The sequence below is a fragment of the Buchnera aphidicola (Uroleucon sonchi) genome (genome assembly GCF_011035165.1).
GTDB lineage: Bacteria > Pseudomonadota > Gammaproteobacteria > Enterobacterales > Enterobacteriaceae > Buchnera > Buchnera aphidicola_BE.
Genome location: NZ_CP047588.1, coordinates 288358 through 519043 on the forward strand (window position 1 = coordinate 288358; position 230686 = coordinate 519043).

A 230686-nucleotide genomic window follows, 5' to 3' on the forward strand; every position below is an offset into this window, starting at 1 on the left:
TTGTTAAAAAACTAAATAATGAAATCATTAAAAAACTAAAAATATTTATTTTATCAATTTGGTTATAAAAAATCCAATAAAAAAGACATATACATCCTGATGTAAGAACTAAAGAACCAGAAGCTATAAAAATATTACAATATTTATAAACTATAAAAAATATCAACATTTGTAATATATTTAGTATTTGTTTCATAATATAGACCTAAAAACGCTTGTGTAATATCTAGGAACGTATAAAAATCATATAAAATCGAAATAAGTATATAATTAAAATAGAAAAAATTATATTTATGCTGATATTGAGCATAAATAGTATAATGTTTTTATTCATTACATGCATATAAGAAAGAAATAGAATTGTTATAAAAAATTTTCCAAATATCCAAAATAAAACTCCTGGTCCTATTATTTTTATATGTTTCCAAGATAAGTACATACTCGTACGAATAGAACTTATCAAACCACCATGCTTAAAAGATAAAATAATAGGAGATAAAGGCAATATAATTGATAATAAAACTCCTGGAACAACAAATAACATTAATCCTAATTGTATAATAATAACAGTTAAAAAATTTAACATAAATAAACTAGGCAAAAAAGATAAAAAGGAATATATTAATGAAATAATTGAATCTTTTATCATATTAGATAAAAATAAAATTAAAGTTATAATACTACTGGTTAAAATTGTTTTACTTGCTAGAAAGATCATAATTTTTACAATAGAATATTTTAATAATTGATGTTTTTCGTATATATTCATATTATTAATTAATTCTAATAATGAATTTGCATTAATAAAATGATTATTTTCTATAATAGATGAAATATGCATATCTGGCTGAAATAACATTTCCAGAAATATATTTAAAAATGTAACTGATATAGATATAAATATAATCATTTTTATCTGTTTAGAAAAAAAGTAATATGTATCATGATATAATTCTCTTACTGTAATTCGCATATGTATATTCCTTATAAATACTTTAATATGAAGATTACACATATTATTTTAGATACTTGTATATTTAAAGACAAAAATTCTTTGATCTTATAATAAATATCATTTTAGTTGTGTAGCAAATTTTAATAATTGAATAAATTTTTTTATTTCTTTTATCATTTGATCTTCTTTACTTAAATATTTTTCAATAATATCTATAATTGCTGAACCACAAATTACACCAGATAAACCAGATGATATAGCATTTTTGACTTGTACAACATTAGTAATTCCAAAACCTTGTAATAAAGGTAGAGAATTATATTTTTTAATCCTATTTATAAATTCATTCGATAATGATATGATTGGATCTTTTATTCCAGTTACTCCAGGTCGAGATAATACATAAATATATCCTTGAGCATATAAAGAAAGATTATATAAAAAATCATCATCTGCATCTGGAGGGCAAATAAAAATAGAATTAATTTGATATTTATTTGCCGCATTATAAAATACTTTTGATTCTTCAATAGGCACATCGGCTATAAGAACAGAATCTAATCCAGAATTAGCGCATTGTAAATAAAAATTATTAATTCCGCAATTATATACAAGATTAGCATATATTAAAATTCCAATAGGCATATTTATGTTTGTTTTACGTATCTTTTTTAACATCTTAAAATATTTTAAAAAATTCTGTTTTTGAGATAAAGCACGTAAATTTGCTTTTTGAATAATTGGCCCATCAGCTAATGGATCTGAAAATGGAATTCCGATTTCTAAAGCATCTGCTCCATTTGCAATTAATGTATTAATAATTTTAATTGAAATTTCTAAAGAAGGATCTCCTAATACTACAAAAGGTACAAAACATCCTTCTTTTAAAATATTTAATTTATTAAACATTTTTTGGTATCGATTCATTGTATTTCTCTTTTTTTAAAAAATTACAAACAGTAGACAGATCTTTATCACCGCGACCAGAAAGATTCACAATCAAAACTTGTTTTTTTCTAGGCTCTCTATGAATTAATTTTAATGCATAAGCTAAAGCATGAGAAGATTCTAAAGCAGGAATAATCCCCTCTTTTTTACATAACATTTGATATGCATATATTGCTTCTTTATCATCAATCGAAACATATTGAGCGCGATTAATGCTATTTAGCCAAGCATGTTCAGGCCCAACTGATGGAAAATCTAGCCCTGCAGATATAGACCAAGATTCTTTAATTTGACCTTCTGTATTTTGCATTAAATATGATTTCATACCAAAATAGATACCAGTTCGGCCATGTTTTAATGGTGCTCCGTGTTTTCCTGTTTCAATTCCATACCCAGCTGGCTCTACTCCAATTAAACTTACTGAATCGTTAATAAAATCGGAAAATATACCAATTGCATTAGAACCTCCTCCTACGCATGCAATAATTGAATCTGGTAAACTATTTTCATATTCTAAAATTTGTTTTCTAGTTTCTTGACCAATAATTTTTTGAAATTCACGAACAATAGTAGGATAAGGATGCGGTCCAGCTGCAGTTCCAATCATATAATGAGATGTTTGATAAGTTCCTGACCAGTCACGTAATGCTGCATTACATGCATCTTTTAAAGTACCTGTACCATCTGTGACTGAAATTACTTCAGCACCCATTAATTTCATACGTAATACATTAGAATTTTGCCTTTCAATATCTTTACTTCCCATATAAATTCTACATTTTAAATTAAATAATGAACAGATCATTGCAGTAGCTACTCCATGTTGTCCAGCTCCAGTTTCTGCAATAATTTCTTTTTTATTCATTCTAATCGCTAATAAAGCTTGCCCTAAAACTTGATTCGTTTTATGTGCTCCACCATGTAATAAATCTTCTCGTTTAAGATATAAACGAGTATTTGTGTCTTGAGTTAAATTTTTACATAAAGTTAATGGAGTAGGTCGACCAGCATAATTTTTTAATAAATCATTAATTTCTTTTTGAAAGTCAGAACTTTGATAAGTAGAAATAAAATTTTTTTCTAGTTGTAATAAAGCTGGAACAAGTATTTGAGGAACAAACATACCGCCAAATTGACCAAAATAAGAATTCATTAAAGTCATATCATTTTCCTAATATAATATGAATATTAAGATATTAAGATATTAATAATATCGTAATTTTTTAAAAATTAATTTAATTTTTTTAGGATCTTTCACTCCTGGAAAAATTTCTACTCCAGAATTTAAATCTAGACCTGCACAGTTTAGATAAGAAGCTCTAATAATATTATCTAAATTTATTCCTCCTGCTAGAATTACATTATCTAAAATACTATTTTTTAATATAGCCCAATTAAAAGATGTATTACTGCCTCCAGAAGAAGAGTCAAAAATATACATGTTGATATTATTTAAATCACGAATTGGTAATGTACAGTTAATAGAAAAAGCTTTCCAAATTTTTATTTGTTTTGGTAGTATTTTTCTTAATGCATTAATATACTCTTGATTTTCGTTGCCATGTAGTTGAATTGCATATAAAGAAATTTCTTGAGCAATATGAGAAACTATTTTAATATTTTCATTTTGAAATACACCTACATACCTTAATTTGTTATTTATAATTATTTTTTTTGCAATTTCTTTAGTAATATAACGAAAAGAATTTTCTATAAAAATAAGGCCACCATAAATTGCTCCATATTTTTCAATATATTGTATATCGATCTGACGAGTTAATCCGCAAACTTTATTACGACCAAATATTATAGAACGAACACCTATCTCCAGATTTTTTTGAGACATTAAATGAGAACCAATTAAAAAACCATCTACCAATTGACTCAGTTCTCTAATTTGAGAATATTTATGAATACCTGACTCACTAATAATGATGTTATTTTTGCTTTTGTTTTTTTTAATATTTGATGCTAATATACGAGTACGATTTAAATCAATAGATAAATCATGTAAATTTCGATTATTAATGCCAATAATATTAGCATTTAATTGAAGAGCTCTTTGTAATTCGCATTCATTATTTACTTCAGTTAATACACTCATATTTAACTGTTGTGCTATTTCTGATAGTGCTTGATATTTTGCATTATCTAATATAGATAGCATTAGTAAAATTGCATCAGCTTTATAATATCTAGCTAAATAAATTTGATATACGTCAATAAAAAAATCTTTGCATAAAATAGGTTGAGTGACATTTTTTCGTACTATATTAATAAATTTTAAATTTCCATGAAAATACTGCTCATCTGTAAGTACTGACACAGCTGAAGCATATTTTTTATAAACATTGGAAATTTCTAATAAATTAAAATTATTTCTTATTGTACCTAAAGAAGGAGATGTTTTTTTATACTCTAATATAAAACATGGTTTTTTTTTCTTTAAAGCATTAAAAAAATCGCGCGTTTTTCTATTAATTTTATTTTTAAATGTGATTAAAGGTTGTGCTTTTTTTCGAATCTCTATCCAAGACTGTTTATCTTGTATAATTTTATTAAGTATTGTATCTTGCATATTTATCTTCTTTTAGCATTTCAGCAATATTTTTGATATTTTTATATACTATTCCACTTCTAATTTTATTTAATGCTAATTGAGTATTTTCTTTTAGATTATTATATCCAAATACTTTAAATATCATAGCTACGTTAACAGCTATTAATTCTTCATCTAATCTATTACCCTTACCTTGCATAATTTTCTTGATCGTATGATAATTTTCTTCAATGGAATTTATGCTAAATATTCTTGTAGGATGTGTTTCTAAACCAAAATTTTTTGATGTTAATTCATATGAATATATTTTTTGATTTAATAATTCAGACACGTAAGTAACGCCACACAAAGTGACTTCATCAGTATTATTGCCATGTAATACTATAGCTCGTTGATATTTTAAAATTTTTAGAATTTTAATAAAGGGATTAATTAATTTTTTATTATAAACACCAATTACAGTTAAGGGAGGTCGTGCAGGATTAAGAAAAGGTCCTAATAAATTAAAAATAGTTTTAATTTTTAAAGACTTTCGTACACTATTAGAATATTTAAAACTATTATGATATTGAGGTGCAAATAAAAAACAAATATTCCATTTATCTAAAGTTTGTAAAGATTTTTCTAAAGATGAATGAATATTAATATTAAATTTACTTAACAAATCAGAAGAACCGGATTTACTTGACATAGCTTTATTACAATGTTTAACTATTTTAAAACCACATGCTGCAGCTACAAATGCACTTGCAGTAGAAATATTAATAGTATTATTAATATCGCCACCAGTTCCTACTATATCAGAAAAAATATAATTAAGTTTTGGAAAATATTGTATATCTTCTAAAAATGCATATATTGCTCCTATAATTTCATCAACAGACTCTCCTCGTATTTTCATAGCTGTTAATATAGAAGCTAATTGTATTTTTTTTATACGACCAGAAGAAACGCATTTAAATAATTGATAACTTTCTTCTTGATTCAACAATTTGGAATCATAAATTTTATTTAAAATATTTTGCATTTATTACCTTTAAAAATTTTAAATTATCAAGATTATTAAAAATAAAATATTTTTAAATTTATATTTTTAAAATTTAACAATAATCGATTGATATAAATAATTCAATTTAAATTTATAAACTTTTCATAAAACTTTATAGATAATTTAATGATAGTGAAATAAAAATATAACTATTTTTTAAAATATAATTTATGTTAGATGTTTTATTTTTTTTGAGGAATTTTATAATGAGTAAAATATTAGTGATGATATTATTTCTTTTAGTTACTATTACTTGGGGAACAACATGGATTGCAATGAAAATTGCAATAGAAACAATTCCTCCATTTTTTGCAACTGGAATACGTTTTTTATCAGCATCTCCATTATTTATGTTTCTTGCATACTATACAAAAACTCCTCTTTTATTCCCATCTGGAAAAAGATGGTTTCAATTGATTATTTCAATTTTTTATTTTTCTATACCATTTACATTAATGTTATATGGAGGAATATATGTAAGTGCTTCAATGGCTTCATTAATATTTTCTAATATGCCAGTAGTTGTATTAATGATATCATTTTTATATTTTAAAAAACAAATCTGTCTGACTCAAAAAATAGGGATATTACTTTCTTTATTTACATTATTTGTTATTTTATTGTCAGAATTAGAATCTCAGTGCTTTGTTCAATGGAAAGGAATTTTGGCTTTATTAATTGCTTTATGTAGTCACGCTGTCATTTATTCCGAATGTCAAAGAAAATGTTATAATATTTCTGTAATCACTTTTAATGCTTTACCATCGTTGTTATCTGGAATATTATTATCAATAATATCTTGGTTTTTAGAAAATCCTCAAATAACAAATTTTTCTAATAGATCTATTTTAGCTGTATTTTATCTTGGTAATTTTTCTGGAATTTTTGGTATTTTAGCATATTTTTATTTACAAAAAAAAATCAGTGCATTGTATTCTTCTACTGTTTTTTTAATTTTTCCAATAATTTCAATATTTTTAGAAAATTATCTTGATAAACAAACAATATCATTGTGTAAAATATGGTTTATTTTTCCATTATTTTTAGGAATATTATTAACATTAATTCAGTTTAATTATCAAAAAATACAAAAATTAAGGTTTGATGAATGAATCAAAAAATACAAAAATTATTATCTCATTTAGGGTATGCTTCACGTCGTGGAATTGAACAAATGATTTTAGAGAAAGAGGTATCTATTAATGGTAAAACAGCGATAATTGGTCAACGTATTAATCTGAAACATCCTGGACAAATTATGATAAAAGGACAAATCATACCTATAAAATATCAGAAATATCATACTAAAGTAATTTTATATAATAAACCTGAAGGAGAAATTTGCACTAAAAAAGATCAAAAAAATCGTAATACTGTATTCAATCGATTACCTTTATTAGATGCTTATAGATGGATTAGTGTTGGTAGATTAGATATTAATACTAAAGGATTATTATTATTTACAAATAATGGCAATTTAGCTAATCAACTTATGCATCCTAAGAATAAAATAGAAAGAGAATATTATATTCGTGTTTTTGGGTACGTTAATAACAAAATAATAAATATTTTACAAAATGGTGTTAAAATTAAAACTGGTTACGCTGCATTTAAAAGTATAGAATCTATTAATACTAGAATAGTATCAAAAAATAAATGGTTTAAAGTTGTTTTATGTGAAGGAAAAAATCGTGAAATTAGACATATGTGGAAACAAGTTAAATGTCAAGTAAATCGTTTAATCAGAATACGATATGGAAATATTATTTTACCTAAAACATTACAACCAGGGCATTGGATGCAATTAAATACTATTTTATTAAAAAATTTATTTAAGTTAGCATCTTTTCAAGAATGAAATAAAATTTTTATAATATTATTTATATTTTTTTATATGCCTATCTAATAGAAAAATTTTTATCTTTTAAAAGGTTTATTTTGTGAATTTACTTATCAATTACGAATTATTTTTAGCAAAAATCATAACATGGATTATCATTAGTTTTTCTTTATTAATATTATTAAATATAATAAAAAAAAATAAAATGAAAAATAAAAATATATTTAAAATTACCTTATTGAATAAGCAATACCGTAAAAATCAAAATGATATTTTATTATCTAAAATGACAAAATTTGAACAAAAAATATGGTTAAAAAATCAAAAAAATAAAAATCAAGAACAATATAAAAATAAAACATTATATATTTTAGATTTTAAAGGAGATATAAATGCTAATCAAGTATCAGGATTGAGAGAAGAAATTTCTGCAATACTCTCAGTAGCAAATAAAGATGATGCAGTTTTATTAAGATTAGAAAGTTCTGGAGGAGTAATTCATGGATATGGATTAGCTGCTGCTCAATTACAGAGATTGCGTCAAAAAAAAATATATTTAATTATTTCTATAGATAAAATTGCAGCTAGCGGAGGATATATGATGGCATGTGTGGCAAATTATATTATTTCAGCACCATTTGCAATAGTTGGTTCTATTGGAGTAGTTGGACAAATACCAAATTTTAATAAATGGTTAAAAAAACGTGATATAGATATTGAATTACATACTGCAGGAGATTATAAACGCACTTTAACAATGTTTGGAAATAATACAGAATCAACGCGTAATAAATTTTGCGAAGAACTGAATACCACACACATGCTTTTTAAAAATTTTATTAAAGATATGCGACCTTCGTTAAATATTAATGATGTATCTAATGGAGAGCATTGGTTTGGCAGCATGGCTTTACAAAAAAAATTAGTAGATCAAATTAGCACTAGTGATGATATATTAATCTCAAAAATGAAAGAATATAATTTATTAAGTATTAAATATATCTATCGTAAAACAATGTTAGAATACTTTTCCGCATTAGTTTTAGATAAAATTAAAAAAATTTTTTTTTAAAATCTTTTTTATAAATATTATTAATAATTTAAAGCATAATAGTTATATTAAATTATTATAAATAATTAAGTCAGTAATTTTATTTTTTTTAAAAATTTATATTATTACAAATATAATTAACGGATAAAACATGTGAAAATTTCTTATTCTAGTAAAATCTTTAGACAAAAAATGATTAATAAATATTTAAGTTATAAATATATAATTAAATACAATATAAAATATATATAAAATTTAAAAAAAAATTAAACGATCAAAAAAAATAAAAAATATCATCAATCCTATTGTATGAAAATAAAAAAATTTTTTATAGAAAATATTAAAATTAACTTTTATGCTAATGAACAAGCTGAATATTATATTTTATTGAATACAAAACAAATATTTCTAAATTAAAAAAATATTGCTTATGAAGTTAATTAGATACCTTGCTACAAATTTAGATAGAACAAAGAAATTTCCCTATAACTTAAAGAAAATTATAAGAGAAGAGATCTTAATAAATTCAGTCGTTTAATATTTAGTAAAATTACTAAATATTTTATTATTAAAATATTTAAAAATATTATTTATATAAATATACATCAATTATATTTATAAAAATTATATTGGTTAATGCATCGAATTGTAGATTATATGTAGTATTAGAATTTGATTATAAAAAATTGATAAAATTTTATCTGATAAAATCATGTTCAATCAGTAGCAGTGTTGATTATTACAGATATAAAAATATTATTAAAAATTTGAAAAAATAATTTATAAACATCATCTATACCATTTATTACTAACAATTAATAATAAATTTGCTAATTTAATTTTAAATTTAAATATAAAAAAATGTTTTTAGTACAAAATTATATAAATAAAATCATATTATACATATTAAAACTAAAATTTTTATCATCTAGGTACTAATTTAGTTCAAAAATCATAATATATATTAACAATTTTATGGAAATAAATATTTTCTTAAAAATATTATATGGACTAAAAATAAGTTTGACACAAAAGAAAATGAAACTATTTGAGCCTTGGAAATTATAGTAAAAAAATTAATATAACAACTCTGTATTATAATACAGAAAATTTATATAAATTTAAGATTTATGTATAGTATATTTAGTAAATCATTCAAAATATTAATCTATAAAAATTAACATTTTCATATTGATTTAAATTATAAAAAATGATTACGTTTAATGGTAAAACAAAATTTTAAAAATAAAAAATAAATATAATTAAAATACTATTTATACATATAGAAAATACATGAAATATACATAAATTTACAATCAATTAAGAATTTACTAATTTTTTTTATCTAGTTTCACGAATATATTATTAGTTCGTTTAATAAAATGAGAAAAAGTATTGGAAAATTATCTATTTGCTCTTTAATTATATCAAAAATATAAAAAAATATGTTACAATTTATAAACTGAAAATTTTATACAGAAAAAAATCGAGAACAAACTTATAATACGATTAAAAAAATTTTAAGAATTTAATAGATTAAAATTTTAATTCTAAGATGCAACAAAAAATTACTATAATTTTAGATAATAAAATTTAATAAATAAAACTATTAAATAATTTTTTTAAGATTTTTACAAAATTATAACAAATTAAAAAACTTTTAGAATAAAGGTAGTATTCACCTTAATCATTTTATCCAAACTTCTATTTTCAAATACTCTTTTGAATTTAAAAAAAATGCTTTCACTAGTTTTCTGTAATTTATACAAGAGATATAAATAATTCTACAAAACATTGTAAATAATTGATAAATTTAATTCTATTAAATGATTTTTCTTAAATAATATAATATTATTCTACTAAGTCAGTTAATACATGTAAAAATATAGTATATTAATCAATATTGATTCAATGAATAAAATATCTCATTTCATATTTATATTAACAATCTTAGTTATATTAGTTTTATGAAATTAGAAAAAATTTTTATATGTATTAATACATAATATAAAAAAATCAAAAAAATTTTGCCTAATAATAATATAACTAAACCAAAATTAGAACCTACTTAATTTTCAGAGCTATTATATAAAAAATTCAATAAGTAGTTTATTTTTAAAAAAAGTGTGTAAAATATTTTATTTGCTGAAAATACTTATACTGAATTTTTAAAAAACTAGATTTTCATGACAAAAAAATCAGATAAATTTTAATATTTATTATCAAAAAAATACACTATTTATCTACTCCTATATAATTAATAATAAAGCAAATAAAACAACAGTGCATTTTATTAGACATAATAAAACATATTATATGATTTCTAAGAAAAAAGAGATTTGATAGTTTAGTCAGCAGTTTTTTTTGAATAAAACATGGCGTGTGATAAATCAATAATATTGTATATTTTAAAAGAAAAATATTATTTTTATAGTTTATTAAGTATGATTTTTTTGTATTTTTTCTGTAATTAATTTAATAAATTGTGGACTACTAATAATATAAACACAGTAATTATGACTATTATTTGATTCCTTAAATGTATTTATTAAACAACCTGATTCTTGCGCTTGTAACATACCTGTTATATAATTATCTTTATGTAGATTAAAATAAAATAAACAGTCTATTTTTCCAGCTGCAACATAAGCCAAGTCTAATACAGTAGAACCTGTATATCTTAAAGAAATTCCACATAAAATTAATTGCTGGTATATTTTACAACATAATAATTTTTGATCAATGTTTTTGTTAGGAAAATATATTGCAGCAGTAGTAGAATGTAAATTGTTAACATTGCTACATCTTGTTCTATATCCATTTAATTGTGAACCTTGTCCTTTAATTGCTGTGAATAAATCATTTTTTATTGGATCATATATTACAGAAACTTCATTGATATGTTTTATAAAAATAGCAATAGAAACACAAAAATGTGGAAAATGTTTAATAAAATTATTTTTTCCATCTAATTCATTGATAATCCAAATAGTATTATTATTTTTATTTTGATGTAATAAATTATATTGATTATTTGGTAAAATAATATGATTAGGGTATGATTTATATATCATATCACTGATAATTTTATTGGTTTTATATAAAATGGTTTTAATAAAAAATTTCTTTTTTTCTCGATCTTCTTGTATAAATTTACGTATATCATAATTTTGAATAATAAAATTGCCTCCTGTTCGTACTGCACGAACAGCAATATTTAACATTGGACGCATTATATTTTCCTATTTTAATGGTATTATTTATTAGAATACTAACATATTTTCAATGTTTTTAGTATTTAATTGAAATTAATTTACTTAAAAACTAAATAATTTATTAAAAAAGGAAAAAATTTTATTCTTTTATAAAGAAGCAATAAAAATATTTAGCACAAGATATTTATATATCTATTTTTAGGTTAATAAATGTATAAGAATATTAATATACCCCAAATATCTACATCTAAGATCAATTTATTAGATTTAAATCGAAAAAATTTGAACACTTTTCTTATTTCTTTAGGAGCTAAAAAATTTGCTACAAAACAAATTATGAATTGGATTTATAATCATTATTCTAATAACTTTGATAACATGTTCAATATTAGCATGCAAATTAGAAACAAATTATATAAAAAATCTGTAATATTTGCATCTAAATTTATCGAAGAAAGAATTTCGAATGATGGTACAATTAAATGGATTACTGATATTAATCATCAAAAAATAGAAACAGTTTATATACCTGAAAAAAAACGTGCCACTTTATGTGTATCTTCACAAATTGGGTGTGCTTTAAAATGTCATTTTTGTGCAACTGGACAAAAAAAATTTCAAAGAAATTTAAAAGTTTCTGAAATAATTGCTCAAATTTGGCAAGCAAATAAAACTTTAAAGAAAAAAAACATTAACAATCGAATTACTAATATAGTTTTTATGGGTATGGGGGAACCGTTATTAAATTTAAATAATGTTGTTACTGCTTTGCAAATTATTTTAGATGAATATGGTTTCGGCTTATCAAAACGTCGTATTACTCTATCTACATCAGGTATTGTGCCAGCATTAGATAAATTAAGAAAAATGGTTGATATTTGTTTAGCTATTTCTTTACATGCTCCAAATGATGATATAAGAAATTTAATTATGCCAATTAACAAAAAATACAATATTAATTGTGTTTTAAATTCAGCAAAAAAATATATACAATATTCTTATGCAAATCGAAATGGTATTACAATAGAATATGTTATGCTGAAAAACATAAATGATTCTAATAATAATGCGAAACAATTAGCTCATTTATTAAAAAATATACCAAGTAAAATTAATTTAATTCCATGGAATTCATTTTTAGGTTCATCTTTTATATGTAGCAATATAAATAGAATTAACATGTTTGCAAACATTTTAAGAGATAAAGGATTTACTGTAATGATTAGAAAAAATCGTGGGAAAGATATTAATGCAGCATGTGGTCAATTAACTGGTAGTAAAATAATCAATATTATCAACACATAAATTATTTGTATTTTTATGATTTATCTAATAAAGTAAATAAAATATTATGAATATATATCAAAAAATTAATAGAAAATATTCGGATCGCATTTATATTGGAAATGTTCCTATTGGTAATAATTCTCCTATTTCAGTGCAATCTATGACTAATACTAAAACATCAAATACTGTAGAAACGATTAATCAAATTTTAGAATTACAAAAAGTCGGTGCTGATATCGTGCGAGTATCTATACCAACTTTTCAAGATGCAGAATCTTTTAAAATCATTAAAAAAAAGATTAAAATTCCATTAATTGCAGATATTCATTTTGATTATAGATTAGCTTTAAAAGCCATTGAATATGGAGCTGATTGTTTAAGAATTAATCCTGGTAATATTGGCAATCAAAGAAAAGTATCAGAAATAATTAATTATGCGAAAGATAAAAATATTCCTATTCGAATTGGTGTAAATGCAGGATCGTTAGAAAAAGATATATTAAAAAAATATAAATTTCCTACTTCTAAAGCTTTAGTTGAATCTGCAATAAGAAATATTGAATATTTTGACAGTTTAAATTTTAATCAATTTAAAGTTAGCGTGAAAGCATCCAATGTATTTTTAGCTGTTGATGCATATCGTATCTTAAGAAGACATATTACACAACCCTTACATATTGGTATAACAGAAGCTGGAGGATTAAGAAATGGAACAGTCAAATCTTCTATAGGTCTGTCTATTTTGCTTTTAGATGGTATTGGAGATACAATAAGAATTTCTTTAGCAGCTAATCCTGTTGAAGAAGTTAAAGTTGCTTATGATATATTAAAAGTTTTAGGATTAAGATCAAGAGGTATTAATTTTATAGCTTGCCCTACTTGTTCTCGACAAGAATTCGATGTTATTAAAGTAGTTAATCAATTAGAAAAAAAATTAGAAGATATTTCGTTTCCTTTAGATGTATCAATTATCGGTTGCATTGTTAATGGAATTGGTGAAGCAAAAATAGCAACATTGGGATTAACTGGAGGTCATAAAAGTAGTACATTATATGAAGATGGAATCCGTCAGAAAAATAAATTAAAAAATGAAGATATTGTAGAAGATTTAGAAAAAAAAATCAGGAAAAAAATATATGAGTTACAAAATTAAAAAATAAAATTAATTTTTATTTATATTTTAAATACGAGAAAATAGTGAAAAAACAAATACAATCGGTTAGAGGAATGCATGACTGTCTTCCACATGAATTAATTATTTGGAATTATGTAGAAACCATATTAAAAGAAATACTAACTAGTTACTGTTATTTAGAAATTAGACTACCTTTATTAGAAAAAACTTCTATTTTTAAAAGAGCTATAGGGGATGTTACTGATGTAATAGAAAAAGAAATGTATTCTTTTGATGATAGAAATGGTAACAGTTTGACTTTACGTCCAGAAGGAACAGTAAGTTGTGTTAGATCTATCATACAAAATAATTTATTACAAAAAAAAAATAATAGATTCTGGTATATAGGGCCTATGTTTCGATATGAAAGACCTCAGAAAGGAAGATATCGTCAATTTCATCAATTAGGAGCAGAAGTTTTTGGTATTGACACTGCAGATATTGATTTAGAAATCATTATGTTAATCAGTCGTATATGGAAGAGAATTGGAATTAATTCATATATGAAACTAGAAATTAATTATATTGGATCTAAAACAGAACGTTTTGAATACAAAAAAAAATTAGTGATTTTTCTTAAAAAGTATGAACATTTATTAGATGAAGATTGTAAAAGAAGATTATATACTAATCCATTACGAATTTTAGATTCTAAAAATGAAAATATACAAAAAATATTAGCTGATGCACCATTATTAAGTGAATATATTAATATTAATTCTAAAAAATATTTTAATAATTTATGTAAAATGATAAGTTTTTATAATATTCAATATGAATATAATTCTAATTTAATACGAGGATTAGATTATTATAATAGTACAGTTTTTGAATGGAAAAGTGATGCATTAGGATCGCAAAATACTATTTGTGCAGGAGGTAGATATGACTCGTTAGTAGAAGAGATGGGAGGAATACAAACTCCAGCTATTGGATTTGCAATAGGTATAGAACGGTTAGTATTATTAATGAAATTAAAAAATATTTTTTCTGAAACATTAGAAGAGATTAACATTTATATTATTTTTATTGAAAATCACAATAAAAATTTAGCTGTTCAATTATCTGAAGAAATAAGAAATTTATATCCAACATTAAAAGTGTTTATTAATTTTTTTCAACAAAATATAAAAAAAAAAATAAAACATGCTATAAATTCTTTGGCAAAAATGATAATTTTTATAAAAGATGAAGAAATTAAAAAAAATTGTTTTATAGTTAAAGATTTAGAAAAAAATATAGAACATTGTATTTTAAAACAAGATCTTATGATCAAGATTCAAAATATTTTTAGATAATTTTAATGGAACTGAATTATTAGGTAAAAAAAATTGAATAACAAAATAGATTTTTCAAAATATGATCCAGAAATATGGGATGCAATAAAAAAAGAAAAAATACGACAAGAGAATCATATAGAACTTATTGCATCAGAAAATTATGCTAGTGAATATGTTATGTATGCACAAGGTTCGCAATTAACTAATAAATATGCAGAAGGATATCCTGGGAAACGTTATTATGGAGGGTGTCAATATGTAGATCGAATAGAAGAAATAGCAATTAATCGAGCCAAAAAATTGTTTCATGCTGACTATGCCAATGTTCAACCTCATTCTGGATCTCAAGCAAATTTTGCTGTTTATACAGCACTATTAAAACCAGGCGATACAATATTAGGAATGAAATTATCACATGGAGGTCATTTAACGCATGGCGCTTCTGTAAATTTTTCAGGAAAAATGTATAATGTCATTTCATATGGCGTAGATAATCATGGAATAATTAATTATGAAGAATTATTATATTTAACGAAAAAATATAAACCTAAAATGATTATAGGTGGTTTTTCAGCATATTCTGGAATATGTGATTGGAAAAAAATGCGTGAAATTGCAAATGTAGTTAATGCGTATTTTATTGTTGATATAGCTCATATAGCTGGTTTGATAGCAGCTAAAATATATCCTAGTCCAATTAATTATGCACATGTAGTGACAAGTACAACACATAAAACATTAGCAGGACCACGTGGGGGATTAATACTTGCTAAAAATGGCAATGAAAATTTATATAAAAAATTAAATTTGTCAGTTTTTCCTGGAGCACAAGGAGGGCCTTTAATGCATGTAATTGCTGCGAAAGCTATTGCTTTTAAAGAAGCTTTAGAACCAAAATTTAAAATATATCAACAACAAATAATAAAAAATTCTCAAATTATGGTAAAAAATTTTTTAGAAAGAGGATATGCCGTAATCTCAAAAAAAACTGATAATCATCTTTTTTTAATTGATTTAACTAATAAGAATATTACTGGGAAAGAGGCAGATATTGCATTAAGTAAAGCTAATATTACAATTAATAAAAATACTATACCAAATGATGCGAAAAGTCCTTTTATTACCTCAGGTATACGCATTGGTACCGCTGCTATTACTAGAAGAGGTTTTCAAGAAAAAGAATCATATATCATATCAAATTGGATCGCTGATATTTTAAATAATATTAGTGATAATAAAAATATTTGTGCCATAAAAAAACAAGTATTAGATATGTGTTTAAAATACCCTGTTTATATTTTAAACTAATATATATTAATTTAAAATATATACATTTTAATTTTTTAAAACAATATACTTTAATTTTATTGAGGAAGTATAATAGAAATACTACTCAAATCTATTTGAGTATGATCCTGTAAATATGGAATTTCTCCCAAAAAAGGTGATTTAATATAATGTAGTAAAGTTTTTATATAATCGATATTATATTTATTTTTTGGATTGATATTATTAGCTATCCAACCTCCACATTTAATGTGTTCAGAAAAAATAGCTTTTTCTGTTAAAATAGCATGATTGATACAACCTAATTTAATTGCGATGATTATTACAACGGTTAATTTTTCTTTTTTAACCCAATCTGAAAAAGTGTTTTGATAAGATAATGGGGTATACCAACCTCCAGCACCTTCAATTATAATCCAATTACTTTTTTTTTCAATTTTTTTTAAACCTAAAGACATATCTCTTTGTTTAATATGATGATTAGCAAGATAACTTAAAATATGTGGAGGTCCACATTCAAAAAATGCAATAGGATTAATTTCTTTTTTACTTAATTGAATAGAACTACTTTTTTGGAGAATTATTGTATCATTATTTAAAATAATATTTGATATTTTTTTCCCTCCTGAAGAAATAGGTTTATATGCTGCTGTTCGGTATCCATACGTAGCGGCTTTTTTCAATAAAATGCTACTTACAATTGTTTTACCAACATTAGTGTCTGTTCCAGTAATAAAAAATTTTTTTATCATAATTATTCTTATATAATATAATAATACATTCATAATACATAATAAATATTAATAATTATAGATTATATATTAATAAATTATTATTAAAATATTTTCAAAATATAATCTATCCTAGATAAGAGTAACTCAATATAAATTATTATGTATATTCGAATATATTATATAATAATATTGAATTACTCTGAAAATAATAATAAAATTATTCTTATAAATAATTAATATTTCATTGTATTAATAAAAATATTATAATAAAAATCAAATTATTTTTAAAAAATATTTTATATTCCAATATTTTATCAAACATTGATAATACAATTAAAAATCTTTTTATATTATGCTGTATCAGCATTATAGTATTGATTTTTATTAATTTTTGAAAATTTTATAAAAGATTTATTTTGAAAATCTTGCGATGTATTTTCTTTTTTATATTCTGGATATAAATTTAGTTTTTTTAATAATTTTAAATCATGTTTTTCTTTTGGATTATCTGCTGTTAATAATTTACATCCATAAAAAATAGAATTTGCTCCAGCCATAAAACACATAGCCTGAGTTTGATGATTCATATTTTTACGTCCAGCAGATAATCTAATATAAGATTTCGGCATCATGATACGTGCTACAGCAATAATACGAATAAAGTCAAATGGATCTATATTATCATTATTTTCCATTGGAGTGCCTGGTATTTTTACCAACATATTAATTGGTACACTTTCTGGAGGAATAGATAAATTAGATAATTGCATTAATAATTGCATGCGATCTTCTATTTTTTCTCCTAAACCAATAATTCCGCCAGAACATATTTTTATACCAGAATTACGAACGACATTTAATGTATTGAGTCTTTCTTGATACGTACGAGTAGTAATAATATTTTGGTAAAAATCTTTAGATGTATCTAAATTATGATTATAGTAATCTAAACCTGCATTAAATAATTTTTTTGCCTGTTCATTAGTCAAAGAACCTAAAGTCATACACGTTTCCATTCCTAATTTTTTTATTTTTTTAATGATTTGTTCTAAATAAGGCATATCTTTATCTTTAGGGTTTTTCCATGCTGCTCCCATGCAAAATCTACTTGAACCAGAAGATTTTGCTTGTTTAGCAGCATTAATAATTTTTTCTATTTTTAATAAAGGTTCTGATTTTAAGCCTGTTTTATATCTAGAACTTTGTGGGCAATACTTGCAATCTTCTGGACATGATCCTGTTTTAATTGACAATAAAGTACTAACTTGTATCATATTGGGATTAAAGTGCTTTCGATGTTCTTGTTGTGCTTGAAACATTAAATCAAAAAAAGGTTTTTTAAAAAGCATCCTCGTTTCTTTGAGAGTCCATATTTTTTTCATGATTTATCTCCAAAAAATATATTTTTTCTTTAATTAAAAGGTTATACTTAACTATTTAATATTTATTGTAAATTATTATGAGTAAATCTGATAGATTTTTTGATCAACAACATATTTGGCATCCCTATGCTTCAATGACTAATCCTATTCCTTGCTATACTGTAACTTCTGCTAAAGGAGTGTATTTAAAATTAAAAAATGGAAAAAATATTATAGATGGAATGTCTTCATGGTGGTCAGTAATACATGGTTACAATCATCCTCTTTTAAATAAAGCTTTAAAAAAACAAATAAAAAAAATGTCACATGTCATGTTTGGTGGAATTACACATCCTGCAGCAATTGCATTATGTCGAAAACTTATATCTTTAACACCTAAAAAATTAGATTGCGTGTTTTTATCTGATTCTGGTTCAGTTGCGATTGAAATCGCGCTAAAAATGTCAATACAATATTGGCAATCGTTAGGTCAAAAAAGAAAACTATTTTTAACTATTCGCAATGGTTATCATGGTGATACTTTTGCAGCAATGTCTATATCTGATCCAAAAAATTCTTTTCATAAAATATATCACAATTTACTGCCAAAAAATTTATTTGCTGATGCGCCCGTTTCTTCTTTTCATGATCACTGGAATAATAGTGATATTATATCTTTTCAAAAAATAATAGAAAAAAATTCTCATAAAATAGCAGGAGTAATATTAGAACCTATTGTTCAAGGTGTAGGTGGGATGAATTTTTATCATCCAACTTATTTAAAAAAAATTCAAAATTTATGTCAGTATTATTCGATTCCATTAATTTTTGATGAAATTGCTACAGGGTTTGGTAGAACGGGTAAAATGTTTGCCTTTGAATATGCTAATGTTATACCGGATATATTATGTTTAGGAAAATCAATCACTGGAGGTACAATAACTTTAGCTGCTACTTTGACGTCACGAAAAATTGCAGATATTATTAGTGAATGCGAAACTAAGTGCTTCATGCATGGTCCGACTTACATGGGAAATCCATTAGCATGTGCGGTCGCTAATGCCAATATAAAAATATTAAATACAAATCAATGGAAAATACAAGTATCTAATATTGAAAAACAACTCCTGAAAACATTATCACCATTAATCAATCATCCATATGTAATTAATGTACGTATATTAGGAGCTATTGGGGTTATTGAATGCTCACGACTAATTAATATGTTTTTAATACAGAAATTTTTTGTTAATAATGGTGTTTGGATTAGACCATTTAAAAAATTAATTTATATTTTACCACCTTATATTATCAGTATGAATGAATTAAATAAGTTAACTAATGTTATTCTAAAAGCATTCGATCATAATTCTTTATTTTTATAAATTTTATTTTAATCTAATTGATGTATCAGAATCCATATAGGTCTATTGCCTGTATGATATATATTAACTTTTTTTAATTCACCAGTCTTTTGAATAATATTATATATAATAAATGTATTTGATTTTTCTCCTGCAACTATTAAATATTGATCTTTAGAATCAATACAAAATGATCTAGGTTGATCTACTGTTTTATAGCTTTTAAAAAAAATAATTTTATTATTATTAGGATTGATATAAAATAGTGAAATTATATTCAATAAACGATCAGTTGCATATAAAAAACGTCCACATGATGTGATATGAATATCGGCAGACCAATAATTTTGTAATACTGTTTTATTCGTAATATGAACATTTTGTATATTTTTTACTTGTATACTATTATTTTTATAATATATTTTCCAAACATCTATTGTACCACTTAATTCATTAATAATATAAATAATATTTTGATTAGGATGAAACGTAATATGACGAGGTCCTGATTGTTTTAGAGTGTAAAATATTTTCTGTTCAGTGTCTTTTAATATTCCACAATCTGTTAAATAATATAAATAAATACAGTCTTCTTTAAGAGCTGTAATACATAGTATATTATATTTATAATTTATTTTTGCAGCATGACAACCCTTTATATCACAAATAATTTGTATAGGATTTTGAGGAATTCCATCTATATCTAAAGGAGATACAATAAGAGAATTAGAATGATAAGAGCTGCAAAATAGAAATTTTTTATTTTGATCAAAAGAAAAAAAATTTGCTTTTGCTGGAAAAGCAATTTTGCTTGCTTGCGTTAGCAATCCGTTTAAATCTATTTTATAAGTAATAATTTCATTGTTAGATAATCCAGCATATAATAATTTTTTATTTTGAATAATATTTATAGGTTGAACTTCGCTATATGTTTCTACTTTTTGTATTAAATTCATATCACCATTATCATATAAACTCCATACTTCTATTTTTTTACTATCTGAATTAGCAATATAAACTACTCTTTTCATATAATTCCTTTGATATTTTAATAATAAAACAATACTTAAAATTTTATTATATAAATGAATATAATATTACATTACGTTGACATATTATTACATAAATTTTTTAATGTATTTAAAATCCAATTAAGACGCAAATCATCATTATCAAAATTAATAACAAATTGAATTTTTGTTTCATTAATCATTTTCCAAATTCTAGGTTCTTTTTGAAATATTTTTAGTAAATATTTAATATTTAGCGAATTATCATTATGAAATTTTATTAATCCTATCTTATTATTAGACTTTATATATTTAACACCTATTTGATTCGATATTAATCGAATTTTCGCAATTAAAATTAAATTTTTAGAAAAATTAGGTAGCTGTCCGAATTGTTTAATTAAGTCAGCTTGTATTTCTTCTATTTGTATTTCTTTTTTAGCATTAGCAAGTTTTTTATAAAAATATAATCTTGTATTAACATCTACAATATAATCATCAGGTAATAAAGAAGATACACATAATTGAGTTTCTAATGATTTTTCTAATGTCTGATTAGAAGATAAAATTTTTCCTTGTTTTAGTAAATTTACTGCATTATTTAATAATTCTATATATAAAGAAAAACCTATTTTTTTTATATGACCACTTTGTTCTTGACCTAAAATTTCACCTACCCCTCTAATTTCAAGGTCTTGATTAGATAAAGAAAAACCACCACCAAAATTATCTACTGAAGAAATTGCGTCTAATCTTTTTTTTGCATCTGATGTGATAGTTTTAAAATTATTTACTAAAAATAAAGCATATGCTTGATGACTTGATCTACCAACACGTCCACGTAGTTGATGTAATTGAGATAATCCAAAATGATCTGAATTTTCAATAATAATTGTATTTGCTTGAGGTATATCAACGCCGCTTTCAATAATTGTAGTACATACTAAAACATGAAATTTATTATTATAAAATTCATTCATAACTTTTTTTAACTCAATATTATTCATTTGACCATGACCTATTTTAATGCTTGCTTCAGGAATTAATATTGATAGTTTTTTAGCAATGTTGATAATATTTTGGACTTTATTATATATATAATAGATTTGCCCCCCTCTTGCAATTTCACGTAATATTGTTTTTCTAATCAATAAAGGATTATACTCTTGAATAAAAGTTTTAATAGCAAGTCTTGTAGATGGAGGGCTAGAAATAATAGATAAATCTTTGATACCAGTGATAGCCATGTTTAAAGTACGGGGTATTGGTGTAGCTGTCAAAGTGAGAATATCAACATGAGAGTACATTTTTTTAATAATTTCTTTATGATTCACTCCAAATCTATGTTCTTCGTCAATAATTAATAATCCTAGATTGAACCATTGTATCTGTTTAAATAAAAGTTTATGAGTTCCTATTAAAATATTAATTTTTCCATTTTGAGATTCTTTAAAAATTATATTTTGTTCTTGTAATGTTTGAAATCTAGATAATATATTAATTATAAAAGAATAATTACGAAATCTATTTTTAAAATTTCTATAATGTTGTTGTGCTAATAAAGTAGTTGGCACCAAAACAACAACTTGTTTATGATTTAAAACAGATATAAACGATGCGCGCATTGCAATTTCTGTTTTACCAAAACCAACATCACCACAAATTAAACGATCCATAGGGATAGATTTTGACATATCTTGTATTACGGATTGCATTACTTCATATTGATCTTTTGTTATTTTAAATAAACAATCATTACAAAAATCTTGATATAATTTTACATCTATTCTAAAAGGATAACCTTTTTCTACGATTCTTTTTGCATAAATTTTTAATAAATACGCTGCATGATCATAAATAATATTATTAATTTTATTTTTTTCTTTATACCATTCTTCACCTCCTAATTTATGAAGAGGAGCATGTTCTATTGGGGACTCATTATAAGGTAATACAAGATGTAAAGATGATACTGGAACATATAATTTATCCCCTTCTGCATAAGAAATAATTAAATATTCTGATTTTATATTAGCTGTTGTAATTGTAGTTAAACCTTGATATCGACCAATTCCATGTTCAATATGTATAATAGGATGATTTAAAATTAATTGAGATAAATTTACTGTTTGAAAAAGATTAATATTTTTTTTAATATCAGCATATTTATAATTATAAATTAATCCTGGCAATAAATCTTGCATACAAATAAATAAAATATTATTTTTTTTATCTAAAAAACTCTTTTGAATATTATCTATCATATAGAAATAATTAATATTTTTATTTATATTAAGAATATTTTTAATATATTTTGGATGTATATTATATTTTTTTAAAAATTTTAAAATATTGTTTAAATGTTCATTTTCAATTAAAGAAAAAATTATTTTTCCTGAAAAAGAAGAGTGATGAGACAGTAGTTTATTCAAATTATTTGAATAATTTATATTATTTAATAAATTTAATATTTTTTTATCTTTAAAATTAATATTATTTTTATTTTTTAATTCTTTTTTTTCTGTCATTTTCATAAAATATGATTGTTTGAAAAATAATTATTAATTTTTAATAAATTATTTAATTGTTAATAAATTTTAATACATATTAAATTAAAATAATATTTTATATATCTTATTTAATATATAATTATTAGCATGAATTTTAATTTTTTTTTAACATAATTTAAAATATATTTTTTAAAAAAATTATTATTAAATAATATTAGTTTTAAATATATTAAATAATAATATTTAATAATAGTAAAATAATTAAAATCGCATTATTAATATTTAAATATGAAATTATTTTAAATAAAATAATAGTTAATCAAATATATATCATTAACATTATATTTTAGAATATATAAATATGTTTTAAAATTTTATTTTTTTACAGTATAAATATTTATTGTGTAATAATTAGTAATATGATTGAAAATCAAACAATATAATTTTTTATTAATTTTAATATATAAATATATATAAGATCAAAAATGTTATTTATATTAAATAAAAATTTAACAAATAAAAATTATTAATTTAAAGATTGAATTGAAATGTATACACCTATATATCTTTTTATTGCTATACGTTATTTATGGAATATGCATTTAACTAATTTTAAAAAAATTTTTATGATTTTATCCATTACTAGTATTATGATTAGTACAGTTGCAATTATTGTTACAATATCTATGATTAATGGATCTGAGCATGATTTTAAAAAAAATATTATGTCTTTTGTTCCTCATTTAATTATTACTAATCATGATCAATATGTTAGAATATCAGATTTTCCTAAAAAAATTTTACAAATCAATAACGTTGAAACAGTTTCTAATTTGATTAGTAAAGAAGTTATTGCACAAAGTAAAAATAATATTTCTATGGCAGAAATTATTGGTATTGATGCAACAAATAATTATAATATAAAAAATTACAATCAAAAAAATATTCTAAAAATACTAAAATCAGGACAATATAATATAATTATTGGAGCTCAATTAGCGAAAAAACTGAATGTATGTATTGGTGATACAATTAATTTAATTTTATTATCTGACAAAAAAAATAATTTTTCAGGAAAAATTTTTAATCAACATATATTTAAAATAATTAATATTTTTTCTACAAATAATGAAATTGATTATTATCAAATAATTATGAATAAACAAGATAGTTTAAATTTTTTAGATTATTCTAAGAATTATATTAGCGGTTGGAGAATATGGTTGTATGATCCATTGCATTTAAATTTAAACACATTTAAAAAAATTACAAATCAATTCATATTATTAGATTGGAAATTACAAAAAGGTGAATTATTTAAAGCAATGAAAATTGAAAAATATATTATGTTTTTTTTGTTTTTTTTAATATTAATTATATCGATTTTAAATATTTTCATTAATTTAACTACATATATAGCAGAAAATCAATGTGTTATTGCTATTTTACAGACACAAGGATTATCTAACTGGAAAATTATGTTAACATTCATTATATTTGGTTCAAGTAATGTTATTATTGGCAGTACTTTAGGAACAATTATTGCAATGGCATTAATAATACAAAGTAATTTTTTGAAATATTGTATTAATTATTTCGTTCATGAAAGTAATATATCATTAATTTTCGTACCCTATCAAATTTTATTAATTAATATCGCATCTATATTATTTGCTATTTTTGCAACATTATACCCTTCTTGGAGGGCTATTCAATCAAAACCTGCTCAAGTATTAAATAATGAATAATATTATTATAGAATGTACACAATTAAGCAAGTCTTATAAAGATGGAGATATCAATTATGATATTTTAAGAAATATATCATTTCAATTAAAAAAAGGAGATATAGCAGGAATTATTGGTGAATCTGGTTCAGGAAAAACTACTTTTTTACATGTATTGTCGAGTTTAGATTCGCCAACTTCTGGAAGAGTCTCATTTAATGGCAAATCATTTGATTCTATGACATCTAATGAAATTTCACAATTTAGAAATAAAAAATTAGGTTTTATTTATCAATTTCATCATTTAATGTTAGATTTTAGTGTATTAGAAAACGTTGCTATGCCACTGTTAATTAATAATAAAAATATTAAAAAATCTAAAGAAATAGCATATAATATGCTCCAAAAGGTTAAATTAGAAAATAAAATAAAAAAATATCCATCTGAAATTTCTGGAGGTGAAAGACAACGTGTTGCTATTGCAAGAGCTTTTGTAAATAAACCAGATTTAATAATAGCAGATGAACCAACTGGAAATTTAGATAAATATCATATTGATGTAATTTTAAATCTCATATGCGAATTTAATGTTAAATTTAACACTTCTTTTATTATTGTTACACATGACTATAATGTAATAAAAAAAATTCCTTTTTTATTTCATATGAAAAATGGAAAATTATTCAACCATGAAAATTAAAAAGGGGGGATTAATTTGATAAATTATTTGCCTTTTTTAATTGCAAAAATAATGTATTTTAAAGAAAAAAAAAATTATACAATATTTTTTATTACTATTTTATCTAGAATAGGTATATGTATTAGTGTATTTGCACTAATTATGAGTTTTAGCGCATTAAATGGTTTCCAAAAATTACTTAATCAAACAATCTTATCAACTATACCTCATGCCATTATAAAACTAACCAATCAATCTAGTTTAAATTGGCAAGATATAATAAGAAAATTAAATGCAATCCCAGAAATTTCTTATTCTGAACCATATGTTTTAACTAGCGGATTACTTACTGTCCATAAAAAAATTAAAACAATTGAAATTAAAAGTTTTAGTCATATGAAATATTTAAAAAAAAGTTTTGTTTTTTCAGAAAAGAATAATATTTTTTTTAAAAAAAAAACATAAATGAAATTGTTATTTCATCTTATTTATCAAATAAGCTATCAATTCGAATTGGAGATTCAATTCATTTAATATTTTTAAATAACGAGAATTATAACTTTAATATTAAAAATTTTTCTTTTAAAGTTATCAAAATATTTAAATCTAATGGAATATTAGATTCGAACATTGTATATATTCCTTTTAATTTTTTTGAAAAATTTTTTAAAATCAATAATAAAATTGATAGTATTGAATTACATATACATGATCCATTCAATGTAAATATGATTATTCAAAAAATTATAACACAAATACGCACTCCTCTACTTGTATATACCTGGATCAATAATTATCAATCTATATATCATGATATTCGTAAAATTAAAACAATTGTTTATATCATTCTTTCATTACTAGTGATAATTTCTTGTTTTAGTGTTGCATCAATTTCTTTAATGACTATATCTAAAAAAATACAAGATATTGCTATTTTACGTAGTATGGGTGCTAGTAAATCAACTATTCAACTAATTTTTTTATGTTACGGTTTACGTTCTATTTTTATAGGAATGTTGATAGGTTTATTATTAGGAATAACAGTTATTTTAAATAGCAAAAAAATAATGTTGTTTTTAGAAAAAAATTTTCCAGAAAATATTTTGTTAAATAATATTTATTACAATCATTTCTTGCTTTTAGAAATAAATTTATTAGATATAATTATTATTTTTAGTAGTATTATAATCATAGGTATTTCAACAAATTGGTATCCAGCATATTATGCTTCAAAAATTAATCCTAGTAAAATACTAAAAAAATATTAATTATGTATATTATACAAGACAATTTTTTTAAAATGGTGAAAATATGACTATTAAAGTAGGAATTAATGGATTCGGTCGTATTGGACGTGTATTGTTTCGGCTTGCTCAAAAACGTGTAGGTATTGAAATCGTAGCTATTAACGATTTATTAAACCCAGAATATATTGCTTATCTTTTGAAATATGATTCAACACATGGTGTGTTTAAAAAAAATATTCATATATTAAATAATAATATTGTTATTAATAATAAAAATATTCGTATTACAGCAATTAAAGATCCGACGCAATTAATGTGGAATGATGTAGATGTTGATGTCGTAATTGAATCTACAGGTCTGTTTTTAACCCAAGAACAAGCTTATAAGCACATTTTATCTGGAGCAAAAAAAGTCATTATTACAGGGCCATCAAAAGACGATACACCAATGTTTGTACGAGGAGCTAATTTTGATCAATATAAAGGAGAAAAAATTGTATCTAATGCTTCTTGTACAACTAATTGTTTGGCTCCTTTATCTAAAGTTATTAATGATGAATTAGAGATTATTGAAGGATTAATGACAACAGTGCATGCTAGTACAGCTACACAAAAAATTGTTGATGGTGCTTCTTTGAAAGATTGGAGAGGAGGTAGAGGAGCATTGCAAAATATCATTCCTTCTTCTACAGGAGCAGCAGTGGCTGTCGGTAAAGTTTTGCCACAACTAAATGGTAAATTAACCGGTATAGCTTTTCGTGTACCAGTATCCAATGTATCTGTAGTAGATTTAACAGTGCGTTATAAAAAATCTGCTACATATTATGAAATATGTGACATCATTAAAAAATCTTCTCAAGAAGAAATGAAAGGAATTTTAGGATATACTGAAGATGAAGTAGTTTCTAGCGATTTTAATGGTCAAGAATTAACATCTATTTTTGATGCAAAAGCAAGTTTATCTTTAAATAATAATTTTGCTAAATTAATTTCTTGGTATGATAATGAAACTGGTTATTCCAGTAAAGTACTAGATTTAGTGTATTTAATATCTGGAATGAAAGTATAATTATGCTTATTTTTTAAAAGAATATATTATTTTAAAGTTTAACATGCAGTATTAAGATTTAACTTAATACTGCATAAAAATTTTTTAAAATATTTATATTATTAATAGTAAATATTACACACGAATTCAAGATAACTTAATTAAATAATATAACTTTATTTAAAAAATATTAGTTTATATAATGTAATGAATGTATATAAATAATTAATTTTAAAAATATTATTTAAAAATCAAAATTTTATTTAAATTAATTTAAGAAAAATGAGGGAGAATTAATTTTAACCATTCTTTAATTCTAACTTTAGTTTGTTCTGGCTGTCGATCTTCGTCTAAAATTAATCCAACAAAATACTCTTTATTCAACAAAGCTTTAGATTGTTCAAAACAATATCCCTGTGTAGGCCATTTACCAATTATTTTTCCATGATTCTTCTTTATAATTTTATAAATTAAACTTATAGCATCACAAAAATATTCACTATAATCTTCTTGATCACCACATCCAAATAGCGCAACTGTTTTATTTGAAAAGTTAATTTTTTTTAAAATTGGTAAAAAATCATCCCAATCACATTGAGCTTCTCCATAATACCAAGTAGGAATACCTAGTATTAAAAATGTAAATTTTTCAATATCTTGTTTTGAAGATTCATTAATATCATGTAATATAGCAATATCATTACCTATATATTTTTGAATTAATTTAGCTATTTTTTCTGTGTTTCCAGTATCGCTTCCAAAGAAAATACCTATTTTTTTCATTATAATATCCTGTAATAAAATATATTTTTAAAATATATAGTCTATTCGTAAAGCTTTTATAATAAAAAATTATATGCATGAAATAATTTTAATTTAAAAATAATTAGTAGAATAAATAATATTTATATTATCAAAAAATTAATATTAAAATGCATATAAATAATTAATCTTAATCATAAATATTCGTTGAATATATTATAAATTAAAACAATAAATTGTTACTCGATTTTTTTCTATTTTCTCTATATGATATTTATTAAATTGTGAATGATCGACCGATGTTATTATCTTACAGTAATAATAAACTTAATTGTATAATTGAAAATTTAAATTTCAAATAATTAAAATTTTAAAAAACAATTTTTTATATTTTTTTAAAAATATAAAATTTTTTAAAAAAATAATAAATATTTAACATATATAAACTTTATGAAAAAAAATTTAATGTGGTTTCGTAATGATCTGCGTGTACACGATAATATAGCTTTATATGAGGCTTGCAAATCTAATGAAGACCAAGTGTTAAGTTTATTTATAGCCACTCCTGATCAATGGAATAATCACAATATGTCTGATCAAAAAAGATCTTTCATATATTGTCATTTAGAATCGTTAAAAAGAGAATTATTTCAATTAAATATTATTTTACATTATTATGAATCTACTGATTTTTTAAATTCAGTAAAATATTTGATATATTTCTGTCAATATCATAAAATTAATAATTTGTTTTATAATTATGAATATGCAATTAATGAGCGTAAACGAGATTGTTTAGCAAAAAAAAAACTTTCTCAAAAAGGATTCATTGTAAAAGGTTTTCATGATCAACTGTTAGTTTCAAATAATATTATCAAAAATAAAAATAATAACACATATAAAATATTTTCTTATTTTAAGAAAAAAATTATTAAAACTTTATATCAAAATAAACAAATTAATTTACTAATTCCATCTCAACGAATAGTCAAAAAAAATATTTTTTTTCATTCTTTACCTTCAAAAAATTTAATTATAAATTTTAATAAAAATATTTTTCCTATCGGAGAAACAAAAGCAATTGATCGTTTAAAAAATTTTTGCGCTTATCAAGTAAATCAATACGCTTTAAAAAAACAATTATCTTTTATAGATAATACTAGTATGTTATCTCCATATTTATCTTCTGGAATAATATCATCGCGACATTGTTTAAGTATGTTACAACAAATGCAAAATAAAGAATCATTTGGAAATATTCTTCATTCTGCTTGGTTTAACCAAATATTATGGCGTGAATTTTATTATCATTTATTAATTGGTTATCCTAAAATTAGTAAATCTCAAGCATTAATACAATGGGAAAAAAAAATTGATTGGATAGATAACATAAAATATTTTAATGCTTGGAAAGAAGGTAATACAGGTTTTCCTATTGTAGATGCAGGTATGAGACAACTAAACGAATTAGGTTGGATGCATAATAGATTAAGAATGATTACAGCTAGTTTTTTAGTAAAAAATCTTTTAATTGATTGGAGACAAGGAGAAAAATATTTTATGTCTCATTTAATTGATGGCGATGTAGCATTAAATAGTGGAGGATGGCAATGGTCAGCATCAATTGGTTGTGATTTTGTGCCTTATACAAGGTTTTTCAATCCATTGCGTCAATCAAAATTATTTGATATATCTGGTGACTTTATTAAAAAATTTATCCCAGAGTTAAAACAAGTTCCTAGTCAATATATTCATGAACCACATAAGTGGTCTAAAATAACACGGTCTAAATTAGATTATCCTGATCCTATTGTTGATTATAATATTAGTAGAAAAAAATTTTTGTTAATGTTTCAAAAAATAAAATCACAATATAATAATGAGGTTTAAAAAATGAATAATTTTGATTTAGAAAAGCTTATTAATGAAAAATTATCATCTCATCAATTCGATGATATTGTTCCTAACGGTTTGCAAATTGAAGGTAGATCAACAGTTAAAAAAATTATTACAGGAGTTACTGCTTGTCAAGATTTATTAAACAAAGCATTATATTATAATGTTGATGCGATAATTGTCCATCACGGTTATTTTTGGAAAAATGAATCTAGATATATACATAATATGCAAAAAGAAAGATTAAAAACTATATTAATAAATGATATTAATTTGTATAGTTGGCATTTACCATTAGATGCTCATAAAAAGCTAGGAAATAACGCACAAATTGCTAAAAAATTAAATATTTCTATTAAAGGTAATATTTTACCATACGTTTTTTGGGGCACAATGGATAATAAAATTACAAGTGATGAACTGGTAGAACGAATAAAAAATAAATTTCAAATTACACCAATACATTTATATCAAAATGCTCCTTCATATATTCATCGTATTGCTTGGTGTAGCGGTCGAGGCCAAAATTTTATTAAACAAGCATATAAATTAGGAATTGATGCATTTTTAACTGGTGAAATTTCCGAAGAAACTATGCACATTGCTAAAGAATTAGGTATACATTTTTTTTCTTTAGGACATCATATTACAGAAAAAGATGGTATTAAATCATTGGGAAATTGGTTAAAAGCAAAATATCATCTTGATGTTCAATTTGTTAATATTCATAATCCTGCATAATGTTTGTAATTATAAATATAATTTATAATTATTTAATAATTAAAATATTTGACAATTTTAATAAATATTTTTGTATTCAAAATACCCATAACATTGAATCTATAAACTTTTTAATAAAATATTATGAAAATAAATAAAATAAAAAATTTATTGAAAACATCTTGGTTGTTTAGAGATAATCAAGATTTTTTAGAACAAATGTATCAAGAATTTTTACAAAATCCTCAATCTATAGATATTACATGGCATAAAATATTTTTAGAATTATCCAATAATCAAGATAATATTAATAAAAAAATAATAACACAGAATAATCAAGATTTAATGATATATAAAATAAATTATATTATTAATATATTTCGTACAATAGGTTTTCAGAACTCTTTAATTGATCCGTTAAAATTAATAAAACAAAAAAACATAGCGGATTTGTCACTGAAATCTTATAATTTTAACAAAGAAGCTTTATACGCCACTATGAAAATAAACTTTCAAAATTGTAATAATTTTGAAACAAATATTATTCAGTTACATAAAATTTTATTGAAAAAATATTGTCATTCCATTGGTTTTGAATATATGTATATAGATAATTTACTTGAAAAACAATGGATTACAAATTATATAGAATCTTATTTTAATAATAATTCATTTAATGCTAAAGAAAAAATAAATTTTTTACAAGAAATAACATATGCTGAAAGTTTTGAAAGATATCTTGGCAAACAATTTCCAGGAACTAAGCGTTTTTCTTTAGAAGGAGCAGAAAGTTTAATTCCAATGTTACATGAAGTTATTAGATTTTCAAAAACAAATGAAATATCTAAAATAATATTAGGTATGGCGCATAGAGGAAGATTAAATGTACTAGTTAATGTGCTAAATAAAAATCCACAATTATTATTTAATGAATTTTTAGATAAACAAAATATTGAAACCATTAGTGGAGATGTAAAATATCATATAGGTGGAATAGCTGAAATAAAAAATAATATAAAAAATATTATTTTTGAAATGGCATATAATCCATCACATTTAGAAATAATTAACCCTGTTATTTCTGGAATGTCACGAGCATTTATTGATCAAACAGATAATGCAGATATTAACATTATACCTATCAGTATACATGGAGATGCATCTATTATTGGACAAGGAGTAGTTCAAGAAACATTAAATATATCTCAAACAAAGGGCTATACAATTGGAGGAACAATTCATATTGTTATTAATAATCAAATTGGATTTACCACCTCTAACTCTAAGAATCTTCGTTCTAGCAAATATTGTACTGATATTGCTAAAATAATTGATGCTCCTATATTACATGTTAATGCAGATGATGTAGAAGCATCTGTTTTTGCTATTCAATTAGCTTTAAATTTTAGAATGAAATTTAAAAAAGATATTTTTATAGATTTGGTATGTTATCGACGTCATGGGCATAATGAAGTAGATGATCCTTCAGTTACACAGCCAATAATGTATCAAATCATTAAAAATCATCCTACTGTTAGAAAAATATATTCTGATTTACTAATATCTCAAAAAATTATCACACTGCAAATAAATGAAGATATGATGAAGAAATATTATTTAAAATTACATAATGGTGAAAATATTTTTTCAAAATCTAAAAAAATTTTTTTTCAAAACGAAATATATAACACTTTCTTAAAAAATAATTATGTCAAAAATATAGATTTTGTTAATTTAAAAAAATTAGCTTTATTAATTAACCAAATTCCTGCATCAATTTCAATGCATCATAGAGTAAAAAAATTATATGAAGAAAGATTAGAAATGGCTCAGGAATTAAGATTATTTGATTGGGGTGCAGCTGAAACATTAGCTTATGCATCAATTCTTAATGAAGGAATTTCTTGTCGTATTTCTGGAGAAGATGTCAGTCGAGGTACATTTTTTCATCGTCATGCGCATATTCATAATCAAATAGATGGATCTATTTATATTCCTTTAAATCATATCAAAAAAAAACAAGGAAAATTCCAAATTTGGGACTCTGCATTATCAGAAGAAGCTGTATTAGCTTTTGAATACGGTTATTCTTTATTTCCATTTCATACATTAACTGTATGGGAGGCTCAATTTGGCGATTTTGTTAACGGTGCTCAAATAGTTATTGATCAATTTATTAGTTCTGGTGAACAAAAATGGAATAAAAAGTCTAATTTAGTAATTTTTTTACCTCATGGTTATGAAGGACAAGGGCCTGAACATTCATCTGCTAGAATAGAACGATGCCTTCAACTATGCGCTGATAATAATATGAAAATCTGTATACCTACTACATCATCTCAAATATTTCATCTTTTACGTGAACAAATATTTAATAATCTTTATAAACCATTGATTATTTTTACACCTAAATCTCTCTTAAGACATCCTATGGCAAGTTCTTCTTTAAAAAATTTAGCAGAAAATGAATTTTATAAAATACTTTATCAAGAAAAAGATTTTTATTATCAAACAACACGTATAATTTTTTGTGCTGGAAAGATATATTATGATTTATTAAATAAAAAAAGAAAACATAACATAAAACATGTTATTTTAATTCGATTTGAACAATTATATCCATTTCCTAAAAAAGAAATATTAAAGATTTTAACGAATTATTGTCATATAAAAGATTTGATATGGTGTCAAGAAGAGCCTTATAATCAAGGTGCATGGTTGTATATACAAAGTAATTTAAATCAAATATTATCATCATCTTTATCGATAAAATATATTGGACGTCTAGCTTCGTCTTCACCTGCAGTTGGCTTTATGTCTAAACATAAAATACAGCAAGAACACATCATTAAAAATGCATTAAACATTGATTAAATTGATAGGATAAAGGATGAAAACAATTAATATTCTTGTTCCAGAATTACCAGAATCTATTAGTAATGCGACGATTATTAAATGGCATAAACAAGTTGGAGAAATTATTTGTTGTAATGATAATTTAGTAGATATTGAAACAGATAAAGTGACATTAGAAGTGTCTTCTCCATGCAATGGCATATTAAAAATAATTTTAGAAAAAGAAGGCTGCACAGTCAAATCTAATCAAATATTAGGAGAAATACATCAACAAGATATTACGCAAGATGATATCAGTCATCAAAATATTATAGAAAAAAAAAAATACTTATTAGATTCACAAAAAAGTTTGATTCATTCAAACAATACTAATAGCATATATGTAAATCATAAAAAATATTTCACTCCGTCGATGCGACGTTCAATTAAAAAAAATCAAGTCACTAGAAATGATAAAATCATTTCTAATCATCTTTCAGAAAATCTAGAAAATCAATTAAATACTATTACGTTAAATAATAATTTTTCAAAAAGAGTAAAAATGACTCAATTGCGACAAACAATTGCAAAAAGATTATTAGATAGTAAAAATAACACAGCTATGTTGACTACTTTTAACGAAGTGAATATGCAACCTATAATTACTTTAAGAAACAAGTATGGTGAAGATTTTAAAAAAAAACATGGAATTCGTATGGGATTTATGTCTTTTTTTATTAAAGCAACAGTCGAAGCACTAAAAAAATTCCCACATATTAATGCTTATATAGACAAAACAGATATAGTTTTATATAAAAATTTTAATATAAATATTGCTATTTCAACTCCGAAAGGATTAATCACACCAGTATTAAAAAATGTTGATAATATGTCTATGTCGGATATAGAAAAAAAAATAAAAGAATTATCTATTAAAGGACATGAAAATAAATTAAATATTACAGACCTAACAGGTGGTAATTTTACCATTACTAATGGTGGAATTTTTGGATCTTTAATGTCTACTCCTATTATTAATCCTCCACAATCAGCTATATTAGGTATGCATGTTATTCAAAAACGTCCCGTCGTTGTAAATGAAAAAATTGAAATTCTTCCTATGATGTATTTAGCATTATCATATGATCATCGTTTAATAGATGGAAAAGAATCTATTGGTTTTTTAATTACAATAAAAAATATACTAGAAGATTTTGTTCGACTTTTAATAAATATATAACTTTATTATATGATTTAATATTTATTAAATTATTCAATAATGTAATTATTAATTAATATAACAATCAAATCATCATTAAATAATAAGAGAAAATATGCAAAAAAATAAAATAGTCTTAATTAGACACGGTCAAAGTATATGGAATGAATTAAATAAATTTACTGGATGGCATGATATAGAATTATCAGAAAAAGGAAAAAATGAAGCAAAAAATGCAGCTATGTTATTAAAACAAAATAAATTTTCTTTTGATTATGCGTATACGTCTGTACTAAAAAGAGCAATTTATACTTTAAGATATATTTTAGATATATTGAATGAACATTGGATTATAGTCAAAAAATCTTGGCATTTAAATGAAAGACATTATGGAGCATTAGAAGGATTAAATAAAGATGAAATAATTCAAAAATATGGAGAAAAACAAGTTATGTTATGGAGAAGAAGTTTTAATGTTATTCCTCCTCAGATTAACATGCAAGATGAACGTTTTCCGGGACATGATTTACGTTATTCTCATTTGAATATTTCTGATATTCCTCTAGGAGAAAGTTTGGAAATGACTTCAAAAAGAGTTATTCCTTATTGGAATAAAGTTATCTATCCACAATTAAAAAATAATAAAAAAATACTTATTGTTGCTCATGGAAACTCTCTACGGGCTTTAATGCAACACTTAAATCAAATTGACAATCAAGACATTATAAAATTAAATATTCCAACTGCTGCTCCTATTATTTTAGAATTTGATCAAAAAAATTCCTTCATTCAATGGTATTACTTAAAATAAGATGTCATATTTGTTATATTTTATTATTTTTACAAATTAATGTTGAATTTATATAAAATATTTCTAATCATCTTAATGTCTAAAAATTTAAATTAATTTAATTAATGCACTTAAAAGAACAATATGCATTGTTTTAAAAACAATAAAAATTATTTATAAAATAAAAAATAAAATTTTTATAGCAGTTCAAAAAACCAGAGGTTCTAATGATTAAAAAAATTGGAGTCTTAACTAGTGGCGGTGATGCTCCAGGTATGAATGCTGCAATTAGAGGAGTTGTTAGAACAGCGCTTAGTGAAAAATTAGAAGTTATTGGAATTTATGATGGATATTTAGGTTTATATGAAAATAGAATGGTGATGCTTGATAGATATAGTGTATCAGATATGATTAATCGAGGCGGAACATTTTTAGGTTCTGCTAGATTTTCTGATTTTTGTCAAGAACACATAAGATCTGTTGCAGTTCAAAATATTAAAAAAAGAAAAATAGATGCGCTTGTTGTAATTGGAGGAGATGGATCTTATATGGGCGCTAAAAAATTAACAGATATGGGTGTTTCATGTATTAGCTTACCAGGTACTATTGATAATGATGTTGCAGGAACTGATTATACCATAGGTTATTTTACTGCTTTGCAAACTGTTGTTGAAGCTATTGATAGATTAAGAGATACGTCTTCATCTCATCAAAGAATTTCTATAGTAGAAGTAATGGGTAGATATTGTGGTGATTTAACTTTATCTGCAGCAATTGCTGGTGGATGTGAGTTTATTGTTTTGCCAGAAATGAATTTCACAAAAGAAGAATTAGTATTTGAAATACAAGCAGGAATCACTAAAGGTAAAAAACATGCTATCGTAGCAATTACAGAATATATTTGTAATGTAAAAGAATTAGCAGAATATATTGAAAATCAAACACATCGTGAAACTAGAGCCACAATTCTTGGTCATATTCAACGAGGCGGAGCACCAGGAGCTTATGATCGTATATTAGCGTCAAGAATGGGGGCGTATTCAGTAGAATTATTATTACAAGGTTATAAAGGTAAATGTGTAGGAATAAAAAATGATAAAATGGTTTTTAACGACATCGAAAATGCATTAAAGCATATGAAATGTATTTTTAACAAAGAATTATTAATGACCGCTAAAAAACTTTACTAATATATAATTAGTGCCGGTGTTTCCGGCGCTCTAATTTTAATATAATTTTTTTAAAAGATAATACAGGTTATATAGAATGAATATTTATCAAAAAAAAAACATCATCAAAAAATGTATTTTTGAATTTTTAGGTACAGGTTTAATAATATTTTTTGGTATTAGCTGTTTAGCTACTTCAAAATTAACACACATAAAATTTAATCAATTTGAAATTAGTTGTATTTGGGGGTTAAGTGTTGCACTATCAATATATTTAACTTCTACAATATCTGGAGCTCATCTAAATCCTGCTATTACTATTTTTTTTTGGTTATTTTCTAAGTTTAATAAAAAAAAAGTTTTGCCCTATGTTTTTTCTCAAATATTAGGTTCTTTTTTTTTTACTATTATAGTATATTATTTTTATAGTCATTTATTAAATATATTTATTAAAAAAAATAATATTATTATAGGTACAATCGAAAGTATTGATTTAGCTTATATTTTCTGTGTTTATCCGAATTATCATAAAAGCGTTATATATGATTCTATCATAGAAATATTTTCTAATACTTTATTTATTATAATTTTATTAGAGTTAAATAAAAATAAAAATAATTTTTTTTTAAAAGATAAATTCATTACACCTATTTTAATCGGTTGTGCAATATGCATAATCAATTTAGTTATGAATCCATTAAGTAATATAAGTTTAAATCCAGCAAGAGATCTTGGTCCTAAAATATTTTTAAGTTTAATGGGATGGGGTGCTTTATCATTTACTGGAGGTAATAATAATATTTTATATTGTTTTATACCTATTATTGGACCAATAATAGGATCAAACTTAGGTGGTTGGATACATAAGAATATTAATAATCACTAAATATTTTTGCTTTTATAAATATTATACGCAATTTGTATAATTTTTAAAAATTCTTTAGGATTTAAAGACGCACTACCAACCAATAAACCATCTATGTCCGGCTGACTAATAAATAATTTTGCGTTTTTTGGATTAACTGAACCTCCATATTGAACTAATACATTAGAGATCGAAGAATCATATGTTCTAATATAATTTTTAATAAATTCATGTATTAATTGTGTCGTTTTGGGATCAGATGCTAGTCCTGTTCCAATAGCCCAAATGGGTTCATATGCAATCACTATATTTTGAAAGACCGATGAACCTAATACTGCGATTATATCATTCAATTGTTTTATTATAGTTTTTTTGGTAGCATTATTCTTTTTATCTTCTTTTGTTTCACCTATACATAAAATAGGTATTAAATTAAATTTTTTAATTAAATATATTTTTTTTGCAATTAACTCGCTATTCTCATGATGCCATAAACGTCTTTCAGAATGACCTACAATAACATACCTAACACCTATTTCTTTAAGCATAGAAATAGAAGTTTCACCAGTAAATGAACCTTCTATATTAATATCTACATTTTGAGCACCAAGAACAATATTTGTTTTTTCTATTTTTTTATATATCCGCTCTAAATATACCGTAGGAGGTGCGATAACAATATTTTGTTCTAAATCCATTGATGTATACAATTTCATATATTCAAAAAAATTAGAAATCATATTTATACTACCATGTAATTTCCAGTTAGCTACAATTAAAAATTTTTTCATTTTTGCCTTTGTTAATTGATCAGTATGATAGAAACTAAGTTTTTTATAAGAAATATATGAACTTAGTTTCTACTATAAATATTCTAAAATATATTACTTATATTATTAGCTCTATCACGCAATTGTTTTCCTGGTTTAAAATGTGTCACATATCTTGCATTTAATTGCACTATTTTCCCAGTTTTAGGATTTCGACCAGTACGAGATTCACGGTAATGTAAAGAAAAACTACCAAACCCTCGAATTTCAATTCTTTTTCCTTTTGCTAATGACGTTATCATATGTTCTAACATTTCTTTGATAGCATATCTTATTATTTTATTAGAAATATTAATATTATTTTGAGAGATTTTTACAAATAATTCTGATTTCGTCATATTACCTCTACAATTTCTATACTCTGAAAAATAAATTATTTTCCTTATATTAAAAAATAATTTTTTACTTTTTATTAAATAGCTCTATTCAGTATTTTTAGCCGCTTTAAAAGCTGCAGTCATAACATTAGAAAAATCATCATCATTTTTTTGATTCTTAGAGATTGGTGTAATATTTTTTTGCTCATTAGGATCAGGGATACAAATAGTTAAATACACTATTCTATTTTTACGATCAAAACTAGATAATTTAGCAGATACTTTATCTTTTACTTTTAATTGATTTATTACTTTTTCAAAATAGATACGAGGTATATCAGATAATTTTATTATTCCTTCTATATACGATTCAGATAATTGAACAATAATGTTTTTATTATCAATAGATTTTATTTCACCTGTAATAATTTCATTTTTATTACAATTTGTCATATAAATATTAAAAGGATCTTCTTCTAATTGTTTAATTCCTAAAGATATACGTTCTCTTTCAGCATCTACTTGTAAAACAACAGCAGAAATTTCATCGTGTTTTTTATATTTTTTAACTGCTTCTTCTCCAGATATAGTCCAAGAAATATCAGATAAATGCACTAATCCATCAATACCTCCATTTAACCCAATAAAAATACCAAAATCTGTAATAGATTTAATTTTACCTACAACGCGAACACCTTTAGCATGCGTTTCTGAAAATTCTTTCCATGGATTAATTTTACATTGTTTTAATCCTAAAGAAATTCTACGACGTTCTTCGTCAATGTCTAAAACAATAACTTCTACTTTATCATTAACAGAAACTACTTTAGATGGATGAATGTTTTTATTGGTCCAATCCATTTCGGATACATGCACTAAACCTTCTACTCCTTCTTCAATTTCAACAAAACAACCATAATCTGTTAAATTTGTTACTCGTCCATTTAGTTTAGTAGCTTCTGGATAACGTTTAGAAATAGCAATCCATGGATCTTCACTTAACTGTTTTAAACCTAATGATACACGTGTTCTATCGCGATCAAATTTTAAAATTTTTACTTGAATTTCATCACCTACATTAACAATTTCATTAGGATGCTTTACTCGTTTCCAAGCCATATCAGTAATATGTAAAAGACCATCAACTCCCCCTAAATCAACAAAAGCTCCATAATCTGTTAAATTTTTCACAATACCTTTAACATGCATGCCTTCTTGTAAATTTTCTAACAATTGCTCTCTTTCTGCACTATTTGCTGATTCAATAACAGCTCGGCGTGAGACAACAACATTATTACGTTTTTGATCTAATTTAATTACTTTGAATTCTAATTCTTTACCTTCAAGATGTGTTGTTTCTCTCACTGGACGTACATCTACTAAAGAACCAGGCAAAAATGCACGTATATCATTTAATTCAACAGTAAATCCTCCTTTTACTTTACCATTAATGATTCCAGTAATTGTTTCTAAATTATCATGAGCTTTTTCTAATATTAACCATGCTTCATGTCTTTTTGCTTTTTCACGAGATAATAATGTTTCACCGAATCCATCTTCTATTGCGTCTAAAGTTACATCGACTTGATCTCCTACATGAATATCTAAAATGCCTTGAGCATTTTTAAATTGTTCAGTAGGAATTGCGGATTCAGATTTAAGACCTGCATCTACTAACACTATATCTTTTTCTATTGCAACAATAATACCTCGAATAATTGAACCCGGTCTAGTCTTAATCTTTTTTAGCGATTCTTCAAATAATTGAGCAAAAGATTCATTCATATTAATAATATTACAAATTTTTTATTATTTGTTTATTTTAACTTCATGTCAAAATAACCTTATTTATATTATCTTACAATAATCCATATTCAAGAGTATGTTTCTTACAAATATTATATATATTTAGTAATAATTATTTCTATTTTAATAAAGTACTATTACTATTGAAATGTAACAAATTTTGAGAAATTATATAGATAGAATTTAATATTATAACATTTTTGATATGTGTCAAAAAGAAAATAATCGATTTAATTATGTTTATTAAGAGTTTCGATTTGAATGTAAAATGATGATATTTAACGTAATAACTTGTACTATAATATTGTTATTTTAGTTTTTTAAATCCAGTTAGAAAAAATATATTGATGATTATTGCAAGATTATTGTTATACTAATAATATTAAAAATAATATATTGCTTATATAAAGAATAAAATTAAAGAATATTAGCGAAATTATTAATAATATTTTTAATATATAAAATTATTTAATTATGACAAATAGATAAAAAATATTTAAAATAATTTGGAAACGTTTTTGAAACACAATTAGGATTAAGTATATTTACACCAATACCAGATAAACATATAAGTGAAAAACACATAGCAATACGATGATCGTTATAAGTCTCGATATTAGAATATTTAAAATGTTTTGGTGGAGAGATAGATAAAAAATTTTTTCCTTCCTCAACTATAGCTCCAATTTTTCTTAATTCTTGAGTCATAGCAGATAAACGATCAGTTTCTTTAACTCTCCAATTATATATATTTCGAATAATAGTTGTGCCCTGAGCAAATAGAGCAACCATAGCAATAGTCATAGCACTATCAGGTATATGATTCATATCTAAATCTACCGATTGTAATGTATTACGAACACAAGTAATAGAATAATCTTCCCAAAAAATTTTTGCTCCCATTTTTTCTAATACATGAGCAAAGTTAATATCACCTTGAATACTTTTTTTGCCAACACCAACAACTTTAACTTTACCTCCTTTAATTGCAGCTGCAGCTAAAAAATAAGATGCTGAAGATGCATCTCCTTCAATGTTATATTGACCTGGTGTAATATACTTTTGATTACCTTTTATATAAAAAATATTATAAGAATTATGTGTAATATTTACTCCAAAAGATTTTATTAAACTTAATGTAATATCAATATACGGTTTTGAAATTAAACCTTTTTTAATATAAATTGTTGTATCTTTTAAAGCTAGTGGAGAACTAATTAATAATGAAGTTAAAAATTGACTAGAAATATTGCTATTTAAAATAACATCTCCTCCAATAAAACCTCCTTTTGTACGTATTGGAGGATATCCAATATTTTTTTCATATTCAATAACAGCGCCTCCTTGTTTCAATGCATCTACAAGATCTTTAATAGGTCTTTCATGCATTCTATCATCACCACTGAGATATATATTATTATTATTTAGAGATAAAGCAGCAAGAAGCGGTCGAATAGCTGTACCTGCATTACCTAAATTTAGATATAATGATTTAGATATATTAAATGATTGGCCTATACCTAAAACAGAACATCGTTTCTTATCATTAGATAGATTATAATTTATACCTAACTTTTTTAAAGCATTTAACATACACTCAGTATCATGGCTATATAATAAGTTAGTTAAATAAGTAGTGCCTACAGACATAGAAGCGATTAATAAAACTCTATTTGTAATACTTTTAGAACCTGGTAAATCAATAGTTCCATTTACATAAGAAATTGGTTTTAAATCAAAAAAATTTTGCATAATAAATATATACTCGATTAAATAAACATGAAGATAATATATTAAAAATTAAATATATAGTTTTATCCATATCGATTTTCAAAATAAGACATAAATTTTATTAAAGTTTTAATTCCTGTTAATGGCATGGCATTATAAATTGATGCTCTCATACCTCCAACTATACGATGTCCTTTTAAATACTTTAAACCTAATTTATCGGCTTCTTCTAAAAAAATATGATTTAATTGTGGATATTTTAAATAAAATACTACATTCATCATAGATCTGTTTATATCATTAATATTATTAATATAAAAGTCACTTTCATCTATTTTTTTATATAATAAATCTGATTTTTTTTTATTAAGTTTTTCAATATTTTTTAAGCCTCCTTGTTTTTTAAGCCATTTAAACACTAATCCTGATAAATACCAAGAAAATGTAGGAGGTGTATTAAACATAGATTGATGTATTAATATTGTTTTATAATCTAAAATAGAAGGTGATATTTTTGAAAAACATCTAATCATTTTTTCTTTAATAATAATTATAGTAATGCCTGCAGGACCAATATTTTTTTGCGCACCTGCGTAAATAAGATCATAATTATTAACATTAATTACACGAGATAAAATACAAGATGAAAAATCTGCGATAATCACTTTTTTTTCAAATACAGGTTCTTCATAAATAGATAATCCATCTATAGTTTCATTAGGACAATAATGAATATATGCTGAATTTTGATTAATGTTCCATTGACTCATAGGTAAGAGAAATATTTTTTCATCGCATTGTTTTTTAATACAGATTTCACTAGGAGTGCAATATTTTTTAGCTTCTATATAAGCACAATAAGACCAATAACCACTATTAATATAATCTGTTTTTCTTGCACCATTTAATAAATTCATAGGAATAGCAGAAAACTGACCTCTAGCACCACCTTGACAAAATAATACTTTAAAATCATCAGGTATATTTAATAAATCTCTTAAATCTTGCTCTGCTTCTGCAGCAACTTGAATAAATTCTTCACTACGATGACTAATCTCCATAATAGAAGAGCCTGACTGATTCCAATTTTGAAATTCTTCTCTTGCTTTTAACATTACATCTTGTGGCATCATAGCTGGACCAGCACTAAAATTATAAACGATATTCATGTTTACACCAATTATATTATAAGAATTATATTTGTAATTAATTTATAAATTTTAATCCTTGCATATATTTTTTTTGTAGAATTTTAGGAATTTCTACACGACCATCAGAATCTTGATAATTTTCTAAAATAGCCGCTAATGTTCTTCCAATTGCTAAACCAGAACCATTTAATGTATGCACAAAAATATTTTTTTTTTCAGATTTTTTTTTATAACGAGCTTTCATACGACGTGCTTGAAAATCATGCATATTAGAACAAGAGGAAATTTCTCGATATCTTTCTTCTGCAGGAAACCAAACTTCTAAATCATACGTTTTGATAGACGCAAAACCCATTTCTCCTGTACATAATAATATTTTTCTATACGGTAAATTTAATAGTTGTAATACTTTTTCAGCATGATGAGTTAAAGTTTCTAATGCGCTCATAGATTTAGTTGGTTCTACAATTTGAACTAACTCTACTTTATCGAATTGATGTAATCGAATTAATCCTTTGGTATCACGTCCATACGAAGACGCTTCTGAACGAAAACAAGGAGTATGTGCTGTCAACATAATAGGCAAATCATGTTCATTTATTATTTTATTATAGACTAAATTAGTTAGTGGCACTTCTCCAGTAGGAATTAATATATATTTTTTTTTATCTAAATCCGTTATATGAAATAAATCATTAGTAAATTTAGGCAGTTGTCCAGTTCCATATAATGCTTGAGGATGCACTAAATAAGGAACATATGTCTCTGTATAACCATGATTTAAAGTATGTAAATCTAACATAAATTGACTTAATGCTCTATGTAAAAGAGCTATTTCCCCTGTCATTGTAACAAATCGTGAACCTGACATTTTAGATGCAGATTCTAAATCTAATTGATTAAATTTTTGACCAATTGCTACATGATCTTGAACAGGAAAATTATATTTTCTTTTTTTTCCCCAATATTTAATTTCTTTATTATAAATTGGAGAATTACCTTCTGGTACATCATCTGAAGGAATATTCGGTATACACATAGAAAAATTATAAATTTCGTCTTTTAAATTTTTAAGTCGAGTTTGTAAAAGCTGTACATTTTTTGATGATTCTATAAGAATATTTTTTAAATTTGACTGTTCATTTGTATTTTCTTTAGATTTTTTAAGCAAATTTGATAATGAATTGTGTTTAAATTGTAAATTTTCAGTTTCAATTTGTAATTTTTTTCGACAATCTTCTAAAGAAGATATTTTTTTAATATCTAATATATAACCTTTTTTTAATAATTTTTGAGCAACTAAATGTAATTCATGTCTTAATAAATATGGATTTAACATAACATGTTTTCTCTTTTAAAATTACAAAAAATATTATAAACAATTTATTGTATAATTTCTTATTATAAAATCAGTATAATATTAAAGTTTAAATTTAATAATTTTTTATTAAAATTAAATATTAAGATGTATTGTTAAAATTTAAACAATAAAAATTATTTAATAATAAATAATTTTATAATAAAGTTATTAACTTTAATCAATGATATTATTATTGTTTTTGAAAAATTATTTTATTAAACAATTAATAATTCAAGTGTAAAAAATACAATATATATTGTATGATACTTACATTAATCATAACAAAATTTATTTTAGAAAAATAAAATATGAATAAGATAAAACATAATAAAATAATTATTTTAGGTTCTGGCCCGGCTGGATATACTGCTGCAATATATGCTTCACGAGCAAATTTGCATCCTATTTTAATTACTGGAACCAATCAAGGGGGTCAGTTAATGAATACTAGCGAAATTGAAAATTGGCCTGGAGATACAAAAAAAATTAGTGGATCAGAACTAATGAATAGAATGTATCAACATGCTAAAAATCTAAATACTGAGGTAATATCTGACAATATAATAAAAGTCAATTTTAAACAAAAACCTTTTTATTTAAAAGGAGAACAACATGAATATACTTCGGATACAGTAATTATTGCTACTGGTGCTACCCCAAGGTATTTAGGATTAGAGTCAGAAAAACTATTTCAAGGAAAGGGAGTTTCAACGTGCGCAGTATGCGATGGTTTTTTTTATAAAGATCAAGAAGTTGCAGTAGTAGGAGGTGGTAATACAGCCATAGAAGAAGTATTGTATTTATCAAATTTTGTTAAAAAAATACATTTAATACATCGCAGAACAAATTTCAGCGCTGAAAAAATTTTATTAGATAGACTAGAAAAACAACTAAAAAATAAAAAAATTATTACTTATTTTAATTCTACTATAACAGAAATATTAGGAGATAGTAATGGAGTAACAGATATTATAATTAAAAATAGTCAAGCAACAAAAAAATTAAAAGTTAAAGTATCTGGATTATTTGTAGCTATTGGATATATTCCTAATACAAATATATTTGTAAATGAATTAAAAATAAAAAATGGTTATATTCAAGTACAAAAAGGTGTTCATGGAAACTATACACAAACAAGCATACCGGGTATATTTGCCGCAGGAGATGTCATTGATCATGTATACAAACAAGCAATTACATCATCTGCTAGTGGATGTATGGCCGCCTTAGATAGTGAGCGTTATATAAATTCATTAATATAAAAATAATTTTTTTTATATTATTAAAAATATACTAGTCAATTTGACTAGTATCTGTTAATATTAATAATATAATATTAAATTTTTAATAAGAAAAAAAATGTCAAAAGAAGATAATATTGAAATGCAAGGAACCGTAATAGATACACTTCCTAATACTATGTTTCGTGTAGAATTAGAAAATAAACATATTATTACTGCGCATATTTCAGGAAAAATGAGAAAAAATTATATTCGAATATTAACTGGAGATAAAGTCACTGTAGAATTAACCCCTTATGATTTAACGAAAGGAAGAATTATTTTCAGGAGTCGTTAACATTTAAAAAATTCAATATAATAATTAATATTTTGAAATATCAATTATCTTCTAAAATAAAATTCATTTCTTAATCACTTATCTATTCATTATCTACTTATAAAAAAATAAAAAATCAATTATATTTTTATTACTACATGAGATATGTTTAAAATTTTAAAGAGAACTTATGCGTACTCAATATTGCGGAAATATTCGAATTAATGATTTAAATAAAACAGTTAGATTATGTGGTTGGGTGCATAATATACGAAATTTTAGTCATTTTATTTTTATTGACATGAGAGATTGTACAGGTTTGATTCAAATTATTTGCACATTAAAGAACAAAAAAATTTTTAATAAAGCATTAAGTTTAAAACATGAATTTTGTATTCAAATTGCTGGTATAGTACAAAACAGATCCGAAAAAAATATAAATAAAAATATGAAGACTGGAGAGATAGAAATTTTAGCAAATACATTAAATATTTTAAATGCTTCTGAAGCTTTACCAATAAATTATAAAATTGATAACAATAATGATCTAAGATTAAAATATAGATATTTAGATTTACGAAATTTAAATATCTTTGAAAATCTAAAAACAAGGAATAACATTACTTATTTAATAAGACAATTTTTAACAAAAAAAAAATTTTTAGATATTGAAACTCCAATTCTTACAAAATCTACACCTGAAGGAGCTAGAGATTATTTAGTTCCTAGTCGTAATCATCATGGAAAATTTTACGCATTACCGCAATCTCCACAGTTATTTAAACAAATGTTAATGATTTCTTGTATTGATAAATATTATCAAATAGTTAAATGTTTTCGTGATGAAGATTTACGTTCAGATCGTCAACCAGAATTCACGCAAATTGATATCGAAGTCTCTTTTATGAATTCTAAAAAATTACGTAATTTAATTGAAAAAATGATAGTACATATATGGTCAAAAATTATTCATGTTAAGTTATCAAAATTTCCTGTAATATCTTACGATGAATCAATCAAAAAATATGGTTCAGACAAACCAGATTTAAGAAACCCAATTGAAATTATTGATATATATGATATATTTAATAATGAAAAATCTATTTCGTTTTTTAATCTAAATATTAAAAAAAATAATCGAATAGCACTATTATGTATTCCTAAAGGTGCCCATTTAAGTCGAAAAAAAATTGATTATTATACAGAATATGTAAAACAATATGGTGCTAAAAAATTATTTTATATTAAAATAATAAATGATAATTTTAATAACAATACTGTATCTAGTTCTATTAAAAATATATTAGATACTGTAATTTTAAAAAAAATACTTAAAATAAGTAAAGCTCACATTGGAGATATTTTATTTTTAATAGCTGATGAAAAATATATTGTTAATCAATCTCTTAATATGTTGCGTTTAAAGTTAGGTAATGATTTAAAAATTACTAATCAAAATAGTTGGGAGCCTGTATGGATTATTAATTTTCCTATGTTTCAGAAAAATGCTCAAGGAAAATTTGATCCAGTTCATCATCCCTTTACAGCCATGAAAGATATAGATATAAATCAATTAAAAAATGCACCAAATCTAGCAATTTCAGATAGTTATGATCTAGTAATAAATGGTTATGAAATCGGTGGAGGTTCTGTTCGAATTCATAATGCTTCAATACAAAAACAAGTTTTTGATATAATTGGAATTGATCCATATACGCAATATCAACAATTTGGTTTTTTAATAGAAGCATTAAAATATGGTGCTCCTCCACATGCAGGAATAGCTTTAGGTTTAGATAGAATAGTCATGTTATTAACAAATAGCAAAAATATTAGAGATGTAATTGCTTTTCCTAAAACCACATCAGCAACTTGTCTAATGACTAATTCTCCTAGTATAATTGAAAAATCAATATTACAAGAACTATCTATACAAGTACTACAATGAGTATAATATATTTTATTTATAAAAAAAATATTTTCTTATATTGCTTATCAAACATAAAAAAGAAGAAAATAGCACAATAGATGGACTTGTAGGTGTATGAGCATAAAAAGAAAATATTATGCCTCCTGTAACAGATATAATACTAACTAAAATAGAAATAATGACCATATTTTCTGGTGAATTAGAAAAATGTTGTGCTGTAGCAGGGGGAATAATTAATAATGAAGTGATCAATAATGCTCCTACAAATTTAATAGATATAGAAATATTTAATGCAATTATTAACATAATAATTAAACGAGCATAAAAAATATTTATACCATCTGCTTGAGCTAATTCTTCATTAATAGTTGCAGATAAAATATAATTCCAATAATAATATAAAATACTTAGTATAATTATACTATTTATAACAATAATAATTAAATCATATTTTGTAACAGCTAAAAGATCTCCAAACAAATAATGTGTAACATCGATTCTATGATTATTTGATATGATACTCATTAAAATAATACCCAAAGATAATGTGCTATGCGAAATAATATTTAATATCGTATCTATAGCAAACGGTAATAATGTTTCTAACCATGCCAAAATAATTGCAAGTATGCTCATTAGAAGAAATAAAGAAAAAAATGAATTAATATTAAAAATAATAGATATTGCAATACCTAAAATAGATGAATGCGATAAAGTATCACCAAAGGATGCCATACGTCTCCATAACACAAATGAACCTAATGCAGCTGTAGTTAAAGAAAGAATTACACCTGTTAACCATCCCAAAAAAATCAGTTTAAACATAATATTACTCTTTTATTGCTAAAATTTATTTAAAAATTATGAATATGATTATGATGATGTTGGTAAAATGCTAATTTTTTAAAATCTTTTGATCCAAAAATAGCAATAAATTCTAAATTATTACATACAGTCTCTGGGGCTCCAGAACAACAAATATGATTATTTAAACAAATTACCTTATCTGTCTCGGAGGTTACAAAATTTAAATCATGAGAAACTAAAAGTATTGAACATTTTAATTCATGACGAATATCATTAATTAATTGGTATAAAGTTGATTGTCCTATCACATCTAAACCCTGCATAGGCTCGTCTAAAATAATTAAATTAGGTTTATTTAATAAGGCTTTTGCTAAAAGAATTCTCTGTGTTTCTCCTCCCGATAACTCTTGTAATTGTCTGTATTTTAACGCATCTGCATTTACACGTGCTAACATTTTTGATATATTGATGTTATTTTGAGTTTGAGATAATTGCATAAAACGATTTACGGTAATTGGCAACAAGTAATTTAAAGATAATTTTTGCGGTACATATCCTATAGATAAATTCTCTTTACGTAAAATTGTACCAGAATGAGGTTTAATTAATCCTAAAATTACACGTATTAAAGTAGATTTACCTGCTCCGTTAGGACCAATTAAAGTCAAAACTTGATTAGAATTTAAAGATAACGTAATATCTGTAAGAACAGAACGATTAGATAAATTGACATAAATATTTTTTAATTGAATAAAATTAGACATATTTTTTAATTTGTTTCGAATAAATATATTTTTTAAACAAACCATTATTAGTTATACAATAAATGATTATTATTCTAGTTTATTAGTATAGTAAAACATGATAGAATTATTTGATATATTTTATTTTATTATTTCAATATTATTAAAATAATTAATTGATTATTTTTATAATCGTAAAATTTTTATTAATTATTTAATATAATCATAATCATTTTTTAATAATTTTTTTAACATATTCATTAATTTATAATAATTTAAGTTATGTAACTTGCAAAATTCTACTAGTATTAGTTTTTCCGGATTGTCCCATAATGTCACCTTGCGTTATAATAACTAAATCACCACTAATTAAAAATCCTTTATTACATAAAAGAACAATTGCTTCATGTGCAGATTTAAACCCATCGTTTTTACTGTTAAAATATATTGGAGTCACTCCTCGATATAAAGTGGTTAATTTTAGCGTTTTTATGTTTTTTGATAAAGCAAAAATAGGTAATCCTGATGTGATACGCGATGTCATAAGTGCAGTTTTGCCAGATTCGGTCATAATAACAATAGCTTTAATACCTTTTAAATGATTGGCAACATACATAGCTGACATCGCAATAGCTTCTTCAATATCATTAAATTGTATATTTAATCGATGTCTAGAAACATTAATGCTTGGAACTTTTTCTGCTCCTTCGCAAATTTTTGCCATTTTTATAATAGTCTCTGATGGATATTTACCGGATGCTGTTTCTGCTGATAGCATAACAGCATCACTACCATCTAATACAGCATTTGCAACATCCATTACTTCTGCACGTGTAGGTAATGGATTAGTAATCATAGATTCCATCATTTGAGTTGCTGTGATTACTATTTTATTTAATTGTCTAGATGTTTTAATTAATTTCTTTTGCACTCCTGCAAGTTCATAATCACCGATTTCTACTCCTAAATCTCCTCGAGCAATCATAATTGCATCTGACGCTAAAATAATATCTTCGATTGCATGTTGATTTACTACAACTTCTGCACGTTCTATTTTTGCTATAATTTTAGCATTACTACCAGATCGTTCAACTAACTTGCGTGCCTGCTTTAAATCATCACTACATCTAGGGAAAGATATTGCTAAATAATCTACATCAATTTCTGTTGCAAGTATAATATCTTTTTTATCTTTATCTGTTAAAACATTAGCAGATAAACCTCCTCCTAATTTATTAATACCTTTATTATTTGAAAGAAATCCTCCTATGATTACTTTGGTAATTACCTCATGGTCAGTGACTTTTATAACTTTTAACTGTATCTTACCATCATCTAATAATAATATATCATTAACTGATACATCATTAGATAAATTTTTATAATCGATTCCTACACGCTCTTGAGTACCTAGAACATCTTCCAAACTCGTATCTAATATAAAAATATCATCAATATTTAAAAAAACATGATTGTTTTTAAATTTAGAAATACGAATTTTAGGTCCTTGTAAATCACCAAGCAATGCAATATGACAACTTAAATTTTTCGTAATTTTTTTTACTTGATTTGCTCTATACTTGTGTTCATTAGCTGAACCATGAGAAAAGTTAAATCTTAAGACATTTACTCCAGATCGAATAATTTTTTCAAGATTATTATTGATATCTGTAGATGGACCTAAAGTAGCTATAATTTTTGTTCTTCTTAAGCGATTTAACATAAAATACACCTTTTAAAACATGTATAAATAAATTTTATTGATACATAAATTATTAATAAATAAAAGAAAATATTTTTTATTTATTAAATTATTAAGAAAAATGTAGTAATTAATTTAAAAATAATATTATTAAATGATATTATATTTTTAAAAAAAAATATATATAGAATAACACTAATAAATAACAATTTAATAAAATTAAAGTAAAGACAATTTTTTTTGAATTATTATATTAAATATTCACAATCTATATTCAAATTTTTAAAAGAGAATACTATGACAACAGAAAAAAACCAAGCTTGTGATTTAGTAATTTTTGGTGCTAAGGGAGACTTAACGAAGAGAAAACTATTGCCTGCTTTATATAAATTAGAAAAGTTACGTAAATTACATAAAAGCACACGTATTATTGCAACAGGACGGGCTAATTGGAATACAGAAGATTATATAAAAATAATAAAAAAATCAATAAAAACATTTTTAAAAGAAGACATTCAAGATCATATTTGGACGCAATTTAGTAGTCGTATATTCTTTCATAATATTAATGTTTATGAAATATTACATTTTAAAAAATTAAAAAAAATATTAGTAAAACAGAATAATATAATTATTTATTATTGCGCTACTCCTCCTGAAACATTAAATGCTATTTTTTTAGGTTTAGGAAGTACACATTTAAATTTTCCATCATCACGTATTATTTTAGAAAAACCATTAGGAGTTTCTTTAAAAACATCACAAATCATTAATAATCAAATTTCTAAATATTTTTCAGAAAAGCAAATATTTCGTATTGATCACTATCTTGGAAAAGAATCAATACTTAACCTATTTTCTTTGCGCTTTGCTAATTCCCTATTATTTCATACTTGGAATAATACAATCATTGACCATATTCAAATCACTGTTTCTGAAGAAGTTGGAATTGAAGATCGATGGAACTATTTTGATAAAATAGGACAAACTAGAGATATGGTACAAAATCATCTTTTACAACTATTAACCATCATTACTATGGATCAACCTAAAAATATTCAATCTGAAAATATTCGAAATGAAAAAGTAAAAATATTACGTTCACTAAATCCAATTAATTTAGATAATATTAATCAGTTTACTGTTAGAGGTCAATATTCTTCCGGAGTAATTAGAGAAAAAAAAGTGCCTTCTTATTTGAAAGAAAATGGTGCAAATAAATATAGTCAAACTGAAACATTTGTTGCTATGCAAATAAATTTAAATCATGAAAAATGGTTAGGCGTACCATTTTATTTAAGAACAGGAAAACGTTTAGCTCATAAATATTCTGAAATAGTGATTGTTTTTAAAAAAAATCCTATAAACTTATTCATAGATTCTAATATAGAATTATTATCAAATAAGTTAATAATTCGTTTAGAACCGAATCCAAATATTCAATATGATATTTTAAATAAAACTCCAAGTTTGCAAAATAAATATAAATTAGAAATTCTTACATTAAAATCTAATAATATCAATCAAGAAAATTCTAAAAATTTAATTGATGCATATGAAAGATTATTACTAGAAAGTATGAGAGGTATACAAGCATTATTTGTATCCCGTGATGAAGTAGAAGAATCATGGAAATGGATCGACTCAATATTAGATGGATGGAAAAATATAAAAAATGATAATCTTCAATTATATAAAGCTGGCAGTTGGGGCCCTAAAAATGCTAATATACTACTATCTTATAATAATCATACTTGGCATAAATTTCAATAAAATTATCTAAAATAAATTATCAATCTTGACTTAATAAAGACAAATATGATAGGTTTCTCTGTATATTATAATATATCTTGTGATATATTGGATATTTTTTTAAAATTATATAATATTCAAATCTTTATAAATTTAAATTTCTTTCAGATATTTTTGTTTCTAATCGAGGCAGATAATATATTATGATGCGAATTATTCTTTTTTTGTTCACTAACTTAGCAGTAATGTTTATATTTGGTCTGATTTTAAATTTTACAGGAATTCAGTCCAATAGTATTTATGGTTTATTAATTATATCGAGTTTATTTGGTTTTAGTGGATCATTATTATCTTTATTTCTCTCTAAATGGCTTGCATTAAAATCAGTTAATGGTGAAATTATTGCTCATCCTCGAAATGATATAGAAAATTGGTTGATTAATATAGTTAAAGAACAGTCGATTAAAAAAGGTATTGTTATGCCTCAAGTTGCCATTTATAATGCTGCTGATATAAATGCATTTGCAACGGGAGCGCGTCGAAATTCTGCTTTAATTGCTGTGTCTACAGGACTATTAGATAATATGACTCCTGATGAAGCAGAGGCAATTATTGCTCATGAAATTAGTCATATTTCTAATGGCGATATGATTACTATGACTTTAATACAAGGTGTAATAAATACTTTTGTTATTTTTGCATCTCGATTACTTTCTCAAATTATAAGTAATATTATATCAAATAATCGTAACGAAAATAATGGTGAAGAAAAAAATTCTTTCACATATTTTTTTGTTTCTACTGCTCTTGAATTAGTTTTTGGTATTTTAGCAAGTATGATTACTATGTGGTTTTCTAGACATCGTGAATTTTATGCAGATGCTAGTTCTGCAAATATGGTAGGTCGTGATAAAATGATTTCTGCATTAAATCGTTTAAAAATTAGCTATCCACCAAAAGAATCTGATAGTATAATTGCATTTTGTGTTAATGGTAAATCTGATTCGTTTTTAAAATTATTTTCATCACATCCTACTTTGGACAAAAGAATAAAAGCACTAAAAAATAAAGAATATATGTAAAAAAACAATAACATATAATTCTCTTAATAGAAATATATTTCAATATTTCTATTAAGTTAACATTTTGCTAAACTATTTTCGTTCAATAAATTTAAACTTGACTTTACATATAAAAATAATTTAATATATAAAATATTATTCTTTTTATTCATAAAATTTGCATTACATAATTAATTTTAACGATAAAAATAAGTTACAATTCTGTTTATGCATGAAATATTAAAATTCAAAAGTTTAGAATAAAGATGTTGAAATAAGCTTCTCTTGGCCAATCTTAAATTCATGCCCATACAGTAATGTTTCTTTTTTATCCATACATTAGTGATAAAACGAATTAAATATTCTAAAGGATATAAAAATGACTAAGATTAAAGGTCAAGTTAAGTGGTTCAACGAATCTAAAGGTTTTGGTTTTATTACACCAATAGACGGTAGTAAAGATGTTTTTGTACATTTTTCTTCTATTCAAGGAGACGGATTCAAAACATTAACAGAAGGGCAAAATGTTGAATTTGAAGTCCAGGATGGACCAAAAGGTCCAGCAGCAATAAATGTATTTTCTATATAAAAATAATATTAAATTTACTTAAATGTCAAAGTCTTCTATTGAAAAATCAGAAGACTTTATTTTTTATCTGTATACACAATAAAATTGATATTCTAATTAACACATAAAATATTTTATATCATTTAAAAATAAATAACTTCATAAATTTATTCTCTCAAAATATTATCTTATGACCTATTTTATCAAAAACATTTAATCTTCTATAATATAGATATACCCTATTTTCTATGGAGTTTGCTAATGGAGTTTTTTTTAGCCCCATCAACTTGGGCTGGATTATTAACACTAGTTATCTTAGAAGTAGTATTAGGAATTGATAATTTAATATTTGTAGCAATTTTATCAGAAAAATTACCTCCTAATCAAAGAGATAAAGCGCGTTTAATTGGTTTAGGATTAGCTTTAATTATGCGTTTAGCACTACTATCATTAATATCTTGGGTAGCTACTCTTAATTCTCCTATTATTCATAATAGATTTTTTGCCTTATCAATACGTGATATCATTCTTTTATGTGGTGGTTTTTTTTTATTATTTAAAACTACAATTGAACTACATGAAAGATTAGAAAATAATGGTCATGAAAATTCAGAAAATAAAAATTATGCAAGTTTTTGGCCTGTAGTAATACAGATAGTTATATTAGATGCAGTGTTTTCTTTAGATGCAATTATAACAGCCGTAGGAATGATTAATGACTTATTAATTATGATGATGGCAGTGATTATAGCAACAATACTTATGTCGTTTGCATCTAAAAAACTAACTAGTTTTGTTAATCTACATCAAACAGTAGTTGTTTTATGTCTCAGCTTTTTACTGATGATAGGTTTTAGTTTAGTTACAGAAGCATTAAAATTTTGTATTCCAAAAGGATATTTATATGCTGCAATAGGATTTTCTATATTAATTGAAATTTTTAATCAAATTGCAAGTCATAATTTTATGAAAAATCAATCTAGACGACCTATGAGACAAAGAGCAGCAGAAGCTATTCTGCGTTTAATGACTAAAGAAAAAAATAAAAACAACAACGCTAATAATACAATACCACATAATAAAAAAGAAATTACTTCTTCTACATATAATTCAGATAAAGAAGCATTTAAGGAAGAAGAAAGATACATGATTAATAGTGTACTTACATTAGCTGGTCGTTCTATTAGAAGTATTATGACGCCGAGAAATAATATTTCTTGGGTAAATACAGAAAAAAATATTGATGAAATTCGTATACAATTATTAGATACTCCTCATAGTTTATTTCCAGTATGCAAAGGAGAATTAGATGAAATAATAGGTATTGTACGTGCTAAAGAGTTATTAATTGCTATTGAAAAAAAAATAGATGTATATACTTTTGCAAAAACAATTCCTCCTATTATCATACCAGATACACTTGATCCAATTGATCTTTTAGGTGTGTTACGCCGCTCCCAAGGAAGTTTTGTAATTGTGAGTAATGAATTTGGTGTTGTACAAGGATTAATTACTCCATTAGATGTCTTAGAGGCAATAGCAGGAGAATTTCCAGATGCCGATGAAACACCTGATATTATATATGAAAATAATAGCTGGTTAGTAAAAGGTGAAACAGATTTACATTCTTTACAACAACTACTACATACTGAAAAATTAATTCAAGAAAAAAATTATGCTTCCTTAGGAGGATTATTAATTGCTCAAAAAGGCCAATTACCTATCCCTGGAGAAGTAATTTATATTGATCCTTTTTATTTTCATATTATTAAAGCAACAGAATATCGAATTGATTTAGTAAGAATTATAAAAAATAAAGATATGCATTGATAGCTGTCAATAATTTGAATATTATTATAAATTTGTTTAAATGACTAATAAAATTAAATTAATACTTTGAGAAAAAATATGTCTAATATTATTTTATCTATTGATAGTTCCACGGATTATTGTTCAATTGCTATTTATAAACATAAAAATATTTTCTTTTTAAAAGAAAAATGTAAAAATCAACATACTGTAACCATATTACCTATGCTTCAAAAAATATTACTTCAAATGCAAATAAAATTTCAAGATTTAAATTATATTGCTTTTGCAAAAGGGCCAGGTTATTTTACTAGTATACGTATTGCTGCTAGTGTTGCACATAGTTTAGCAATAAGCTTAAATATTCCGATTATTAGCGTATCTACTTTAGCTATTATGGCCGAAAAAGCTTGGAGAAAATATAAAAAAAAAAATTTTAATTTTAATGAAAGCAACTAATAAAGAATGTTATTTAGCTAAATATATAAGAAATGAGAAATCTATATGGACAGGAGAGTGTACTGAATCTATAATATCAATAAGATCAATTATTAACAAATTACATATTTTTCAAAAATCATGGACTATAATTAGTAATATTCCTGAAATAATAGAATTTCAAAATATTTTAAATATTCAAAAAAAATATTTTTTTTTTCCTGAAGCACAAGATATAATCCCGTTTACTTTATTAAAAATACAAGAAAAAAAATATTCTAAATATACAGATAATAATATAAATTATTTGTACAATTTTTTTTAGATAATTTTCAAAATTTGATAAATTGTAAAAACAATTAATACTGAAATATTTGATATACTTCAGTATTGATTGAATGTAATTAATATTAAATTTTTAAAATATATTTAAATATTTATATTTTAATTATTTTTACTAATATATTAATCTGGCAAAATAATATTTAATTCTAATATAGAAATATCTTTATTGTTTTGTTCTAATTGCACTGTAACCATATTTGGTTCTATATTAACATATTTACAAATAACAGATAATATTTCTCTTTTTAATTGTGGTAAATAATCCGGTTCATTATCATATTTTCTTTGTTCTGCAACAATGATTTGTAATCTTTCTTTAGCAACATTAGCAGTATTTTTGTTCCGGGATAAAAAAAAATCTAACAAAGCCATGCTTCTTATCTCCCGAATAAACGTTGTAAAAAACTTTTTTTTTCTTCTTCAATAAAACGAAACTGACGTTCTTCCCCTAATAATCGATTAACTGCGTCAGTATAAGCACAACCTGCATTAGAATTACGATCTAATATTATCGATTCTCCTTGATTTGATGCGCGAAGAACAGATGCATCTTCTGGAATAACTCCAATTATAGGAACTTGAAGAATATCTAAAATATCTGTCATACTTAACATTTCTCCTTGTTTAACACGAGTCGGATTATATCGTGTTAACAAAAGATATTCTTTAATAGGAGTAATGTTTTGTTTAGCTCTTTTTGATTTAGAAGCAATGATACCTAGAATTCGATCAGAATCTCGTACTGAAGATATTTCAGGATTAGTAGTAATAATAGCTTCATCTGCAAAATATATTGCTAAAATTGCGCCAGTCTCAATACCTGCTGGTGAATCACAAATAATAAAATCAAATTGCATTTTTATTAATTCATTTAAAATTTTTTCAACTCCAATATATGTTAACGCATCTTTATCGCGGGTTTGTGATGCTGGTAGAATAAATAAATTTTTAGTTTTTTTATCTTTAATGATAGCTTGATTTAAAGACGCATCACCTTGAATAACATTAATAAAATCATATACAACTCTACGTTCACATCCCATTATTAAATCTAAATTTCTTAATCCTATATCAAAGTCTATAACAATGGTTTTTTTCCCTTTGCTTGCTAAACCAGTTCCAATTGCGGCACTTGAAGTAGTTTTACCTACACCTCCTTTCCCTGAAGTTACTACAATAATCCGTGTCATATAAATATCCTAAAAAAATATACTTAACTGAGAAAATTTATAGTTAACAATTTATTTTTTAAGTAAATTTGAGTTGATTTCCCAATAAATTTAACGGGTATTTGATCTAACAACCAATATTCACCAGATATTGAAACTAATTCAGCAAATAATTCTGTGCAAAATATTTTTCTTGTTACATCTCCACTAGCTCCTGCAAGGACTCTTCCACGTACTGCTCCATAAATATGAATATTTCCATCTGCTACTAATTCTGCTCCTGCACTAACATTATTAGTTACAATTAAGTCAGCATGTTTTGCATAAATTTTTTGACCAGAACGTACAGGGCTATCAATAATATGAGTCTTGTCTATTTTATTTAATCGTTCTTGTTGTGTATTTTTTTTTGAATGTGTCGATAAATGAGAAATTAAATCTAAATTAATTGTTTTTTTTTCTGATAAAATAGGCAATTTTGAATCAATAATATTTTGTTTTAATATACTTTTATCTTGACAACCGCTAACCCCTATAATCAATAAACCATGAGAAATAATGATTTCTTTTATTTTCTTCCAATCTGCTGTATGACATAAACCGGAAACATTTACAATGACAGGTGCGTTTTTAAAAAATTTTGGACATTCTTGAATTTTTTTATATAATGATTGATTAATTACATCTATATTTTGATTATTTAAATATAACACTAACAATGTAAAATTACTGCCTTTAATTTCAATAGATTTTTTTTCCATGTTTATTGCTCGATAATACTTACTTATATTTCATAACATACAAAATATATAAAAAAAATAATTTTTTTTTTTATTATTTTATGTAAGTATATAAAATTATATGCAATTAAATTATAATATAAATAATATACGATAACAATTTCTATTTTATAGAAATAAAATATATACTATTTAGTATTTTTTAAAAATCAAATAAATATTTTTATAAAATATGTAACCTATTAAATTTTTACAAGGACATAATTCTCTTGTTATTATCTCAAACCAGTCAACTAATATTACGTCATCAAAATATTTTTAAAACAAAAAAAGTATTTTTTTTTGGAAATATCACAGATGATTTTCCTTTATATTTAAATACTATTAAGACTATAATTAATCTTAAAAAATACAGTGATTATATTATATTAAAAAAAAAACATTAAAAATATAAAAATTAATAATTATTTTTTACTTTCAAAAAAAATCATTCAAGACTCTAATACAATAATTTATTATTGGCCTAAAGATAAATCTGAAGCACAATTTCAATTCATGGACCTTATTTCTCATTTAAGTATAAATACTGAAATATTTATTGTTGGAAATAACTGTAGTGGCATTAGAAATGTTTCAAGAATGTTTAAAAAATGGATTTTTTTAAATAAAATAGATTATGCGAGACATTCTATTTTATTTTCAGGGTTTTTAACAAAAAGAACAAATTTTTTTTTAAAAGATTTTTATCAAACACATATATGGAATAATTTATTTATTAAATCATTGCCAGGTGTATTTGGATATAAAACAATCGATGCGGGAAGCAAATTACTTGCATCTACTTTTTTTCCAAACTCTTGTTATAAAGAAATATTAGATATTGGTTGTGGGACAGGGTTTCTAGCAGTATCTGTATTAAATGTTTTACCTAATTCTATTGTATCATTAATAGATGATAATGTTGTTGCATTACACTGTAGCCAACTAACATTAAATTCTAATAATTTTAAAGGAGAAGTAATACGAAGTAATTTATACTCAAATATTTTTAAAAAATTTGATTTAATTATCTCTAATCCACCATTTCATGATGATTTAAAAATTAATTTTAATATAATTGAAAAAATTATATGTAATTCTAGATTATATTTAAAACATTCAGGAGAATTAAGATTTGTCACAAATAGATGTTTTAATTATAATTTGATTTTAAAAAAATATTTTAAAAAATTTAAAATCTTAATCAAAACAAATACTTATCAAGTATATCAAGCTTTTTTAAACTAGTTTATTTTACCCGGAGCGGGACTTGAACCCGCAAAGCTATAAAAGCCGAGGGATTTTAAGTCCCTTGTGTCTACCAATTTCACCATCCGGGCAAATAATTTTTTATTAGAGGCGTATCCCGGAATCGAACCGGGTTATACGGATTTGCAATCCGCTACATATCCAATCTGTCAACACGCCTATATTCTTATTATAAAAAAAAAAAATAAAAATTACAATAAAAAATAATAATTTTATTGTTGATAACAAATAAAAAATATCTTTACAATAAATAGTATAATGATTTACTATACAGAATATATATTGAATATATATATTAATATTAGTCGGAGAGGTGGCCGAGTGGTTTAAGGCAGCGGTCTTGAAAACCGCCGACGAGAAATCGTCCGAGAGTTCGAATCTCTCTCTCTCCGCAAATTAAAAAAATTGAAAAAAATCAAAAATTATTTTAGTTTTTATAAAAAATAAAATTTTATTACAAATTTTAACCAATTAATATAAAAATTTTATTCAACATTAGATAAAACTTCAATTTCTACACGACGATCGGGAGCTAAACAACTAATCAATAAAGACTTATCTTCTATATCATTACATACCTGATCGGTTAATGGGTATAATGAACCTGCTCCTCTTACGATAATCATATCTCTAGAAAAACCTTTAGATGTTAAATAATTTTTTATACTGTAAGCACGATCTTCAGATAATTTTTGATTATATTTTTGATTTCCTATTTTATCTGTATGACCTAAAAGTATAATAGAAATATTTTTTAATTTCATCTTTTTAATATCTTCATGCAATTTATTTAATTTATCATAAGCGCTAGGTTGTAATTTTGTGCTATTAAATGCAAATTTAATATTTTCATTGATTGTACTATATTGTGTATTTAATACTTCAGGATCATAAGATGAAAAAATATCATTTATATCAGATTTACCAAACTTCCAACCAATAGAAAAAATAGCATCTCCTAAATATGGTTTAACAGAAGAATTAAGAATATTTTTAAAGCTATTTTTCCAATTATAATCTAATCTAGTAATTAAATAATCATTAAATATATATTCAGCTCCGATAGATATACTCGGCAATAATGCTGAATCTTTAGTAAACATATTTGTAAAAGTACTTTTAGATGTAAGATTCTGGGAAAGTATTCCTCCACCTAGTTTAGTGTATAAATTAAATTCTTCTAGAATTGGATATGATAATTTTGTTGCTATTTGAATAGTGTTAGATCGAATATTATTTTGATTTTTTTGAAATATATCATAAAAAAATCCATTAGCATTATTCTCTATTTCTAGACTCATATACGGATTAAATTGATATCCTAAAAACATACCTAAAATTGGCGCACTTAATGTTTCTTGTAAATCATTGGTGTTTGAAGTTTGAGCAGTATTTATATAATTTTTAAAAGGATTAATATTTGACCATCCCATTTTGGCACCCATATACCATCTGTTTTGATTATTTTCTTCAGCACAAACAGAGGTAACTAAGCTTGTTAATAAAAAAAATATAATAGCACAAGCTTTTTTTTTCATTATTAGACTCCATTATTTAAAATAAATGATAAATAAAATACAACAAATATATTTATTATATAATAAATATTATATTAATAATATATAATCATTGTTTATGATTCATATATTATTAATATAATATTGATATCATTTAAAGTTTTTTATAAGAAATGTGCAACCACTGTATTCCTAAAATATATAATGTAAATAAATATCCAAAACTAGCAATGAAAATTACAAAACATAAACGTATAATTTTATAAAAAAAAGATCCTATATGCCAAATTGGCATAATTTTTAATAAAAATATTAAAATTAACAACATCACGAATGTTGCAATAATGATATGAAATAGAAAAACATACTCACTTAATCTAAAATAGATGATATTTTTTACGTACAACTCCCGAAAAAGTAATAAAACATTAATCCAACTGGATATACTAATAGATAAAGCAAGACCAGCATGTTTAAAGTAAAAAATTGAAATTGGGTTAATTAATTGAATTGATATAAGTGTTAATAATGAAATTTTTATTGGAATATTCATTTCTTCTCGAGCATAAAAAGATAAAGTTAAAACTTTTACTAAAACAAAAGCAATTAAACCAAAAGAATATAATTTTAATACCTGAGCTGTCATATCAACATCAAATTCTGTAAATTTTCCATATTGAAAAAGTACTATAATTATAGGTTTAGCTAACACAAACAATCCTAAAGCACTAGGAATAGATAAAATAAAAGCAATTCGAAAACCCCAATTTAATAATTGTTTATATTCTAAATGTATACTTTTTTTGAAGTATTGAGTCAGAGGAGTAAATAAAATAGTACTTAATGATACACCTAAAATACTAACAGGAAATTCTATTAATCGATCAGCATAATATATCCAGGATATAGATCCTGCGCTTAATAACGAACTAAAAATAGTATTAATTACTAAAGATATTTGATTTGCAGATATTCCTAAAATAGCTAATCCCATTTTCTTTAAAATTCTTAAAAGACCAGTATGATAAAAATTTATTTTTGGCATCACTAACATATTAATTTTATATAAAAATGGAAATTGATAAAACAATTGAATTAAACCACCTATAATTACAGCCCATGATAAAACAATAATTGACGGGTAAAAAAAAGTATTAAAAAATATAGAAAAAAAAATCAAACTAATATTTAAAAATATTGGAGATAAAGCTGGAATAGCGAAATAGTTCCAACTGTTTAAAATTGCTGCACATAATGAAGATAAAGAAATTAATAAAATGTAAGGAAACATGATTATTAACAAATTTGCAGATAATATTAATTGATCAGGTTGTTTTGAAAAACCTGGAGCAGTGATCTTAATTATAAATTGAGAACAAAACATCCCTGAAATAATTATGAATAACAGAATACAAATCATAAAACCAGAAATAGAAGAAATCAAATTTTTTATATATTTTTTATTTTTATGATTTTTGTACTCTATAAATACCGGAGTGAAGCATTGAGCAAAAGCACTTTCAGTAATACGACGTAATAAATTAGGGATTTTGAAGGATATAAAAAAAGCATCAGTGTAAATAGATGCTCCAAACATACTAGCAATTAAAATATCACGAATAAAACCTAATATACGACATATGAAAGTCATAAAACTAATAGATATTAAAGATTTTAAAAGATTCATGCTAAAATAACCTATATAGTCTAAAAAAATATTTTAACATGCACTCATGAAGATATTTAAAATAAATTTTTTACAACTATTCTGAAATAAATTTTTAACATATGTATATAATTTTTTAATTCCTAAATAGGTGATATATTTTTTTAAAAAACTATCAATATTTTCTATAGTAAAAATTTTTATATATTACTAATAATATCTATAATTAAACATTATTGTTTTAGATTCGATATTTTCAATTTAATTTCAATTAAATCTTTAAGTCAATGTTTGTATTATTAATTATAGATATTTCATGAACGCCAAATAATTCTAAAAATTTTTGATTTAAATAAAAGTTTTTATTCATTATAATTTTATTTTGACGATTTAAATTTCTTAATAAAATACATTTTTTATTTATCTGTTTAATATAATGATTTAATTCTTCATCTTTATACGGTAAAAAAATAGAATTTTTTTTTTCAAACAATAATTTTTCTTGATTTGCAATAAAATACTCTTTAAATAACTTTTCTTTTTTTTTTATAATAGATTCTAAAAGATGAATATTATTACTGATATTTAATAAAATAATATTTTCTCTATTTAATAATATTTCTATTGAACATAAAATCTTTTCTATTTTTTTTAGAATGTTTATTAATTTTTTCATATTAATATTTTAACATTACTTGGAGTAAAATGTATAATCTCTTATCTTTGCATAAAGATGTTATTACATCAATAAAAAAATATATTTATTTTACAAAGAAATAATAACTTTACCATCTTTGTTTACAATACCATTAATAATTTTCCCAAAGTTTGTTTTGACACGTATTTTATCATTTTCAGCTCCATTGTTTAATGCTTTTGCTTTTGTTGAAATAGTAAAATTATTACCTTGAATAATAATTTCTACCTCTTGATTAATATGAACTAACCAAATTGGACGAGTCATAAATGACGTAATGATTTGTAATGGGAAAATATCACGTACACTCACTCGACCTACAATATCTTGTTTTTTTTGATAAGCATGATTAGGTAAGTTATCTAAACGACCTATTAAAGTTTTTAAATCTGATTCTTTTATTATCATGCCATGGCGTATATACTTATGCGCAACAATATATTCTCCTTTAGATTGAACTTCTACTGTCAAGTAATATTTTGATTGATTACAAGTTAGTAACAAATCAAATAGTCCAATAGTATGCATATTATTTAAAATAGAAAAAATAGGTCTTTGACAAAATTTAATTTTTTTATTTAATGGGGTACGTATTATTACATTAATATTATCATGATTAAAAAATTTTTCTTTTTTTAAAAAATTACTTATCTTATCAGATAAAACAAAAGAATCTAGTAACTTTGCCGAAGCGGACAAAGAATTTACTGATATAAAAACGAAAAATAAAATAAAATATATTTTTGTCTTCATTAATTAATTTTTCCTTAATATCAACCTTTATTGTTTGCATTTTTTATTATTTAATTTATATTAACATTTTAAATAATCATTTGCTTGATAGAAATTATATTATAGTTATAATAAAAAATATTTAGTATAATATAAAAAAATGTTTTTTAGAAGTTTGAAAATATTTCAAAAATTTAAAAATTTTTAAAAAATCGATATTTTAAAAAAATAAAATATTTCATCAAAAATTTTAAAAAAATTTATATAAATTAAGGATAAAAAATATGTTCGATAAAATCAATCACATATTTGATTTTAGTCAACAAGCATTAAATGTATATGCTAAAAGACAAGAAATTTTATCTTCGAATATTGCTAATGCTGATACACCTGGATATAAAGCGATAGATATTGATTTTAAAAATGAATTTAATAAAATACTCAAAAAACGTAAAAATCATACATTGTTGATTAATTTAGACAGAACGTCTCCTAATCACTTACATGCTAAATCTGAAAATAATTTTTATTTAGAAACATTGCCTGTATTTACTAATCAAATTAAAAAAGATGGTAATACAGTTAATATGGATCGAGAAAGAATTGAATTTCTTAATAACAGCTTAAAATATCAAGCTAATTTAATTTTTTTAAAAAATCAAATTAAAAATATGATATATGTTATAAAAGGATAACTTTAAATTATGTCTCTTTTAAATATATTTAACATTGCTGGATCAGGAATGATTGCTCAATCAGAAAAAATAAATGTTATTGCTAGTAATTTAGCTAATATAGACAGTGTAACTTATAAAAATGGAAAATTTTATCCTTATATTGCTAAACAAGTAATTTTTTCGTCAGATAATTTAGAAAATTCTAATATATCTGGAGTTAAAGTATCTCATATAATTAATAGTTCAAATCCCATGAACATAATATATGATCCGAGTAGTCCTATGGCAAATAATGAAGGATATGTTGTAAAATCAAATGTTAATCCTATTACAGAAATGGTCAACAATATTTCAGCATCAAGAAGCTATCAAGCTAATATAGAAGTATTAAAAACAGCAAAAAATATGATTCTAAAAACATTAACAATTGGAGAATAATTAAGATAAATATGATCACTTATCAAACTATAAATAATCATTTTATACAACAAAATCATACTATTCTTCCAAACAATTCAACAGATTCATCTAATCCATTGAATTTACAAAAAAATTTTTTAACTTTATTAATTGCTCAAATTCAAAATCAAGATCCTACCAATCCTATTAAAAATACTGAATTAACATCACAATTAGCACAAATTAATATAGCCAGTGGTATAGAAAAATTAAATAATTCTGTAAATCAAGTATCAAACCAAATTAATAATAGTCAAAAAATTCAATTGACTTCATTAATTGGACGTCACATCATGATACCTAATAATCAAATTATACATACTAAAGATATTCCAACAAAATTTGGAATAGAATTAATTAGTCATGCTACTTTAATTAAAGTAAATATTTTAGATCATAATAACAACATTTTATATGAAAAAACGATAAAAAATAAAGAACCAGGAATATATACTTTTTCATGGGACGGAAAAGATCTACATAATAATATTATGACAACTGGAAAATACTATATTTCCGTAACAGCTACAAATAATAATAAAATAGTTCCGGTGGAAAGTTTGTCAGAATCAGTAGTACATAACATTATCACATCTTCTTCGGATCCTATAATTGATTTAGGACCAGAAGGAAATATAAAACCATTTGATATTCGAGCAATTCTTGAATAAACATTCAATAATCTTTAAACAATTAACTAAAAGGAAAAAGAAATTATGTCAGAATCAGCGAATGGATTACGAGTTATTAATGATTCTTTAGTATTGACATCTAGCAACATCGCTAATACATCTACTATAGGATATAAATCTAGTAAACCTGTTTTTTTTGATATATTTTCTACATCAGTATATTCGAAAAATCCTGTTGCTAATGGTGTTAGTATTTTAAGAAATATACAAGATTTTAGTAATGGAACATTAATATCAACTAATCGGGATCTAGATATAGGAATTGCAAACGAAGGATTTTTTCGTGTTTTAGATTCTAAAGGTGACATACATTACACAAGAAATGGTCAATTTATACTGGATAACAACAAAAATATTGTAAATATGCAAGGAATGTATTTAACAGGTTATAATCAAAAACATGTAAATAATGTGTTTGATACATCTAATATAGAAAAAATTAATTTAAAGAATGCGTATAAATTAGAATGCAAACCAACAACTGAAATAAAATTTCAAGCATATTTAAATAGTCAGATGAATAAAATTTCAAATACAAATAATTCTAATGATTCATCAGCTGATTTAGAAGCATATACCAATAGTATTAATATATATAAAAAAAATGGTGAAAAAGAAAAAATTGATATTTCATTTAGTAAACTAGAAAATAATAAATGGCAAGTCCATGTTAAATCAAATAATCCGGATAATGAAGCTGGTATTGATCAAAATTTTGAATTGAAATTTTCTCCAAACGGAGAATTAACGTCTGATAGTATAATGAATATTAAATCTAATAACTCACAATATAGTAATATTAAATTAGATTTAACTGGTACTGTAGAAACAAAAGAAACAAATAATAATTTTGAACAACCTAGTCAAAATGGATATTCTCGAAGCAAATTAAAATATTTTACTATTTCACCTAACGGAGAAATTATTGGAGCATATGAAAACCAACAAAATAAAATAATAGGTCAAATATTATTGTCTAAATTTATCAGCCCTGAAAATCTTCGACCTGAAACTGGCAATTTATGGTCTGCTACTGCTGAAACTGGAACAGAAATAATTGGTATAGCAGGACAATCTGGTTTTGGTACTTTAGTAAGTAGGTCCTTAGAAATGTCTAATGTAGATTTAAATAAAGAATTAATTAACATGATTGTTCAACAACGTAATTATCAATCAAATGTTCAGTCCTTTAAAGCAGAAGATAAAATGATAAATACATTAATTAATTTACGTTAAATATATTATGAATAAGGTTTAAAAATATCATGGATAATTCAATATACGAATCTATGACAGCAGCTAATCGACTGTTAGAAAAACAAAATATTATTTCTAATAATTTAGCTAATATTTCTACAACTGGTTTCAAAGAAAAATTTATTTTTATAATACATAATGATATAAACGATGATTATTATAATAATATTCGAGAATATTATAATCTTACTTCAGGGGGGCTAGATCATACCAACAGAAATTTAGACGTATATGTTAAAGGTGACGGTTGGTTAGTCGTAAAAGATGCTAATGGAAAAGAAGCATATACAAAAAACGGTCATTTAAATATTAATCAAAAAAACCAATTAACTATTCAGAATCATACAGTTGTAGGAAACAATTGCAGTATTATTGTTCCAAATAATGGAACTTTAAACATTTTATCTAATGGAGTTATTCAATTAATACAAAATTATCATAATCATATTATTAAAAATAAAATAGGTTCATTAAAATTAGTACATCTACCTATTAATGATTTAATACATAAAGAAAATGGATTATTTTATTTAAAAAATAATAGTAAAAAAGCAAATTACAACACTATTAAACATAGTAATGATATACGTTTACAATCTGGTATGTTAGAATCCAGCAATGTTAATTCTGCACAAAATATGATTGAATTAATCTCAAATGCCAGACAATTTGAAATGCAAATGAAAATGATATCTACATACAATCAAAATGCAGAATATGCAAATCAATTGATAAATATTAACAATTAACATAAGTAGGATAAAATAGTTATGATGTCTTCTTTATGGATTGCTAAAACTGGACTTGATGCTCAGCAAATTAATATGAACGTTATTTCTAATAACTTAGCTAATGTAAGTACTAATGGATTTAAACGATCTAGAGCAGTTTTTGAAGATTTAATGTATCAAAATATACATGAAGCTGGCGCAAATTCTTCTATGGATACAACATTACCGTCAGGATTACAAATAGGAACCGGAGTAAGACCAGTATCAACTGAACGAATTCATAGTCAAGGAAATTTATCTAAAACCGATTCTTTAAAAGATGTTGCAATTAATGGACCAGGTTTTTTTCAAGTACAATTACCGGATGGAAATATCGCGTATACACGTGATGGTTCTTTTCAATTAGATCAAAATGGTCAATTAGTAACAAATAGTGGTTTTTCTATTTTGCCTGAATTAATTATTCCACCTAATGCTACAAACATTAATATAGCACGAGATGGCGTGGTTAGCGTAATTACACAAGGACAAACACAGCCTACTGTTATAGGTCAATTAAGCATAACAAATTTTATTAATAATTCTGGATTAGAAAGTTTAGGAGAAAATTTATATCAAGAAACACTAGCATCAGGTGCTCCAATTGATAGCACTCCTGGTTTAAATGGAACAGGATTATTGTACCAAGGATACGTAGAAACTTCTAATGTGAATGTAGCTGAAGAATTAGTTAATATGATTCAAACACAACGAGCATATGAAATAAATAGTAAATCTATTAGTACATCGGATCAAATGTTACAAAAACTATCACAATTATAAGTTTTCATATTAAATATATAATGCAATTTATATATTTTTTAAAAATATACTATTAAATATATAATATTAAAGGTAACTTTTTCGTGATAAAGTTATTTATTTCTAAAATTAAATACTATTGTGCTATTGTTGTTTTATTAACATTGCAAAGCTGTGCTAATTTTGAACAACATAATCCATTAGTAGGAAATATTAAAACTGCTGTTTCTCCGAATATTTGGCCTAAATTTAATAATGGTTCTCTATTTCAGGAAATAACGCCAGTAAATTATGGGTATCAAGCACTATTTGAAGATCATCGTCCACATAATATTGGAGATACAGTCACTGTAGTATTACAAGAAAATATCAGTGCCAGTAATAGTTCATTTTCAGATATAAGTAGACATGGTCATACGAATTTAGGTATGAAAATTAACCCTGGACAGTGGAATTCTATATTCGGTTTAAATTTTAACGATGATGCGACTGGATTAGATGCAATAGGTGGAAATAATTTTCATGGTATAGGCAATAATTCAGCTAAAAATCATTTTACTGGTTTAATTACAGCCACTGTACAATCAGTTTTACCTAATGGTAATTTAAGAATTATTGGAAAAAAACAAGTATCTATTAACAACGGCACTGAATTTATTCGTTTTTCAGGTGTGATTAACCCTAATAATATAAATAAAAATAATTTTATTATATCTACTAACATTGCTGATGCACGAATTGAATATTTTAGTCGTGGAAATATAAATCACGTTCAAAAAATGGGATGGTTTCAAAGATTGTTATTAAAAATATCTCCTATATAAATATATTGTAATTACAATCATACAATTTTATAACATAATATAATTTTATATTGTATTTAATTTCATAAAGAACATTTTGTTCTTTATGAAAACTATAAAAAATTAAAAAAATCACAATTTTCATCTGCAACATGTTCACATATATTATAATAATTTTTTAAAAATATATTCATAAAGGTTTATTTTATGTATAAACAAATATTTTTATTGATGAAATTAATTTTTTTGATTTTTATAAGTTTTTCATCATTTTTACATGCTGAAAAAATACGTGACTTAACTAGTATTCAGGGTATTCGAGACAATCAACTAATTGGTTATGGTTTAATCGTAGGTTTAGATGGAACTGGGGATCAATCAACACAAATTCCATTTACTAATCAATCGTTAAGTAATATGTTATCACAATTAGGCATAAGTATATCTAAAAATACTAATATGCATTTAAAAAATGTTGCGGCAGTTATTGTTACCGCAAATTTACCACCATTTGGTCATACAGGAGAACAGATAGATGTTGTAGTCTCATCTATGGGAAATGCCAAAAGTCTTAAAGGAGGTATGTTATTAATGACTCCTTTAAAAGGCGCAGATAATAAGATTTATGCAATTGCTCAAGGAAATGTATTTGTATCAGATAAATATAATAATAAAAATCAACGACAATTTATGCATAATAATCAAGTGAATTCTGGGAAAATTCATAATGGCGCAATCATTGAACGTGAAATTAATACTAATTTTGGAAAACAAAAAACAATTAATTTACAGTTAAATAAAGAAAATTTTGGTATAGCACAACGTATAAGTGATATGATTAATGTTAAATATCCTGATACAGCTACTCCTATTGACGCAAAAACAGTGCAATTGAATACTTCACCAAATAATGATATACAAGTACATATGCTTTCCAATATTCAAGATATAGATGTCACCCTGCCTGAACAAGAGGCAAAAGTTGTAGTTAATACACGTACTGGTTCAGTAGTTATTAATAAATCAGTAAAATTACGATCTTGTGTTATATCTAATAGCGATATGTCTATAATCATTGATAACATACAAAATGAAAAAAGCAATCTAAATTTATTTCAATCATTGAATATAAATAATAATTTTAAGAAAAATCAAAATAATAGAGATTATGTAGATAATTTATCTCTTGATAAAGATGATTTAAATAATATAGTTAATGCACTTAATGCAATAGGCACTAAAACTGATGAATTAATGTCTCTTTTACAACTAATGCAAAGTGCCGGATGTCTTCATGCTAAATTGGAAGTGATTTAATGAAAGATGAATTATCACTACTGAGTATATCAAATTACAATACACAATTTGTTAATGAACTCAAATATCAAATACATAATAATCCAAAAAAATATACTGTAGAAACAGCTAAACAAGTAGAAAGTGTATTTATTCAAATATTACTCAAAAGTATGCGTAATACTTTATTAAAAAATGATTTATTTGATAGCAATCAAAGTCGTTTATATACTGATATATATGATCAAAATATATCTGAAGAAATGAGTAAAAAAGGAATAGGATTAACTGATATTATTTTAAAACAAATTCACATGCAAAAAAATATGTTTTAAAAAAATATGTTATTTGAAAGGAAGAAAAATATGAGTACTGTATTGAATACCGCTATTTCTGGTATGAATGCAATGAAAAAACTTATTGATCATACTATGAAAAAAATTAATAATCCTCATAAAAATAGTGAAGTTACACAAATTTTTATGGAAAATTCTATACAACGTGATAATCCTAACGCTATTTCATTGCAAGTTAAAGAAATATACGACGAATATAATGATTTTATTACAACAGAAAAACGTAAAACTAATTCTCAGATTCAAAATGAAGAAATGAAAATTGAACAATTACTAAAATTAGAAGATTTGCTATGTGACAAATCTGACTTATTTAATACATTAATTAGTGATTTATACAATGAAATAAAACAAGATATGATCTTGAACCATTCAAATGCAATTAGTCAAAATATTACAAGTAAATTGAATGATATCATTTTTTCAATTAAAGATTTTAATCATAAGTTACGTTTTTTAGAAACAGATCTCAAACAATCTGTAATTGATAATGTCAAAAAAGCTAATGCACTGATTGATGCAATTCATGATATTACTATGGACATACAATATTTTCCTATTTCACGAATGCATAATACAATCAATGGTTTAATTGACAAACGAGAAAATTTAGTTGATGAATTAAATACTTTAGTTGGAGTTAAAGTTGTAAAACAACATAATAATTATGCAGTTTATTTAAATAATGGCATATCTTTAATAGATAATAATCATAAACAAAATTTAATGCCATTAACATCACTATCTGATGCTCAATATATTAGTATAGGATATGTTGAAAATGATTATAGTAGACCAATAAAAATAGAAAATATGATTTCAAGTGGTATTTTAGGGTCTCTTTTGCAATTTCGTAAAGAAGAATTAACAAATGCAAGAAATAAAATAGGACAATTGACAGTTGATTTTGCGAATCGTATAAATCAATATGCTGAATTAAGATATAGCCGTTTTGAAAATCACGAAAAAAAATTTTTTAATTTTAGCGACCCAGAAACAATACAAAGTTCAACTAATACTTCTTCTACTCAGACATTAGTACGTTGGGAAGATGGAAAACATGCACAAGCTACTGATTATATTATATATTTTAAAAATAATATTTGGACTGTGACAAGAATGTTGGATGGTAGTATAGCCAAACATAATATGTATCAAAAAGATAATATTACATCTATAAATTTTGATGGTATTCAATTATTAATTAAAGGTGAACATGCTGATGGTGATATTTATATGATCAAACCATATTCTAAGACATTAGATACTTTACAATTATCAATAGATACAAACGATCCATTTACATTATCATCAGTAAAACACACTAATCAGCTTAATCCAAAAAATTCTGAAATAACAAATCAATTTAATATAGATAATTTGATAGATCATCAAAAAAAATTAGACCAATCTTATCAAAAATTTTCTAAATCTATATCGTACAAGGATCATGTTTTAGAAGAAAAGCTTCCTTTTGAAAAAAGTATGATGAAAATACTTGAAAACAAACAAATGAATCTTGATAATGATTCTGATTTTCATTTTAATGAATTAAATTATGAGCAAGCATGTTATCTTGCAAATGTTAAAATTTTAGCAACGGCAGAAAAAATTTTTAATGAAATTATTGATTGTTATAGTTAATAAATTTTATTAGTTATTATAAACAATAAAAACTTACTACAAGTAAGTTTTTATTGTATGTATTAAAATATTAATATATTTTTTACAATATATTAATTTAATTGTATATTAAATATTTTTTTTAGGCGTTGAAACAGGCGAATTAGAAAAATTTGTTGCTGCATGTACACCTGCAGAAAATTTTTTATTACATTTTAAACTTATCATAACTGAATTAAACTTCAGTATATTGTGTATTGGATTTAAATCAAACATTTCAGATATTTTAGTAATCGGAGCGCTTGATTGAGTTTTATAATTACTATTTATATTAGATTGATTGCAAAATAAGTTATTCTTGTTTAAGATAAATATTTTTTTTTCCTTATGATTGAGTAAAAATTTTGAACTTATCACTTTTGAATTAATATTTTTATTTTTTTTATATTTTTTAAAAAGATTATTTTTGTTAATTCTTTTTTTAACATAAGACAAATGTTTATTATTAATATTTTGTTTCTGAGCTAATAAAAAAGAAAAATTTATTTTCTGATTATAAAGTATATTAATTGATGATTTGATTTCATCTAATAATAGCATAATTGGATATTTTACTAATACTGTCTTTGATGGTGATTTAAAAATAAATTTTAAAGCAATTTTAAATAAAAAATATTGAATGTTAGAAAAATATAAAAAACTATGATTTATAAGTTTATTTCTTACAATATTAGAAAAATTAAAATATTGAATTAATTGAGAATTATTATTTACATAATGATTATATTGATTTAATAAGATTATAGGATATATAATTTTTTTATGTATATTTTTTCTATTTAAATTATATATGTCAAATATATTCTCTTTTTTTTTAATATTATAAAAAATATTATTTTGATTACTAATATTGCATTGTTTATTTTTAAAAAATTGTATATTACGTTTTTCATAAAATAAATAAGTTTGTTTTAAATAATAATGTTCATTTTTTTTTAAAAACTTAAGCAGTTTATTGCTATAAATAATATTTGTTATATTATTTTTACATATTTGTGATGTAATAAATTTTTTATTTTTTTGAAAATTATTTTTGTTAAAAATATGACGATTATTATGTTCTTTTAAAAAAATATTATTTTTACGAGAATTTTTGTTAAAGATACTACTTGTAATTAATATATTTTTCAGTGAAAATGAACTTTTTAACCAATCTATTACTTTAAATATAAAACTAACATTGGTTTGATATTTTTTTTTTAGAAAAATATTTTTATGTATTTGATTATAATTACTTTTTTTATGTTCTGTGATATCAATTTTATTTTTACATTTATTTACATTCTCAAACGTGATGAAATTAGTATAATTACATTTTTTCTTCATTTTTGTTGTAAAAATTTTTTTGTTTAACAATTTTGAAATTGTATTTTTTTTTATGTTAGCTATACTATAGCTCATAGAACTTTTACTTGTATTTTTTTTGATTCTTGACACAGAATAATGCGGAGTTTTCATTTTTTTACTAGGAATAATAATAGTTTTTCCACCAGCTTGACGTTTTTCAATTGCATACACTGCTTCACGTTTTTCATTTAATAAATAACAAGCAATTTCTATAGGAACAATAGCTCGTACTTCATAAGTATTTTCTTTTAAAGCTTCTTCTTCAATTAAACGTAAAATTGATAAAGATAGTGATTCACTATCTCTAATAGTACCTGTTCCTGTGCATCTTGGACAAATATGATAACTAGATTCACCTAAAGATGAACTTAATCTTTGTCTAGACATTTCTAACAAACCAAATTGAGAAATTTGACCAATTTGAATTCTTGCTCTATCTTCTCGAGCAATTTCACGTAATCTATTTTCAATAGCTCTTTGATGGCTAATAGGAGACATATCAATAAAATCGATAACTATTAAACCCCCTAAATCTCGTAAACGTAATTGACGAGAAATTTCATCCACCGCTTCAAGATTTGTATTAAATGCTGTCGATTCTATATCTGTACCAATTTTAGAACGAGACGAGTTAATATCAATAGCTGTTAAAGCTTCAGTGCTATCAAGCATTATCGAACCGCCAGAAGGTAATCTGACTTTTCTTTGAAAAGCCGAATTTATTTGTGTTTCAATCTGAAAATAACTAAAAAGAGGAATATCTCCAGTATACAATTTAATTTTATTAGCAAAATCTGGCCTACCTAAAAAATTAATATGTTCTTGTGCTAATTTAAATATTTTAGGATTATCAATTAAAATTTCTCCAATATCTTTACGTAAATAATCTCGAAATGCACGAAAAATAATATTACTTTCTTGGTGAATTAAAAAAGGAGCTTTTACTGTATTTGCTATTTTTTGAATTTTTTTCCAATGTTCTAATCGAAGTGATAAATCCCATTGTAATGATTCTATTGATTTTCCAGATCCAGCAGTTCTGATAATTAAACTCATATTTTCAGGATATATTAATAAATTTAATGATTCTTTTAATAACAATCTATCATTACCTTCAATTCTTCTTGAAATACCACTTGATTTAGAGCTATTTGGCATAAGCACTAAATAACTTCCAGCTAAACTAATAAAAGTCGTTAAAGCAGCTCCTTTTTTTCCTCGTTCTTCTTTATTTATTTGTACAATAAGTTCTTGTCCTACTTGTACTATTTCTTGAATATTAACACGTAAATTAGAAATATATTGATCAGGAAAATACTCTTGAGAAATATCTTTTAATGGCAAAAATCCATTTTTTTTTTCACCATAATCTATAAAAACAGCTTCTAAACTAGGTTCTATGCGAGTAATTTTTCCTTTATATATATTTGATTTTTTTGATTCAGATTTAGCACTTTCTATATCAAGATCATATAAACGTTGACCATCAACTAAAGCCACGCGCAACTCTTCCTGCTGAGTTGCATTAATTAACATTCTTTTCATTATAACTTTTTCTCTCTTATTTTTATAAATAAGTAAACACATCAACAGGAAATATAAAATATTAGTAAATTATTTGTTGTACAAAAAATAATCAAAATATATATAATAACTTCTAAAGAAAATTTTCTTAAAACATTAATATATAGTTAATTATTATATATAAATATCAACATTTTAAAAAATATATATGTCAAAACATAATTAATATATTTATATATATAAATATATTATAATAAATAAAAATTATAAAATTACTTACAAATCGAATTTTTAATGAAATATGAAACTATACCTATATCTATTATATATATTAATAAAAATATGATAAATCAAAGAATAGATAATTTTTTATTTAATAAATTTAAAACCGTTCCTAAAAGTATGATTTATCGTATTATTAGAAAAGGAAAGATTCAAATTAATCAAAAAAAAATAAAACCAAATTATAAATTACAAATTAGAGATATCTTAAAAATTCCATCAATAAAAATTATATGTCATTCAAACAAAAAAATTATTCCCTTGAATAAAGAAAAAATTTTGATGAATAGCATTTTATATGAAGATAGTGATTTATTAATTATTAACAAACCTTCAGGAATAGCAGTTCATGGTGGAAGTGGATGTAGTTTTGGTGTTATAGAATATTTTAGAAAATTTCGCCCAAGAGATAAATATCTTGAACTTATACATCGTATTGATCGTGAAACATCAGGAATTTTAATGTTAGCAAAAACACGTCAATCTTTATTATCAATGCATCAACAATTAAGAGACAAAAAAATAAAAAAAGAATATATAGCATTAGTGCATGGTTTATGGCCTGATAATATAAAAAAAATTTCAGAACCTATTTTAAAAATAAAATTTAAAAATAATCAAAAAAAAGTTTTAATTCATCAACATGGCAAACCCGCAATAACTAATGTCTATATTAAAAAACAATTTTCTAATTCAACATTATTATCTATTTTTCCTAAAACTGGAAGAACACATCAAATTCGTGCACATACTTTGCATGTAGGGCATCCAATATTTTTTGATAAACGTTATGGCAAAAGTGATTTAGATATGAACATTAAAAATAGTATTAATATTTGTAGATTATTACTTCATGCTTATAAAATTCATTTTGTTCATCCAAAACATGGTCATAACATGTTTGTTACTGCTCCAATAGATATAAGTTTTAAAAATTATTTAAATAATATGATATAGTTTGTATAAACTAATATTTATAAAAAAATAATTATTAAATTAATATAAAATAATTACATGAGAATAATAAAATATGGCAGTACAAAAACATAAACCTACTCGTTCTAAAAGAGGAATGAGACGCTCTCATGACTCTTTATTAGAACCTACTTTATCTAAAGATAAATTTTCTGATGAAGTACATGTTAGACATCATATTACTCCAAAAAGATATTATAAAGGAAAAAAGGTTATTTAAAAATATTTTTATTAAAATGGCACTTTTATCTAGTGCCATTTTATAAAAATCAAAAAATAACATTGATTCAATATATTTTAAGTTAATACATAATAGTTCAAAAACTATGAATCTTTTAATATGAATATTTTCATAAATATTAATTTATATAAATTTAAATACAATTATATAATTATTTTGACTAAAAGGTAATTATATTATGACTGAATTTGCAATGTTATTTCCAGGACAAGGTTCGCAATATGTTGGTATGTTATCTTCTTATTTTAATACTAAAACAAACAATATTTTTAAAGACACTTTCAATGAAGCATCAGATTATATTCATTATGATTTATTAAAACTCATACAAAAAGGACCGAAATTAACTTTAAATCAAAGTCAATACACACAAGCGTCCATTTTAACTGCTTCATTAGCAATATATCGTTTTTGGAATTATCAAAAAGGTATACTACCATTATTTATGTCAGGACATAGTCTTGGTGAATATTCTGCATTAGTATGTTCTAATTCTATAAAATTTTCAGATGCATTAAATATTGTTTTTATTAGAGGAAAACTTATGCAAAAAATTACTCAAAATAAATCTACTTTAATGCAAGCAATTATTGGTATAGATAAAAAAAAAATCGAACATATTTGTACAACAGTATCAAATAAAAAAATAGTATCTTTAGCAAGCATAAATTCTAATGATCAAATAGTGATTGTTGGGGATGAATGTGCAGTCAATAAAGCTTCTATAAACTGTAAAAAAATAGGTGCTCAAAAAATATTTAAAATGAATCTTAATATACCTGCTCATTGTATATTAATGAAGCCAATATCTCAAAAATTAAAAAAAATATTAAAAATTACTAATATCATTTCACCAGAAATCCCAGTTATTAATAATGTAGATGTAAAAATAGAACATAGTAAAAAAAAAATTATTAATGCATTAATTAGACAAATTTATAATACTGTAAGATGGAAAGAAATTATAGATTTAATAAAATCAAAAAATATATTTACTATGCTAGAAATTGGTCCAAATCAAATTTTAACTAATTTAAATAAAAAAGATCAAAATATAAATTCATTTAATACTAATAATTTAACAAACTTTTTAATAGCATTTAATAAAATTAACTATAAATAACATGAAAATAGATAAAAAAACCGCATTAATAATAGGTGCAAGCCGAGGCATAGGAAAAGTTATAGCTAAAAAACTAATTAAAAAAGGCATTACAGTCATTGGAACATCTACTACAAAAAATGGAGTAAAAATAATTAATGATTATTCGAAAAATAATGGATTTGGTTTAGTATTGGATTTGAAAAACACTCATTCAATTTCAGATAAAATAAAAGAAATTTATACACAGAAATACTCTATTGATATTCTAATTAATAACGCTGGAATCAAAAAAGATAATTTATTAGTTAATATGACACATCAAGAATGGGAAGATGTTATAAAAATAAATTTATCATCAATATTTTATCTTGTTAAATCTGTCATTCGCCCAATGATTAAAAAAAAACAAGGTAGAATTATTACAATTGGATCAATAATAGCTAATATCGGAAATAGAGGGCAAGTCAATTATAGTGCTTCTAAATCAGGCTTAATAGGATTTCATAAATCATTAGCATTAGAAGTAGCATCTCAAGGTATTACAGTAAATATTATTTCTCCTGGTTTAATTAAAACAGATTTTATTAAAACGTTAAACTCTATACAATATCAAAAATATTTATCGAGTATTCCTATGAATAGAATAGGATATAAAGACGAAATAGCTAATGCAGTTATGTTTTTAGCATCAAAAAAAGCATCATATATTACTGGACATACATTACATATTAATGGAGGTATGTATATGATATAATCATATTCAATTTAGTTTATTAAATTAATATATTTTAATTAAATAGAGAAACTCAAACATGCATAATATTGAAAAAAAAATTAAAAAAATCATTGTTGAAAAACTTGACATTAAAGAAGAAGACATTCTTCATAATGCTTCATTTATTCACGATCTTGGAGCTGATTCTTTAGATACAGTAGAATTAATTATGGCATTAGAAGACGAATTTAATATTGAGATTTCAGATAAAGACGCAGAAAGAATTACAACTATACAAGAAGCTGTTAATTTTATTAAAAATAATTGTTCAAAAAATAATAATTGATTTTTTGATAATAAATTTTAGTTTATATTATTTTATTTGAAATGATATAAAAATAAAATAATTCATGCCATATTAATAAGTACTTAACAATATGATTAAAAATAAATTTATTGTAGTTGAAGGATTAGAAGGAGCAGGAAAAACTCACGCATGTATATATATTAAAAATATATTATATAAACGGTATAATATTAAAAATATATTATTAGTACGTCAACCGGGTAGTACATTCATTGCAGAAATAATAAGAAAATTAATTAAAAAAAAATTTTATTTTGAACATCTTACTAAAGAAACAGAATTATTATTAATGTATGCAGCTAGAATACAATTAATTGAAACCAAAATTAAGCCTGCATTAAAAAAAGGAATATGGGTTATATCCGATCGTCATGACCTCTCATCTATAGCTTATCAGGGAGGGGGATTAGGTATTAATAAGATAATTATTAATCAATTAAAATTATTATTTTTACATGATTGTACTCCAGATTTAACTATATACTTAGACGTTTGTCCAAAAATTGGTTTAAAAAGAGTATTAAATCGAAATTCACTCGATGCAATTGAAAGTCGATCTTTAGAATTTTTTAAAAGAGTACGAAAAACTTATTTAAAAAACATTAAATTAGATCAAAAAAGCATTATAATTAATGCTAATTTAAATTTTAATATAGTAAATGATGATATTACAAAAAAAATATTAATTTGGTTAAAAAAACAACATATATGAAATTATATCCATGGTTAATAAATCCGTATAATAATATTATACAACAACATAAAAAAAAAAAGCACATCATGCTATTTTAATTAAAACTCAAAGAGGCCTAGGAGCATCTTTATTAATTTGGTTTATTAGTAAATGGTTATTGTGTCTAAAAAAAACAGGTATAAATTTTTGTAATAATTGTTACGGATGTCAATTAATGTCTTCTAATAATCATCCTGATTGGTATAATTGTATCAATCATACAAATAAAATTTGTAATATAGATACTATACGTTTTATTAATGAAAAAATATTTCAATCTTCACAACAAGGAGGGGGGAAAGTTATTTTTTTGTCAGATCTTGAAAAATTAACTGAATCAGCCGTTAATGCATTTTTAAAAACTTTAGAAGAACCACCAAAACATACTTGGTTTTTTATAATTAATTATAGAAATTTAAATTATTTTTCTACATTGCATAGCCGTTGTTTAATTTATAAGTTATTTCTTCCATCAGAAAAATATAGTTTAAATTGGTTAAAACAAGAAAATAAACAAAATAATCAATTGTATTTAACTGCATTACGCATTAATCATGGATCTCCTGTATCTGCTAAAAAATTTATTAATGGAGATATCTGGATAGAAAGAATGCTTTTTTTTCAATCTCTACATCATGCTTTCAAACACTGTGATTTATTAAAAATCTTACCTATATTACAAAATAAAAATACTATAGATAAAATTGATTGGTTATGTTTATTATTATTAGATGCTATTAAATTTAATATTAATGAACAAAAATATTTAATTAATCTTGATCAAATACAATTTATTCAATTTCTTGCTCATCGTTATACATACATTATTTTAGATTTAAGTATGACAACTTGGATGCGTTGTAAAAATAGATTACTAAAAATACCTGGAATTAATCATGAATTAGTACTATTAGAACAATTATTAGCATGGGAAGCAATTTTAAATAATACATTTAAAAATTAACATTATATAAAAGTGATAAAATTATGTTCTTAATTGATTCACATTGTCATCTTGACAGATTAAATTATAAATTTATACATCAAGATATAGAAGATGTATTAAATAAATCTTATTTAAATTATGTAAAAAAATTTCTAACAATATCAACTTCTATAAAAAATTTTTATCAAATTCATCAATTATTTAAGCAATATCATAATATTTTTTATTCTTGTGGTATACATCCCTTAAATTGTTCAGAAGAATTATATGAATTATATAATCAAAAAAATTATTTTGATCAAATAAAAAAATTATCAAATATTCAAAATGTTATAGCAATAGGTGAAACAGGTTTAGATTATTATCATTCTTCTAAAAATAAGAAAATACAACAAAATTTTTTTCGTGAACATATTAGAATGGCAATAAAATTAAAAAAACCAATTATCGTTCATTCACGTAATGCTACAAATGATACAATTAATATATTAAAAGAAGAAAAAGCAGAAAAATGCAAAGGAGTATTACATTCTTTTAATGAAAATTTTAATTTTGCATCACAATTATTAGAATTAGGATTTTATATTTCTTTTTCTGGAATTATCACATTTAAAAATTCTATAGAATTATGTAATACTATAAAAAAAATACCTTTAGAACGTTTATTGATAGAAACAGATTCACCATATTTATCACCAGTTCCATATAGAGGAAAAGAAAATCAACCAGCTTATTTGTTAAATATTGCTAAAACAATATCTATTATCAAACAAATCAATATCAAAACTCTTGCTCAAATTACAAATAACAATTTTTTTCATCTTTTTCAATTATAATAATATATATTTTATAAAAAAATATATATATTTAGGAGTCTTTTAAATATGTTTAAAAATGTATTTGCAAACCTTCAAAAGGTTGGTAAATCGCTAATGTTACCTGTATCAGTATTACCTATTGCAGGAATATTATTAGGAATAGGATCAGCACATTTTATTATCTTACCAGATATTCTTTCTGATATTATGGCTCAAACAGGAGGATCTGTTTTTTCAAATATGCCATTAATTTTTGCAATTGGTGTTGCTCTTGGTTTTACAAAAAATGATGGTGTTGCAGCATTAGCTGCAGTTGTATCGTACGGTATTTTAGTTCAAACATTAAATACAGTTGAACCAATTGTTTTACATATGAACATTGATATAATTAAAAATCAACATTTATCTGATACTGGTATATTAGGAGGTATTATTGCAGGAGCTATTGCAGCGTATATGTTTAATCGATTTTATTGCATTCAATTACCTGAATATTTAGGCTTTTTTGCAGGAAAAAGATTTATTCCGATTATTTCTGGATTATCTGCTATCTTCATAGGAGTAATATTATCTTTAATTTGGCCTCCTATTGGGCATGGAATAAAAACTTTTTCACAATGGGCAGCATATCAAAATCCTATGCTTGCTTTTACTATATACGGATTAGTTGAAAGAGCTCTTGTACCATTTGGTTTGCATCATATATGGAATGTTCCGTTTCAAATGCAAATTGGAGAATATACTAATTCTATAGGACAAGTATTTCATGGAGATATTGCAAGATATATGGCTGGAGATTCAACTGCTGGAAATTTATCAGGAGGTTTCATTTTTAAAATGTATGGTCTTCCAGGTGCAGCTTTAGCTATATGGCAAACAGCTAAGAAAGAGAATAAAAATAAAATAGGCAGTATTATGCTGTCAGCTTCATTAACTGCATTTTTAACAGGTATTACTGAGCCTATTGAATTTTCATTTATTGTTGTTGCGCCAATACTATATATTATTCATTCTATTTTAGCAGGGTTATCTTTTGCATTATGCATTTTTTTAGATATGCGAGCAGGAACTAGTTTTTCGCATGGATTAATAGATTTTATAGTGTTAAGCGGAAATAGTCATCATATTTTTTTATTTCCTATTATTGGTATTTTTTACGGTTTTTTATATTATAGTTTATTTTATTTTATTATTATACAATATAACTTAAATACACCAGGCCGAGAAAATATTTCATACAATATATTAAAAAAAAATAATAATGAGATTGCACCATTTATTATTACAGCTTTAGGTGGAAAAAAAAATATTCAAAATTTAGATGCTTGTATTACTCGATTAAGAATTACAGTTTTAGATATTTCTATAGTTAATCAAAAAAGTTTAAAAAACATTGGAGCTGCAGGAATAATTATTTCAGGATTGGGTATACAAATCGTCTTTGGAACAAGATCTGAAAATATTAAAACAGCAATGGATGAATATATTAATAAAATGTAACCATTAAGGTAGATAAACTATGAAAGATGGTTTAATTTTTAAAAAAATTATTAATAAAGAAATATCAGCTAATATTATTTATGAAGATCAAATAGTTACTGCATTTCAAGACATAAAACCTAAAGCATTAGTTCATATATTAATTATACCGAATATTTTTATTGCTTCATCTAATGATATTAATGAAACTAATAAACATATTTTAGCTCATATGTTTGATATTGCTGTGAAAATTGCAAAAAAACAAAATATTAGCCAAGAAGGTTATAAAATAATTATTAATTGTAATAAAAATGGTGGCCAAGAAATAAATTATCTTCATATGCATTTATTAGGAGGTGAGGAATTAAAAAGTTTATATTAAATTTAAAAAGTTTTAATTTTTATTAAACAAATATTGAATATAAATAAATGTTAATTTTAATTTTTTATATTATATTTTATATTCACAGTAGTTATGTATCTCATGACAAAAATTGTAATATATAAAATAATATTTAATTAAAAAAATCAATTATTTTTTATTAATTTTATTAATTTTCATAAAATGATACTAATGTTTTTCAAATTATATTAAATAATATGCTAAAAATAATTGAATTGAAAAAATAAAAAATTTTTTCTTATAGCAAGAATTATTGTATAAAATAGGTATAAATATATTAATAATAATTTAGAAACTAATATAAATATACTACTATATTGTTATAATTAGCTTTATATATTATTTATATCTCTGTATTTTTGCTAAAATCATCTTTATTCATTAAAAAATAAAATTTATATTAATTAATAAATAGAAATAGTATTCACAAAATTACAAAAATTTTTTATTGATAATAATTATAAATTATCTAATTATAATATAAAATATTTTTATAAAAATATAGAAAAAAATATTTATTTTATTTTCAAACATAGAATATATATATTGTATTTTAATAAATTTATAAATACAGAACAATTATAAGTAATATTATACTTAATAAGAGCAGTCCTTTCTACCAAATTTCATAAATAATTATTTTTTTTTAAATTAAAATAGATATGATTATTTTTAATATTCAATAGAAAGTTCTGACTCTTAATATCTAATATATCTAGGTAAGATTTTAAATTTTTTATCAATAATTATATTTTTTGTATCAAATTAAAAGTGATAAACTATGCCAGCACTAAGAGTGTTATCTGTTAGCTGATTTACATTTTGATTAGAATTATTATTTTTTAATAAATTAATCTTATAGTTCATATATGTAGAAATATTATTATTAAATTCGTAACGTGTAGCAATATTAATTTGTTTTGATAACTCTATATTATCTTGATTATTACCATCTTTCATAATTAATTGATGTGCTTTAGAATCTAAGTAACTTAAAGAAGAATGAAAGCCAGAATGAAAATCATATTCGGCAATAGCTTCAATATTTTGAGTTGTATTGACATATCCTTGTGGATTATTTTGTTGATTATTATTTTTATTACTTTCTGGATTATTCATCACATCATATGGTGTTAAATTGCGGGCTTCACCATAAAAAGCTGCAATATATATATCATTTGTATTATATTTTATACCTAATCCATATGCTCCAACATTATCAATTTGTTTTTTTTGATTATCTTGATTTACTTGTAAATTTGGAGAAGAAAAAACAGAGCCAATAGCCGTCAAGCCAATATCAGTTTTATATTTTACAGATGCACCCCAAACATTACCATTTTGTATTTTATTTGATCGATTTTTTGCGGCATCTTGATATTGTATCGCAAAACTAACTCCGTCTACTAAACCAAAAACATTATCATTTCTATAAGTTAGTAAACTATTATTTCTACCGATCATATAACGATCATGATGATTAAAAAAACTATTTTTATTAATATATGGTGCATGATTTGTTAATGATTGTGCATCATTTAAAACACCGTAGTTTCGTCCATAATCTATTGAACCCCACTTGCCATATTTAAAACCAGCATATCCTAAACGAACACTATTAGATTGTTGCATATTAAATAATTGTTCTGGATAGGAAAAAGTGGTTTGATATTCAACAGTAGCATAACTTAATAGCTCATCATTAATATTTATTGTTCCTGATATACCTAAAATAGCATTGGTATCATCTGAATTAGATGTAATGATTGTTGATAGAAAACCGTGAGATAATTTATAATTAGGATTAACACTACCATATAATTCTAGTTGATTGCCATTTTTATTAAAAATCTCTGCGGCATTAACTCCATTACTAGTCGCTAATAACATTGGTATAATCATTGCTAAAGATTTACGATTTGTCATAATTTTTTATACTACCTTTTAGTAAAAATAATTTTCAATCAATATCAATTGATAAATATAATCAAATTACTTATTGAATTAATATACTTTATGTGTATATATTAAAACTATATGCGAATAAAATTCTTTATAAAATATTAAAATAAAATATTACGCAAAATATCAAAATATTATAATTAAAAATTAGCATTATTAACAGTACGAGGAAAAGGAATTAGATCTCTTATATTTGACACACCTGTAATATAAGAAAGTAATCGTTCAAAACCCATACCAAAACCTGCATGCGGAACTGTACCATATCGACGAAGATCGCGATACCACCAATAATCTTCTTTTTTTAATCTTAATTCTAATAAACGTTGATCTAAAATTGAAATACGTTCTTCACGTTGTGAGCCGCCAATTAATTCTCCAATATTAGGAACTAACAAATCCATTGCTGCAACAGTTTTATTATCATTATTCAATCTCATATAAAATGCTTTTAATTCTTTTGGATAATTTTTTATGATTACAGGTTTTTTGAAATACTTATCTACAATAAAACGTTCATGCTCTGAAGATAAATTGTTACCTAAAATAATAGATTCTTTAAATTGAATTTTGGATTCACTTAAAATATTTATAACATCTGTATAATCTATGCGTATATAATTAGAAAATAATAGTTTTTCTAAACCAACGATTATATGCTCATTAACATGTTTTTGAAGAAAATTAATATCTGATAAACAATTTTTTAAAATATATTTAGAAATATATTTTAACATACATTCAGCAAAATCTAATATATCGTTTAAGTCTGAAAAAGCAGATTCAACTTCTAACATCCAAAATTCTGCTAAATGGCGAACAGTGTTAGAATTTTCAGCTCGAAATGTCGGACCAAAAGTGTAAACTTTTGATAAAGCACAAGCATATGTTTCAATATTTAATTGACCTGAAACAGTTAAAAAAGATTCTTTTCCAAAAAAATCCTTTTTAAAATTAACAGATCCATCTATATTCTTAGGAATATTGTGCATATCTAATGTTGAAACACGAAACATATCTCCTGCACCTTCAGCATTTAAGGTAGTAATAATAGGAGTTGGTATCCAAAAATAATAATTTTTATCAAAAAAACGATGCAATGATTGCATTAAATGATTTCTTATTCTAGATATTGCTCCGATCAAATTAGTTCTTGATCTTAAATGAGCTACTTTCCTTAAATGTTCCATGCTATGTTTTTTAGCAGATACTGGATAAGTATCTGGATTTTCAATCCAACCTATAACTTGAATATTGTTTAATTGAATTTCATATTTTTGTTGATTTCCAATAGATAATATTAATTTTCCACTAACTATTACAGAACATCCAGTAGTTAAACGCAATATATCTGTATCATAATTAGATAAAGTGTTTTTAGCAATCACTTGTATTGATTCAATATATGAACCATCATAAATAGAAATAAAAGATAATCCTAATTTTGAATTTCTGCAACTTTTTACCCATCCACGTATAGTTACATGACTATTTACTATAATATCATCTTTATATATATTTAATATTGATACTACATTCATATAATATGTCCTATTAGTCATTTGACTATGGATTATAAGTTCTTTTAAAAAATTAAAATTTTTATAATTTTTAAAAATTAATTTTTAATTATATTATAACAAGTACTTATGAAGTAATATATATTTTAAATGTGACAATATAATAATATTTAAAATATTTAATTAAACGATTATGATCAATATTTTATCATTTAATTTATCTATTTTTATCATAGGGCACATTGAATGTCTTGCATAAAATTTGCAAAAACAGTGGATCTAAACAATATGTTTTACCAGGACTATCAGATATTTTAGCTACAGGTTTACCGTTACATTTAACTAATTTGATAACGATATTTAAAGGTTTAACGTATGGAATATCACAAGTTAATTTAGTGCCAATACCAAACATCATATTAATCTTTTTATAAAAATTTTTATATAAAAATATAATTTTTTTAAAATTTAAATTATCAGAAAATAATAACGTTTTAGTTAAAGGGTTAATACCTAATGCATTATAATGTTTAATTGCTTTTTTAGACCATTCTAATGCATCTCCAGAATCATGACGAATACCTTTATAAGCAGAAGCTAAACTAAAATTAAAATCATTTAAAAAAGCATCCATATTAATTGAATCTGTAAGAGCAATATTTAGATAATTTTTATATTGAAGTAGCCAAATTTTTAAAGCTAGAATCTGACTATTTTTTAAATTAGTACTAATTTGTTGATGTGCTTGAAACCATTCATGTGCTTGTGTACCGAAAGGATTCAATTTTAATATATGAGCTATATGATAATTACTAGAACCAATAAAAAAAGGACAGATTTCTTGTAATCTTCTGATAATAGATAATTGCGTGCTATAAGAAAATCGTCTTCTTGTGCCAAAATCAATAATATTTAAATAAGATAAATCTAATTTATTTGTATGATAAAAAAATTTTTTTAATTTAACATCTAAATATCTGATAGCTTCTTGAGAATTGATATTTGGAGAAGTATGGCGATGAAAAATTTCACTAATTATAGACAAAATAGGAACTTCCCATAATATTATATCTTTCCAAAATCCACTGATACGGATACTCAATTGTCCTTGATTATTTTGAATCTTTACTTGTGAAGCATTATAACGAAAATTTTTTAACCATTTTAAATATTCTTTTTTAAAATATGGAAAAGAAGTCATATAAATATATTCTTCATGACTTAAAGATAAAGATTGCATCATATTAATCTGTTCTAATAAAATATTCGCATAACAACCTAAATGGTTATTTTCTCTGCAAAAAAATTCAGCCATCACATGCACATTATTATAATGATAAAAAATAGCTTGTTGCATGTGAAATTTATATGCATCAGTATCAAGCAATGTTTTTATTATTGGCTTGTGATATTTTTTCATAGTTTTGTCTTATTTTTAATATATTAAACAACTATTTATATGATAAATATCATATAGTTTAATATTTTAATAAAATAAAAATTATTTAAATATTTTATAAAAATATACCATAAAATAATAAAAATAAACAAATCTATTAATTTTTTAAAAATATTTTATTTCATTTTATAAAATTACAATTTTTCTTTATAAGAATTATAATGTTTTATTATTAAACTCGTAAACTATTATTTTTTGATAAAATTAAAATAATTTAATTTTATCATAGTAAGTATGAATAAATATAAAACATAGCGCAATTTAGAATCTATTAAAATAATAATAAACTATAAAAATAAAATATTTTTGAGCAACCAAAATAATTAAATATGATCTTTTAATTAAAATATTTAAAAATATTATTAATACTATATTAAAACGTTTTTATAATTAAAATAGTATTTTATTTTTTTAATACTAAATTTAAGATTTTAAAAAAATTTAAAAACTTTATAAAAAATATTTAATTATATTGCAATCTAATCATTCAATGATAAAAATTAATAATATTAATAATCATTACAGCAATATTAAACTAACAAATAAAAAAAATATATAAAATTATATAAAATTATTTTTAAGATATAAAAAATAATATGTTATATAAAATATTTATATATATTTAAATAATATAATTATGTTGTATTTCTAATAAATATTTCTATTAATTATTATATCAAATAAATATACGTAATATATATATTTAAAAAAATCAAATCACATTGAAATACTATAAAAAATATGAAAATCAGCTATTTTAAAAAAATTATATTAAAATATAACTAATTAACTATTATATTTATTTAAATATGAAATATCATAATTATAAATAACAGACTTTATAATAAAATAAATTATTGATTGTTAAATTAAAATTTGATATATAATTATATTATATAATATATTTTTATCTATTAATCGTTTTATTTAAAGATCAAAAAGATATATCTCTGAAAATATATAATATTAATAATAAAATTTTCATAAAATTGAATTTTAATTTTGCATTTTTAAAAAAATTAACAATATTATACGTAATAACTTATTTAGAGAATATATTAAAAATATATTATTAATTAACTAAAAAATATCGTATTTATCTGAAAGTGAATTGAATTTAAATGAATACTTAAATAATAATATTATTATTAAATATTAGTAAATATTATATATAATATTAAATGTAAGTTAATAATCCCTACATATAAAAAAATATAAAAAAATTATATAAATATTTAAGTATAGTTAATCTAATAATCATTTAATATTTAAACATATTATTAATGTCAGTCTTGATTATTATATTTGATAACATATTTATGTTAACTAAACTGAACATATTTTAAAATTTAAAAAGCGATAGAAATATATATAACAATTATTTAAAAAGTAAAAAATAAGATTTAAAATAATTATTTAAAAGTATTTAATAATATTCTATAAAAATAAAATTTAGATATAGAAATTATAAAAACTAAAGTTAATATATAACATGTCAGATTTTTAAAAACTTAACTCTTAATCAAGAAAAAATTTTACAATTTCTTGAACTTCTTAAAATGTATATAAATGTAAAATTAAAAATTTTATTTAATTATCTATATATTCAATAAATGTAAAATAAATCAAAATCTTACACGATAAAATAAACTTTAAAATACAACAATTGTCATGTATATAATCTTTATTTATTAAATCATAATATCATATTAAATATTATAAAAAATAGATACATATAAAAAATATTTGAATATAAAAAAACATAGTTTTTAAAATATAATATTCAAAATTGTTTAATAATAATTATTTTATTTTTACAAAAAATATTATGCAAAAATTTTCTATAAATTGAATTGAATAGACAAATAATAAACCATTTGAAATAAAAAATCGATAAAAAAAATTGTTAAGTAAATTATTTTTTTATCATCAAGATCGTCTTAATTTTCTTATATATTACTGTTATTCGTTTATATTTTAGATACAAATACAAGAATAGTCAAACAAAGATATATAACTTCGAATATTTATATTAAATATTTCATTCAGAATATAATCATTAATAATTAAATTTAATCTAAATATGTTCTAATTATCATTCTATTTTTTTTAAATACATTCAAAGTACTAATAAATATTGAATTCAATATTATTACGAAAATTAATTGATTTAATTTTTAAAATATTAATCAATGATTAGATGTAAAAAAATATTATTTAAATTTAATAAATTTAAAATATTAAATTATGATAATTATATTTTTTACTAGTATTATAAAAAATTTAAATTTGATTATAATTTTATGATCAACATCAAATTATATACAAAAATTATTCTTAAAGTAATGTTAAAAACATGTAAAGTATTCAAATAATTTCTATAAATAGATAATATAATATAACAAATCAATTTTAAGGACAAAAAAATGTATGTTTTTAATTCACATGAAAAATGCTTATTTATCTTTTAGTAACATAGAAATACTTAAAAATAGTACATTATCTATTAATAAACATGAACGAGTGTGTTTAATTGGAAAAAATGGAACGGGTAAATCAACTATATTAAAAATTATCAATAAACAACAAGATTTAGATTGTGGTAAAATAATTTATAAAAAAAATATTAAAATATCTTATTTAACACAAGATAATCCTACAAATCTTAATATTTCTTTGTATGATTTCATGCATTCAGGATGCACTGATAATATATTAGATAATAAAAACAATATAGATAATAAAATAAAAATAGAACAATTTATTAAATTAATGAAATTAAATAAATATTCTTTACTTAATAACTTATCTGGAGGTTTATTAAGACAAGCAGCTTTAATGCATACATTTGTAGGAGAGCCTGACATACTATTGTTAGACGAACCAACTAATCATTTAGACATGAGAACAATTCAATGGCTAGAAAATTTTTTAAAGAAATTTTCTGGTAGTATTTTATTTGTTTCTCATAATCGAAACTTTATTGATAATATATCAACTCGTATTATAGATCTTGATCGTGGAAAATTAGTTTCTTGGCCAGGAAATTATAAAAATTTTATTAAACTCAAAAATGAAAGTCATCATATTGAGATGATACAAAAAAAATTATTTGATAAACGTTTAAAACAAGAAGAAAAATGGATACGAAAAAATCTTAAAGCACGATCCACACGAAATGAAGGAAGAGTACAAAATTTAAAAATACTTAGAGAAGAATGTAATAATTATAGAAAAATTGAAATATTAAATGATATGACTGTTAATGAATCTAAAAAATATTTAGGAAAAATTGTTTTTAAATTAGAAAATGTAAAATATTTAGTTAATAATAAAATTATTATTCAAAAATTTTCATCTATCATTGAACGTGGAGATAAAGTTGGTTTAATTGGCGATAATGGATGTGGAAAAAGTACATTAATTAAAATTTTATTAGGAGAAAATCAACCGAATACAGGAAAAATTTATATACGTAATCAATTAAAAATATCATATTTTGATCAAAACAGATCTACTTTAAATCAAAATAAATCTATTATTGATAATATCTCTAATGGTCAAGAATATTTCTCTATAAATGGTAAAGAGAAACATATAATAAGTTATTTAAAAAATTTTCTTTTTCAACCAAATCAATTAACATCTTTAGTAAAAACATTATCTGGCGGTGAATGTAGTAGATTACTATTAGCTCAATTATTTTTACAACCAAGTAATGTATTAATTCTTGATGAACCGACAAATGATTTAGATTTAGAAACTATACAATTAATAGAGAAAATTATTATAAACTATACAGGTACTGTATTCATTGTTAGTCATGATAAAGATTTTATTAATAATACAGTAAACAAATGTTGGTTATTTAAAAAATATGGATTTATTGAAACTTACTTAGGAAATTATGAATCTGTTAAAAAAACAAACAATTCTTCAATCATACAATCTAAAAAACAGCATATTTCTCAAAAAAATATAAATAAAAAAACAACTAATCAATTTCTACAAGAATTAAATCAAACATTGCGTATAATAGAAGAAATAGAATTAAAAATTAAAAATTTACAACAAGTAATTAATGAACCAAATTTTTTTAAAAAACAATTACAAGAAAAATTACCGATATTGAATATGTTATCTACAGAAGAGCAGAAATTAAAAAAATATATGATTAATTGGGAAAAATTAGAGCAAAAATGTGTGACAAATAAGTAAATTAAAATCATTAAATAAAAATATTTTTTATTTTTATATAATTTTTAAAATTTTATATTTGTAACATATAATTTGTCATGCATGATAAAGAACAGCATTTTTGAAAATTTATCGTACATTTATTACATTGAATAAAAAGAAGATGACATAAATGATTTTGACAATTAACATATGTATTAGCAGGTTTATTACATTGTTTACAAAAAGATATTATTTCATTTGAGACTTTTTCACTCATTCGATGATCAAATACAAAATTACTTCCTTTAAATAAGATTGGTAATCCATTTTTTTTCGCATCATGTACATAGCCAAGAATTCCTCCTTTTAAATGATAAATTTTTTTAAAACCGTTAAAAATCATCCAAGCAGTCGCTTTTTCACAACGAATTCCTCCTGTACAATACATGACAATGTTTTCATTTTTTGCATAACTCATCACTTTAATGACAGCTTGTAATTGTTCACGAAAAGTCGCACTTTTAATTTCTATAGCATTTTCAAAATGACCAATAGCATATTCATAGGAATTTCGCATATCAACAAATATACTTTTCGTATCGTTTAACATTAAATTAACAGTTTTAGATTTAATGTAAATACCAACATTATTAGGATTAAAAAAAGGTTGAATAATACCATCTTGAACAATTTTATTTTTCACTTTAACAGATAAAAACCAAAAAGAATTATAATTATTTAATGCTTGATTAATATGTAAATTTTTTAATTTTGAGTCTAATTGATTTAAAAATTTAATTAGAAATATATAATATTCTTTTGGAATACTTATTTGAGCATTAATACCTTCTTTCGCAATATAAACACGTCCTAAAAAGTTATACTGATAAAAATATTGATAAATTATATCTCTATATTTTTTAGGATCATCAATAAAAAAATATTTATAAAAAGATAATGTTAAACGAGAATGATGATTTTCAGAAAAAAAACGTTTTTTTAATTCAATTCTAGAAATAAGATTATGTGATCTAGACATATACAAGACCTTTAATAAATATATTTTTAAAATGTATAAAATAGTTTTAAAAAGATAAATTTTGTAAAATTTTTATTTGATTAGATAATTTATTATATATATCATGTAATTCTAATAATTTATTTTTTTTTCTATTAACGATATTATTAGGAGCAAATTTTAAAAAATTTTGATTCATTACTGTATCTTGAAGATTTAAGATATTAACTTTGACTCTATTTTTTTCTTTTTTTAAACGTTCTAATTCTTTCTCTTTATTAACCATTTTTATAATTGGAATTAAGATTTCTACTCCATCAATAATTTCTTTAATACATGCATCTTTATTATATTCTTTTAAAATAATTGTAATACTATCTAAAAAAGCTATACTCTTGATAAGTAATATATTATCTTTAATAATTTTTTCTTTTTCATCAGTGATGTTATATATTAACAATGGTAATAATTTATTAGCGTTAATATTCATTTTTACTCTAATATTTCTTAAAAAAACAATAATATTTTTTATCCAATTCACATTGTTTAATATTTTTTTATCATATAAATCTTGATTATATTTTGGAAAAGGTTCTAGCATAATTGTTTTTTTTGGAATTTTCTTCATCACTGTAATACGTTGCCAAATAGCTTCTGTTATAAAAGGCATAATAGGATGTATTAATTTTAAAAGAGATTCTAAAACATATATTAGAATATTTTTAGTTAAACAAATATCTTTTAATGAACTAGTTTTAATAATAATTTTAACAAATTCTAAATACCAATCACAAAAAACATTCCACACAAAATCATATAAAATATTTGATGCAAGATCAAATCGATAAGTATCTAATGACTGACGATATAATTTTACTGTATTATTTAAAACTATTAAAATCCATTTATTTATTAATAACATATTATCTTGTTTATTAAATTGTGTAAACTTATGATCTATTGTATTTTGTAAAACAAATCGACTAGCATGCCATAATTTGTTGCAAAAATTACGATATCCTTGTAATCTATTCATGTCCCATTTAATATCGCGTGTATTAGATGCTAAAGCTACGAATGTAAATCGTAATGCATCTGTTCCAGTAGATATAATGCCATGAGGAAATTGCTTAGAAGTCGATTTCACGATGTTATTATATAATTTTGGATTTAATAAATTTTGTGTTCTTTTTTGAATTAATTTTTTTAAAGAAATTCCATCTATCATATCTAAAGGATCAATAACATTACCTTTAGACTTAGACATTTTTTTTCCATCTTCATCGCGAATTAATCCTGTGATATAAATATTTTTAAAAGGCACTTCAGGATTATTATATTTATCTTTAATAAAATACATTGTTAACATAATCATTCTAGCAATCCAAAAAAAAATAATATCAAATCCACTGATAATTATATTAGTAGGATGAAAAATTTTTAAAAATTCAGTTTGATTAGGCCATCCTAATGTAGAAAAAGTCCATAAACCAGAAGAAAACCATGTATCTAATACATTTGTATCTTGTTCTAATAATGTATTTTTTGAAATATTATATTTTTTACGTATATCTATTTCATTTTGTCCAACATATATATTTTTTTTATTATCGTACCATATTGGAATACGATGTCCCCACCATAACTGACGAGAAATACACCAATCTTCAATGTTATTCATCCAAGAAAAATACATTTTTTCATATTGTTTAGGTATAAATTTAATTTTTTGATCTTTCACAGCACGAATAGCTTCTTGAGCTAATTTAGATGTTTTTAAATACCATTGATTTGTTAGCATCGGTTCAATCACAGCATCGCTTCTATCGCTATATGGTATAATAATCTGTGATTCTTCTATTTTTTCAATTAATCTTAATTTAGTTAATTCTTTAACCACTTGAATACGTGCAGATATAATATCTAATTGTTGTAATTGATGTGGAATATATGTACTATATTGATTAGATTTTTCGCCTTTATAATTGTAAACTTTAGATTTAGATTGAATACGACCATCTAAAGTAAAAATATTAATCATTGGTAATTTATGATTTAAACCTACTTTGTAATCATTAAAATCATGTGCAGGAGTAATTTTAACACAACCTGTTCCTTTTTCTAAATTAGCATATTGATCTCCAATAATCGGAATTACTCTATTTATTAAAGGAGATAAAACCAATTGACCAATTAAAAAACTATAATTCGGATCTTTAGGATTAATAGCAATAGCTGTGTCACCTAACAACGTTTCAGGTCTAGTAGTAGATATTACTAAATATTTTATTTTATTTTTTAAATGAATATTATTTTGAATAATAGGATAACGAATAAACCATCTTTTACCTTTAACTGTACGATGATTCACTTCTAAATCTGAAACTACAGTTTCTAATTTTGAATCCCAATGAACTAATTTTTTTTTTTGATAAATAAAATTATTTTTATAAAATAAAATAAACGCTTCCCTGACTGCAAGAGATATTTCAGGATCTAAAGTAAATTTTTCATGATCCCAATCAACTGATATCCCTAAACGCTTCATTTGTTGTTTTATAATATTATTAGATTTATTTTTCCATATCCAAATTTTTTTTATAAATTCATCTCTACTATAATCTTTTTTGGTTTTTTGTTCTTCTGAAAATATTTTTCGTTCAACTAATATTTGTGTTGCTATACCTGCGTGATCTGTCCCTACTTGCCAAAATGTATTTTTCCCTTGCATTCTATGATAACGAATTAATACATCCATAATTGTTTGTTGAAATGCATGACCCATATGTAGACTTCCTGTTACATTTGGAGGGGGCATCATCATACAAAATGTTGTTTTTTTTGTATGATCAGGTTTAAAATATCCATTTTTCTCCCAAAAATTATATAAATATTCTTCGAAATGTTTAGGATTATAATGTTTTTTCATAATTTTATACTATTATTATCTTAGTGTAAAAAGTAATATTACGATATAAATAAAAATCATTTAATTAACAAATAAAAATGATTAATTTACTTATTAATTTGTGAAAACGAATAATTATCTAGTTGATTAAGCAAAAATTGACATAACAGTTCTACAGGACGTCCTGTTGCTCCTTCTGTTCTACTAGATTTCCATGCAGTACCAGCAATATCTAAATGTGCCCACTTATATTTTTTTGTAAAATTTGCAAGAAAACAGGCAGCAGTTATAGCTCCAGCATGACTTTTTCCTGAATTAGATAAATCTGCAATATTAGAAATTAAATCTTTTTGATATTCTGAAGCTAATGGTAAAGACCATACTTTATCATTTGTTTGTTCAGCAGCAAAATATAATTGTTTTTCTAATTCTGGATCATTAGTAAAAAGACCACTAATTGATTCTCCTAAAGCTGTAACACAAGCTCCAGTTAATGTTGCAATATCAATTACGATATCAGGAGAAAAACGTTCTAAATATGTCAATGAATCACATAAAACTAAACGTCCTTCTGCATCTGTATTTAATACTTCTACTGTTTTCCCCGACATAGTAGTTATAACATCACCAGGTCTAAAAGATTGACCACTAGGCATGTTTTCACAACCAGATAAAATACCTATTATTGTTAAAGGAAGCTGTAATTTAGCAACCATTGTCAATATACCATATACAGCTGCAGCACCACACATATCGTATTTCATATAATGCATATTCAAAGCAGGCTTAATAGATATGCCTCCAGAATCAAATGTTACACCTTTCCCTACTAAAGCAATAGTTTTTTTATTAACATTACTATCTTCTTGAGAATATCTCACGATAGACATAAATGGTTTATTTTTTGATCCGTTCCCAACAGCTACATACGCATTCATTCCTAATTTTTTCATTTGCTCTATATCAATAACTTCCACAGAAATATTTCTTTTATATTTTTTACATAGTTTTTTAACTTCACCAGATAAATATAATGGAGTACAAATATTAGGTGGCAAATTGCTTAGATTTTTAGCTGATTGAATACCAGAACTAATAGCTAGTGCATGTTGTAAAGATATTTTCGCATAATATAAATCAGATTTTATTAAAACATTTAACACTACATCATGAATATTGAAATTATTTTTTTTAATACTGTTTTCTTTAAAAATATTATAACAACTATCTTCTATAGACAGCAATATTAATCTAATAATCCAATATATATTATTATTTACATTAATAATTAATTCTGAAAAAGAATAAATAATATGTTTAATAGAATATTTTTTTAATACCTTTATACTATTTTTTATAAGTTTTTTAAAACGCGATATATTTAATTTATTTTTTTTACCACACCCTACTAATAATATTCTTTTTGATATAATGTTAGGAACATTATACAATAATAATGTTTCTCCTATTTTACCGTTAATATCACCTAATTTCACTAAAGAAGCAATATAATTATTACTACATTTATTTAAATAATTTAAAGATTCAGAAAATTCACACGATTCAAAAATAGCTAAAACAATACAATCCGTTTCTTCGGATTCTAATAAACATTTTTTTATAAAAAAATTCATCGAATTATCACTTATTTAAATATAGTTAATTTAATTATTTAAAAATTAATATTAAAAGCATTATAAAAAATATTTTTATATTTTATATTCTTTTAAAACAATATTTTAATTATAAGATTTATTCATATAATTTAAAATAAAATATTATATACTATAAAAATAATTTTTCTTCAATTAGAATATATAAAAATATATTTTTTCATACTATAAATGAGTATTTAATTATGAATCATCTTTATCAACGTCATTTTTTAAGACTGTTTGATTTTAATGCATTAGAGTTAAAAAGTATAATTAAATTAGCGCAAAAATTAAAAAAAAATAAACAAAATAATACAGAAATTCAATTACTTCAAAAAAAAAATATTGTTTTAATTTTTGAAAAAGAATCTACTCGCACTAGATGTGCTTTTGAATTAGCTGCATTTGATCAAGGAGCGCATGTTACATATCTTGGACCAGGTAGTACGCATATTGGACAAAAAGAATCAATTTCAGATACAGCCAAAATACTTGGACGTTTATATGATGGTATTCAATATAGAGGACATGATCATAAAAAAATAGAAATTTTAGCAGATAATTCAAACGTTCCTGTTTGGAATGGTTTAACTAAAAAATTCCATCCAACTCAATTACTTGCTGATTTATTAACTATTCAAGAAATATATCCAAATAAAAAATTTCATGAAATTACATGTGCATATGTTGGAGACGCAAGTAATAATATAGGAAATAGTTTATTAGAAGCTGCTTTATTATTTAATTTTACTCTGCGTATCATTGCTCCTAAAAAATATTGGCCAGAAAAAAAAATATTAAAGTTACATCAAGAAAATCAAAAAAATTATCCATCGAATATAATATATACTGAAAATATTCAAAAAGGCGTAAAAAATGTAGATTTTATATATACTGATGTTTGGATGTCAATGGGTGAATCACAAGACAATTGGGAAAAAAGAATTCAATTATTACGTCCTTATCAAGTCAATACATCAATGCTAGATATGACTAATAATCCAGATATTAAAGTATTACATTGTTTACCTGCGTTACATGATCAACATACTGAAATAGGAAGAAATTTATCTAAAAAATATGGATTTGACAATGGAATTGAAATTACTCATGATGTATTTCAAAAAAATGAAGATATTATTTTTCAGCAAGCTGAGAATCGATTACATACTATAAAAGCAATTCTTATATCTAGTTTATTACAAAAAATTAGTCTTTAAAATAAGTGATAATATTTTATACATTCAAAATTAAAATGATTTTTTTAGTATGATTGCACTTATTAAATTGATATTTGTTTATTTTTTAAAGTTTATAATATATCTAATAAAATTCATAATGTAGTTTTTAAATATAAATATAATCTTTTAAACAACTTAATATATATTTCATTAAATATTATTAATTATATAGTATATAAAATTTTAAAAAAATATAAATTATTGAGTTAAATTAATTAGTTATACAATTTTTTTAAATAATATAATTTAAAATGATATATAGTTAAAAGGTATATATTTAATAATAATAGTATTTTCTCACACTATATTGCATATAAAAAAAATAGTATTTTCAATATAGTTGCTAAAAATAAATAAATATAACACAATAATGTAATGTATTTTATTGTTGATCGTATATTAAAAAATACATAATAATTTTTTAATGAATATTAAATTTTATGTATACAAAGCCATCATATTACATACTAAATATGATATTTATCATATAGTGAAGTAAAATTAATATTTTTAATTATTTTATAATATTAATAATTACTATTAATATAAATTAATATTATCTAAAATAGAAATGAATAAGTAAGAAAAAATTGTTTTGATAATAATAGTTATATTAATAAAAAATTATATATTAATTAATAATTATTGTAGTCATTACCGTTTACTAAAATAAAAAATATTAATATATACACTAAGATTAATTTTCAAAATTAATAAAAAATTAAAAAATCTATAGAAATGTATACATTACTAATCATATAAATAAAAATATTTTTTTTAAAAAATATCCATATTATACAACTATTTAAAAAATAATATAATCAGATCAATAACATATTTTAATTAAAAAAAAGAGAATAATTTACATGACATATATCATAAATACAACAACTGCTCCTAAACCTATTGGTCCTTATTCTCAAGCAATTCAAGTTAATAATATGATTATATTATCAGGCCAAATACCTATTGATATGATGTCTAATCATATACCAGATAATATTGCAGAACAAACTTATCTTGTATTAAAAAATATTGAATCTATTTTAATAAATGCAAAATTTCATGTTAAAGATATTGTTAAGACAACTATATTTACTACTACTTTAAAAAAAATTAACATTATTAATGAAATTTATAAAAAATTTTTTTTAAATCATACAAAAATTTTTCCAGCTCGATCTTGCATAGAAGTACAAGCATTACCTAAAAACGTAAAAATAGAAATTGAAGCCATAGCATTTAAAGATCATAATTAATATATAAATTAATATGCCGCAAAGCGGCATAAAAAACAATATACTAAATATTTTTACGACGAATAAAAGATGATTTTGATTCATTTTTTTTAGATAAGTGAATTTTATTTGAATTATGCTCAGAAATAAAACGATTATTGTTTTTATCTCGATTTAATATCGCACGATTAGATGTTTTACTGTCGTAATTACGAGCATCTCGTAATAATTTTATATTAATTAATTTATTTAAAATTCTAGTACGAGAAAATTTTTGTAATAAATCTTTTGAATTTCCTTTAGGCAACTCAATTATTGAATAAGAAGAAAAAAGTTTAATGTTGCCAATATGACGACTATGAATATTGCCTTCATTGGCAATAGCTCCAACTATATGACGCACTTCTACACCATCGTTGCGACCAACTTCAATACGATATAAATCTATATCTTTCTGTTCACGAAATTCACGACGCAATCTGTGGTTATTTCTTTTATCTTCATATCGACGATCATTTTTTAACAAAATATCACGAGATGGACGTTTAATTAAATCTTTTTTAATAATTAAAGGACGTTCACCTTGAGCCATTTTTAATAAAGCAGCAGCTAAAGTCTTAATATCTAAATCATCTGATGAATATAATTTATCTAATAATGCACTATATTCATCTAAATCACGACTTTCTAATTGTTCTTGAACTTTTTTTGCAAATTTTTCAAGACGTCTTTTACATAATAATTCTATATTAGGCAATTGTACTTCTGGAATCGACTGTTTAACAGTATATTCTATATTTCGTAATAAACGACGCTCACGATTTTCAACAAATAATAGTGCTCGACCTGCTCTACCTGCTCGTCCTGTACGACCTATACGATGTACATAAGATTCTGAATCCATTGGGATATCATAATTAATCACAAAACTAATACGATCAACATCTAAACCTCGAGCAGCAACATCAGTAGCAATTAAAATATCTAATCTACCATTTTTCAATCTCTCTAAAGTTTGCTCTCTTAAAGCTTGATTCATATCTCCATTTAATGCAGCGCTATTATATCCATTTTTTTCTAGCGCTTCAGAAACTTCTAAAGTTGCATTTTTAGTTTTAACAAAAATAATTGTAGCAGAAAAATCTTCTACTTCTAAGAAACGAATTAACGCATCAGTTTTTCGACCATATACCATCCAGTAACTTTGTTTTATATCTGGACGTGTAGTAATATTAGATTGTATTTTTATTTCTTCTGGATTATTCATGAATCTTTTAGAAATGCGACGTATAGCTTCCGGCATAGTAGCTGAAAATAATGCCGTTTGATGTGTTTTTGGAATTTTTGTCATAATTGTTTCTACATCTTCTATAAATCCCATTCGTAACATTTCATCTGCTTCATCTAAAACTAAACTATGTAAATTTGAAAGGTTAAGTGTTCCACGTTTTAAGTGGTCTAATAAACGACCTGGAGTGCCGACTACAATTTGAGGTCCTTGTCGTAATGCACGTAACTGTAAATCATATCTTTGACCACCATATAAAGGTAATACATTAATACCAATTATATATTTAGAAAAATCTGAAAATGCTTCTGCTACTTGAACAGCTAATTCTCGTGTAGGAGCTAAAACTAAAATTTGAGGAGCTTTTAAATGAATATTAAGATTATGTAACAATGGTAATGCAAAAGCAGCAGTTTTTCCGCTACCTGTTTGAGCCATTCCTAATACATCACGTCCTTGCAATAAAAGAGGAATACATGTTTTTTGAATAGGCGAAGGTTTGACATAACCCATTTCGCTTAAAGATTGAATCAGAAAAGAATTTAAACCAAGAACAGAAAATGTGCTTTCAATATGAGTCATGCAGTAGATATGCCTTTTCAGTTACAGTAGCCAGTCTACATAGCTCATGATGAAAATAATTATTTATTCTCATTGAAAAGTGTGAACCGGCAAAATTAAATGATCTAAAAAATAATATTATTAAATTTTTCATATAAATTAATAATAATATTAATCAGTTGTTTCTAATAATTATTTTAAATATATAATATCTGTATGAAATTAAAATATTAGTAGATTAAAAAATAATATATTAATATTGATCAGATATTATTAAAATAATAAAAAATTAAATTTTATACGATTTCTATTTATATGGTACTATTTGAACAAACATAAATCTATATTTTATTGAAAAAATATAAATAATATTTTAATTTACTGAGTAAATCAAATAATAGTATTATTTAACATTCTATTAGATAAGTTAGAATCTTCGATTTCTTTGATACTAAGTCTCAACCGACCTTGACGATCTATCTCTAAAACTTTAACAGATATAACTTGATCAAGTTTTAAATGATTTGATACTTTCTCAACTCTTTTTTTAGAAATTTGTGAAATATGTACTAATCCTTCTTTTCCAAAACCAATAGATACAAAAGCACCAAAATCAACAATTCGAGTTACCTTTCCTGAATAAATTCGTCCTATTTCAATTTCTTCTGTAATTTCTTCAATTCTACGAATAGCATGATTAGCTTTTTCTCTAACATTAGATGATATTTTAACTGTACCGTCATCTTCAATTTCAATAATCGTTCCAGTTTCTTCTGTTAACATTCGAATTACAGAACCTCCTTTTCCTATAACGTCTTTAATTTTTTCAGGATTAATTTTGATGGTATGAATTCTAGGAGCAAATTCAGATATTTCATTTCTTGATTTGCTTAAGGCTTGATTCATAATATTTAAAATGTGCAATCTAGCTGATCGCGCTTCATTTAAAGCTACATGTATAATTTCATTAGTGATACCTTCTATCTTCATATCCATTTGTAAAGATGTAATTCCTTCTTTTGTACCTGCAACTTTAAAATCCATATCACCTAAATGATCTTCATCGCCTAAAATATCTGAAAGTAAAACATACTTGTTGCCTTCTTTTACTAATCCCATTGCTATCCCAGCAACAGCAGACTTAATTGGAACACCAGCATCCATTAAAGCTAAAGAAGCTCCACATACAGATGCCATGGATGAAGAACCATTAGATTCAGTGATTTCTGATACTACTCGAATAGTATAAGGAAAATCATTTAATGTCGGCATTACAGCTAAAAGACTTCTTTTAGCAAGGCGACCATGTCCAATTTCTCGCCTTTTAGGTGATCCAACTATTCCGATTTCTCCAACAGAATATGGAGGAAAATTATAATGAAATAAAAAATTTTCTATTCTATCTCCTAATAATTCGTCTAAATTTTGAGCATCTCTAGATGTTCCTAAGGTTACAGCAACTAAAGCTTGAGTTTCACCTCTAGTAAATAAAGAAGAGCCATGTGTGCGAGGCAAAATACCAGTTCGAATATCTAACGCTCGGATCATATCTGTTTCACGACCATCAATACGTATTTGATTACTTAATATGCGTTTACGTACAATTTGTTTTTCAAGATTTTGTAAAATATCTTCTATTATTGATATATCAATATTTGAATCATCTTCTAAGCAAATTTTAATTACTTCTTCTTTAATATTATTTAATCGCTCAAATCGTTCTTGTTTATTAAAAATTAAATAAGCATTACTGATATTTTCTTGTGATAAACGAATAATTTTTGATTCTAACATTTTACTAGTTTCTGGATAAGATATTACCCAAGGTAGTTTGCTAGCTTCATTAGAAAATGAGCGAATATTATTAATCACTACTTGTTGCTGTTGATGGCCAAATATAATAGCTCCAAGCATTGTTTCTTCACTAAGTATTTTAGATTCAGCCTCTACCATCAAAATTGCGTTTTGTGTTCCAGCAATAACTAAATCTAAAGAACTGTTTTTTATATCATCTCCTAAGGGATTTAATATATATTGATTCTTAATATAACCTACTCTAGCTGCACCTATAGGTCCATAAAATGGAATACCTGATAAACTAAGTGCTGCTGACGCTCCTATAATTGAAATAATATCAGGATTAATTTGTGGATTAACTGATACTACTGTAGCAGTTATTTGTACTTCATTTAAAAAACTCTTTGGAAATAATGGACGAATTGGACGATCTATTAAACGAGCCGTTAAAATCTCATTTTCACTTGGACGTCCTTCACGTCTAAAAAATCCTCCAGGTATACGACCTGCAGCATATGTGCGTTCTTGATAATTTACAGTTAATGGAAAAAATTTTTGTCCTGAATATATTTTTTTTTGTCCAACAACAGTTACAAATACTGCTGTATCATCCATGCTGGCCATTACTGCAGCTGTTGCTTGTCTAGCCATTACTCCTGTTTCTAATGTAATAGTATGTTGACCATATTGAAATTTACGTATAATGGGATTTAGCAAAATAATATCCTTAACATGAAACTAATTTAAATAAAAAAACATTTAAATAAAATTTTTAAAATTAAATTGCAAAAAGGGCTGATAAAGCCCTTTATAAAATTGTATTTTTATTAATATAGAACTTAATTGTACAAAAATTATTTATCGTCTTAAATTCAAATTATCAATTAAGACAGTATAACGATCTATATTTTTTTTTTTTAAATAATCTAATAATTTACGACGCTTTGAAACCATATTCAAAAGACCTCTTCGACTACAATGATCTTTTTTGTGTTGAGTAAAATGTATTTGAAGATGATTGATTTGTTGAGTTAATAATGCAATTTGTACTTCTGTAACTCCACTATCTTTTTTTGATGTTCCATATTTTGAAATAATATCTTTTTTATTCATTTTTGATAAAAACATGTAATAAGACTCCATATAATATGTTTCAAATTATATTAAATTAATCTTCACTTTCTTAATTAAATTATTTTAAAATAATATCATGCTAATCTTAAATTTAATAGTGAATAACTGAATTAGCATATGTAGAAACTAATCTATATGGAATTAATAATGTTTCTTTTTTTATCTCTCCTAAACCAAGAAATTTTTTTTCTTCATCTAGAACGCGTACTAAACCATTTTTTATATTATAATTTAAACTAATTATTTGACCTAATAAAAAGTTATAAGATTGTTGATTCGCAAGATGGATTTGAGGCAAAAAAGAGACTGGGCTGTCTATTGGCATTAATAATTTATCAATTTTTTTAAAAAAATTTATTTTATTTATATAATTTGCATTAAGTATTTTATATAAACTAGATAATGTTATTAATTGATCATGTAAATATGAAGATACTTGTAATCGTCTTAAAAAAATAACATGAGCACCGCATCCTAGTTTTTCTCCTAAATCATCAACAAGTGTTCGAATATATGTTCCTTTTGAACATAATATTTTAAATTCAATTATATTTTTTTTTTGATAAATAGAATATATATTATATATTATAATTTTTCTTATTTTACGTTCAATATTCAATCCTTGACGCGCATATTTATATAAAGGCAAACCTTTATATTTAATTGCTGAATACATAGAAGGTATTTGATTAATCACTCCAATAAATTCATTAATTGACAATTTAAGTTGAACAGAATTAAATAAAATTGGACGTTTTTGTACAACAATTCCATCAGAATCAAAAGTAGATGTTTTTTCGCCTAATTTAGCAATAACATGATATCTTTTATTAGATTGCATTAAATAATGAGAAAATTTTGTTGATTCTCCAAAACAAATAGGTAACATTCCTGTAGCTAAGGGATCTAACGTACCAACATAACCTGCTTTTTTTGCATGAAAAATTGTTTTAACTTTTTGCAAAGCATTATTTGAAGATATGCCTTTTGGTTTATCTAATAATAACAGCCCATGTATATTACGTTTTTTATAAAAAAACATCTATTTTACCTTATTTTATGAAATAGAATCTGTATATTTATTATGTTTTATTATTGTTTTTAATAGAAATGAAATTTTATCTCCTTTGATTAATGTATCATCATAATAAAAAATAATATTAGGTATAATCCTTAATTTCATTTTTTTACATAATATTTTACGAATATAACTAATAGATTTATTTAGTATTATTAACGTTTTTTTAACGTTACTTAATTGATTGATATCAAAAAAACTCAAAAATACTTGAGCATGAGATAAATCTTTAGAAATTTTTACTTGTGAAACTGTAATCATAGTTACAATACGAGGATCTTTAAGTGAAAATTGTATAATTTGAGATATATTTTTTTTTAATTCTTGAGCAATACGAATAGATCTACTAAATGATTTTTCCATAATTATCTAACCAAATAAAATAAAAAATAATAATTTATAATATTTTTTCAATTTCTTTTACTTCAAAAACTTCTATAATATCTCCAATACATAGATCGTGATAATTTTTAATTCCAATTCCACATTCTAATCCATGACGTATTTCATTTAAATCTTCCTTAAAACGTCGTAAAGATTCTAATTCTCCTTTATATATAACAATATTATCTCTTAAAATATGAATAGGATTATTACGCTTAATCAGACCTTCTGTTACCATGCAACCAGCTATTAAACCATATTTAGGAGATTTAAATATATTCCTAATTTCGGCTAAACCAATAATTTTTTCTTGATATTTTGGTGATAATAAACCAGTCATAGAAGATTTAACTTCATTGATTAAATCATAAATTACTGAATAATATCTTAAATCTAAATTTTCTGTATGAATAATTTTTTTAGCAGAAGCATCTGCTCTCACATTAAACCCTAAAATAATAGCGTTTGAAGCTAATGCTAAAGAAGCATCTGTTTCTGTAATTCCTCCAATACCTACTCCTATAATATTTATTTTAACTTCATCATTAGATAATTTTAATAACGCGCTAGAAATAGCTTCTAAAGAACCTTGTATATCAGATTTAAGAATTATTTTTAATTCCGAAATATTATTTTTATTTATTTTATCAAACATATTATCTAAATTAATTGTATTTTGATTTAATAATTTGATTTCACGAGATTTTTCTTGACGATATAAAGCAACTTCTTTTGCTTTTCTTTCATCTCGTACTACAGTTACAATATCTCCAGAAAACGGTACTTTAGATAATCCTAAAATTTCTACGGGTATCGAAGGGCCTACGCTATCAATTTCACAACCATCTTGGTTATATAAAGCTTTAACACGACCATATTCAAGGCCACATAATATTATATCTCCTTTATTTAATTTTCCTTTTTTAACTAATACAGTTGCTATAGGCCCGCGACCTTTATCAAGAAAAGATTCTATAACAATCCCTTCCGCCATACCAGTAGATGGAACTTTAAGCTCTAACATTTCTGCTTGCAATAAAATTGAACTTAATAATTTATTAATCCCTTTTCCTGTTTTTGCAGAAATAGATACAAATATATTTTCACCTCCCCATTCTTCTGATAAAATATTATGTTTGGTTAAATCATTTTTTATTTTTTCAATATCTGCATCTATTTTATCAATTTTATTTATAGCAACAATCAAAGGAACATTGGCTTCTTTTGCATGTTGAATTGCTTCAATAGTTTGCGGCATAACACCATCATCTGCAGCTACAACTAATACAACAATATCAGTTAATTGAACTCCGCGAGCTCTCATAGCAGTAAATGCTGAATGTCCTGGAGTATCTAAAAAAGTAATATCACCTAAATCAGTAGTTACATAATATGCTCCAATATTTTGTGTAATACCTCCAGCTTCATAAAATGCAGTCTTAGTTGAGCGAATATAATCTAATAATGAAGTTTTACCATGATCTACGTGTCCCATGATAGTGACTATTGGAGCTCTAATAATAAAAACATTATTCCCTGTGTCACGATCTTTCATAATTAGTTCTTCTAATACATTTTCACGACGTATAATAACTTTATGACCCATTTCTTCTGCGATTAATTGTGCTGTATCTTGATCAAGAATATGATTAATAGTACCAAAAATACCCATATTCATCATATTTTTTATTACTTCAGAACTTTTTACTGCCATTTTATTAGCTAAATCTGACACAGAAATAGAACTATTAATAATTACATCTCTATTAATAATAGCTTCGGGTTTTTGAAACACTTGTTGCAATAAAATAGATTTATTTTTTTGTTTTAAAATTTTTTTATTACGATTAGTAGTGCGACTTTCTTCTTTATAATTTTTTCCATGCTGAAATTGTTTGTTATTTTTCTTTTTACGATAATTTTTTAATGTTCTATGATGATTTCTTTTATCTATTTCTACTGCTCTGTCATTTTCATCTTCAGCTTGACGTGCATGTAAAAAAGTCGTTAAATGATAATCTTTTTTTTCTTCGTCATATACAGACCAATGTTCTTTTTGATTCTTAATTCTTTTTTTATTATTTTTATCAAAAATATTTAATTCAATATGCTTGGTAGATTGTATATTTTTTACATCATGATTGACTGGAGTATATTTATTTTTTTTTTGTACATTAGGTAGTGTAATATGATTTTTTAATTCCTTTTGTTTGCAATTATCACTTTCTTGTTTTGCTATTTTAGTATCTTCTATTGTTTTTTTAAAAATATTTTGATCTTTACTTTTTAAGTAAGTTTTTTTCTTCCTAATTTCAACTTGTATAGATTTATTTTTCCCCCCAACAGTTGAAATATTTAATATACTTCGTGTTTTCCTCTGTAAAATTAAAGTATCTAAAGAAGATTGTTTTTGTGATTCTAAATATTTTAATAAAAGTTTTTTTTCAAATAAACTAATATTATCATTTTGATTTTTTTGTATTCCTATGTGCGATAATGCTTTTATTAATTCATTTATTGCTATTTTCATTTCATTAGATAAAACTATTAAACTTATATCTGGCATACTATTTTCCTATTATCAGACTTTACTACCACCGAACCAACAAATATTACGAGCAGTCATAATCAACAAACCAGCTTGTTCTGAGTTTAAATTTTTTATATCACTTAAATCATCAATTCCTTGATCAGCTAACTCTTCTAAAGTAAATATATTTTTTTGTGCTAATTGATTAGCCAGAACTGAATTCATGCCATCAATTTTTAATAAATTTTCTTCAATTTTTTTTTCTTTAAAAATATTTTTATGAGCTAATTCTATTGATAATAATTGATTTTTTGCAGTTTCACGCACTAATATTACTTCTGATTTTGTTAAACTTTTAATTTTTAATAATTCATCAAAGGGTATATACACTAATTCTTCTAAAGAAGAAAAACCTTCTTTTACTAAAATTTTAATAATATTTTCATTAATATTTAAATGATTTTTTAAAATACTAAAAGCAGCATGCGCTTCTTCTTGATGTTTAGAATGTAAATCTTCTTTTGTCATAACATTTAATTCCCAACCACTAATTTGAGAAGCTAATCGAACATTTTGACCATTACGACCAATAGCTTGCGCTAAATTATTAGCATCTACAGCAATATCCATTGTATGATTATCTTCATCGACTACAATAGAAAATACATCTGCTGGAGCCATGGCATTTATAACAAATTGAGCAGGATTATCATCCCATAAAATAATATCAATACGTTCACCGCATAATTCGCTTGATACAGCTTGTACACGAGCCCCTCTCATTCCTACACAAGCACCTACTGGATCAATACGTTTATCATTAGTTTTTACTGCAATTTTAGCACGAGACCCTGGATCACGGGCTGCTGCTTTTATTTCAATAATCTCTTCGCCAATTTCAGGTACCTCTATACGAAATAACTCAATTAACATTTCTGTCTTTGAACGACTAATAAATAATTGAGAACCGCGAGATTCTGGATAAACACCATATAAAATACCACGAATACGATCACCAGGACGAAAATTTTCTCTAGGCAACATACCTTCACGTAAAATTAAGGCTTCAGCATTATTTCCTAAATCTAACATAATATTATCTCGATTATGTTTTTTAACTATTCCAGTAATAATTTGACCAATATATTTTCGAAATTGTTCAACTAACATTGCTCGCTCAGCTTCTCGTACTTTTTGAACAATCACTTGTTTTGCAGTTTGAGTAGTTATTCTATCGAAATCTACAGATTTAATTTGATCTTCTATATAATCGTTTAAGGCAAATTTTCCACCTTCAAAACATGCGGCTTCTAAAGTAATCTCTTTAGTTGGTTGAGTTACTACATCTACTATTATCCAGCGTCGAAAAGTAGTAAAACTACCATTTTTTCGATTTATACTAACTCTTACATCAATATCTTGATCATATTTTTTTTTCGTTGCTGTTGCTAATGCAATTTCTAAAGCTTCAAAAATTTTTTCACGGGGAAGAGATTTTTCATTTGAAACAGCTTCAACAACAGCTAAGATTTCTTTATTCATCTTGTAGAACCTCAAAATAAAACTTCTTAAAATGAATAATTAACAATTATTTTACATATAATTAATTATAAAAGTTTTTATTAGAATGTTAGATTATTAATATATATATTAATTTTATGAATTAAAATTTTATACAATTAATAGTTATTTAATATTTTGATGTTGATAAATCTATATATTATTGAAAATAAATATTCTAATAAAAAACCCCGAAGATTCGGGGTTTTAGGTACTATTACCCTATTATTTAAAGTTTATGTCAATCATGTTTGAATCTTTTTAAAACAAATTATATAATCTAAGTGAATACAATTATATTTTACATTTCTTTTAATACCGAGAATGGGATTTGAACCCATACGCTTATTCAGCACTATCCCCTCAAGATAGCGTGTCTACCAATTTCACCATCTCGGCAAAATATGTAATAACTAATATTTATATCTTTTAAGATAATTCATTAGGTATATCAGAATGTAATTGTTTTTTATCTATCATATTATGTTTAATTATTTTCTTGTCAGTATTATTTTTTAAAAATAAATTAGAATCTATTGTTCTATTATTTATATTACATAAAATTATACTGATAATTAAAAATAAAAAAGATAATATTCTGATAATTTTTATTAAAAAATCATTTTTTTTAATAGATCTAAAAAATTTATCATTATTTTTAATATTTGAATGAATTGTATTATTTAAACCTTGTGATGGTTGTAATACAATTAAAAAAATTAAAGATATAGAGATAAAAATAAATAATACTAAAAAACACCAATACATAAAAAATGATTTCCTAATGATAATATTTTTATTTATTTATTATGCAATTTATATATTCAAATAAAAATTTTGTTTATAAAAATTTACATCTAAAATATTAGATATAAATTATTTATTATAATACAAAATAATTTTGAAAATTAAACATTATATTTTCAATATTATTAAATATTGAATACAAGTTTAATAATATTAGAGTAATTTGACAGTCTCTGCAATATAATGAGCAAACTTATGCACTTTTGTATAGTTTTCTCCTTGAACCATGATTCTTACACAAGGCTCTGTTCCTGATTTACGGATTAATACGAAACTATTTTCTCCTAAAAATTTTTTATATTGATTAAGAATATTTTTGATTTTGATATTTTTATTAATATTTTTTATTTTCTTTAAATAAATGTTTAATATAATCTGTGGAAGTAATTTTATTTGATTTGATAAATGATATAAAGACATATGATTATTAATCATACTTAACAATACTTGTAAACTAGCTATAATTCCATCACCTGTAGAATGTTGATCTAATAAAATGATATGACCTGATTTTTCTCCTCCTAATATACAATTTTTTTCCTTAATTTTTTTATATACATTACTATCACCTATTTTAGTAATATGAAATGGAATACCAAGTTGTTTAAAACCTAAAATAACACCTATATTAGTCATTAAAGTACCAACAACTCCGTTTTCTAATTTTTTATTTTTTAAATATTCTTTTGCAATAATATAAAGTATTTGATCTCCATCTACTTGATTACCTAAATGATCTATCATGATAATACGATCACCATCTCCATCAAATGCTAATCCAATATCAGCTTTTTTTAAGAGAACCATTTTTTTTAATTCTATAATATTAGTTGATCCTGAATTTTGATTAATATTTACTCCATTTGGATTATTTGCAATTGTTATAACTTTTGCTCCTAAATCTTGAAAAATTCTTGGTGCTACTTTATGTGTAGCCCCATTAGCACAATCTATAACAATAGTAAAATATGACAAATTTAAGTTTTTAGGAAACGTATTTTTGCAAAAATTAATATACTTATCTTCAGGATCTATAATATTTGAAGAATGACCAAAATTATTAAAATGAGAATAACAAAAATCATTTTTAATATGACTTTCAATATTATATTCAATTTTTTTGGTTAATTTTATACCATTATTATAAAAAATTTTTATACCATTATCATAAAAAAGATTATGAGAAGCGGAAATCATAATTCCAGCAGAAGCATTAAAAAATTTTGTAAAATATGCAATAGCTGAGGTTGGCATACAATTAGCTAATAAAGTAGATGCTCCTGTAGATAAAATTCCAAATTCTAAAATAGACTGTAACATATTTCCAGAAATACGAGTATCTCTACCAATAATAATTTTTTTGTTTTTATTTTTACCTAATACGGTTCCAATGGACCAGCCTAAATTTAATAAAAAATTTAATGTCATTGGATTATCTCCTACTTTTCCACGAATTCCATCTGTTTTGAAATACTGTAAAAAAGTCATGATAATTAATCCTTGTATTATTTTAAAAAAAAAATTATTTTTGCAAAATTTTTTTAAAAATAAGATGAAGTTATATTAACTTTATTTCTTCATCTTATTTTAAGATATATTGAACAAGAATATCAAACATTACAAAATAAATGTTTCTTCGAAATATGTATTATTACTTAACAAATAAAATTATTTATTGTTATTTGCATCTATCCAATCAATTGGTTTACGAACTTCTCTTCTTTCCATTAAATCATCTATCTGAAAAGCATCAATAGTTTCATATTTTATTAAAGCTTCTTTCATAGCATGTAATATATCAATATTGTCATTTAAGATATTTCGTGCTCTTTCATAATTAATTTCAATTAACAATCTTACTTCTTCATCAATAATTCTAGCTGTTTCATCTGACATGTGTTTTATTTTTGCGACAGAACGACCTAAAAAAACTTCTCCTTCTTCTTCAGTATATAATAAAGGTCCTAATTTTTTTGAAAATCCCCATTGTGTTACCATATTTCGTGCTAAATTAGTAGCTATTTTAATATCATTATATGCACCGGTAGAAACATTTTTAGCTCCGTAAATAATTTCTTCAGCCAAACGACCTCCGTATAATGTAGATATTTGACTTTCTAACTTTTGACGACTAATGCTAAACGTGTCTGATTCTGGTAAAAAAAATGTTACACCTAATGCTCTTCCTCTTGGAATAATAGTTACTTTGTGAGCAGGATCATGATCAGGTACTAATCTTCCAATAATAACATGACCAGCTTCATGATATGCAGTTGATTCTTTTTGAAAATCACTCATAACCATTGATCTTCGTTCAGAACCCATCATCATTTTATCTTTTGCTCTTTCAAATTCTAACATAGATACTACACGATGATTAAGTCTAGCAGCAAAAAGTGCAGCTTCGTTTACTAAATTAGATAAATCAGCACCCGAAAAACCTGGTGTACCCCTAGCAATAATAATTGGGTCTACATCTTTAGATAAAGGAACTTTTCGCATATGTACTTTTAAAATTTGTTCTCTTCCACGAATATCCGGTAAAGGAACAATGACTTGACGATCAAAACGACCGGGACGTAAAAGAGCCGGATCTAACACATCAGGTCGATTAGTAGCGGCAATTAAGATAATTCCTTCATTTCTATCAAAACCATCCATTTCAACTAACATTTGATTTAATGTTTGCTCTCTTTCATCATGCCCACCACCTAATCCAGCTCCTCTTTGACGACCTACTGCATCAATTTCATCAATAAAAATTATACATGGCGCAGATTTACGAGAATGCTCAAACATATCTCTAACTCTAGATGCTCCAACTCCGACAAACATTTCAACAAAATCAGAACCAGAAATTGTAAAAAATGGAACTTTAGCTTCACCAGCTATGGCTTTTGCAAGTAATGTTTTACCAGTACCAGGAGGACCGACCATTAATACACCTTTTGGGATTTTTCCTCCTAATTTTTGAAATCGGCTCGGTTCTTTAAGATATTCGACTAATTCACTGACTTCTTCTTTTGCTTCATCGCATCCAGCAACATCTGAAAAAGTAGTTTGAATTTGATCTTCTGATAACATACGTGCTTTACTTTTTCCAAATGACATTGCACCTTTTCCGCCACCAATCTGCATTTGACGCATAAAAAAAATCCAGACTCCAATTAACAATAACATTGGAAACCAAGAAATAAAAATTGAAACAAGAAGACTGGGTTCTTCAGGGGCTGATCCAATAATCTTAACTTTTTTAATTAAAAGATTATCTAAAAGTTTAGGATCGTTAATAGGAATATAGGTAATATATTTACTACTATCTTTTTTAGTAACACTAATCATTCGTCCATTAATATATGCTTCACGCACCTGATCTTGATTGACTTCTGATAAAAAAGTTGAATAATCAACTTTATGATTATTATTTACATCGTTAGTGTTAAAATTCTGAAATACAGACATTAATACAATTGTAATAACCAACCAGAAGATCAGGTTTTTAACCATATCACTCAAGGGAACAACCTCTCATTGAATCTATATTTAAAAAACAACACAGATATCTGTTATTTTTCATCTGGTTGCTATAATGAAGATTTCTCGAGATCTTGTTCGAGAAGTTTTAGGTTTGCAAATTTTAATTTTTTTAAAAAATCTTTTAATCTCATGATATAATTCATTAAAACCATCTCCTTGAAATGATTTTAACAAAAAAGTACCATTTTTAGATAACACACGATTTGATATTTTTAATGCCAATTTAGATAATTCAATGATATTTGGCATATCAATAGAAAAATTTCCTGTTATATTAGGAGCCATATCCGACATTACTAAATCGAATATTATATCTTTTGATAAATATAATAATTTATTTAACATGTCTGGATTACGAAAGTCTCCTTGCAAAATATTAACACCCATTATTGGTTTAATTGGTAATATATCACATGCTATAATATATCCTGTTTTACCTATTTTATTTGCAGCATATTGAGACCAACTGCCAGGAGAAGAACCTAAATCAATAACATTCATTCCCATTTTTAATAACTTATAATCTGTATCTAATTGTTTTAATTTAAACCAAGCACGTGAACGTATATTATTTTTTTTTGCTTCTTTAACATATAAATCTGAAAAATGTTCTCTTAACCAATAATTAGACTTTTTCTTTTTTTTTTTATTAATCATATTTCGTTATTTAAATAGTAACTTTTAGAAAATAATTTGTAATTTAAGAAATATTACAAATTAATCATTTAATTTTGAAATCTATATATGATCAATTTTTAAAATTTTATATTCCACATTTCCACCCGGTGTAGATATATTCACAGTATCATTAATATTTTTCCCTATTAAACCTCTAGCAATTGGAGAATTAATAGAAATCAAATTTTTTTTAAAATCAGACTCATCATCACCTACAATTTTATAAGTAAACGCTTGATTATTATTAATATTTAAAATACTAATTGTAGAGCCAAAAATTACTCGACCAGTATTAGAAATTTTTTTTATATCAATAATTTGTGAATTAGACAATTTTAATTCAATTTCTTTAATTCTTCCTTCACAAAAACTTTGTTCTTCACGTGCTGAATGATATTCAGCATTTTCTTTTAAATCACCATGTTCTCTAGCTTCTGCTATTGCTTTAATAATACGCGGACGTTTAATATTTTTTAATGTTTTAAGTTCTTGAAGAAGTTTTTCCGCACCTCGCGCAGTCATAGGGATTAAATGAGACATAATATGAATACTCCTTTTCTGTTCATTACTTTTTTAAAAAAAATTCTAAAATAAAATTTAATAAAATACTTTTGAAAATTTTTAAAACTGTTAAATTATAATTAGTATAAAAAATACTTAAATATAATAACATTGTATTTTTAAAAATATGACAATTTATGTTGTTCATTTTATTGAAATATTTATAAAAATTATATTATTAAAATAGAAATTTATATTAAAAATATCTAATAAAACTTTATACACAATAAAATATATTTAAAATACATATTTATTTTAAATTAAAAAATATAATTTATCAAAATTTTCAGTATGTAGTTATATATTTAAACTTAACTTATTTAAAATATTTTTAGATAAGTATATTTATAAGTCAATTTCAATGAAGAATAAAATATTATCAACAATGTATATTCTTTTCTATTATTAACATAAAAGTATAAAAATATGGATAATGAAAGTATCAAATTATTACTAATTAACAAACTAAATTTAACAAAAATATATGTTACAGGAGATAATAATCATATTAACATTATAGCTATTGGAGATATTTTTAAAAATATTAGTTCGGTAAAAAGACAACAAATTGTTTATGAACCATTAATCAATATAATTACAGAAAAGTATATTCATGCAGTATCTATTACTGCATATACAAATGATGAATGGGAAAAAACAAATAATCAATAATTTGTATCATCTTTAAATAGAGATCTATGAATACATGAATCAATTATCTATAACAGGAAACAAAACTTTAAATGGTAATGTAATCATTTCTGGGTCTAAAAATGCAGCGCTGCCAATTTTATTCATGACTATATTAACAAAAGAAAAAATTAAAATTAGCAATGTACCTAATTTAACTGATATTCAAATAGCACTTAAATTGCTTATACATTTAGGAGCTAAAATCAAACAAAAAAATAATTTACAAATTGATACAAGTACAATAAATATTTTTAATGCTCCAAATTATTTAATTAATAAAATTAGAGCATCTATTTGGATACTAGGTCCTCTTTTAGCTCGTTTCGGACAAGCTCACATATCTTTACCTGGTGGATGTAAAATAGGTGATAGACCAATCGATTTACATTTATATGGTTTAACTCAATTAGGTGCTATTATTAACGTAAAAGGTAAATATATACATGCTTATATAAAAGGACGTTTTCAAGGAAAATATATTTTTATGGAAAAAATTAGTGTTGGTGCAACTATAACAATTATGAGCGCTGCTATTCTAGCTCAAGGTTTAACAATTATTGATAATGCAGCTTGTGAACCAGAAATTATCGATGTTGCAAAATTTTTAAATTCTATAGGAGCTAATATAACTGGTGCAGGAAATAAAAAAATATATATTCAAGGTGTATCAAAATTAACTGGAGGAAAACATACAATTATTCCAGATAGAATTGAAACAGGGACTTTTTTAATCGCTGCTACAATTTCACAAGGTTATATTATTTGTCATCAAACTGAACCAAAACATTTAAAAACTGTATTAATGTATTTAAGTAAATCTGGAGCAAAAATTAGAACAGGAAAAGATTGGATTGAATTAGATATGAGAGGTAAACGTCCAAAATCTTTAAATGTTCAAACTGCTCCTTATCCAGGTTTACCAACAGATATGCAATCACAATTTACATTATTAAATATAATTTCTCAAGGTATTGGTATAATAACTGAAAATATTTTTGAAAATCGATTTATTTATGCTATTGAATTAATCAAAATGGGCGCAAAACTAAAGATTAAGAATAATACTATTATATCTTATGGAACACAAAATTTGATAGCTTCTAACATTTTTTGTAGTGATTTAAGAGGAGCAGCAACGTTAATATTAGCCAGTTGTATTGCTATTGGTATAACTATTGTCAATCATACTTACCACATTGAAAGAGGATACGATTCATTTCTTCAAAAATTAAATAAATTAGGAGCGGATATAAAAATTATATAAATATAATTTTATAAAATTTTTAAAAAACAATATAACTGGAGTGTTTTATGTATGCAGTTTTTATAAGTGGCGGCAAACAATATAAAGCAATTAAAAATCAAGTAATTAGATTAGAAAAATTAAACTGTCCAATTGGTACAACTATAAAATTTGATAAGCTTTTAATGATATCTCAAAAAGATTATACAATTATTGGAGAGCCTTTTATACAAGGAGGAATTATAAAAGCTGATATTCAAAATCATGGTCGTTCGAAAAAAATTAAAATTATTAAATTTAATCGTCGCAAACATTATAAAAAACAGCAAGGTCATCGTCAATATTTTACTGATGTTAAAATTTTAGATATCAATCATATTCAAGGAAAAATATAATCCATGGCACATAAAAAAGCAGGAGGATCGACTAGAAATGGAAGAGACTCTAATGCACAACGATTAGGTGTAAAATGTTTTGGAGGTGAATTTATTTCTGCAGGTAGTATTATTGTTAAACAAAGAGGAACTAAATTTCATCCTGGAAAAAATGTAGGTTGCGCAAAAGATCATACAATTTTTGCTACTGTTGCAGGAAAAGTAGAATTTAAAAAAAAAGGATTAAAAAAAAGAACATATATTAATATAATTAATTAAATAGCATATAAGTTTTTTGTTAAAACCCCTTATTTAAGAGGGGTTCCTCTTTTTTTATATACATTATCACAATATATTATTGATATAATAAATAGTAACATTATAATTTTTTACCGAATAAAATATATATCAGGAGCATGAAGTATGAAATTTATTGATCAAACGGTAATAGAGGTCATTGCAGGAAATGGTGGACATGGTTGTGTAAATTTTAGAAGAGAAAAATATATTCCTAAGGGAGGTCCAGATGGTGGAGATGGAGGAAATGGAGGCAGTATTTGGTTAGAAGCGAATAATAATTTAAATACTCTTATAGATCTTAGATTCAAAAAACAATTTAAAGCGGAAAATGGACAAAATGGGTCAGGAAAAAAATGTTCTGGCAAAAAAGGAAAAGATATAAAAATATATGTTCCGGTAGGAACAAAAGTTATAAATTTTCAAACACGAGAAATTATAGATGATCTAATTCAACATCAACAAAAGGTTATGGTTGCTAAAGGAGGTTGGCATGGTTTAGGTAATGCTAGATTTAAATCTTCTACGAATCGTACACCTCAACAAAGTACATTAGGTACACAAGGGGAAAAACGAGAAATACAATTAGAATTATTATTAATTGCAGATGTTGGAACATTAGGAATGCCTAATGTTGGAAAATCTACTTTAGTTTCAAATATATCTGGAGCAAAAACAAAAATTGCTAATTATCCATTTACAACATTAAATCCTATTTTAGGTAGTGTAACAACAAAAAATAATAAAAAATTTATTATCGCAGATATCCCTGGAATCATTCAAGGGGCATCGCATGGATCTGGATTAGGTATACGTTTTTTAAAACATTTAGAAAGATGTAAATTACTTTTGCATATTGTTGATTTAGTTCCTCAAAATAATTATCGTCCAATAGATAATATAAAAATAGTTTTAAAAGAACTAAAAAAATATAGTTTAGATTTATATAATAAACCAAGATGGTTAATTTTTAATAAAACTGATCTATTAAGTACAACAAAAATTAATAAAATTATTGATGAAATAAAATGTCATATTAAATTGCCAAGTCAATATTATTTAATTTCATCTATTCAGAAAAATAGTATGATACAATTATGCTGCGATATTTGTCACCATTTAGAAAAAATAAAATAAGAACTCGGCGTTTTAAAACCAAGTTCTTTTAAAAATTACAAGATAAAATATTTAAAATTTAACGTTTAGAAAATTGTGGACGTTTCCTAGATTTTCGCAAACCAACTTTTTTACGTTCTACTTGGCGTGAATCACGTGTTACAAAACCAGATTTTCTTAACTCCAATCTTAATGATTGATTATATTTAATTAAAGCTCGAGTAATACCTTGTCGAATCGCTCCTGCTTGACCAGATATACCTCCACCTTTTACTGTAATATAAATATTAAATTTATCAATCATACCAACTAATTCTAATGGTTGACGCACAATCATACAAGAAGTTTCACGACCAAAATAATCTTTTAAAGAACGTTTATTAATAAAAATTTCTCCACTACCCGATCTAAGAAAAACTCTAGCAGAAGAACTTTTACGACGACCAGTACCATAATTTTGATTTACAATCATATATTTTTTTATACACCTTTATAAAATGTTTAATAATGTAGGACATTGAGCTATATGATGATGATCTGCATTAGAAAAAATTTTTAATTTTTTTAGCATAGCACGACCTAAGGGACCTTTAGGTAACATTCCTTTTACGGCATGTTGTATAATTCTTTCTGGATGTAAAGCAAGAATTTCTTCAAATCTATATTTTTTTATACCACCTATATATCCAGTATGATGATAGTAAATTTTATCAATCTTTTTATTCCCTGTGACTAAAATTTTAGAAGCATTTAAAACAATAATATAATCGCCAGTATCAAGATGAGGAGTATATTCAATTTTATATTTTCCTCTTAGATAAGACGATAATACACTAGCCAATCTACCTAATACTTTATTAGTAGCATCAACATAATACCAATTTCGTTTAATATTATTTAATTTTACTGAAAATGTTTTCATAAAATATCACTCAGTTGAATATAATTTTTTATATATAAAATAATACTATCATTAAAATTAATAAGATATAGTAAATATATTTTAATAAAACTTTTTTAAAATATTATTAGTTATTAATAAAATTAATTTTATTATTTCAACTATATTAAAAAAACATTTATGTATATTATTATATATAATAATTAAATTTTCTTATTAAAAGCGCATTTTATACTTAAATACACTATATATTTATAGGTAATACATGATGCCTACTCAAAATTCTTTATTATTTTTTCGTAATAAAATTAATAAAATTGATAAAAATATTGTAAAATTATTAGCAGAAAGAAAAAATTTAGTCTTAGAAATTGCTCAATCTAAAATCAAAAATAAACAAGCGATACGAGATGTAGAGCGTGAAACAAACATGATCAATGAATTAACTAGTTTAGGAAAAAAAAATCATCTTCAACCAGAGTATATTACTCGATTATTTCAATTAATAATTGAAGAATCAGTATTAACTCAGAAAAAATTATTACAACAATTTTATCATAATAAAAATTTAATTTGTTCTAATTTTTCTGTCCTTGGACCTCAAGGATCTTATTCTCATATCGCGGCATGCAAATATGCAGATAATACTTTTCAAGTATGTACTATACAAGAATGTTTAACGTTTAAATCTGTTATCGACTCTGTGGAAAATAATCAATCAGATTACGCTGTTTTGCCAATTGAAAACACTTGTTCTGGTTATATTCATGAAGTGTTAGCTTTATTAGAAAAAACAAATCTATTTATTGTTGGAGAAATTAGTATTTTTATTAATCATTGTTTAATTGCAATTAAAAAAATTCGATTAGATCAAATTCAAAATATCTATAGTCATCCTCAACCATTTAAACAATGCAGCAATTTTATTAGCAAATTTCCAAAATGGGTAATTCATCACACTCAAAGTACTTCAGATGCTATGAAAATAATATCTGAAAAAAATCAAATATCTCACGCAGCATTAGGAAGCGAAATTAGCAGTAAAATATATGGATTAAAAGTGTTATATAAAAATTTAGCAAATCAAGAAAATAATAGAACAAAATTTATTATCTTAAATCGCAACCCTATTAAGATTTCTGAAACAAAAAATAATAAAACAACTTTTTTATTTACTACTAAACCAAAATCAGACGATCTAAATAATATATTATCTATATTAAAAGATGAAAATATCATTATATATAAGTTAACTTCTAGAACATTAGATCATGAACCATGGGGAAAAATATTTTATATTGAAATTCAAATCAATCTATTGTCACAATTGATGCAAGATATTCTCAAAAAAATTAAAAAAATCACTAAATTTATCAAAATTTTAGGTTGTTATCCTTATGAAAGGATATCTGAATAATTTTTCAAAAACATTAAAAAACAAATAATTTAGTAATGAATTATATAAACTAAATATACATTTTTTAAAAAAATTAAATATTTAAACTTTAATATGAGTAATAAATAATGTTTAAAAACTTAAAAAAACGTCTGTCAAGTAGTTTTAAAAAAATTATAAATAAAGGAAGACTCACAGAAGAAAATATTAAAGATACTATACGAGACATACGAAGAGCACTATTAGAAGCAGATGTAGCATTATCAGTTGTAAAAGACTTTATACAAAATGTTAAAAACAAATCCATTGGTCATCAAATCAATGCAAGTTTAACGCCAGGACAAGAATTTATTAAAATCATTCGAAATGAACTAATTTTTATAATGGGAGAAAAAAATAATTCATTAAATTTATCTATTCAACCACCTGCAGTAATATTATTAATTGGTTTGCAAGGTTCAGGTAAAACTACAAGTTTAGCAAAATTAGGTCAATGGATTAAAAATAAATATAAAAAAAAAATCTTAATTGTCTCTACTGATATTTATCGAGCAGCAGCTATTAAACAATTACAAATATTATCTGAACAAATTGAAATAGATTTTTTTAAATCTACAATAAATCAACAACCAATTGAAATAACTAAACAAGCAATGCAGTATGCACAATTAAAATTTTATGATGTATTATTAATTGATACGGCGGGTCGATTGCATATTGATAAAAATATGATGAATGAAATTCATGAAATAAAAAAAATATCTAAACCTATTGAAACAATATTAATAGTAGATTCTATGATGGGTCAAGATGCAATAAATATGGCTAAAATATTTGATAATGAGTTATTAATTTCTGGTATAATATTAACAAAAACAGATAGTGATGCTAGAAGCGGTGTTGCTCTATCAATACGATATATTACCGGCAAACCAATTAAATTTATAGGTACAGGAGAAAAAATTACATCGTTAGAAGAATTTTGTCCTGAAAAAATAGCTGATAGAATTTTAGGGATGAATGATATGATATCTCTTATTAAAGAAATTGAACAAAAAGTAGATCAATCAGACATTCAAAAACTAACAAAAAAAATAAAAACAGGACATAATTTTAATTTAAATGATTTTTTAACACAAATCAAACAAATGCAAAAAATAGGAGGATTAAATTATTTTATAGATAAATTCTCTAGTAATAGTCAATTATCTAATCATACATCATTATTAAACACAGATGAAAACACATTTAAAAAAGTAGAAGCTATTATTTCTTCAATGACACCGAAAGAACGACAACAACCAATTATTATAAAAGGCTCCAGAAAACGTAGAATAGCTTTAGGATCGGGTACAAAAATACAAGATGTTAATAAATTATTAAAAAATTTTGATGATATACGTAGAATAATGAAAAAAATTAAAACTAGTGGAATATCTAAAGTTATAAGAGGAATTAAAAACATGTTACCGAAAAATTTTTAAATATATTATATCATAATATGCTTTTAAAATAAAATATTTATTATTTTATATAATAATCAATATATATTACAAATACTTTATTAGGAAAAAAAATGGTTAAAATTCGTTTATCAAGATATGGAACTAAAAAACGTCCTTTTTATAAAATGGTAGTAGCTGATAGTCGTTTTGCTAGAAATGGTCGTTTTATAGAAAAAATAGGATATTTTAATCCTATTACTCAAGGAGGAAAATCTAGCCAACTTAAAATAGATTTAAAAAGAGTAGAATATTGGATCAATCAAGGCGCTCAAATGTCAGATAAAACTAAAAAATTAGTTCAATTATTTAATAAAAAAGAGAATATTTTATAAAAAATACTATTAATAAACCTATTAAACCATTAGTCATTGGAAAGGTAGGAAAAGCTTATGGAATATTGGGTTGGATAACCATTTTTTCTTTTACAGAAAAAAAAGAGCAAATATTTAGTTATTTACCTTGGTTTTTTTTGAAAGATAATCAATGGACTAAAATAACAGTTAATAACTGGAAAAAATATAAAAATAATTTTATTGTAAGTGTTAATAATATATTTGATCGTTCAATTATTAAAAATTTCACTAATGCAAACATAATTATTAGTCAAAATACATTACCATTATTAAAAAAAAATAATTATTACTGGAATGATTTAATTAATTGTACAGTTTTTAATACCAATCATAATTATATTGGTAAAGTTAATAATTTAATTAGAACAAAAAATAATGATGTTCTTATTGTATATAATCAGTTTAGTCAATTGAAAAAAAATATATTAATTCCATTTATAGAAAATCAAATTATAAAAAATATCAATATTTATAATAAATTAATAATAGTTACATGGAACTAAATCATATATTCTACATGAACAAAAAACATAAAAATCCTCTAATATGGTTTAATATTATTACTATTTTCCCAGAAATGTTTCAAGCCATTTCAAATTATGGAATTGTTTCTCAAGCAATTAAAAAAAAAATAATTAATATAACTTGTTTAAATTTAAGAGATTTTAGTCAAAATAAGCATAGATCTATAGATGATCGTCCTTATGGAGGAGGAGCAGGAATGTTAATAAGTTTTAAACCACTATATTTAGCTATTCAATACGCAAAATCAATCTTAAAAAATGATGCGACGATTATTTATTTATCTCCTCAAGGAAAAAAATTTAAACAAAAAGATATAGAAAAATTAATTAATAAAAAAAAAATTATTTTTATATGTGGTAGATATGACGGAATAGATCAACGTATTATTGATTCTCAAGTCCATGAAGAATGGTCTATTGGAAATTATATACTCACTGGAGGAGAATTAGCTGCTATGGTTATGATTGATGCTATTTCTAGATTAGTTCCAGGTGTTATTAAAACTGAACAATCAATACAAAAAGATTCTTTTTCTAATCATCTTCTTGATTATCCTAGTTATACTCGACCAAAAATTGTGCATAATATGTCAGTTCCAAAAGTTTTATTATCTGGAAATCATAAAAATATTTATCTTTGGCGTTTACAACAATCACTGATAAATACATGGATAAAACGTCCAGATATATTAAAAGATAAAAAATTAAATATACAAGAACAAATATTACTAAATAATTTTAAGAAACATCAAAAAAAAAATAATTCATAATATTTTTTTATTTAAAAGGATAATTATGTCGAGTATAATTCAACAAATTGAAAAACAACAAATAAAAAAAAATATACCTGTTTTCCGACCTGGAGATACTATTGAAGTACAAGTCTGGGTAATTGAAGGCTCTAAAAAACGTATACAATCTTTTGAAGGAATAGTTATTGCAAAAAAAAATCGTTTTTTACATTCATCTTTTACAGTTAGAAAAATATCTAATGGGGAAGGTGTAGAAAGAGTTTTTCAAACACATTCTCATAATATTGAAGATATTATTCTTAAAAGAAAAGGCTTTGTTAGAAAAGCAAAATTATACTATTTAAGACATCGTACTGGTAAAGCAGCACGTATTAAAGAAAGAATAGATTAATAAATATAAACATGCAGTCATGAGTCTTAACCTTGACTGCATTATTATATAATCAATCAATTATATAAACAATATGTTACTATAAATTAAGCAGTTCCACCTATAGTTAAACTATCTAATTTAATAGATGGTTGTCCTATACCCACTGGAATATTTTGACCATCTTTACCACATATTCCCATCCCTGAATCCATTTTTAAATCATCACCTACCATAGATATTTGTTGCATTGCCTCTAAACCTGATCCTATTAAAGTAGTATTTTTAATAGGTGTAATAATTTTTCCTTTTTTTATTAAATATGCTTCTGATGTGGAAAATACAAAGTTTCCAGATGTAATATCTACTTGTCCACCAGAAAAATTTACAGCATATATTCCATAGTCAACACTATTGATAATATCGTCTATTTTTGATTTTCCTGACAACATAAAAGTATTAGTCATACGAGGCATTGGTAAGCATGAGTATGATTCACGACGACCATTTCCAGTAGTATCCATTCCCATTAAACGTGCATTTAATTTATCTTGCATGTATTTTTTTAATATACCATTTTCAATTAAAATATTACGTTGACCAGGTGTACCTTCATCATCAACACTTAATGAACCACGCTGATTAGCCATAGTACCATCATCAATTATAGTACATAATTTTGACGTAACTTGTTTTCCAATCATATTAGTAAATACAGAAGTTTTTCTTCTGTTAAAATCTCCTTCTAAACCATGACCAACTGCTTCATGTAATAAAACACCAGGCCATCCCGATCCTAATATAACTGGGAAGGCACCAGAAGGCGCATCTTTTGCGGATAAATTTAATAATGCTATACGCACTGCTTCTTTAGACCAATATTCAATTCGTATCTCATCTGAAAGATCGTCTTTATTTAAAAAAAAGTTATAGTCAGTGCGACTACCACCTCCACTGCGTCCTCGTTCTCGTTTTCCATGATCTTCAACTAAAACATTGATAGAGCATTGCACTAATGGTCTTATATCAGCAACAATATTTCCATCAGTTGAAGCAATTAATACTTGTTCATATGATCCTGTTAAATTTGCATTCACTTCTTTAACTCGATGATCAATATTACGTGCTATACGATCTATTCTATATAAAAGATCAATTTTCTCTTTTGCAGAAAATGTGTCTAAAGGATTAATATTATTATAATGAGATTTAATTGATTTTTTTGATAATTTTTTATTTTTTATTACACCTTTCATTGACATAATACTGCGTGCTTTATTAGTACTAGTCTGCAAAGATTGAATAGATATCTGATCTTCATATGCAAAACCTACACTTTCATTTTTAATAGCTCTAACTCCTACTCCTTGATCAAAATGATAGTTGCCTTCTTTAATAATACTATTTTCTAAAAACCAAGATTCATAAAGATTGGATTGAAAAAAGCAATCTCCATAATCTATATTACGAGTACAAAGTTCTTCTAACGCCATAAAGACATTTTGATAATTTATTTTGTTATTAATTAATAAAGATTCACCAACTAATTCAAACATCATTTTAACGTACTCAATTAATTATTAATATTTAAATATATTATAAAATATAATATAAAAAATAAAAAACGTTATTTAACATCTTTGATGTTTTTTTTAAAATTATAGTATACTATTAAAATTATGATTTTTTATTAAAAAATATTTATATATGAAAAATATTATACATGTACTAATAATTAATGGACCAAATTTAAATCTTTTAGGAACTCGTGAAACCAATATTTATGGACATAATACTTTATCTGATTTAATAGATAAAATGAAACAAAAATCAAAAAAAAATAATATATTTTTGCATCATATACAATCTAACGCGGAACATATTCTAATTGATAAAATTCATGCTGCTAAACAAAATATTGACTATATTATTATTAATCCAGGTGCATTTACGCATACTAGTATTGCTATTAGAGATGCTTTAATTGCAGTAGATATTCCTTTTATTGAAGTCCATATTTCAAATATTTTTGCTCGAGAAAGTTTTCGTTCACATTCATGGTTATCTGATATTTCTCAAGGTGTTATTTCTGGATTAGGATTAGATGGTTATTATTGGGCATTAAAAACTATATCTAATAGATTAATAAATGTTAATCAAAAAAATTGATTACAATATTTACAAAAAATATAAAAAAATCATTTGCACTCTCTTAATTTTATATTTCTAATAGAAAGTGCAATCAATATATAAGATATACATTGCAAACAAACTAATTCATACTATATTTTTTTAATTTTTTTCTTAATGTACTACGATTTATTCCCATAATTAAAGCTGCTTTTGTTTGATTTCCTCTAGTATATTGCATTATTATATCTAATAATGGTTGTTCTAGTTCAGTTAAAACTAACTCATATAAATTATTGATTTTTTTATTATTTAAATTTAATAAATAATTTTTTAAAGCATTTTTAATTAATTCACGCAAAGATTTTTTAATAATTTTATCTTGAAAATTAATTCTAGAATAAAATAAAAATTCTGTATTTATTTTTTTTTCTAACATCATATTATCAACTCTTGATTATGTTATATTTTTAAATTGTTATTCACTATGAATACTGATATTAAAATCTAATACTGTAATAGTATATTTCAAAACTTTTTAATACAAAAATAAACAATATGAATGTATTAAAAATAAATATAATTTAAAAGACTTAATTTTTTTTATGATAATTTTGAAATTAATTCAATCATATCTTTGGGAAAAGGTATTGTCCAAGACATTAAGTTTTGACGAACAGGATGTAAAAATGAAAGATAATTAGCATGTAGCGCTTGACGAGAAAATTTATATACTTGATTTATTTTTTGATCGTTTTTATATTTAATATAATTATTTAAATTACTATAACAAGGATCCCCAAATAATGGATGTTTAATATATGACATATGTACACGAATTTGATGTGTTCTGCCAGTTTCTAATCGTATAGATATATGTGTGTGATTTTTAAAACGATTTATTATTGTATAATGTGTAATTGCAGTTTTTCCTAAACGATTGACTGTCATGCATGTTCTTTTAATAGGATGCCTCATAATAGGTTGATTAATTGTTCCTCCTGAAATTACATTTCCTGTAACAATACCTTGATATTTGCGAACAATTTTTCTTTCTTTTAATAATTTTACTAAATAATTATAAGAAAAAATATTTTTTGCAATTACCATTAAGCCCGTAGTATTTTTATCTAAACGATGAACTATACCTGAACGCGGAACATTACGAATATTTTTATCATAATATAGTAAAGCATTTAAAATAGTTCCTGTTTTATGACCTGACCCTGGATGCACTACTAAGCCATCAGGTTTATTTATAACTAATATGTGATCATCTTCATAAATAATGTTTAAAGAAATATTTTCTGGAAGATCATATAATATTTGTTCATTTTTCAAATAAATAGTAATAGTTTCTTTACCTAATATTTTTTTATCAGGTATATTTATGATAATTCCATTAACAGCAACTTGATTCATAATAATCATTTTTTTTAAGTAGGAGCGAGAATATTCATTAAATATAATTGATAAAACTTGATCTAATCTTTTTCCGAATAAAGATATACAAGATATAGTTGTGCTTAATTTTGTTTCTTTCAATATCATAATCCTTATTTTTAGGAAATTAACGCTGAATCTTGAATATTTATATAATATGCTATTCTAGTATAATTCTAGAAGTTCATGTTTAACAATATAAATTTTATTAAATTAAATTGAATCTATAACAATGAAAAGAAAAAAAAATATTATACTGATTTTTATTATTTTATGTTTTAACTTCACGGTAAATTGTAGATCTTTAAATAGTCATGTTTTTATAGATACATATCTTTTGTATAAAAAATCTCAAATAGAAACATATCTTCTTTATAAAAAATCTCAAAAAGAATTAAAAAATAAACGATTTAATAATATGATAGTAATATTAGAGCATATCAAAAATAATAATGTTACGCATTTTAATGATGATAAAATTAGAATACATTTAATTTATGGTTATTATAAAACCAATAATTTTAATATGGCTATAAAAAATATAAAAGAATTTTTAAATAATTACCCAAATCATCCAAATACGGATTATGCAGAATATATAAAATGCTTAATTAATATACAATTAGATAAAAATATTTTTTTAAAAAATTTATTAAAAGATTATTATAAAAGAGATTTAAATCATTCAATATACACATTTTTGCAATTGAAAAAATTTATTAATAAATATCCTTATAGTTTATACCTTCCAAATGCTAAAAAACATTTATTGTGCTTAAAAAATCATTTATCAGAATATGATTTGCAAATCTTAAAATTTTATTTTTTTCGTCAAGAATATATATCTGTAATAAGCCGAGGACAAGAAATGCTGCAAAAATATCCAGAAACAAAATCAGCACGAATAGCTCTTAAATATATGCAAAAATCTTATAATTCATTAAAAATGTTTGATATATCTAAAAAAATATCAAAAATCATTATTTTAAATGATGTTTCAAGTTAATAAAGCAATCAATTAATAAAATAATTAAATGATTATCCAATGAATAAATATCACAAATTTATTTTTGAAATATTTCAATGTAATTCAAACGTCTTTTTTAAATTAATCAAGAATAAAAATGAATAGAACAACAAATAATATTCGTCAAGATTTTTTAAATTTCTTTAAAGATAAAAAACATATAATTGTTCCAAGTAGTTCTTTAGTTCCATATAATGATTCATCATTATTATTTACAAATGCAGGGATGAATCAATTTAAAGAAATTTTTTTAAATGAAAAAAAAATAAATTACTCACGAGTTGCTACTGTTCAACGTTGTTTAAGAACTGGAGGTAAACATAATGATTTAGAAAATGTAGGATATACTTCAAGACATCATACTTTTTTTGAAATGCTTGGAAATTTTAGTTTTAATGATTATTTTAAAAAAGAAGCAATTGAATATGCTTGGGAATTATTAACATCAAAAAAATGGTTTAATATACCCGTACATAAATTATGGGTGTCAGTTTATCAAGAAGATGACGAAACATATAAAATTTGGAAAAATATTATTAAAATACCTATTAAACAAATTATCAAAATAGGAGATAAGAATAACGTTCAATATAATTCAGATAATTTTTGGCAAATGGGCGACAGTGGTCCATGTGGTCCTTGTACAGAAATATTTTATGATTATGAAGATAATTTAAAACCAAATCCAGAAGATTTCTTAAATAATAAAAATAATCGTTTTATTGAAATTTGGAATATTGTTTTTATTGAATTTAATCGTATCTCTCGAAACAATATTATCTCTTTAAAAAACAAATCCATAGATACAGGTATGGGATTAGAAAGAATAGCTTCGATTTTACAAAATGTATTTTCTAACTATCATATTGATATATTCCAAAAATTAAAAGAACATATATCTCAATTAAGTCAAGTACACGATTTAAATCATATATCTTTACAAGTAATATCCGATCATATCAGATCATGTGCGTATATTATTGCTGATGATATTACGCCATCCAATGAACATCGAGGATATGTTTTAAAAAGAATTATTAGAAGAGCATTAAGACATTGTCATAAAATAGGTATGAAAAAAAATTGTTTTCATCAATTAGTTGCTACAGTAATCAAAGTAATGGGAGACTCAGGTGTTATATTAAAACAAAAACAAAAAAAAATTGAAGACATATTGAGATCAGAAGAAAAACAGTTTTCTTATACTTTAGAAAAAGGTTTAAAAATATTAAATAGTGAAATAAAAAAAACAAATAATAATATATTATCTGGAAAAACTGCATTTTATTTATATGATACTTTTGGTTTTCCAATTGATTTAACAGCTGATGTTTGCCGTGAAAAAAATATTCAAATAGACTATAATGCATATAAATTACAACAATATAAACAAAAAACACAATCTAATATTAATAAAAAATTTTATAAAAATTATAATAATATTATTGTCAATGCCACATGTCATTTTGAAGGGTATAAAAAAAATAAAACAAAATCATTAGTCAAACAAATTGTAATTAATCATAAATCTGTTTCAAAAGCTAATAAAAATGAATATAGTATTATTTTTTTAAATAAAACACCATTTTATCCTGAATCAGGAGGACAAATAGGTGACACAGGTGAATTATATAATAAAACATGCTATTTTGTAGTAGAAAATACAAAAAAATATGGAGATTCAATAGGACATATTGGTAAATTAATATCAGGTACACTAGAAACCAACACACATATTAATACTCAAATTCACCAATTAAATCGAACTGCAATTCAATTAAATCATTCAGCAACACATTTATTACATTCTGCATTAAGAAATATTTTCGGACAATATGTTTGCCAAAAAGGTTCTTTAGTGACCCATACACATTTAAGATTTGATTTTTCTTATCAAAATCCAATAGAAATATTTCAAATACAACAAATTGAACATATGATTAATAAATATATTCGTCAAAATGTTCTCATTACTACTCAAATGCTGAGTTTAGAAGAAGCTAAAAAAAAACAAGCAATAGCTTTATTTGAAAATCAATATAGCTCAATAGTACGAGCTGTTATAATGAAAGATATTTCTATTGAATTATGTAGCGGAACTCATGCTAAAAGAACTGGTGATATTGGAATTTTTAAAATTATTTCTTATTCAAGCATAGCATCAGGAATTAAACGAATTGAAGCTGTAACAGGACATGAAGCAATAAATTATTTGCATAAAAAAGATAATTATATAACAGACTTATCTCTTACATTACATTGTAATCAATCAGATATTAAAGACAAAATTGAAAATTTACAAAATAAAATAAAATATATTGAAAATAAAATAACTAAATTACAAAAAAGAGAAAATCAAAACTATATAACACAATTACTCAAAAATTCTTATGATTTAAAAGGAATTAAACTAATAATACATATATTTCATAAATATGAACATAAATTGTTAAGAATTATTACAGATGAATTAAAACAAAAATCAAAACAAACAATTACTATATTAATAAATGTTAAAAATAATCGTTTTACTATTGTTATTGGAGTTACAAAAAATTTATTTAATTATATAACAGCTATAAAAATTATGAAAATGATTTCAGAACGTACTCATGCAAAAGGAGGAGGAAAAAAAGAAATTGCTGAAGGAGGAGGAATATATACTGAAAAACTATCAATAATTTTAAAAAATATGCCATTATGGCTTGATCAACAATTATATCAAACATAAAATATTTCTTAGTATAGCATGTATATTTTAATTATAAATTGAAAAATTTATTAAAATATAAACTATAAAATATATTTTTTTAAAATATTAAGATTTAAATTAAAAATTATATTATTCATGACACCAAGAACTAGAGAGATCATACTCTTTTATCTTTCAAGGAACAAAAAATGCTTATTCTAACTCGTCGAGTCGGTGAAACGTTAATAATTGGCGATGAGATAACTGTAACAGTACTAGGAGTGAAAGGTAACCAAGTTCGTATTGGTGTCAATGCCCCTAAAGAAGTTTCGGTACATCGTGAAGAAATATATCAACGTATTCAAACTGAAAAAAAACAAAAAAATAAATATTAATTAATACTACATCTTACTTAAATTACGTAAGATGTAGTTTATATATTATTTTGATTTTTAACATATAATCTACTCATGTAATAATAAAATATATTTGACTTATATAAAAAAAAAAGTAAAATAAAAATGAAAAAATTTTTATATTTAGGTGAGATGGCCGAGAGGATGAAGGCGCTCCCCTGCTAAGGGAGTATGTAGAAATTTCTGCATCGAGGGTTCGAATCCCTCTCTCACCGTGATAAAAAAATTTGATATTTTGATTTACCGTAATATATTTCGCATCCGTAGCTCAGATGGATAGAGTACTCGGCTACGAACCGAGCGGTCGGAGGTTCGAATCCTTCCGGATGCAAAAAAAATTAAAATAATAATCTCTTTAAAATATATCAAATATATCAAATATATTTATGCATATAAAATTATTAATGTACAATATAAAGAATATTTTAAAATAAAATATTGTAGGAAATAAAATTGATAACAGATATTTCGAAAAAAATTTCTTGGTTATATAATAATCCAAAAATATTAAAAGGGATTTATCGAGGTATTGAGCGTGAAACTTTAAGAATTAAAAAAAATGGTGATTTTTCTAAAACTAAACATCCATATTTTCTTGGTTCTTCTTTAACTCATAAATGGATTACTACTGATTTTTCTGAAAACTTATTAGAATTTATTACTCCTGCTACTAATAATATAGATAAATTATTATCTTTTTTGACTGATATACATTGTTTTGCTGCATCTAAAATTCGCCATGAACGTATGTGGCCGTTTAGCATACCTTATTCATATAAAAAAAAAACAAATATTCAAATAGCTCAATATGGCTCTTCTAATTTAGGAAAAATGAAATCTGTTTATAGAACAGGATTGAAATATCGTTACGGTGATTTAATTAATACTATATCAGGCATACATTATAATTTTTCATTTCCTATTTTATTTTGGGAATACTGGAAAAAACAAGAAGAAATTGATAAAAATATTGATTATATTTCACAAGGATACTTACATGTAATTAGAAATTATTATCGATTTGGTTGGATTATTCCTTATTTATTTGGATCATCTCCAGCAATACCATCATTCTTTTTAAAAAATATTAAAAAAAAATATCCATTTAAAAAAAATAAAGAAAATATTTTTTATTTACCATGGGCAACTTCATTAAGACTTAGTGAAATAGGATATACTAATACAAATATTATAGATTTAAATATTATGTTTAACGATTTTAATGAATATATTGAGTCATTACAAAAATCTTTAATAACACCATCAGAAAAATTTATAAACATTGGATTAAAAGATAAAGAAAACAATTTTAAACAATTAAATTGTAATATTCTACAAAGTGAAAATGAACTTTATACGCAAATACGACCTAAAAGAAACACACAGAATGATGAATCACCAATATTAGCTTTGAAAAACAGAGGTATTGAATATATTGAAATACGCTCTTTAGATATTAATCCATTTTCATCTATTGGAATAAACAAAGATCAGATACTTGTATTAGATCTATTTTTAATTTGGTGTGCTTTAATTGATTCTCCAAAAATTAATAAGACAGATTTTATGTTTATTAACAAAAATTGGGAAAAAATAATATTTAAAGGAAGAAAACCAAATCAAAATATGTATATTTATCAAGAAAATCAAAAAAAAACATTCATTGAAATTAGTGAAATAATCTTAACAGATTTAAAAAAAATTGCATTGATATTAGATATAAATTCTGATGATATGCAATATCAAACAGTATGTGATAAAATAAAGTCATTATTTATAAATCCTGAGCTTACGTATTCTGCTAAATTTTTAAACCTATTAATCGAAAAAGGGATTAAAAAAATAGGATTAAATTTATCGCAAAAATATTATAATGAATTTATAAATATAAATAAATTTAACAGAAATAAAAAAATATTCGAAAAAGAAACAAAGTATTCTCATGCAAAACAAAAACAAATAGAACAATCAGATACGTTAAATTTTGAAGAATATATAAAAAATCGATGATTTTTATATTCAGCTATAATAAATTTTAAAAAAATTATAAATATTTATTTAGTTCATTAAAGATTTTTTATAAAATCTTGGAGATTTTAAAAATTGATTAATTATCATATTAAAATAAATTGATATTAAAAAATTTAATATCTTAATTAAACTATAAATATATAAATATAAATATTTTTGATTTAAATAATTAAATTGTTATAAATAAATATTCTAAAATAATATTAGTTCATAATTACAGGACATAACCTTAATTAAAATCGAGCATTAAAAAAATTACATTTTATCAAAATGATATTATAATTGACATACAAGTACTATAAGTATGTATCTTATCAAATAAAAATCAAAATAATCAATTATTTAAAATATCTATCAAAATAGATCTTTTCTTTAAAAAAGATATTTTATTATATAGTATTGATAATAATTTTAAATTTACTGTATAAAAATAATCTTTAATCAAATATTTCATGATATGTTTATCTATAAAAATTAATAAAAAATTTTCTATCAAAGCACAAAATTTTTTTAAAAATATATATTAGATTATTTTATCCATAACATTTTTAGTGAAATATCTAAAGTAAATATTAATTTTAATATTTTATATAACTCATATAATGCATGTATATATGATTTGCTATTATATTTTAATATTATATGATTATTCATATTGGATTTAAGATAAAGTAAAATATTTTTTAATGTTTAATAATTTTTAAATTTTAATCTATAAATCTATAATAAATTCTACCATGTATGTCGCAGTTATATAAGCATCGTAATGTAATATAATATTATAAAATAAATTTAGACGTAAAATATTAATAATTTATAAAATATATTGACTAAATTTTAAAAACATTAATATCTAGTTTATAAAACTCAAATATATAATATTAAAGTTTAATATATATATTTACATATTTATTCGCTGATAAAAAATATCACTTTATTACATTTTTAATAATTAAAGTTATATGCATATTAAATGCAAAATATATTAGCAGCATTTTCAATAATATATAAATAATATATACTACTTATAAAAAAATTTTAATTTCAAATAGACGACAATAAAATGATTAAAAAAGTATTTTTTATAATTAGCATGTTTTTTTGTTATTTTTATATAAAAAAAAATTATTTTACGAAGCATGCTATACATAACTTTTATCAAGCTAAACTTGCGGCAATTAAAATTCATAAATATGCACCTGGCTCTTTTTATTGTGGATGTCAAATTATCTGGAAACAAAAAAAAGGTATTCCAAATTTAATTAATTGTGGATATAAGATTCGAAAAAACCAAAACCGCGCAAATAGAATTGAATGGGAGCATGTAGTTCCAGCATGGCAATTTGGTCATGAAAAACAATGCTGGAAAAAAGGAGGACGTAAAAACTGCCTTAATAACCCAGAATATAAACATATTGAATCTGATCTTCATAATTTACAACCAGCTATTGGTGAAATAAATGCTGATCGTTCTAACTTTATGTATGATGAGTTAAATAGTCACTTTTCAACATATGGAAAATGTAATATGAAAATAGATTTTCAAAAAAAATTAGCAGAACCACCTAATAGATCTAAGGGTATGATAGCTCGTACTTATTTTTATATGAGTCACCAATACAATATTATTATATCTCAAAAACAAAAAAAATTATTTTATATATGGAATAAAAATTTTCCTGTAACAAAATGGGAATGTGACAGGGACAATTTAATTTTTCAAATACAAGGTAATCATAACAATTATATTTATAAGCAATGTAATAAAAAATTTTAATGAAAATAAAAAATTATATTCCACGTATTTATATGAAAGAAAATTTAAATGTTAATCAAATGTATATTTTATCTAGAGATAATATGCATTATCTTAAAAAAGTTTTAAGAATTAACAATGAAAATACATTAGAAATCTTTAATAATACTAATTATATTTTTTTTGCTAAAATGATACATATTTCTCATAAAATTGTTCATATTAAAATATTTTCAAAAAAATTAAAGAATCTTGAATCTCCAATTCATATTCATTTAGGACAAGTTATCTCGAAAAATGATAAAAAAATGGATTTTACTATTCAAAAAGCAATTGAAATGGGAGTTAATATTATTACACCATTATTATCTGAAACTTATTATCTGAAAAATAAAAATTTAAATATTACTCATAAAATTCAACGTTGGAAAAAAATAGCTATTTCTACTTGTCAACAATGCAAACGCAACATTATTCCCGAAATTAGATATCCAATAAATATTCATTCATGGTGCCAAGAACCTAATAATCATACAAAAATTATTTTTCATCCAAAATCATCAATGACGATACACGAATTAGATAATCCCATGAAATATATAAGAATTATTATTGGATCTGAAAAAGGTTTTTTACAAAATGAAATACAAAAAATTATTCAATATGGATTTACTGCTATAAGATTAGGACCAAGAATATTACGTACAGAAACAGCTGCACTTGTAGCGATCACTGCATTACAAGTGAAGTTTGGGGATTTAAAATAAATTAAAAAATTATTAATTTAATTATAAAAATAAAAGAAGGTAATATTGTTTATATTTTTTTATTATTAATAATTTTAATTCTATTTTCTTGGCCAATTAATGTAATATCAGCTGTACGATAAGCGAATAAACCTACTGTTACTACTCCGGGAAGTGAATTAATTTTTTTTTCCATTGATATAGGATCTTTTACAGTTAAATTATAAACATCTATAATAATATTTCCATTATCAGTAATGACATGTTTTCGATGTTTTGGTAATCCACCAATTTTTATTATTTCTTTAAAAATATAAGAGAATGATATTGGAATAATTTCTATTGGTAATGGAAATTTACCTAAAATATCTACTAATTTTGATTGATCAATAATACATAGAAATGTTTTAGCCATTGTAGCAAGAATTTTTTCTCTAGTTAATGCTGCTCCTCCGCCTTTAATCATTTGCATGCAATGATTGATTTCATCTGCACTATCAACGTAAATATTAAGAGAGCTAAAATATTGTATATTAAATACTTTAATACCTTGTCTCTCTAATAATAAAGTAGAAGCATGAGAACTAGATACAGCTCCAGAAATTAAATGTTTTACTGTTTTTAATGCTTCAATAAAATAAAAAACAGTTGTACCAGTGCCAACACCAATAATAGTACCAGGATGAATATAATCTAATGCAGCCCATGCTGCTTGTTTTTTCATTTGATTTACATTCATAAGTTTAAAATTTTTTATTGTTTTTAAAATAGAAATTATTTAGTTGAGTAAAACTTTTTTAAAAAATATATTTTAATATAAAAAAATTAAAATTTGACAGATAATATTAAAATTTAATCAATAATTTTTTACAAAAAAAATAATGTTCTTTATACTAAGAATAGTAGTATGATTTAATAAATAAATTGAATAAAAAGATTATAAATAGATTAGAGTATCTGGGGTACCTGGATTCGAACCAGGGATGCCGGTATCAAAAACCGGTGCCTTAACCACTTGGCTATACCCCATAATAATTATATGTGATATTAAAATATTTTATATATTTTAATATGATATACGGGAGGCGAGATTTGAACTCGCATACCTTTCGGCGCCAGAACCTAAATCTGGTGCGTCTACCAATTTCGCCACTCCCGCATTTAAAAAAATGGTAGCTACGACGGGAATCGAACCCATGACCCCAGCGTTATGAGTGCTGTGCTCTAACCAACTGAGCTACGTAGCCTAATAAATGTGTATTTTATAATATATGTACTGAATAATCAACAAAATTATTTTAATAAACAAATTAAATAAGAATAATATGAATAATAAAAAATATAATAATTTTATTTGTCAAATTATTAATGAAGATTTAAATAAAAATAAAAATTTATCCTTGCGCACTCGTTTTCCACCTGAACCAAATGGGCACCTACATATTGGTCATGCTAAATCAATATGTTTAAACTTTGAATTGGCGCATTTATATAATGGAAAATGTAATCTTCGCTTCGATGATACTAATCCATTAAAAGAAAATATTAAATATATTAATTCTATTAAATATGATATTTCTTGGTTAGGTTATAAATGGAATGGCAGTGTTCGTTATTCATCTGATTATTTTTTTAAACTATACCAATATGCTAAACAATTAATTTATAAGGGCTTAGCTTATGTAGACAATTTAACCAAAGAACAAATACGTGAATATCGAGGAACTTTAAATACACCAGGAATAAATAGTCCTTATAGAAATAGAACTATTGAAGAAAATATAAAACTTTTTAAAAAAATGAAAAACGGAGAATATGCTGAAGGAGAAGCTTGTTTACGTGCTAAAATAGATATGAGCTCTTCTTCTATTATTATGCGAGATCCTGTATTATATCGAATTCGCTTCATGCCGCATCATCAAACAAAAAATATTTGGTGTATATATCCAACATATGATTTTGCTCATTGTCTTTCTGATTCGCTTGAAAAAATTACTCATTCATTATGTACACTAGAATTTCAAGAAAATAAATTTTTATATAATTGGATTTTATATAATACTAACGTTGAGTATCATCCTAAACAATATGAATTTTCTCGACTAAATTTAGAATTTTCAATCTTATCTAAAAGAAAGCTAAAAATACTTATTGATCAAAATATCATACAAGGATGGAATGATCCTCGTATACCTACTATTTCTGGCTTAAGAAGAAAAGGATATACAGCATCGGCTATTAAATATTTCTGTCAAAAAATTGGTATTACCAAACAAAATACTTTAATAGAATATTCTTTGTTAGAACATTGTATTCGAAAAGAATTAAACCAAACTGCTATACGTAGCATGGCTATATTAGAACCGATTAAAATAACCCTATATAATTTAGATGAAAACCATAAAGAAATATTTGTTGTACCTAATCATCCTAATAATCCTGATATGGGTACACATGAAATTATTTTTACTAATATTATATATATTGAAAGATCTGATTTTAAAGAAAAATATGAAACAGGGTATAAAAGATTAAGTATCGGGAAAGAAATACGATTAAGATATGCTTATATTATTCAAGCTACCAAAATAGAAAAAGATGAATTCAATAATATAATTAATATTACATGTTATTGTGATACTACAAGTTTAGGAAAAAAACCAAAAAATAAAAAAAATCCTGCAGTAATACACTGGATTTCAATACATAATACATTACCAGTAGAATTTAGACTATATGATCAATTATTTGATATAAAAAATCCAGAACAACAAAAAAACTTTTTATCTTATATTAATCCAAAATCATTAATTAAAAAACATGGTTTTATCGAAAAAACATTAGCAACAATGATACAGCAGTATATTTTCAATCAAAATAATCAATTATGCTTTCAATTTGAAAGAATTGGTTATTTTTGTATAGATTATATCGACTCTCAAAAAAATTATTTAGTTTTTAATCGTACTGTTAATTTACGTGATTTATGGAATTTAAAAAAAAATAAAAATACTAATAATTAATATCAGTATATACTCATAGTATTACGTTATAAAAATGTAATAAAAATAGATATAATTTTTATAAAAAACTTTATATTAAAAGTATATTTTATAATTAAAATAAAACATTTTTCAATTACATACTTATTCATTTCAACCAATTTTTATATTTAGCATGACTAAAAATTATATTTTTATCACTGGCGGAGTAGTTTCATCATTAGGAAAAGGTATTGCAGCAGCTTCATTAGGAGCAATATTAAAAGCAAGAAAATTAGATATAACTATTATTAAACTAGATCCATATATTAATATAGATCCTGGTACTATTAGTCCAATTCAACATGGAGAAGTATTTGTTACTGAAGATGGCTCCGAAACAGATTTAGATTTAGGGCACTATGAGCGCTTCATGCATACAAAAATGACATGTTTAAATAATTTTACTACAGGTAGTATTTATGCGGAAGTTTTAAAGAAAGAAAGACGCGGTGATTATTTAGGAGCAACTATTCAAGTAATACCTCATATTACGAATGCTATTAAAGAACGAATTATTATATGTTCAAAAAATAGTCAAATTACTCTTGTAGAAATAGGAGGAACCGTTGGTGATATTGAATCGCTACCATTTTTAGAAGCAATTAGACAAATGGCTGCTGATATTGGACGTAAAAATGTTATATATATACATTTAACTTTAGTTCCATATATTACTACAGCAGGAGAAATAAAAACTAAACCGACTCAACATTCAGTTAAACAATTGCTTTCAATTGGAATACAACCAGATATTCTAATTTGTCGTTCTGAAAACATGATACCTATTAATGAAAGAAAAAAAATTGCATTATTCTGTAATGTACCAGTGAATGCAGTAATATCTTTAAAAGATGTGAGTTCAATATATCAAATTCCACAATTATTAAAAAATCAAAAATTAGATAATTATATTTGTGAATATTTTCAATTAAACGTTCCAGAAGCAAATTTAAAAAAATGGGAACAAGTTATTTATGAAGAAAAAAATTATAATGAAACTATAGTTATTGGTATTATTGGTAAATATATAAAATTACCTGATGCATATAAATCTGTAATAGAAGCGCTTAAACATGCAGGTTGTAAAAATCAAATTAAGGTACATATTAAACTAATTAGCTCTAATGATATCAATCAAAACAGTATTAAATTATTACAAAATCTTAATGGTATTTTAATACCTGGAGGTTTTGGAGATCGGGGCATTCAAGGAAAATTGTTATCTATAAAATATGCAAGAGAAAATAATATTCCATATTTTGGAATTTGTTTAGGTATGCAAATAGCTATTATTGAATTTGCGCAAAACGTTATTGGAATAAAAGAAGCAAACTCAACAGAATTTGATTCGCAATGTAAATATCCTTTAATTGATTTAATACAAAATTGTAATAAAGATTTACATGTTTTGCATAATAAAAAAAATAAAAATATTAATTTAGGCGGTACTATGCGGTTAGGTAGTCAAACTTGTAAATTAAGTACGAATAGTTTATCTTATAAATTATATAATAAAGATATTATTATAGAAAGACATAGACATAGATATGAAGTCAATAATGTTTTATTGAAAAAAATAGAAACTGCAGGATTAAAAGTTACAGGACGATCTCAAAAAAATAATATAGTGGAAATTATAGAAATATCAAATCATCCATGGTTTTTAGCTTGTCAATTTCATCCAGAATTTACTTCCACCCCACATCAAGGACATCCATTATTTATAGATTTCATAAAATCAGCAGGAAAAAATAAAAAAAAAATTATATAAATATATTGAGGTTAAATATGTCTAAAATTATAAAGATCATAGCAAGAGAAATTATAGACTCTCGAGGAAATCCTACTATTGAGTCTGAAGTACATTTAGAAGATGGGTCTATAGGAATAGCCTCTTCGCCTTCTGGAGCTTCTACAGGTTCATTAGAAGCTATAGAATTAAGGGATTGTAATAAAGATAGATTCATGGGAAAAGGCGTGCAAAAAGCAGTTAAACTAATTAATAAAACAATATCTATAGCATTAAAAAACAAGAATGCTAACAATCAAAGTGATATTGATAGTACTATGATTGATGTTGATGGAACGAAAAATAAATCTAAAATAGGTGCTAATTCTATTTTATCTGTGTCTTTAGCAGTTGCAAAAGCTGCTGCAGCATCTAAAAAAATACCTTTATATCAACATATTGCAGAGCTTAATAATACACCAAATATATTCTCTATGCCGCTTCCAATGATTAATATTATTAATGGAGGAAAGCATGCTAATAATAATATTGATATACAAGAATTCATGATTCAACCAATTAATGCGAAAACAATCAAAGAAGCTATACAAATAGGATGTGAAATATTTCATACTTTAGGAAAATTACTAAAAGAAAAAAATATGAGCACAACAGTAGGAGATGAAGGAGGATATGCTCCTAATTTGAAATCGAATGAAGAAGCGCTAAATATAATTCAAGAAGCCATATTTAGAACGAAATATAAATTAGGAAAAGATATAAAATTAGCTATTGATTGCGCAGCATCAGAATTATATAACCAAGAAAATCACAGATATGAATTAAAAGGAGAAAATATTTCTTTTTCTTCAAGAGAATTTACTCATTATTTAGAAGAATTATCTAATAAATATCCTATTATTTCAATTGAAGACGGACAAAATGAATCTGATTGGACAGGTTTTATTTATCAAACGCAACAACTAGGCCATAAAATACAATTAGTTGGAGATGATTTATTTGTTACAAATTCTAATCTATTAAAAAAAGGTATTAAATTAGGCGCTGCAAATTCTATTTTAATTAAATTAAATCAAATTGGTACATTGACGGAAACAATAGAAGCAATTAAAATAGCTAAACAGTCAAATTATAATGTTATTATTTCTCATCGCTCAGGAGAAACAGAAGATTGCTATATAGCAGATTTAGCTGTAGGAACATCATCAGGTCAAATAAAAACAGGTTCTGTAAGTCGTTCTGATAGAACTGCAAAATACAACCAATTAATTAGAATAGAAGAACAGTTAAGTCCAAAAAAAGCTCCGTTTTATGGTTTAAAATCAATTACATCTATATTTTAAAATCATTTAAAAATCATATTAATAAGAATCAGGTATCTAAATAATATGCCTGTTTCTTACCAAACTATTCTTAATTTTATCTATTACATATGATCTTTTAAAAAAATTCATTATTATAATAAATATGGCTTTCAAAATAATAGTTAATAACAAAATAGATTTTATAATCTATAAAAATTTTTATTAATATAAATAAAATTAACTTTTTAAATTTATTGCAGGCAATAAAGTTAATGGATTAATTGAGTTTCCTTGATAACGTATTTCAAAATATAGTCGAGCTATTTTATCATAAGGAGATAAACCCATAGTAGCAATTTTTTGTTTTGCATGTACTTTATCTTTTTCTTTGACTAAAATTAAATCATTAAAAGCATAAATACTTAAATAATTTTTATCATTTTTAATAATAATTAATCGACCATATTTTTTTAACGAATCAATAACACAAACGACTTCTCCTGAAGATGCAGCAAAAATTGATTGACCTTGAACACCAGAAATTTCTATTTTTTTATGACTTGATATAAAATTATTAAAATATTTAATTTCTTTTTTAAAAACTGGCCAATACCAAAGTTTAAAAAATTTTTTATTTGATAATGAATTATGATTATTTAATATTTTATTAATACATAAATATATTTGATTAAATTTTATATTTTTTTTAAAAAAATTAAAAATATTTAATGAATCTATAAAAACAGTCTTACAAGATATATATTTTTTTTGAGAATTTTGTGATTTATTTAATATATAACAATGATTATGATTAATTTTTACATCTCCTATCCAAATTTTTTGTCCAATAACAATTTTGTTAGGTTTTTTAATTAAATTGAAATTAGATAATTTATGATAATTATAATTAAATTTTTTAGCAATAGAATATAAAGTATCTTTTGATTTAACGATATAAAATATTTTAAATGTATTATTATTATTTAAAAAACCAATAAAATTTTTATTCTTAATAAGAATATTATGTTGTGTAGAAAAAATTTTTTTATCTGATTTTAATATCCTAAATATTTCATTTTTTTTATAAAATATAAATTTTTTAATATTTTGTTTTTTTAAATTACAATTAGAATAATTGCTGTGATTGCAAGATTTCGAAAATGAAAAAATATGATAAAAAAATAATAAAAAAAAGAAAACAAATAATTTCAATAACATTAACTATATCCATAATATGTTAATCAAATATTCATTGATGATATATATTAATATATTTAAAAAATAAATATTTTTATTTATCATTTTATTTATATCAGCAAAACAATTGTTTGACAAGCAATACCTTCTCGTCTTCCAATACAACCTATTTTTTTAGAGCTAGTTGATTTTATACTAATTTGATTTATCTCAGTATTGAGATCTGATGATAAATTTGATTTCATTAAAAAAATATAAGGAGACATCTTAGGATACTCTGCAATAATCGTAATATCTATGTTGGAAATAACATAATTTTTTAATTTAATTTTATTCCAAATATTCTTTAATAATATTCTGCTATCAATGTTTTTATATATCTTATTGCTGCTTGGAAAAAACGTGCCAATATCTCCCATGGCAACAGCACCTAAAAGTGCATCTATTACTGTATGAATTAATAAATCACCATTAGAATGCGCAATTAATCCTTGTTTACAAGGAATAACAACACCACCAATAATTAATGGTTTCATACTACCAAAAGCATGAATATCATAACCATATCCAATTCGCATAAAATTCCTTTTTTATTAATGCATGTTAAAATTATTTAAATAAAATTTTGCAAGAATAATATCTTCAGGCCAAGTAATTTTAATATTTTTTTCATTCCCTAAAACAATCAAAGGTTTATATCCACAATATTCTAATGCTGAAGATTCATCAGTGATATTAATTTTGTCTTTAATAATTTTTTTTAAACAAGATTTTAATAAATTTATTTGAAATAATTGTGGTGTTAAAGCATGCCATAAATTATTTCGATTTAAAGTATATAAAACTTTTTTTTGCGTCAAATTACTATATTTAATAGTATCAGATACTGGTCGAGCTAAAATTGCACCAACTGGATTGTTTTCAATCATTGATATTAAATTATCTAAATCTTTATAACTTAAAAATGGACGAACTGCATCATGAATGATAACCCAATCCGCATTAGTTTGAAAAGATAATCCAGATAAAACAGAATAGATTCTTTCTTCACCACCTACAACAGAGATGATTTTTAAATTAGATGATATTTTTAGTTGTTTAAAATAAATATCTTTTTTATTTAAAGCAACAATAATAAGATCTATATTAGGGTGTAATAATAATGTTCTTAGAGCATATTCAAGAATAGTACAATTTTGAATTTTAATATACTGTTTTGGTACATTTGATTTCATTCTAGAACCTATTCCAGCAGCTGGAACAACAGCTATAATTTTTGGTCTTAATGTATTCAACAAAATTTTTTATACCTAAAATATCAAAAATTATTTATAAAATATAAAAATTATTTATTTTATATGATAAATGTAACTATTATATGTCTTATTTTGTAGCGTCTATTGTCTTGTTTAAACTATCAATATCTAACATTAATTGTTTATTACGTGTATCAAGATTTTCATTATTTTTTTTTTCTATAATCACTTTGTGATATATTTTGATATAATCAATTAAACCATTTTTTCCTAACCAAAGAGAATATTGTAGCCAACATAATGCTAATAATAAAAATATTTTTAATATATTCATATTTTGTTTAAAAATAATCAATTTTCACAAAAAGATATTATATGATTTTTATATAGAATGTTTATAATTTTTTTTGAATTAATTTCTAAAGCATCTGTGCCATTTAAAATTATATCAGGATTACTAGGAATTTCATATTCCTCTTGTATACCAGTAAAATCATATATATTTCCTGATCGAGCTTGTTGATACAATTTTTTAGGATCTCGTTTTTCACAAACACTGATTGGTGTATCCACGAACACTTCTAAAACATTTTTTACTCCTCCTAACATGTTATAAATCATTGTTCTTTGATTTTGATAAGGAGAAATTACTGATACTAAGGTTATAATCCCGGCATCTAACATAATTTTTGCTACTTCTCCAATACGTCTAATATTTTCTTTACGATCTGTTTTGCTAAAAGATAGATCAGAACATAAACCAGATCTAATATTATCTCCATCTAATAAGTAAGTATGCATACCATGTATAAACAATTTTTTCTCTAAATGATTGGCGATGCTTGATTTTCCTGCACCTGAAAGCCCTGTAAACCATATTACAATAGATCTATGTTTATTATATTTTTCACGTTTTTCTCGTGAAATTAAATGTTCATGCCAAAAAATATTTTTTTGCATATTATTTTTCATATTTTAATTAAAACCTTTTTAAAAAATTTTTGGTATATTCCAATGAGGAAAATATCTAGAAATTAAATCATGTAATTCTAATTCAAAGTTTTTTTTATTATTAACAACAATATTATTTTTTATTTTTACACCATTGACAATCATTCCAGCACCAACAGTAATATTTGTCATTAAATCAATCAAAATCATACTACCTGTCATTTTATTAATTGCATAATTGTCAAAAATCATAGGTTCACTAAAAATAGCTTTAATACGACCAATACTATTTAACCCAAGAGTATTAGTTTTTATTTCAATTAAATTATTTATATCTATTTTAAATAAAATATCTTTTATATAAAGACGTGTCATTTTACCCGATAACTTAACATTATATGATTTATTTTTTAATAAAACTTCATCTGTCATCCATACAATATCAATAATAGCTTCTTGTAATGGTTCTAAAACAGAATCAAAATCGACTAAAAAATCTCCACGATTAATATCTATTTCATCTTTTAAAGTGACTGTAATAGATTCTCCAGCTTCCGCTGTTTTTAAATCTTTATCATATGTTATAATGCGATCAATATAAGAGGTAATATTAATAGGTAGAATTTTAACTGGTTGACCAACATACATTTTACCAGATACCAATATTCCAGAATATCCGCGAAAATTTGAATTAGGACGGTTAATATATTGTACGGGAAACCGAGTTTCTTTTAAGTCAGTACTATCGTCAATTCTAATTGTTTCTAAAATATTTAATAATGTCTCACCTTCATACCAAGAAATAATATTTTTTTTAAACACAATATTTTCGCCAATTAAAGCTGATATTGGAATGAAAATAATATTTAAATTTTTAGGCAATTTTTTAGAAAAAAGTAAAAATTTTTTTTTTATATTTAAAAATACTTCCTGTTGATAATTGACTAAATCCATTTTATTAACAGCTACAATTAAATTTTTAATACCAAGTAAAGTAGAAATAAAACTATGCCGATAAGTTTGTTTTGATAACCCTTTTTTAGCATCAACTAATAGAATAGATACATCACATGTAGATGCCCCTGTAACCATATTACGGGTATACTGTTCATGACCAGGAGTATCAGCAATAATAAATTTTCTTTTATTAGTGGAAAAATAGCGATATGCTACATCAATTGTAATCCCCTGTTCACGTTCAGACTGTAGCCCATCTACTATTAAAGCTAGGTCTACTTTTGACCCTTGTGTACCATGACGTTTACTGTCATTTTTTAAAGAAAATAATTGATCATCATAAATTTGTTTTGTATCATGTAATAAACGACCTATTAATGTACTTTTACCATCATCTACACTGCCACAGGTTAAAAATTTTAATAAAGTTTTTTTTTGATTTAAATTAAACCATTTTTTAAAATTATCTAATGTATTAATATTCATGCTTTTTAAATCGCCTTATTTTATTAAAAATAACCCTGTCTTTTTTTAAATTCCATCGAATTTTTTTGATCATGGTCAATAGATCGTCCCATTCGTTCGCTTGTTTTAATTATTAATGTTTCTTGAATAATATCTTGAATATTGACTGCTGTTGATTCAATAGCACTTGTTAAAGGCCAGCAACCTAATGTACGAAACCGTACCATTTTTTCTTGAATGACTTCATTCTCTTGAATATTTATACGATGATCATCAATCATAATTAATATTTTGTTTCTTTTTAGTACTGGTCTCATAGCAGCAAAATAAAGCGGAACAATTTCAATGTTTTCTAGAAAAATATACTGCCAAATATCTAACTCAGTCCAATTTGAAAGAGGGAAAATACGCATATTTTCTCCTGGATTAATTTGACTGTTGTAATTCCACCAAATTTCTGGTCTTTGTTTCTTTGGATCCCATTGATGAAACGAATCACGAAAAGAATAAATTCTTTCTTTAGAACGTGATTTTTCTTCATCACGTCTAGCTCCACCAAATGCCGCGTCAAAATTATATTGATTTATTGCTTCTTTTAATCCTTCAGTTTTCATAATATCAGTATATTTATGTCCACCATGTTGAAAAGGATTTAAATTTAATAATTTACCTTTTGAATTAACATGAACTATTAACTTAACTTGAAATTTTTTGACAATATAATCTCTAAAACTATACATTTCTTTAAATTTCCATCCAGTATCTATATGTAGCAAAGGAAATGGAATAGGTCCAGGATAAAAAGCTTTTTTAGCTAAATGCAACATTACTGAAGAATCTTTACCAATAGAATATAACATTACAGGATTTTGAAATTCTGCAACTACCTCTCTCATGATATAAATACTTTCCGATTCTAATTGATGTAAATAAGTAATATTTTTTTTGAACATACTCGTTCCTAAGATTTGTTTAGTCAATAAAAATTGTTATGAATATTATTTAATATCATTTTGAAACCATAATAATTTTTTATGTAATTTAACAACTTCTCCAATAATTAATAATGAAGGAGTTGTAGCAAATTTAATTTTTTCTTCTACATTATCAAGAGAACTAATAAACACTTTTTGATGAGAAGTAGTACCTTTTTCAATAATAGCTATTGGAGTAGACTTTAATCGTCCGTATGAAATTAATTGTTTAGATATCTCGATAGCTTTTAAAGTTCCCATATATATTACTATAGTATAAGACGGATCAGATAAAATTGACCAATTATTTGTAAAACCATCAATACACCGATGTCCTGTAATAAAAATAATACCTTGTGAATATTTACGATGGGTTAATGGTATTCCAGTGTAAGCAGCAATACCAACAGCGGCAGTAATACCTGGAACAACTTGAAAATTAATATTTGCATTTTTTGCCGCTTCTATTTCTTCTCCTCCACGTGCAAAAATAAAAGGATCTCCACCTTTTAAACGTACTACTTTATTCCCTTTTTTAGCTAAATTTATTAGCAATGTAATAATTTCCTTTTGATTTATATTTTTTAAACCAGCACGTTTGCCCACGCATATTAATTTAGCATCTCGACGTATTAAATCTAAAACATCCTTAGAGACTAAGTGATCATATAAAACAAAATCTGCTTGTTGTAATACTTGCAAGCCTCTTAAAGTTAATAAGCCACTATCTCCTGGTCCAGCTCCTACTAAAATAATTTCACCGATTTCATTAGATATGTTATTGCGATATAAGAGTTTTTTTAAAATAATAATTGCTTTTTTTTGATTTTCATTCAATATGTGCTCGACAAACATACTTTTAAACAATTTTTCCCAAAATCGACGTCGTGATAAAAAACTAGATAAACATTTTTTAACAACTATGCGCCATTGACCAGCTATTTTAGCTACATTTCCTAATTTTTTTGGTAAAATTGATTCAATTTTTTCGCGTAATGAACGCAATAAAACTGGAGCAGTACCACCAGAAGAAAGAGCTACAACAATAGGTGAACGATCAATAATAGAAGGAAAAATAAAAGAACATTTTAATGTATCATCTACTACATTTAATAATAAACAACGTTCACTACAAACTTTTGATAAATATTTGTTTAACTGAATATCATTATTTGCTGAAATGACTAAAAATATTTTTTTTAAATAAATTACATGAAAGGTATTAGATAATAAATGAATTTTTTTTTCATTTAATAATAATTGCACTTCTGGGCATATTTCTTTAGAAATAATATTAACTATTGCTTTTGCACGAAGTAATAATTTAATTTTATTAAATGCCACTGGTCCTGCTCCAATGACTAAAATATTTTTAGATTTTAAATCGATAAAAATAGGAAAATAATTCACAATTGCTTATTTCCAAAAAAAAATCACATAATATATTTATATAAATTTTTATATTAAATAGTTTAATTTTAAAATTATATAATTTAATTGAATTCCAAAATTATTAAAAATACAATATTAATATTATACAAAAGTCATAATTCATAATATATGATATTATCATATCAATTATTACTTAATAAATGTTAAAAATTATTAATATTTAAAAAAAATATAACTTTTGTTAAAACATATTAGTTATCATGTAAACCGCATTCTCGTTTTAAACCAAAAAAACGAGTTTCTTCTTCTGACATGCCTAATGTATATTTTTTAGTAGTATGTACATCACCAACAGATACATATCCTTGTGAATATAGCGGATGAATATCTAAATTATGTAATTTTAAATATTGATTTACTACAGTATTAGACCAATCTAATATTGGTAATATCTTAAATATTCCATTTTGAATAGATAAATAATTTAATGCACTACGACTTTTAGATTGCTCACGACGTAATCCAGAAAACCATGTTTGTACTGATAGTTGTCTAAAAGCAATATTCATAGGCTCAACTTTGTTGATTTTATTATAAAAATTAATCCCTGTAATTCCTTTTTCCCACAATTTCCCATATCTTGATTCTTGCCATGCAGGAGAAATTTTTGATCTAAAAACTTTGAGATTTAATTGAAATTTATCTGTTAGCATATCAATAAAATTATACGTTTGCGGAAATAAATATCCAGTATCAATTAATATAATAGGAATATCAGGTTTTTTCTGAGTCATAAGGTGTATTAATACTATTGATTGAATACCAAAACTAGAAGACATAATATGTGTATTTGGTAAATTTTTTAATGCCCAATTAATACGTTCTTCTGCAGAATATTTTGAGATTAATATATTGCATTTAGATAATATTTCATTTTTTTTTTTAGAATCTAGCGAATTAATATTTTTAATATTTAAAATTGACATTCTATTGACTCCGTACTAATTCCAAAAATCAGAAATGGGATTGATAATTTCATTAACAAAATTTTTTCTGATAACAAAATCTCCAAAATCTTCTTTTATATTTCTTTCTTTAGACCAACATTGAATTAAATTATCTAAATGAATAAATATTTCTTTTTCAGTAATATTTTCTTGATATATCTTTGGTATTCGACTTCCTATTTGATTTCCCCCTATATATAAATTATAACGACCGAGAGACTTTCCGATTAATCCAATTTCGGCTAATAAAGATCTTCCACAGTTATTTGGACATCCTGAGATACGAAAAACTATTTTTTCTTGATCTACATGATATTTTAACATTATATTTTCTAATTGCGTAACAAAAAAAGATAGTACACGTTCAGCTTCAGCCATAGCAAGTGGACATGTAGGAAAAGATACACATGCCATAGAATTCTTACGTAAATTACTAGTTTGATTAAGTAATTTATATGATTGAACGATATTATCTATAATATGTTTATTATATTGAGATATTTCAGAAATAATTATATTTTGATTAGAAGTGATTCGAAAATTACCTTCATGAATTTTAGCTATTTCAAATAATCCAGATTTAAATAAATTATGATTATCATCACAAATACGTCCATTATTTACAAATAATGTTAAATTCCAATTATCATAAATATCTTTCTTCCAACCAAATCTATCTCCTCTACTAATGAAATTATAGTCACGTATTGGTTCAAAATATATATTTGCTCTTCTTTCTATTTCTTTTTTAAATACATCTAGTCCAAAATTATTAATTGTATATCTAGTTTTTGCATTTGACCGATCAGTACGATTACCCCAGTCTCTTTGAGTAGTTACTATAGCTTCAGCAACAAGCAAAGTATTCTTGACTGAAATATAACCTAGTTCTTGTGCTAAAAAAGGCCAGGTATTTTTATTTCCATGTATAAAAGATAATCCGCCTCCTATTAATACATTAAAACCAATAATTTTATTTTTTTTTGTAATTGCAATAAAATTCATATCATTTGCGTATAAATCTACATCATTATATGGAGGGACAACTACTGTGGTTTTAAATTTTCTAGGTAAATAAGTTCGTCCTAAAATAGGTTCATGATCTGTCGTAAAAATTTTTTTTTGATCTAACCAAATTTCTGCATATGCTTTAGTACGAGGTAATAAAAAATTTGAAATTTTTTGCGCCCACTCATATGCTTCTTTGTGAATTAGAGATTCTAAAGGATTAGATGTGCATAATACATTTCTATTAACATCATTAGCAGTTCCTAAGGCATCTAATCCGATCTCATGTAACATCTGATGTACACGTTTAAGATTTTTTTTTAAAATACCATGAAATTGAAACGTTTGACGATTAGTTAGTCTAATTGTTTTATATAATGTGTATTTATCAGCAAAATTACTAATTTTTAACCATTTTTTAGCTTGTATAACACCTCCAGGTAATCGACAACGAAGCATCATTGCATAACGAGGTTCTAATTTTTGTTCATGACGTTCTATTCTTAAATCACGATCATCTTGCTGATACATGCCATGAAATCGAATAAGTGAAAAATTATCTCCGGTAAAACCATTAGTAATTTCATTCTTTAAATCATCTGTAATAGTACCTCGAAGATAATTACTATTTTCTTTAATTCGTTCTGCATCAGTCATTTTTTTTTTTATATTTTTTTTTTGTTTATTACTTTCCATTAATATACATCTCTTTTATAACGTTTGTTTAAACGAAGATTATTTAAAAATTCATCAGCATTGTCAAGATTCATCTTGCCATTTTCACTAATAATATCTAATAATGCTTTTTCAACATCTTTTGCCATTTTTGTAGCATTTCCGCAAATATATATTATTGCCCCTTCTTGTATCCATGACCATATTTCTTTACTATTTTCTCTCATCTTATCTTGGACATATAATTTATTTTCTTGATCTCTTGACCAAACTACATGCATATTAGTAATTAGTCCTTTTTTAATGTATTCTTGCCATTCTAATTGATATAAAAAGTCTTCTGTAAAATTTGTATTTCCAAAAAATATCCAATTCTTTCCAGTCGAGCCATCATTATCTCGTTGCTGTATAAATGAACGAAAAGGAGCAATTCCAGTACCAGTACTAATCATAATTATTGGCAGATTAGAATTTTCTGGTAAACGAAAGTTATTGTTAGTTTCAATAAAAAATTTTACTGTATCATCTACTTGCAAAGATTGAGATAAATAACCTGAAGCTCCTCCTAAATATACACAATCAGAAATAATTTTTTTTATTACTCCAACTGTCATATGAATTTCATTCGGAGTTTCTTCTTGAGATGAAGAAATAGAATATAACCTAGGTGTTAATGGACGTAAAAAACTAAGTAATTGTCTAGAAGATATTTTTTGCGGATGATCATGTATCATTTTCACAAAAGGAGTTTCTAATACATAATTTTGAAGAGATGATTCATTAGATACAATTTTTTTTAAAATTGTATTTTGTGTAATATTTGCATAATTTTTAACAATGTTTTTAGTATTATTTGTCAATTCAACATGATTTTTTAATGCATCAAAAATAGTAATAACTTGATTTTTAATTTTTACTAGTTCTGACAAATCAATAGAAAATAATTGTATAATTTTTTTTACTAAATTAATATCATTTTCATACCAAATTCCAATTGCATCTCCAGGTTGATATGTAATATTTAAATCTTTAATATCTATTTCAATATGATGAACATCTTTGTTAGAATAACGACCAGTAATTTTTTGATTAGTTAATATAACACCTGTAGCAGGATTTTTTTTAGAAAAATTAGTTTTTAAAATCACAGATGAACTTGTTTTATTCGAAAATGTATCACAAGATTGAGAATTTTGAATATTATTAATTGATTTTAATAAATCTTTAGACCAATGGTTATAATCATCTTCATATTCAATATCAGCATCAAAACGATTTAATAAAGGAGTAGCACCTAACTCTTGAAATCTATTATCAAAAATTTTTCCAGCTTGACAAAAAAAATTATAAGATTTATCTCCTAGGCCAAAAATACTATAATATAAATTATTTAAATTCGGAGCTTTTTTAGATACAATGAATTTATATAAAGACAATGCTTCTTCTGGAGGTTCACCTTCTCCTTGAGTAGAAATAATTAAAATTAATATTTTTTCGTCTTGTATTTTTTTGAACTTATAATCAAAAGCATTAATTAAACGGCTTTTTTTATTATTTTTCTTTAAATATTTATATAACCGTTCAGAAAGTAATTTTGCATTACCAGTTTGAGAAGCAGAAATAATAGTAATTAATGTATCATTCGCATTTTTTTTATTAATATCAGTAGTAAAATTATTTGATTTTTTATTGGCACTATGCCAAAAATAACCTGATAACCAAGCACGTTGAATATCTGTACAAGAACTATCAAGTTTATTAAAATAATTTAATTGTTCTGCATTTAATGGGAATAAGAGATTAAACGGATTTTGATTTTTCATTTTATACTAAACGCCCAAATGTTATTAAATTAAATAATTATTATAATTAATAAAATATAATCTACAGAAAATATAAAGTTTTAGCTACTAGATAAAATCTAAATTTTATTCAGATATTATATTTTTTTAAGTTTAAAATAAATTATTTACATATTAATAAATCAAAATCAATTATTAAAATTATATATTTTTTATTTTTATAATGATATAAAATAAATACATTTATTGATATTTTAATGGCTATCAATTCTATCAAATATTTTATATTTCATATAATATAAGCATATTATAAATAGTTATAAATTAAAATAATATAAAAATTTTTACATAAGTCTATCAAACTGTTTGTTTTTGATGTAATTTTATATGAATTATTTTAGCTGTAATCAAAACATAATCAAAATAATTTTTAATATTAGTCAAATATCTTCTGAAAAACTAAGAAAAATTTTTGATAGAAAAAATAGAATACGTACTGAAATGTCATTAGACAAAATATATTAATATTATTCATAAAAATTTATATATTAGTCATGACTGAATAAGCATAAAAATTAATTGATTATCTCAAAATTTTTTAATTTAATATAGAACCATAAAAAATATAAGATTTAATTGATACTCAATATAACTATTTAATTCTAAATACCATACATTATTTTATGTTTAAAAAAATTTAATATAACATTTTTGAAATATTTGATTCTTATAGAAAATATAAATATTATTTATTTTTTTAATATATCCACATTGTTTATTTTGCAAAGTAAGTATAATTACTGATATATAAGTTTTTTAAAATGTAAATTCAATATGACATATTTCAAAATATAATGATTAAATTATATTTCAAAAATAATATTAAATATCTATATAGAGTAATTATAAATAACACAATATTTATGTAATTTATTTTTAATAATATATTAATTGTTATAATAAATATATGGAATTTATAAAAAATCACATTCGTTTTTTGAAAATTCTATTCTTATAATTCTGATGTAACAATATTATGTATAATATTTTTTGCATGTAATTCTTAATACACATTATAAATTTTACTGAATCATTTGAACTAAATTTACTAAATTTTATATAATTTAATAAAATATATAAAAAATAATAACTGAAAAATATTTAATATAATTGCATAATTTAAATAAAATTATTTATGAACAAAATTTATTACAATTAAATATATAATAAAAAATTGATATATATCAATATATCTTCAAAATACATACTAATTTGTTAAATAAAAATAATTTAGTATATTATTTTTATATTTTTTTAAAACTAATACATATTTAAATATATAAATATAGTATTTTAAATTTACATATTATATGTCTAAGATGATTATCTTAAATTAAATAAATCATACACATATTATTACGTTACAATCTTTCTAGGCCACAATATGACTAAAGTATTTATTATACTATTAAATATTATTTTATCTTTTAAGACACTTGCCTTAGAATTTCAACCAGGTAAAGAATATATTCAAACTAAGAATGTTATACATAATTTACCTAATGTTGTAGAATTTTTTTCTTTTTTTTGCCCATATTGTTATGAATGGGAAAAAATACATAATATAAAATATTTAAATACAAATAATTTAAAAAAAAATTTTCATATTCAAAAATATCATGTTAATTTTTTAGGAGGAACATTAAGTCCGATATTAACAAAATCTTGGATTATCGCGCAACAAATGGGTATTGAAAATAAAATTATGTTACCAATTTTTCAAGGTATTCAAGATACTCACACAATTCATAATATTAATGATATAAAAAAAATATTTAAACAAAAAGCTGGTATTAATGAAAATAAATTTAATTATTTCTGGAATAGTTTAACATTAAAAATGTTAATTCAAAAAATAAATAGAGATGTTCAAAGATCTAATTTAAATTATATACCTATAATGCTGATTCATGGAAAGTATATTATTAATTATGTACAATTAGAAAAAATATTTCATAAAAATTTTTATAAAAAATATATTGAATTAATTAATTTTTTAGTTCAAAAAAAATAAAAGAGAAATTATGAATAAAAATACACATCACCCAGTACTTATAATTGATGGTAGTTTATATTTATATGCCTCTTATTATGCATTTCGTAATTTTAAAAATGATTTAGGCGAACCATATGGAGCAATATATGGTATGTTGAATTTAATAAATAAAATTCTCAAAAAATATCGATATTCAACAAAATGTATTATTATATTTGATTCTTCAAAAACAACATTCAGAAAAAAATTGTTTAAAGAATATAAAATTCATCGATCTCCTATGCCTTCGTCTCTGTATATTCAAATTAATCCACTTTTAAATATACTAGATCAAATTGGAATTAAAACACTAAATATTCCAGGTATTGAAGCGGATGATATTATAGGTAGCATTGCGTCAATATTTGAAAAAAAAGGTGAAAAAATATTAATTATTAGTCATGATAAAGATATGTTGCAGCTGGTTACAAAAAATATTTTTATTTTTAATAAACAAAAAAATTCTATTATCACACCAGAAACAATAAAAAAACAATACGGAATTAAACCGAAAAAATTTATCGATTTATTAGCTTTAGTAGGAGATGTTTCTGACAATATTCCAGGAGTTCCAAAAATTGGTATTAAAACTGCATTATCATTACTCAATAAATTTTCTAATCTTAACGACATTTATAATAATATACAGAATATATCGTTTTTATCATTAAGAAATGCTAAAAATGTTGCAGATCAATTAAAAAAATATAAAGATATCGCTTTTCTTTCATATCAATTAGCGAAAATACAAATCAATATTCCTATTAATATTACTTTACAAGATATTACATTGAAAAAATATTCATCTAAAAATACATTTAAAATATTTAGAGAATATGTATTAAAAAAAAATAATTCTTTTATCAATTAAAATTTTTTGCATGTCATTAATACTTTTTATCTAAAAAATATTATTGATGTTTAGTAATATACAAATTATAAAAATTATTTAAAATTAATTGACATTTTTGAATGCCTATTTTTTTATAAGAAGAAAATAATAAAATTTCCATCGAATGTAAAAATAACCTTAATTGCTCATATACTATTTTAAATTGTTTTTGACACTGAGCCATTTTTAATTTATCGCATTTATTTAATAAAATTAAAATAAAAACTTTTTTATTCAGAGCTATATCAATAATTTTTTGATCTAATTTCTTCAAAGGATGTCTGATATCCATAATTAATACGAATACTTTTATTTCATTTCTATTTTTTAAATAATTATATATTATTTTTTGCCATTTTGATTGAATAAAAATTGGTGCTTTAGCATAACCGTAACCAGGTAAATCTACCATTCTAAAATCTGAACATACTTCAAAAAAATTTATTAATTGTGTTCTTCCAGGTGTTTTACTAAATCGCACTAATTTTTTTTGATTAGTTAATGCATTGATAACACTAGATTTACCTGAATTAGAGTAGCCAATAAATGCAATCTCAACTCCATCTTTAATTTCTATATCAGTCATTTTTGCATAACTTTTTAAAAAAAATGTTTTATTATAATTTAATGCAATCATAGCTTAATCCTGTTTGTTTTATAAAATAATATAGTTGATATAAGATTGTATTCAAATTTTTATTAAAAAATTTATTTTATATACTAAAATTTTTTGTACTAAAAATATTTTGAAGTTATTTAATTATACAAGATCAATGTTATTTTAAACTACATAAATCTTGTTTTATTATTTTATATTATTCATTTAATATATTAATAAATTCAAAATTTTATAAAATAGGTAATAAATATGTATCAAAATATTAGAAATATTGCAATTATAGCACATGTTGATCATGGTAAAACTACATTATTAGATCAATTATTGCAACAATCAGGAACATTTCAGGAGCATGAAGAAAAAACTGATAGGATAATGGATTCTAATGATTTAGAAAAAGAACGAGGTATTACTATTTTATCTAAAAATACTTCAATTAAATGGAAAAATTATAAAATTAATATTGTTGATACTCCAGGTCATGCTGATTTTGGCGGAGAAGTAGAACGTGTTATGTCTATGGTAGATTCAGTACTTTTAGTTGTAGATGCATTAGATGGTCCAATGCCACAAACACAATTTGTAACTAAAAAAGCATTTAAATATGGGTTAAATCCAATAGTTGTAATTAATAAAATTGATAGAATTAATTCTCGTCCTAATTGGGTAGTAGATCAGGTTTTTGATTTATTTATTAATCTTGATGCCAATGATAAACAACTTGATTTTCCTATTATTTATACGTCTGCTATCCTTGGAAGTTCAGGAAAAAATCATCTTAATATGCAAAATAATATGATTGCGTTATATGAAGCAATTATAAAACATGCTCCGGCTCCTACAGTTAATCCTAAAAAAAAATTTCAAATGCAAATTTCACAACTTGATTATAATAATTATTTAGGAGTTATAGGAGTAGGTCGTATTAAACAAGGTTTTGTTAAACCAAATGATTCAGTAGCTATTATTAATAGCGCAAAAAATGTTCGTTATGGCAAAGTTCATAAAGTGTTGCATTATGTTGGTTTAAAAAGAATAGAAATAGATCAAGGATATGCAGGAGACATAGTGGCTCTTACAGGACTTGATAAATTAAATATTTCTGATACTATTTGCCATCCAGAAAATTTGCAAGCACTCCCAAAATTAAACATCGATAAACCTACTGTTAATATATTATTTTTAGTAAATACTTCTCCATTTGCAGGAAAAGAAGGAAAATTTATTACATCTCGTAAAATTTTAGAAAGATTAAAAAAAGAAACTATACATAATGTGGCTTTAAAAATTGATGAAACAAAAGATGCAAATATATTTTCTGTTTCTGGACGTGGTGAATTACATTTATCTATATTAATAGAAAACATGCGTCGTGAAGGATTTGAATTGCAAGTGTCACGTCCAAAAATAATTTTTCGAGAAATTAATGGAAATTTAAAAGAACCATATGAAAATGTAACTTTAGATATTGAAGAAAAACATCAAGGTAATATTATGAAATTTATAGGCATACGAAAAGGTGAGTTAAAAAATATGATTATAGAATCAAATAAAAGAGTACGTCTTGAATATATATTATCTAGTCGAGCTTTAATTGGATTTAGATCAGAATTTTTAAGTATTACCTCTGGAACAGGACTATATTATTCATCTTTTAGTCACTACGATGAAGTTCATAATAATAATATTGGACAAAGAAAAAATGGAGTTTTAATATCTAATGGTACAGGTACAGCAGTTGGTTTTGCTTTATTTAACTTACAAGAACGAGGAAAGTTATTTATAGGACATGGAACACAAGTATATGAAGGGCAAATTATAGGATTACATAATCGATCTAATGATTTAACAGTTAATTGTTTAACTGGGAAAAAATTAACTAATATGAGAGCATCGGGAACAGATGAAGCAATTATATTAACAACAGCCATTAATTACACATTAGAAGAAGCGTTAGGATTTATTAACGATGATGAACTTATTGAAGTTACTCCTAAATCTATTAGGTTACGTAAGTTTTATTTAAAAGAAAATGAAAGAAAACAAGCTTATCGTAATAAAAATACTTATTCTAAATAAAAATTAAAATATATAAAAACTAATAATTCGAAAATATTATATTATATTTAAGTTATATAATTCTATTTTTCAATAGAATTATATAAAATATTCTGAAAATATTAGCTTTTTAATAAATTCGCAATTAATGAACAATATTTATTTTTTTGAGGTAATAAACATAGATGTGCAGCAGTAATAATTGTTTTTAAATCATTTATTGCTGTTTTAAAATCATCATTAATTATTAAATAATCATATTCTGAATAATGTTGCATTTCATTAACTGCTTTTGACATTCTATCTGCAATTACTGTCTCACTATCTTGACCTCTTTTCTTTAATCTTTTATATAAAATATCTTTAGATGGTGGTAATAAAAAAATACTTTTTGATTCTGGTATTTTATTTTTAATTTGTTTAGCTCCTTGCCAATCAATATCAAGAAATACATCAATTCCAGAAAATAACATGCTTTCAATTGATTGACGAGAAGTTCCATAATAATGATTGAACACTTTTGCATGCTCTAAAAAAGATTCTTTTTGAATCATAATTTGAAATTCTTTTTTAGTTATAAAATAATAATGTTGTCCATTTAACTCGCCCGGTCGCATGATGCGAGTAGTATGAGAAATTGATACTTGAATATTACATGAATATTTAGAGTTTAAAAACTCTTGAATTAAACTTGACTTTCCTGTTCCACTAGGAGCAGAAATAATAAAAAGAATACCTTGAGACATGATATGTTAAAATACTATAAAATAAAAATTTATAAATAAAAATATTTTATATATTAAAATTTATTAATAAATAAATAATGTTATATAACTAATGTTTTTTAAAAAAAATATTTTTGAATCCGTGTATTCTAAATATATTATCTATACCAATAGATTTATGCAAAATTACTTGTATATATGTTTCTTCATATTTAATATTGACTATTGATAATAAAAAACCAATTTTAAACCATTTTCCATTGATTTTAGTTTCAATAATTGAACCTATTTTAGGAGTAATTTTTTCCATACTTATTAAAAAAAATAAACGATATTTATTTAAATTTTTAAAAAATATTCGTGATATTATTTCTTGTCCATAGTAACATCCTTTATCAAAACTCATAGCTTGTAAATAATCTAAATTAATCATTTGCGGAGTAAATTTATTTGCACATATCTCGTCAATTATAGGAAATCCTGCTTCAATTTCTAATGATAACCATTGTTTACTGTGATTAAAAAAAATTTTTTGATTAATTTTATTTTTAAATTTTTCAAAATCTGATATAGACAAAATTAATAAAAATCGTTCTGATGGTTTAGAATACCATAATAGTGTTATATTATTTTTATGCACTACTGGACAATTTTTATTTGGTATTTCAAAAAAAAATTTTAATAGAAAAGATCTAACATTTAACCCTGATAATCCCAACAAAACCATGTTTTCTAAAATAGAAAATTTTATTTTAGAAAAAATAGAATATTTTTTTATCTCTTTTATTTGTAAAAAAGAAATATTTTTACGTTGTATATATGCGTAACCGTCTCGATAGTGAAATAAACGCATAGTACTCCAAACTTTTCCATTAAAATTGCAATGCGCACAAATCGTATGGTGATTATTAGGTAATTTATTTATATCAACCGTTAATTGATTTTGAAGATATTGTTTAACATCTGGTCCAAATGTATACACTATAGACCATTCTTCTAAAGATATCATGGTTAATGATAACTCATTAGAAGGGTAGATAAGATTTTGTAATAATATAAATTCTGACATTATTCTTGTTTCCGTAAATAAATTATATTAAGTATAAAATATATGTATCTGTTTTATGAAGTAGATACAATATAAAAAGATATATTTTGTAAATGTTTTTTATTTCTTAAAATATTTAATTTTTTTTAATTTACCTTAATTAATCAAATAGAAGACTGATAAAATCATGCTAGAAATTAACATTTTGAATAATAAAATTAAAAATTTTGAAATACGTATAAAAAATCTTAAGAGGTATCTTTGACTATATTGAAAAAAAATCACGTCTTTTAGAAATTCATACAGAATTATTATCACCTAAAATATGGAGAGATCAAGAATCTATTAAAAAATTAAATAAAGAAAAATATTTTTTAAATTCAATAATAAAAAAAATTCATGCAATAGAAGAAAACATTGAAGAAATAGTTATTTTTTTTGAATTAGCAATCGAAACAAAAGATAATAAAATATTAAAAGATATCTTGATAGAAGCTGATAACATAGAAAACAAAATTAATAAACTAGAATTTTACCGTATGTTTTCGGGAAAAAATGACCATTGTAACTGTTATATTGATATACAATCTGGTTCAGGAGGAATAGAAGCGCAAGACTGGGCATATATGTTACTAAGAATGTATTTAAAATGGGCTGATAAAAAAAAATTTTATACAGAAATTATTCATGAATCTATTGGAGATAAAGTTGGTATTAAATCATCAACTATTAAAGTTTGTGGAGAATATGCTTTTGGTTGGTTAAGAACTGAAACAGGAATACATCGTTTAATTAGAAAAAGTCCTTTTGATGCAGGAAAAAGAAGACATACTTCTTTTAGTTCAATTTTTATATATCCAGATATCAAAAATACTATTGATATCATTATAAAACCTACTGATCTAAGAATTGATGTTTATAGAGCATCTGGCGCAGGAGGTCAGCATGTCAATCGCACAGAATCAGCTGTTCGTATCACTCATTTACCCACTAATATTGTAACTCAGTGTCAAAATAATCGTTCTCAACATAAAAATAAAGAGCATGCAATTAAACAAATGAAACTAAAATTATATGAAATGCAAATACGAGAAAAACAAAAAGAAAAACAAAAAATAGAAAAAAATAAATCTAATATTTCATGGGGAAATCAAATACGATCATATATATTAGATAATTCAAAAATAAAAGATCTGCGTACTAACATTGAAAAAACAGATGTTCAATCAGTTTTAGACGGCGATTTAGATGATTTTATCGAACAAAGTTTAATTATTGGATTATAAAAAATATTCGGAATAAAGCAATGTCAAATATTATAAAAAATAGTCAAAAAAATGTTTTTAATGATGAAATAATAGAAAGAAAAAATAAATTTTTTAATATGAAAAAAAAAGGTTTAATATTACCTGATCGTTTTAAAAAAAATGATAATTTAAAAAAAATATCTGAAAAGTATTACAATAAAAATATTGATGAATTAAAAATACTAAATATTTATGTTGCTATTTCTGGTCGTATGATACAAAGACGAATTATGGGAAAAGCAGCTTTTTGTATATTACAAGATATAGAAGGAAAAATACAAATATATGTTAATGAAAAAAAAATATCATCTAACTTATATAATGATCATTTTAAAAAATGGGATTTAGGAGATATATTAGGGGTTACAGGTTTATTATTTAAAACTAAAACCGGAGAATTATCTATTTATTGTGATAACATCAATATTCTTTCTAAATCTTTAAAACCATTACCAAATAAATTTCATGGTTTATCTAATCAAGAAATACGTTATCGGAAAAGATATCTAGATTTAATTAGCAATAATAAAATATATAAAATTTTTAGATATCGTTCTGATATAATTACAAAAATTCGTAATTTTATGATACAAAATAATTTTTTAGAAGTAGAAACTCCAATGTTACATAGAATTCCTGGAGGTGCAAATGCTCGTCCATTTATTACATATCACAATGAAATTAATGCGTCAATGTATTTGAGAATAGCTCCTGAATTATATTTAAAACAGTTAATTATTGGAGGTTTTGAGCGTATTTTTGAGTTAAATAGAAATTTTCGTAATGAAGGAATTTCTTCACGTCATAATCCAGAATTTACGATGATGGAAGCTTATATTGCATATTCAAATTATGAAGATATGATGCAATTTACTGAAAAAATGTTAAAGGATATTACTACATTAATTTTTAAAAACAATAAAATTATATTTGATAAATATGAATTTGATTTTAGTCAACCATTTCATAGATTAACTATGAAAAATGCTATTCTTCAATTTAATAAACATATTACATTATCTGACTTACAAGATTTTAAAAAAATAACATTATTTGCAGAGTCTATAGGTATAAAAATAGAAAAAAAATGGGGAATAGGTCATATAGAAAATGAAATTTTTGAAAAAACAGTAGAAAAAAAATTAATTCAACCGACTTTTATTACTGAATATCCAATAGAAGTTTCTCCATTAGCGCGACGTAATGATATTAATCAAAATATTGCTGATAGATTTGAGCTTTTTATTGCTGGTTACGAAATAGCTAACGGATTTTCAGAGTTAAATGATGCAGAAGATCAAAAAAATAGATTTTTGAAACAAATCAAACAGTCATATAAAGAAAAAAATGAAAATATGTTTTATGATGAAGATTATATAGAAGCATTAAAATACGGTTTACCACCAACATCAGGATTAGGAATTGGCATTGACCGTTTAATTATGATTTTAACTAATCAAACAAGTATTCGTGATGTTATTTTATTTCCTACTCTTCGTTCATTAAAAAAATAATTTTATACATTTTAATTTGTATCAAAATATTTATGATCATTATATTTCATACAATTGCAATGAGGCAAACATGCCACAACTTTTAGAAAATAATAATAATAATATTAATATAAATAAAATTCGTGATTTAATTGAACAATATCAACCTCCATTTTGGTTATACGATGCAGATGTTATATATAAAAAAATTAAATTATTAAAAAAATTTGATGTAATTAGGTTTGCTCAAAAATCTTGTTCAAATATTAATATATTACGTTTAATGAAAAAAAAAAATATTAAAGTAGATGCTGTTTCATTAGGTGAAATTGAAAGAGCTTTAATATCTGGATTCAAATCGCACACCAACGAAATAATTTTTACTGCAGATATTTTAGATAACGAAACTCTATCTAAAGTAGTTGATTTTCAAATTCCAGTTAATGCCGGATCTTTAGATATGTTAATACAATTAGGGAAGGTTTCTCCAGGCCACAATGTATGGTTAAGAATTAATCCAGGTTTTGGATATGGTCATAGTAAAAAAACTAATACTGGAGGAGAAAATAGTAAACATGGTATTTGGGATCCTAAACTCGCATTACCTATTATAAAAAAATATAAATTAAAATTAATAGGTTTACATATGCATATAGGGTCAGGTGTGAATTATTTGCATTTAGAAAAAGTTTGTCAAGCGATGATTAAACATGTGATACAATTAAATCAAAAGATATCATCAATTTCTGCTGGAGGAGGATTATCTATACCTTATAGATTCAATGAACAATCTATTGATATAGATAAGTATTTTCAGTCTTGGCATTCTGCAAGAAAAATAATATCTCAATTTTTAGGAAGAAAAATTCAATTAGAAATTGAGCCAGGAAGATTTTTAGTTGCTGAATCTGGATTTTTAGTTTCAAGAGTTTGGGCTACAAAAAAAACAAGTAATGCAAATTTTGTGTTAGTTGATGTTGGATTTAATGATTTAATGCGACCTACTATGTATGGTAGTTATCATCATATATCTGTTATATCTGGAGATAATAGAATAATTAATTATCACGAGATGATTGATACTATTGTTGCTGGTCCTTTATGTGAATCAGGAGATGTTTTTACGCAAAAAGAAGGGGGTACTATTCAAACAAGAAAACTACCTAAAATTCAAATAGGGGATTATTTAATTTTTCATGATGCAGGTGCTTATGGTGCTTCCATGTCTTCTAATTATAATACTAGGCCGTTAATACAAGAAATATTACTATATAAAAATAATTCTATTATCATTAGAAAACGTCAAACCATTAAAGAGTTATTAAGTTTAGAACAATAATTTTTTATAACAGGATATTATGTAAAATATGTATATATTCTCCCCAAAATTTAATCCTATTATATTTTCAATTGGGCCTATATCTGCCCATTGGTATGGTTTTATGTATGTAATTAGTTTTATATTTGCAACATGGTATACAAAATATAATAAAAAAAATAAAATCAAATTATGTGATAAAAAAATAGAAATATTATTATATTTTGTTTTTATAGGATCTTTTATTGGAGGAAGAATAGGATATATCATATTTTATAATTTTCCATATTTTTATAAAAATATACTACATATATTTTATATATGGGAAGGGGGAATGTCATTTCATGGTGGATTAATAGGAGCTATAATTAGCATCTTATATTTTTCTTTAAAATATAAAAAAAACATATTTGAAATTTCAGATTTTATATCCCCACTCATACCATTTGGTTTAGGAGCTGGAAGACTAGGTAATTTTATTAATGGCGAACTATGGGGTCGTGTATCACCAAACTTTTCGTATGCTATGATTTTCCCAAATTCTAAATATCAAGATATAAAAATCGCAGAAAACAATGCTAATTTAAAATTACTTTTAGATAAATATGGATCATTACCTCGTCATCCTTCTCAATTATATGAATTTTTTTTAGAAGGTATAGTATTATTTTTGATAATGAATTTTATTTCTAAAAAAAAGACGAATAAAGGATTTGTTAGTGGTATATTTTTAATTTTTTATGGAATATTTAGAATATTTTCAGAATTTTTTAGAGAACCAGATCCTCAAATAGGATTATTATATAATATTATCACTATGGGTCAAATATTATCACTTCCCATGATAATTTTTGGATTTATTATCATTTTTCAACCTTGTTTTATAAAGAAAAAATTATGAGATATCATGAAACAATATATTCAATTAATTAAAAAAATTATTAAATTTGGAAACCAAAAACAAGATCGTACAGGCACAGGAACCTTATCTATTTTTGGTCATAATATGAAATTTAATTTAAAAAAAGGTTTTCCACTTGTTACAACAAAAAAATGTCATACTTCATCAATTATTCATGAATTATTATGGTTTTTAAAAGGAGATACTAATATTGATTATTTAAATAAAAATAATATATCTATTTGGAATCATTGGGCCGATGAGTCCGGAAATCTTGGTCCAATATATGGAAAACAATGGAGAAATTGGAAGACTGTTGAAGGCAATTATATTGATCAAATACAAAATATATTAACAGAATTAAAATATAATCCTCATTCACGCAGAATGTTAGTATCAAGTTGGAATGTAGGTGAAATTAATAAAATGAAATTACCTCCCTGTCATGTTCTATTTCAATTTTATGTCTTTCAAAAAAAATTAAGCTGTCAACTATATCAACGTTCTTGTGATGTTTTTCTTGGACTGCCTTTTAATATAGCTAGTTATTCAATACTCATACATATGATAGCACAACAGTGTAATTTAAAAGTTGGAGAATTTTTGTGGACGGGAGGAGATGTTCATTTATATAACAATCATATTAAATTAGCAAAAAAACAAATTCTTAGAACCCCTCGCAAACTTCCAGAATTAATTCTTCTTAAAAAACCAAAATCATTATTTCAATATTCTATCAATGATTTTCAAATTACTGGATATCATCCTTATGACGCTATTAAGGCAAAAATATCTATATAAAAATAACATATTTATATTAATAATATACATGCATTTTTAAATTGGATTAATTTGCAACATGAAATATATATATATTAAAACTTGGGGTTGTCAAATGAATGAATATGATTCATCTATGATAGCCAATCTATTACAAAAAGAAAAAAAATATCTACTTACCTCGTCAATAGAACAAGCTGATATTTTAATACTAAATACTTGTTCGATAAGAGAAAAAGCACAAGAAAAACTATTTCATCAACTTGGAAGATGGAAGAAGATGAAAAATGATAATCCAAAAATCATCATTGCAGTTGGTGGATGTGTTGCTACACAAGAAGGAAAAAAAATTTTTAAAAGAGCAAATTATGTAGACATTATATTTGGCACACAAACTTTACATAAATTACCAGATATGATTTCCAAAATTGAAAATAATACGAATCGTATTATAGATATTAGCTTTCCTAAATTAGAAAAATTTAAATACGTTTCAAAACCGATAAAAACAAAATACACCGAAAATGTATCTATTATGGAAGGATGTAATAAGCACTGTTCATTTTGTATTGTTCCATATACCCGAGGCCACGAGCTTAGTCGTCCATGTTATGATATATTATATGAAATATCAAATTTAGCAAAACAAGGTGTTAGAGAAATTAATTTATTAGGACAAAATGTTAATGCTTATAAAGGCTTAACTATTAATGGAAAAATTTGTCGTTTTTCAGAACTAATTAGATTAGTAGCAAAAATTAATGGAATTGATAGAATTCGATTTATTACTAGTCATCCAATCGAATTTACTGATGATATTATTGAAGTATATAAAGATACTCCAAAATTAGTTAGTTTCCTACATCTTCCTGTACAAAGTGGTTCTAATAAAATTCTGAAATTAATGAAAAGATTATATACAGTAGAAGACTATAAATTAATTATAAAAAAATTAAAACTAGTTAGGCCTAATATTCAAATTAGTTCTGATTTTATAGTAGGTTTTCCAGGAGAATCGGACCAAGATTTTCAACAAACCATAGATTTAATAGAAGATATTAATTTTGATATGAGCTTTAGTTTTATATATTCGAGACGACCTAAAACGCCTGCTGCAAAAATGAAAGATGATATTAGTCTGCAAGAAAAACAAAAACGTTTATATATTTTACAAAATCGTATTAATATACAAACAATGCTATGGAGTAGAAAAATGTTTGGAAGCACGCAATCAATTTTAGTAGAAGGAATTTCTAATAAAAATACTACCGAATTGTTTGGTCGAACAGAAAATAATAGAATTGTCACGTTTAAAGGATCACCAAATATGATAGGACAATTTATTAATTTAAAAATTAATAAAATTCATACATATTCATTGAAAGGTGAATTAATTTAAAATATAAAGAGTTAAATATGCAAAATATTATTATTAATCTTCAAAAATGTTGTAAAAACCCTCAATATATACCAAAAAAAACACTTTTTCAAAGATGGATAAAAAATATTTTAAATAAAAAAGAAATTCATATTATTACTATTCGAGTAGTAGATAAAAAAGATATTCAAAAGTTGAATTATATTTATAGAAAAATTAATAAGCCAACAAATATTTTAGCATTTCCTTTTAATGAATTCATTAAACATAATGCTAAATTGTTAGGAGATTTAGTAGTATGCAAAAGTATTATAGAACAAGAGTCTTATCAATATTATAAATTACTAGAAGCGCATTGGGCTCATATTACTATACATGGTACGCTACATTTATTAGGATATGATCATAAGACAAAAAGACAAACAAATATTATGGAACAAGTAGAAAATAAAATTATGGCATCTTTAAATTATCCTAAACCATACATTTAAAAAAAAACATTAATCTGTTGTAAAAAATATTTTATCTAAGATATTTTTACCATAGAATAATAAAATACTTTTTAAAACTAGACAATTTAATATTATGAGTGATAAAAATTCTCAAAACTGTAATAAAATTAATAAAAAAGGTTTTTTTTCTATTTTATTAAATCAAATTTTTCATGATGAACCTAAAAATCGAGAAGAACTATTATCATTAATTCGTGACTCAGAACAAAATGAACTGATCGATCAAGATACTTGCGATATGCTAGAAGGTGTTATGCATATTGTGAAAAAAAGAATAAAAGATATCATGATTCCCAGAACACAAATGATTATATTAAAGTTAGAATTTAATTTAAATCAATGTTTAGATATTATTATTGAATCTGCTCATTCACGTTTTCCAGTTATGAGTAATGACAATACTCATGTTGAGGGTTTTTTAATTGCAAAAGATTTATTACCTTTTATGAAAAACTCAAGAAAAAATTTTTGTATTCAAAGTATTATAAGACCAATTGTTGTAGTACCAGAAAGTAAATATGTCGATAGAATGTTAAAAGAATTTCGAGCAACAAGAAATCATATGGCAATAGTAATAGATGAATTTGGAATAGTTTCAGGTTTAGTTACTATAGAAGATATTCTTGAATTAATTGTAGGAGAAATTGATGATGAATATGATGATATAGAAACATTAAATATTAGAAGATTAAAAAAATCTATTTTTTCTGTTAAAGCGCTTACAGAAATTAAAGAATTTAATACAGCTTTTCATGCTAATTTTAAAGATGATGAAGTAGATACTATTGGCGGGTTAGTTATGAAAGCATTTGGTTATCTACCAATTAAAGGAGAAAGCATTAATATTGATGGTTACATTTTTAAAATATCTATAGCAGATAGCCGAAAAGTAATACAAATACATGTAACTATTCCAGAACATATAATACCAATATTAGAATAAATATAGATTTTTTCTATTCAATTTGTAAAATATATTTTTAAACATTTTTATTAGAGAAAAATATGGAACTAGAATATTCACCAGAAAAAATAGAAATATATGTACAAAATTTTTGGAACAAAAATAAAACTTTTCAAGTTAAAGAAGATTCTCAAAAAGAAAAATATTACTGTCTTCCTATGTGGCCATATCCTTCTGGAAAATTACACATGGGTCATGTAAGAAATTATACTATTAGTGATGTTATTGCTCGCTACCAAAGAATGTTAGGAAAAAATGTTTTACAACCTATGGGTTGGGATGCTTTTGGTTTACCTGCTGAAGAAGCGGCAATTAAAAATAATACTCATCCTCTCTATTGGACTAAAAAAAATATTAAATATATGAAAAAACAACTGCAATCATTAGGTTTTAGTTATGATTGGAGTCGAGAAATTACTACATGTGAACCAAAATATTATCGTTGGGAACAATGGTTTTTTACTCAATTATATAAAAAAAATCTAGTCTATAAAAAAAATAGTTTAGTAAACTGGTGTAATTATGATAAAACAGTCTTAGCTAATGAACAAGTAATTAATGGTTGTTGTTGGAGATGTCAAAATAAAATTATTATTAAGAAAATTCCACAGTGGTTTATAAAAATTAGGAAGTATGCTGAAGAATTATATCAAAATTTAAAAACATTGACTAATTGGCCTGAAAATGTAAAAAATATGCAAAAAAATTGGATTGGAAGATTAAAAGGATTTCAAATTACTCTGAAAATTTTTAATACTCTTGAAACATTGTCAGCATTTATCATCAGATTAGATTTAATTATGGGAGCTACATATGTTTCAATATCTACTCAACATCTATTATCAAAAAAGTTATCTCAAACAGATGAAAATATTGCAAATTTTATAAAAAAATATCAATATATTAAATCAGAGTCAAAAAATGATTTTCAATATATAGGAGTAAATACCAATTTGTTTGTTAATCATCCTATTACAGAAAAAAAAATACCTGTTTGGATAACTAATTTTACTGATATAGAATATGGTACTAATGCAGTATTATCTATTCCTGGACATAACAAATATGATTGGCATTTTGCAGTAAAAAATAATTTAAAAATTAAATATGTTGTATTCAATTCTAAAATTGATGCTCGAGTATTAAATTCGTTTACGTCATATATTGATATAAAAGGTGTATTATTTAATTCTAAAGAATTTAATGGATTAAATTTTGACAACGCTACTAAAAAAATAAAAAAAATATTATTAGAAAAAAAAATATTAGAAAAAAAAATTCATTATAAATTACAAGACTGGTGTATATCAAGACAGCGTTATTGGGGCACTCCCATTCCTATGGCAACATTAAATAATGGTCAAATAATTTCTATACCAGAAGATCAATTACCAGTTATTTTACCAAACATAACAAATAATATTAATTTATTAAAAATAAATCATAATACTAATTCAGAGTGGATAAAAGTTACTATTAATAATCAAGTTGCTATTAGAGAAACAGATACTTTTGACACATTTATAGAATCATCTTGGTATTACGCAAGATATACTTGTCCAAATTTTCATGCTGGTATGATTGATCCTATTTTATCAAAATATTGGTTACCTATAGATCAATATATTGGCGGAATTGAACATGCAACTATGCATTTAATATATTTTAGATTTTTTCATAAATTATTACGTGATTTTAAATTCGTTGATATTGATGAACCTGTAATAAATTTACTGTGCCAAGGTATGGTTTTATCAGAAGCTTTTTATGAAATAGATCAAAATTCTCAAAAAATTTGGTTAAATCCTAATATGGTGGAAATAAAACGTAATATAAAAGGAGAAATTACACAAGCATATAATCAAAAAGGAAAAAAAATAGTTTACGCCGGCATGATTAAAATGTCTAAATCAAAAAATAATGGAATTGAACCAGAATTAATGATTAAACGTTATGGCGCAGATACAATTCGATTATTTATTATGTTTGCTGCTCCTGTAGAGTCTACATTAGAATGGAAAGAATCTGGTGTGAAAGGTATACATCGTTTTTTAAAAAAACTTTGGATATTAATTTTTAATTATATTAATCTTAAAAAGATTCTTAATGAAAACATAAGCTTTTCTTGTTTCAATGATAAACAAAATGAATTAAGATATCAACTACACAAGACTATATTTAAAGTATCTGACGACATGGGTCGTAGAAAAACATTTAATACTGCTATTTCTACAATCATGAAATTTGTTAATAAATTATCCAAAGCATCTATGAGTTCATATCAAGATCAATATATTATGAGAGAATCTTTAACTTGCATTATTAAAATGCTTTATCCGTTTATACCTCATTTTTGTTTTGTTGTTTGGAATTATTTTGATAAAAATACTTTAATTGATCATGAGAAATGGCCTCTTTTTAAAAAAGAGATACTATTTAAACGAAATAATATTATTATTGTACAAGTAAACGGAAAAGTAAGATGTACTATAAAAATATTAAACGATAATTTAACTCAAGAAGAAATTTTATTGTATGCAAAAAATCAAAATAACATTAAGAAATATTTAAAGAATGTTCATATAAAAAAAACTATATATATTCCAAACAAAATCATTAACTTTGTCATATAAAATTTTCAATGGTATATAAAATAAAATATGTGTACAACAAAAAATATACATGTATATGAATTAAAAAAATATTTACATCAAAAATTGCATAATATTTATGTTTTGTTAGGGGAAAATAATTCTTTATTAAAGAAAAATCAAAATATAATACAACAATTTGCATTTAAAAAAGGGTTTATAAATACTATTACAATAGACATAGAAAAAAATCAAGATTGGGAAAAAGTTATTTTAACTTATAAAATAAGAAATTTGTTTTTTCAAAAAACTATTTTAGTAATCAACTTGCTTATTAAGAATATAAACACTTTTATATTCAAAAAAATATATAAAATATTCAATTTATTCAATTCAGATATTTTAACAATATTAAAATTTCACCATTTATCAAATATTATAAAAAATTCAATATTTTTTAAAAATTTTCAAAAAAAAAATTATATTATTTCGTGTTATACTCCATATAACATTGATTTTATATTATGGATTAAATATGAAATAAAAGAAAGAAATATAAAAATGTCAAAGCAAGCATTTTTATTATTATGCAAATATTATGATGGCAATACTTTATATATATTAAACGTATTAGATATGATTTTCATCACTTTTCCTAATACTTATATCGAACTTGAGATGATTAAACAAATTATCGTGCATTTTCTTGATTATTCATCATTAAATTGGATTAATTATATCTTTCAATTTAAAACACAAAAAGCTATATCTATATTATCTCTTTTTTCTAAAAAAAAATATAATCCTTTAATTTTAGTGCGTTCTTTACAAATAGATTTAACTAAACTGGTTTATATTAAACGTGAAAAAAATATAAACATCAATCAATTATTAAAAAAACATAACATATGTACTATAAGGCATAAATTTTTTATTCATGCTATTCATAAAATAAATTATTTCAATTTATTAAAAGCAATAACAATTCTTCTAAAAATAGAAATAAATATTAAAAATAATTATAATCATTTTATATGGTATCAGCTAAAAGAACTGACTTTAACACTTAATCATGCAAATTAAATATATTTAATAATTAATATGAAAAAAGTATATGGAATTTTTGGAGGAAATTTTGACCCTATTCATTATGGTCATATTTATTTAGCTAAAAAGTTAAGAGAATTAGTGTGTATAGATAAAATCATATTTCTACCTAATCATTATCCTCCTCATCGTACACGTACTCAAACATCTATAGTAGATAAAATTAATATGATTAAACTTGCTATTCATAAATATCCTTCATTTCAAATAAGTTATTTAGAAGCATACGCTAATCATATTTGTTATACAGTAGATACACTAAAAAAAATTAGAAAAAAAATCAATTATTCAACATCATTATGTTTTATAATAGGAGAAGATCATTTAAATACTTTGCATCTTTGGAAAAACTGGAAACAAATATTATTCTATGTGCATTTGATAATTTGTCCTAGAAATTATAAAAAAAAAAATCAATTAACAAATTTTATTAATTCTCATATTATTCATAATTTTCATTTACTTCATCAAAAATCTTTTGGTTATATTTTTTTTGCTAATATACCTTTATTTGATGTTTCTTCTACTCAAATTAGAAAAAATTATTCTCTAAAAAAAAACTGCAATACTCTTTTACCTAAAAACGTAAATGATTATATTTTATTAAAACAATTATACTTATAATAATTAAATATCTTAATATAAGATAATAAATCTAAAAAATAAATAATATAAAATATATATGAAAAAAAATATTAAATTAAATTTAATTGGTTTAAGATGTCCTGAGCCCATTATGATAATTAGAAAAACACTTCGAGATATCAATCTTCATGATAATATATTAGTTTTATCTGATGATCCTACAACTCAAAGAGATATTCCACATTTTTGTCATTTTATGGATCATAAATTGTTAAAATATGAAATAAAAGATAAATTATATTTATATTTATTAAAAAAAGGATTATAGTTTTAAAAAAAATATAATAATTTTATTAATTATATAACATATTTAATATATACACTTTTATTATATAATATACTTATAAGTATACAAATATAGTGTATATATCAAAAATTATTATTAATCAATGTATAAAAAAAAATTAATAATTAATTAATAAATTTAACATACGTCTTAAAGGCTCTGCTGCCCCCCATAATAGTTGATCTCCAACAGTAAAAGCAGATAAATATTTTTTTCCTATATTTAATAGTCTTAAACGACCTATTGGTATATTGAGCGTATTCGTTACAGCTGCTGGAGTTAATTTTAATAATGTATCTGATATATTATTTGGGACGACGTTGACCCATTGATTATGTTGTTTAATAATATCTTCAATATTTCTTAAAGATAGTTCTTGTGTTAACTTTATAAAAAACGTTTGACTATGACAGCGAATTGCTCCTATACGTATACATAAACTTTCAATGGTAAAGTTATTATATCCTAATATTTTTTGAGCTTCAGCATGTGCTTTCCATTCCTCACGACTTTGACCTGTATTTATTTTTTTATCAATCCAAGGAATTACACTTCCTGCTAATGGAACAGAAAAATAATCTGTAGGAAAATTAGAACTACGTGACATATTAGTCACTTTCTTTTCAATATCTAAAATTGCAGTTAAATTATTTAATAAATCTTTTTGAACAGTGCTATATAATGCACCCATTTGATTTAATAATTCTATTATATGACGAGCTCCTGCCCCCGATGCAGCCTGGTAAGTTGATACAGTTATCCATTTAATTAATTTTTGCTTAAATAAACCGCCTAATGCCATAAGCATTAAACTTACTGTACAATTACCACCAACAAATGTTTTAATACCTTTTTTAATAGAACTTATAATCATATCATAATTTATTGGATCTAATATAATTATAGAATCGTTTTCCATTCGTAAAGCCGAAGAAGCGTCTATCCAATAACCTTTCCAATTTTTTTGTCTTAACTTGGGGTATACTTGATTGGTATATTCACTTCCTTGACATGTAATAATAATATCCATATTTTTAAGAGAATTAATATCATAAGCATTTTTTAAAATATCATACGATATATTATTGATTACAGGACCATATTGACCAAATTGAGATGTTGAAAAAAATACAGGGGTAATATTTAATAAATCATTTTCTTCTTGCATTCTCTGTAATAATACCGATCCAACTATACCACGCCAACCTACTAAACCTACAATTTTCATAATTAGTTAATATACAGATTTTTTACATTAACAATTATATTTTATTATTTAATATAATAATTATAGTTAAAGAAAAAATATTCTGTCTCCTAAAAATAATTATAAATTCCAGATGATGAAATATATAATAGTGATAAAATATTAGAAATTTTTAATAATTCAATTAATAGAATTATTTTTGTATAAAAATTTCTTTCAAATTTAAAATATATTATAGCAATGAAAATTTTATATTAAAAAATATTATATGATAAATATATTCAAAATATTATATACAAGAATACTATTATAAGAGGATATAATATATCAATATGACCGAAATTATCTCTACAACTATATTATTAATTCTTATTATGGATCCGTTAGGTAATTTACCAATTTTTGTAACAGTTTTGAAGCATTTAAATGAAAAAAGAAGAAAGATTATAGTTATACGTGAAATGATTATAGCATTATTTATTATGCTATTATTTTTATTTTTTGGAGAAAAAATCTTAACAATTTTAAATTTAAAAACTGAAACTGTTTCAATATCTGGAGGAATTATTTTATTCTTAATTTCTATTAAAATGATTTTTCCTTCTGAAACTGGAAAAAATAATAATATTTCTTCATATGAAGAGCCATTTTTAGTACCTTTAGCAATGCCATTAATTGCAGGCCCATCTTTATTGGCTACTCTTATGTTATTATCACATCAATATTTATATCACATGTTTTATCTAGTGATATCATTGTTAATTGCATGGTTTTTTACAATTGTAGTATTATTGTTATCTAATGTATTTTTAAAAATTTTTGGTAAAAAAAGTGTAAATGCGTTAGAACGCCTAATGGGATTAATATTAATTATGCTATCTACTCAAATGTTTTTAGATGGTATAAAAGTATGGTTAAAAAATTAAAAAATATTATTTATTTATAATCTATCATTTTGAATGATAGATTAAAGAATTATTTAAAAAATAAATAAATATTTTAAAAATATGAAATTATTAAACGGTATAATTATGACTATAAACACAATAGCTCAAATTAATATAAATAATAAAAGAGTTTTAATACGATGTGATTTAAATGTTCCAATAGAAAATGGAATTATTCAATCTGATGCAAGAATATTAGCAGCATTACCTACTATTGAATTAGCTCTTCAAAAAAATGCTAAAGTCATTATCATGTCTCATTTAGGAAGACCTAAAGAAGGATTATATACAAAAAAATATTCTTTATTTCCTATTTTTGAATATTTTAAAAAAAAATTTAGTAATACTAAAATATACTTTTCTAATAATTTTTTAAAAGATATTTCATTGAAAGCAGGAGAAATTGCTATTTTAGAAAATGTTCGTTTTAATCCAGGAGAATTAAATAATAGCGTAATACTATCTAAAAAATATGCTGATCTTTGCGATATATTTATAATGGATGCTTTTGCTAGTGCTCATAGAAAACAATCATCTACTTATGGAATTGGTAAATTTGTTAAAATTGCATGTGCTGGACTTCTTTTGATCAAAGAAATCGATGCTTTAAAAAACGCATTAAAAAATCCAAAACGTCCTATGGTGGCAATAGTAGGTGGATCAAAAGTATCAACTAAATTTAATGTATTACATACATTATCTAAAATTGCAGATACAATTATTGTTGGAGGAGGAATTGCAAATACTTTTTTAGCTATTGATCATAATATTGGAAAATCGTTACATGAACCAAATTTTATATTTGAAGCTAAAAAATTACGTGATAAATATAATATTATCACACCAATTGATTCTCGTGTTGGAAAAAAATTTTGTAAAACAGAAAAATCAACAATAAAATTAACTTCTAATATTTTAAAAGATGAAGAAATCATGGATATTGGCGATCAAACTATTCAAAAAATTTTAAATATTCTTAAAAATGCTCAAACGATTATTTGGAATGGACCAGTTGGAGTATTTGAGTTTCCATATTTTAGAGTAGGAACTGAAATGATTGCTAAAACAATTGCGAATAGTAATGCTTTTTCTATAGCTGGAGGAGGAGACACCTTATCTGTTATTGATATGTTTAACATTCATAATAATATTTCTTATATTTCTACTGGAGGAGGAGCATTTTTAGAATTTATAGAAAACAATACATTGCCTGTAATAAAAATGTTAGAAAAAAATTTTAAAAACATATTATATAAAAAAGCATAGGAAAACAATTGAATATTTTAAATACAATTAGTCCAGGCGTTTTGAATGGTAATGAAGCGAGAATTATTTTTGAAATAGCTAAAAAAAAACAATTTGCGATTCCTGCAGTCAACTGTATAGGAACAGATTCTATAAACACTGTTTTAGAAACAGCTGCCCGTGTAAAATCTCCAGTGATTATACAATTTTCTTATGGAGGAGCATCATTTATTGCGGGATATAAAAATCGATTTTCTTCTTATGCAGAGCAAATAATTCAAGGTTCTATATCTGGTGCTCAACATGTTCATTTAATGGCAAAACATTATAAAATTCCAGTCATATTACATACAGATCATTGTCCGAAAGAATTATTATCATGGATTGATGGACTATTAGAAATAGGAAAAAAACATTATTTTAATTATAATCAACCCTTGTTTACTTCACATATGATTGATTTATCTAAAGAAAAATTAAAAGATAATATTTCTATATGTAAAAGATATTTTAAAAAAATGAATAAAATTAATATGATGTTAGAAATTGAATTAGGATGTACAGGAGGAGAAGAAGATGGAATAGATAATACTACAATGGATAAAAAATTACTTTATACACATCCTGAGGATGTGAATTATGCTTATGAAATATTAAATAAAATTAGTCAAAATTTTAGCATTGCAGCATCATTTGGTAATATACATGGTGTTTATCAAGCTGGTAATGTAGATCTTAAGCCAAGTATTTTAAAACAATCACAACAATATGTTAGTTCTAAGCATAATTTAAAAAATAATCCATTAAATTTAGTATTTCATGGGGGATCAGGTTCCAATTTGCAAGAGATCCAAGAAGCTATACAATATGGAGTTGTCAAAATGAATCTTGATACTGATATGCAATGGGCTACATGGAAAGGAGTGTTAAATTTTTATAATAAAAATAAAGAATTTTTACAAAATCAATTAGGTAATAAACATGATCAAAATAAACCTAATAAAAAATATTATGATCCGAGATCATGGATAAGACATGCACAAGAATCAATGTCACTTCGATTAGAAAAATCGTTTAAGGAATTGAATTCTTATAATATTTTATAGACATTTCATTAATAATGAAAACCTATTTCGGGGAATAAATAAAAATATTCTCCGTAAAATTAATTAATTTTAAATATATTAATAATTTTTTTAAAATATATAATAATATTTTACAATACTTATTAAAATTTTAGCATAACGAGATAATAATGAATGAACTCAACGTAGTAAATGATATACATCATGCAGGAAATTGGTTGATACGCAATCAAGAATTATTACTTGGATATATAATAAACTTAACATCAGCTTTTGTAATTATAATTATTGGTATGTTTATGTCTAAAGTAGTATCTAATGGTGTTAATCAAGTATTAATTACACGTAATATTGACGCTACTATTTCTGGTTTTCTTTCTGCGTTAATGCGATATATTATGATTACTTTTGCATTAATTGCTTCATTAGGACGTATTGGGGTACAAACAACATCTGTAATAGCTATATTAGGAGCTGCTGGTATGGCGATAGGTTTAGCATTACAAGGTTCTTTATCAAATTTTGCAGCTGGAGTATTATTAGTTACATTTAGACCATTAAAAACTGGAGAGTACGTTAATCTAGGAAATGTTTCAGGAACTGTTTTAAATATTCATATTTTTTATACTATGTTACGTACTTTAGATGGAAAAATTGTAGTTGTGCCTAATAATAAAATTATATCTAATAATATTATTAATTACTCAAGAGAGCCTTCACGTAGAAATGAATTTATTATCAGTGTAGCTTACAATAGTGATATCGATTTAGTCATTAAAATATTACGACAAGTCATCGAACAAGAAGATCGAGTAATAAAAGATAAAGATATCATTGTAGGTTTAAGCGAATTAGCACCATCTTCTTTAAATTTTATTGTACGTTGTTGGAGTAAAAATAATGATCTTAATCCAGTATATTGGGATTTAATGGCTAAATTTAAAAAAGCATTAGATAAAAATAATATCAATTTGCCTTATCCTCAATTAGATGTTCATCTTTATAAAAAAAAATAAATATTGTGATATTTAAATAATATTTAAATATTGTTTACTGAATTAAAATAGGTATTTATGTTATTTGTTTACAAATCTAATTATTTAAATATGTTATTTTCAAAAGCTAGTCAAATTATTAAAGAAAAACCTCTTTCAAATGTTTTTGAAAAAGAAATTTTTATTTATGACAATCAGATATTATTTAAATATTTAAATATCTGGCTTGCCAAAAAAAATGGAATAACAGCAAATATTAAATTGTATCATGCTGATAATTTTCTTTGGGAGCTATTGAGAAAAATATTATTTAAAACAAAAATAAAAAATTTTTTTACTGATTCAATAATGATGTGGAAAATTATTAAAATTTTAGATAAAAAAACATATGATACAAAATTTATTAATCTTAATAAAAGTGAAAAATTTAAATTTTCTTTTTTAATGGCAAAAATATTCAAAAAATATATTTTTTATCGTCCGAATTGGATAAATTCTTGGTCACAAGGGGTAAATATATCAAATATTGAAAATGATGAAATATGGCAAATAAAATTATGGACACTAATTATTAGTGATATGCAAAAATATAATCAATCTTATAACAATTTTGCACATATGTTTAAATCTTTTAATTTATTAGTTAAAACCAAAAAAATAAATATAGATTATTTGCCTCATCGTTTTTTTGTAATTTCTTCTTTTTCACTAAATCCTGCTTATATAAATATTTTAAAAAAAATTAGTGTGTATATTAATATTTATTTTTTACATATTACACCTTATAAATATAATATTTTTAATACAATTGAAAATAATAAATTTCTCTCTAAAAGTAAATCGCAAAAACAAAATTATACTAATCCATTAATACAATTATGGGGCAAATATGAAAAAATATATGAATATTATATAATAAAATCTTCACATATAAAAATTATTAATTATTTTAAAAAATATCATGAAAATAATTTACTAAATTATATTAAAAACGATTTTTTAAAAAAAAAATATTTTTATAAGAATAAAAAAAGATTATTAAATAAAACTGATAATTCAATTTCTATTCATATTTGTTATAATAAAAAAAATGAAATTGAAATACTATATAAAACATTATTAGCATTATTAGATCAAAATCCATCTATATCACCTGGTGATATAATTGTAACTTCAAAATCTATTGATTCTTATACTCCATATATTTATTCTACATTTACTGCGATAAATCAAAAAAAACAAATACCTTTTTTTATTGTTCAAAATATTAATAAACAAACTAAAATAATTACTGAATCATTTAAAAAAATATTAAATTTATCAAATAGTCGATTTGAAAATAAAGAAATATTAGAATTTCTTGATATACCTGAAATAGCAAATAAATTTAATATTTCAGATGAAGAAATTCAAATTCTATACTATTGGATTGAAGAAACAAATATTCGATGGGCTATTGATGAAAAACATAAAAATTATTTATCATTTTTTCCACATAAACAAAACACTTGGTTATATGGTATAGAAAAATTATTGCTTAGTTATTCTATGAATAATACAAAAAATATTTGGAATAATATTTTATCTTCTAGTTTAATTGATAAATCAAAATCAGAGTTAATATCAAAACTAATTATATTTATCAATACACTAAAAAAATGGCAAAAAAAATTATCAAAATCACAATATATACAATATTGGAGTTTATTAGCACATGATATAATTAATGATTTTTTTTCTTATAATGAAAATACTATAAAATTTTTTAATCTTATTAAAAGAAATTGGACAAAAATCATTGATGATAATATATCATCAAATTATTCAAATAAAATTTCAATCAATATATTAACAATTTTATTTTTTAATAAATTTAATAACATTAATCATCAAGGTATATTGCCTGGTGCAATCAATTTTTGTCATTCTAACACTGTATGCTATATTCCATTTAAAATAATATGTATTATTGGAGCTGATCATTACAGTGTTTCTCAAAATTATGACTTAGATAATTTTAACTTATTATACAAATATTCTAAAATCGGAGATTTAAACAATTATATAAAATCATGTTATTTATTTTTGCAAAGTCTATCTTGTGCTCAAAAATATTTTTATATTAGTTATGTTGGATATTCTATTAAAAATGAAAATAATAAACTACATACTCCTAGTATAATTGATCAATTATTAAATTATATAGCATCAAATTTTTATTTTTGTGGTAAAAAAAAATTAAATATTCATGACAATACTAAAAATATAATAAAAAATATTTGTAAAATACATCAAAAACAAAATTTTTATACTGTTAACACCATTAATGCAAGCATTAAACAAAAGTCACAATATATATATAAAAATATTGTGGAAAAAATTAATACTCAAAATCTCTTAGATCAGAAATCAACCAATAAATTAAGTTTACAAGATATTATTAATTTTTGGAAAAATCCAATACGTTATTTTTTTAAACACAGATTAAATATTCAATTCAATAGATCAAAACATATTATACAAACAACAGAACCATTTTCAGTGAATCCATTAGATTCTTATAAAATAAAAAACATTTTATTAAAAAAAATTATATATCATGAAAATATTGATGAATTACTTCAATATTATATTGCATCTGGAAAATTACCTTATGGTATTTTTGGTAAAATGTTCTGGGAAAAAAGTATTGAAGAAATGCAGGGTATAGCAAAATTAGTAATAAAATTAAGAAATAATACAAAAGAAAAAAAGATTAATTTAAAGATAAAAAAATACCAAATTAATGGTTTATTATCTGAAGTACAAGATATAGGTTTATTGCGTTGGAAACCAGGTACAATTAATTATAGTGATCGTCTCGTGCTATGGTTGGAACATTTAATTTACTGTGTATCTGGAGGTATTGGAGAAAGTCAAATAATAGGTTATAAAAAAAAATGGTCTTTTTCTATTTTAAATCCTGATATCGCATACTTTTATTTATTAAAATATATTGAAGGATACATAAAAGGAACCAAAAAAATAATTTTATTAACAAAATCAGGATCTTCTTGGTTAGATGTAATCTATGATATAAAAAATGATATAATTAAAACAGATAATTTAACAAAAAATAAAAGTCATTTAAAATTACTTCAAACTTGGATAGGTAATAATTTTTCTTTAGGAGAAAAAAATGATTTTTATATTCAAAAAACATTCATTGAATTAAATGAATATAATATTAAAAAAATTTGTAAAACAGCTCAAACATGGTTAATTCCAACTCTAAAATATAAAAAAAAATAACATAAATATGACTAATAAAAAAAAACTTGATATTTTTAAAATATTACTGAATGGAATAAACTTAATAGAAGCGTCTGCAGGGACAGGTAAAACTTTTACAATTATATTATTATATTTACGTTGTTTATTAGGCATAGGAGATGTGCAAAATCAAAAAAAACTTCGTATACATGAAATACTTGTACTCACTTTTACAAATGCAGCTAAAGAAGAATTATATATTCGTCTTAAAAAAACAATTAATAATTTATATTTATCTTGTGTTAATAATACTGATACCAATGATCCTATATGTAAATTGTTTTTAAAAAAAATAAAAGACATGAATGGAGCTGTATCTATTTTAAAGAAAGCAAAAAATAATATACATGAAGCCGCTATTTATACAATACATAGTTTTTGCCAAAAAATATTACAATCAAATAATTTTTATATAAATTATGTATTTCAAGATAAAATCATTGATAAAGAAGACAATTTATATATCAAAACTACAGAAGACTTTTGGAGATTGTATATATATCATTTGCCAGAAAACATTATTAAAATTATTTTTCAATATTATAAAAATCCAAATGATCTATTAAAAATAATTAAACCTTTTATACATATGAAGTTATTTAACTATAATGTAAAAATATTGAATAATAAACATTTAATTTTGCTACATGAAGAAAATATAAAAAAAATAGATTACATTAAAAAAATATGGTTAAGACATTATCCTGCAATCTTGAAAAAATTGAATGATATAAAAATCAATAAAAAAATATACAATCAATTTAATATATCTAGATGGATAAATAATATTACAAAATGGTCAGAATCTGAAACAAAAGATTATTATCTTCCAATTGCATTAAAATATTTTTCTCAAGAAAACATTAAAAAAAATACAATATATTATATAAATATAGAATATATTCTTTTTAAAGAAATAGAGATAATATTAAAATATAACTTTTCATTAAAATATATCGTTGCATTATATGCTATGCAAAAAATTCAAAAACTATTAAAAAAAGAAAAAGAAAAACAATCATTGTTAGGATTTGATGATTTATTAAGTAACGTTTTAATGATTTTAAAAAAAGAAAAAAATTTACGAACATTAATTAGAAAAACATATCCTATAGCATTAATTGATGAATTTCAAGATACTGATATTGTACAATATAAAATATTCAATCTGCTATATAAAACTAATGAAAAATCAGCATTATTTTTGATTGGAGATCCAAAACAAGCAATATATAGTTTTAGAGGAGCAGATGTATTTTCTTATTTATCTATAAAATCTAAAATTAAAAAATACTATTACCTTGATACTAATTGGCGTTCTTCAGTTAATATGTGTAATAGTATTAATTTTTTATTTTCACAAAATAATAATCCATTTATACTCCCGGAGATTTCATATACACCAATTATATCTTCTAAAAAAAATGTTCATATGAATTTTTTAATAAATGACATACCACAAATTCCTATTAGATTTTTTGTTCATAAAAAAACTGAAATATATTTAGATGAATATCAGCTATGGATTGCTAAACAATGTGCCCAAGAAATTAGTTATTGGTTAACTTGCGCACAAAATGGGCAAGCTAAAATAATAACTGTTAATAAAGAAAAAATATTATCACCTAATGATATTGTTATATTAGTAAAAAATAAAAAAGAAGCTAATATTATTAAACAAGCATTACAAAAAATAAATATATTTTCAATATATTATTCTGATAAAAATAGTGTATTTAAAATTCTTGATGCTCAAGAATTATTATGGATATTAGAATCAATTTTAGAGCCTGAGAATATAAAATTATTACAACAATCCATTTCAACACATATTTTGCAAGTAATTTCTTCTAAAACACAGAAAAAAAATAATAATCAATCATATTATATGATTGAAAAATTATATGAATATTATGAAATTTGGAATAATACTAGTATATTTCATATGATTCAAGTGATGATACTAGATTATCAAAAAAATGCTGATATTATAGACTTAAACATAAACTATATAAAAAATTTAAATTTTTTACATATTGCAGAAATATTACAAGAAAAATTTCAATATTTTAATAAAAAAAGATCTTTAATTCATTGGTTTCAAAGTAAAATATTAGATACTAAAGAACCTTTACCAGAGGAATATATTAGAAATTATCCAGAATGTCAATTTATTAGAATTATTACCATACATAAATCTAAAGGCTTAGAATATCCAATTGTTTGGATACCTTTTATAATTGATTTTAATTCTTCCTTATTACCTATTTATCATAATAAAAATTATGAAGCAATCATAGATATTACACACAATGAAAAATATTTCAAAATATCTGATACAGAAAGATTAGCAGAAGATATAAGATTATTATATGTTGCAATTACTAGATCTATTGTGCATTGTTGCATTGGATTATCATGTTTAATTAAAAAAAAAATAAAAAATAGAATATATGATAATGATATTCATAAAAGTAGCATAGGATACATTATACAAAATGGCCAACCTATGCATTATAAAAATTTTTTAAAAAAATTAAATCAATTAAGTATCAACAATATATTAGAAGTACGCAATAATAAAAAAAAATATATACTATCTAAAACAAAAAATATTTATTTAATTAATCAACCTATTGATTATAATAAAAAAAATAACAATATTTGGAATATCACTAGTTTTACAAAATTAAAAAAAGAAAATAATTTGTTTGAATTGCAAAAATCAACAATATTATTGAATCAATATAATAATAAAACATTAAAAAAAAAATATGAAAAATTAACAATATATAATTTTCCGAAAGGAAAAAATACTGGATTAATGATGCATGATATATTAAAAAATTTAAATACATTAGCCACTAAAGAAGATCAATGGTTTTCTGATATATTAAAGAAATATAATATTTCTTTAAAATGGACAAATACATTAATATTTTGGATTAAAAATATTTTAAATATTTCTCTTAATGATAAAAATATGCGTTTATCAAATATTACACAAATATCATGTATAAAAGAATTAGAATTTTTTTTACCAATAAAAAATATTTTATATAATTCAGATTTCAATAAAATTATTCAATCTTTTAATGATATTAATTTGCCAACATTGTCATTTAATCCAATAAAAGGAATATTAACAGGCTGTATTGACTTATTCTTTATATGGAATAAAAAATATTATATTTTAGATTATAAATCTAACTGGTTAGGAGATGATAATACTTGTTATTCTCTAAAAAATATTCAAATAGAAATAATGAAAAATAGATATGATTTGCAATATCATATATATACAGTTGCAATACATAAATATTTAAAACAAAAAATTAAAGATTATCATTATCAATCTGACTTTGGTGGAGTGTTTTATTTTTTTTTAAGAGCTATAGAAAATAAAAAAGAAAATCATGGGATTTTTTATACAATACCAGATTATAATCTTATAAAAAAAACTATTGATTTAATTTCATAAAAAATGATTATTTTATTGAAAAAAGCTGTACAAAAAAATATTATACATCAAATTGATTTTGATTTTGCGAAATTTATTAGCAAAACAAATAATATTATTATGTTAGTTGCAGCATGTATGAGTTATGAAAACCAAAAAGGTCATATATTTTTACCCATTCAATATTTTAAAAAAAATAATTTTTTTTCTAGCACAAATGAAAAATTTATTAAAAAAATATTAATGATATTAGATAAAAAAATTTATTGGGAAACAGAATTATTAAGACATTCATCTTTTAGTAATGGTTCTAAATTAACTCCTTTCATTATTCAAAATCATAAGATTTATTTTTATAAAATGTGGCAGGCAAAAAATAATATTTTAAATTATTTAGAAACACATAATAAAAAAAATAAAATTAATAAAAAAAAATGTTTTATTTTATTAAATAATTTATTTCCAAATCAAAAAAAAGATTTTCAAAAAATAGCCACTGCCAGTGCTTTATTAAATAATATTATTTTTATTCTTGGAGGCCCAGGAACGGGAAAAACTAGTACTATATTAAAGATTATAATTGCTTTAATAAAAAATACAAAAAAAATAATAAAAATTCAATTATCTGCACCAACAGGAAAAGCAACAGCACGTTTATCAGAAATTATCAATAATAATCTTTTTGATATATATCTTTCTAAAAAAGAAAAACAATCAATTATATTATCACCAAAAACCATACATCAATTATTAGAAATTAATAAAATTTCACAAAAAAGTGCTTTTAATAAAAACTATCTATTAGATTTAGATGTTCTAATTATTGATGAAATTTCTATGGTAGATATTTTAATGATGGAGAAAATATTATTTGCAGTATCAAAAAAAACAAAATTAATTTTTATTGGTGATCATAATCAACTTTGTCCAATCGAGGCAGGATCTATTTTAAGATATATTTATCATCATGTGAATTATAATTATAATTCTAAAAATATGATAAATATTGAAGAAATAACAGGTTATAAACTATGTAAAAAAATCAAAACAAAAATAGATATATTAATTAGTAATAATATATGTATATTACAAAAAAATTATCGATTTAATAAAAATTCTGGTATTTATATATTATCAAATGCAGTAATTAATCAAAACATAAAACTAATTCAACATGCTTGTAATAATAAAATAAAAAATATATTTTTTCATAATATAAACTCTATACAAAAATATGATAATATGATTGAAAAACTTTCTGCAAAAAATGAATATTTTTGGGAAAAAATATATAACAAAAAAAATATTCTTGATATAATAAAAACTTTTCAAGATCATCAAATATTATGCGTATTAAATAATAGTTTGTTTGGAGCAAATATCTTAAACATGCAAATTGAAGAAAATATGCATCAAAAACACATGATAAAATACATTTATATCAATGGAGCATTATGGTATGTAGGTAAACCCATTATGATAACTAAAAATAGTAAATATTTAAATTTATCTAATGGAAATATTGGAATTACTAATATGAGTCAAAATGGTATTTTACAGGTATCTTTTTTAAAAAAAGATAATACTATTCATAATATTCCGGTAAAAATTTTAAAATATTATAAAACAGCTTGGGTTATTACTGTTCATAAAGCACAGGGTTCAGAATTTATAAATACTACTTTAATATTACCAGACAAGTATTCTTCTTATTTAAATCAAGATGTAATATATACTGGAATTACTAGATCTCAAAAAACTTTAAATATATTTTCCAAAAAAGACATATTTATTAAATCTATTCTTAATAAAAATAATTTAATTTAATTTATTAAAAATAAAATTGTTGTTTAAGATGAAATTTAATTATTATTAAATAATTTATTAACAAGACACTGGATTTTTAATAATATCAACTATAATAAAAAAATTTTTGATTGTATATATTTTATGAAGATTAACTGTTAATTGATTATTAATTACTTACTTAAGTATCTTATTTTGAATTAGTAATATATGTGATCTCATGATATTATATTATAAAATAATATATGTTATTATTATTTTATATTTAATATATTAAATAATTGGTAAATTATTAAAACATAAAATATAATTTATTCTGGTTGCGGGGGCTGGATTTGAACCAACGACCTTCGGGTTATGAGCCCGACGAGCTACCAGACTGCTCCACCCCGCGTCATTATAAATATAATATCACTTTATTAAAGTGATTACAATATTTTTTATAACAAATAATAATTAAAATTTTTTATTACTCAATACGTTAAAAAAAAGATGAGATACAAAAAAATTATAATCTTAATATCTTTAATGTTTTTTATTTTATTTAAAGAAGCATATGCTAAAAATATTTTTTATAATAAAGAAGATCAACATGATAATAAATTAATCAAACATTTAACAAAAATACAAAAAATAAATATTAAGCAAAAAATTATTAATTCTCGATTATTTTTAATACAAATTGAAAAAATTAAAAAATTTTCTCCAGCATTATATTTAAAAAATCAATTAATTTATACAAAAATTTCTCATTGGTTAAAATATAATGCTAATATTCATGAATTAAATAAATTTGGAGTTCATTTATTTCCAATGAAGGGAATAGATAATTATAGACATATTAAAATAACTGGATATTATACACCAATAGTACAAGCTAGAAAAATTAGAACAGGTAATTTTAAATATCCAATTTATTCTATGCCTGATATGCACAAAAAATATCATATTTTGCCAAAAAGAAAAGATATATATAATGGAGCATTAGATAATAAATATATTTTAGCTTATAGTAACTCTTTAATAAATAATTTTATTATGGAAATTCAAGGAAGTGCATTTATAGATTATGGAAATAATAAACAATTAATATTCTTTAGTTATGCAGGAAAAAATGGTTGGCCTTACAAAGCTATTGGAAAAATTTTAATTAATCAAGGGGAAATCAGTCAAAAAAACATGTCTATGCAAGCCATTAAGTTATGGTGTAAAAAACATTCTGAAAAAGAAATGAAAAATTTATTTGAAAAAAATGAATCATTTGTATTTTTTAAAGAGACTAATCAACAAGAAGCATATGGTGCTAGTGCTGTTCCGCTAGTTTCTAAAGCATCAATAGCCGTAGATAAATCTATTATTAAAAGCGGAAGTGTAATTTTATTAAAAATTCCTATACTTAACAAACATGGCGTATTTATTAATGAATATGAAATCCGTTTAGTGATTGCATTAGATGTAGGTGGAGCAATTAAAAACCAACATTTTGATATATATGAAGGAGTTGGTGCAAAAGCGGCTAAATCAGCAGGATTTTACAATCATTATGGATATGCCTGGATATTAAATAATTAATAATTAATTTTATATATTTCAAATAGAATAAGTTAATAATAAATATGAACACAATTCAATCAGGTATAATATCAAAAAATGCATCTATTGCTATAATCATTTCAAGATTTAATGATTTTATTAACAAACATTTATTATCAGGAGCATTAGATGTCTTAACAAGGTTAGGAAAAGTAAATTCAGAAAATATTTTGACAGTATATGTTCCTGGAGCATATGAAATATCAACTATAGCAAATTATATTGCACAATCTAATAAATATGATGCTATTATTACTTTAGGGACTATTATAAAAGGAGAGACAGATCATTTTAAATATATTAGTCATGACACTATTAGCAATCTTTCTAAAATAAGCATAAAATATTTTTTACCTATTACTTTAGGAATATTAACTACAGATGATGTTGAACAATCAATTGAACGATCTGGTTTAAAAATGGGGAATAAAGGATCAGAAGCAGCTTTAGCTGCTTTGGAAATGATTAACATAGTAAAAAATTTAAAAAAAATACTATAATATAAAATATGTATACATTGTGTTAATAATTAAACTAAATATTATACAATCAACTAATTTAAAAATAATTTTTAAATGATGAAATATAATAAAAAATATTTTTATAAAATTATAGGTATCAAGTATTATCCATGATAATATTATAATTGCAATTATTACACTTTTACAACTAATACTAAAATGTTTTTAAAAAATTTATATTTTAAATATGATAGATTTATCATTATTTATGATATAAAATAATAGTATTAAATCTGAATAAATTATTTTCTATGATTAAAAAATACTTGAAAATAAATAATTTTTTTAACTTAAAATTAATAATAATTTAAGAAATTATAATTATAATATTAATTAATCATAGTGTAATATTACTAATAAATAGCATATATAATTAGTTAAAAAAGTATGCATTATAATTTATATTAGATTCAATTTAGTTAATACTCAAAAAGTATATAAATTATTCAAAAAAAATACTATATTGATAAAAAATAATTTTACAATAAAAATTTGTATAAATATTCATAATATAATTAACAATTAGATTTTTTATTATTTGTACGAAAATTTTAATTAAAAATATAAATATAAAAAATTGTTTAATTATCCAGTTTTGGATTTTACATTTATATTTTCTTAAAAAATAATATAAATAATTTCAATTAGATATTAATGAATTAAATAGATTAATTATCATTTAAGACATATCTTATAAAAATATAGTTCATAAAATATTTTCATTATAATAAATTCATTATTCAAAAATCATTATTTCAATAGTTTTAATTAATCAATTTAAATTTCAAGATCATTATCATTATACAAGACATAATAAAAAAATTATAAGATATATTTTAATATTTAAAAAACTAAAAAAATTTATTAAATCAACATATAAAAAAGTTTTCCATTTTTTACATATGAATAAAAGATATTAGACTAATTTTAAAAAATGTACATTTACTTTATAAAAAAAATATTTTTTTATAATATCCGTTTCAATCATTTTCATTAAAACATGTTCTCAATACATCTAAAATAGGTTGATTGAAATGAATGATATATTTTATATGAAAAGAGCAATTGCACTTAGTAAATTAGGAGAATTTACTACTGCACCGAATCCTAATGTTGGATGTGTGATTGTAAAAAATAATCATATTATAGGAGAAGGATGGCATAAACAATCAGGAGATGATCATGCAGAAATTAATGCATTAAAAATAGCAGGAAAACAGGCTAAAGGCAGTACAATTTATATAACATTAGAACCATGTAACTATTTTGGACGCACTCCTCCCTGTTGTCATGCATTAGTAAAAGCAGGTATATATCGTGCAATTATATCAAATATTGACCCTAATCCACAAGTCTCTGGAAAAGGGGTTTTATACTTAAAACAATCTGGTGTTTTAGTAGAAATCGGTTTATTATCTCAAGAATCAAAAAAATATAATAAAGGTTTCTTTAAAAGAATGAATACTGGTTTACCATGAACACAACTTAAATTAGCTATATCAATAGATGGAAAAATTGCAACTAAAAATGGTGAAAGTAAATGGATTACGTCAAAATGCGCGCGTCAAGATGTTCAATTGTTTAGAGCAAAAAGCTCAGCTATTTTAAGTAGCAGTTCAACTATTATCGCTGATAATCCACGATTAAATATACGTTTCGAAGAATTTAATTCTAAAATATCATCTATAATTCCTAAAAAAATATTTCAATATCCAATTAGAGTTATTTTAGACAGTCAAAATCGTATACAACCATTTCATAAAATCATTCAAACAAAAGGTGACATTTGGCTAATAAGATTAAAACGCGATCAAAATATATGGCCTAAACATATAAAACAAATTATAGGAAAAAAATATGAAAATAAAATTAATATATATAATTTATTGAAATTTTTAGGACAATCTGATATTAATAATGTTTGGATTGAAGCAGGAAGTCAATTATCAGGATTTTTATTGAAAAATAGTTTAATAGATGAATTAATTTTATATGTAGCACCTAAAATATTAGGACATGAAGCTCAATCATTATGCATGATCTACAATATATTACATATATCTAATGCAATTCAATTTGAATTTCAAGATATCCGTCAAATAGGATCTGATATAAGATTAATATTATCTCCTAAGAAATAATTTTACATTAATATATATAATAATAAGAGCTTAATTTAATTTTAATATGAAACCAACTTATCGACGAAAAGCACGTGCATGCGCCTTACAAATGCTATATTCTTGGGAAATTTCTAAGAATAACATCAAAGAAAGCGCTATTCAATTTCTAAAAGAAATAAATAAAAAAAATATTGATATATCATATTTTTATGAATTAATCATTGGCGTTACATGTCATTATCAAAATATAGATAATTTAATTAAACCATATTTATTTAGGTCTTTAAAAGAATTAGGGCATATTGAAAAAGCTATTCTCAGAATTTCATTCTATGAATTATATAAAAGAAAAGATATACCATATAAGGTTTCCATCAATGAAGGTATTGAATTAGCCAAACTATTTGGTTCTGAGGATAGTCATAAATTTATAAACGGGGTATTAGATAAAGTTGCATTTAAAATAAGATATAATAAGGATAAGATATAATTAAATTACAGTTTTATCTCAACAGATAATTATATTAATTATTGCATTAACCAACAAAAAATTTGTCTATGAATACCTTCTTCATCTAGCTGATAATCATGTCTTATTTCCTCTTGAGTACCTTGAGGAATAAAAGAATCAGGTAAACCAATATTTAAAACAGGAAGACAAATTTTTTTCATCATCATAAATTCGTTAACAGCACTGCCAGCCCCACCAGAAATTACGCCTTCTTCAAGAGTGATAAAAAATTTATGTTGATATGATAAATTTATAATCATATTTTGATCTAAAGGTTTAACAAAACGCATATCAACTAATGTTGCATTTAAATTATTAGCAGCAAAAAAAGCATATTGTAATAAAGTGCCAAAATTTAAAATCGCTATTTTTTTTCCATATCTTTTTATTAAAGATTGACCTAATGGAATAATCTTCATTGGCATTAGCAATGTTCCAATTCCATTACCTTTTGGATATCTTACAACACAAGGACCTTTTTTATACATATAACCAGTATATAACATTTGACGACATTCATTTTCATTACTAGGCGTCATAATAACTATTCCTGGAATACATCTTAAATAAGCTAAATCAAAAACACCTTGATGAGTTGGTCCATCATTACCAACAATTCCTCCACGGTCTATAGCAAATAATACAGATAATTTTTGTAAAGCGATATCATGTATCATTTGATCATACGCTCTTTGTAAAAAAGTAGAATAAATAGCAACTACTGGTTTATATCCACTGATTGCCAACCCTGCAGCAAAAGTTACAGCATGCTGTTCTGCAATAGCAACATCAAAATACTGATCGGGGAAAAGACGGGAAAATTTTAACATTCCAGAACCTTCACACATTGCAGGAGTAATACCAATTAATTTTTCATCAAATTTAGCTATTTCACAAAGCCAAGAACCAAAAACATCTGAATAACTAAGAGTTTTTTTAGAAGATGATATAGTACTTGAAGATACTGTATGCCATTTAATAGGATCTAATTCTGCTGGAGGATAACCTTTTCCTTTTTTAGTAATTAAATGTAATATACAAGTATCTTGTTTATTTTTAATATCTTTTAGTATTTTAATAATCGAAAAAATATTATGACCATCATATGGTCCTAAATATTTAAAACCTAAATGAGAAAATATTGAACATAAATAATCATTAATATGATTAATATTTTTTGATGTAATAGAAAATTTTATTTGATCTGTGTAGTTATGTTTAATTTTTCTTAAGTTTGCTAAGTGCACATCAAGAGCTCCAACATTTTTAGAAATAGACATTTGATTATCATTCAATATTACTAAAAAATCAGATTGAATCATTCCAGCATGATTCATCGCTTCAAATGCCATTCCTGCAGTTATAGCTCCGTCACCAATAACGCAAACTGTTTTTCTATTTTTCCCTTCTTTTGTAGCTGCAATAGACATACCTAAACCTGCACTGATAGAGGTAGAAGAATGACCTACACTTAAAATATCATATTCACTTTCATCTCTACAAGGAAAAGCATGTAATCCATTTTTTTTTCTGATACTATTAATTTGATTCATTCGACCAGTTAATATTTTATGAGGATATGATTGATGCCCTATATCCCATAATAAATTGTCAAAAGGAGTATCATAGATATAATGCAGCGCAACGGTAATTTCAACAACACCTAAACCGGAAGCAAAATGTCCTGAGGATATAGCAGCAAGATCTAATAAATATTTACGTAGCTCAGAGCATAATGTTGGTAATTCTTCAATTTTTAACAGTCGTAATGTTTTAACTGAACTTGCAAAAGATAAAAGTGGATATTTTTTAAGATTCAAATTCATTAAGTACTCACTTATATCAAAGTTATTTAATACATTGAATAATAAAATTTATTAATTGTGCTAATATCTTTATATCAAAAGATTGTTTCTCTAAATTATCGAGAGCTGACAATGATTCTGTATATAATTCTTTTATTTTAATTTGTGAATTTTTTAGACCTACTATAGCAGGATAGGTGTTCTTTTTAACCATTAAATCATTTTTTATATCTAATATATCATCTTGAATTTGAAATGCTAAACCAAGAGAAATAGATAAAATATCTAAAGTTGATAAAATTGATTTAGAAATATAATTTGAAGAAAAATACGTTAAACGAATAGAAGAGCGTATTAAATATGCAGTTTTATATAAATTTATCATTGTTAACTGTGATACATTAATTATTTTTTTTTTTGATTCTAAATCTAACATTTGACCTATACACATACCTGATGAACCAATAGATTTAGATAATTCAGAAATCATTTTTATTCGTTGAGTATCGCATACATGTGGCATATGACTATTTGATAAAATGTTAAATGCAAGACTTTGTAATGCATCTCCAGCTAATAAAGCAATATCTTCACCATATTTTATATGACAAGAATGTTGACCTCTTCTCAAATTATCATTATCCATACAAGGTAAATCATCATGTATTAAAGAGTATGAATGAATACACTCAATAACTACAGATATTACATCTAATGTTGTTATATGTACTTTAAGCATATCACCAGTTGCATATACTAACGATGAACGTAATCTTTTACTTCCTGAAAATAAACTATATTGCATTGCTTTTAAAAGATGTGATTTTTTAAAAGATAAATTATTTAATATATAATATAATTTTTTATTAACTCTATATTGATATGTTTTATATAAATTTAAAAAATTCATTTATCAACTAACCTAAAGAATATATATTTTAAAAATTATAATATATTTGTATAAAATATTTATAATTATACTATAAAAAAATCATTTTTTACAAAAAAAACTAAAAAAATACCATATGAGCACTATAAATATCTGTAATAAACATATTTGCGATAGTGTGAAAACACTATAAATCCATCCGCTAAAAATGCCTCCGAAAGCAATACCTAAAAATTGACTAGTAGAATAAATACTCATGGCGCTACCTTTATAATTTTTTGATATATTATTACTTATATTTGACGATAAAAATACTTCAAGAAAATTAAAAGATATAAAAAATATTTGTATGAAAATTATCATCCCAAATAAATAACTATGCAATAATAAAATAATACATTCTGATATTAAAATTAAAAAAATAGAAATTTCAATAATATTTTTTAATATAAATTGATTTTTACAATATATGGTAAAAAAGAATAGTATTAAAAAAGAAATTAATATAGTATACAAATAAATCTTCCAATGATAACTAAGTATACATCCTAATATTTCTAACTGATTAGGAATAATCATAAAATTAATCATTAATATACAATGTAAAAAAAATATACCCATATAAGATCTAAAGAAAATTTTATTTAGAAATAATTTTAACAGTTGTTTATATGAAAAATGTGTTCTTTTTTTAAATTGATTTCTTTGTAAAACAGGAAGAAGAACAATAACTATTATCATACAAATAATAGATAAACACGATGCTATCCAAAAAATTGCAAAAAATCCAAATTTTTGAATAATTAAAGGTCCAGAAATTATAGAAATTAAAAAAGACACAGCAAAACTAACACCAATCGCAGCAATAGATTTAACCCGATGCGCTTCGCGAATATAATCAGATAAATATGCCATACATACACCAGAGATAGCACCTGAACCTTGTAAAAATCTACCAATAATTAAACCCCAAATTGAATGAATACTAGCAGATATAATATTACCAATTAAAAAAACAAATAAACCCATTAAAATTATTTTTTTTCGATTAAATCGATCAAATAATATTCCAAATGGAATTTGAAATAATACTTGAGCAATACCATATATTCCTATTGATAGGCCAATTAAAAATTTATTTCCACCATCTAAAAACATACCATATTTACTTAAAACTGGTACAACCATAAACATTCCTAACATGCGTAGAAAAAAAATTATACAAAAACTTAATGTAACTTGTAATTCTAAAAAATTCATTTTATAATCCCTGTTAATTTAATATTTTAATATAAAACTAATTTTACATAAATATATACATAAAAACATGAATCATAATCACAATAAAATATATGAAAACATTGAAAAGGATGCAGAAGGATATTTGAAAAAAATTGAAGATTGGAATATAAAAATAGCAGAAATAATTGCAATACAAGAAGATATAAAATTAAATGCAGATCATTGGAAAATAATCTTTTTTATAAGAAAATTTTATTTGAAATTTAAATTAACCCCTTCAATGAGAATGTTAATTAAAAGTATTAACCAAACAATGAATTACTCTAAAATAAATAGTATTTATTTATTTCGATTATTTCCTAAAGGTCCAGCTAAACAAGCTAGTAAAATAGCCGGAATACCTAAACCAAATCAATGTTTATGAAAATATTTCTTTTAATGCAAATGAAAATATTTTTACAAAAAATAAATTAAAAATATTTATCAATTGCTATTAAAAAATTAAATATACAAATAACAATAATTGAATAAAAAAATAATTGATATGCATTAATTTGATAATATTTTTTTCTGACATTACAATAAGATAAAAACAACCAAGTTAAATGAATAATAGAAGATAAAAATAAAAAAATATAACTAAGATATCCTAAAAAAGTTAATAATGAACTGCATACTGTAAAACAAAAAATATAAAAAAAGATATGTTTTTGTGTTATTAAAATACCTTTTACAACAGAAAAAAGAGGAATATTAGCATTTTGATAATCTGTTTTTCTAAAAATTGAAATAGCATAAAAATGAGACATTTGCCAAAATATTAAAATAATAAATAATAATATTGCACATAAATCAATTTGATTAGTTACTGCAACATAACCAATTGTAGAAGGAGTAGAGCCTGAAAAACTTCCAATAAATGTTGAATAAATTGATCTTCTTTTATATATGCATGTATACAATACGACATATACTAAAAATCCAAATATTGACACAATCATAGATAAGTAATTTACTAAATAAATTAATATTAAACAACCTAACACACTTAAAAAAATTGCAAATATTAAAGCATATTTAAAAGAAATAATATTTCTTGACAGTACTCTATTCTTTGTACGAATCATTTTTTGATCTATATCACGATCAATTAAATTATTCAACACGCAAGCGGACGCTATAATAAAAGATCCACCTAAAATTGTATATGTCAACAGCCAAACATCAACAGAATGACGTGATGCAAATAAAAAACTACCTATAATTAAAATAATATTTCCAATTACAATTTTAGGTTTAACTATTTCTAAATAAATTTTAAACATATTGATTAAATTTATATTATATGTTGATAACTATGATGATTTAAATGATGCATAATCCATATCGATCCAAATACAACAATGAAAATAATTATCATGATAAACAATAAAGTAACTAAGTACCATTTTTTTTCTGGAGAAAAATTTAAATGTAAAAAATACACAAAATGTACAAATATTTGAATAATAGCACATAGTAAACAAATAATATAATTTATTTGATTAGAAAAAAATTTATTTATAACTAATAAAAACGGAAAGATAGTTAAAATAAAAGATAATATAAAACCGAAAAAATATGATTTTATATTTTTATTGACATTTAATTTGATATCACGACACATTATATACATCCACTTAAGTAAATAAAAGTAAAAATACAAATCCATATAATATCTAAAAAATGCCAAAAAATACTCAAACATAATACTCTTGTATAAATATTATTAGTTAAACCTAATTTTTTAATTTGATATAATATAGATATTATTAAAACTAAACCAAAGAAAATATGAATTCCATGCATACCTACAAGAGTAAAAAAGATAGAAAATAGTGCATGCTGATTAGGTCCAAAATTATTTATTATTAGTTCATAAAATTCATGTATCTCTAAAAATAAAAAAGATAAACCTAAACAAAAAGTAATCATTAAATACAAACAAAGTGTTTTAATTTTTTTTTGCTGTATCGAAATTACAATTAAACCAGATGATAAAGAACTTATTAATAATAAACAGGTTTCTAGTAAAACAGACGATAAATTAAATAATTTATTGCTAATAACATTAATCTCTATATTTGAAGAAATGATTGAATAAATAGCAAATAAAACTGCAAATAAAATACAATCACTCATTAAATATATCCATAAACCAAATAATTTATTATTTTCTGATTTTTCATTTAAAATGTTATGCGAGGACGTATTTAAAATAATTTTATTATTATATTTAATCATTATAAACCTGCTTTTTGAGTATTTTTAAAACGTCTATTCTCAATTTTTTTTATATCTTCTATTGATATAGTATAATCTATATCTTCATTAAGACTATTTTTAATTAAACTGACAATGATAGCGATAAAAGATAACAAACATAACCAAGTAATATGCCAAACAGCGGAAAAACCAAATAATAAAGAAAATATACTAATTATAAAACCTAATCCAGTATTTTTTGGCATATGAATTTTATGGTAATTTATATTTGATATAATTTTATTATTTTTTTTATTTTTTTTAGATTCCCAAAAATCATCTCTATATTTTATTTGGGGTATAATTGCAAAATTATATAACGGAGCTGGTGAAGCAGTAGACCACTCTAATGTTCTTCCATCCCAAGGATCTCCAGTAAGATCTAAGTTTTGTTGACGATCTCTTATTGAAACAAAAAATTGAATGACTTGGCATATAATACCAATGCCTATAAATATTGCACCAATAGCAGCAATACATAATAAATTATGAAATTCAGGATTAATATTTTGACTTAAACGACGAGTCATTCCCATTAAACCTAGAAAGTAAAGAGGTATAAATGCAAATATAAAACCTATAATCCAAAACCAAAATGCACGTTTTCCCCACTTTTCATTTAAAATAAATCCAAATAATTTAGGAAACCAATAATTAATTCCAGCAAAACAACCAAAAACTACTCCACCAATAATTACATTGTGAAAATGTGCAACTAAAAATAAACTATTATGTAACACAAAATCTGCTGGAGGAACTGATAATAGTACGCCAGTCATGCCACCAATAGAAAAAGTTATTAAAAAACCTAATGTCCATAACATAGAAGAATGTATATATATACGTCCTTGATACATGGTAAAAAGCCAATTAAAAATTTTTACACCAGTAGGAATAGCTATAATCATTGTAGTAATACCAAAAAAAGAATTTATATCAGCTCCTGCCCCCATGGTAAAAAAATGATGAAGCCATACTATAAATGATAAAATAGTAATCGATAATGTCGCCCATACTAAAGATACATAACCAAATAAACTTTTTTTTGAGAAAGTTGATACTACTTCCGAAAATATACCGAATACTGGTAATACCAAAATATATACTTCTGGATGCCCCCAAATCCATATTAAATTAACATACATCATTGCATTACCTCCTAAATCGTTAGTAAAAAAATGAAAATTAAAATAACGATCTAAAGTTAATAATATTAATGTAACTGTTAATACAGGAAATGAAATAACTATTAAAATATTAGTACATAATGCAGTCCAAGTAAAAACCGGCATTTTAAAAAATGACATACCTGGCGCTCTCATATTCAAAATGGTTACTAAAAAATTGATTCCTGTTAAAGTGGTACCAATACCAGAAATTTGTAAACTCCAAATCCAATAATCTACTCCAACACCTGAACTATACTGAATATTAGATAATGGAGGATAAGCTAACCAACCTGTTTGAGCAAACTCACCAATCCCTAAAGATAAAGTTAATAATATAGCACTACTTGCATTTAACCAAAAACTTAAATTATTTAAAAATGGAAATGCTACATCACGAGCTCCAATTTGTAATGGTATTACTAAATTCATTAAACCAATTACTAAAGGCATAGCAACAAAAAAAATCATTATTACACCATGAGCAGTGAATATTTGATCATAGTGATGAGGAGGCAAAAATCCTTTATAACCTGCAGATGAAATAACTTGTTGAGTGCGCATTAAAATAGCATCAACAAAGCCGCGAAATAACATAACAAATGCTAATATTCCATACATAATAGATATTTTTTTATGATCTACTGTAGTGAACCATTCAGACCACAAATATTTCCATTTTTTATAATAAGTAATAGTAGATGCAAGACATAATGAAACTAATATAATACCCAAGTATGTTATCATAATAATTGGTTCATTATATGGTATAGAATGTAATGTTAATTTTCCAAACATCATATTATTCCTTTAAACTAAACACTTCTATGAATTATTTATACTGAGGATTTTAGATTTATATGTTACAATTTTTTATACAGTATTGTTTAACAATTTGATGAAATAATTGTTTTTGAACATTGGAAAAATATTCCACAGAATAATTGTCATTTGGTATAGATACAATATTAAAATCTTTTATTGAATTTAATGTTTTAGGTGATTTTTTGATATTTTTTATCCATTCTAAAAAAGAAGAATATTTTACAACAGAGATAGCTGTAAACTTCATATTAGAAAAACCTTTTCCACTATAATTCGATGATATTCCATGATGTATTCCTGGATAATTCGCAATTAAATTTAACTTAGTTATCATTCCTGGCATGGCATATATTTGACTACCTAGATCTGGGATAAAAAAAGAATTCATTACAGATTTTGAAGTAATATGAAAAATAATAGGCCGATCAATAGGAAACATAATTTCATTAATAGTAGCAATATGATAATCTGGATAAATAAACAACCACTTCCAATCTAAAGCCACTACATCTATTTTAATAGGATTATATATTGAAACAATAGATTTTTTTGGTTCTAATTCATGAGTATTATGCCAAGCTAAAAAAGCTAAAAAAGAAATGATAATAATTGGTATTGTCCATACTATTATTTCTATTTTTCTTGAATCTGACCAATTAGGTCGATATATCTGATTAGTATTAGTTGATCGATATTTAATAGCAAAATATATTGTCATAAAAATCACAGGAATAACAACAAACAACATCATAATAAAAGATATTAATATTAACTTATATTCTTTTATTGCAATTGATCCATGTGGAGATAATATTGTACCACTGCAACCATTAAGACAAAATAATGCTACTATCAATGATAATCCTCTAAATAATTTAATATAAATATGATTTAAACATGTCATTCAACAGCCTCTAAATAATTGCGTTTATTTATTAAGAAATTTTATATAACATTTATTGTAAATTATAATAATAAAATTCATTATTAATGATAATACTTTTTGAAATAATTGAATTATTTATTAAAAATTGATAAAATTTGATAAATATTTTAAGAAAATATTTTAAAAAATTTTTAAATATTAATTACATATATATTTTAATTAATATTTATTTTTATTTATTAGTCAGGAATAATATTAATTAATGATCGTAAAAAAAATAAAACAATGTTTAAAATCTACAATAAATACTAATTTTATCAAAATTTATAATAATAGCCGTTTCCATCATCATTCCGTACAAGATCTCACTCATATCAAAATAATTATTATTAGTAATGATTTTATAAATCAAAATATAATTGATAGACATCGTCTAATTTTTTCTAAACTATTTAAAATTAAAAAAATATATTCATTAACATTACATGCTTATACTGTAAGTGAATGGAAAGATAAAAGATGTCTAATAAATAATGATCCTAAATGTTATAAAAAATAATATGCATAAATTTAAATAAAAAAATTTTATATTTTTTGAGTGATTTATTTTTGAAAATCAAAAAATATATTGTTATAAAAAATATAATAAAAAATAATTATTAAAGGTAATAACATGAAATTTTCTATGAAAAAAAGTCTAGACGAAGGTCATCGTGTTATAATTAATATTCCAAAAAAAATAATTAATAATTCTATTAAAGAAGAATTTATAAAAATTAGTAAAACAAAAAATATTAATGGATTTAGAAAAGGTAAAATTCCAATTAAATTTATACAAAAAAAATGGGGTGATTCTATTTATTATGATATATTTAAAAAACTAATGCAAAAATTTTTTTATGAATTTTTAAATAAAGAAAAAATAAAAATTATTGGTACCCCTCAATATTATATTCATGAAAATAAAAGCACAGAAAAAGAACATGTTGAATACTCTGTGACTTATGAGGTGTATCCAATATTTCAAATAGATAATATTAAAAATATTACAGTAAAGAAAATCAATGTAAATGTTACTAATGAAGATATAAAAAATAATATTAATCAATATAAATTTAAAAATTTTTTTTGGAAAATAGTTAATAAACCTATTAAATCTAATAATCGCGTAACAATTAATTACGAAGTTTATGATAAAACAAATGTAATTACTAAATTTAATCAAAAAAATTTTGTATTTATTGTATCTGATAATACATTAATACCTCAATTAAAATATAAAATAATCAATCATGTTATAAATGATATTATTTTTTTTCAAATTAAGTTTCATCCATTACATCCTGAACAAGAACTACAAAACAAAAATATCACATTAAAAATTAAAATTATTAAAATTGAAGTAAAAGAAGAAAAAAATACAAATTCACATAGTATTATGAAACAAGTTGATAAAAACAAAATAAATTCAATAAATTATATTGACGTAAAAAACAATATTAATTCACAAATACATCAAATCACTGAACAATATCTTGAAGATCAAATAATTAATCAAATCGTTTCTAGAAATATTATATCAATCCCTCCTATTCTATTTGAACAAAATAAAAAAATTTTATATGAACAATACACACAGCAATATCAAAAACAAAATAGTAATATATTAGAAAAAAAATATCATTATAATATTGATATGCAAGTTACAAAAAAACTATGCATGCAAATTATATTAGAAACAATTATAACCAATGAAAAAATATTTTTAGATGAAAAAAATATACAATCTTTAATTAATAGGATTTCTTTAAATTATAACAACCCAAAAGAAATTATTAATTTGTATCATAAAAATGAAATTTTTAAAAATACTATAAAAAATATAGAATTAAAAAATCAAGCTATAAATTTTTTAAAAAATCGTATCAACATAGTTGAAAAACATTGGACTTTTAATGATTTTAAAAATTATAAATGGGATTTAAATGAAGAGTTAATTATATAAATTTAATACTAATATTTAGTATATTAAATATGCTAAAATTTTATATTCTCATAAAAATCATTCAATAAAAAAATAATATTAATTTTTTATAGGAGCAAAAATGTTATATAGTGAAAATAAAAAATATGTACATGCAACATTAATACCAATGGTTATAGAAGAGCATGCTAGAGGAGAGCGTTCATATGATATTTATTCAAGATTGTTAAAAGAAAGAATAATTTTTATAACCGGGCCTATTGAAGATAATATGGCTAATAATATTGTAGCTCAAATATTATTTTTAGAATCTGAAAATCCAGAAAAAGATATATTTTTATATATTAATTCTCCTGGAGGAATTATCACTTCAGGACTATCAATTTATGACACTATACAATTTGTAAAATCAGATATTAATACTATTTGTATAGGTCAAGCATGTTCAATGGCTGCTTTATTATTAACCTCAGGCAAAAAAGGTAAAAGATTTTGTTTACCTAATTCAAAGGTAATGATTCATCAACCATTAGGTGGATATCAAGGACAAGCATCAGATATAGCCATTCATGCGCGAGAGATTATGGAAATGAAAAAAAAAATTAATACATTAATATCTTTTCATACAGGACAATCTATAAAAAAAATTAATAAAGATACAGAACGAGATTGTTTTTTATCATCATATGAAGCTATTCAATATGGATTAATTGACTTAGTTTTAACACAACGTTGAAACAAATAATTTATTATACTGTAATTAAAAAAAATTAAATTTAAATATAGAATCTATTTACTCAAATAATATAACTAGATACAAAACGAGGTTAATCATGACAAATAAGAGTAAAGAAAATTCTAACACACTCATTTATTGTTCTTTTTGTGGAAAAAATCAAAAAGAAGTAAAAAAATTAATCGCTGGTCCTAAAGTTTACATATGTGATGAATGTATTAGAATATGTAATAATATTATTCAAAAAGAATACTTAAAACAAAAAATTAACAACACGAATTATCAAAGTAATTATTTACCTAAACCACATGAGATTAAAAAATACTTAGATAAGTATGTAATTGGACAAGATTATACAAAAAAAGTTTTGTCTGTTGCTGTTTATAATCACTATAAAAGATTACGCAATTTTGATGAAAATATCGATTCAGTTGAATTAGGAAAAAGTAATATTTTATTAATAGGACCAACAGGTAGTGGAAAAACATTATTAGCACAAACATTAGCTAAATTTTTAGATGTACCATTTGCTATTGCAGATGCTACAACTTTAACAGAAGCTGGATACGTAGGAGAAGATGTTGAAAATGTTATTCAAAAATTATTACAACACTGTCAATATGATGTAAAAAAAGCAGAATTAGGAATTATTTATATAGACGAAATCGACAAAATAGCAAAAAAATCTAATAATCCATCTATCACTAGAGATGTATCTGGAGAAGGAGTACAACAAGCTTTATTAAAATTAATTGAAGGAACATTAGCTTCTATTCCTCCTCAAGGTGGGCGCAAACATCCACAACAAGAATTTTTGCAAATAAATACTTCAAATATATTATTTATATGTGCTGGTACATTTTTAAATTTATCTAAAATTATTTCTAAAAGACATAATACTAAAACTGAAATAGGTTTTAATGCTAATATTAACAAACCACAAAAAAATATATCAGAAGATACATTATTGAAAAAAGTAGAACCCGAAGATTTAATAAAATTTGGATTAATTCCTGAATTTATTGGTCGTTTACCTATTATAACAATATTAGATCAATTAACTGAAGATACATTAACTGAAATATTATGTAAACCTAAAAATGCTTTAATTAAACAATATCAAATGTTATTTAAACTTGAAAATGTTCAATTAGAATTTAATAAAAAATGCATTAAATCAATTGCACAAAAAGCAATAAATAAAAAAACAGGAGCAAGAGGGTTACGTTCTATTATTGAAAATATCTTATTAAATATTATGTACGAATTACCATCCATGAGTCATGTGAAAAAAATTTTAATTAATGAATCTGTTATTAATTCTAATTCATCACCTAAAATAATATATGAAAAAAACAAATCAACAAAAGCATCGAGCGAATAAAAAACATTCGATGATCTTAAAATAAAAATAAAAGACATGACTTTTATTTTATCACACGCTTAACATAAAACGTCAAAAGATAATTCCGATATACTCGACTGAGTATAAGGTTTTGATACTGTATATTTTATTATTATATATCACAGTTTTTTAAAATACATATCGGGGACATTCAACTAAGAGAGAGCTCTATGAATTCTGAGCGTTCTGAATATATTACAATTCCTGTTTTGCCATTAAGAGATGTAGTAATATATCCTCATATGGTAATTCCATTATTCGTAGGTCGTAAAACCTCAATTCAATGTATTGAGAATTCTATGAGTAATGATAAAAAAATTATGTTAATTGCACAAAAAGAAGCATCGAAAGAAACACCTACGCAAAATGATTTATTTAATGTTGGTACTATCAGTGCAATTCTACAAATGTTAAAATTACCAGATGGTACAGTAAAGGTATTAATAGAAGGATTACAACGAGCATCTATAAAAAATTTAAAAAATACTGGCCAGTATTTTATTGCAGAAATTGAGTTAATTCATACTCCTAAAATCTTACAAAAAGAACAAGAAGTATTAATTAGAACCACAATTAATCAATTTGAATCATATATTAAATTAAATAAAAAAATTCCATTAGAAATATTAAATACTCTAAATAATATTAAAAATTCAGAAAAACTAGCAGATACTATTGCTGCTCATATGCCATTAAAGTTACATGATAAACAATCAGTATTAGAAATATGTAATATAAATGAAAGATTAGAATTCTTAATGGCTATTATGGAATCTGAAATAGATTTACTTTTGGTAGAAAAAAAAATCAGAAATCGTGTTAAAAAACAAATGGAAAAAAGCCAAAGAGAATATTATCTTAATGAACAAATAAAAGCTATTCAAAAAGAACTAGGAGATATGGATGAGATACCAGATGAAAACCAAATACTTAAACAGAAAATTCAAGATGCAAAAATGCCTAAAGAAGCTAAAGAAAAAACTGAATCAGAACTGCAAAAATTAAAAATGATGTCACCAATGTCTGCAGAAGCAACAGTAGTTCGTAGTTATATTGATTGGATGATACAAATTCCCTGGAATGCTAGAACTAAAATTAAAAAAGATATTCAAAAAGCCAAAAAAATTTTAGATATTGATCATTTTGGTTTAGAACAAATTAAGGAAAGAATTTTAGAATACTTAGCAGTGCAAAGTCGAAAAAATAAAGTTAAAGGTCCAATACTATGCTTAATTGGTCCTCCTGGTGTAGGAAAAACATCACTAGGACAATCGATAGCAAGAGCTACAGGAAGAAAATATGTACGAATGGCTTTAGGTGGAATAAGAGATGAAGCTGAAATTAGAGGTCATCGTCGTACATATATAGGTTCAATGCCTGGAAAATTAATTCAAAAAATGGTTAAAGCAAAAGTTAAAAATCCTTTATTTTTATTAGATGAAATTGATAAAATGTCTTGTGATATAAGAGTCGACCCAGCTTCTGCTTTATTAGAAGTTTTAGATCCAGAACAAAATACCACTTTTAATGATCATTATTTAGAAGTTGATTATGATCTTTCTGATGTTATGTTTGTAGCGACATCTAATTCTATGAATATACCCGCCCCTCTGCTTGATAGAATGGAAATTATACGACTATCTGGTTATACTGAAAATGAAAAATTAAACATAGCTAAAAAATATCTATATCCAAAACAAGTAGAAAGGAATGCATTGAAGCAAGATGAATTAAAAATCACTGATTGTGCAATTATAAATATCATTCAACATTACACTCGTGAAGCTGGTGTGCGTAATTTAGAACGTGAAATTTCTAAAATATGTCGTAAAGTAGTAAAAAATTTACTTTTAGATAAATCGATTATTAATATTGAAGTAAATAAAAAAAATTTAAAAAAATTTTTAGGAATTAAACGTTTTGATTATGGCAAAAGTAATTGTAAAGACCAAATTGGTCAAGTAATCGGTTTAGCTTGGACAGAAGTAGGTGGAGAGTTATTAACTATTGAAACTGAATGTATACCAGGGAAGGGAAAATTAACTTATACAGGTTCTTTAGGAAAAGTGATGCAAGAATCAATTCAAGCTGCACTTACTGTAGTTCGTTCTCAGTCTTATAATTTAGGAATTCAAAAAAATTTTTATGAACAATATGATATTCATGTACACGTACCTGAAGGAGCTACACCAAAAGATGGACCTAGTGCTGGTATAGCAATGTGCACAGCTATAGTTTCGTCTTTAACAAAAAATCCTGTTAAATCTAATATCGCTATGACAGGAGAAATAACCTTAAGAGGAAAAGTATTACCTATTGGAGGATTAAAAGAAAAACTATTAGCAGCACAGCGTGGAGGAATTAAGATCGTATTAATACCATATGAAAACAAGAGAGATTTAGAAGAGATACCTAAAAATATTATTAAAGGATTAAAAATATATCCAATAAACAATATTCAAGATGTCTTAAAGTTAGCTTTTGAAAATACGCCATATATTTTAACAGAGAAAAAATAATATTATATCGTAAGATAAAATCTTGGCTGACAATATTTGTCAGCCTATGTAGCATAAAAAATAAAAATAATTTTTCTTTAAAAAATATTTAAAATGTATAAGGATATATCACAATATGATAAAATATTTGCAATCACGATCTACTCGCATTATCGGAAAATGTATTTTAGGTATTATTATTTTATCTTTAATATTCAGTACTATGCATAATTATACACAACAAGAATCTGAAAAATATGTAGCTATAGTTAATGGTGAAAAAATTGATCTTAATACTGTGCAAACCATGTATTTTCTTGAACAAGAAAAACAAAAAAAAATATTAGGAAAAAATTTTTTTAAAATTTACAATAATAAAATGTTTATTAAAAAAACATATGATTATATTATTTCTCAATTAATTAATAATATTTTGCTAGAGCAATATGCAAAAAAAATGAAATTATCAGTAAACGATGCTCAAATTGAAAAAATAATATTCAATGCTGATTTATTTCAAACTGATCATCAATTTAATAAAGAAAAATATTTAAATTATCTTGCTACTATACATTTAACTGAGCATGAATATACTGATTTAATCAAAAAAAAAATTAATACAGAAAATTTAATAAACACAATATCTAATAGTAATTTAATTTTAAATTATGAAACAAATAATATTATAAAATTATTATCTCAAAAAAGAATCATTAAAAAATCAATTATAAAAATTGATTCAATAATTAACAAACAAAATATTCATAATATAGAAGCACAAAAATATTTTGATCAGAACAAAAATGAATTTTATATTCCTGAAAAATTTAAAATTAGTTTTGCTCAATTAGATCTTCAAAAATTTAAAACGAGTTGTAATGAAAAAGAAATTTATGATGAGTATCAAAAGAATATTCAAAATTATTTAACAAAAGAACAAAGAAGATATAGTATTATTCAAACTAAAACTAAAAAACAAGCATTATTAATATTATCTAAACTATCAAATTCTCCAAAAGATTTTGCAAAAATAGCTCAAAAATACTCTGTAGATCCGATTTCTTCGAAAAATGGAGGTGATATTGGTTGGATTTCAGATGATATAACTCCTAATGAAATTAAAGATGCTAATTTAAAAAACAAAAATCAAATATCTAATATTTTAAAATTTCACAATAATTTTTTAATTATTAAATTAAATGATATTGCGTTCTCAAAACCAAAAAAAATAGATGAAGTATATGATATTATTCAAAAAAAAATTCAATATAAAAAATCATTAAATTTATATCATAATTTTATTAATAAAATGTCTAAAATTATTAAAGATCATCCTAGCAATATTGAGTCAATACTGAAAAAAAATAATATATCAATTAAAACAACGAATTGGTTTAATAAAGATTCAATTCCAGCAAATTTAAATTCTTTTACTCTAAAAAAAATAATTTTTCAGAAAAAATTACTTCAAATAAATCAAACACCAAAATCATACTTTCATTTTATTATTTTACCAAACCATCAATCTTTTTTAATTAAATTAATAGATTTTAAAAAAAAAGAAATGGAATCATTTCAAAATGTTCGAAAAAATATTATATATAAACTAAAATTGATGAAATCTATCAAAATCAATCAATACAAAGCAGAAAAAATTATTTCTGAATTAAAAGAAGGTAAAAATCATTTATTTAAAAAATTACATCTTTATTTTACTAATCCTGAAACTATATCTCGTTATGATCAAAACCCTATTGCATCAATTGTTTTTTCTTTACCTCAGCCAAAAAAAGGGAAAAAAATATATACTTTATATCAAGATCAAAAAAATAATTTTGTAATTATATCGTTAGAAAAAGTTTATAATACAACTTTTTCTTCAAAAGAAAATAATATGATTATTCAATATATAAAACAAAATAATAATAAAATAATTTTGAATGCTATTCAAAAAAATCTACGTGAGCAATCAATTATTACATATAATAAAATAGAAATTGATAAATTACTCACACGTCATTAAATAACAATTAATATTTTATGTATACAAATAATGTCTTTAAAATAATCAATACTCTATATTGTCTTTTTATTAAAATATTAATAAATAAATTTTATTAAATATATTAAATATTTATTATGATAATTATAAATATTTTTATAATTTTTATATAATGATTTATATATTTTATTCAATTGATTCATTAAAAATTAATATTGTTTTATACATATTTATTAATAAATATTTTGTAAATATGATAAATATTAATAACTTATATATTCTATAATATTATCATTATTGAATGTAAATTAACTCATTTATCAGATATAAAAATAATATTAAAATCAAAATATTATGTTATATAACATAAATTCATATAAATTGAATATAAATATTTAAACATATATTATTGATTTTAATATATTAATATTATTTTTTTAAAGTTTTTATTATTTTATTTCTAAAAAATTATAAAATGTTTTTTAAAAATGTTAATTTAATTTTAAAAAATTAATTTATAATATTTAACTTAGGATTTTTTTGTGAAATTGTTCAATCAATTAAGATGGTTTTTTAGACGTGAATGGAAAAGATATTTAGGAGCAATTATATTATTAATAATAATTGCTATATTACAGTTATTACCACCTAAAATAGTTGGTTTCTTAATCGATTTAATTATTAAACATAATATTCATAATATGCAAATATTTTCATGGATTGCTGTTATTCTTTTTGTCTCTATTGTTGTATATGTATTACGTTATTTATGGAGAATACTACTATTCGGAGCTTCTTATAAACTCGCTATAGAATTGCGCTTAAAATTTTATTCATATCTTAGCGAACAAAGTCAAATATTTTTTTTAAAACACAGAACCGGAGACTTAATAGCTAGAGCAACTAATGATGTTGATCGTGTTGTTTTTGCCGCAGGTGAAGGTGTTTTAACGCTTGTAGACTCATTAGTTATGGGATTGTCTGTTTTAATAGTCATGAGTACTCAAATTAGTTTTTTGTTAACAATAATTGCTCTTTTACCCATGCCTATAATGGCATTTTTTATTAAAAAATATGGTGAAAAATTACATGAAACATTTCGTAATGCTCAAAAAGCTTTTTCTACATTAAACAGTCAAACGCAAGAAATATTAACTAGTATTCGTATGATTAGATCATTTGGATTAGAAAAAAATCAATTAAATAAATTCAACATAATTGTTACTCAAGCTGGAAAAAAAAATATGGCAGTAGCTAAAATTGATGCTTGTTTTGATCCAGTAATTTATTTATCAGTAGCTTTTTCTAATTTATTAGCTATTATTAGTGGAGGATCATTAGTTTGGCATAATAAAATTACTATAGGTGAACTGACTAGCTTTATTATGTATTTAGGATTAATGATTTGGCCAATGTTAGCCTTAGCATGGATGTTTAATATAGTTGAAAGAGGTAGTGCTGCATGGGAAAGAATTCATTCGATTATTAATAAAGAATTATATATTAAAGATGGAAATAAAACTATCCCATTACATCCTGGTATATTAAAGATTAATATTCATCAATTTTATTATCCAAAAAATAAAATATCATCTTTAAAAGACATAAAAATTGTTTTAAAACCAGGAAAGATATTAGGTATTTGCGGTCCAACAGGATCCGGAAAAAGCACAATATTAAAACTTATTCAAAGACAATTTAATTTTATACATAAAGAAGATATTACATATCATTCTTCATCATTATTAGATTATAAAATTGATGATTGGAGAAAACGAATAGCAGTTGTCAATCAGACTTCTTTTTTATTTTCAGAAAGTATATCTCATAATATTTCTTTGGGTAAACCAAATGCTTCATATAAAGAAATTGAAGAAGTAGCAAAACTATCAGATATACATAAAGATATTATTGATTTACCAAATCAATATGATACTCAAGTAGGCGAAAGAGGTGTTATGTTATCTGGCGGACAAAAACAACGTATTTGTATAGCACGAGCATTATTATTAAATTCAGAAATATTAATACTTGACGATGCATTATCTGCTGTTGACGCAAATACTGCAAACAACATTTTAAATAATATTATGCACTGGAAAAAAAAAGAACATTCATTAATTCTTGTTACGCATCGTTTATCGACATTAATTAATGCTGATGAAATTATAGTTATTAAAAATGGTGTAATTATACAAAGAGGTCAGCACCAGAAATTATTACAAGAAGAAAATTGGTATAGAGATATGTATAATTATCAAAAATTAGAAAAACATTCAGGATAATTAAAAAATAGGTGAAAAATATTTATAATATATCACGTTTTATTGAATTTTGGCCCATTTTAAAACGTTTAACATCATATGTGAATCCTTATAAAAAACAATTATTTTTAGCATGTATTTTGCTTTTGAGTGGATCAATATCAGAAGTTTTAGGGCCAATATTAATCAGTTATTTTATTGATAATATGTTAGCAAAACATCAATTGCATTTGATAATAATATTTTTTTTAATTGTATTATTTATAATACTACAAATATTATCAGTTTTTTTAAACTATTTTCAAAGTATTTTATTCAATAAAATTGCAGTAAAAATTGTAAATAAATTACGAAAAGACGTCATGTATGCAGCTTTAAGACAACCAATGAGTGTATTTGACACTCAACCAATTGGACAAATGATTTCAAAAGTAACTAGTGATACTGAATCTATCAAAGAACTATATGATACAGTTGCACCAACATTATTTCGTAATATAATATTAATTTTTGTTATATTATGTGCTATGTTTACACTAGAATGGCATATGGCAATTATAGCTTTATGTATTTTACCTGTAGTGATTACTATTATGTTATTTTATCAATATTATAGCACGCCTCTTTTAAGACTAGTACGATCTTATTTATCTGATATTAATAATAAATTAAACGAAACTATTAATGGAATGAATGTAATTCAACAATTTCGTCAAGAAGATAGTTTTAAAGAAAAAATGAAAAATAGTAGTTATTTACATTATATATCACGTATGAAGATACTTAGATTAGATGGAATATTACTTAGACCATTATTAAGTTTTATATCTGCTCTTGTATTATGTAATTTTATAATATTATTTAGTTTTTTCCCTACAAAAAGCTTTGAAGTCGGAATATTATATGCATTTATTACTTATTTAGGTAGACTAAATGAACCTTTAATTGCTATTACTATGCAACAAACACTCTTTCAACAATCTATTGTCTCAGGCGAAAGAATGTTTTCACTAATAGATTCACCCCAACAAAAATATGGAGATAATAATATTGCATTAAATAGTGGAAAAATAGAAATTAAAAATGTTAGCTTTAGTTATAAAAATTCAAAAAAAAATATATTAAATAATATTAATATTTGCATTCCATCTAAAAGTTTTATTGCATTTGTAGGAGATACTGGAAGTGGAAAAAGCACTTTAGCTAATTTATTAATGGGATATTATCCTATTACATATGGAGAAATATATTTAGATGGCACATCTATTAATTTAATTAGCCATAAAATTTTAAGAAAAAATATATTAATGGTACAACAAGATCCTATAGTTTTATCAGATACTGTTTTTGCAAATATTGCGTTAGGTAGAACAACATCAGAAAAGAAAATTTGGAATATATTAGATACCGTTTATCTTTCTTCTTTAGTTCAATCGATGCCTCAGGGAATTTATAGTGTCTTAGGAGAAGAAGGTAATAATCTATCTGTAGGTCAAAAACAATTATTAGCAATTGCTAGAATTTTAGTTAAGTACCCTAAAATACTTATATTAGATGAAGCTACTGCGAATATTGATTCTGAAACAGAACAACTTGTTCAAAAAACACTTTTATCAATACGTAAAAATTGTACTTTAATTATTATTGCTCATAGATTATCAACAATTACTGAAGCAGATTTAATTGTAGTATTAAAAAAAGGGAAAGTTATTGAATCTGGAACACATCAAGCATTATTAAATCAAAAAGGTATATATTGGAAAATGTATATGTGTCAAATATTAAAAGTTTAAGAGTTTTTGTTAGCTTAATCAAAACACCTGTATAAATTGAGATGGCTGCTTTTTTCCAAATCTGACCAAATATTCAATAGTACAGTGTTTGGAGCTAACAAAAAACTCTTTAAATATAAATATTTATATTTAGTTTTATGCTTAAATACATACTTATTTTATAGCTTAATTTTAAAAGTTACAACTAATATTTTCAATAATAAAAAAAGATTTATAAAATAAATACATGAAATTTTTATAAAATACACTCAGAATACTTTCATAATATACTAAATATTGATAGCATAATATTATTTTCATACAAATTATAAAATATATGAGTTATCAAATATTCGCACAAAAATGGCGTCCACAGTCATTTCAAGATATTATTGGACAAAAAAATATTGTTTCTGCAATATCTAATGGATTAGATCTTGGGCGCATTCATCATGCATGGTTATTCTCAGGTACAAGAGGGGTAGGTAAAACTACTATTGCTAGATTATTAGCTAAGAGTTTAAATTGTCAAAAAGGTATTACATCTCACCCTTGCAGAAAATGTATTATCTGTCAAGAAATTGAAAAAGGATTATGTTTAGATGTAATTGAAATTGATGGAGCTTCTCGTACTAAAGTAGAAGATATGAGAGATATGTTAAATAATATTTCTTATGCTCCCAATAACAGTCGTTTTAAAATATATCTAATTGATGAAGTACACATGTTATCTCGACACAGTTTTAATGCGTTACTTAAAACATTAGAAGAGCCTCCTAAGCATATTAAATTTATTTTAGCTACTACCGATATAGAAAAAATTCCTAAAACTATTATATCTCGTTGTTTATATTTTCAATTGCAGGTAATCTCTGAAGAAAAAATTTTGGATTTTTTAAAAATTATATTATCAAGAGAATCTATTAAAGCTGATGTATCTGCTTTAAAAAAAATTGCTTATCATGCTAAAGGAAGTATGAGAGACGCATTAAATTTATTAGAATATGCTATCAATGCAGGAAATGGAAATATTACACTAAACAATACAATCGATATATTAGGTTTACCATTAGAAAAATATTCTTTTTTATTAACTCAATCAATATTAACAATTAATGCTAAAAAAACAATGTTTTTATTAAACAGAATAAATAATATCGGAGTAGAATGGGAAGAAATTTTAACAGAAATATTGCGTTTTTTACATCGCATTTCTATAGCACAACATGTTGTATTAATATCTAAAAAATCTATTGAAGATATTTATCAAAAACATATTTATGCTATATCTAAAAATATTACTAAAAAAAATATACAATTATGTTATCAAATATTATTAAATGGAAAAAAAGAATTGCCATTTGCTCCTAGTCGTAAAATAGGAGTAGAAATGACTTTATTGCGAGCAATAAATACAATGAAAATAAATTAAATTCATGAAATATATAATTATGCAGAATTGTTATTAAATATAAATACAAAATTATATAATATGATGATTATTAATTAATAAATAACTATCTATTTATATAAATATTACAAATATTTCAAAAAAATGTAAAAGAATTATAATATATAATATTCTCAGAAATACTATAATCAAAAAAATATTAATAAATTACTTTTCAATATAGAATATAATCATCTTCTGTATTACTACACATAAACAATAAAAAAATTTAATTCATTAAATAAAAAACATGAATTATAAAAAAATGAACAAAATTTATTCACGAGTTAATCATATTTTTGAAATATATATCATGCAATAACATCAAACCGAAATTTATTCTTTAGAAAAAAATCTTATATACAATATTAATAAATTGTTGATATAAAAATTTTAAAAATAATATTTATTAAATAACACTTAAAACAATAGATTCTTTCATGTTATATAAAGAGAATAAAAAATATGTTTACTAAAAATAGTTTAGGTAATTTAATGAAACAAGCACAACAAATGCAAGAAAAAATGGCTAAAATACAGGAAGAAATAGCTAAGATGGAAGTCACAGGAGAAGCTGGTGCTGGATTAGTTAAAGTAACTATAAATGGTGCTCATAACTGTAGACGTGTTGAAGTAGACCCAAGTCTTCTAAAAGATGATAAAGATATGTTAGAGGATTTAGCTGCTGCTGCTTTTAATGATGCAACAAGAAGAATATCAGAAGTACAAAAAAAGAAAATGTCAGCTATATCTACAGGAATACAGTTACCTAATGGATTTAATATTCCTATTTAATTTTTATAAAGACATTTGATATTATAATAAATTAACATATTTTTAAATATAATTAATATATTCTTTATATTTTAAAATATTAAATTGATAAATATTTTTATCTTTTAATATTAATTATTTAAAATATATATAAGAGATAGTCCTATGCAAACACCAAAAAAAGAAATATATAATTTTCAGTCAGAAGTAAAACAATTATTACATTTAATGATTCATTCACTATATTCCAACAAAGAAATATTTTTAAGAGAATTAGTGTCTAATGCATCAGATGCTATAGATAAATTAAGATTTGAATCTATTTCATTACCAGAATTATATGAAAATGATAGTGATTTAAAAATTCAAATATCTGTTAATAAAGCACAAAAAACATTAATTATTAGTGACAATGGAATTGGCATGAATAAAAAAGATACTATTGAAAATCTTGGAACAATTGCCAAATCAGGAACTAAATTATTTTTACAATCTCTAGAAACAAAAAAAAATAAAAAAAATGAACTAATTGGTGAATTTGGAGTGGGATTTTATTCATCTTTTATGGTTTCAAATCAAGTATCTATTAGAACTAGATTAGCTGGAACAAAACCTAATGAAGGAATATTATGGGAATCATCTGGGGAAGGCGAATATAATATTACTAATATTATAAAAAAAACTAGAGGGACTGAAATTACTTTATTTTTGAAAAAAGAAGAAGAAGAATTTTTGGAAACATGGCGTATTAAAAATATAATTAGCAAATATTCTGATCACATTACAGTTCCCGTATATATGCAGAATTATGATGAAAAAAATAAAACGTATTTTTGGGAGAAAATTAATAAAGCCAAAGCATTATGGATTTCAAATAAATCTTCTATTACTGATCAAGAGTATAAAGATTTTTATAAACATCTGACTCATGATCAAAATGACCCTCTTATATGGAGTCATAATCATGTAGAAGGTAAACAAGAATATATTAGTTTATTATATGTTCCTCAAAAAGCATCTTGGGATATATGGAATAGAGATCATAAACATGGTTTAAAACTATATGTAAAACGCGTATATGTTATGGATAATTCTCATGAATTTCTTCCTAATTATTTACGTTTTATAAGAGGTCTATTAGATTCTAATGATTTGCCTTTAAATGTATCACGTGAAATATTGCAAAATAATAACACGACAGGACAATTAAAAAAATCTTTAATTAAAAGATCTTTAAATATATTAGATAAAATGTCTAAAAATCATATTGAAAAATATCAAAAATTTTGGAATGAATTTGGTCTAGTTTTCAAAGAAGGTCCTGCTGAAGATCATGAAAATATAGATAAAATCGCTGATTTATTACGTTTTACATCGATTCAAAATAATACTGCAGAACAAAATATATCTTTGAAAACATATATATCAAACATGCATGACAAACAAGAAAAAATATATTACATCACTGCAGATAGTTATTTAGCAGCAAAAAATAGTCCTCATTTAGAAATTTTTAAAAAAAATAAAATTGATGTTTTATTATTATCAGATCGTATTGATGAATGGATGATGAATTATTTAATTGAATTTCAAGGCAAAAAATTTCAATCTATTAGCAAAGAAGATGCTTCAATTAATAAAATTAACCAAGAAACAAAAATAAAAAATAATGATATTTCAACAGAAATGATTAATTTTTTAAAAAAAGTCAAAAAATTACTTGGAAATAGAGTAAAAGATGTAAGATTTACTAATCGTTTAACAGATACTCCATGTGTTTTACTCAGTGATGCAAAAGAAATGACCACACAAATGGCTAAACTTTTTTCTGCTGCAGGACAATCTGTTCCAGAATTAAAATATATTTTTGAAATTAACCCAGAGCATATATTAATAAAAAAAATATGTTTTATTACAAATGAGGATGAGTTTAATGAATGGATAAAACTATTATTAGATCAAGCTTTCTTTTCTGAAACAGGTCACTTAGATAATCCACATAAATTTATTTCTAGAATGAATAAATTACTTTTGAAGTAATAAATTAGTATGATTACTACTACTATGTCGTATAGTAGTAATCTTAATATTAACTAATATTTTTTATAAGACATGATTGATATGCGTATTATTCTTATTGGAGCGCCTGGAACAGGAAAAGGAACACAAGGAATATTTATTTCAGAAAGATATAACGTGCCAAAAATATCTACAGGGGATATGTTAAGAGAAGAAGTTTATTTAAAAACCAAGATTGGTTTGATAATTAAAAATATTATCGCACAAGGTCAATTAGTTCCTAATAAAATTGTTTGTAATTTGATAAAAAAACGTATTCAAAAAAAAGATTGTATTAATGGTTTTTTATTAGATGGGTTCCCAAGAACAATTAAACAGGCAATATATTTATCAAACATTAATTTTAAAATAGATTATATTTTAGAATTTATCGTACCATTTCATACAATATTAGAACGTATATCTGGTAGACGCGTGCATACTGATTCAGGTCGTATTTATCATATTAAATTTAAACCTCCAAAAATTCAAAATAAGGATGATATAACTGGAGAATTATTAACAATTCGAGAAGATGATAAAATAGAAAGTATAAAAACAAGATTAGAAGAATATAAAAAAATACATGACCCATTAATTAATTATTATATTAATTTACACAAAATAGGACATATAAAATTCTTTCAAATTGATGGCACTAATTCAGTGTCATTAATTCATAAAAAAATAGAGAAAATTTTAAATAAATGATTATGTGCGTTCTACAGGATTCGAACCTGTGACCTACGGCTTAGAAGGCCGTTGCTCTATCCAGCTAAGCTAAGAACGCATCAAATACATGATATTAAAAATAAAATTTAACATTAATATACAAGATATACAAGTAAATACTATTAATATTATAAAATAATATGTTATATATTATATAATATTAATATTTTTATAAATATAAAAAAATATAAACACCTAACTGAGCTGCTCAAAATGTCTGCAATCATCATAGATGGTAATAAAATTGCAAAAAAATTGCAATTAAAAATTGCACAAAAAACTTATCAAAGAAAAAAAAATGGAAAAAAAATACCTGGATTAGCCATGATTTTAGTTGGTAAACATATTCCTTCAGAAATTTATTTAAATAAAAAAAGAATTGCATGTAAAAATGTTGGTTTTTTTTCAGAATATTGGAATTTTCCTGATAATGTTAATGAAATGCAAATATTAAATCTCATTCATAAATTAAATAATGATATAAATATTGATGGTATTTTAATACAATTACCTCTTCCAAAACATATAAATTATACAAATGTTTTAAGTAGTATTGTTCCAGATAAAGATGTTGATGGTTTTCATCCTTATAATACTGGTTCTTTATGTCAAAGAACACCTAAATTAAGAGCATGCACGCCAAAAGGTATTATTACAATGTTGCAATATCAAAAAATTAAAACTCATGGATTACATGCAGTAATGGTAGGAGCATCAAATATAGTAGGAAGACCCATGAGTTTAGAATTATTATTAGCTGGCTGTACAACTACTGTTACACATCGATTTACTAAAAATTTAAAATATCATGTAAAACATGCAGATTTATTAATTGTAGCTGTTGGAAAAGCTAATTTTTTAAAAGGAACATGGGTAAAAAATGGATCTATAGTTATAGATGTAGGTATTAACAGATTAAAAAATGGCAGAATAGTAGGAGATGTAGATTTTAAGAATGCATGTTTACGAGCAGCATATATAACTCCTGTTCCTGGAGGAGTAGGTCCTATGACAGTTGCAACATTATTACAAAATACATTAGAAGCATGTGAAAATCATCATGATACTTTAAAGTAATTATTTTTTACGCCATGTTGTTGTTCCATCATCTAAATCTTCTAATAGAATATCTAAAGAAATTAATTTTGATCGTATTTCATCAGCTTCTTTCCATAATTTCAATTTCCTAGCTATATGTCTTTTTTTGATTAAATATTCTATTTTTTTTTCTAAACTCGTGTTTAATATAGGTCTATTTTTTAAAAAATCTTCTGGTTGTTTTGATAAAAATCCTAAATAATTAGCTAATTTTTTTAGTCTAAAAGAAAATTTATTTGTTTTTAACATATCTTTTTTCTTAAAAAAATTAATTTTTTTTGCTATTTGTAAAAAAATACTAAAAACTTTAGGAGTATTAAAGTCATCATTCATAGCATTATAAAATTCTAATTCAAAATTCATTCCTTCATCTTCATTAGATATAGGATAAGTATTATTTAAAGAAGAATATAAATATTTTAATGATATCGCTGCTTGATCGACATGGATTCTACTATAATGAATCGGATGACGATAATGTGTTGAAAGAAAAAAATAACATATAATTTCAGCATCATAATCTTTCAAAATATCTTTTAAAAAATAAACATTATTTAATGATTTGGACATTTTTTGATTTTCTGAAATCACTACACCTGTATGCATCCAAAAATTAATTTTAGATTTATTATTTAAACATTGAGATTGAGCTCTTTCATTTTCATGATGAGGAAAAAGTAAATCAGAACCACCGCCATGAATATCTACATAATCTTGAAAAAATACATTATTTATTGCGGTACATTCAATATGCCAACCAGGACGACCTTTACCCCAAGGAGAATCCCAAGAATATTCTTTTTCATCAGTAATTTTCCAGAGTATAAAATCTAAAGGATTTTTTTTTGTATAATTAATTGGAATACGTGATCCAGATTTTAAAAATTTTAAAGATTGACCCGATAAATTACCATAATGAGGATAACTATCTACAGAAAAAATAACATCACCATTTTGATTTAAATATGCATGTCGATTATTAATAAGTTTGATAATTATTTGAATAATGTTATTAATATAATCTGTAATACGAGGTTCTGAATCTGGAGGGGAAATACCTAATAAAGATAAATCTTGATGCATTTCCTGAATCATTAAATTTGTTAAATCATAAACATTAGTATTTTTAGTAATAGATTTTTGTATAATTTTATCATCAATATCAGTAATATTTCGAACATATTTTACCTGAAATCCAATTAATCGTAAATAACGTACAACTATGTCAAACACAACAAAAGTACGACCATGTCCAATGTGACAAAAATCATATACAGTAACACCACATACATATAAGTTAATTTTATTTTTTTGAATAGATTTAAAAATTTCTTTTTTACTAGTTAATGTATTAAAAATTTTTAACATATTATTAATCCTAAAAAATCAAATTAAAAAAATAAATAAAATATATAATTTTTTATATCATCTATATGATAAAATAATAAAATAATTCTTTATTAAAAATATATAAAAATTTTTAAAATTAATTTAAAAATATAACAAAAAAGTTGAATTTTTATAAAAAATATTATATTTTTTGAAGATATTTTATTATGAAAAAAATTAGGGATCAATAATGAAAATAAAATTACGAGAAATGTTACAATTCCCTTGTTTTTTTACTTATAAAATTATTGGATTAGCAAAACCTGAACTAATTGATCAAATAATTAAAGTAATTCAAATTCAAATCCCTGGAGATTATACTCCTCAAATCAAATCAAGTAATCGAGGAAACTATCTTTCTGTTTCAATTACTATTTGCGCGAAAAATTTTGAACAAATTGAAATTTTATATCATGAAATTAGCAAAATTAACATTGTTCGAATAGTTTTATAAAAAATGATTTTTTAATATCTATAAATACTGTGGATATAGTACAGCCCTGTTCAGAGCCGTACTATAAAAGAAATATTTGTTTATAATCAAATTTTTTATGAAAAAGTATATCAACAATCAAAACACTATATACTAATAACATTAGCAGCAGATGGTCCTTTTGCTCCTTCAGTTATTTCAAATTCAACACTTTGACCTTCGGCTAAAGTTTTAAATCCATTGCTTTGTATCGCTGAAAAATGAACAAATACATCTTTACTTCCATCTTCTGGAGTAATAAAACCAAAACCTTTAGATTCATTAAACCACTTCACATTACCTTTAATCTTGGACATCTATATTACCTTCACATGAAAAAATATACTAAATTAAAAATATTAATAAATAATTTGTAATAATTAAAAGAAATTAAATTCTCAATAGATTAACATGTAAATCTATTGTTAGCTAGAAAGTAATTTATTTTTATAAATAATTTGTTTTATATATAAAAAAACCCGAAAAAAATTTCGGGTTTTTTTAGCCTGGATTTGACCTACTCTCACACGGGGAGGCCCCGTACTACAATTGGCGTTACAGCGTTTCACTTCTGAGTTCGGAATGGGATTCAGGTGGTACCACTGCACTATTTTTACCAGGCATTTTAATAAAATTTTATGTTATTAAAATATATTGATAAATTATACTAAATTCAGTAAAAACAAGCCATTTGAATAAAAATCAATTTATTTTAAAAACACCTCTGGTGTTGCAAGGTTAAGCCTCTTGGGTCATTAGTACTAGTTAGCTCAACATATTACTATGCTTACACATCTAGCCTATCAACGTTGTAGTCTTCAACGTCCCTTCAGTAAACATTTCTGTTTCAGGGAAGATTAATCTTGAGGCAAGTTTCGTGCTTATATGCGTTCAGCGCTTATCTCTTCCGCATTTAGCTACCGGGCAATGCCATTGGCATGACAACCCGAACACCAGTGATGCGTCCACTTCGGTCCTCTCGTACTAGAAGCAGCCCCTCTCAATCTTCCAACGCCCACGGCAGATAGGGACCGAACTGTCTCACGACGTTCTAAACCCAGCTCGCGTACCACTTTAAATGGCGAACAGCCATACCCTTGGGACCTGCTTCAGCCCCAGGATGTGATGAGCCGACATCGAGGTGCCAAACACCGCCGTCGATATGAACTCTTGGGCGGTATCAGCCTGTTATCCCCGGAGTACCTTTTATTCGTTGAGCGATGGCCTTTCCATTCAGAACCACCGGATCACTAAGACCTGCTTTCGCATCTGCTCGCGTTATCACGCTCACAGTTAAACTGGCTTATGCCTTTGCACTAACCTCACGATGTCTGACCGTGATTAGCCAATCTTCGCACTCCTCCGTTACTCTTTGGGAGGAGACCGCCCCAGTCAAACTACCCACCAGACACTGTCTCTATGCCGGATTACGGCATTAGGTTAGAATACCGAATTTCAAAGGGTGGTATTTCAAGTTTGACTCCATTAAAACTAGCGTTTTAATTTCATTGTCTCCCACCTATCCTACACATTAAAATTTAGAATTCAGTGTCAAGCTATAGTAAAGGTTCACGGGGTCTTTCCGTCTTGCCGCGGGTATACTGCATCTTCACAGCAATTTCAATTTCACTGAGTCCCAGGTGGAGACAGCCTGGCCATCATTACGCCATTCGTGCAGGTCGGAACTTACCCGACAAGGAATTTCGCTACCTTAGGACCGTTATAGTTACGGCCGCCGTTTACCGGGGCTTCAGTCTAGAGCTTCAAGTTTTATCTTTGACTCTTTCGATTAACCTTCCGGCACCGGGCAGGCGTCACACCGTATACTTCCACTTTCGTGTTTGCACAGTGCTGTGTTTTTAATAAACAGTTGCAGCCAGCTGGTATCTTCGACTAGTCTCAGCTAAAGGAGAAAATCCTTTCACTTAACACTAGCGTGCCTTCTCCCGAAGTTACGGCACTATTTTGCCTAGTTCCTTCACCTGGGTTCTCTCAAGCGCCTTAGTATTCTCTACCTAACTACCTGTGTCGGTTTATGGTACGATTTAATATTACCTGATGCTTAGAGGCTTTTCTTGGAAGTATGGTATTAATTACTTCATCACCGAAATGATTCGTCATCATGCCTCAGATTAAAGATAATCGGATTTGCCTAATTATCATACCTACACATTTAAACCAGGATAACCATCACCTGGATAACCTAACCTTCTTCGTCCCCACTTCGCAGTAATATTAAGCACAGGAATATTAACCTGTTGTCCATCGATTACGCTTTTCAGCCTCATCTTAGGGGTCGGCTGACCCTGCCCCGATTAACGTTGGACAGGAAACCTTAGTTTTTCGGCGAGCAGGTTTTTCACCTGCTTTATCGTTACTCATGTCAGCATTCGCACTTCTGATACCTCCAACATATTTTACAATATATCTTCATCAGCTTACAGAACGCTCCCCTACCCAATAAAAAATATATTTTTATTGCCGCAGCTTCGGTGCATAGTTTGAGCCCCGTTACATCTTCCGCGCAGGCCGACTTGACCAGTGAGCTATTACGCTTTCTTTAAATGATGGCTGCTTCTAAGCCAACATCCTGGTTGTTTATGCCTTCCCACATCGTTTCCCACTTAACTATGACTTTGGGACCTTAGCTGGCGGTCTGGGTTGTTTCCCTTTCCACAACGAACGTTAGCACCCGCTGTGTGTCTCCCGTGATAACATTCTTCGGTATTCGGAGTTTGCATCGAGTTGGTAAGCCGGGA

Annotated in this window: 192 protein-coding genes, 11 tRNA genes, 2 rRNA genes, 1 other RNA gene and 2 pseudogenes (2 of these 208 running past the window's edge); 119 read left to right on the plus strand and 89 right to left on the minus strand. The window is 23.7% G+C overall.

The genetic code is table 11. The features are described 5' to 3' along the window. The 6 genes from GUU85_RS01280 to trpD form a co-directional block, all read right to left on the minus strand. Positions 1–196: the start of a septation protein A gene (locus GUU85_RS01280; RefSeq protein WP_163119231.1), read on the minus strand. Its footprint begins 338 nt before the window's first position; the window shows 196 of its 534 coding nt (coding positions 1–196); its start codon is at positions 194–196; its stop codon lies off the left edge, out of view. Positions 197–226: 30 nt separating this feature from the next. Continuing rightward, positions 227–973, minus strand: a complete 747-nt coding sequence (locus GUU85_RS01285) for a YciC family protein (RefSeq protein WP_163119233.1) — start codon at positions 971–973, stop codon at positions 227–229. Between the two features lie 99 nt (positions 974–1072). Then, a complete protein-coding gene (gene trpA / locus GUU85_RS01290) occupies positions 1073–1882 on the minus strand; it encodes a tryptophan synthase subunit alpha (RefSeq protein WP_163119235.1) in 810 nt (269 codons plus the stop codon). Next, entirely contained in the window at positions 1857–3065 is a 1209-nt protein-coding gene (gene trpB, locus GUU85_RS01295) for a tryptophan synthase subunit beta (RefSeq protein ID WP_163119237.1), read from the minus strand. Before trpB ends, trpA begins: the two co-directional genes overlap by 26 nt. Before the next feature lie 42 nt (positions 3066–3107). Next, entirely contained in the window at positions 3108–4481 is a 1374-nt protein-coding gene (trpCF, locus tag GUU85_RS01300) for a bifunctional indole-3-glycerol-phosphate synthase TrpC/phosphoribosylanthranilate isomerase TrpF (RefSeq protein WP_163119239.1), read from the minus strand. After that, positions 4462–5490 (minus strand): anthranilate phosphoribosyltransferase, encoded by a 1029-nt coding sequence (gene trpD, locus GUU85_RS01305; protein ID WP_163119240.1) that lies wholly within the window; start codon positions 5488–5490, stop codon positions 4462–4464. The genes trpCF and trpD overlap by 20 nt, the downstream gene beginning before the upstream one ends. Before the next feature lie 227 nt (positions 5491–5717). Here trpD and GUU85_RS01310 point away from each other — a divergent pair, with 227 nt between their 5' ends. The 3 genes from GUU85_RS01310 (at position 5718) to sohB (ending at position 8423) form a co-directional block, all read left to right on the plus strand. Continuing rightward, a complete protein-coding gene (locus GUU85_RS01310; protein WP_163119241.1) occupies positions 5718–6623 on the plus strand; it encodes a DMT family transporter in 906 nt (301 codons plus the stop codon). Then, complete coding sequence (locus GUU85_RS01315) at positions 6620–7369, plus strand: pseudouridine synthase (protein ID WP_163119242.1); 750 nt, start codon at positions 6620–6622, stop codon at positions 7367–7369. The genes GUU85_RS01310 and GUU85_RS01315 overlap by 4 nt, the downstream gene beginning before the upstream one ends. Positions 7370–7451: 82 nt before the next feature. Beyond that, a complete protein-coding gene (gene sohB / locus GUU85_RS01320; protein ID WP_163119243.1) occupies positions 7452–8423 on the plus strand; it encodes a protease SohB in 972 nt (323 codons plus the stop codon). Positions 8424–10840: 2417 nt separating this feature from the next. On the opposite strand, the gene GUU85_RS01325 is transcribed toward sohB, so the two are convergent. Next, positions 10841–11635, minus strand: coding sequence for an inositol monophosphatase family protein (locus tag GUU85_RS01325; RefSeq protein WP_163119244.1), 795 nt, complete (start codon positions 11633–11635; stop codon positions 10841–10843). Between the two features lie 192 nt (positions 11636–11827). Between GUU85_RS01325 and rlmN the strand changes: the two genes are divergently transcribed. From rlmN to glyA, 4 genes are read left to right on the plus strand one after another with little or no spacing between them, the layout of a single operon-like run. Then, positions 11828–12922 carry a 23S rRNA (adenine(2503)-C(2))-methyltransferase RlmN gene (gene rlmN, locus GUU85_RS01330; RefSeq protein ID WP_163119245.1) on the plus strand — a complete coding sequence of 365 codons (1095 nt, stop codon included), beginning with the start codon at positions 11828–11830 and terminating at the stop codon, positions 12920–12922. A gap of 46 nt (positions 12923–12968) precedes the next feature. Beyond that, complete coding sequence (gene ispG / locus GUU85_RS01335; RefSeq protein ID WP_254056368.1) at positions 12969–14057, plus strand: flavodoxin-dependent (E)-4-hydroxy-3-methylbut-2-enyl-diphosphate synthase; 1089 nt, start codon at positions 12969–12971, stop codon at positions 14055–14057. A 44-nt stretch (positions 14058–14101) separates the two neighbouring features. Continuing rightward, positions 14102–15376 (plus strand): histidine--tRNA ligase, encoded by a 1275-nt coding sequence (hisS, locus tag GUU85_RS01340; protein WP_163119246.1) that lies wholly within the window; start codon positions 14102–14104, stop codon positions 15374–15376. 33 nt (positions 15377–15409) lie between these two features. Further along, positions 15410–16666 (plus strand): serine hydroxymethyltransferase, encoded by a 1257-nt coding sequence (gene glyA, locus GUU85_RS01345; RefSeq protein ID WP_163119248.1) that lies wholly within the window; start codon positions 15410–15412, stop codon positions 16664–16666. Positions 16667–16722: 56 nt separating this feature from the next. Here glyA and bioD read toward each other — a convergent pair whose 3' ends face one another. Together bioD and bioB are read right to left on the minus strand one after the other, a co-directional pair. Further along, positions 16723–17397, minus strand: a complete 675-nt coding sequence (gene bioD, locus GUU85_RS01350; RefSeq protein WP_163119250.1) for a dethiobiotin synthase — start codon at positions 17395–17397, stop codon at positions 16723–16725. Between the two features lie 332 nt (positions 17398–17729). Next, complete coding sequence (gene bioB, locus GUU85_RS01355; RefSeq protein WP_163119252.1) at positions 17730–18761, minus strand: biotin synthase BioB; 1032 nt, start codon at positions 18759–18761, stop codon at positions 17730–17732. A 77-nt stretch (positions 18762–18838) separates the two neighbouring features. Between bioB and bioA the strand changes: the two genes are divergently transcribed. Then, positions 18839–20125, plus strand: a complete 1287-nt coding sequence (gene bioA / locus GUU85_RS01360; RefSeq protein ID WP_163119254.1) for an adenosylmethionine--8-amino-7-oxononanoate transaminase — start codon at positions 18839–18841, stop codon at positions 20123–20125. 8 nt (positions 20126–20133) lie between these two features. Here bioA and GUU85_RS01365 read toward each other — a convergent pair whose 3' ends face one another. Together GUU85_RS01365 and mfd are read right to left on the minus strand one after the other, a co-directional pair. Further along, the gene (locus tag GUU85_RS01365) at positions 20134–21135 is read right to left on the minus strand and encodes a beta-propeller fold lactonase family protein (protein ID WP_163119256.1); all 1002 of its coding nucleotides are present in this window, start codon (positions 21133–21135) and stop codon (positions 20134–20136) included. 71 nt (positions 21136–21206) lie between these two features. Then, on the minus strand, positions 21207–23642 hold the full coding sequence (mfd, locus tag GUU85_RS01370) for a transcription-repair coupling factor (RefSeq protein ID WP_254056349.1): 2436 nt from the start codon (positions 23640–23642) through the stop codon (positions 21207–21209). A gap of 530 nt (positions 23643–24172) precedes the next feature. On the opposite strand from mfd, the gene GUU85_RS01375 reads away from it, so the two are divergent. The 5 genes from GUU85_RS01375 to gap all read left to right on the plus strand — a co-directional run bounded on the left by GUU85_RS01375 (position 24173) and on the right by gap (position 28346). Beyond that, positions 24173–25372, plus strand: a complete 1200-nt coding sequence (locus GUU85_RS01375; protein ID WP_163119260.1) for an FtsX-like permease family protein — start codon at positions 24173–24175, stop codon at positions 25370–25372. Next, a complete protein-coding gene (gene lolD, locus GUU85_RS01380) occupies positions 25365–26051 on the plus strand; it encodes a lipoprotein-releasing ABC transporter ATP-binding protein LolD (protein WP_163119262.1) in 687 nt (228 codons plus the stop codon). Before GUU85_RS01375 ends, lolD begins: the two co-directional genes overlap by 8 nt. Before the next feature lie 15 nt (positions 26052–26066). Then, complete coding sequence (locus GUU85_RS02910) at positions 26067–26495, plus strand: hypothetical protein (protein ID WP_254056350.1); 429 nt, start codon at positions 26067–26069, stop codon at positions 26493–26495. A gap of 263 nt (positions 26496–26758) precedes the next feature. Then, positions 26759–27298, plus strand: a complete 540-nt coding sequence (locus GUU85_RS02915; protein WP_254056351.1) for an FtsX-like permease family protein — start codon at positions 26759–26761, stop codon at positions 27296–27298. 43 nt (positions 27299–27341) lie between these two features. Beyond that, on the plus strand, positions 27342–28346 hold the full coding sequence (gene gap, locus GUU85_RS01390; RefSeq protein WP_163119264.1) for a type I glyceraldehyde-3-phosphate dehydrogenase: 1005 nt from the start codon (positions 27342–27344) through the stop codon (positions 28344–28346). Between the two features lie 252 nt (positions 28347–28598). Here the strand turns inward: gap and fldA are convergent, their stop codons facing one another. Further along, positions 28599–29108, minus strand: a complete 510-nt coding sequence (fldA, locus tag GUU85_RS01395) for a flavodoxin FldA (RefSeq protein WP_163119266.1) — start codon at positions 29106–29108, stop codon at positions 28599–28601. A gap of 429 nt (positions 29109–29537) precedes the next feature. Between fldA and phrB the strand changes: the two are divergent. From phrB to GUU85_RS01430, 7 genes and pseudogenes are all read left to right on the plus strand, one after another. Further along, positions 29538–30988: pseudogene (gene phrB / locus GUU85_RS01400) on the plus strand (deoxyribodipyrimidine photo-lyase). Further along, on the plus strand, positions 30981–31724 hold the full coding sequence (locus tag GUU85_RS01405; RefSeq protein ID WP_163119268.1) for a Nif3-like dinuclear metal center hexameric protein: 744 nt from the start codon (positions 30981–30983) through the stop codon (positions 31722–31724). Before phrB ends, GUU85_RS01405 begins: the two are co-directional and overlap by 8 nt. A 123-nt stretch (positions 31725–31847) precedes the next feature. Then, positions 31848–34577, plus strand: coding sequence for a 2-oxoglutarate dehydrogenase E1 component (locus GUU85_RS01410; RefSeq protein WP_163119269.1), 2730 nt, complete (start codon positions 31848–31850; stop codon positions 34575–34577). A gap of 16 nt (positions 34578–34593) precedes the next feature. Beyond that, positions 34594–35778 (plus strand): dihydrolipoyllysine-residue succinyltransferase, encoded by a 1185-nt coding sequence (gene sucB, locus GUU85_RS01415; protein ID WP_163119270.1) that lies wholly within the window; start codon positions 34594–34596, stop codon positions 35776–35778. 94 nt (positions 35779–35872) lie between these two features. Continuing rightward, complete coding sequence (gpmA, locus tag GUU85_RS01420; protein WP_163119271.1) at positions 35873–36568, plus strand: 2,3-diphosphoglycerate-dependent phosphoglycerate mutase; 696 nt, start codon at positions 35873–35875, stop codon at positions 36566–36568. A gap of 206 nt (positions 36569–36774) precedes the next feature. Continuing rightward, the gene (pfkA, locus tag GUU85_RS01425) at positions 36775–37737 is read left to right on the plus strand and encodes a 6-phosphofructokinase (protein WP_163119272.1); all 963 of its coding nucleotides are present in this window, start codon (positions 36775–36777) and stop codon (positions 37735–37737) included. A 76-nt stretch (positions 37738–37813) separates the two neighbouring features. Continuing rightward, positions 37814–38602, plus strand: coding sequence for an MIP/aquaporin family protein (locus GUU85_RS01430; RefSeq protein ID WP_163119274.1), 789 nt, complete (start codon positions 37814–37816; stop codon positions 38600–38602). Here GUU85_RS01430 and tpiA read toward each other — a convergent pair. The 6 genes from tpiA to serS all read right to left on the minus strand — a co-directional run bounded on the left by tpiA (position 38599) and on the right by serS (position 45755). After that, the gene (gene tpiA, locus GUU85_RS01435; RefSeq protein WP_163119276.1) at positions 38599–39372 is read right to left on the minus strand and encodes a triose-phosphate isomerase; all 774 of its coding nucleotides are present in this window, start codon (positions 39370–39372) and stop codon (positions 38599–38601) included. The two genes, GUU85_RS01430 and tpiA, sit on opposite strands and share 4 nt — an antisense overlap. An 83-nt stretch (positions 39373–39455) precedes the next feature. After that, the gene (gene ihfB / locus GUU85_RS01440; RefSeq protein WP_163119278.1) at positions 39456–39749 is read right to left on the minus strand and encodes an integration host factor subunit beta; all 294 of its coding nucleotides are present in this window, start codon (positions 39747–39749) and stop codon (positions 39456–39458) included. 84 nt (positions 39750–39833) lie between these two features. Next, a complete protein-coding gene (gene rpsA / locus GUU85_RS01445) occupies positions 39834–41513 on the minus strand; it encodes a 30S ribosomal protein S1 (protein ID WP_163119280.1) in 1680 nt (559 codons plus the stop codon). A gap of 489 nt (positions 41514–42002) precedes the next feature. Continuing rightward, positions 42003–43286 carry a 3-phosphoshikimate 1-carboxyvinyltransferase gene (gene aroA / locus GUU85_RS01450; protein WP_163119282.1) on the minus strand — a complete coding sequence of 428 codons (1284 nt, stop codon included), beginning with the start codon at positions 43284–43286 and terminating at the stop codon, positions 42003–42005. 62 nt (positions 43287–43348) lie between these two features. Then, a complete protein-coding gene (gene serC / locus GUU85_RS01455; protein WP_163119284.1) occupies positions 43349–44434 on the minus strand; it encodes a 3-phosphoserine/phosphohydroxythreonine transaminase in 1086 nt (361 codons plus the stop codon). 37 nt (positions 44435–44471) lie between these two features. Then, positions 44472–45755: a serine--tRNA ligase gene (gene serS, locus GUU85_RS01460; RefSeq protein ID WP_163119286.1), complete on the minus strand. Its 1284-nt coding sequence runs from the start codon at positions 45753–45755 to the stop codon at positions 44472–44474. Positions 45756–46084: 329 nt separating this feature from the next. Here serS and trxB point away from each other — a divergent pair, with 329 nt between their 5' ends. The 3 genes from trxB to aspS all read left to right on the plus strand — a co-directional run bounded on the left by trxB (position 46085) and on the right by aspS (position 49281). Then, positions 46085–47038 carry a thioredoxin-disulfide reductase gene (gene trxB, locus GUU85_RS01465; protein ID WP_163119288.1) on the plus strand — a complete coding sequence of 318 codons (954 nt, stop codon included), beginning with the start codon at positions 46085–46087 and terminating at the stop codon, positions 47036–47038. Positions 47039–47135: 97 nt separating this feature from the next. Beyond that, a complete protein-coding gene (gene infA, locus GUU85_RS01470; RefSeq protein ID WP_163119290.1) occupies positions 47136–47354 on the plus strand; it encodes a translation initiation factor IF-1 in 219 nt (72 codons plus the stop codon). A gap of 169 nt (positions 47355–47523) precedes the next feature. Continuing rightward, positions 47524–49281, plus strand: coding sequence for an aspartate--tRNA ligase (gene aspS / locus GUU85_RS01475; RefSeq protein WP_163119292.1), 1758 nt, complete (start codon positions 47524–47526; stop codon positions 49279–49281). 12 nt (positions 49282–49293) lie between these two features. Here aspS and znuB read toward each other — a convergent pair whose 3' ends face one another. The 3 genes from znuB to pyk all read right to left on the minus strand — a co-directional run bounded on the left by znuB (position 49294) and on the right by pyk (position 52536). Next, positions 49294–50088, minus strand: a complete 795-nt coding sequence (znuB, locus tag GUU85_RS01480) for a zinc ABC transporter permease subunit ZnuB (RefSeq protein ID WP_163119293.1) — start codon at positions 50086–50088, stop codon at positions 49294–49296. Between the two features lie 29 nt (positions 50089–50117). Further along, entirely contained in the window at positions 50118–50834 is a 717-nt protein-coding gene (gene znuC / locus GUU85_RS01485; protein ID WP_163119786.1) for a zinc ABC transporter ATP-binding protein ZnuC, read from the minus strand. Positions 50835–51093: 259 nt separating this feature from the next. Continuing rightward, positions 51094–52536 carry a pyruvate kinase gene (pyk, locus tag GUU85_RS01490; protein ID WP_163119294.1) on the minus strand — a complete coding sequence of 481 codons (1443 nt, stop codon included), beginning with the start codon at positions 52534–52536 and terminating at the stop codon, positions 51094–51096. 276 nt (positions 52537–52812) lie between these two features. On the opposite strand from pyk, the gene zwf reads away from it, so the two are divergent. The 6 genes from zwf to GUU85_RS02925 all read left to right on the plus strand — a co-directional run bounded on the left by zwf (position 52813) and on the right by GUU85_RS02925 (position 58468). Next, a complete protein-coding gene (gene zwf / locus GUU85_RS01495; protein WP_163119295.1) occupies positions 52813–54288 on the plus strand; it encodes a glucose-6-phosphate dehydrogenase in 1476 nt (491 codons plus the stop codon). A 182-nt stretch (positions 54289–54470) separates the two neighbouring features. Further along, complete coding sequence (gene htpX, locus GUU85_RS01500) at positions 54471–55349, plus strand: protease HtpX (RefSeq protein ID WP_163119296.1); 879 nt, start codon at positions 54471–54473, stop codon at positions 55347–55349. Between the two features lie 358 nt (positions 55350–55707). Beyond that, complete coding sequence (cspE, locus tag GUU85_RS01505; protein WP_163119297.1) at positions 55708–55917, plus strand: transcription antiterminator/RNA stability regulator CspE; 210 nt, start codon at positions 55708–55710, stop codon at positions 55915–55917. A gap of 240 nt (positions 55918–56157) precedes the next feature. Beyond that, a complete protein-coding gene (locus GUU85_RS01510) occupies positions 56158–57726 on the plus strand; it encodes a TerC family protein (protein ID WP_163119298.1) in 1569 nt (522 codons plus the stop codon). Positions 57727–57804: 78 nt separating this feature from the next. Continuing rightward, positions 57805–58164 (plus strand): tRNA (adenosine(37)-N6)-threonylcarbamoyltransferase complex dimerization subunit type 1 TsaB, encoded by a 360-nt coding sequence (gene tsaB, locus GUU85_RS02920; protein WP_254056352.1) that lies wholly within the window; start codon positions 57805–57807, stop codon positions 58162–58164. Beyond that, positions 58151–58468: a hypothetical protein gene (locus tag GUU85_RS02925; protein WP_254056353.1), complete on the plus strand. Its 318-nt coding sequence runs from the start codon at positions 58151–58153 to the stop codon at positions 58466–58468. The genes tsaB and GUU85_RS02925 overlap by 14 nt, the downstream gene beginning before the upstream one ends. A 140-nt stretch (positions 58469–58608) precedes the next feature. Here GUU85_RS02925 and minE read toward each other — a convergent pair whose 3' ends face one another. Genes minE through minC form a run of 3 tightly spaced genes read right to left on the minus strand, consistent with a single transcriptional unit; the run spans position 58609 to position 60418 of the window. Then, complete coding sequence (gene minE, locus GUU85_RS01520) at positions 58609–58860, minus strand: cell division topological specificity factor MinE (RefSeq protein WP_163119300.1); 252 nt, start codon at positions 58858–58860, stop codon at positions 58609–58611. Positions 58861–58865: 5 nt separating this feature from the next. Beyond that, positions 58866–59678, minus strand: coding sequence for a septum site-determining protein MinD (gene minD / locus GUU85_RS01525; protein ID WP_163119302.1), 813 nt, complete (start codon positions 59676–59678; stop codon positions 58866–58868). A gap of 23 nt (positions 59679–59701) precedes the next feature. Then, entirely contained in the window at positions 59702–60418 is a 717-nt protein-coding gene (minC, locus tag GUU85_RS01530; RefSeq protein WP_163119304.1) for a septum site-determining protein MinC, read from the minus strand. A gap of 248 nt (positions 60419–60666) precedes the next feature. Here minC and GUU85_RS01535 point away from each other — a divergent pair, with 248 nt between their 5' ends. Continuing rightward, on the plus strand, positions 60667–60843 hold the full coding sequence (locus tag GUU85_RS01535; RefSeq protein ID WP_163119306.1) for a hypothetical protein: 177 nt from the start codon (positions 60667–60669) through the stop codon (positions 60841–60843). A gap of 64 nt (positions 60844–60907) precedes the next feature. Beyond that, the gene (locus GUU85_RS01540) at positions 60908–61684 is read left to right on the plus strand and encodes a methyltransferase (protein ID WP_254056371.1); all 777 of its coding nucleotides are present in this window, start codon (positions 60908–60910) and stop codon (positions 61682–61684) included. A 7-nt stretch (positions 61685–61691) separates the two neighbouring features. On the opposite strand, the gene GUU85_RS01545 is transcribed toward GUU85_RS01540, so the two are convergent. Beyond that, positions 61692–61776: transfer RNA gene (locus GUU85_RS01545), tRNA-Leu, on the minus strand. A 17-nt stretch (positions 61777–61793) separates the two neighbouring features. Continuing rightward, positions 61794–61864 (minus strand) — tRNA-Cys (locus GUU85_RS01550). Between the two features lie 148 nt (positions 61865–62012). Between GUU85_RS01550 and GUU85_RS01555 the strand changes: the two genes are divergently transcribed. Next, a tRNA-Ser gene (locus GUU85_RS01555) sits at positions 62013–62097 on the plus strand. A gap of 93 nt (positions 62098–62190) precedes the next feature. On the opposite strand, the gene GUU85_RS01560 is transcribed toward GUU85_RS01555, so the two are convergent. The 4 genes from GUU85_RS01560 to flgA all read right to left on the minus strand — a co-directional run bounded on the left by GUU85_RS01560 (position 62191) and on the right by flgA (position 66338). Next, positions 62191–63243 (minus strand): OmpA family protein, encoded by a 1053-nt coding sequence (locus tag GUU85_RS01560; protein WP_163119310.1) that lies wholly within the window; start codon positions 63241–63243, stop codon positions 62191–62193. A 133-nt stretch (positions 63244–63376) separates the two neighbouring features. After that, positions 63377–64909 (minus strand): murein biosynthesis integral membrane protein MurJ, encoded by a 1533-nt coding sequence (gene murJ, locus GUU85_RS01565; RefSeq protein WP_163119312.1) that lies wholly within the window; start codon positions 64907–64909, stop codon positions 63377–63379. Positions 64910–65159: 250 nt separating this feature from the next. Then, complete coding sequence (locus tag GUU85_RS01570) at positions 65160–65564, minus strand: flagellar biosynthesis protein FlgN (RefSeq protein WP_163119314.1); 405 nt, start codon at positions 65562–65564, stop codon at positions 65160–65162. A gap of 90 nt (positions 65565–65654) precedes the next feature. Then, entirely contained in the window at positions 65655–66338 is a 684-nt protein-coding gene (flgA, locus tag GUU85_RS01575) for a flagellar basal body P-ring formation chaperone FlgA (RefSeq protein ID WP_163119316.1), read from the minus strand. 263 nt (positions 66339–66601) lie between these two features. On the opposite strand from flgA, the gene flgB reads away from it, so the two are divergent. From flgB to GUU85_RS01625, 10 genes are all read left to right on the plus strand, one after another. After that, positions 66602–67012, plus strand: coding sequence for a flagellar basal body rod protein FlgB (flgB, locus tag GUU85_RS01580; protein WP_163119318.1), 411 nt, complete (start codon positions 66602–66604; stop codon positions 67010–67012). Positions 67013–67021: 9 nt separating this feature from the next. After that, positions 67022–67432: a flagellar basal body rod protein FlgC gene (gene flgC, locus GUU85_RS01585; protein WP_163119320.1), complete on the plus strand. Its 411-nt coding sequence runs from the start codon at positions 67022–67024 to the stop codon at positions 67430–67432. Positions 67433–67443: 11 nt separating this feature from the next. Beyond that, positions 67444–68124 (plus strand): flagellar hook assembly protein FlgD, encoded by a 681-nt coding sequence (locus tag GUU85_RS01590; protein WP_163119322.1) that lies wholly within the window; start codon positions 67444–67446, stop codon positions 68122–68124. Positions 68125–68169: 45 nt separating this feature from the next. Beyond that, complete coding sequence (locus GUU85_RS01595; RefSeq protein ID WP_163119324.1) at positions 68170–69381, plus strand: flagellar hook protein FlgE; 1212 nt, start codon at positions 68170–68172, stop codon at positions 69379–69381. Positions 69382–69410: 29 nt separating this feature from the next. After that, positions 69411–70151, plus strand: a complete 741-nt coding sequence (gene flgF, locus GUU85_RS01600) for a flagellar basal-body rod protein FlgF (RefSeq protein ID WP_163119326.1) — start codon at positions 69411–69413, stop codon at positions 70149–70151. A 21-nt stretch (positions 70152–70172) separates the two neighbouring features. Next, positions 70173–70955, plus strand: coding sequence for a flagellar basal-body rod protein FlgG (flgG, locus tag GUU85_RS01605; protein WP_163119328.1), 783 nt, complete (start codon positions 70173–70175; stop codon positions 70953–70955). A gap of 83 nt (positions 70956–71038) precedes the next feature. Beyond that, positions 71039–71758: a flagellar basal body L-ring protein FlgH gene (locus GUU85_RS01610; RefSeq protein ID WP_163119330.1), complete on the plus strand. Its 720-nt coding sequence runs from the start codon at positions 71039–71041 to the stop codon at positions 71756–71758. Between the two features lie 186 nt (positions 71759–71944). Continuing rightward, entirely contained in the window at positions 71945–73054 is a 1110-nt protein-coding gene (locus GUU85_RS01615) for a flagellar basal body P-ring protein FlgI (protein WP_163119333.1), read from the plus strand. Continuing rightward, the gene (locus GUU85_RS01620; RefSeq protein ID WP_163119334.1) at positions 73054–73368 is read left to right on the plus strand and encodes a rod-binding protein; all 315 of its coding nucleotides are present in this window, start codon (positions 73054–73056) and stop codon (positions 73366–73368) included. Before GUU85_RS01615 ends, GUU85_RS01620 begins: the two co-directional genes overlap by 1 nt. Before the next feature lie 30 nt (positions 73369–73398). Beyond that, positions 73399–75033 (plus strand): FlgK family flagellar hook-associated protein, encoded by a 1635-nt coding sequence (locus GUU85_RS01625; RefSeq protein ID WP_163119336.1) that lies wholly within the window; start codon positions 73399–73401, stop codon positions 75031–75033. 108 nt (positions 75034–75141) lie between these two features. Here the strand turns inward: GUU85_RS01625 and rne are convergent, their stop codons facing one another. Next, on the minus strand, positions 75142–77964 hold the full coding sequence (gene rne, locus GUU85_RS01630; protein WP_163119338.1) for a ribonuclease E: 2823 nt from the start codon (positions 77962–77964) through the stop codon (positions 75142–75144). 273 nt (positions 77965–78237) lie between these two features. On the opposite strand from rne, the gene GUU85_RS01635 reads away from it, so the two are divergent. From GUU85_RS01635 to GUU85_RS01680, 10 genes are all read left to right on the plus strand, one after another. After that, on the plus strand, positions 78238–79182 hold the full coding sequence (locus tag GUU85_RS01635; RefSeq protein ID WP_163119340.1) for an RluA family pseudouridine synthase: 945 nt from the start codon (positions 78238–78240) through the stop codon (positions 79180–79182). A 73-nt stretch (positions 79183–79255) separates the two neighbouring features. Continuing rightward, positions 79256–79420 (plus strand): 50S ribosomal protein L32, encoded by a 165-nt coding sequence (gene rpmF, locus GUU85_RS01640; RefSeq protein WP_163119342.1) that lies wholly within the window; start codon positions 79256–79258, stop codon positions 79418–79420. Positions 79421–79619: 199 nt separating this feature from the next. Then, entirely contained in the window at positions 79620–80564 is a 945-nt protein-coding gene (fabD, locus tag GUU85_RS01645; protein ID WP_163119344.1) for an ACP S-malonyltransferase, read from the plus strand. A gap of 1 nt (position 80565) precedes the next feature. Then, entirely contained in the window at positions 80566–81300 is a 735-nt protein-coding gene (gene fabG / locus GUU85_RS01650) for a 3-oxoacyl-ACP reductase FabG (RefSeq protein WP_163119346.1), read from the plus strand. Between the two features lie 58 nt (positions 81301–81358). Further along, positions 81359–81607 carry an acyl carrier protein gene (gene acpP / locus GUU85_RS01655; RefSeq protein WP_163119348.1) on the plus strand — a complete coding sequence of 83 codons (249 nt, stop codon included), beginning with the start codon at positions 81359–81361 and terminating at the stop codon, positions 81605–81607. Between the two features lie 91 nt (positions 81608–81698). Further along, on the plus strand, positions 81699–82340 hold the full coding sequence (gene tmk, locus GUU85_RS01660) for a dTMP kinase (RefSeq protein ID WP_163119349.1): 642 nt from the start codon (positions 81699–81701) through the stop codon (positions 82338–82340). Positions 82341–82455: 115 nt separating this feature from the next. Beyond that, positions 82456–83325: a DNA polymerase III subunit delta' C-terminal domain-containing protein gene (locus GUU85_RS01665; RefSeq protein ID WP_254056372.1), complete on the plus strand. Its 870-nt coding sequence runs from the start codon at positions 82456–82458 to the stop codon at positions 83323–83325. Positions 83326–83348: 23 nt separating this feature from the next. Further along, positions 83349–84143, plus strand: a complete 795-nt coding sequence (locus GUU85_RS01670) for a TatD family hydrolase (protein ID WP_163119350.1) — start codon at positions 83349–83351, stop codon at positions 84141–84143. Positions 84144–84191: 48 nt separating this feature from the next. Then, positions 84192–85625: a PTS glucose transporter subunit IIBC gene (gene ptsG, locus GUU85_RS01675; protein WP_163119351.1), complete on the plus strand. Its 1434-nt coding sequence runs from the start codon at positions 84192–84194 to the stop codon at positions 85623–85625. Positions 85626–85644: 19 nt separating this feature from the next. Continuing rightward, complete coding sequence (locus GUU85_RS01680) at positions 85645–85989, plus strand: histidine triad nucleotide-binding protein (protein ID WP_163119352.1); 345 nt, start codon at positions 85645–85647, stop codon at positions 85987–85989. A 786-nt stretch (positions 85990–86775) separates the two neighbouring features. On the opposite strand, the gene GUU85_RS01685 is transcribed toward GUU85_RS01680, so the two are convergent. From GUU85_RS01685 to pncB, 3 genes are all read right to left on the minus strand, one after another. Next, positions 86776–87936, minus strand: a complete 1161-nt coding sequence (locus tag GUU85_RS01685; RefSeq protein WP_163119353.1) for a porin — start codon at positions 87934–87936, stop codon at positions 86776–86778. 176 nt (positions 87937–88112) lie between these two features. Beyond that, a complete protein-coding gene (gene asnS, locus GUU85_RS01690) occupies positions 88113–89513 on the minus strand; it encodes an asparagine--tRNA ligase (RefSeq protein ID WP_163119354.1) in 1401 nt (466 codons plus the stop codon). 196 nt (positions 89514–89709) lie between these two features. After that, positions 89710–90912, minus strand: coding sequence for a nicotinate phosphoribosyltransferase (gene pncB / locus GUU85_RS01695; protein WP_163119356.1), 1203 nt, complete (start codon positions 90910–90912; stop codon positions 89710–89712). Between the two features lie 2469 nt (positions 90913–93381). Here pncB and GUU85_RS01700 point away from each other — a divergent pair. Next, a complete protein-coding gene (locus GUU85_RS01700; RefSeq protein WP_163119358.1) occupies positions 93382–95169 on the plus strand; it encodes an ATP-binding cassette domain-containing protein in 1788 nt (595 codons plus the stop codon). Positions 95170–95221: 52 nt separating this feature from the next. Here the strand turns inward: GUU85_RS01700 and trhO are convergent, their stop codons facing one another. The 3 genes from trhO to GUU85_RS01715 form a co-directional block, all read right to left on the minus strand. Beyond that, positions 95222–96169: an oxygen-dependent tRNA uridine(34) hydroxylase TrhO gene (trhO, locus tag GUU85_RS01705; protein ID WP_163119360.1), complete on the minus strand. Its 948-nt coding sequence runs from the start codon at positions 96167–96169 to the stop codon at positions 95222–95224. Between the two features lie 46 nt (positions 96170–96215). Then, positions 96216–99077: a valine--tRNA ligase gene (locus GUU85_RS01710; protein WP_163119368.1), complete on the minus strand. Its 2862-nt coding sequence runs from the start codon at positions 99075–99077 to the stop codon at positions 96216–96218. 86 nt (positions 99078–99163) lie between these two features. Beyond that, positions 99164–100690 (minus strand): leucyl aminopeptidase, encoded by a 1527-nt coding sequence (locus GUU85_RS01715; RefSeq protein ID WP_163119371.1) that lies wholly within the window; start codon positions 100688–100690, stop codon positions 99164–99166. A gap of 224 nt (positions 100691–100914) precedes the next feature. On the opposite strand from GUU85_RS01715, the gene argF reads away from it, so the two are divergent. Together argF and GUU85_RS01725 are read left to right on the plus strand one after the other, a co-directional pair. Then, entirely contained in the window at positions 100915–101931 is a 1017-nt protein-coding gene (gene argF / locus GUU85_RS01720) for an ornithine carbamoyltransferase (RefSeq protein WP_163119372.1), read from the plus strand. Positions 101932–102818: 887 nt separating this feature from the next. After that, positions 102819–103211, plus strand: coding sequence for a Rid family detoxifying hydrolase (locus tag GUU85_RS01725; RefSeq protein ID WP_163119374.1), 393 nt, complete (start codon positions 102819–102821; stop codon positions 103209–103211). 43 nt (positions 103212–103254) lie between these two features. Here GUU85_RS01725 and GUU85_RS01730 read toward each other — a convergent pair whose 3' ends face one another. From GUU85_RS01730 to greA, 13 genes are all read right to left on the minus strand, one after another. Beyond that, on the minus strand, positions 103255–105060 hold the full coding sequence (locus GUU85_RS01730) for a DEAD/DEAH family ATP-dependent RNA helicase (RefSeq protein ID WP_163119376.1): 1806 nt from the start codon (positions 105058–105060) through the stop codon (positions 103255–103257). 369 nt (positions 105061–105429) lie between these two features. Further along, on the minus strand, positions 105430–107553 hold the full coding sequence (pnp, locus tag GUU85_RS01735; RefSeq protein ID WP_163119377.1) for a polyribonucleotide nucleotidyltransferase: 2124 nt from the start codon (positions 107551–107553) through the stop codon (positions 105430–105432). A 141-nt stretch (positions 107554–107694) separates the two neighbouring features. Then, positions 107695–107964, minus strand: a complete 270-nt coding sequence (gene rpsO / locus GUU85_RS01740) for a 30S ribosomal protein S15 (RefSeq protein WP_163119378.1) — start codon at positions 107962–107964, stop codon at positions 107695–107697. Positions 107965–108061: 97 nt separating this feature from the next. Continuing rightward, on the minus strand, positions 108062–109012 hold the full coding sequence (truB, locus tag GUU85_RS01745; protein ID WP_163119379.1) for a tRNA pseudouridine(55) synthase TruB: 951 nt from the start codon (positions 109010–109012) through the stop codon (positions 108062–108064). Positions 109013–109027: 15 nt separating this feature from the next. Beyond that, positions 109028–109411 (minus strand): 30S ribosome-binding factor RbfA, encoded by a 384-nt coding sequence (gene rbfA, locus GUU85_RS01750; RefSeq protein ID WP_163119380.1) that lies wholly within the window; start codon positions 109409–109411, stop codon positions 109028–109030. A 34-nt stretch (positions 109412–109445) separates the two neighbouring features. Continuing rightward, positions 109446–111998 (minus strand): translation initiation factor IF-2, encoded by a 2553-nt coding sequence (gene infB / locus GUU85_RS01755; RefSeq protein WP_163119381.1) that lies wholly within the window; start codon positions 111996–111998, stop codon positions 109446–109448. 15 nt (positions 111999–112013) lie between these two features. Beyond that, positions 112014–113504: a transcription termination factor NusA gene (gene nusA, locus GUU85_RS01760; protein ID WP_163119382.1), complete on the minus strand. Its 1491-nt coding sequence runs from the start codon at positions 113502–113504 to the stop codon at positions 112014–112016. A gap of 334 nt (positions 113505–113838) precedes the next feature. Further along, positions 113839–113921, minus strand: a tRNA-Leu gene (locus GUU85_RS01765). A gap of 30 nt (positions 113922–113951) precedes the next feature. Then, positions 113952–114290 carry a preprotein translocase subunit SecG gene (gene secG / locus GUU85_RS01770; protein WP_163119383.1) on the minus strand — a complete coding sequence of 113 codons (339 nt, stop codon included), beginning with the start codon at positions 114288–114290 and terminating at the stop codon, positions 113952–113954. Positions 114291–114482: 192 nt separating this feature from the next. Next, entirely contained in the window at positions 114483–115817 is a 1335-nt protein-coding gene (gene glmM / locus GUU85_RS01775) for a phosphoglucosamine mutase (protein ID WP_163119384.1), read from the minus strand. Positions 115818–115997: 180 nt separating this feature from the next. Continuing rightward, the gene (ftsH, locus tag GUU85_RS01780) at positions 115998–117836 is read right to left on the minus strand and encodes an ATP-dependent zinc metalloprotease FtsH (RefSeq protein ID WP_163119385.1); all 1839 of its coding nucleotides are present in this window, start codon (positions 117834–117836) and stop codon (positions 115998–116000) included. 66 nt (positions 117837–117902) lie between these two features. After that, positions 117903–118523, minus strand: a complete 621-nt coding sequence (locus tag GUU85_RS01785; RefSeq protein WP_163119386.1) for an RlmE family RNA methyltransferase — start codon at positions 118521–118523, stop codon at positions 117903–117905. Positions 118524–118604: 81 nt separating this feature from the next. Beyond that, on the minus strand, positions 118605–119084 hold the full coding sequence (gene greA, locus GUU85_RS01790; protein WP_163119387.1) for a transcription elongation factor GreA: 480 nt from the start codon (positions 119082–119084) through the stop codon (positions 118605–118607). Positions 119085–119531: 447 nt separating this feature from the next. On the opposite strand from greA, the gene GUU85_RS01795 reads away from it, so the two are divergent. The 5 genes from GUU85_RS01795 (at position 119532) to cgtA (ending at position 122849) form a co-directional block, all read left to right on the plus strand. Further along, a complete protein-coding gene (locus GUU85_RS01795) occupies positions 119532–119777 on the plus strand; it encodes a BolA/IbaG family iron-sulfur metabolism protein (protein ID WP_163119388.1) in 246 nt (81 codons plus the stop codon). 34 nt (positions 119778–119811) lie between these two features. Beyond that, positions 119812–121062, plus strand: coding sequence for a UDP-N-acetylglucosamine 1-carboxyvinyltransferase (gene murA, locus GUU85_RS01800; protein ID WP_163119389.1), 1251 nt, complete (start codon positions 119812–119814; stop codon positions 121060–121062). A 47-nt stretch (positions 121063–121109) separates the two neighbouring features. Continuing rightward, positions 121110–121436: a 50S ribosomal protein L21 gene (rplU, locus tag GUU85_RS01805; RefSeq protein ID WP_163119391.1), complete on the plus strand. Its 327-nt coding sequence runs from the start codon at positions 121110–121112 to the stop codon at positions 121434–121436. Positions 121437–121439: 3 nt separating this feature from the next. Continuing rightward, complete coding sequence (rpmA, locus tag GUU85_RS01810) at positions 121440–121694, plus strand: 50S ribosomal protein L27 (RefSeq protein ID WP_163119393.1); 255 nt, start codon at positions 121440–121442, stop codon at positions 121692–121694. Between the two features lie 144 nt (positions 121695–121838). Next, complete coding sequence (cgtA, locus tag GUU85_RS01815) at positions 121839–122849, plus strand: Obg family GTPase CgtA (protein WP_163119395.1); 1011 nt, start codon at positions 121839–121841, stop codon at positions 122847–122849. A gap of 58 nt (positions 122850–122907) precedes the next feature. On the opposite strand, the gene rpsI is transcribed toward cgtA, so the two are convergent. Together rpsI and rplM are read right to left on the minus strand one after the other, a co-directional pair. Then, positions 122908–123300, minus strand: a complete 393-nt coding sequence (rpsI, locus tag GUU85_RS01820; protein WP_163119397.1) for a 30S ribosomal protein S9 — start codon at positions 123298–123300, stop codon at positions 122908–122910. A gap of 18 nt (positions 123301–123318) precedes the next feature. Continuing rightward, complete coding sequence (gene rplM / locus GUU85_RS01825) at positions 123319–123750, minus strand: 50S ribosomal protein L13 (protein ID WP_163119399.1); 432 nt, start codon at positions 123748–123750, stop codon at positions 123319–123321. Between the two features lie 244 nt (positions 123751–123994). Between rplM and GUU85_RS01830 the strand changes: the two genes are divergently transcribed. The 6 genes from GUU85_RS01830 (at position 123995) to rplS (ending at position 128650) form a co-directional block, all read left to right on the plus strand. Beyond that, complete coding sequence (locus GUU85_RS01830) at positions 123995–125146, plus strand: chorismate mutase (RefSeq protein ID WP_254056354.1); 1152 nt, start codon at positions 123995–123997, stop codon at positions 125144–125146. 107 nt (positions 125147–125253) lie between these two features. Beyond that, positions 125254–126609, plus strand: coding sequence for a signal recognition particle protein (ffh, locus tag GUU85_RS01835; protein WP_163119401.1), 1356 nt, complete (start codon positions 125254–125256; stop codon positions 126607–126609). Positions 126610–126701: 92 nt separating this feature from the next. Continuing rightward, positions 126702–126962, plus strand: coding sequence for a 30S ribosomal protein S16 (gene rpsP / locus GUU85_RS01840; protein ID WP_163119403.1), 261 nt, complete (start codon positions 126702–126704; stop codon positions 126960–126962). Continuing rightward, on the plus strand, positions 126959–127486 hold the full coding sequence (gene rimM / locus GUU85_RS01845; protein ID WP_367889641.1) for a ribosome maturation factor RimM: 528 nt from the start codon (positions 126959–126961) through the stop codon (positions 127484–127486). The genes rpsP and rimM overlap by 4 nt, the downstream gene beginning before the upstream one ends. Before the next feature lie 14 nt (positions 127487–127500). Next, complete coding sequence (gene trmD / locus GUU85_RS01850) at positions 127501–128277, plus strand: tRNA (guanosine(37)-N1)-methyltransferase TrmD (protein ID WP_163119405.1); 777 nt, start codon at positions 127501–127503, stop codon at positions 128275–128277. 25 nt (positions 128278–128302) lie between these two features. Continuing rightward, positions 128303–128650 (plus strand): 50S ribosomal protein L19, encoded by a 348-nt coding sequence (rplS, locus tag GUU85_RS01855; RefSeq protein WP_163119407.1) that lies wholly within the window; start codon positions 128303–128305, stop codon positions 128648–128650. 86 nt (positions 128651–128736) lie between these two features. Here the strand turns inward: rplS and tldD are convergent, their stop codons facing one another. Continuing rightward, positions 128737–130188, minus strand: a complete 1452-nt coding sequence (gene tldD, locus GUU85_RS01860) for a metalloprotease TldD (protein ID WP_163119409.1) — start codon at positions 130186–130188, stop codon at positions 128737–128739. 148 nt (positions 130189–130336) lie between these two features. Between tldD and aroQ the strand changes: the two genes are divergently transcribed. Beyond that, the gene (gene aroQ, locus GUU85_RS01865) at positions 130337–130798 is read left to right on the plus strand and encodes a type II 3-dehydroquinate dehydratase (protein ID WP_163119411.1); all 462 of its coding nucleotides are present in this window, start codon (positions 130337–130339) and stop codon (positions 130796–130798) included. 103 nt (positions 130799–130901) lie between these two features. Here aroQ and fis read toward each other — a convergent pair whose 3' ends face one another. Both fis and rluD read right to left on the minus strand, forming a co-directional pair. Continuing rightward, positions 130902–131198, minus strand: a complete 297-nt coding sequence (fis, locus tag GUU85_RS01870) for a DNA-binding transcriptional regulator Fis (protein WP_163119792.1) — start codon at positions 131196–131198, stop codon at positions 130902–130904. A gap of 164 nt (positions 131199–131362) precedes the next feature. Beyond that, positions 131363–132304, minus strand: coding sequence for a 23S rRNA pseudouridine(1911/1915/1917) synthase RluD (gene rluD, locus GUU85_RS01875; RefSeq protein ID WP_163119413.1), 942 nt, complete (start codon positions 132302–132304; stop codon positions 131363–131365). Positions 132305–132434: 130 nt separating this feature from the next. Here rluD and GUU85_RS01880 point away from each other — a divergent pair, with 130 nt between their 5' ends. The 8 genes from GUU85_RS01880 to GUU85_RS01915 all read left to right on the plus strand — a co-directional run bounded on the left by GUU85_RS01880 (position 132435) and on the right by GUU85_RS01915 (position 140891). Beyond that, positions 132435–133208 carry an outer membrane protein assembly factor BamD gene (locus GUU85_RS01880; protein WP_163119415.1) on the plus strand — a complete coding sequence of 258 codons (774 nt, stop codon included), beginning with the start codon at positions 132435–132437 and terminating at the stop codon, positions 133206–133208. Between the two features lie 118 nt (positions 133209–133326). Next, the gene (alaS, locus tag GUU85_RS01885; RefSeq protein WP_163119417.1) at positions 133327–135960 is read left to right on the plus strand and encodes an alanine--tRNA ligase; all 2634 of its coding nucleotides are present in this window, start codon (positions 133327–133329) and stop codon (positions 135958–135960) included. Positions 135961–136130: 170 nt separating this feature from the next. Next, positions 136131–136316: a carbon storage regulator CsrA gene (csrA, locus tag GUU85_RS01890; RefSeq protein ID WP_163119419.1), complete on the plus strand. Its 186-nt coding sequence runs from the start codon at positions 136131–136133 to the stop codon at positions 136314–136316. Between the two features lie 147 nt (positions 136317–136463). Continuing rightward, positions 136464–136552: transfer RNA gene (locus tag GUU85_RS01895), tRNA-Ser, on the plus strand. 42 nt (positions 136553–136594) lie between these two features. Beyond that, positions 136595–136668: transfer RNA gene (locus GUU85_RS01900), tRNA-Arg, on the plus strand. A gap of 122 nt (positions 136669–136790) precedes the next feature. Further along, positions 136791–138347, plus strand: a complete 1557-nt coding sequence (gshA, locus tag GUU85_RS01905; protein WP_163119426.1) for a glutamate--cysteine ligase — start codon at positions 136791–136793, stop codon at positions 138345–138347. 1114 nt (positions 138348–139461) lie between these two features. Next, on the plus strand, positions 139462–140145 hold the full coding sequence (locus tag GUU85_RS01910; RefSeq protein WP_254056373.1) for an endonuclease: 684 nt from the start codon (positions 139462–139464) through the stop codon (positions 140143–140145). Next, positions 140145–140891: a 16S rRNA (uracil(1498)-N(3))-methyltransferase gene (locus tag GUU85_RS01915; RefSeq protein ID WP_163119429.1), complete on the plus strand. Its 747-nt coding sequence runs from the start codon at positions 140145–140147 to the stop codon at positions 140889–140891. Before GUU85_RS01910 ends, GUU85_RS01915 begins: the two co-directional genes overlap by 1 nt. 49 nt (positions 140892–140940) lie before the next feature. Here GUU85_RS01915 and rpiA read toward each other — a convergent pair whose 3' ends face one another. The 4 genes from rpiA to GUU85_RS01935 form a co-directional block, all read right to left on the minus strand. Next, positions 140941–141609, minus strand: coding sequence for a ribose-5-phosphate isomerase RpiA (gene rpiA, locus GUU85_RS01920; protein ID WP_163119432.1), 669 nt, complete (start codon positions 141607–141609; stop codon positions 140941–140943). A 218-nt stretch (positions 141610–141827) separates the two neighbouring features. Then, a tRNA-Gln gene (locus tag GUU85_RS01925) sits at positions 141828–141899 on the minus strand. Between the two features lie 48 nt (positions 141900–141947). Then, positions 141948–142029: transfer RNA gene (locus tag GUU85_RS01930), tRNA-Leu, on the minus strand. 11 nt (positions 142030–142040) lie between these two features. Then, a tRNA-Met gene (locus GUU85_RS01935) sits at positions 142041–142117 on the minus strand. A 78-nt stretch (positions 142118–142195) separates the two neighbouring features. Between GUU85_RS01935 and glnS the strand changes: the two genes are divergently transcribed. The 3 genes from glnS to eno all read left to right on the plus strand — a co-directional run bounded on the left by glnS (position 142196) and on the right by eno (position 147007). Next, positions 142196–143893 carry a glutamine--tRNA ligase gene (gene glnS / locus GUU85_RS01940; protein ID WP_163119434.1) on the plus strand — a complete coding sequence of 566 codons (1698 nt, stop codon included), beginning with the start codon at positions 142196–142198 and terminating at the stop codon, positions 143891–143893. A 154-nt stretch (positions 143894–144047) separates the two neighbouring features. Beyond that, entirely contained in the window at positions 144048–145685 is a 1638-nt protein-coding gene (locus tag GUU85_RS01945; RefSeq protein ID WP_163119436.1) for a CTP synthase, read from the plus strand. 17 nt (positions 145686–145702) lie between these two features. Further along, positions 145703–147007: a phosphopyruvate hydratase gene (gene eno / locus GUU85_RS01950; protein ID WP_163119438.1), complete on the plus strand. Its 1305-nt coding sequence runs from the start codon at positions 145703–145705 to the stop codon at positions 147005–147007. A 198-nt stretch (positions 147008–147205) separates the two neighbouring features. Here eno and GUU85_RS01955 read toward each other — a convergent pair whose 3' ends face one another. The 11 genes from GUU85_RS01955 to GUU85_RS02005 all read right to left on the minus strand — a co-directional run bounded on the left by GUU85_RS01955 (position 147206) and on the right by GUU85_RS02005 (position 158673). Next, positions 147206–148186 carry a peptidoglycan DD-metalloendopeptidase family protein gene (locus GUU85_RS01955; RefSeq protein WP_163119440.1) on the minus strand — a complete coding sequence of 327 codons (981 nt, stop codon included), beginning with the start codon at positions 148184–148186 and terminating at the stop codon, positions 147206–147208. 89 nt (positions 148187–148275) lie between these two features. After that, a complete protein-coding gene (gene ispF, locus GUU85_RS01960; protein ID WP_163119442.1) occupies positions 148276–148743 on the minus strand; it encodes a 2-C-methyl-D-erythritol 2,4-cyclodiphosphate synthase in 468 nt (155 codons plus the stop codon). A 15-nt stretch (positions 148744–148758) separates the two neighbouring features. After that, positions 148759–149466, minus strand: coding sequence for a 2-C-methyl-D-erythritol 4-phosphate cytidylyltransferase (gene ispD, locus GUU85_RS01965; protein WP_163119794.1), 708 nt, complete (start codon positions 149464–149466; stop codon positions 148759–148761). Positions 149467–149548: 82 nt separating this feature from the next. Continuing rightward, positions 149549–149755, minus strand: a complete 207-nt coding sequence (locus GUU85_RS01970; RefSeq protein WP_163119444.1) for a septum formation initiator family protein — start codon at positions 149753–149755, stop codon at positions 149549–149551. A 17-nt stretch (positions 149756–149772) separates the two neighbouring features. Then, entirely contained in the window at positions 149773–150393 is a 621-nt protein-coding gene (gene cysC, locus GUU85_RS01975; protein WP_163119445.1) for an adenylyl-sulfate kinase, read from the minus strand. A gap of 18 nt (positions 150394–150411) precedes the next feature. Beyond that, positions 150412–151815: a sulfate adenylyltransferase subunit CysN gene (cysN, locus tag GUU85_RS01980; protein ID WP_163119447.1), complete on the minus strand. Its 1404-nt coding sequence runs from the start codon at positions 151813–151815 to the stop codon at positions 150412–150414. 23 nt (positions 151816–151838) lie between these two features. Further along, complete coding sequence (gene cysD, locus GUU85_RS01985) at positions 151839–152747, minus strand: sulfate adenylyltransferase subunit CysD (RefSeq protein WP_163119449.1); 909 nt, start codon at positions 152745–152747, stop codon at positions 151839–151841. Between the two features lie 45 nt (positions 152748–152792). Then, a complete protein-coding gene (gene cysG / locus GUU85_RS01990) occupies positions 152793–154178 on the minus strand; it encodes a siroheme synthase CysG (protein ID WP_163119451.1) in 1386 nt (461 codons plus the stop codon). Positions 154179–154411: 233 nt separating this feature from the next. Continuing rightward, entirely contained in the window at positions 154412–155146 is a 735-nt protein-coding gene (locus GUU85_RS01995; protein WP_163119452.1) for a phosphoadenylyl-sulfate reductase, read from the minus strand. Between the two features lie 15 nt (positions 155147–155161). Then, the gene (gene cysI / locus GUU85_RS02000; RefSeq protein WP_163119454.1) at positions 155162–156871 is read right to left on the minus strand and encodes an assimilatory sulfite reductase (NADPH) hemoprotein subunit; all 1710 of its coding nucleotides are present in this window, start codon (positions 156869–156871) and stop codon (positions 155162–155164) included. Then, positions 156871–158673 (minus strand): assimilatory sulfite reductase (NADPH) flavoprotein subunit, encoded by a 1803-nt coding sequence (locus tag GUU85_RS02005; protein WP_163119456.1) that lies wholly within the window; start codon positions 158671–158673, stop codon positions 156871–156873. Before GUU85_RS02005 ends, cysI begins: the two co-directional genes overlap by 1 nt. A 1423-nt stretch (positions 158674–160096) precedes the next feature. On the opposite strand from GUU85_RS02005, the gene GUU85_RS02010 reads away from it, so the two are divergent. Further along, the gene (locus GUU85_RS02010) at positions 160097–160726 is read left to right on the plus strand and encodes a DsbA family protein (protein WP_163119458.1); all 630 of its coding nucleotides are present in this window, start codon (positions 160097–160099) and stop codon (positions 160724–160726) included. Positions 160727–160736: 10 nt separating this feature from the next. Continuing rightward, entirely contained in the window at positions 160737–161618 is an 882-nt protein-coding gene (locus tag GUU85_RS02015) for a 5'-3' exonuclease (protein ID WP_163119460.1), read from the plus strand. Positions 161619–161658: 40 nt separating this feature from the next. Here the strand turns inward: GUU85_RS02015 and yihA are convergent, their stop codons facing one another. Continuing rightward, on the minus strand, positions 161659–162276 hold the full coding sequence (gene yihA / locus GUU85_RS02020) for a ribosome biogenesis GTP-binding protein YihA/YsxC (protein ID WP_163119462.1): 618 nt from the start codon (positions 162274–162276) through the stop codon (positions 161659–161661). Positions 162277–162507: 231 nt separating this feature from the next. On the opposite strand from yihA, the gene typA reads away from it, so the two are divergent. Next, positions 162508–164337 carry a translational GTPase TypA gene (gene typA, locus GUU85_RS02025; RefSeq protein WP_163119464.1) on the plus strand — a complete coding sequence of 610 codons (1830 nt, stop codon included), beginning with the start codon at positions 162508–162510 and terminating at the stop codon, positions 164335–164337. Positions 164338–164438: 101 nt separating this feature from the next. Here the strand turns inward: typA and gmk are convergent, their stop codons facing one another. Next, positions 164439–165062 carry a guanylate kinase gene (gene gmk / locus GUU85_RS02030; protein WP_163119466.1) on the minus strand — a complete coding sequence of 208 codons (624 nt, stop codon included), beginning with the start codon at positions 165060–165062 and terminating at the stop codon, positions 164439–164441. A gap of 88 nt (positions 165063–165150) precedes the next feature. Continuing rightward, entirely contained in the window at positions 165151–166110 is a 960-nt protein-coding gene (gene ygfZ, locus GUU85_RS02035; protein WP_163119468.1) for a tRNA-modifying protein YgfZ, read from the minus strand. Between the two features lie 166 nt (positions 166111–166276). Here ygfZ and prfB point away from each other — a divergent pair. The 12 genes from prfB (at position 166277) to tusA (ending at position 179353) form a co-directional block, all read left to right on the plus strand. After that, positions 166277–167375, plus strand: a protein-coding gene (prfB, locus tag GUU85_RS02040) for a peptide chain release factor 2 (RefSeq protein ID WP_216843178.1) whose coding sequence is annotated in 2 segments (ribosomal slippage) — positions 166277–166351 and positions 166353–167375 — 1098 coding nt in all. Because the reading frame shifts where the segments join, the coding sequence is not laid out codon by codon here. Positions 167376–167395: 20 nt separating this feature from the next. Beyond that, the gene (gene lysS, locus GUU85_RS02045) at positions 167396–168910 is read left to right on the plus strand and encodes a lysine--tRNA ligase (protein WP_163119472.1); all 1515 of its coding nucleotides are present in this window, start codon (positions 167396–167398) and stop codon (positions 168908–168910) included. 70 nt (positions 168911–168980) lie between these two features. Next, complete coding sequence (gene lysA, locus GUU85_RS02050; RefSeq protein WP_163119474.1) at positions 168981–170228, plus strand: diaminopimelate decarboxylase; 1248 nt, start codon at positions 168981–168983, stop codon at positions 170226–170228. A 28-nt stretch (positions 170229–170256) separates the two neighbouring features. Then, complete coding sequence (gene lgt / locus GUU85_RS02055) at positions 170257–171108, plus strand: prolipoprotein diacylglyceryl transferase (RefSeq protein ID WP_163119476.1); 852 nt, start codon at positions 170257–170259, stop codon at positions 171106–171108. Positions 171109–171114: 6 nt separating this feature from the next. Further along, a complete protein-coding gene (gene thyA, locus GUU85_RS02060) occupies positions 171115–171909 on the plus strand; it encodes a thymidylate synthase (RefSeq protein ID WP_163119478.1) in 795 nt (264 codons plus the stop codon). Positions 171910–171967: 58 nt separating this feature from the next. Then, positions 171968–173287 (plus strand): tRNA (N6-isopentenyl adenosine(37)-C2)-methylthiotransferase MiaB, encoded by a 1320-nt coding sequence (gene miaB / locus GUU85_RS02065; RefSeq protein WP_174240619.1) that lies wholly within the window; start codon positions 171968–171970, stop codon positions 173285–173287. A gap of 17 nt (positions 173288–173304) precedes the next feature. Continuing rightward, positions 173305–173757, plus strand: coding sequence for an rRNA maturation RNase YbeY (gene ybeY / locus GUU85_RS02070; RefSeq protein ID WP_163119480.1), 453 nt, complete (start codon positions 173305–173307; stop codon positions 173755–173757). Positions 173758–173851: 94 nt separating this feature from the next. Next, positions 173852–174721: a CNNM family magnesium/cobalt transport protein CorC gene (gene corC, locus GUU85_RS02075; RefSeq protein ID WP_163119482.1), complete on the plus strand. Its 870-nt coding sequence runs from the start codon at positions 173852–173854 to the stop codon at positions 174719–174721. A gap of 62 nt (positions 174722–174783) precedes the next feature. Further along, the gene (gene leuS, locus GUU85_RS02080; protein WP_163119484.1) at positions 174784–177375 is read left to right on the plus strand and encodes a leucine--tRNA ligase; all 2592 of its coding nucleotides are present in this window, start codon (positions 174784–174786) and stop codon (positions 177373–177375) included. Between the two features lie 27 nt (positions 177376–177402). After that, positions 177403–178416 (plus strand): DNA polymerase III subunit delta, encoded by a 1014-nt coding sequence (holA, locus tag GUU85_RS02085; protein ID WP_163119486.1) that lies wholly within the window; start codon positions 177403–177405, stop codon positions 178414–178416. An 18-nt stretch (positions 178417–178434) separates the two neighbouring features. Beyond that, positions 178435–179064, plus strand: coding sequence for a nicotinate-nucleotide adenylyltransferase (gene nadD / locus GUU85_RS02090; protein WP_163119488.1), 630 nt, complete (start codon positions 178435–178437; stop codon positions 179062–179064). Positions 179065–179122: 58 nt separating this feature from the next. Further along, positions 179123–179353 (plus strand): sulfurtransferase TusA, encoded by a 231-nt coding sequence (gene tusA, locus GUU85_RS02095; protein ID WP_163119490.1) that lies wholly within the window; start codon positions 179123–179125, stop codon positions 179351–179353. A 136-nt stretch (positions 179354–179489) separates the two neighbouring features. On the opposite strand, the gene asd is transcribed toward tusA, so the two are convergent. Next, positions 179490–180599 carry an aspartate-semialdehyde dehydrogenase gene (asd, locus tag GUU85_RS02100; RefSeq protein ID WP_163119492.1) on the minus strand — a complete coding sequence of 370 codons (1110 nt, stop codon included), beginning with the start codon at positions 180597–180599 and terminating at the stop codon, positions 179490–179492. Positions 180600–180910: 311 nt separating this feature from the next. Between asd and GUU85_RS02105 the strand changes: the two genes are divergently transcribed. From GUU85_RS02105 to recD, 7 genes are all read left to right on the plus strand, one after another. Beyond that, positions 180911–181504 carry a YhgN family NAAT transporter gene (locus GUU85_RS02105; protein ID WP_163119494.1) on the plus strand — a complete coding sequence of 198 codons (594 nt, stop codon included), beginning with the start codon at positions 180911–180913 and terminating at the stop codon, positions 181502–181504. Between the two features lie 105 nt (positions 181505–181609). After that, positions 181610–182791, plus strand: a complete 1182-nt coding sequence (locus tag GUU85_RS02110) for a phosphoglycerate kinase (protein ID WP_163119496.1) — start codon at positions 181610–181612, stop codon at positions 182789–182791. An 8-nt stretch (positions 182792–182799) separates the two neighbouring features. Next, positions 182800–183876 (plus strand): class II fructose-bisphosphate aldolase, encoded by a 1077-nt coding sequence (gene fbaA / locus GUU85_RS02115; RefSeq protein ID WP_163119498.1) that lies wholly within the window; start codon positions 182800–182802, stop codon positions 183874–183876. A 149-nt stretch (positions 183877–184025) separates the two neighbouring features. After that, positions 184026–184871, plus strand: coding sequence for a small-conductance mechanosensitive channel MscS (mscS, locus tag GUU85_RS02120; RefSeq protein ID WP_163119500.1), 846 nt, complete (start codon positions 184026–184028; stop codon positions 184869–184871). Positions 184872–184928: 57 nt separating this feature from the next. Beyond that, entirely contained in the window at positions 184929–188141 is a 3213-nt protein-coding gene (recC, locus tag GUU85_RS02125; RefSeq protein WP_163119502.1) for an exodeoxyribonuclease V subunit gamma, read from the plus strand. A 7-nt stretch (positions 188142–188148) separates the two neighbouring features. After that, positions 188149–191643 (plus strand): exodeoxyribonuclease V subunit beta, encoded by a 3495-nt coding sequence (gene recB / locus GUU85_RS02130; protein WP_254056356.1) that lies wholly within the window; start codon positions 188149–188151, stop codon positions 191641–191643. A gap of 3 nt (positions 191644–191646) precedes the next feature. Continuing rightward, positions 191647–193449, plus strand: coding sequence for an exodeoxyribonuclease V subunit alpha (gene recD, locus GUU85_RS02135; protein WP_163119504.1), 1803 nt, complete (start codon positions 191647–191649; stop codon positions 193447–193449). 296 nt (positions 193450–193745) lie between these two features. On the opposite strand, the gene GUU85_RS02140 is transcribed toward recD, so the two are convergent. Further along, positions 193746–193822 (minus strand) — tRNA-Met (locus GUU85_RS02140). Positions 193823–193920: 98 nt separating this feature from the next. Here GUU85_RS02140 and mltA point away from each other — a divergent pair. The 4 genes and pseudogenes from mltA (at position 193921) to nusB (ending at position 198155) form a co-directional block, all read left to right on the plus strand. Next, entirely contained in the window at positions 193921–195000 is a 1080-nt protein-coding gene (gene mltA / locus GUU85_RS02145) for a murein transglycosylase A (RefSeq protein ID WP_163119505.1), read from the plus strand. 44 nt (positions 195001–195044) lie between these two features. Beyond that, on the plus strand, positions 195045–195521 hold the full coding sequence (gene ribH / locus GUU85_RS02150) for a 6,7-dimethyl-8-ribityllumazine synthase (RefSeq protein ID WP_163119506.1): 477 nt from the start codon (positions 195045–195047) through the stop codon (positions 195519–195521). Between the two features lie 1073 nt (positions 195522–196594). Continuing rightward, a pseudogene (ribD, locus tag GUU85_RS02930) lies at positions 196595–197683 on the plus strand (bifunctional diaminohydroxyphosphoribosylaminopyrimidine deaminase/5-amino-6-(5-phosphoribosylamino)uracil reductase RibD). 46 nt (positions 197684–197729) lie between these two features. Continuing rightward, positions 197730–198155: a transcription antitermination factor NusB gene (gene nusB / locus GUU85_RS02165; protein ID WP_163119508.1), complete on the plus strand. Its 426-nt coding sequence runs from the start codon at positions 197730–197732 to the stop codon at positions 198153–198155. Between the two features lie 38 nt (positions 198156–198193). Here nusB and dxs read toward each other — a convergent pair whose 3' ends face one another. The 3 genes from dxs to GUU85_RS02180 all read right to left on the minus strand — a co-directional run bounded on the left by dxs (position 198194) and on the right by GUU85_RS02180 (position 202130). Further along, on the minus strand, positions 198194–200002 hold the full coding sequence (gene dxs, locus GUU85_RS02170) for a 1-deoxy-D-xylulose-5-phosphate synthase (protein ID WP_163119509.1): 1809 nt from the start codon (positions 200000–200002) through the stop codon (positions 198194–198196). Positions 200003–200024: 22 nt separating this feature from the next. Continuing rightward, entirely contained in the window at positions 200025–200891 is an 867-nt protein-coding gene (locus GUU85_RS02175; protein ID WP_163119510.1) for a polyprenyl synthetase family protein, read from the minus strand. Between the two features lie 81 nt (positions 200892–200972). After that, a complete protein-coding gene (locus GUU85_RS02180) occupies positions 200973–202130 on the minus strand; it encodes an MFS transporter (RefSeq protein WP_163119512.1) in 1158 nt (385 codons plus the stop codon). 67 nt (positions 202131–202197) lie between these two features. Here GUU85_RS02180 and GUU85_RS02185 point away from each other — a divergent pair, with 67 nt between their 5' ends. Beyond that, on the plus strand, positions 202198–202536 hold the full coding sequence (locus GUU85_RS02185) for a TusE/DsrC/DsvC family sulfur relay protein (RefSeq protein ID WP_163119514.1): 339 nt from the start codon (positions 202198–202200) through the stop codon (positions 202534–202536). 46 nt (positions 202537–202582) lie between these two features. Here the strand turns inward: GUU85_RS02185 and cyoE are convergent, their stop codons facing one another. The 5 genes from cyoE to cyoA are packed head-to-tail and all read right to left on the minus strand — an operon-like array spanning position 202583 to position 207311. Further along, positions 202583–203437 carry a heme o synthase gene (cyoE, locus tag GUU85_RS02190; RefSeq protein ID WP_163119516.1) on the minus strand — a complete coding sequence of 285 codons (855 nt, stop codon included), beginning with the start codon at positions 203435–203437 and terminating at the stop codon, positions 202583–202585. Between the two features lie 11 nt (positions 203438–203448). Next, on the minus strand, positions 203449–203778 hold the full coding sequence (gene cyoD, locus GUU85_RS02195) for a cytochrome o ubiquinol oxidase subunit IV (RefSeq protein WP_163119517.1): 330 nt from the start codon (positions 203776–203778) through the stop codon (positions 203449–203451). Further along, a complete protein-coding gene (gene cyoC, locus GUU85_RS02200; RefSeq protein WP_163119518.1) occupies positions 203778–204395 on the minus strand; it encodes a cytochrome o ubiquinol oxidase subunit III in 618 nt (205 codons plus the stop codon). Before cyoC ends, cyoD begins: the two co-directional genes overlap by 1 nt. Beyond that, positions 204395–206380 carry a cytochrome o ubiquinol oxidase subunit I gene (cyoB, locus tag GUU85_RS02205; RefSeq protein ID WP_163119802.1) on the minus strand — a complete coding sequence of 662 codons (1986 nt, stop codon included), beginning with the start codon at positions 206378–206380 and terminating at the stop codon, positions 204395–204397. Before cyoB ends, cyoC begins: the two co-directional genes overlap by 1 nt. Before the next feature lie 58 nt (positions 206381–206438). Further along, positions 206439–207311, minus strand: a complete 873-nt coding sequence (gene cyoA / locus GUU85_RS02210) for a ubiquinol oxidase subunit II (RefSeq protein WP_163119519.1) — start codon at positions 207309–207311, stop codon at positions 206439–206441. A gap of 244 nt (positions 207312–207555) precedes the next feature. Here cyoA and GUU85_RS02215 point away from each other — a divergent pair, with 244 nt between their 5' ends. From GUU85_RS02215 to GUU85_RS02250, 8 genes are all read left to right on the plus strand, one after another. Next, positions 207556–207852, plus strand: a complete 297-nt coding sequence (locus tag GUU85_RS02215; RefSeq protein WP_163119520.1) for a BolA family protein — start codon at positions 207556–207558, stop codon at positions 207850–207852. Positions 207853–207966: 114 nt separating this feature from the next. Continuing rightward, the gene (gene tig, locus GUU85_RS02220) at positions 207967–209298 is read left to right on the plus strand and encodes a trigger factor (RefSeq protein WP_163119521.1); all 1332 of its coding nucleotides are present in this window, start codon (positions 207967–207969) and stop codon (positions 209296–209298) included. Between the two features lie 100 nt (positions 209299–209398). Next, a complete protein-coding gene (clpP, locus tag GUU85_RS02225; RefSeq protein WP_163119523.1) occupies positions 209399–210013 on the plus strand; it encodes an ATP-dependent Clp endopeptidase proteolytic subunit ClpP in 615 nt (204 codons plus the stop codon). Between the two features lie 97 nt (positions 210014–210110). Then, entirely contained in the window at positions 210111–211397 is a 1287-nt protein-coding gene (clpX, locus tag GUU85_RS02230; protein WP_163119525.1) for an ATP-dependent Clp protease ATP-binding subunit ClpX, read from the plus strand. A 191-nt stretch (positions 211398–211588) separates the two neighbouring features. After that, positions 211589–213937: an endopeptidase La gene (gene lon / locus GUU85_RS02235; RefSeq protein WP_163119527.1), complete on the plus strand. Its 2349-nt coding sequence runs from the start codon at positions 211589–211591 to the stop codon at positions 213935–213937. 115 nt (positions 213938–214052) lie between these two features. Continuing rightward, a complete protein-coding gene (locus tag GUU85_RS02240) occupies positions 214053–215939 on the plus strand; it encodes a SurA N-terminal domain-containing protein (protein ID WP_163119529.1) in 1887 nt (628 codons plus the stop codon). 521 nt (positions 215940–216460) lie between these two features. Beyond that, positions 216461–218203 carry a SmdA family multidrug ABC transporter permease/ATP-binding protein gene (locus GUU85_RS02245; RefSeq protein WP_163119531.1) on the plus strand — a complete coding sequence of 581 codons (1743 nt, stop codon included), beginning with the start codon at positions 216461–216463 and terminating at the stop codon, positions 218201–218203. A gap of 11 nt (positions 218204–218214) precedes the next feature. Then, positions 218215–219975 (plus strand): SmdB family multidrug efflux ABC transporter permease/ATP-binding protein, encoded by a 1761-nt coding sequence (locus GUU85_RS02250; protein WP_301951198.1) that lies wholly within the window; start codon positions 218215–218217, stop codon positions 219973–219975. A gap of 4 nt (positions 219976–219979) precedes the next feature. Here GUU85_RS02250 and ffs read toward each other — a convergent pair. Further along, positions 219980–220075, minus strand: an RNA gene (gene ffs / locus GUU85_RS02255) — signal recognition particle sRNA small type. A 216-nt stretch (positions 220076–220291) separates the two neighbouring features. Between ffs and dnaX the strand changes: the two genes are divergently transcribed. From dnaX to adk, 4 genes are all read left to right on the plus strand, one after another. Continuing rightward, on the plus strand, positions 220292–221386 hold the full coding sequence (gene dnaX / locus GUU85_RS02260; RefSeq protein WP_163119533.1) for a DNA polymerase III subunit gamma/tau: 1095 nt from the start codon (positions 220292–220294) through the stop codon (positions 221384–221386). Between the two features lie 483 nt (positions 221387–221869). Then, positions 221870–222199, plus strand: coding sequence for a YbaB/EbfC family nucleoid-associated protein (locus tag GUU85_RS02265; RefSeq protein WP_163119535.1), 330 nt, complete (start codon positions 221870–221872; stop codon positions 222197–222199). Between the two features lie 144 nt (positions 222200–222343). Then, on the plus strand, positions 222344–224218 hold the full coding sequence (gene htpG, locus GUU85_RS02270; RefSeq protein ID WP_163119537.1) for a molecular chaperone HtpG: 1875 nt from the start codon (positions 222344–222346) through the stop codon (positions 224216–224218). An 81-nt stretch (positions 224219–224299) separates the two neighbouring features. Further along, complete coding sequence (gene adk / locus GUU85_RS02275; RefSeq protein ID WP_163119539.1) at positions 224300–224947, plus strand: adenylate kinase; 648 nt, start codon at positions 224300–224302, stop codon at positions 224945–224947. A gap of 5 nt (positions 224948–224952) precedes the next feature. On the opposite strand, the gene GUU85_RS02280 is transcribed toward adk, so the two are convergent. Then, positions 224953–225026, minus strand: a tRNA-Arg gene (locus GUU85_RS02280). Between the two features lie 155 nt (positions 225027–225181). Between GUU85_RS02280 and folD the strand changes: the two genes are divergently transcribed. Continuing rightward, positions 225182–226045 carry a bifunctional methylenetetrahydrofolate dehydrogenase/methenyltetrahydrofolate cyclohydrolase FolD gene (gene folD, locus GUU85_RS02285; protein WP_163119541.1) on the plus strand — a complete coding sequence of 288 codons (864 nt, stop codon included), beginning with the start codon at positions 225182–225184 and terminating at the stop codon, positions 226043–226045. On the opposite strand, the gene cysS is transcribed toward folD, so the two are convergent. Beyond that, complete coding sequence (gene cysS, locus GUU85_RS02290; RefSeq protein ID WP_163119543.1) at positions 226046–227434, minus strand: cysteine--tRNA ligase; 1389 nt, start codon at positions 227432–227434, stop codon at positions 226046–226048. 211 nt (positions 227435–227645) lie between these two features. Here cysS and ybeD point away from each other — a divergent pair, with 211 nt between their 5' ends. Further along, on the plus strand, positions 227646–227909 hold the full coding sequence (gene ybeD / locus GUU85_RS02295; protein WP_163119545.1) for a DUF493 family protein YbeD: 264 nt from the start codon (positions 227646–227648) through the stop codon (positions 227907–227909). A 125-nt stretch (positions 227910–228034) separates the two neighbouring features. Here the strand turns inward: ybeD and cspE (GUU85_RS02300) are convergent, their stop codons facing one another. The 3 genes from cspE (GUU85_RS02300) to GUU85_RS02310 all read right to left on the minus strand — a co-directional run. Next, complete coding sequence (cspE, locus tag GUU85_RS02300; protein WP_013878025.1) at positions 228035–228244, minus strand: transcription antiterminator/RNA stability regulator CspE; 210 nt, start codon at positions 228242–228244, stop codon at positions 228035–228037. Positions 228245–228431: 187 nt separating this feature from the next. Next, positions 228432–228548, minus strand: a 5S ribosomal RNA gene (gene rrf, locus GUU85_RS02305). Between the two features lie 113 nt (positions 228549–228661). Then, positions 228662–230686, minus strand: a 23S ribosomal RNA gene (locus GUU85_RS02310); it runs 896 nt beyond the window's last position.

What these genes read in the sequence shown, in the direction of transcription:
- GUU85_RS01285 (WP_163119233.1), bottom strand. Translation starts at nt 973, where the DNA reads ATGCGAATTACAGTAAGAGAATTATATCATGATACATATTACTTTTTT.
- trpA (WP_163119235.1), bottom strand. Translation starts at nt 1,882, where the DNA reads ATGAATCGATACCAAAAAATGTTTAATAAATTAAATATTTTAAAAGAA.
- trpB (WP_163119237.1), bottom strand. Translation starts at nt 3,065, where the DNA reads ATGACTTTAATGAATTCTTATTTTGGTCAATTTGGCGGTATGTTTGTT.
- trpCF (WP_163119239.1), bottom strand. Translation starts at nt 4,481, where the DNA reads ATGCAAGATACAATACTTAATAAAATTATACAAGATAAACAGTCTTGG.
- trpD (WP_163119240.1), bottom strand. Translation starts at nt 5,490, where the DNA reads ATGCAAAATATTTTAAATAAAATTTATGATTCCAAATTGTTGAATCAA.
- GUU85_RS01310 (WP_163119241.1), top strand. Translation starts at nt 5,718, where the DNA reads ATGAGTAAAATATTAGTGATGATATTATTTCTTTTAGTTACTATTACT.
- GUU85_RS01315 (WP_163119242.1), top strand. Translation starts at nt 6,620, where the DNA reads ATGAATCAAAAAATACAAAAATTATTATCTCATTTAGGGTATGCTTCA.
- GUU85_RS01325 (WP_163119244.1), bottom strand. Translation starts at nt 11,635, where the DNA reads ATGCGTCCAATGTTAAATATTGCTGTTCGTGCAGTACGAACAGGAGGC.
- rlmN (WP_163119245.1), top strand. Translation starts at nt 11,828, where the DNA reads ATGTATAAGAATATTAATATACCCCAAATATCTACATCTAAGATCAAT.
- ispG (WP_254056368.1), top strand. Translation starts at nt 12,969, where the DNA reads ATGAATATATATCAAAAAATTAATAGAAAATATTCGGATCGCATTTAT.
- bioD (WP_163119250.1), bottom strand. Translation starts at nt 17,397, where the DNA reads ATGATAAAAAAATTTTTTATTACTGGAACAGACACTAATGTTGGTAAA.
- bioB (WP_163119252.1), bottom strand. Translation starts at nt 18,761, where the DNA reads ATGAAAAAAATATGGACTCTCAAAGAAACGAGGATGCTTTTTAAAAAA.
- bioA (WP_163119254.1), top strand. Translation starts at nt 18,839, where the DNA reads ATGAGTAAATCTGATAGATTTTTTGATCAACAACATATTTGGCATCCC.
- GUU85_RS01365 (WP_163119256.1), bottom strand. Translation starts at nt 21,135, where the DNA reads ATGAAAAGAGTAGTTTATATTGCTAATTCAGATAGTAAAAAAATAGAA.
- mfd (WP_254056349.1), bottom strand. Translation starts at nt 23,642, where the DNA reads ATGACAGAAAAAAAAGAATTAAAAAATAAAAATAATATTAATTTTAAA.
- GUU85_RS01375 (WP_163119260.1), top strand. Translation starts at nt 24,173, where the DNA reads ATGTATACACCTATATATCTTTTTATTGCTATACGTTATTTATGGAAT.
- lolD (WP_163119262.1), top strand. Translation starts at nt 25,365, where the DNA reads ATGAATAATATTATTATAGAATGTACACAATTAAGCAAGTCTTATAAA.
- GUU85_RS02915 (WP_254056351.1), top strand. Translation starts at nt 26,759, where the DNA reads ATGATTATTCAAAAAATTATAACACAAATACGCACTCCTCTACTTGTA.
- gap (WP_163119264.1), top strand. Translation starts at nt 27,342, where the DNA reads ATGACTATTAAAGTAGGAATTAATGGATTCGGTCGTATTGGACGTGTA.
- fldA (WP_163119266.1), bottom strand. Translation starts at nt 29,108, where the DNA reads ATGAAAAAAATAGGTATTTTCTTTGGAAGCGATACTGGAAACACAGAA.
- GUU85_RS01405 (WP_163119268.1), top strand. Translation starts at nt 30,981, where the DNA reads ATGAATAATTTTGATTTAGAAAAGCTTATTAATGAAAAATTATCATCT.
- GUU85_RS01410 (WP_163119269.1), top strand. Translation starts at nt 31,848, where the DNA reads ATGAAAATAAATAAAATAAAAAATTTATTGAAAACATCTTGGTTGTTT.
- sucB (WP_163119270.1), top strand. Translation starts at nt 34,594, where the DNA reads ATGAAAACAATTAATATTCTTGTTCCAGAATTACCAGAATCTATTAGT.
- gpmA (WP_163119271.1), top strand. Translation starts at nt 35,873, where the DNA reads ATGCAAAAAAATAAAATAGTCTTAATTAGACACGGTCAAAGTATATGG.
- pfkA (WP_163119272.1), top strand. Translation starts at nt 36,775, where the DNA reads ATGATTAAAAAAATTGGAGTCTTAACTAGTGGCGGTGATGCTCCAGGT.
- GUU85_RS01430 (WP_163119274.1), top strand. Translation starts at nt 37,814, where the DNA reads ATGAATATTTATCAAAAAAAAAACATCATCAAAAAATGTATTTTTGAA.
- tpiA (WP_163119276.1), bottom strand. Translation starts at nt 39,372, where the DNA reads ATGAAAAAATTTTTAATTGTAGCTAACTGGAAATTACATGGTAGTATA.
- ihfB (WP_163119278.1), bottom strand. Translation starts at nt 39,749, where the DNA reads ATGACGAAATCAGAATTATTTGTAAAAATCTCTCAAAATAATATTAAT.
- rpsA (WP_163119280.1), bottom strand. Translation starts at nt 41,513, where the DNA reads ATGAATGAATCTTTTGCTCAATTATTTGAAGAATCGCTAAAAAAGATT.
- aroA (WP_163119282.1), bottom strand. Translation starts at nt 43,286, where the DNA reads ATGCAAAATTTTTTTGATTTAAAACCAATTTCTTATGTAAATGGAACT.
- serC (WP_163119284.1), bottom strand. Translation starts at nt 44,434, where the DNA reads ATGAATATCGTTTATAATTTTAGTGCTGGTCCAGCTATGATGCCACAA.
- serS (WP_163119286.1), bottom strand. Translation starts at nt 45,755, where the DNA reads ATGTTAAATCCATATTTATTAAGACATGAATTACATTTAGTTGCTCAA.
- trxB (WP_163119288.1), top strand. Translation starts at nt 46,085, where the DNA reads ATGAATAAGATAAAACATAATAAAATAATTATTTTAGGTTCTGGCCCG.
- infA (WP_163119290.1), top strand. Translation starts at nt 47,136, where the DNA reads ATGTCAAAAGAAGATAATATTGAAATGCAAGGAACCGTAATAGATACA.
- aspS (WP_163119292.1), top strand. Translation starts at nt 47,524, where the DNA reads ATGCGTACTCAATATTGCGGAAATATTCGAATTAATGATTTAAATAAA.
- znuB (WP_163119293.1), bottom strand. Translation starts at nt 50,088, where the DNA reads ATGTTTAAACTGATTTTTTTGGGATGGTTAACAGGTGTAATTCTTTCT.
- znuC (WP_163119786.1), bottom strand. Translation starts at nt 50,834, where the DNA reads ATGTCTAATTTTATTCAATTAAAAAATATTTATGTCAATTTATCTAAT.
- pyk (WP_163119294.1), bottom strand. Translation starts at nt 52,536, where the DNA reads ATGTTAAATCGCTTAAGAAGAACAAAAATTATAGCTACTTTAGGTCCA.
- zwf (WP_163119295.1), top strand. Translation starts at nt 52,813, where the DNA reads ATGACAACAGAAAAAAACCAAGCTTGTGATTTAGTAATTTTTGGTGCT.
- htpX (WP_163119296.1), top strand. Translation starts at nt 54,471, where the DNA reads ATGATGCGAATTATTCTTTTTTTGTTCACTAACTTAGCAGTAATGTTT.
- cspE (WP_163119297.1), top strand. Translation starts at nt 55,708, where the DNA reads ATGACTAAGATTAAAGGTCAAGTTAAGTGGTTCAACGAATCTAAAGGT.
- GUU85_RS01510 (WP_163119298.1), top strand. Translation starts at nt 56,158, where the DNA reads ATGGAGTTTTTTTTAGCCCCATCAACTTGGGCTGGATTATTAACACTA.
- tsaB (WP_254056352.1), top strand. Translation starts at nt 57,805, where the DNA reads ATGTCTAATATTATTTTATCTATTGATAGTTCCACGGATTATTGTTCA.
- GUU85_RS02925 (WP_254056353.1), top strand. Translation starts at nt 58,151, where the DNA reads ATGAAAGCAACTAATAAAGAATGTTATTTAGCTAAATATATAAGAAAT.
- minE (WP_163119300.1), bottom strand. Translation starts at nt 58,860, where the DNA reads ATGGCTTTGTTAGATTTTTTTTTATCCCGGAACAAAAATACTGCTAAT.
- minD (WP_163119302.1), bottom strand. Translation starts at nt 59,678, where the DNA reads ATGACACGGATTATTGTAGTAACTTCAGGGAAAGGAGGTGTAGGTAAA.
- minC (WP_163119304.1), bottom strand. Translation starts at nt 60,418, where the DNA reads ATGGAAAAAAAATCTATTGAAATTAAAGGCAGTAATTTTACATTGTTA.
- GUU85_RS01560 (WP_163119310.1), bottom strand. Translation starts at nt 63,243, where the DNA reads ATGAAAAAAAAAGCTTGTGCTATTATATTTTTTTTATTAACAAGCTTA.
- murJ (WP_163119312.1), bottom strand. Translation starts at nt 64,909, where the DNA reads ATGAATCTTTTAAAATCTTTAATATCTATTAGTTTTATGACTTTCATA.
- GUU85_RS01570 (WP_163119314.1), bottom strand. Translation starts at nt 65,564, where the DNA reads ATGAAAAAATTAATAAACATTCTAAAAAAAATAGAAAAGATTTTATGT.
- flgA (WP_163119316.1), bottom strand. Translation starts at nt 66,338, where the DNA reads ATGAAGACAAAAATATATTTTATTTTATTTTTCGTTTTTATATCAGTA.
- flgB (WP_163119318.1), top strand. Translation starts at nt 66,602, where the DNA reads ATGTTCGATAAAATCAATCACATATTTGATTTTAGTCAACAAGCATTA.
- flgC (WP_163119320.1), top strand. Translation starts at nt 67,022, where the DNA reads ATGTCTCTTTTAAATATATTTAACATTGCTGGATCAGGAATGATTGCT.
- GUU85_RS01590 (WP_163119322.1), top strand. Translation starts at nt 67,444, where the DNA reads ATGATCACTTATCAAACTATAAATAATCATTTTATACAACAAAATCAT.
- GUU85_RS01595 (WP_163119324.1), top strand. Translation starts at nt 68,170, where the DNA reads ATGTCAGAATCAGCGAATGGATTACGAGTTATTAATGATTCTTTAGTA.
- flgF (WP_163119326.1), top strand. Translation starts at nt 69,411, where the DNA reads ATGGATAATTCAATATACGAATCTATGACAGCAGCTAATCGACTGTTA.
- flgG (WP_163119328.1), top strand. Translation starts at nt 70,173, where the DNA reads ATGATGTCTTCTTTATGGATTGCTAAAACTGGACTTGATGCTCAGCAA.
- GUU85_RS01615 (WP_163119333.1), top strand. Translation starts at nt 71,945, where the DNA reads ATGTATAAACAAATATTTTTATTGATGAAATTAATTTTTTTGATTTTT.
- GUU85_RS01620 (WP_163119334.1), top strand. Translation starts at nt 73,054, where the DNA reads ATGAAAGATGAATTATCACTACTGAGTATATCAAATTACAATACACAA.
- GUU85_RS01625 (WP_163119336.1), top strand. Translation starts at nt 73,399, where the DNA reads ATGAGTACTGTATTGAATACCGCTATTTCTGGTATGAATGCAATGAAA.
- rne (WP_163119338.1), bottom strand. Translation starts at nt 77,964, where the DNA reads ATGAAAAGAATGTTAATTAATGCAACTCAGCAGGAAGAGTTGCGCGTG.
- GUU85_RS01635 (WP_163119340.1), top strand. Translation starts at nt 78,238, where the DNA reads ATGAAATATGAAACTATACCTATATCTATTATATATATTAATAAAAAT.
- rpmF (WP_163119342.1), top strand. Translation starts at nt 79,256, where the DNA reads ATGGCAGTACAAAAACATAAACCTACTCGTTCTAAAAGAGGAATGAGA.
- fabD (WP_163119344.1), top strand. Translation starts at nt 79,620, where the DNA reads ATGACTGAATTTGCAATGTTATTTCCAGGACAAGGTTCGCAATATGTT.
- fabG (WP_163119346.1), top strand. Translation starts at nt 80,566, where the DNA reads ATGAAAATAGATAAAAAAACCGCATTAATAATAGGTGCAAGCCGAGGC.
- acpP (WP_163119348.1), top strand. Translation starts at nt 81,359, where the DNA reads ATGCATAATATTGAAAAAAAAATTAAAAAAATCATTGTTGAAAAACTT.
- tmk (WP_163119349.1), top strand. Translation starts at nt 81,699, where the DNA reads ATGATTAAAAATAAATTTATTGTAGTTGAAGGATTAGAAGGAGCAGGA.
- GUU85_RS01670 (WP_163119350.1), top strand. Translation starts at nt 83,349, where the DNA reads ATGTTCTTAATTGATTCACATTGTCATCTTGACAGATTAAATTATAAA.
- ptsG (WP_163119351.1), top strand. Translation starts at nt 84,192, where the DNA reads ATGTTTAAAAATGTATTTGCAAACCTTCAAAAGGTTGGTAAATCGCTA.
- GUU85_RS01680 (WP_163119352.1), top strand. Translation starts at nt 85,645, where the DNA reads ATGAAAGATGGTTTAATTTTTAAAAAAATTATTAATAAAGAAATATCA.
- GUU85_RS01685 (WP_163119353.1), bottom strand. Translation starts at nt 87,936, where the DNA reads ATGACAAATCGTAAATCTTTAGCAATGATTATACCAATGTTATTAGCG.
- asnS (WP_163119354.1), bottom strand. Translation starts at nt 89,513, where the DNA reads ATGAATGTAGTATCAATATTAAATATATATAAAGATGATATTATAGTA.
- pncB (WP_163119356.1), bottom strand. Translation starts at nt 90,912, where the DNA reads ATGAAAAAATATCACAAGCCAATAATAAAAACATTGCTTGATACTGAT.
- GUU85_RS01700 (WP_163119358.1), top strand. Translation starts at nt 93,382, where the DNA reads ATGTTTTTAATTCACATGAAAAATGCTTATTTATCTTTTAGTAACATA.
- trhO (WP_163119360.1), bottom strand. Translation starts at nt 96,169, where the DNA reads ATGTCTAGATCACATAATCTTATTTCTAGAATTGAATTAAAAAAACGT.
- GUU85_RS01710 (WP_163119368.1), bottom strand. Translation starts at nt 99,077, where the DNA reads ATGAAAAAACATTATAATCCTAAACATTTCGAAGAATATTTATATAAT.
- GUU85_RS01715 (WP_163119371.1), bottom strand. Translation starts at nt 100,690, where the DNA reads ATGAATTTTTTTATAAAAAAATGTTTATTAGAATCCGAAGAAACGGAT.
- argF (WP_163119372.1), top strand. Translation starts at nt 100,915, where the DNA reads ATGAATCATCTTTATCAACGTCATTTTTTAAGACTGTTTGATTTTAAT.
- GUU85_RS01725 (WP_163119374.1), top strand. Translation starts at nt 102,819, where the DNA reads ATGACATATATCATAAATACAACAACTGCTCCTAAACCTATTGGTCCT.
- GUU85_RS01730 (WP_163119376.1), bottom strand. Translation starts at nt 105,060, where the DNA reads ATGACTCATATTGAAAGCACATTTTCTGTTCTTGGTTTAAATTCTTTT.
- rpsO (WP_163119378.1), bottom strand. Translation starts at nt 107,964, where the DNA reads ATGTTTTTATCAAAAATGAATAAAAAAGATATTATTTCAAAATATGGA.
- truB (WP_163119379.1), bottom strand. Translation starts at nt 109,012, where the DNA reads ATGTTTTTTTATAAAAAACGTAATATACATGGGCTGTTATTATTAGAT.
- rbfA (WP_163119380.1), bottom strand. Translation starts at nt 109,411, where the DNA reads ATGGAAAAATCATTTAGTAGATCTATTCGTATTGCTCAAGAATTAAAA.
- infB (WP_163119381.1), bottom strand. Translation starts at nt 111,998, where the DNA reads ATGCCAGATATAAGTTTAATAGTTTTATCTAATGAAATGAAAATAGCA.
- nusA (WP_163119382.1), bottom strand. Translation starts at nt 113,504, where the DNA reads ATGAATAAAGAAATCTTAGCTGTTGTTGAAGCTGTTTCAAATGAAAAA.
- secG (WP_163119383.1), bottom strand. Translation starts at nt 114,290, where the DNA reads ATGTATTGGTGTTTTTTAGTATTATTTATTTTTATCTCTATATCTTTA.
- glmM (WP_163119384.1), bottom strand. Translation starts at nt 115,817, where the DNA reads ATGACTTTTTTACAGTATTTCAAAACAGATGGAATTCGTGGAAAAGTA.
- ftsH (WP_163119385.1), bottom strand. Translation starts at nt 117,836, where the DNA reads ATGGTTAAAAACCTGATCTTCTGGTTGGTTATTACAATTGTATTAATG.
- GUU85_RS01785 (WP_163119386.1), bottom strand. Translation starts at nt 118,523, where the DNA reads ATGATTAATAAAAAAAAAAAGAAAAAGTCTAATTATTGGTTAAGAGAA.
- greA (WP_163119387.1), bottom strand. Translation starts at nt 119,084, where the DNA reads ATGTCTCATTTAATCCCTATGACTGCGCGAGGTGCGGAAAAACTTCTT.
- GUU85_RS01795 (WP_163119388.1), top strand. Translation starts at nt 119,532, where the DNA reads ATGGATAATGAAAGTATCAAATTATTACTAATTAACAAACTAAATTTA.
- murA (WP_163119389.1), top strand. Translation starts at nt 119,812, where the DNA reads ATGAATCAATTATCTATAACAGGAAACAAAACTTTAAATGGTAATGTA.
- rplU (WP_163119391.1), top strand. Translation starts at nt 121,110, where the DNA reads ATGTATGCAGTTTTTATAAGTGGCGGCAAACAATATAAAGCAATTAAA.
- rpmA (WP_163119393.1), top strand. Translation starts at nt 121,440, where the DNA reads ATGGCACATAAAAAAGCAGGAGGATCGACTAGAAATGGAAGAGACTCT.
- cgtA (WP_163119395.1), top strand. Translation starts at nt 121,839, where the DNA reads ATGAAATTTATTGATCAAACGGTAATAGAGGTCATTGCAGGAAATGGT.
- rpsI (WP_163119397.1), bottom strand. Translation starts at nt 123,300, where the DNA reads ATGATTGTAAATCAAAATTATGGTACTGGTCGTCGTAAAAGTTCTTCT.
- rplM (WP_163119399.1), bottom strand. Translation starts at nt 123,750, where the DNA reads ATGAAAACATTTTCAGTAAAATTAAATAATATTAAACGAAATTGGTAT.
- GUU85_RS01830 (WP_254056354.1), top strand. Translation starts at nt 123,995, where the DNA reads ATGATGCCTACTCAAAATTCTTTATTATTTTTTCGTAATAAAATTAAT.
- ffh (WP_163119401.1), top strand. Translation starts at nt 125,254, where the DNA reads ATGTTTAAAAACTTAAAAAAACGTCTGTCAAGTAGTTTTAAAAAAATT.
- rpsP (WP_163119403.1), top strand. Translation starts at nt 126,702, where the DNA reads ATGGTTAAAATTCGTTTATCAAGATATGGAACTAAAAAACGTCCTTTT.
- trmD (WP_163119405.1), top strand. Translation starts at nt 127,501, where the DNA reads ATGAACAAAAAACATAAAAATCCTCTAATATGGTTTAATATTATTACT.
- rplS (WP_163119407.1), top strand. Translation starts at nt 128,303, where the DNA reads ATGTCGAGTATAATTCAACAAATTGAAAAACAACAAATAAAAAAAAAT.
- tldD (WP_163119409.1), bottom strand. Translation starts at nt 130,188, where the DNA reads ATGATGTTTGAATTAGTTGGTGAATCTTTATTAATTAATAACAAAATA.
- aroQ (WP_163119411.1), top strand. Translation starts at nt 130,337, where the DNA reads ATGAAAAATATTATACATGTACTAATAATTAATGGACCAAATTTAAAT.
- fis (WP_163119792.1), bottom strand. Translation starts at nt 131,198, where the DNA reads ATGTTAGAAAAAAAAATAAATACAGAATTTTTATTTTATTCTAGAATT.
- GUU85_RS01880 (WP_163119415.1), top strand. Translation starts at nt 132,435, where the DNA reads ATGAAAAGAAAAAAAAATATTATACTGATTTTTATTATTTTATGTTTT.
- alaS (WP_163119417.1), top strand. Translation starts at nt 133,327, where the DNA reads ATGAATAGAACAACAAATAATATTCGTCAAGATTTTTTAAATTTCTTT.
- csrA (WP_163119419.1), top strand. Translation starts at nt 136,131, where the DNA reads ATGCTTATTCTAACTCGTCGAGTCGGTGAAACGTTAATAATTGGCGAT.
- GUU85_RS01910 (WP_254056373.1), top strand. Translation starts at nt 139,462, where the DNA reads ATGTTTTTTTGTTATTTTTATATAAAAAAAAATTATTTTACGAAGCAT.
- GUU85_RS01915 (WP_163119429.1), top strand. Translation starts at nt 140,145, where the DNA reads ATGAAAATAAAAAATTATATTCCACGTATTTATATGAAAGAAAATTTA.
- rpiA (WP_163119432.1), bottom strand. Translation starts at nt 141,609, where the DNA reads ATGAATGTAAATCAAATGAAAAAACAAGCAGCATGGGCTGCATTAGAT.
- glnS (WP_163119434.1), top strand. Translation starts at nt 142,196, where the DNA reads ATGAATAATAAAAAATATAATAATTTTATTTGTCAAATTATTAATGAA.
- GUU85_RS01945 (WP_163119436.1), top strand. Translation starts at nt 144,048, where the DNA reads ATGACTAAAAATTATATTTTTATCACTGGCGGAGTAGTTTCATCATTA.
- eno (WP_163119438.1), top strand. Translation starts at nt 145,703, where the DNA reads ATGTCTAAAATTATAAAGATCATAGCAAGAGAAATTATAGACTCTCGA.
- GUU85_RS01955 (WP_163119440.1), bottom strand. Translation starts at nt 148,186, where the DNA reads ATGTTATTGAAATTATTTGTTTTCTTTTTTTTATTATTTTTTTATCAT.
- ispF (WP_163119442.1), bottom strand. Translation starts at nt 148,743, where the DNA reads ATGCGAATTGGATATGGTTATGATATTCATGCTTTTGGTAGTATGAAA.
- GUU85_RS01970 (WP_163119444.1), bottom strand. Translation starts at nt 149,755, where the DNA reads ATGAATATATTAAAAATATTTTTATTATTAGCATTATGTTGGCTACAA.
- cysC (WP_163119445.1), bottom strand. Translation starts at nt 150,393, where the DNA reads ATGAAAAATAATATGCAAAAAAATATTTTTTGGCATGAACATTTAATT.
- cysN (WP_163119447.1), bottom strand. Translation starts at nt 151,815, where the DNA reads ATGAATATTAATACATTAGATAATTTTAAAAAATGGTTTAATTTAAAT.
- cysD (WP_163119449.1), bottom strand. Translation starts at nt 152,747, where the DNA reads ATGTTCAAAAAAAATATTACTTATTTACATCAATTAGAATCGGAAAGT.
- GUU85_RS01995 (WP_163119452.1), bottom strand. Translation starts at nt 155,146, where the DNA reads ATGTCAATTTTAAATATTAAAAATATTAATTCGCTAGATTCTAAAAAA.
- cysI (WP_163119454.1), bottom strand. Translation starts at nt 156,871, where the DNA reads ATGGAAAGTAATAAACAAAAAAAAAATATAAAAAAAAAAATGACTGAT.
- GUU85_RS02005 (WP_163119456.1), bottom strand. Translation starts at nt 158,673, where the DNA reads ATGAAAAATCAAAATCCGTTTAATCTCTTATTCCCATTAAATGCAGAA.
- GUU85_RS02010 (WP_163119458.1), top strand. Translation starts at nt 160,097, where the DNA reads ATGACTAAAGTATTTATTATACTATTAAATATTATTTTATCTTTTAAG.
- GUU85_RS02015 (WP_163119460.1), top strand. Translation starts at nt 160,737, where the DNA reads ATGAATAAAAATACACATCACCCAGTACTTATAATTGATGGTAGTTTA.
- yihA (WP_163119462.1), bottom strand. Translation starts at nt 162,276, where the DNA reads ATGATTGCATTAAATTATAATAAAACATTTTTTTTAAAAAGTTATGCA.
- typA (WP_163119464.1), top strand. Translation starts at nt 162,508, where the DNA reads ATGTATCAAAATATTAGAAATATTGCAATTATAGCACATGTTGATCAT.
- gmk (WP_163119466.1), bottom strand. Translation starts at nt 165,062, where the DNA reads ATGTCTCAAGGTATTCTTTTTATTATTTCTGCTCCTAGTGGAACAGGA.
- ygfZ (WP_163119468.1), bottom strand. Translation starts at nt 166,110, where the DNA reads ATGTCAGAATTTATATTATTACAAAATCTTATCTACCCTTCTAATGAG.
- lysS (WP_163119472.1), top strand. Translation starts at nt 167,396, where the DNA reads ATGTCAAATATTATAAAAAATAGTCAAAAAAATGTTTTTAATGATGAA.
- lysA (WP_163119474.1), top strand. Translation starts at nt 168,981, where the DNA reads ATGCCACAACTTTTAGAAAATAATAATAATAATATTAATATAAATAAA.
- lgt (WP_163119476.1), top strand. Translation starts at nt 170,257, where the DNA reads ATGTATATATTCTCCCCAAAATTTAATCCTATTATATTTTCAATTGGG.
- thyA (WP_163119478.1), top strand. Translation starts at nt 171,115, where the DNA reads ATGAAACAATATATTCAATTAATTAAAAAAATTATTAAATTTGGAAAC.
- miaB (WP_174240619.1), top strand. Translation starts at nt 171,968, where the DNA reads ATGAAATATATATATATTAAAACTTGGGGTTGTCAAATGAATGAATAT.
- ybeY (WP_163119480.1), top strand. Translation starts at nt 173,305, where the DNA reads ATGCAAAATATTATTATTAATCTTCAAAAATGTTGTAAAAACCCTCAA.
- corC (WP_163119482.1), top strand. Translation starts at nt 173,852, where the DNA reads ATGAGTGATAAAAATTCTCAAAACTGTAATAAAATTAATAAAAAAGGT.
- leuS (WP_163119484.1), top strand. Translation starts at nt 174,784, where the DNA reads ATGGAACTAGAATATTCACCAGAAAAAATAGAAATATATGTACAAAAT.
- holA (WP_163119486.1), top strand. Translation starts at nt 177,403, where the DNA reads ATGTGTACAACAAAAAATATACATGTATATGAATTAAAAAAATATTTA.
- nadD (WP_163119488.1), top strand. Translation starts at nt 178,435, where the DNA reads ATGAAAAAAGTATATGGAATTTTTGGAGGAAATTTTGACCCTATTCAT.
- tusA (WP_163119490.1), top strand. Translation starts at nt 179,123, where the DNA reads ATGAAAAAAAATATTAAATTAAATTTAATTGGTTTAAGATGTCCTGAG.
- asd (WP_163119492.1), bottom strand. Translation starts at nt 180,599, where the DNA reads ATGAAAATTGTAGGTTTAGTAGGTTGGCGTGGTATAGTTGGATCGGTA.
- GUU85_RS02105 (WP_163119494.1), top strand. Translation starts at nt 180,911, where the DNA reads ATGACCGAAATTATCTCTACAACTATATTATTAATTCTTATTATGGAT.
- GUU85_RS02110 (WP_163119496.1), top strand. Translation starts at nt 181,610, where the DNA reads ATGACTATAAACACAATAGCTCAAATTAATATAAATAATAAAAGAGTT.
- mscS (WP_163119500.1), top strand. Translation starts at nt 184,026, where the DNA reads ATGAATGAACTCAACGTAGTAAATGATATACATCATGCAGGAAATTGG.
- recC (WP_163119502.1), top strand. Translation starts at nt 184,929, where the DNA reads ATGTTATTTGTTTACAAATCTAATTATTTAAATATGTTATTTTCAAAA.
- recB (WP_254056356.1), top strand. Translation starts at nt 188,149, where the DNA reads ATGACTAATAAAAAAAAACTTGATATTTTTAAAATATTACTGAATGGA.
- recD (WP_163119504.1), top strand. Translation starts at nt 191,647, where the DNA reads ATGATTATTTTATTGAAAAAAGCTGTACAAAAAAATATTATACATCAA.
- mltA (WP_163119505.1), top strand. Translation starts at nt 193,921, where the DNA reads ATGAGATACAAAAAAATTATAATCTTAATATCTTTAATGTTTTTTATT.
- ribH (WP_163119506.1), top strand. Translation starts at nt 195,045, where the DNA reads ATGAACACAATTCAATCAGGTATAATATCAAAAAATGCATCTATTGCT.
- nusB (WP_163119508.1), top strand. Translation starts at nt 197,730, where the DNA reads ATGAAACCAACTTATCGACGAAAAGCACGTGCATGCGCCTTACAAATG.
- dxs (WP_163119509.1), bottom strand. Translation starts at nt 200,002, where the DNA reads ATGAATTTGAATCTTAAAAAATATCCACTTTTATCTTTTGCAAGTTCA.
- GUU85_RS02175 (WP_163119510.1), bottom strand. Translation starts at nt 200,891, where the DNA reads ATGAATTTTTTAAATTTATATAAAACATATCAATATAGAGTTAATAAA.
- GUU85_RS02180 (WP_163119512.1), bottom strand. Translation starts at nt 202,130, where the DNA reads ATGAATTTTTTAGAATTACAAGTTACATTAAGTTTTTGTATAATTTTT.
- GUU85_RS02185 (WP_163119514.1), top strand. Translation starts at nt 202,198, where the DNA reads ATGAATCATAATCACAATAAAATATATGAAAACATTGAAAAGGATGCA.
- cyoE (WP_163119516.1), bottom strand. Translation starts at nt 203,437, where the DNA reads ATGTTTAAAATTTATTTAGAAATAGTTAAACCTAAAATTGTAATTGGA.
- cyoD (WP_163119517.1), bottom strand. Translation starts at nt 203,778, where the DNA reads ATGTGTCGTGATATCAAATTAAATGTCAATAAAAATATAAAATCATAT.
- cyoC (WP_163119518.1), bottom strand. Translation starts at nt 204,395, where the DNA reads ATGATTAAATATAATAATAAAATTATTTTAAATACGTCCTCGCATAAC.
- cyoB (WP_163119802.1), bottom strand. Translation starts at nt 206,380, where the DNA reads ATGTTTGGAAAATTAACATTACATTCTATACCATATAATGAACCAATT.
- cyoA (WP_163119519.1), bottom strand. Translation starts at nt 207,311, where the DNA reads ATGACATGTTTAAATCATATTTATATTAAATTATTTAGAGGATTATCA.
- GUU85_RS02215 (WP_163119520.1), top strand. Translation starts at nt 207,556, where the DNA reads ATGATCGTAAAAAAAATAAAACAATGTTTAAAATCTACAATAAATACT.
- tig (WP_163119521.1), top strand. Translation starts at nt 207,967, where the DNA reads ATGAAATTTTCTATGAAAAAAAGTCTAGACGAAGGTCATCGTGTTATA.
- clpP (WP_163119523.1), top strand. Translation starts at nt 209,399, where the DNA reads ATGTTATATAGTGAAAATAAAAAATATGTACATGCAACATTAATACCA.
- clpX (WP_163119525.1), top strand. Translation starts at nt 210,111, where the DNA reads ATGACAAATAAGAGTAAAGAAAATTCTAACACACTCATTTATTGTTCT.
- lon (WP_163119527.1), top strand. Translation starts at nt 211,589, where the DNA reads ATGAATTCTGAGCGTTCTGAATATATTACAATTCCTGTTTTGCCATTA.
- GUU85_RS02240 (WP_163119529.1), top strand. Translation starts at nt 214,053, where the DNA reads ATGATAAAATATTTGCAATCACGATCTACTCGCATTATCGGAAAATGT.
- dnaX (WP_163119533.1), top strand. Translation starts at nt 220,292, where the DNA reads ATGAGTTATCAAATATTCGCACAAAAATGGCGTCCACAGTCATTTCAA.
- GUU85_RS02265 (WP_163119535.1), top strand. Translation starts at nt 221,870, where the DNA reads ATGTTTACTAAAAATAGTTTAGGTAATTTAATGAAACAAGCACAACAA.
- htpG (WP_163119537.1), top strand. Translation starts at nt 222,344, where the DNA reads ATGCAAACACCAAAAAAAGAAATATATAATTTTCAGTCAGAAGTAAAA.
- adk (WP_163119539.1), top strand. Translation starts at nt 224,300, where the DNA reads ATGCGTATTATTCTTATTGGAGCGCCTGGAACAGGAAAAGGAACACAA.
- folD (WP_163119541.1), top strand. Translation starts at nt 225,182, where the DNA reads ATGTCTGCAATCATCATAGATGGTAATAAAATTGCAAAAAAATTGCAA.
- cysS (WP_163119543.1), bottom strand. Translation starts at nt 227,434, where the DNA reads ATGTTAAAAATTTTTAATACATTAACTAGTAAAAAAGAAATTTTTAAA.
- ybeD (WP_163119545.1), top strand. Translation starts at nt 227,646, where the DNA reads ATGAAAATAAAATTACGAGAAATGTTACAATTCCCTTGTTTTTTTACT.
- cspE (WP_013878025.1), bottom strand. Translation starts at nt 228,244, where the DNA reads ATGTCCAAGATTAAAGGTAATGTGAAGTGGTTTAATGAATCTAAAGGT.